This is a genomic window from Desulfonauticus sp. (assembly GCF_055126295.1).
In genome coordinates this window covers 57,126-252,885 of record NZ_JBSRHE010000003.1, presented here as the reverse complement: position 1 = coordinate 252,885, position 195,760 = coordinate 57,126, and the positions used below count along the sequence as shown (strand labels likewise).

General features: G+C 39.2%; 184 protein-coding genes, 5 tRNA genes, 1 pseudogene and 1 CRISPR repeat array (1 of these 191 running past the window's edge). Of the genes and pseudogenes, 129 read left to right on the top strand and 61 right to left on the bottom strand.

Annotation, left to right across the window (positions count from 1 at the left end; all coding sequences use genetic code 11):
• Positions 1 to 35: 35 nt before the first annotated feature.
• A CRISPR array of direct repeats spans positions 36 to 1,453; the repeat unit is 36 nt; unit sequence GTCAGAATTGTTCCTTGATGAAAAAAGGATTGCGAC.
• 149 nt (positions 1,454 to 1,602) lie between these two features.
• From ACTCIM_RS03450 to alaC, 9 genes are all read right to left on the bottom strand, one after another.
• A tRNA-His gene (locus tag ACTCIM_RS03450) sits at positions 1,603 to 1,678 on the bottom strand.
• A gap of 46 nt (positions 1,679 to 1,724) precedes the next feature.
• Positions 1,725 to 2,204, bottom strand: a complete 480-nt coding sequence (gene rfaE2 / locus ACTCIM_RS03445; protein WP_029967635.1) for a D-glycero-beta-D-manno-heptose 1-phosphate adenylyltransferase — start codon at positions 2,202 to 2,204, stop codon at positions 1,725 to 1,727.
• Entirely contained in the window at positions 2,171 to 2,785 is a 615-nt protein-coding gene (locus tag ACTCIM_RS03440; RefSeq protein WP_464278924.1) for a phosphatase PAP2 family protein, read from the bottom strand. The genes rfaE2 and ACTCIM_RS03440 overlap by 34 nt, the downstream gene beginning before the upstream one ends.
• 38 nt (positions 2,786 to 2,823) lie before the next feature.
• Positions 2,824 to 4,356 (bottom strand): ArnT family glycosyltransferase, encoded by a 1,533-nt coding sequence (locus ACTCIM_RS03435; RefSeq protein WP_472313869.1) that lies wholly within the window; start codon positions 4,354 to 4,356, stop codon positions 2,824 to 2,826.
• Positions 4,329 to 5,120, bottom strand: a complete 792-nt coding sequence (locus tag ACTCIM_RS03430) for an amidohydrolase family protein (protein ID WP_472313867.1) — start codon at positions 5,118 to 5,120, stop codon at positions 4,329 to 4,331. The genes ACTCIM_RS03435 and ACTCIM_RS03430 overlap by 28 nt, the downstream gene beginning before the upstream one ends.
• Positions 5,114 to 5,539 (bottom strand): acyl-CoA thioesterase, encoded by a 426-nt coding sequence (locus ACTCIM_RS03425; RefSeq protein ID WP_472313865.1) that lies wholly within the window; start codon positions 5,537 to 5,539, stop codon positions 5,114 to 5,116. The genes ACTCIM_RS03430 and ACTCIM_RS03425 overlap by 7 nt, the downstream gene beginning before the upstream one ends.
• A complete protein-coding gene (locus ACTCIM_RS03420) occupies positions 5,532 to 6,710 on the bottom strand; it encodes a cofactor-independent phosphoglycerate mutase (protein ID WP_464278920.1) in 1,179 nt (392 codons plus the stop codon). The genes ACTCIM_RS03425 and ACTCIM_RS03420 overlap by 8 nt, the downstream gene beginning before the upstream one ends.
• A gap of 18 nt (positions 6,711 to 6,728) precedes the next feature.
• On the bottom strand, positions 6,729 to 8,015 hold the full coding sequence (locus ACTCIM_RS03415) for a homoserine dehydrogenase (protein WP_464278919.1): 1,287 nt from the start codon (positions 8,013 to 8,015) through the stop codon (positions 6,729 to 6,731).
• A gap of 3 nt (positions 8,016 to 8,018) precedes the next feature.
• A complete protein-coding gene (gene alaC, locus ACTCIM_RS03410; RefSeq protein ID WP_464278918.1) occupies positions 8,019 to 9,191 on the bottom strand; it encodes an alanine transaminase in 1,173 nt (390 codons plus the stop codon).
• A 189-nt stretch (positions 9,192 to 9,380) separates the two neighbouring features.
• On the opposite strand from alaC, the gene ACTCIM_RS03405 reads away from it, so the two are divergent.
• From ACTCIM_RS03405 to ACTCIM_RS03395, 3 genes are read left to right on the top strand one after another with little or no spacing between them, the layout of a single operon-like run.
• Positions 9,381 to 10,388 carry an NAD-dependent epimerase gene (locus tag ACTCIM_RS03405; RefSeq protein WP_464278917.1) on the top strand — a complete coding sequence of 336 codons (1,008 nt, stop codon included), beginning with the start codon at positions 9,381 to 9,383 and terminating at the stop codon, positions 10,386 to 10,388.
• A 14-nt stretch (positions 10,389 to 10,402) separates the two neighbouring features.
• On the top strand, positions 10,403 to 10,690 hold the full coding sequence (locus ACTCIM_RS03400; protein ID WP_464278916.1) for a GAK system XXXCH domain-containing protein: 288 nt from the start codon (positions 10,403 to 10,405) through the stop codon (positions 10,688 to 10,690).
• A 17-nt stretch (positions 10,691 to 10,707) separates the two neighbouring features.
• Positions 10,708 to 11,472: a ParA family protein gene (locus ACTCIM_RS03395; RefSeq protein WP_464278915.1), complete on the top strand. Its 765-nt coding sequence runs from the start codon at positions 10,708 to 10,710 to the stop codon at positions 11,470 to 11,472.
• A 1-nt stretch (position 11,473) separates the two neighbouring features.
• Here the strand turns inward: ACTCIM_RS03395 and ACTCIM_RS03390 are convergent, their stop codons facing one another.
• Complete coding sequence (locus ACTCIM_RS03390; protein ID WP_464278914.1) at positions 11,474 to 11,914, bottom strand: hypothetical protein; 441 nt, start codon at positions 11,912 to 11,914, stop codon at positions 11,474 to 11,476.
• 46 nt (positions 11,915 to 11,960) lie between these two features.
• On the opposite strand from ACTCIM_RS03390, the gene ACTCIM_RS03385 reads away from it, so the two are divergent.
• Together ACTCIM_RS03385 and rfaE1 are read left to right on the top strand one after the other, a co-directional pair.
• The gene (locus ACTCIM_RS03385; protein ID WP_464278913.1) at positions 11,961 to 12,812 is read left to right on the top strand and encodes a ParB/RepB/Spo0J family partition protein; all 852 of its coding nucleotides are present in this window, start codon (positions 11,961 to 11,963) and stop codon (positions 12,810 to 12,812) included.
• A gap of 11 nt (positions 12,813 to 12,823) precedes the next feature.
• The gene (gene rfaE1, locus ACTCIM_RS03380) at positions 12,824 to 13,813 is read left to right on the top strand and encodes a D-glycero-beta-D-manno-heptose-7-phosphate kinase (protein ID WP_472313863.1); all 990 of its coding nucleotides are present in this window, start codon (positions 12,824 to 12,826) and stop codon (positions 13,811 to 13,813) included.
• Here the strand turns inward: rfaE1 and ACTCIM_RS03375 are convergent.
• Both ACTCIM_RS03375 and ACTCIM_RS03370 read right to left on the bottom strand, forming a co-directional pair.
• Complete coding sequence (locus ACTCIM_RS03375; RefSeq protein WP_029967666.1) at positions 13,794 to 14,354, bottom strand: type I restriction enzyme HsdR N-terminal domain-containing protein; 561 nt, start codon at positions 14,352 to 14,354, stop codon at positions 13,794 to 13,796. The genes rfaE1 and ACTCIM_RS03375 overlap by 20 nt on opposite strands.
• Before the next feature lie 3 nt (positions 14,355 to 14,357).
• The gene (locus ACTCIM_RS03370) at positions 14,358 to 14,582 is read right to left on the bottom strand and encodes a FeoA family protein (protein ID WP_464278910.1); all 225 of its coding nucleotides are present in this window, start codon (positions 14,580 to 14,582) and stop codon (positions 14,358 to 14,360) included.
• Positions 14,583 to 14,725: 143 nt separating this feature from the next.
• Here ACTCIM_RS03370 and carB point away from each other — a divergent pair, with 143 nt between their 5' ends.
• From carB to ACTCIM_RS03330, 8 genes are read left to right on the top strand one after another with little or no spacing between them, the layout of a single operon-like run.
• Entirely contained in the window at positions 14,726 to 17,947 is a 3,222-nt protein-coding gene (gene carB, locus ACTCIM_RS03365; RefSeq protein ID WP_472313861.1) for a carbamoyl-phosphate synthase large subunit, read from the top strand.
• Between the two features lies 1 nt (position 17,948).
• A complete protein-coding gene (purF, locus tag ACTCIM_RS03360) occupies positions 17,949 to 19,331 on the top strand; it encodes an amidophosphoribosyltransferase (protein WP_472313859.1) in 1,383 nt (460 codons plus the stop codon).
• Position 19,332: 1 nt separating this feature from the next.
• Entirely contained in the window at positions 19,333 to 20,307 is a 975-nt protein-coding gene (locus ACTCIM_RS03355) for a KpsF/GutQ family sugar-phosphate isomerase (protein ID WP_472313857.1), read from the top strand.
• On the top strand, positions 20,308 to 20,802 hold the full coding sequence (locus ACTCIM_RS03350; protein WP_029967677.1) for a YkgJ family cysteine cluster protein: 495 nt from the start codon (positions 20,308 to 20,310) through the stop codon (positions 20,800 to 20,802).
• 4 nt (positions 20,803 to 20,806) lie between these two features.
• On the top strand, positions 20,807 to 23,140 hold the full coding sequence (locus tag ACTCIM_RS03345) for a penicillin-binding protein 1A (RefSeq protein WP_472313855.1): 2,334 nt from the start codon (positions 20,807 to 20,809) through the stop codon (positions 23,138 to 23,140).
• Between the two features lies 1 nt (position 23,141).
• A complete protein-coding gene (locus tag ACTCIM_RS03340; protein ID WP_472313853.1) occupies positions 23,142 to 24,086 on the top strand; it encodes a hypothetical protein in 945 nt (314 codons plus the stop codon).
• A gap of 16 nt (positions 24,087 to 24,102) precedes the next feature.
• Positions 24,103 to 24,306: a Trm112 family protein gene (locus tag ACTCIM_RS03335; protein ID WP_029967686.1), complete on the top strand. Its 204-nt coding sequence runs from the start codon at positions 24,103 to 24,105 to the stop codon at positions 24,304 to 24,306.
• Positions 24,281 to 25,093, top strand: coding sequence for a TatD family hydrolase (locus ACTCIM_RS03330; RefSeq protein WP_472313851.1), 813 nt, complete (start codon positions 24,281 to 24,283; stop codon positions 25,091 to 25,093). Before ACTCIM_RS03335 ends, ACTCIM_RS03330 begins: the two co-directional genes overlap by 26 nt.
• Here the strand turns inward: ACTCIM_RS03330 and ACTCIM_RS03325 are convergent.
• Genes ACTCIM_RS03325 through ACTCIM_RS03305 form a run of 5 tightly spaced genes read right to left on the bottom strand, consistent with a single transcriptional unit; the run spans position 25,083 to position 28,712 of the window.
• The gene (locus tag ACTCIM_RS03325) at positions 25,083 to 25,484 is read right to left on the bottom strand and encodes a hypothetical protein (protein ID WP_464278901.1); all 402 of its coding nucleotides are present in this window, start codon (positions 25,482 to 25,484) and stop codon (positions 25,083 to 25,085) included. The two genes, ACTCIM_RS03330 and ACTCIM_RS03325, sit on opposite strands and share 11 nt — an antisense overlap.
• A gap of 3 nt (positions 25,485 to 25,487) precedes the next feature.
• Positions 25,488 to 25,715 (bottom strand): DUF4911 domain-containing protein, encoded by a 228-nt coding sequence (locus ACTCIM_RS03320; RefSeq protein ID WP_029967696.1) that lies wholly within the window; start codon positions 25,713 to 25,715, stop codon positions 25,488 to 25,490.
• Complete coding sequence (locus ACTCIM_RS03315; RefSeq protein ID WP_472313849.1) at positions 25,712 to 26,764, bottom strand: M24 family metallopeptidase; 1,053 nt, start codon at positions 26,762 to 26,764, stop codon at positions 25,712 to 25,714. Before ACTCIM_RS03315 ends, ACTCIM_RS03320 begins: the two co-directional genes overlap by 4 nt.
• Positions 26,761 to 27,609, bottom strand: a complete 849-nt coding sequence (gene larE, locus ACTCIM_RS03310; protein ID WP_472313847.1) for an ATP-dependent sacrificial sulfur transferase LarE — start codon at positions 27,607 to 27,609, stop codon at positions 26,761 to 26,763. Before larE ends, ACTCIM_RS03315 begins: the two co-directional genes overlap by 4 nt.
• Positions 27,549 to 28,712 carry a homocysteine biosynthesis protein gene (locus tag ACTCIM_RS03305; protein WP_029967702.1) on the bottom strand — a complete coding sequence of 388 codons (1,164 nt, stop codon included), beginning with the start codon at positions 28,710 to 28,712 and terminating at the stop codon, positions 27,549 to 27,551. Before ACTCIM_RS03305 ends, larE begins: the two co-directional genes overlap by 61 nt.
• A 300-nt stretch (positions 28,713 to 29,012) precedes the next feature.
• Between ACTCIM_RS03305 and dnaN the strand changes: the two genes are divergently transcribed.
• Genes dnaN through gyrA form a run of 3 tightly spaced genes read left to right on the top strand, consistent with a single transcriptional unit; the run spans position 29,013 to position 34,967 of the window.
• Positions 29,013 to 30,155: a DNA polymerase III subunit beta gene (dnaN, locus tag ACTCIM_RS03300; protein ID WP_029967704.1), complete on the top strand. Its 1,143-nt coding sequence runs from the start codon at positions 29,013 to 29,015 to the stop codon at positions 30,153 to 30,155.
• A 9-nt stretch (positions 30,156 to 30,164) separates the two neighbouring features.
• Positions 30,165 to 32,537, top strand: coding sequence for a DNA topoisomerase (ATP-hydrolyzing) subunit B (gene gyrB / locus ACTCIM_RS03295; RefSeq protein WP_029967706.1), 2,373 nt, complete (start codon positions 30,165 to 30,167; stop codon positions 32,535 to 32,537).
• Positions 32,538 to 32,546: 9 nt separating this feature from the next.
• Positions 32,547 to 34,967 carry a DNA gyrase subunit A gene (gyrA, locus tag ACTCIM_RS03290; RefSeq protein ID WP_464278897.1) on the top strand — a complete coding sequence of 807 codons (2,421 nt, stop codon included), beginning with the start codon at positions 32,547 to 32,549 and terminating at the stop codon, positions 34,965 to 34,967.
• A gap of 2 nt (positions 34,968 to 34,969) precedes the next feature.
• On the opposite strand, the gene ACTCIM_RS03285 is transcribed toward gyrA, so the two are convergent.
• Together ACTCIM_RS03285 and ACTCIM_RS03280 are read right to left on the bottom strand one after the other, a co-directional pair.
• Positions 34,970 to 35,746, bottom strand: coding sequence for a hypothetical protein (locus ACTCIM_RS03285; RefSeq protein ID WP_029967708.1), 777 nt, complete (start codon positions 35,744 to 35,746; stop codon positions 34,970 to 34,972).
• Positions 35,747 to 37,030: an adenylosuccinate synthase gene (locus ACTCIM_RS03280; RefSeq protein ID WP_029967710.1), complete on the bottom strand. Its 1,284-nt coding sequence runs from the start codon at positions 37,028 to 37,030 to the stop codon at positions 35,747 to 35,749.
• A 238-nt stretch (positions 37,031 to 37,268) separates the two neighbouring features.
• Between ACTCIM_RS03280 and ffh the strand changes: the two genes are divergently transcribed.
• The 14 genes from ffh to ACTCIM_RS03210 all read left to right on the top strand — a co-directional run bounded on the left by ffh (position 37,269) and on the right by ACTCIM_RS03210 (position 47,853).
• Positions 37,269 to 38,666 (top strand): signal recognition particle protein, encoded by a 1,398-nt coding sequence (gene ffh, locus ACTCIM_RS03275; protein WP_029967717.1) that lies wholly within the window; start codon positions 37,269 to 37,271, stop codon positions 38,664 to 38,666.
• 88 nt (positions 38,667 to 38,754) lie between these two features.
• Positions 38,755 to 38,994 carry a 30S ribosomal protein S16 gene (gene rpsP, locus ACTCIM_RS03270; RefSeq protein ID WP_029967720.1) on the top strand — a complete coding sequence of 80 codons (240 nt, stop codon included), beginning with the start codon at positions 38,755 to 38,757 and terminating at the stop codon, positions 38,992 to 38,994.
• 64 nt (positions 38,995 to 39,058) lie between these two features.
• A complete protein-coding gene (locus ACTCIM_RS03265) occupies positions 39,059 to 39,292 on the top strand; it encodes a KH domain-containing protein (protein WP_029967722.1) in 234 nt (77 codons plus the stop codon).
• A 1-nt stretch (position 39,293) separates the two neighbouring features.
• Complete coding sequence (gene rimM, locus ACTCIM_RS03260) at positions 39,294 to 39,827, top strand: ribosome maturation factor RimM (protein ID WP_464278895.1); 534 nt, start codon at positions 39,294 to 39,296, stop codon at positions 39,825 to 39,827.
• Positions 39,820 to 41,103 carry a tRNA (guanosine(37)-N1)-methyltransferase TrmD gene (trmD, locus tag ACTCIM_RS03255; RefSeq protein ID WP_464278894.1) on the top strand — a complete coding sequence of 428 codons (1,284 nt, stop codon included), beginning with the start codon at positions 39,820 to 39,822 and terminating at the stop codon, positions 41,101 to 41,103. The genes rimM and trmD overlap by 8 nt, the downstream gene beginning before the upstream one ends.
• An 11-nt stretch (positions 41,104 to 41,114) precedes the next feature.
• Positions 41,115 to 41,465, top strand: coding sequence for a 50S ribosomal protein L19 (gene rplS, locus ACTCIM_RS03250; protein ID WP_464278893.1), 351 nt, complete (start codon positions 41,115 to 41,117; stop codon positions 41,463 to 41,465).
• A complete protein-coding gene (locus tag ACTCIM_RS03245) occupies positions 41,456 to 42,088 on the top strand; it encodes a ribonuclease HII (protein WP_472313846.1) in 633 nt (210 codons plus the stop codon). Before rplS ends, ACTCIM_RS03245 begins: the two co-directional genes overlap by 10 nt.
• A complete protein-coding gene (locus ACTCIM_RS03240) occupies positions 42,070 to 42,468 on the top strand; it encodes a YraN family protein (RefSeq protein WP_464278892.1) in 399 nt (132 codons plus the stop codon). The genes ACTCIM_RS03245 and ACTCIM_RS03240 overlap by 19 nt, the downstream gene beginning before the upstream one ends.
• On the top strand, positions 42,377 to 43,243 hold the full coding sequence (rsmI, locus tag ACTCIM_RS03235; protein WP_472313844.1) for a 16S rRNA (cytidine(1402)-2'-O)-methyltransferase: 867 nt from the start codon (positions 42,377 to 42,379) through the stop codon (positions 43,241 to 43,243). The genes ACTCIM_RS03240 and rsmI overlap by 92 nt, the downstream gene beginning before the upstream one ends.
• Positions 43,236 to 43,970, top strand: a complete 735-nt coding sequence (locus ACTCIM_RS03230) for a PTS system mannose/fructose/sorbose family transporter subunit IID (protein WP_464278890.1) — start codon at positions 43,236 to 43,238, stop codon at positions 43,968 to 43,970. The genes rsmI and ACTCIM_RS03230 overlap by 8 nt, the downstream gene beginning before the upstream one ends.
• Before the next feature lie 19 nt (positions 43,971 to 43,989).
• Entirely contained in the window at positions 43,990 to 44,262 is a 273-nt protein-coding gene (locus tag ACTCIM_RS03225) for an HPr family phosphocarrier protein (RefSeq protein ID WP_464278889.1), read from the top strand.
• On the top strand, positions 44,262 to 46,037 hold the full coding sequence (gene ptsP, locus ACTCIM_RS03220) for a phosphoenolpyruvate--protein phosphotransferase (protein ID WP_472313841.1): 1,776 nt from the start codon (positions 44,262 to 44,264) through the stop codon (positions 46,035 to 46,037). The genes ACTCIM_RS03225 and ptsP overlap by 1 nt, the downstream gene beginning before the upstream one ends.
• A complete protein-coding gene (gene smpB / locus ACTCIM_RS03215) occupies positions 46,034 to 46,498 on the top strand; it encodes an SsrA-binding protein SmpB (RefSeq protein ID WP_464278888.1) in 465 nt (154 codons plus the stop codon). Before ptsP ends, smpB begins: the two co-directional genes overlap by 4 nt.
• Positions 46,498 to 47,853 (top strand): FAD-binding oxidoreductase, encoded by a 1,356-nt coding sequence (locus tag ACTCIM_RS03210; RefSeq protein ID WP_472313838.1) that lies wholly within the window; start codon positions 46,498 to 46,500, stop codon positions 47,851 to 47,853. The genes smpB and ACTCIM_RS03210 overlap by 1 nt, the downstream gene beginning before the upstream one ends.
• A 63-nt stretch (positions 47,854 to 47,916) precedes the next feature.
• Here ACTCIM_RS03210 and ACTCIM_RS03205 read toward each other — a convergent pair whose 3' ends face one another.
• Positions 47,917 to 48,192: a YciI family protein gene (locus ACTCIM_RS03205; protein ID WP_464278886.1), complete on the bottom strand. Its 276-nt coding sequence runs from the start codon at positions 48,190 to 48,192 to the stop codon at positions 47,917 to 47,919.
• Positions 48,193 to 48,323: 131 nt separating this feature from the next.
• Between ACTCIM_RS03205 and ACTCIM_RS03200 the strand changes: the two genes are divergently transcribed.
• Together ACTCIM_RS03200 and ACTCIM_RS03195 are read left to right on the top strand one after the other, a co-directional pair.
• Complete coding sequence (locus tag ACTCIM_RS03200) at positions 48,324 to 49,274, top strand: 4Fe-4S dicluster domain-containing protein (RefSeq protein ID WP_029967755.1); 951 nt, start codon at positions 48,324 to 48,326, stop codon at positions 49,272 to 49,274.
• Positions 49,267 to 49,704 carry an iron-sulfur cluster-binding protein gene (locus ACTCIM_RS03195; RefSeq protein ID WP_464278885.1) on the top strand — a complete coding sequence of 146 codons (438 nt, stop codon included), beginning with the start codon at positions 49,267 to 49,269 and terminating at the stop codon, positions 49,702 to 49,704. Before ACTCIM_RS03200 ends, ACTCIM_RS03195 begins: the two co-directional genes overlap by 8 nt.
• Here ACTCIM_RS03195 and ACTCIM_RS03190 read toward each other — a convergent pair.
• Complete coding sequence (locus ACTCIM_RS03190; protein ID WP_464278884.1) at positions 49,693 to 51,156, bottom strand: glycosyltransferase family protein; 1,464 nt, start codon at positions 51,154 to 51,156, stop codon at positions 49,693 to 49,695. The two genes, ACTCIM_RS03195 and ACTCIM_RS03190, sit on opposite strands and share 12 nt — an antisense overlap.
• A 42-nt stretch (positions 51,157 to 51,198) precedes the next feature.
• On the opposite strand from ACTCIM_RS03190, the gene ACTCIM_RS03185 reads away from it, so the two are divergent.
• The 7 genes from ACTCIM_RS03185 (at position 51,199) to ACTCIM_RS03155 (ending at position 56,667) form a co-directional block, all read left to right on the top strand.
• Positions 51,199 to 51,786 (top strand): RlmE family RNA methyltransferase, encoded by a 588-nt coding sequence (locus ACTCIM_RS03185; protein WP_464278883.1) that lies wholly within the window; start codon positions 51,199 to 51,201, stop codon positions 51,784 to 51,786.
• Between the two features lie 16 nt (positions 51,787 to 51,802).
• Positions 51,803 to 52,549 carry a YebC/PmpR family DNA-binding transcriptional regulator gene (locus ACTCIM_RS03180; protein WP_029967763.1) on the top strand — a complete coding sequence of 249 codons (747 nt, stop codon included), beginning with the start codon at positions 51,803 to 51,805 and terminating at the stop codon, positions 52,547 to 52,549.
• A complete protein-coding gene (gene ruvC, locus ACTCIM_RS03175; RefSeq protein ID WP_029967766.1) occupies positions 52,549 to 53,040 on the top strand; it encodes a crossover junction endodeoxyribonuclease RuvC in 492 nt (163 codons plus the stop codon). Before ACTCIM_RS03180 ends, ruvC begins: the two co-directional genes overlap by 1 nt.
• Positions 53,037 to 53,636 carry a Holliday junction branch migration protein RuvA gene (ruvA, locus tag ACTCIM_RS03170; RefSeq protein ID WP_029967768.1) on the top strand — a complete coding sequence of 200 codons (600 nt, stop codon included), beginning with the start codon at positions 53,037 to 53,039 and terminating at the stop codon, positions 53,634 to 53,636. Before ruvC ends, ruvA begins: the two co-directional genes overlap by 4 nt.
• Positions 53,633 to 54,613 carry a Holliday junction branch migration DNA helicase RuvB gene (ruvB, locus tag ACTCIM_RS03165; protein WP_029967770.1) on the top strand — a complete coding sequence of 327 codons (981 nt, stop codon included), beginning with the start codon at positions 53,633 to 53,635 and terminating at the stop codon, positions 54,611 to 54,613. The genes ruvA and ruvB overlap by 4 nt, the downstream gene beginning before the upstream one ends.
• A 2-nt stretch (positions 54,614 to 54,615) precedes the next feature.
• On the top strand, positions 54,616 to 55,356 hold the full coding sequence (gene thyX / locus ACTCIM_RS03160; RefSeq protein ID WP_029967772.1) for an FAD-dependent thymidylate synthase: 741 nt from the start codon (positions 54,616 to 54,618) through the stop codon (positions 55,354 to 55,356).
• Between the two features lie 84 nt (positions 55,357 to 55,440).
• Complete coding sequence (locus tag ACTCIM_RS03155; protein WP_029967775.1) at positions 55,441 to 56,667, top strand: hypothetical protein; 1,227 nt, start codon at positions 55,441 to 55,443, stop codon at positions 56,665 to 56,667.
• A 28-nt stretch (positions 56,668 to 56,695) separates the two neighbouring features.
• Here the strand turns inward: ACTCIM_RS03155 and hemC are convergent, their stop codons facing one another.
• The 3 genes from hemC to ACTCIM_RS03140 are packed head-to-tail and all read right to left on the bottom strand — an operon-like array spanning position 56,696 to position 58,515.
• Positions 56,696 to 57,625, bottom strand: coding sequence for a hydroxymethylbilane synthase (gene hemC, locus ACTCIM_RS03150; protein WP_029967777.1), 930 nt, complete (start codon positions 57,623 to 57,625; stop codon positions 56,696 to 56,698).
• A gap of 11 nt (positions 57,626 to 57,636) precedes the next feature.
• Positions 57,637 to 57,888 carry an FmdB family zinc ribbon protein gene (locus tag ACTCIM_RS03145; RefSeq protein ID WP_472313835.1) on the bottom strand — a complete coding sequence of 84 codons (252 nt, stop codon included), beginning with the start codon at positions 57,886 to 57,888 and terminating at the stop codon, positions 57,637 to 57,639.
• The gene (locus ACTCIM_RS03140) at positions 57,889 to 58,515 is read right to left on the bottom strand and encodes an SIS domain-containing protein (RefSeq protein ID WP_029967781.1); all 627 of its coding nucleotides are present in this window, start codon (positions 58,513 to 58,515) and stop codon (positions 57,889 to 57,891) included. It lies immediately after the preceding gene.
• Positions 58,516 to 58,850: 335 nt separating this feature from the next.
• Here ACTCIM_RS03140 and ACTCIM_RS03135 point away from each other — a divergent pair, with 335 nt between their 5' ends.
• The 12 genes from ACTCIM_RS03135 to ACTCIM_RS03080 all read left to right on the top strand — a co-directional run bounded on the left by ACTCIM_RS03135 (position 58,851) and on the right by ACTCIM_RS03080 (position 71,094).
• Positions 58,851 to 59,963, top strand: coding sequence for an ABC transporter substrate-binding protein (locus tag ACTCIM_RS03135; RefSeq protein ID WP_472313874.1), 1,113 nt, complete (start codon positions 58,851 to 58,853; stop codon positions 59,961 to 59,963).
• Positions 59,964 to 60,047: 84 nt separating this feature from the next.
• Positions 60,048 to 60,974: a branched-chain amino acid ABC transporter permease gene (locus tag ACTCIM_RS03130; RefSeq protein ID WP_472313833.1), complete on the top strand. Its 927-nt coding sequence runs from the start codon at positions 60,048 to 60,050 to the stop codon at positions 60,972 to 60,974.
• Between the two features lie 20 nt (positions 60,975 to 60,994).
• The gene (locus ACTCIM_RS03125; protein WP_472313830.1) at positions 60,995 to 62,008 is read left to right on the top strand and encodes a branched-chain amino acid ABC transporter permease; all 1,014 of its coding nucleotides are present in this window, start codon (positions 60,995 to 60,997) and stop codon (positions 62,006 to 62,008) included.
• 11 nt (positions 62,009 to 62,019) lie between these two features.
• Positions 62,020 to 62,787: an ABC transporter ATP-binding protein gene (locus ACTCIM_RS03120; protein WP_472313828.1), complete on the top strand. Its 768-nt coding sequence runs from the start codon at positions 62,020 to 62,022 to the stop codon at positions 62,785 to 62,787.
• Positions 62,787 to 63,515 (top strand): ABC transporter ATP-binding protein, encoded by a 729-nt coding sequence (locus ACTCIM_RS03115; RefSeq protein WP_029967797.1) that lies wholly within the window; start codon positions 62,787 to 62,789, stop codon positions 63,513 to 63,515. The genes ACTCIM_RS03120 and ACTCIM_RS03115 overlap by 1 nt, the downstream gene beginning before the upstream one ends.
• Positions 63,516 to 64,040: a homoserine kinase gene (thrB, locus tag ACTCIM_RS03110; protein ID WP_472313826.1), complete on the top strand. Its 525-nt coding sequence runs from the start codon at positions 63,516 to 63,518 to the stop codon at positions 64,038 to 64,040.
• Entirely contained in the window at positions 64,028 to 64,627 is a 600-nt protein-coding gene (locus ACTCIM_RS03105) for a hypothetical protein (protein ID WP_472313825.1), read from the top strand. Before thrB ends, ACTCIM_RS03105 begins: the two co-directional genes overlap by 13 nt.
• Positions 64,628 to 64,716: 89 nt before the next feature.
• On the top strand, positions 64,717 to 65,841 hold the full coding sequence (locus ACTCIM_RS03100; protein WP_472313822.1) for an efflux RND transporter periplasmic adaptor subunit: 1,125 nt from the start codon (positions 64,717 to 64,719) through the stop codon (positions 65,839 to 65,841).
• On the top strand, positions 65,828 to 66,622 hold the full coding sequence (locus ACTCIM_RS03095; RefSeq protein WP_464278872.1) for an efflux RND transporter permease subunit: 795 nt from the start codon (positions 65,828 to 65,830) through the stop codon (positions 66,620 to 66,622). The genes ACTCIM_RS03100 and ACTCIM_RS03095 overlap by 14 nt, the downstream gene beginning before the upstream one ends.
• Complete coding sequence (locus ACTCIM_RS03090) at positions 66,604 to 68,997, top strand: efflux RND transporter permease subunit (RefSeq protein ID WP_472313871.1); 2,394 nt, start codon at positions 66,604 to 66,606, stop codon at positions 68,995 to 68,997. Before ACTCIM_RS03095 ends, ACTCIM_RS03090 begins: the two co-directional genes overlap by 19 nt.
• Before the next feature lie 41 nt (positions 68,998 to 69,038).
• Positions 69,039 to 69,812: a PAS domain-containing protein gene (locus tag ACTCIM_RS03085; RefSeq protein ID WP_472313820.1), complete on the top strand. Its 774-nt coding sequence runs from the start codon at positions 69,039 to 69,041 to the stop codon at positions 69,810 to 69,812.
• A 16-nt stretch (positions 69,813 to 69,828) separates the two neighbouring features.
• A complete protein-coding gene (locus ACTCIM_RS03080) occupies positions 69,829 to 71,094 on the top strand; it encodes a putative bifunctional diguanylate cyclase/phosphodiesterase (protein ID WP_472313818.1) in 1,266 nt (421 codons plus the stop codon).
• 4 nt (positions 71,095 to 71,098) lie between these two features.
• Here ACTCIM_RS03080 and ACTCIM_RS03075 read toward each other — a convergent pair whose 3' ends face one another.
• Entirely contained in the window at positions 71,099 to 73,045 is a 1,947-nt protein-coding gene (locus tag ACTCIM_RS03075) for a methyl-accepting chemotaxis protein (protein ID WP_464278870.1), read from the bottom strand.
• Positions 73,046 to 73,323: 278 nt separating this feature from the next.
• Entirely contained in the window at positions 73,324 to 75,402 is a 2,079-nt protein-coding gene (locus ACTCIM_RS03070; RefSeq protein ID WP_029968636.1) for a molybdopterin-dependent oxidoreductase, read from the bottom strand.
• A gap of 289 nt (positions 75,403 to 75,691) precedes the next feature.
• On the opposite strand from ACTCIM_RS03070, the gene ACTCIM_RS03065 reads away from it, so the two are divergent.
• From ACTCIM_RS03065 to ACTCIM_RS02980, 18 genes are all read left to right on the top strand, one after another.
• On the top strand, positions 75,692 to 76,072 hold the full coding sequence (locus ACTCIM_RS03065; RefSeq protein ID WP_029969745.1) for an NADH-quinone oxidoreductase subunit A: 381 nt from the start codon (positions 75,692 to 75,694) through the stop codon (positions 76,070 to 76,072).
• Positions 76,073 to 76,095: 23 nt separating this feature from the next.
• On the top strand, positions 76,096 to 76,584 hold the full coding sequence (locus ACTCIM_RS03060) for an NADH-quinone oxidoreductase subunit B (RefSeq protein WP_464280252.1): 489 nt from the start codon (positions 76,096 to 76,098) through the stop codon (positions 76,582 to 76,584).
• Positions 76,577 to 77,098: an NADH-quinone oxidoreductase subunit C gene (locus tag ACTCIM_RS03055; RefSeq protein WP_472313816.1), complete on the top strand. Its 522-nt coding sequence runs from the start codon at positions 76,577 to 76,579 to the stop codon at positions 77,096 to 77,098. Before ACTCIM_RS03060 ends, ACTCIM_RS03055 begins: the two co-directional genes overlap by 8 nt.
• A gap of 3 nt (positions 77,099 to 77,101) precedes the next feature.
• Positions 77,102 to 78,265 (top strand): NADH-quinone oxidoreductase subunit D, encoded by a 1,164-nt coding sequence (locus ACTCIM_RS03050; protein WP_472313813.1) that lies wholly within the window; start codon positions 77,102 to 77,104, stop codon positions 78,263 to 78,265.
• The gene (gene nuoH / locus ACTCIM_RS03045; RefSeq protein WP_472313811.1) at positions 78,262 to 79,239 is read left to right on the top strand and encodes an NADH-quinone oxidoreductase subunit NuoH; all 978 of its coding nucleotides are present in this window, start codon (positions 78,262 to 78,264) and stop codon (positions 79,237 to 79,239) included. The genes ACTCIM_RS03050 and nuoH overlap by 4 nt, the downstream gene beginning before the upstream one ends.
• Positions 79,239 to 79,805, top strand: a complete 567-nt coding sequence (locus ACTCIM_RS03040; protein ID WP_464278866.1) for a 4Fe-4S binding protein — start codon at positions 79,239 to 79,241, stop codon at positions 79,803 to 79,805. Before nuoH ends, ACTCIM_RS03040 begins: the two co-directional genes overlap by 1 nt.
• Entirely contained in the window at positions 79,793 to 80,308 is a 516-nt protein-coding gene (locus tag ACTCIM_RS03035; RefSeq protein WP_029969752.1) for an NADH-quinone oxidoreductase subunit J family protein, read from the top strand. Before ACTCIM_RS03040 ends, ACTCIM_RS03035 begins: the two co-directional genes overlap by 13 nt.
• Position 80,309: 1 nt before the next feature.
• On the top strand, positions 80,310 to 80,618 hold the full coding sequence (gene nuoK, locus ACTCIM_RS03030) for an NADH-quinone oxidoreductase subunit NuoK (protein ID WP_029969753.1): 309 nt from the start codon (positions 80,310 to 80,312) through the stop codon (positions 80,616 to 80,618).
• Positions 80,619 to 80,620: 2 nt separating this feature from the next.
• On the top strand, positions 80,621 to 82,114 hold the full coding sequence (locus ACTCIM_RS03025; protein WP_472313810.1) for a monovalent cation/H+ antiporter subunit D family protein: 1,494 nt from the start codon (positions 80,621 to 80,623) through the stop codon (positions 82,112 to 82,114).
• Entirely contained in the window at positions 82,102 to 82,356 is a 255-nt protein-coding gene (locus ACTCIM_RS03020) for a hypothetical protein (RefSeq protein WP_029969755.1), read from the top strand. Before ACTCIM_RS03025 ends, ACTCIM_RS03020 begins: the two co-directional genes overlap by 13 nt.
• Positions 82,346 to 84,112 (top strand): Na(+)/H(+) antiporter subunit D, encoded by a 1,767-nt coding sequence (locus tag ACTCIM_RS03015; RefSeq protein ID WP_472313808.1) that lies wholly within the window; start codon positions 82,346 to 82,348, stop codon positions 84,110 to 84,112. The genes ACTCIM_RS03020 and ACTCIM_RS03015 overlap by 11 nt, the downstream gene beginning before the upstream one ends.
• 11 nt (positions 84,113 to 84,123) lie before the next feature.
• Positions 84,124 to 85,617 carry a complex I subunit 4 family protein gene (locus ACTCIM_RS03010; protein ID WP_472313807.1) on the top strand — a complete coding sequence of 498 codons (1,494 nt, stop codon included), beginning with the start codon at positions 84,124 to 84,126 and terminating at the stop codon, positions 85,615 to 85,617.
• Positions 85,618 to 85,634: 17 nt separating this feature from the next.
• On the top strand, positions 85,635 to 87,038 hold the full coding sequence (locus ACTCIM_RS03005) for an NADH-quinone oxidoreductase subunit N (protein WP_464278861.1): 1,404 nt from the start codon (positions 85,635 to 85,637) through the stop codon (positions 87,036 to 87,038).
• Between the two features lie 14 nt (positions 87,039 to 87,052).
• Positions 87,053 to 87,559, top strand: coding sequence for a 4Fe-4S dicluster domain-containing protein (locus ACTCIM_RS03000; RefSeq protein WP_029969762.1), 507 nt, complete (start codon positions 87,053 to 87,055; stop codon positions 87,557 to 87,559).
• 25 nt (positions 87,560 to 87,584) lie between these two features.
• On the top strand, positions 87,585 to 88,742 hold the full coding sequence (locus ACTCIM_RS02995) for a sulfite exporter TauE/SafE family protein (protein WP_472313805.1): 1,158 nt from the start codon (positions 87,585 to 87,587) through the stop codon (positions 88,740 to 88,742).
• A gap of 134 nt (positions 88,743 to 88,876) precedes the next feature.
• Positions 88,877 to 89,695: an ABC transporter substrate-binding protein gene (locus tag ACTCIM_RS02990; RefSeq protein ID WP_464278859.1), complete on the top strand. Its 819-nt coding sequence runs from the start codon at positions 88,877 to 88,879 to the stop codon at positions 89,693 to 89,695.
• A gap of 5 nt (positions 89,696 to 89,700) precedes the next feature.
• Positions 89,701 to 90,399 (top strand): ABC transporter permease, encoded by a 699-nt coding sequence (locus ACTCIM_RS02985; protein WP_472313802.1) that lies wholly within the window; start codon positions 89,701 to 89,703, stop codon positions 90,397 to 90,399.
• Positions 90,389 to 91,027 carry an ATP-binding cassette domain-containing protein gene (locus ACTCIM_RS02980; RefSeq protein WP_472313799.1) on the top strand — a complete coding sequence of 213 codons (639 nt, stop codon included), beginning with the start codon at positions 90,389 to 90,391 and terminating at the stop codon, positions 91,025 to 91,027. The genes ACTCIM_RS02985 and ACTCIM_RS02980 overlap by 11 nt, the downstream gene beginning before the upstream one ends.
• A 63-nt stretch (positions 91,028 to 91,090) precedes the next feature.
• Here the strand turns inward: ACTCIM_RS02980 and serS are convergent, their stop codons facing one another.
• Together serS and ACTCIM_RS02970 are read right to left on the bottom strand one after the other, a co-directional pair.
• Complete coding sequence (gene serS, locus ACTCIM_RS02975) at positions 91,091 to 92,380, bottom strand: serine--tRNA ligase (RefSeq protein ID WP_472313796.1); 1,290 nt, start codon at positions 92,378 to 92,380, stop codon at positions 91,091 to 91,093.
• A 120-nt stretch (positions 92,381 to 92,500) separates the two neighbouring features.
• Positions 92,501 to 94,657: a methyl-accepting chemotaxis protein gene (locus tag ACTCIM_RS02970; RefSeq protein ID WP_472313793.1), complete on the bottom strand. Its 2,157-nt coding sequence runs from the start codon at positions 94,655 to 94,657 to the stop codon at positions 92,501 to 92,503.
• A 210-nt stretch (positions 94,658 to 94,867) separates the two neighbouring features.
• On the opposite strand from ACTCIM_RS02970, the gene ahbB reads away from it, so the two are divergent.
• The 6 genes from ahbB to ACTCIM_RS02940 all read left to right on the top strand — a co-directional run bounded on the left by ahbB (position 94,868) and on the right by ACTCIM_RS02940 (position 99,469).
• On the top strand, positions 94,868 to 95,347 hold the full coding sequence (gene ahbB, locus ACTCIM_RS02965) for a siroheme decarboxylase subunit beta (RefSeq protein WP_035260466.1): 480 nt from the start codon (positions 94,868 to 94,870) through the stop codon (positions 95,345 to 95,347).
• Positions 95,348 to 95,356: 9 nt separating this feature from the next.
• Positions 95,357 to 96,625 carry a glutamate-1-semialdehyde 2,1-aminomutase gene (hemL, locus tag ACTCIM_RS02960; RefSeq protein ID WP_472313791.1) on the top strand — a complete coding sequence of 423 codons (1,269 nt, stop codon included), beginning with the start codon at positions 95,357 to 95,359 and terminating at the stop codon, positions 96,623 to 96,625.
• Positions 96,626 to 96,722: 97 nt separating this feature from the next.
• Positions 96,723 to 97,124 (top strand): cytochrome c3 family protein, encoded by a 402-nt coding sequence (locus tag ACTCIM_RS02955; protein ID WP_472313788.1) that lies wholly within the window; start codon positions 96,723 to 96,725, stop codon positions 97,122 to 97,124.
• Between the two features lie 65 nt (positions 97,125 to 97,189).
• On the top strand, positions 97,190 to 98,422 hold the full coding sequence (locus tag ACTCIM_RS02950; protein WP_472313785.1) for a hypothetical protein: 1,233 nt from the start codon (positions 97,190 to 97,192) through the stop codon (positions 98,420 to 98,422).
• A gap of 188 nt (positions 98,423 to 98,610) precedes the next feature.
• Positions 98,611 to 98,793 carry a hypothetical protein gene (locus tag ACTCIM_RS02945; RefSeq protein WP_464278852.1) on the top strand — a complete coding sequence of 61 codons (183 nt, stop codon included), beginning with the start codon at positions 98,611 to 98,613 and terminating at the stop codon, positions 98,791 to 98,793.
• Positions 98,756 to 99,469 carry a ubiquinone/menaquinone biosynthesis methyltransferase gene (locus ACTCIM_RS02940; RefSeq protein ID WP_472313782.1) on the top strand — a complete coding sequence of 238 codons (714 nt, stop codon included), beginning with the start codon at positions 98,756 to 98,758 and terminating at the stop codon, positions 99,467 to 99,469. The genes ACTCIM_RS02945 and ACTCIM_RS02940 overlap by 38 nt, the downstream gene beginning before the upstream one ends.
• Here ACTCIM_RS02940 and ACTCIM_RS02935 read toward each other — a convergent pair.
• Positions 99,455 to 99,652, bottom strand: coding sequence for a DUF2065 family protein (locus ACTCIM_RS02935; RefSeq protein ID WP_029968562.1), 198 nt, complete (start codon positions 99,650 to 99,652; stop codon positions 99,455 to 99,457). The genes ACTCIM_RS02940 and ACTCIM_RS02935 overlap by 15 nt on opposite strands.
• Positions 99,653 to 99,702: 50 nt before the next feature.
• Between ACTCIM_RS02935 and ACTCIM_RS02930 the strand changes: the two genes are divergently transcribed.
• From ACTCIM_RS02930 to ACTCIM_RS02900, 7 genes and pseudogenes are all read left to right on the top strand, one after another.
• Positions 99,703 to 101,016 carry a nucleotide sugar dehydrogenase gene (locus tag ACTCIM_RS02930; RefSeq protein WP_464278849.1) on the top strand — a complete coding sequence of 438 codons (1,314 nt, stop codon included), beginning with the start codon at positions 99,703 to 99,705 and terminating at the stop codon, positions 101,014 to 101,016.
• Positions 101,017 to 101,703, top strand: coding sequence for a futalosine hydrolase (gene mqnB, locus ACTCIM_RS02925; RefSeq protein ID WP_029968559.1), 687 nt, complete (start codon positions 101,017 to 101,019; stop codon positions 101,701 to 101,703).
• Positions 101,691 to 102,470 (top strand): 1,4-dihydroxy-6-naphthoate synthase, encoded by a 780-nt coding sequence (locus ACTCIM_RS02920; protein WP_029968557.1) that lies wholly within the window; start codon positions 101,691 to 101,693, stop codon positions 102,468 to 102,470. Before mqnB ends, ACTCIM_RS02920 begins: the two co-directional genes overlap by 13 nt.
• Positions 102,463 to 103,428: a polyprenyl synthetase family protein gene (locus ACTCIM_RS02915; RefSeq protein WP_029968554.1), complete on the top strand. Its 966-nt coding sequence runs from the start codon at positions 102,463 to 102,465 to the stop codon at positions 103,426 to 103,428. Before ACTCIM_RS02920 ends, ACTCIM_RS02915 begins: the two co-directional genes overlap by 8 nt.
• 1 nt (position 103,429) lies before the next feature.
• Positions 103,430 to 105,898: a sensor domain-containing diguanylate cyclase gene (locus tag ACTCIM_RS02910; RefSeq protein WP_464278847.1), complete on the top strand. Its 2,469-nt coding sequence runs from the start codon at positions 103,430 to 103,432 to the stop codon at positions 105,896 to 105,898.
• 25 nt (positions 105,899 to 105,923) lie between these two features.
• Positions 105,924 to 108,771, top strand: a pseudogene (locus ACTCIM_RS02905) (phosphoribosylformylglycinamidine synthase subunit PurS).
• Positions 108,772 to 109,947, top strand: a complete 1,176-nt coding sequence (locus ACTCIM_RS02900; RefSeq protein ID WP_464278845.1) for a putative DNA modification/repair radical SAM protein — start codon at positions 108,772 to 108,774, stop codon at positions 109,945 to 109,947.
• On the opposite strand, the gene bioB is transcribed toward ACTCIM_RS02900, so the two are convergent.
• From bioB to ACTCIM_RS02875, 5 genes are all read right to left on the bottom strand, one after another.
• Positions 109,939 to 110,919: a biotin synthase BioB gene (gene bioB, locus ACTCIM_RS02895; protein ID WP_464278844.1), complete on the bottom strand. Its 981-nt coding sequence runs from the start codon at positions 110,917 to 110,919 to the stop codon at positions 109,939 to 109,941. The two genes, ACTCIM_RS02900 and bioB, sit on opposite strands and share 9 nt — an antisense overlap.
• Positions 110,906 to 111,532: a dethiobiotin synthase gene (gene bioD, locus ACTCIM_RS02890; protein ID WP_464278843.1), complete on the bottom strand. Its 627-nt coding sequence runs from the start codon at positions 111,530 to 111,532 to the stop codon at positions 110,906 to 110,908. Before bioD ends, bioB begins: the two co-directional genes overlap by 14 nt.
• Entirely contained in the window at positions 111,522 to 112,808 is a 1,287-nt protein-coding gene (gene bioA, locus ACTCIM_RS02885) for an adenosylmethionine--8-amino-7-oxononanoate transaminase (RefSeq protein WP_472313779.1), read from the bottom strand. Before bioA ends, bioD begins: the two co-directional genes overlap by 11 nt.
• 9 nt (positions 112,809 to 112,817) lie before the next feature.
• Positions 112,818 to 112,907: transfer RNA gene (locus ACTCIM_RS02880), tRNA-Ser, on the bottom strand.
• Between the two features lie 58 nt (positions 112,908 to 112,965).
• Positions 112,966 to 113,060, bottom strand: a tRNA-Ser gene (locus tag ACTCIM_RS02875).
• A 165-nt stretch (positions 113,061 to 113,225) separates the two neighbouring features.
• On the opposite strand from ACTCIM_RS02875, the gene lepB reads away from it, so the two are divergent.
• The 3 genes from lepB (at position 113,226) to ACTCIM_RS02860 (ending at position 116,850) form a co-directional block, all read left to right on the top strand.
• Entirely contained in the window at positions 113,226 to 113,825 is a 600-nt protein-coding gene (lepB, locus tag ACTCIM_RS02870; RefSeq protein ID WP_464278841.1) for a signal peptidase I, read from the top strand.
• 4 nt (positions 113,826 to 113,829) lie between these two features.
• Positions 113,830 to 115,362 carry a YifB family Mg chelatase-like AAA ATPase gene (locus ACTCIM_RS02865; RefSeq protein ID WP_464278840.1) on the top strand — a complete coding sequence of 511 codons (1,533 nt, stop codon included), beginning with the start codon at positions 113,830 to 113,832 and terminating at the stop codon, positions 115,360 to 115,362.
• 75 nt (positions 115,363 to 115,437) lie between these two features.
• Entirely contained in the window at positions 115,438 to 116,850 is a 1,413-nt protein-coding gene (locus ACTCIM_RS02860) for an MltF family protein (RefSeq protein WP_472313776.1), read from the top strand.
• Here ACTCIM_RS02860 and ACTCIM_RS02855 read toward each other — a convergent pair.
• The gene (locus ACTCIM_RS02855; RefSeq protein ID WP_472313774.1) at positions 116,770 to 117,066 is read right to left on the bottom strand and encodes a hypothetical protein; all 297 of its coding nucleotides are present in this window, start codon (positions 117,064 to 117,066) and stop codon (positions 116,770 to 116,772) included. The genes ACTCIM_RS02860 and ACTCIM_RS02855 overlap by 81 nt on opposite strands.
• Before the next feature lie 94 nt (positions 117,067 to 117,160).
• On the opposite strand from ACTCIM_RS02855, the gene ACTCIM_RS02850 reads away from it, so the two are divergent.
• The 5 genes from ACTCIM_RS02850 to folD are packed head-to-tail and all read left to right on the top strand — an operon-like array spanning position 117,161 to position 123,405.
• On the top strand, positions 117,161 to 118,429 hold the full coding sequence (locus ACTCIM_RS02850) for an IMP cyclohydrolase (RefSeq protein ID WP_472313771.1): 1,269 nt from the start codon (positions 117,161 to 117,163) through the stop codon (positions 118,427 to 118,429).
• 4 nt (positions 118,430 to 118,433) lie between these two features.
• Complete coding sequence (locus ACTCIM_RS02845; protein WP_472313769.1) at positions 118,434 to 120,482, top strand: ribonuclease catalytic domain-containing protein; 2,049 nt, start codon at positions 118,434 to 118,436, stop codon at positions 120,480 to 120,482.
• On the top strand, positions 120,448 to 121,248 hold the full coding sequence (locus ACTCIM_RS02840) for a type III pantothenate kinase (protein WP_464278835.1): 801 nt from the start codon (positions 120,448 to 120,450) through the stop codon (positions 121,246 to 121,248). The genes ACTCIM_RS02845 and ACTCIM_RS02840 overlap by 35 nt, the downstream gene beginning before the upstream one ends.
• A 4-nt stretch (positions 121,249 to 121,252) precedes the next feature.
• The gene (gene eno, locus ACTCIM_RS02835) at positions 121,253 to 122,554 is read left to right on the top strand and encodes a phosphopyruvate hydratase (RefSeq protein ID WP_464278834.1); all 1,302 of its coding nucleotides are present in this window, start codon (positions 121,253 to 121,255) and stop codon (positions 122,552 to 122,554) included.
• Positions 122,554 to 123,405 carry a bifunctional methylenetetrahydrofolate dehydrogenase/methenyltetrahydrofolate cyclohydrolase FolD gene (gene folD, locus ACTCIM_RS02830; protein WP_464278833.1) on the top strand — a complete coding sequence of 284 codons (852 nt, stop codon included), beginning with the start codon at positions 122,554 to 122,556 and terminating at the stop codon, positions 123,403 to 123,405. Before eno ends, folD begins: the two co-directional genes overlap by 1 nt.
• On the opposite strand, the gene ACTCIM_RS02825 is transcribed toward folD, so the two are convergent.
• Genes ACTCIM_RS02825 through ACTCIM_RS02810 form a run of 4 tightly spaced genes read right to left on the bottom strand, consistent with a single transcriptional unit; the run spans position 123,391 to position 129,493 of the window.
• On the bottom strand, positions 123,391 to 124,752 hold the full coding sequence (locus tag ACTCIM_RS02825; RefSeq protein ID WP_472313766.1) for an L-serine ammonia-lyase: 1,362 nt from the start codon (positions 124,750 to 124,752) through the stop codon (positions 123,391 to 123,393). The two genes, folD and ACTCIM_RS02825, sit on opposite strands and share 15 nt — an antisense overlap.
• A gap of 2 nt (positions 124,753 to 124,754) precedes the next feature.
• Complete coding sequence (gene amrB / locus ACTCIM_RS02820) at positions 124,755 to 125,552, bottom strand: AmmeMemoRadiSam system protein B (RefSeq protein ID WP_472313763.1); 798 nt, start codon at positions 125,550 to 125,552, stop codon at positions 124,755 to 124,757.
• 9 nt (positions 125,553 to 125,561) lie between these two features.
• On the bottom strand, positions 125,562 to 128,444 hold the full coding sequence (locus ACTCIM_RS02815; RefSeq protein ID WP_472313761.1) for a tetratricopeptide repeat protein: 2,883 nt from the start codon (positions 128,442 to 128,444) through the stop codon (positions 125,562 to 125,564).
• A gap of 53 nt (positions 128,445 to 128,497) precedes the next feature.
• Complete coding sequence (locus ACTCIM_RS02810; protein ID WP_464278827.1) at positions 128,498 to 129,493, bottom strand: sigma-54 interaction domain-containing protein; 996 nt, start codon at positions 129,491 to 129,493, stop codon at positions 128,498 to 128,500.
• 71 nt (positions 129,494 to 129,564) lie between these two features.
• On the opposite strand from ACTCIM_RS02810, the gene sfsA reads away from it, so the two are divergent.
• Positions 129,565 to 130,269, top strand: a complete 705-nt coding sequence (gene sfsA / locus ACTCIM_RS02805; RefSeq protein ID WP_029966478.1) for a DNA/RNA nuclease SfsA — start codon at positions 129,565 to 129,567, stop codon at positions 130,267 to 130,269.
• On the opposite strand, the gene ACTCIM_RS02800 is transcribed toward sfsA, so the two are convergent.
• The 9 genes from ACTCIM_RS02800 to lysS are packed head-to-tail and all read right to left on the bottom strand — an operon-like array spanning position 130,252 to position 139,997.
• A complete protein-coding gene (locus ACTCIM_RS02800) occupies positions 130,252 to 131,076 on the bottom strand; it encodes an LpxI family protein (protein ID WP_464278826.1) in 825 nt (274 codons plus the stop codon). The genes sfsA and ACTCIM_RS02800 overlap by 18 nt on opposite strands.
• A complete protein-coding gene (gene lpxA / locus ACTCIM_RS02795) occupies positions 131,073 to 131,867 on the bottom strand; it encodes an acyl-ACP--UDP-N-acetylglucosamine O-acyltransferase (RefSeq protein WP_464278825.1) in 795 nt (264 codons plus the stop codon). The genes ACTCIM_RS02800 and lpxA overlap by 4 nt, the downstream gene beginning before the upstream one ends.
• Positions 131,867 to 132,331 carry a 3-hydroxyacyl-ACP dehydratase FabZ gene (gene fabZ, locus ACTCIM_RS02790; RefSeq protein WP_029966465.1) on the bottom strand — a complete coding sequence of 155 codons (465 nt, stop codon included), beginning with the start codon at positions 132,329 to 132,331 and terminating at the stop codon, positions 131,867 to 131,869. The genes lpxA and fabZ overlap by 1 nt, the downstream gene beginning before the upstream one ends.
• Positions 132,332 to 132,335: 4 nt before the next feature.
• Complete coding sequence (gene lpxD / locus ACTCIM_RS02785) at positions 132,336 to 133,358, bottom strand: UDP-3-O-(3-hydroxymyristoyl)glucosamine N-acyltransferase (RefSeq protein ID WP_472313759.1); 1,023 nt, start codon at positions 133,356 to 133,358, stop codon at positions 132,336 to 132,338.
• On the bottom strand, positions 133,358 to 133,894 hold the full coding sequence (locus ACTCIM_RS02780) for an OmpH/Skp family outer membrane protein (protein ID WP_472313758.1): 537 nt from the start codon (positions 133,892 to 133,894) through the stop codon (positions 133,358 to 133,360). Before ACTCIM_RS02780 ends, lpxD begins: the two co-directional genes overlap by 1 nt.
• Before the next feature lie 22 nt (positions 133,895 to 133,916).
• The gene (gene bamA / locus ACTCIM_RS02775) at positions 133,917 to 136,583 is read right to left on the bottom strand and encodes an outer membrane protein assembly factor BamA (protein WP_472313755.1); all 2,667 of its coding nucleotides are present in this window, start codon (positions 136,581 to 136,583) and stop codon (positions 133,917 to 133,919) included.
• Complete coding sequence (locus tag ACTCIM_RS02770) at positions 136,567 to 137,250, bottom strand: ABC transporter ATP-binding protein (RefSeq protein ID WP_464278820.1); 684 nt, start codon at positions 137,248 to 137,250, stop codon at positions 136,567 to 136,569. The genes bamA and ACTCIM_RS02770 overlap by 17 nt, the downstream gene beginning before the upstream one ends.
• A gap of 3 nt (positions 137,251 to 137,253) precedes the next feature.
• The gene (locus ACTCIM_RS02765) at positions 137,254 to 138,483 is read right to left on the bottom strand and encodes a lipoprotein-releasing ABC transporter permease subunit (protein ID WP_464278819.1); all 1,230 of its coding nucleotides are present in this window, start codon (positions 138,481 to 138,483) and stop codon (positions 137,254 to 137,256) included.
• Positions 138,483 to 139,997 carry a lysine--tRNA ligase gene (gene lysS / locus ACTCIM_RS02760; RefSeq protein WP_029966451.1) on the bottom strand — a complete coding sequence of 505 codons (1,515 nt, stop codon included), beginning with the start codon at positions 139,995 to 139,997 and terminating at the stop codon, positions 138,483 to 138,485. Before lysS ends, ACTCIM_RS02765 begins: the two co-directional genes overlap by 1 nt.
• A 147-nt stretch (positions 139,998 to 140,144) precedes the next feature.
• On the opposite strand from lysS, the gene ACTCIM_RS02755 reads away from it, so the two are divergent.
• A complete protein-coding gene (locus ACTCIM_RS02755) occupies positions 140,145 to 141,524 on the top strand; it encodes a sigma-54 dependent transcriptional regulator (protein ID WP_472313753.1) in 1,380 nt (459 codons plus the stop codon).
• An 18-nt stretch (positions 141,525 to 141,542) separates the two neighbouring features.
• Positions 141,543 to 142,730, top strand: coding sequence for a pyridoxal phosphate-dependent aminotransferase (locus tag ACTCIM_RS02750; protein WP_464278816.1), 1,188 nt, complete (start codon positions 141,543 to 141,545; stop codon positions 142,728 to 142,730).
• A gap of 9 nt (positions 142,731 to 142,739) precedes the next feature.
• Here ACTCIM_RS02750 and ACTCIM_RS02745 read toward each other — a convergent pair whose 3' ends face one another.
• Genes ACTCIM_RS02745 through ACTCIM_RS02725 form a run of 5 tightly spaced genes read right to left on the bottom strand, consistent with a single transcriptional unit; the run spans position 142,740 to position 149,552 of the window.
• Positions 142,740 to 143,345 carry a LysE family translocator gene (locus tag ACTCIM_RS02745; RefSeq protein ID WP_464278815.1) on the bottom strand — a complete coding sequence of 202 codons (606 nt, stop codon included), beginning with the start codon at positions 143,343 to 143,345 and terminating at the stop codon, positions 142,740 to 142,742.
• Between the two features lies 1 nt (position 143,346).
• Positions 143,347 to 146,454 carry an efflux RND transporter permease subunit gene (locus tag ACTCIM_RS02740; RefSeq protein ID WP_472313750.1) on the bottom strand — a complete coding sequence of 1,036 codons (3,108 nt, stop codon included), beginning with the start codon at positions 146,452 to 146,454 and terminating at the stop codon, positions 143,347 to 143,349.
• Positions 146,455 to 147,546, bottom strand: coding sequence for an efflux RND transporter periplasmic adaptor subunit (locus ACTCIM_RS02735; protein WP_472313748.1), 1,092 nt, complete (start codon positions 147,544 to 147,546; stop codon positions 146,455 to 146,457).
• 12 nt (positions 147,547 to 147,558) lie between these two features.
• Positions 147,559 to 148,935, bottom strand: a complete 1,377-nt coding sequence (locus ACTCIM_RS02730; protein ID WP_464278812.1) for an efflux transporter outer membrane subunit — start codon at positions 148,933 to 148,935, stop codon at positions 147,559 to 147,561.
• Positions 148,932 to 149,552 carry a TetR/AcrR family transcriptional regulator gene (locus ACTCIM_RS02725; protein WP_472313746.1) on the bottom strand — a complete coding sequence of 207 codons (621 nt, stop codon included), beginning with the start codon at positions 149,550 to 149,552 and terminating at the stop codon, positions 148,932 to 148,934. The genes ACTCIM_RS02730 and ACTCIM_RS02725 overlap by 4 nt, the downstream gene beginning before the upstream one ends.
• Before the next feature lie 139 nt (positions 149,553 to 149,691).
• On the opposite strand from ACTCIM_RS02725, the gene ybgF reads away from it, so the two are divergent.
• From ybgF to xerC, 6 genes are all read left to right on the top strand, one after another.
• A complete protein-coding gene (gene ybgF, locus ACTCIM_RS02720) occupies positions 149,692 to 150,438 on the top strand; it encodes a tol-pal system protein YbgF (RefSeq protein WP_464278809.1) in 747 nt (248 codons plus the stop codon).
• Between the two features lie 4 nt (positions 150,439 to 150,442).
• Entirely contained in the window at positions 150,443 to 151,540 is a 1,098-nt protein-coding gene (gene dprA / locus ACTCIM_RS02715) for a DNA-processing protein DprA (protein ID WP_464278808.1), read from the top strand.
• A gap of 69 nt (positions 151,541 to 151,609) precedes the next feature.
• Positions 151,610 to 151,954, top strand: a complete 345-nt coding sequence (locus ACTCIM_RS02710) for a hypothetical protein (protein WP_464278807.1) — start codon at positions 151,610 to 151,612, stop codon at positions 151,952 to 151,954.
• The gene (locus tag ACTCIM_RS02705; RefSeq protein WP_464278806.1) at positions 151,954 to 152,793 is read left to right on the top strand and encodes an HDOD domain-containing protein; all 840 of its coding nucleotides are present in this window, start codon (positions 151,954 to 151,956) and stop codon (positions 152,791 to 152,793) included. Before ACTCIM_RS02710 ends, ACTCIM_RS02705 begins: the two co-directional genes overlap by 1 nt.
• Positions 152,794 to 152,796: 3 nt before the next feature.
• Complete coding sequence (locus tag ACTCIM_RS02700) at positions 152,797 to 153,726, top strand: GGDEF domain-containing protein (protein WP_029966418.1); 930 nt, start codon at positions 152,797 to 152,799, stop codon at positions 153,724 to 153,726.
• Positions 153,695 to 154,612, top strand: a complete 918-nt coding sequence (gene xerC, locus ACTCIM_RS02695; RefSeq protein ID WP_472313744.1) for a tyrosine recombinase XerC — start codon at positions 153,695 to 153,697, stop codon at positions 154,610 to 154,612. Before ACTCIM_RS02700 ends, xerC begins: the two co-directional genes overlap by 32 nt.
• 20 nt (positions 154,613 to 154,632) lie before the next feature.
• Here the strand turns inward: xerC and rnr are convergent, their stop codons facing one another.
• From rnr to ACTCIM_RS02675, 4 genes are all read right to left on the bottom strand, one after another.
• Positions 154,633 to 156,741, bottom strand: coding sequence for a ribonuclease R (rnr, locus tag ACTCIM_RS02690; protein ID WP_472313742.1), 2,109 nt, complete (start codon positions 156,739 to 156,741; stop codon positions 154,633 to 154,635).
• Positions 156,742 to 156,754: 13 nt separating this feature from the next.
• A complete protein-coding gene (gene lpxK, locus ACTCIM_RS02685) occupies positions 156,755 to 157,768 on the bottom strand; it encodes a tetraacyldisaccharide 4'-kinase (RefSeq protein ID WP_464278800.1) in 1,014 nt (337 codons plus the stop codon).
• 32 nt (positions 157,769 to 157,800) lie between these two features.
• On the bottom strand, positions 157,801 to 158,508 hold the full coding sequence (locus tag ACTCIM_RS02680) for a Bax inhibitor-1/YccA family protein (RefSeq protein ID WP_472313739.1): 708 nt from the start codon (positions 158,506 to 158,508) through the stop codon (positions 157,801 to 157,803).
• Between the two features lie 77 nt (positions 158,509 to 158,585).
• A complete protein-coding gene (locus ACTCIM_RS02675; RefSeq protein ID WP_472313736.1) occupies positions 158,586 to 159,770 on the bottom strand; it encodes an ABC transporter substrate-binding protein in 1,185 nt (394 codons plus the stop codon).
• Positions 159,771 to 159,897: 127 nt separating this feature from the next.
• On the opposite strand from ACTCIM_RS02675, the gene ACTCIM_RS02670 reads away from it, so the two are divergent.
• The 13 genes from ACTCIM_RS02670 (at position 159,898) to ACTCIM_RS02610 (ending at position 174,449) form a co-directional block, all read left to right on the top strand.
• The gene (locus ACTCIM_RS02670) at positions 159,898 to 161,604 is read left to right on the top strand and encodes a bifunctional metallophosphatase/5'-nucleotidase (protein WP_472313733.1); all 1,707 of its coding nucleotides are present in this window, start codon (positions 159,898 to 159,900) and stop codon (positions 161,602 to 161,604) included.
• 169 nt (positions 161,605 to 161,773) lie between these two features.
• Positions 161,774 to 161,850 (top strand) — tRNA-Arg (locus ACTCIM_RS02665).
• Positions 161,851 to 161,967: 117 nt separating this feature from the next.
• Entirely contained in the window at positions 161,968 to 162,696 is a 729-nt protein-coding gene (locus tag ACTCIM_RS02660) for an ATP-binding cassette domain-containing protein (protein WP_029966403.1), read from the top strand.
• Between the two features lie 47 nt (positions 162,697 to 162,743).
• On the top strand, positions 162,744 to 163,571 hold the full coding sequence (locus tag ACTCIM_RS02655) for an ABC transporter substrate-binding protein (protein ID WP_472313730.1): 828 nt from the start codon (positions 162,744 to 162,746) through the stop codon (positions 163,569 to 163,571).
• Positions 163,572 to 163,648: 77 nt separating this feature from the next.
• A complete protein-coding gene (locus ACTCIM_RS02650; protein ID WP_472313727.1) occupies positions 163,649 to 165,427 on the top strand; it encodes an amino acid ABC transporter permease in 1,779 nt (592 codons plus the stop codon).
• Positions 165,427 to 166,197 (top strand): nickel pincer cofactor biosynthesis protein LarB, encoded by a 771-nt coding sequence (gene larB, locus ACTCIM_RS02645; protein ID WP_472313724.1) that lies wholly within the window; start codon positions 165,427 to 165,429, stop codon positions 166,195 to 166,197. The genes ACTCIM_RS02650 and larB overlap by 1 nt, the downstream gene beginning before the upstream one ends.
• Positions 166,184 to 167,287, top strand: a complete 1,104-nt coding sequence (locus tag ACTCIM_RS02640) for a glycosyltransferase (protein WP_472313722.1) — start codon at positions 166,184 to 166,186, stop codon at positions 167,285 to 167,287. Before larB ends, ACTCIM_RS02640 begins: the two co-directional genes overlap by 14 nt.
• Positions 167,278 to 168,318: a glycosyltransferase gene (locus tag ACTCIM_RS02635; RefSeq protein ID WP_472313720.1), complete on the top strand. Its 1,041-nt coding sequence runs from the start codon at positions 167,278 to 167,280 to the stop codon at positions 168,316 to 168,318. The genes ACTCIM_RS02640 and ACTCIM_RS02635 overlap by 10 nt, the downstream gene beginning before the upstream one ends.
• 11 nt (positions 168,319 to 168,329) lie before the next feature.
• Positions 168,330 to 169,496, top strand: a complete 1,167-nt coding sequence (locus tag ACTCIM_RS02630; protein WP_472313717.1) for an O-antigen ligase family protein — start codon at positions 168,330 to 168,332, stop codon at positions 169,494 to 169,496.
• The gene (locus ACTCIM_RS02625) at positions 169,486 to 170,637 is read left to right on the top strand and encodes a glycosyltransferase (protein ID WP_472313715.1); all 1,152 of its coding nucleotides are present in this window, start codon (positions 169,486 to 169,488) and stop codon (positions 170,635 to 170,637) included. The genes ACTCIM_RS02630 and ACTCIM_RS02625 overlap by 11 nt, the downstream gene beginning before the upstream one ends.
• Entirely contained in the window at positions 170,613 to 171,689 is a 1,077-nt protein-coding gene (locus tag ACTCIM_RS02620; RefSeq protein ID WP_472313714.1) for a glycosyltransferase family 4 protein, read from the top strand. Before ACTCIM_RS02625 ends, ACTCIM_RS02620 begins: the two co-directional genes overlap by 25 nt.
• Positions 171,682 to 172,695: a polysaccharide deacetylase family protein gene (locus ACTCIM_RS02615; RefSeq protein ID WP_472313712.1), complete on the top strand. Its 1,014-nt coding sequence runs from the start codon at positions 171,682 to 171,684 to the stop codon at positions 172,693 to 172,695. Before ACTCIM_RS02620 ends, ACTCIM_RS02615 begins: the two co-directional genes overlap by 8 nt.
• Positions 172,692 to 174,449, top strand: a complete 1,758-nt coding sequence (locus ACTCIM_RS02610; protein ID WP_472313710.1) for an ABC transporter ATP-binding protein — start codon at positions 172,692 to 172,694, stop codon at positions 174,447 to 174,449. Before ACTCIM_RS02615 ends, ACTCIM_RS02610 begins: the two co-directional genes overlap by 4 nt.
• Before the next feature lie 4 nt (positions 174,450 to 174,453).
• Here the strand turns inward: ACTCIM_RS02610 and ACTCIM_RS02605 are convergent, their stop codons facing one another.
• Both ACTCIM_RS02605 and ACTCIM_RS02600 read right to left on the bottom strand, forming a co-directional pair.
• Positions 174,454 to 176,262 (bottom strand): chloride channel protein, encoded by a 1,809-nt coding sequence (locus ACTCIM_RS02605; protein WP_464278790.1) that lies wholly within the window; start codon positions 176,260 to 176,262, stop codon positions 174,454 to 174,456.
• A complete protein-coding gene (locus ACTCIM_RS02600) occupies positions 176,256 to 177,203 on the bottom strand; it encodes a bifunctional riboflavin kinase/FAD synthetase (RefSeq protein ID WP_029969781.1) in 948 nt (315 codons plus the stop codon). Before ACTCIM_RS02600 ends, ACTCIM_RS02605 begins: the two co-directional genes overlap by 7 nt.
• Before the next feature lie 133 nt (positions 177,204 to 177,336).
• On the opposite strand from ACTCIM_RS02600, the gene ACTCIM_RS02595 reads away from it, so the two are divergent.
• The 4 genes from ACTCIM_RS02595 (at position 177,337) to ACTCIM_RS02580 (ending at position 179,364) form a co-directional block, all read left to right on the top strand.
• Positions 177,337 to 177,423: transfer RNA gene (locus ACTCIM_RS02595), tRNA-Leu, on the top strand.
• 59 nt (positions 177,424 to 177,482) lie between these two features.
• On the top strand, positions 177,483 to 178,583 hold the full coding sequence (locus tag ACTCIM_RS02590) for a glycosyltransferase (RefSeq protein ID WP_472313708.1): 1,101 nt from the start codon (positions 177,483 to 177,485) through the stop codon (positions 178,581 to 178,583).
• The gene (locus tag ACTCIM_RS02585; RefSeq protein ID WP_464278788.1) at positions 178,571 to 179,032 is read left to right on the top strand and encodes a DciA family protein; all 462 of its coding nucleotides are present in this window, start codon (positions 178,571 to 178,573) and stop codon (positions 179,030 to 179,032) included. Before ACTCIM_RS02590 ends, ACTCIM_RS02585 begins: the two co-directional genes overlap by 13 nt.
• Positions 179,029 to 179,364, top strand: a complete 336-nt coding sequence (locus ACTCIM_RS02580; protein ID WP_029968223.1) for a hypothetical protein — start codon at positions 179,029 to 179,031, stop codon at positions 179,362 to 179,364. Before ACTCIM_RS02585 ends, ACTCIM_RS02580 begins: the two co-directional genes overlap by 4 nt.
• 36 nt (positions 179,365 to 179,400) lie before the next feature.
• On the opposite strand, the gene ACTCIM_RS02575 is transcribed toward ACTCIM_RS02580, so the two are convergent.
• Positions 179,401 to 180,636 (bottom strand): HDOD domain-containing protein, encoded by a 1,236-nt coding sequence (locus tag ACTCIM_RS02575; protein WP_472313705.1) that lies wholly within the window; start codon positions 180,634 to 180,636, stop codon positions 179,401 to 179,403.
• 168 nt (positions 180,637 to 180,804) lie between these two features.
• Between ACTCIM_RS02575 and rdgC the strand changes: the two genes are divergently transcribed.
• The 3 genes from rdgC to ACTCIM_RS02560 all read left to right on the top strand — a co-directional run bounded on the left by rdgC (position 180,805) and on the right by ACTCIM_RS02560 (position 182,984).
• Positions 180,805 to 181,407, top strand: a complete 603-nt coding sequence (rdgC, locus tag ACTCIM_RS02570; RefSeq protein WP_472313703.1) for a recombination-associated protein RdgC — start codon at positions 180,805 to 180,807, stop codon at positions 181,405 to 181,407.
• A gap of 6 nt (positions 181,408 to 181,413) precedes the next feature.
• Positions 181,414 to 182,190, top strand: a complete 777-nt coding sequence (locus ACTCIM_RS02565) for a hypothetical protein (RefSeq protein WP_472313700.1) — start codon at positions 181,414 to 181,416, stop codon at positions 182,188 to 182,190.
• A 194-nt stretch (positions 182,191 to 182,384) separates the two neighbouring features.
• Complete coding sequence (locus ACTCIM_RS02560) at positions 182,385 to 182,984, top strand: Spy/CpxP family protein refolding chaperone (protein WP_472313699.1); 600 nt, start codon at positions 182,385 to 182,387, stop codon at positions 182,982 to 182,984.
• Positions 182,985 to 183,062: 78 nt separating this feature from the next.
• Here ACTCIM_RS02560 and ACTCIM_RS02555 read toward each other — a convergent pair whose 3' ends face one another.
• Positions 183,063 to 183,815: an MBL fold metallo-hydrolase gene (locus ACTCIM_RS02555; RefSeq protein ID WP_472313698.1), complete on the bottom strand. Its 753-nt coding sequence runs from the start codon at positions 183,813 to 183,815 to the stop codon at positions 183,063 to 183,065.
• Positions 183,816 to 183,921: 106 nt separating this feature from the next.
• On the opposite strand from ACTCIM_RS02555, the gene argJ reads away from it, so the two are divergent.
• The 10 genes from argJ to thiL all read left to right on the top strand — a co-directional run.
• Positions 183,922 to 185,100, top strand: coding sequence for a bifunctional glutamate N-acetyltransferase/amino-acid acetyltransferase ArgJ (argJ, locus tag ACTCIM_RS02550; RefSeq protein ID WP_464278783.1), 1,179 nt, complete (start codon positions 183,922 to 183,924; stop codon positions 185,098 to 185,100).
• Between the two features lie 17 nt (positions 185,101 to 185,117).
• Positions 185,118 to 185,708, top strand: a complete 591-nt coding sequence (locus ACTCIM_RS02545) for an HD domain-containing protein (protein WP_464278782.1) — start codon at positions 185,118 to 185,120, stop codon at positions 185,706 to 185,708.
• Positions 185,695 to 186,270, top strand: a complete 576-nt coding sequence (locus ACTCIM_RS02540; RefSeq protein WP_472313695.1) for a hypothetical protein — start codon at positions 185,695 to 185,697, stop codon at positions 186,268 to 186,270. The genes ACTCIM_RS02545 and ACTCIM_RS02540 overlap by 14 nt, the downstream gene beginning before the upstream one ends.
• Positions 186,271 to 186,273: 3 nt before the next feature.
• Positions 186,274 to 188,469, top strand: a complete 2,196-nt coding sequence (locus tag ACTCIM_RS02535; RefSeq protein ID WP_472313692.1) for a CHASE2 domain-containing protein — start codon at positions 186,274 to 186,276, stop codon at positions 188,467 to 188,469.
• 56 nt (positions 188,470 to 188,525) lie between these two features.
• Positions 188,526 to 189,296: an MlaE family ABC transporter permease gene (locus tag ACTCIM_RS02530; protein WP_464278779.1), complete on the top strand. Its 771-nt coding sequence runs from the start codon at positions 188,526 to 188,528 to the stop codon at positions 189,294 to 189,296.
• Between the two features lie 2 nt (positions 189,297 to 189,298).
• Positions 189,299 to 190,054 (top strand): ABC transporter ATP-binding protein, encoded by a 756-nt coding sequence (locus ACTCIM_RS02525; protein WP_464278778.1) that lies wholly within the window; start codon positions 189,299 to 189,301, stop codon positions 190,052 to 190,054.
• A gap of 12 nt (positions 190,055 to 190,066) precedes the next feature.
• Entirely contained in the window at positions 190,067 to 191,578 is a 1,512-nt protein-coding gene (locus ACTCIM_RS02520) for an MlaD family protein (RefSeq protein ID WP_464278777.1), read from the top strand.
• 69 nt (positions 191,579 to 191,647) lie between these two features.
• Positions 191,648 to 192,916, top strand: coding sequence for an alkaline phosphatase family protein (locus tag ACTCIM_RS02515; protein WP_472313689.1), 1,269 nt, complete (start codon positions 191,648 to 191,650; stop codon positions 192,914 to 192,916).
• Entirely contained in the window at positions 192,913 to 195,009 is a 2,097-nt protein-coding gene (locus tag ACTCIM_RS02510) for an ATP-dependent helicase (RefSeq protein ID WP_472313687.1), read from the top strand. Before ACTCIM_RS02515 ends, ACTCIM_RS02510 begins: the two co-directional genes overlap by 4 nt.
• 26 nt (positions 195,010 to 195,035) lie before the next feature.
• Positions 195,036 to 195,760: the 5' portion of a thiamine-phosphate kinase gene (thiL, locus tag ACTCIM_RS02505; RefSeq protein WP_472313685.1), read on the top strand. It continues 175 nt past the right edge of the window; the window shows 725 of its 900 coding nt (coding positions 1-725); its start codon is at positions 195,036 to 195,038; the stop codon falls past the right edge of the window.

Below are 195,760 nucleotides of genomic sequence, written 5' to 3'. Positions count from 1 at the left end.
CTCCTTTCTATAATGTTGTTTATTTACATAGATATGTCAGAATTGTTCCTTGATGAAAAAAGGATTGCGACATAAAGAGTAATTCCTCGTATTCTCCTCCTCCCTGGGGTCTGGTCAGAATTGTTCCTTGATGAAAAAAGGATTGCGACATTTTAATTCTACTTTCATACCAATCTCCTTTTCTTATGTCAGAATTGTTCCTTGATGAAAAAAGGATTGCGACCTTTTTTGTTAATTCATTTTCTTTTTTCTACTTGACTAAGAGACGTCAGAATTGTTCCTTGATGAAAAAAGGATTGCGACAAGTCCTGCTTGATTGTATTTATAAATTGTCTTTAAATGGTCAGAATTGTTCCTTGATGAAAAAAGGATTGCGACAAGTAAATTTCTCCATCTTTAAATATTACTTTGACTTTGAACGTCAGAATTGTTCCTTGATGAAAAAAGGATTGCGACTTACCCCTAAATCTAGCAAATCAGAATACCAGGCCCAATTGTCAGAATTGTTCCTTGATGAAAAAAGGATTGCGACTTTTGTCGGCTTCCCAATTCCAGTATGCCCTTTCCAGGGCATGTCAGAATTGTTCCTTGATGAAAAAAGGATTGCGACTTGTTGTTCCGATTTTTGCGAATTGGATATATACACAACCGTCAGAATTGTTCCTTGATGAAAAAAGGATTGCGACAGATTGTCGTCTGGGGTTATAATTCCTTCATCATAAGCTAGAGTCAGAATTGTTCCTTGATGAAAAAAGGATTGCGACATATCTAAATCTTTATTACTTAAATTATTTTGTATATCAAGTCAGAATTGTTCCTTGATGAAAAAAGGATTGCGACACCTATGATTTAACCCTTTTAAGGTTAAAAAATCTGACAGTCAGAATTGTTCCTTGATGAAAAAAGGATTGCGACACTACACTTGGAGCACAATAATTCATTATCCTCAATTTCCCAGTCAGAATTGTTCCTTGATGAAAAAAGGATTGCGACCATCCCAGGTGGCGGACAGTATCTGCCCGTCCCGGAAGATGTCAGAATTGTTCCTTGATGAAAAAAGGATTGCGACTATAAAAATTGAAACTAAATTCTCTTTTTTCTTTTATCGTCAGAATTGTTCCTTGATGAAAAAAGGATTGCGACTTAAACCTCCTTTTTGTTTTGTTTCCTTTTAGTTTTTGTTTTGTCAGAATTGTTCCTTGATGAAAAAAGGATTGCGACATCATCAAAATAAATTCTTACTTTAAACCACTTCCAATTCATGTCAGAATTGTTCCTTGATGAAAAAAGGATTGCGACTATCCTGTTTAGAAATTAAACAATTTTTTTGCCTTGTCTATGTGTCAGAATTGTTCCTTGATGAAAAAAGGATTGCGACATCTCCCCTTCCGGGTACAAGTTTTTTTTTTTGACTTCTGTCAGAATTGTTCCTTGATGAAAAAAGGATTGTAAGAAGTTAAGCAGTAAAGTCTAAATCATACACAAAAGAAGCGAGAATAGAGCCAAATTGAATTTGGTCAAAAGGTGAGAACTGCAAGGCTGGTAAATTTTAAAGAGAAAAAAACAAAAAAGCGGATCCAAGGGATCCGCTTTTTTTCATTTTGGGGTGAGTGACAGGACTTGAACCTGCGACCACCTGGGCCACAACCAGGGGCTCTACCACCTGAGCTACACTCACCACCAGGAAAGAAATTTATTATTCAACTTGCTTCCCAAGGTCAAGTTTATTTTTTCTCCTTTTCCAGAGTCAAAATTTTTTCAATAAGAAAAGTAGTGGAATAACCGGGTAAAAATTCCAGGCTAAGTACCTGGCCACCTTTTTTTAAAACAATATCTGCGCCCACAATCTTTTCCACAGGCCAATCACCACCTTTAACCAGGAAATCAGGTTCTATAGCCTGAATAAGTTCATAGGGCGTATCTTCTTCAAAAATAATCACATAATCCACTGCCTTTAAGTTGCTCAAAACAAAGGCCCTGTCTTGCTCCCCATTGACTGGCCGCTTGGCTCCCTTTAACCTTCTCACAGAAGCATCTGAATTCAGCCCCACCACCAGAATATCTCCCAGTTCTTTGGCCCTATTTAAGTAGTCCACATGACCTGGATGTAAGATATCAAAACAACCATTGGTAAAAACAATACGCTTGCCCTGAAACTTTTCTTTTAACTTTAAAAACTCTTCTTTTGAAACCACTTTTCCCATTTAAGCACCTCAAGATAAGGGAGTAAAACCAGAAATAACAGATAAAACATACTTCCCCAAAGATATCCAGCCAATACATCCAGGGGATAGTGCTTGGCCAAATACACCCTGGAAAATCCAACAGCTAAGGGTAAAAGATAAAATAAAAATCTCAAAAATCTTTTTTTAAAAATAACTCCCAAAGCCAAGCCCAGAAGCAAGGAATTGGCTGCATGAGCAGAAGGGTAGGAGTGTCCTTTTTTTTTGTCAGGAATAAAATTAAGAGGCCTTTTTTGCCACTTACCATCTTCAAAAAAATTAGCTCCAGCCAGAGCATTTAAAGGCCTAACCCGACCAATGGCTTTTTTGGGGAAATTAAGAGAGTAATCACAAAGTCCAAGTAAAATAACCAGCAAACCCAGGCCAACCAGCCTGGACCAATTTTTTTTGTATATCACCACCCCAAAAAGTATTCCCACTAAAAAAGCCCCTAAAAGCTTACTGGAAAATAAGGGCATTAAAAAATCTAACACTTCATTGCGCAGGCCCTGGTTGACCCACCAAAAAAACTTTAAGTCCCACCAAGGTGTTTTAAAAAACATAGTTATATTACTTCCAGTAAAAACTTCTTACCTCTAAACTAAAAGGTATGCTTTTCTGGCTTAGGCCAGTAACCATTATAATTATAGGCAAAAAACAAGGTAAAAGTTATGCCCCGTTTATCTTTATTCCTGGTCTCCAGCCAAAAAGGGCCTTCCACTCTGGAAAACATCCTCAACAACTTCTCTGGTATGCGCTTTTCCTTGTCCTTGCTCACAAAAATAGCATCCCATCCTTTTTTATCCTCAGGAGGTCCAAAAATATCATACTGGTTTAACTTGCGGCCCAAATTAACACAATAGGCGCGTTTTTGTGCTGGACCATAAAAGGAAAGCTCTGCTGTAACTCCATAGGTATCACTGAGCAAAAAGACCTTTTCAGGCTCTGAAAACCGCTCCTGTTGCCAGACTTTTAATTTATCTCCCAACTCCTGATACCCTCGCATGCGCTGCAACAGGTCCAGCTTGGGTGGAAGGTGTAAAAAAGGCAGGCTATGAAAAATTACAAAAATAAACCCACTAAGTACCAATAAAATTACTTTTGACCTCTTGGAAATACTTTTAAAAACTAAGGCAATAAACACTATACCTGCAATATAACTTAAGGCAGGCCAGTTGGGCTCTATTTTGGTGTGAAAACTAAGTAGAAAAAAAAGCAAAAAGATTGGATAGGTAAAAACAAACAAAAAATTCTTTTCCCAGGCAGTTAAAAAAGCATATTTTTTTTGTCCCAACTTTAGCCCTCCCCAAAAAAAGAAAATAAACCACCAGGGGGTAAGAACTCCCAGCTGACTTCCCAGAAACTCAGGGACCTTGCTTAATCTAAAAAAATCCTTGGCCTTGTTGCCAGCAAGACTTCCACGGTATAAAACATGCTTTAGACCTACCCAGTTGTGGTCTAAATTCCACTTTAAAATAGGCAAAATCCCTATACAGGCAAATAAAAGTAATACCAGAATAATTTCTTTGAATAATTTTTTCTTCTCTTTAAAAGTTAAAAACAAAGTCAAGGGTAAAAAAATAAGCATGGTATACTTAGCTAAAATGCCCAAAGCAAAAAAAATACCCATTAAGAAAAGATATTTTTTTTCTTCTGTAGAAAAATAAAAATATAAGGAAAAGAGGCAAATTAAATAACACAATACCAAAAGATTGTCTGTGGTCATTAAAATCCCACTTACTAAAAAAAGAGGAGAACTATTTACAATAATTAAAGTCCAGAGAGGTATTAAACTATTTTTGTATCCCTTTAAAATACAGATTTTTCTTAGTCCCCAAAAAAATAAAAGTTGAAAAATACAAACATTAAAAAGCGCACCAAAGCGAACTCCCAGCTCTGTAGGGCCAAAAAACCTGGTCCAGAACCAAATCCAGTAGGCAATCAATGGGCCCTTGGAATAGTAGGAAAAGTCTAAAGAACGGCTCCAATCCCAATACTGAGCTTCATCGGTATAGAGGTTTAATTCCCCACTTAAAACAATAAAAAGCCTAAGCAAGGTACCCAAAAGAATAAGGCCCAGGGCCCAATAATCTTGCCTGGTTAAGTTCAAACCAGCAGGTTTTCTAACATCCACTTACTGTTTTCCTCCAGTTTTTGCCAAAACTTCTCTCCCAAAAGAGGATGCTCTAAAATCCTCTGCCTTTCCTGTCCAGGTAAAAAAAGGGGATAGTCAGAACCAAAAAGTATTTTTTCCTGCGGGTGTTTTTGAAGAATTTCCCTTAAAAGCTCTGGAGCAATAAAAGGCAAGGTGCTGGAAATATCCAGAAAAACTTCTTTGCCTACCAAATGCTCCAATACCTCTGGCCAGTGTAAATAGCCTCCCAGGTGGGCAGCAATAACTTTTAACCCGGGAAAGTCTTTTAAAACTTTAGCCAGCTTATAAGGAGAAGAGGGATTTTTTTCTGGGGGCAAATTATCTCCCACATGTACCAACAACCAGAAATCTTCACCTACTTCTTCTAATAGGGGATAAAGTTTTGGAGAAGATAAATCAAAACCCTGAAAATCTGGATGAAGTTTTATACCCCTAATTTTGTGTTTTTTGAGTCTTCTAAGTTCCCTGGGCCAGTTAGGATAATCTGGATGCAAGGAACCAAAGGGAATAAACTCTGGCTCTTCTTTTAAAGAAATAGCCCAGTTATTGGCAGGTATAACCTGATGCTCTCCTGTAGCAGCACAGAGCACCACTGCTTTGTTAAAACCAGCCTCCTTTAAGTGTTTTTTTAAATCCTCTTTCAAACCAGTGCCCTGAGCAGGGATACCATAGTGCTCTTCTAAAAAAACAATTACCTTTTCTGCAATTTTGGGATGGAAAGCATGGCAATGAACATCTAACATTGGTTAAAGATTTTCTCCTTTAACCAGGAGGGTAGGCCAATGGGTTTAGCCTTCTTATTCACACAGGCATGCTCAGTAAAACCTGTAGCCAGCAAGTTTTCCCTTTTTCCATCCCATACTTCATACACAAAAACTAAAGATGCCCGTTTAAATCGACTAATCCCGGCTCGAATCAAAAGCAAATCATCAAACCTGGCAGGTCGCAAATATTTGCAACCAGCTTCCCTTACTGGCAAAAAAAATCCCTGCTCTTCTATCTCCACATAACTTAAGCCCAATTTATGCAAAAAGGCATTTCTGGCCCGCTCAAAAAAGTGAAGGTAATTGGCATAGTAAACCACGCCCATGCCATCGGTTTCTCCATAACTGACTCTATGCTCCAGCCAGACCTCTGGTTTGGGAAACTCTTGCTTATGCATTTACCTGCTCCAGAAAAAAAGATAAAAGTTCTGGCCCGGCAATCAGCCTACTCCTGTCTGCACTATGCTCTGAAAAATAGCTCACTCCTGCCCACTCCTTTTTAGAAGAATAAATCAAAAAAGGCACAGGGTCATCTACATGAGTCCTTTTAACCAGGGGAGTTAGATGGTCGCACAAAATTAATAAAGCAAAATCTTCCTTTAAACTCGCAAGCAACTTGCCTAAAACCAACTCATCAAAACGCTCTATGGCTAAAATTTTATCTTTTAAACTGCCACTGTGCGCAGCTTCATCAGGGCCTTCTAAGTGTAAAAAAATAAAATCACCCTGGTCTAAAAAGTTAAGAGCTGCCTCCACCTTACCCTGATAGTTGGTATCCACCAGGCCAGTAGCCCCTTCTACTTCCAGTACTTCCAGCCCAGCAGCTCTGCCCAAGCCTTTAATTAAATCTACAGCAGAAATAACTGCCCCTTTTAAGCCAGATTTTTCAAAAAAATTGGGCAAACTAAGAGCAGGCCCCTGTCCCCAGGGCCAAAGTCCATTGGCTTTGGGCCAATAGGGATTGTTTTTTAAAAGCTTATGGGCTTCTTCTAAAAATTCAAAAAGCAGGGGATAAGCAGCAAAACTCTCATAATCTGCTTCAATCTCCTGGTCCAAAATATCATGAGGGGGCCTAATGTTTAGCTGGGCAGAAGACTTTTCTACTCCTTCCTGCTCTACCAAAAGATGCCGATATTGTACGCCAGGATAAATCAACAAGCTGGTCTTTAGGTTTTGTTTAATAAAATCTATAAGTTTTAACGCTATTTCTTGGGGTGGGTGGCCAGCTGCATAATCCAGCATTCTGCCTTGAGGGGAAAACTCACTAAGGCTAACTAAATTAAGCCGCCAGATAAGGTCCTTGTCTGCAGTCTCAAGACCAGAGGCTCTGGCTTCTATTGGGCCTCTGCCCGTATGGTATCTAGTCGGGTCATAGCCCAAAATAGCCATATTAGCCACATCAGACCCGGGTGGAAATCCCGGGGGAATGGTCCTGGCTAAACCGGTTAAGCTTTTGGAAGCCAGCTTGTCCAAATAAGGCGTGTTGGCTGCTTCTAAAGGAGTTTTTCCTTGCAATTCCTGAAGCGGCCAATCTCCCATGCCATCAGCAACCAATACCAGATATTTCATTGTCTATCCTTTTTTCTTTTAAGGTAAAATAGGGTAGTGCACAGTGGGATTGACGATAAAGTCAAATTTATCAATTTCTTTTATGGCCTTTTTTACATCTTTAAGCCTTGCTCTGTGGGTCAAAAAGACCACAGGCACAGCTCTCTCTGAAGGGGAAGCCTTTTGAATGGCCTGGGCAATACTGATGTTGTATTCACCCAAAACTCCAGCCAGAGCAGCTAAAACTCCGGGTTTATCCAATACAGAAAAACGAAAATAATGCTCACTGACCACAGATAAGGGTTCTAAAATTTTTGCAGGCTCAAAAGGCGATTCAATAAAACCAGTATTATTGACCTGCTTATTGTTCTTCACCAGAGAAATAATATCTGCCAACACTGCACTACCTGTGGGTAAATCTCCTGCACCCTGTCCATAAAGCATAATAGGGCCTACGGCATTCCCATTTAAAAGAATGGCATTATAAGGCCCATCCACTTTGGCCAGAATGTGGTTTTTAGGCAAAAGGGCCGGAAACACACCTGCCTGTAAATAACCTGACTTTTCTTTTACTTGGGCAATGAGTTTAAAGACATACCCCAGTTCCTGGGCAAAGGAAATGTCTTTTAAACTAAGGTCTGTTATGCCTTCTACCCGTAATTTTTCAAAGGGATATACAACCCCGTGGGCCAAAAAAATTAAAATTGCCAGTTTATGCGCAGCATCTATTCCTTCTATATCCAGGGTAGGATCAGCTTCAGCATAGCCACGCTTTTGCGCTTCAGCCAGGGCAGTGGAAAAGTCCCATTCCTTTTGACTCATCTGGGTCAAGATGTAATTGGCTGTGCCATTTAAAATCCCAGTAATAGAAGTAATTCTATTGCCAGCCAAACTCTCCTTTAAAGTTTCCACAATGGGAATTCCGCCACCCACACTGGCCTCAAAATAAAGCCCAACTCCCTTTTCCTCAGCCAAAGACAAAAGCTCTTTTCCCCTGGTAGCCAAAAGGGCTTTATTGGCTGTGACCACAGAAATTCCCTTTTCTAAGGCCTTTTTAATCAATTCATAGGCTAAACTGGTTCCTCCAATAAGCTCTACCAAAATATCAGGATTACCTTCCAGCAATTCAGCAGGGTTGGTGGTAAAAGTAGTGGTGGGGTGGGGCACAAAGGGCCTTGGTTTGCTTATATCCCTGACCAAAACCTTTTCTATAATTAAAACTGCACCTGTGCGTTTTTTAATCCATTCCTCGTTTTCCCTTATAATTTTGGCCAACCCTGTACCTACAGTGCCAAAACCAGCTAAAGCGATTCTAACTTTTTTCACCCCTTATCCTCCCAGGACCTTTTTAATCCCTCTTATAGCCTGATTAATACGGTGCCTGTTTTCCACCAGAGCAAAACGCACGTGATCATCACCATAAGAACCAAATCCCAGTCCAGGAGCTACAGCCACTTTAGCCTCTTTTAACAAGAGCTTGGAAAACTCCACTGACCCCATGGAACGAAACTCTTCAGGAATCTTGGCCCAAACAAACATAGTGGCCTTAGGCTTGGGTACTTCCCAGCCAATACGGTTTAATCCGTCCACCAGGGCATCTCGCCTTTCTTTATAGATATTATTGATTTCACATACACACTTTTGGGGACCATTTAAGGCGATAATGGAAGCAATCTGAATGGGTTGAAAAATACCATAATCCAGATAACTCTTAATCCTGGTCAGTGCATGTACCATCTGGGGATTGCCCACACAAAACCCCACTCGCCAACCAGCCATGGAATAACTTTTGGACATGGAAAAGAATTCCACGCCCACGTCCTTGGCCCCTTTGGCCTGTAAAAAGCTGGGTGCCTTGTACTCATCAAAACAAAGATCCGCATAGGCCAGGTCGTGAATCACATACATTTTATGCTCTTTGGCAAAATCTACAATTTTTTGAAAAAAATCCACATCTACAACAGCAGTAGTGGGATTATGAGGATAACAAATAATTAAGAGTTTGGGTTGAGGCCAGGTTTGCCTAGTAGCAGTAAGTAAATCAGCAAAAAAATCCCTATCCAGATCAATAGGGATTCTTCTTACATCAGCTCCGGCAATAATGGCAGAATAGGGATGGATAGGGTAGGTGGGATCTGGAGCAAAAACCACTTCTCCTGGGCTAAGCATGGCCAGGGCCAGATGAGCAAGCCCTTCCTTTGCACCCATGGTAACCACTGCCTCACTTTCTGGATCCAGCTCCACCTCATAACGCCTTTTATACCAGTCACAAATGGCCTTACGTAAATTGGGAATTCCCCGTGAAGCAGAATAGCGGTGATTTATGCCTTTTTGAGCTGCTTCAACCAGTTTATCTACTATATGCTTAGGAGTGGGGATATCAGGATTGCCCATCCCCAAATCCACAATATCCTCTCCTTGTCTGCGCATCTGCATTTTCAGTTCATTCACCACAGCAAAAACATAAGGGGGTAACCTATGCATTCTTGGAAATTGTTCCATCTTGTCCTCCAAAATTAAAAAAATGTTCTATAGAATTTACAGAAGTTACCTAAACAATGTCAAATTATTTGAATAAATTATTTTAGACAAAAGGCTTATTTTTTTCTTTAAACTACTTTATTGCTAAAAAGAAAAATTTTCCTTAACTAAATAAAGCCTTGAGCAAAAGATATATAAAAAGGAGAAAGCATGAAGGTTTTGATTACAGGGGTAGCTGGCTTTATCGGTTATCATCTAGCGCAACGCTTTTTAAAAGAAGGATTTTCAGTAATTGGATTGGACAACTTAAACGACTATTACTCTGTGCAACTAAAAAAAGACCGCCTGGCTCAAATTAAGTCAGACAACTTTAAATTCTACCAGGTAGACCTGGCAGATGATCAGGCTTTAACTGAACTTTTTAAAGCTGAAAAACCAGATTACGTCATCAACATGGCTGCCCAGGCAGGAGTCCGCTATAGCTTAATCAATCCCAAAGCTTATGTGGACAGCAATATTGTGGGCTTTGTAAATCTACTGGAGTGCTGCCGCCATTTTCAGGTCAAACATCTTATTTTTGCTTCTTCCAGTTCAGTCTATGGACTCAACACCAAAATGCCCTTTTCCATTCACCATAATGTGGACCACCCCATAAGCCTTTACGCAGCATCTAAAAAAGCCAATGAACTCATGGCTCACACTTATGCCTACCTTTACAATCTTCCCTGCACAGGGCTGCGCTTTTTTACTGTATATGGTCCCTGGGGAAGACCAGATATGGCCCTTTTTCTCTTTACCGAAGCCATCTTAAAAGATGAGCCCATCAAAGTATTTAACCACGGTCAAATGGAAAGGGATTTCACCTACATAGACGACATTGTAGAAGGAGTATTTAGGCTTACCAATCACCTGCCCAAACCCAATCCCCACTGGAATGGCGACAATCCAGACCCAGGCACAAGCCCAGCTCCTTATAAAGTGTATAACATTGGCAACAACAACCCGGTAAAACTTTTGGACTTTATTAAAGCCATAGAAAAGGCCCTGGGCAAAGAAGCAAAAAAAGAATTCCTCCCCCTTCAACCAGGAGACGTGCCCAAGACCTATGCGGACATTGACGACCTGGTTCAAGATGTGGGATTTTCTCCTTCCACCCCCATTGAAACTGGAATTACCCACTTTATTGACTGGTACAAAAAATACTACAAACTAAACTAAAAGGAGTCTTTTCTATGGATTTAAAAGAATATAAGAAAAAATTGTCTCAAGCTTTTTTTGAACTAAAAAAGAGCACTAGACAAGGAGAACTACCCCCCTTGCCAAAGGTGGAAAATTTCTATAACCTTGCTCAAAAACTTACCCACTTTGCCAGTGAAGACTGGTTAGAAGAAGCAGAGGATTTTGTCATCTTGGCCAAACAATTAAAACAAGCAGTACAAAAGGGAAATCCTAGAGAAACCTTAATGTTGATTAATTCCCTGTCTGAAGCTAGGAGTTACTGTCATAAAACTTTTAAATAAATGTTCCACGTGAAACAATGAGTAAAAAAATCGCCATTGCCAATCAAAAGGGTGGAGTAGGAAAAACAACAACTGCAATCAACCTGGCAGCATCCTTGGCTGTAATGGAAAGAAAGGTTCTGGTAGTGGATTGCGATCCTCAAGCCAATGCTAGCAGTGGTTTGGGGATCGAACCCAATGAAAACCCAAATAACCTTTATACCCTTTGTAGCGAACAAATAAGCCTGGAAGAGGCCGTTTTACCTACAGATTTTCCTTTTCTTTCTCTCTTAGCAGGACATCCTAACCTGGTAGGGTTAGAAATAGAACTGTTGGATTTTGAGAAAAGAGAGTATTACTTAAGCAATCTATTAAAACCCTTAGAAGAAGAGTTTGAATACATCTTCTTTGATTGCCCTCCTTCTCTGGGATTGCTTACCTTAAACGCCCTGGCTGGAAGTGAGTATCTTATTATCCCCATTCAATGTGAATATTTTGCCCTGGAGGGCATTGCCCACCTTTTACGCACCTATGAGAAAGTAAAAAAAGGTATCAATCCACGCTTAGAAATTCTAGGGGTTTTGAGAACCATGTATGACAAAAGGATTAATCTTTCTCAGCAAGTTAGCGAGGAATTGGAAAAATTTTTTGGCCCCAAAGTTTTTCAAACTATAATTCCCAGAAATGTGCGCCTCTCAGAGGCTCCCAGTCATGGGAAACCAGCCTTAGCTTATGATATTCGTTCACTAGGAAGTATTGCTTATTTAAATTTGGCAAAAGAGGTAGAAAAGAGGCTAGTTTAAACTAACCTCTTTTAACAAATGGTTTTACTTCATAAGTAATATGATCTTTAAAGTGTCTTTTAAGTACTCTAGCTTTGCAGTGCAGACATTGAAAGGCCACCAAGCCGCCTAAATTAGCTGCTTTTAAAATAAACTTGCGCGGCGAATCCACCGTCCAATCTTCTGTTTCCTGCCCACAGTGCTTACACAAAACTTTTTTTTCTACTGGATAACGAAAATCCCAAAAAGCCAAAAATTTTTCCCAATCCTCCATGGGCTCTAAAACTTCTTCCACTTCAAAAGTATTTTCCTGTAAACTTTTTTCACCCTTTAACTGAAGAAGAGCTTCTTCTAATATAGGGTTGATCTTGGAACCAATTTCCTGCCAAAGCCTGGCCGAGAGAAAAACTCCCACTAAATTACCTGTTTCATCGTAAAAACCTTGAATATCTTTTTTAATCATATTATCAGCCTCCAAAGATAGATTTTATTTAATAAAGGATAAACCAATGAACAAAAAAAGAGGTCTTGGTAAAGGATTGGATGCCCTTTTAGGAGATTGGCAAGAACAAAGCAAGGGAATAGATATAACCTTCCTGGACATCAGTTTAATCACAGCCAATCCCAATCAACCCAGAGAAAATTTTGATCCTGAATCCCTTAAAAACCTGGCTCAATCTATCAAGAGCGAAGGGGTTCTGCAACCTATTCTCGTTCGCCCCAAAGATAATCACTATCAAATAGTAGCTGGAGAAAGACGCTGGCGAGCGGCTAAATTGGCTGGTTTAGAAAAAATACCTGCCATTATCAGGGAGATATCAGACCAGGAAACCCTTTTTCTGGCTCTTATAGAAAACATCCACCGAGAAGATTTAAATGCTTTAGAACAAGCCAAGGCTCTAAAGGCCTTAAAGGAAGAGTTTAATTTATCTCAGGAGGAACTGGCTCAAAAGGTAAATTTAAGCAGAAGCCAGGTGGCCAATTTACTAAGACTTTTAAATTTACCTCCAGAGGTCCAACAACTCATTGAAGATGGCAGCTTAAGTGGCGGCCATGGAAAAGCCCTGGCCAGTCTTAAAGACCCTCAAGAGATAATAAAGTTAGCCAGGGAAATAATCGAAAATAATTTAAGTGTGCGCGAAGTAGAACAAAAAACGCAAAAAGCCAAAAAAGCAAAATCAACATCTTTAACAGTAGATAAACATTTAAGTAAAATAATGGAAGAATGTTTACGCAACAAACTACACTTAAAGAGTAAAGTAAAAGGCAATAAGGAAAAAGGGAAAATCATTTTAGAATACAACAACCAAGAAGAATTTTCCTCTCTTTTAAAATTCTTAAATATCTCTTTGGACATTTAAAAGGAAATATTATGGTTAAAATTAAAACTCTGTTAGGCTATTTAAATAAATTACAAAATTGTTCCTTGCCTATCATAGGCGATATAATGTTAGATCAATATAGCTTTGGAGAAGTAGAAAGGATTTCTCCAGAAGCACCTGTTCCTGTAGTGCACATAAAAGAGGATAAATATCTTTTAGGAGGGGCAGGGAATGTTGCACGCAACTTAAAACACCTGGGAGCCAATCCCATTCTTTTTAGTGTGATAGGTAAAGATAAAGCTGGAGAGAAAATTAAAGAAATTTTAGCTGCAGAAAAAATAGAGGCTTATTTGGTAGAAAGTGATAAGCGTCCCACAACTATAAAAACCAGAATTATGGCTCAAAACCAGCAAATGTTGCGTATTGATAGAGAGGAAAGCCACCACTTAGATACAACAGAGAGAAAAAAATTACTGGATTTTTTAGATAAAAAAATAAATTCCAACTACTTACTGCTCTCAGACTATGGAAAAGGATGTATTTGTCCTTCTCTTTTAAAAAAACTTACAAATTTTTCCTTAATTGTAGACCCAAAAGAAAAAAACTATCCTTTTTATCGAGATTTTTACCTTTTAACTCCCAATAAAAAAGAAGCTGAGCAAGCAACAGGTCTACGCATAGAAGACGAAAAAAGTCTTATTCAAAACGGGCTAAAGCTTAAGGAAAAATTTCGCTTAAAAAACCTGGTAATTACTTTAGGTCCCAAAGGTATGGCTGTTTTTCCTGAAAGTGGAGAAATTTTTCTTCTTCCCACTTTTGCTCAAAAGGTCTTTGATGTGACTGGAGCTGGAGATACAGTAATTGCCACTATTACCCTGGGGCTTGCCAGTGGTTTAGACCTTTTGACAGCAGCCCTGATTGCCAATTTTGCTGCCGGCATAGTAGTAGCAGAAATAGGCACAGCCACAGCCAGCAAGGAAAAGCTGGCTCAACACATAGAAAAATTAGGAGAGATTAATTTTACTCAGATTTATCCTTAAGCTGACAAGCCCTGGAACAACAGCTATCACTTAAGGCAAAATAGGCATGAGCCACACAGCTTTCTTTTTCTCTTTGTACTGCTTCCAGGTTGGGAAGAGGAGCTTTTTGAACCAGAACCTTTAATTCTTCATAAGTGGGAATGGCAAAATATCCCTTCTCCAAAACCTTTTTATCTTTGGCCTGCACCAGATAGGCTTCTTTGGTGTCTGTAACCAAAACCAGGGGAATAGGCGGAGTAAACAGCCTGGCTGCAGCTACATATTGCCTGACAAAAGAGGCAACTTCTCCTGCACAAAAGGCAAGTAAAAGCATGGGCTGATTTTCTTCATTAAAAACTACAAAATCCAGAACTATATCATAGGAGCAGTCTTTTAACTGGATTTTTAATTTGACTTTGGGTTTAATCTGTTTTTTCGGATAACCTTTTTCCTCTACTAAAATTTTGGCCAAAGACTGTCGCAAATCTTCGTAGGTGGTTAATTCTATTTCTTTACCTGTTAAATAATCAGTAATTACTTGATTTAAGCTTATTTCATGCATTTTTTAATCCGTGGGTATACCTAAAATTTTATCTGCCACTCCCTGGCCCAAGACCAAAACTGAGTCTTTGACTTTTACTTGCAGAGGGCAGTTTTGATTAATTTCCAATTTAACTCCAGGAAAAATACCTAGGGCACACATTCTTCCCCGTAGTTTACAGCCACCACAAAAGGAAACAACTTTTACTTTGCTGCCAATGGGAAATTGAGATAGGGGTTTGGGACTCATTGTACCTTCTTTTAAAAAATTTGGACTAACTAATTTTCATTTAAAGTTAGAGATTGACCCTGTCAAGTTATCTCACTATGAAAACCAAGGTTATGGAACTCTTTTATCCTGTAAAAACTTAAAAAGTCAAATTAGGGGAGACGATGCCAAAAAGGACAGACTTAAAAAAAATCCTGGTCATTGGTTCAGGGCCTATTGTTATTGGGCAGGCCTGTGAATTTGATTATTCTGGGACTCAAGCCATCAAAGCCTTAAAAGAAGAAGGCTATGAAGTGGTTTTAATAAACTCCAATCCCGCTACCATTATGACTGACCCAGCATTAGCAGATGCCACTTACATAGAGCCCATTGTTCCAGAAATAATAGCCAAGATAATTGCCCAAGAAAAACCTGATGCCCTATTACCCACCTTAGGAGGGCAAACAGCTTTAAATGTATCTGTGGCTTTAGCTGAAGAAGGTATTTTAGAAAAATACAATGTAGAGCTAATCGGTGCTTCACTTGAGGCCATTAAAAAAGCAGAAAGTAGAGAAGAATTTAAGGCGGCTATGGCCAAAATTGGTCTAAAAGTTCCCAAAAGTGGTATTGCCCGCTCTTTAGAAGATGTCATCAGACTGGCCGAAGAAATTCCCTTTCCCATTATTGTTAGACCTGCTTTTACTCTAGGTGGTACAGGAGGAGGCATTGCCTACAATCTAGAAGAATTAAAACACATAGCATCGCAGGGCCTTAAGGCCAGCCTTAAACAAGAGGTAATGCTGGAAGAATCTGTATTGCACTGGAAAGAATTTGAATTGGAAGTAATGCGAGATAAAAAGGACAACTGTGTAATCATTTGTTCCATAGAAAACCTTGATCCCATGGGAGTACACACAGGAGATTCCATTACCGTAGCTCCGGCGCAAACCTTAAGCGATAAAGAATACCAAAAAATGCGTGATGCTGCCTTTGCCATCATGCGGGAAATAGGAGTGGAAACAGGGGGCTCCAATGTTCAATTTGCCATCAACCCTCAAAATGGGGAGATGGTAGTTATTGAAATGAACCCCAGAGTTTCCAGGTCTTCTGCTCTTGCTTCCAAAGCCACAGGCTTTCCCATAGCCAAAATAGCAGCCAAATTAGCCGTAGGCTATACTCTGGATGAAATTCCCAATGACATTACCAAGGAAACTGTGGCCTCCTTTGAACCTACCATTGACTACTGTGTGGTCAAAATCCCTCGTTTTACCTTTGAAAAATTCCCTGGTTCCAAAGACGAACTCAATACAGCTATGAAAAGTGTGGGTGAGACCATGGCCATTGGCCGTACTTTTAAAGAGGCCTTGCAAAAAGGTTTTCGCTCCCTGGAAATAGGATTGGCTGGATTTGAAGACATAGAAACACCTCCAGACATAGAAGAATTAAAAAGCCTCATTCGTAATCCCAACTCCAAACGCCTGCTCTATTTAAAGCAGGCTCTAAAAGTCATTTCTCAAGAGGAAATCTATCAACTTACAGGCATTGATCCCTGGTTTTTAGATCAAATTCAAGAACTTATTGACCTGGAAGAAAAATTAAAAACTCTTTCCTGGGAAGAGTTTAAAGCCAACAAAGAGCTTTTTCAGCAAGCCAAGGCTTTTGGATTTTCGGATAAGCAACTGGGAAAAATTTTCAACTTGCCAGAAAAAGAAGTACGCCTTGCCCGTCAAAAACAAGAACTCAAACCAACCTATTATCTAGTAGACACCTGTGCAGCAGAGTTTGAAGCCTATACCCCCTATTTTTATTCCACTTATGAGCCAGGAAAAGAGGTTGCACCTCTAAAGGAAAAAAAAGTGGTCATTTTAGGTGGTGGGCCCAATCGCATTGGACAGGGTATAGAATTTGACTATTGTTGCGTACATGCTGCCTTTGCCCTGCAGGAAATGGGTGTTAAAGCCATTATGGTTAATTCCAATCCAGAAACAGTAAGTACAGACTACGATACTTCTGATAGGCTCTACTTTGAACCTTTAACCTTTGAAGATGTTTTAAATATTATTGAGTTTGAACAACCAGATGGGGTGATTGTCCAGTTTGGTGGCCAGACTCCCTTAAATCTAGCTCTTTCTCTTTTAGAAGCAGGCGTACCTATCTTGGGAACTTCTCCTTTAAGTATAGACCAGGCAGAAGACAGAGAATTATTTAAACAACTCTTAAACAAACTCAAGCTAAAACAACCAGCCAATGCCACAGCCTTTTCCAAGGAAGAAGCTTTAAAAATAGCTGAAAAAATAGGTTATCCAGTGGTGGTGCGGCCATCCTATGTTTTAGGCGGAAGGGCTATGGAAATCGTTTATGACAGTGAAGATCTGGAAAATTATTTTCAGCAGGCCATCTGGGCCTCGCCTGATCATCCCATTTTAATAGATAAATTTTTGGAAAATGCCATTGAAATAGACGTGGACGCCTTAAGTGATGGAGAGGATACCTACATAGGTGGCATAATGGAACACATTGAAGAAGCAGGCGTACATTCTGGAGATTCTGCTTGTGTTTTACCTCCTCACACCCTATCTCCTGAGCTCATTGCTGAAATAGAAAGGCAAACCAAACTTCTAAGCCAGGAATTAAAAGTAGTGGGATTGATGAATATCCAGTTTGCTGTAAAGGATAAGGAAGTCTTTATTCTGGAGGTAAACCCCAGAGCTTCCAGAACTGTACCTTTTGTAAGTAAGGCAACAGGTATCCCCCTAGCCAAGTTAGCCACAAAAGTTATGTGGGGGAAAAAATTAAAAGACCTGCTTCCCCAAAGACCGGGTAAACCCAACTATTTTGCAGTCAAAGAAGCAGTATTGCCTTTTAACCGCTTTCCAGGAGTGGATGTGATTTTAGGTCCTGAAATGCGCTCTACAGGGGAAGTAATGGGCATAGATGCCAATGTAGGTCTGGCTTATCTCAAAAGTCAGTTGGCAGCTGGTCAAAATCTACCTTTAAAGGGCAATGTCTTTATTTCTGTCAATGATAGAGATAAACCTTTGGCCATATTACCTGCCAGAATTTTTCAGGAACTGGGCTTTAAAATAATTGCCACCAGAGGAACAGGAAGATTTTTGCAAGAAGCAGGAATACCTGTAGAAATTGTCAACAAAGTTTATGAAGGTAGGCCCAATGCCATTGATTACATAAAAAATGGTCAAATAGACCTACTTATAAACACCTCTTCTGGCAAAAAAACCGTACAGGATTCTTCTTCCCTGAGACAAACAGCTCTGCTTTATGGCATACCTTATACTACTACTATTTCTGCAGCCAAGGCTATGGCCCTGGCCATAAAAGAAAGGTTAAATGCTGATTTGCAAATTAAAAGCTTACAAGAATATTACAAACAAAGAGGAATAAACTAAAATGAAAAAAGAAGCTTGTGGACTTTTTGCCATTTATGGTCATCCAGAAGCCGCCAGAATGACCTATTTTGGCCTTTATGCCTTGCAACATCGAGGGCAGGAAAGCGCAGGTATAGTCAGCTTTGATGGACAAAAAATGTTTGAACACAAAGGTATGGGCCTGGTTCCAGACGTTTTTAAAGAAGAAAATTTGCGACAATTACCTGGGGATATTGCTCTGGGACATGTACGTTATTCCACCACTGGCTCTTCGCAAATTCGTAATGCCCAGCCTTTTATGGTTCATTTTAAAGACTTAAATATTGCCATTGGCCACAATGGTAATCTCATCAATACCTGGGAGCTGAGACAAGAACTGGAAAATGAAGGAGTCATTTTCCAGACTACCATGGACAGTGAAGTTATTGTCCATCTTTTAGCCAAGTACTTAAATGGGAGCACCATAGAAGAAGCCCTGATCAAGACCCTGGCCAAAATTCAAGGGGCTTATAGTTTAATTATCCTCATAAATAATAAACTAATTGGTTTAAGGGATCCTTTAGGCTTTCGTCCCCTTTCCATTGGTAAAGTGGGCTCTTCCTATGTTTTGGCCTCAGAAACCTGCGCCTTTGACCTCCTGGAAGCAGAATACCTGCGCTGTGTAAAACCAGGGGAAATGGTTATTATTGAAGAAGACCGCTTAAATAGTATCTTTTTTGCTGAACCTCAAAAACAATCTTCCTGTATTTTTGAACTCATTTATTTTGCCCGACCAGATTCCATTGTCTTTGAAGAAGAAGTCTATCTGGCCAGAAAAAAAATGGGAACTATTCTGGCCCAGGAAGCTCCCATTGAAGCAGACTTTGTAATGCCCTTTCCAGATTCTGGAGTTTATGCAGCCATTGGTTATGCCCAGGCCTCAGGCTTACCCTTTGAAATGGCCATGATTCGTAATCACTATGTGGGCAGGACCTTTATCCAGCCCTCTCAAGATATGCGTGACTTTGGAGTGCGAGTAAAGCTAAATCCTGTGGCTAAAATGATAAAAAACAAGCGCATCATAATCATTGAAGACTCCATCGTTAGGGGCACTACTATTAGAACCAGGGTAAAAAAACTACGAGAACTGGGAGCTAGAGAAATTCACATGCGGGTAAGCTGTCCACCCATCCGCTATCCTTGTTTCTTTGGTATTGACTTTTCTTCCAAAGGAGAACTAATTGCCAGCAAGCAAAGCGTAAATGATATAGCTAGATTTATTGGCCTGGATAGCTTGCACTATTTAAGCCTGGAAGGCCTAAAGAAATCTGTTTCCTGGAAAAATAACTTCTGTCTGGCCTGTTTTAATGAAGAATATCCCTTAAAACCCAGTGAAAAGTGCGGAAAATTTTGTGTAGAGTGGTAAAATGAATAAATGGCTGCAATTAGCACAAGAAGTCTTTGAGATTGAAATACAAGGTTTGGAGCAGGTCAAAAAGGACCTGGATCACAACTTTGACCTGGCCATAGAAATCTTAGCCAAGTGCAAAGGGAGAGTAGTTATTACAGGTATTGGTAAATCAGGTTTGGTGGGTAGAAAAATAGCTGCTACTTTAAGCAGTACTGGTACTCCTGCCTTTTTTCTTCATCCAGTAGAAGGAGCCCATGGCGATCTGGGAATGCTCCAAAAAGAAGATGTTGTTTTGGCCATTTCCAACAGTGGAGAAACAGACGAACTCAATGCCATCATTCCCTCTCTTCGCCAATTGGGCCTAAGAATTATTAGCCTCACCTCCAATCCTAATTCCACCTTGGGCAAATTAAGCGACCTGGTGCTTAAAGTAAAAGTGCCAAGGGAGGCCTGCCCCTTAAACCTCGCTCCCACTGCAAGTACCACTGCAACTTTGGTCCTGGGTGATGCTTTAGCCGTTTGTTTAATCAAAAAAAAGGAATTCAAAGAAGAAGATTTTAAACTCTATCACCCTGGAGGCTTTCTGGGGAAAAGACTTTCAGAACCCATCCGTTCCCTTATGCACAGCAACATACCTCTAGTTTTTAACACAGAAAGCCTAAAAAAAGCCTTAGAAGTAATGAATAAAACCAACTTAGGAATAGTAATTATAAGGGATGAGAAAAATATTCTACAGGGTGTATTTACTGATGGAGATTTAAGAAGACTAGCTTGTAAAGAAAATATAGATTATAATAAATCTATTTCAGAAGTAATGACCAAAAATCCAAAATATATTCAAGAAAGCGAAAAATCTGCAAAAGCTCTGGACTTAATGGAAGAAAAACAAATAACAGTTTTACCAGTAGTAAATAATGATAAGGAAAAAAAATTAGTAGGTATAATTCACCTTCACGACCTTTTAGGTAAAGGTAAATTAAAATTTAGTTAAATGGAAGAATATATTTGTAAAAAATGTTCACAACTATATCCAACCTGCTGCACTTTGAACGATGAACAAAATATTATTTTTCCTTTAAGTAATTTAGAAATAGAACAAATTAAAAAGGAAACTAAAGAGGAGTTCTTTTTTTTAGAAAAAGTAACTACTGAATTTTTAAATAATTTAAAAAAAATTTTTCCTGAGGATAAAAAAATTTTTTCTTTTTTTAAAGAAAAAAAATCATATTTTAGATTAAATATAGTAAATAAAAAATGTATTTTTTTAACTTCAAAAGGATGCTCTTTAAAAGTAAAAAATCGCCCTTTCTTTTGCAGGATATACCCCTTTTGGGTTATAAACAGAAAAATTGTATTTTTTAAGGATAATAATTGTTTCGCTCAGAAGAAAAGCAACCAAGTTAAAGAACTATTAAAAATATTTGATTATGAACCAGAATATATTTTTCAGCTATATGGAAACTATAAAAATAATTTAATTGGATAAAAAAATGAAAAAAATAAAAATATTAATTATAATTCTAGTCATACTCATTTTGATGGGATTGGGAGGTTTAGTAGGAATTTACTTTTGGGCTCAAAGAGATTTACCCAATTTTAAAAAAATAACAGACTATAATCCACCCCTGGTTACAACTGTATATACTAAAAATGGAAATATTCTTGGTTATTTTTATAAAGAAAAAAGATTTTTAGTATCTTTAAAAGAAATATCTCCCTGGGTTATAAAATCCTTTCTAGCAGCTGAAGATTCTAATTTTTATGAACATGAAGGAATAGATTTGCTGGGAATTATTAGAGCAGCAATAAAAAACCTACAGGCAGGAACCATAGTCCAGGGAGGAAGTACTATAACTCAACAAATAATAAAATCCCTGCTTCTAACTCCAGAAAGGAGTTATAAAAGAAAATTAAAAGAAATAATTTTAGCTTATAGATTGGAAAAATATTTAAATAAAAATGAGATTCTTACTATTTACTTAAACCAAATCTATTTAGGGCATGGAGCTTATGGCATTGAAGCAGCTGCCAGAACCTATTTTGGTAAACACGCCAAAGAGCTCAACCTGGCAGAAGCAGCCCTTATTGCAGGTTTACCCAAGGCACCCTCTAAATATAATCCTTATAATAACTTTGAAGCAGCTAAAAAAAGGCAACACTATGTTCTGGGAAGACTTCTGGAATTAAAGTGGATTTCACCTCAAGAATATAAGGAAGCCTTAAATTATCCTCTTATTCTCAAGTCTTCTGGAGATCCTTCCTGGCAACAGGGGGCCTATTACCTAGAAGAAGTTAGAAGGTGGCTCATAAATAAGTTTGGAGAAGATAAAGTTTATAAGGGTGGATTGGTAGTTCAAACCTGTGCAGATTTAGAACATTTAAATGCAGCAGAAAATTCCCTGAAAAAAGGTCTAATTGCCTCTACCAAAAGAAGAGGATTTAGAGGTCCTCTTAAAACTCTAACTCCTCTGGAATACGAAAATTTTCTTCAAACTCAAGTCTTACAGCCAGAATTGTTCCTTCCCAATAGTTCAGAATGGATTGAGGTTTTAGTAACCAAAGTGGAGCCTCAAGGAGCCTGGGTTAGATTTGGAAAGTATAAAGGTTTTATCCCTGTAAAATACATGTCCTGGGCCAGGACTCCAGATCCCAAAAAGGCACCTGAAGATGTACCCAAAGTCAAAGACGCCACTCAGGTATTAAAACCTGGAGACGTGGTTTTAGCCAGTTTTAAAGGTAAAGAAAAAGATTACTGGCTACTTGCTTTAGAACAAGAACCAGAAGTAGAAGGGGCCCTTTTTTCTGTAGATCCCAGAAGCGGGGAAGTGCTGGCTTTGGTAGGAGGATATAGTTTTAATCGTTCTCAATTTAATCGAGCCACTCAAGCCAAAAGACAACCTGGTTCAGCCTTTAAGCCTATTGTTTACTCTGTTGCTATGGACAATGGCTTTACTCCTGCTTCCATTGTCTTAGATGCACCAATCGTTTATGAAGATACTAACACCAACTCTACCTGGAAACCAGAAAACTTTGAAGGAATCTTTTATGGACCTACTTTACTTAGAACTGCTTTAGTTAATTCCAGAAATTTAGTTACCATTAGAATAGCTCAACAATTAGGTATTAAAAAAATTATTGAGCGAGCCAAGGTCTTAGGAATAGAAGAAGAGTTTCCTCAAGACCTTTCTATTAGTCTGGGGTCTGTACCAGTAACCCTGACCGAACTTTGTAGAGCTTATACTGCCTTTGCCAGACTTGGAACTTATATAGACCCCTACTTGGTAAAAGAAGTTAAAACTTCCTGGGGAGAAGTTTTATATGAACATCAACCCCTTATAAAAGAAGCTTTAAGTCCAGATACCGCTTATATTATCACCTACTTACTGCAAGAGGTGGTAAAAAGCGGCACAGGTTTTCGGGCAAAGGTCTTGAAAAGACCTGTTGCTGGTAAAACAGGAACCACCAATAATGAACAAGATGCCTGGTTCATAGGGTTTTCTCCCTATTTACTTACAGGGGTTTATGTTGGATTTGACCAATTAAGGCCCATGGGAAAATACGAGACTGGTTCTAGAGCTGCTTCTCCCATTTGGGTAAATTATCGTTTAGCTGTTGAAAATAACTATCCAGTTCAAGATTTTCCCAAACCAAGCAATATTGTAATGTTAAAAATAGATGGAAAAACAGGGAAGTTGGCTGGACCCAAAAGTGATCCTGTTTATATCCTTCCTTTTAAAAAGGGAACCGAACCAAAAGAAATCAGCTCCACTAATACACCAAGTGAAAGCACTTCAAAGGAAAACATCTTAAAAAATATATTTTAATATGTTAAAATTTATAAAAAAAATACTTAAAGACAGTATACTTACCTGGTACGAATTACTAAAAATAATGATTCCTGTAATCATTGTAGTAAAGATAGTAGTTTCTCTGGATTTAATAAAGTATATAGCTCAAGCATTAAAACCTATAATGAGTCTGGTAGGTTTACCAGGAAGTATGGGTATAGTTTGGGCAACCTGTATAATAAACAACATATATGCTGGTTTAGTCATCCTGCCTTCCCTTACTGAAACTCAAAGCTTGACTGTAGCCCAAATAACAATCCTGGCCACAATGATTTTAATAGCTCATTCTTTTCCTGTGGAATTAAAAATAGTTCAAAAATCAGGACCTAAACTTTTTTTTCAATTTTTGTGTCGTTTTTTAGGAGCCTTAGTTTTGGGGATAATTTTAAATCAAATATACACAAAATTTAATCTTTTGAATTATAAGGGAGAATTCTTATTAAATCTCTCTCATGAACCAGCTGATTTATCAAACTGGTTAATTTATCAAATTAAAAATTTAATTTACATTTATTTTATAATTCTCTTTCTAATTTTAACTATTAAGATTCTGGAAAAAACAAAAATAATTTCCTTATTAAATAAATTGTTAGAACCAATTATAAAAATTTTAGACTTAGGAACCAAGGCAATACCTTTAACTATTATTGGTTTAACTATGGGTATATCTTATGGAGGAGCTTTGCTCATTCAGGAAAGTAAAAAGGGTATTATTCCCAAAGAAGATATTTTTAAATCCTTAACTCTTATGGGACTATCCCATAGTATAATAGAAGATACTTTACTTATGCTTTTAATTGGAGCTCATGTTTCTGGAATTCTTGTAGCAAGATTTTTATTTTCCTTTTTAGTTGTAGCTATTCTGGCTAAAAGTTTAAAGTATCTTTCTTTTAATTTTAAACAAAAATATTTATATATATAAAAAATAGGAGGCTTAAATGTCTTTAGATAAAGAACTTCTGGAAATTTTAGCCTGCCCAAAGTGTAAAGGTGATTTAACTTTAACTCAAGAAGAAGATGGACTTATTTGTGCTAAATGTAAAAAAGTCTATCCAATCAAAGAAGAAATACCTGTTTTACTTATAGAAGAAGCATTGGATTTAGAGAGCTATTTAAATGGGAAAAAAGAAGAAGAAAACTAAAATTTATCCAGAAATTTTAAGTTTACCCAGAGTAGGAATAGATACTCATGCTCACTTAAGTATGAGCAAACTTGAAGAATTGCCTTCTATAATTGAGCGGGCCTTATTTTGTGGAATAAGCAAAATAGGAAATGTATTTTTATCCTCTACAGAATATTATCAATATAGAGATTTTTTTTCTAACTATCCTATTTTTTTTATTTTAGGTATTCATCCCCATGATGCCTCTAAAGTAAATAATCAAGAGATAGAAAATATTAAAAAAATTATTTTAGAAGATAGAAATGTAAAAGCCTTAGGTGAAGTAGGTCTGGATTATTACTATAATTTTTCTTCACCACAAGAACAAAAAAAAATTCTAGAAGTACAATTAAGTATAGCCAAAGATTTAGATATACCTGTGGTTATTCACTCTAGAGATGCTAAAGAAGATACCTTTTCCATTTTAAAAAATTTTAACCTTTCCAGAGTGTTATTTCATTGTTTTAGTTATGGAAAAGAAGAAGCAAAAAAAGTTTTAGAACAAGGGTGGTTACTTTCTTATTCAGGTGCTTTAACTTTTACCAAAAATATAAGCTTACAGGAAGTAGCTAAATATGTTCCTTTAGAAAGTGTTGTTTTAGAAACAGATAGCCCTTATCTCACTCCCATGCCTTATAGAGGAAAAACCAACCAGCCAGCTTATATGCTCTTTACTGCCTATGCCTTAAGTAAAATAATTAAGAAAGATGTTCTAAGCGTATGGGAACAAACAGCTAAAAATTCTAGACTTTTTTTTAATTTATAAAAATTAATTGTTTAATATCTTTAGATTTTATTTTTAAATTTCCCCAACCAGTACGACCAAAAAAAACTATATCTTTTTTCATTGTAAAGTCAGAAACCTCACCATTAGTAAACTTTATTTTTATTTTTAGTTTTTTATCTTGATTAAAAAATAAAATTTTTTCTATTTTCTTAAAATCAATGCTAACTTCTGTTTTTCCAATTTCTGCTGGTAAATAAGTCAATCCATTTACAGAAAAATTATCTGCTATTATTTCATTTTCTTCAGTATCTATAATTTTAACTTTAAAAAATCTATCTGGAGAAGGTATTCTTGTAACTACATTATCAGTTGTTCCCATAGCGTATAAAAATAGAGATAATAAAAAAATTAATAAGTATTTATAACGCATAACTCACTCCTCTTTTAAGTATAAAATTTTAAGTTCAATTTCTTTTTGTATAGCTTCTAAAACTTTTAAAACTTTATTTTTATATTCTTTAGAAAAGTTAAGTTCAATAACTGCCTTATATTTATCTATAACTGTTAAATAAGCCAAATTATCCCAGGCTTCAATCAAAAATTTAAAATAAGCAATATCTCTCCTGGGTAAGAGCAGGTAAGCTCTAGAAGAAAAACTCATATTATTTCTACGCCTTCTTTTGTAACCAGGACCATATATTCCCAGCGAACTCCACCCCACTCAGGATAATATAAACCCGGCTCAACTGTAACCACCATATTTTCTTCAAACTTATTCTCATTTGCAGGACTCAAACTAGGTATTTCATGGGTATCCAGACCTATTCCGTGCCCTAAGGCATGGGTAAAATATTCACCTACCCCTTTAGCTTGAAAATACTCTTTTACTAACCAATAAGCATCTTTTATTATTTTTCCTGCTTGAATAAAATTAATAGCTTTTTCCTGAGCTCTTTTCACCAGCTCTAAAGTGGTTAAAAAATATTCTGGAGGATTTTCTCCAAACCAAAAAGTCCTGGTTTGATCTGAACAATAATCTAAGTACCTACAACCTATATCTATTAGTACCACAGTTTCTTTTTTTAATTTCTTTTCTGAAGGCCTGGCATGAGGTAAGGCAGAATTTTTACCAAAAGCCACAATAGGTTCAAAAGAAGTTCCTTGAGCTCCTTTTTCCCTAAAAAACTTTTCAATAAACCAGGCTAACTCTTTTTCTGTGATTCCTTCTTTTAGATAAGAAGGAATTATTTCAAAAACTTCATAAACCAATTTATTTGCTTTTCTTATTTTTTCTATTTCTTCTTTATTTTTAATTTTTCTGATATTTTCAATTATTCCTTTAAAAGAAAAAAGATTTAAATCTTTTAAATTCTCCCAAAAAATATAAGGAAAAAAATCATATTCAAAACCAATATTGTTTAAATTTAATTCTTTAATTTTTTGCTTAATAAAATAAAATTTATTTTCTTTATAAATAAAAATATCATCAGCATAATGTTTTTTAGCTTCTTCTAAATATCTAGAATCTGTAAATAAAAATACCTTATCTCTAGTAATCAACAAAAAACCGGCACTTTCATTATATTGAACATCTTTTAATTCAAATCCAGATAAATAATATCTATTACTAGGATTTAAAACTAAAAAAGCATCAATATTATTTTTAGAAATAAACTCTTTAACTTTTAAACACCTTTCTTTAAAAATCATAATTTTATACCTCTTAATTTATCCCAATATCCACTTATCTGAGAAGAAAATATAAAATTTACATTTTTAAATTTAAAAAATTCTTCTATCTTTACTTTTAAAAAAAAATAAAATTTAATAACTTTGTTATATTCAGTAAAAGATATTTGTACTACAATTTTATCTACTAAAAACCTTATCCTAAAATCAAATATTTTTAAAATTAAAAATATATTTTCTATTTTTCTAATTTTATCAATTAAATAAAAATAAATAAAATAATTATAATCAAACCTAGTAAAAAGACAAGATCTAGACTTTAAATTTAAAAAAGATAAGCCATACTTACGACAAATATCTATAATATCTTTTTTTTCAATACCGCAATCAAGATAAGGACTTATAATTTCTAATTCTTTTATAGCTTTTATACCAGGCCTATATTCTTTCAAATCGGTACAGTTTGTACCTTCAATCAATAAAGAAAACTCTTTTTTTATTTTATTAAAAATATTTTTTTTACAAAAATAACATCTATCTTTCTTATTAAGTCTTATACTATCTTCACTCAAAGAATTTATATATATAAGTTTATTCTTAATATTATTTTTTTTACACCATTTTTTAATAAAAAAATATTCTTCTTCTGTAAATCCAAAATTAAAAAAAGTAATTGTTTCAAAATTAAGGTTTAGACTTAAACATAAATAAACTAAAAGACCACTATCAACTCCTCCTGAAAAACATACAGTAATTTTACCTTTTTTATTTAACTCTTTTAAATAATTTTTAAGTCTATTTTCTTTTAATAAGATGGAATCTGTTCTTGAGATTCGGTTAATAAAAACTCTCCTTTTTCTATCCACTCTTTTAATTTATTAGCTATTTCTAAGGACAAAGAATAACTAGTAAGAGGAACAGTAGGAATTTTTTTACCCTCTAACTCTATTTCTCCAGCAAGGAGTTCAGCATAGTTAACATACTTTAAAGCCTTGGCCTTTCCTTGACCATAATCTTCACCGTAATCTATTACTGGCATTAAAATATCTTCTGCCCTTACTCCAGTAAACCAGGCCATTTCTTCATCTAAAATGGGAATGGGAATTCCTACTCCCACACTTAAGGAACAACCATAACCAATCAAGCTCACTCCCCTGAGATAACGAGCCTGCATTTGCTTTAAGTCTCCTTTTAACATCAAGGTGGCAGCTGGCACTAAAGGAAGACCCCTTTCATTTCGAGGAGGAGAAGGATTATGCTGAGTTCCATAGCCAATAACATAGCCTATACCTCCTCCCAGGAAAATTTTCGTACCTGTTCCTATTGTGCGTAAATAAGGATCATTGAAAAGAGGGCTCAAAGGACCAGAAGTGGCAAAATTGGCATTTCCCAAGTTAGGCCTTAAGGGTCCCATGTAGGTATATTTAATTTTGGAACTTAGATTAACTGCACAGTTATAATTCTGGTAACAATTCCTTGGATTTAACAAAATGGCATTCCTAAGTTCTCCTAAGGTTATATCCTTTTCTAAAAATTTACGAGGATAGCAGTCTGTACCATAAGCCAGGGCTCGAAGATGAACAGATTTTCCCCGAACCAAGTCTTCAATAACATGTCCTCCTCCATACTTAAATTGTCCAGGAAAAACCTTATTTAAAGGATCGTCCTCAGCTGGTTCTGTAGCTCCTAAATAAGCATCTACAGCTGCCAATCCAGCATAGGCTGGAACTCCATTTAACCAAACCTTTGAAGCTTTAATTAAAGGAGGATATTGACCAAAATTAAAGAGAAGACCAGAGGAACACATGGGAGAAAAGGTACCTGTAGTTACCACATCCACTTCTCTGGCCGCCTTTTCTTTTCCTACCTTTTTAACCAAATCAGCCATTTCTAAGGCATTTAAAACAACTGCCTTTCCCTTTTTAATTTTTTCATTTATCTCATTTAAGCTCTTTTTAAATGTTCCCATTTTAACCCTCTTTTTTATTAAAAAAATCAACGAGTTATACCCTGAGAAAGATTTGCCTTAAACTAAAAATTGAGTTATTATAGCTTATCTTAGTCCAGGGTCTAAGCTTAGTCAACAAAGGACTAAGGAACAAGATATCCCGTTTAAAGGATACTTAAGAACAAAAAAAAACGTCCAAATTAAATGTTCTTAAAAAAGAACATTTAGGAAAAATGATTTTTTATAACTTTTTCAGTAATATTAAACAGTTATAAGATTTAATAACATATGTACACTTTTAATAACTAAAAGGAGAAAAAAATGAATATTATTTTTAAGAAAGAAGAAGTTTTAAGTGGTGTACAAAAAATAGCTTCTATTTTACCTCAAAAAACCGGAGCTGCTTTTCTTAGAACTATCTGGATTAAAAGTAAGGAAAACCAGGTTCAGTTTTTAGCTACAGATTCCAATATAGAAATAACCTGTACTTATCCCTGCGAAACCAGAGAAGAAGGATTAATTGGAGTACAAGGAAAAATCTTTTCTGATTTATTAAAAAAATTAAATCCAGGAAATATTACTTTAAGTTTGCAAGGACAAAAGGTACTTATAACTCAAGGACAAAATAAATATTCTATTCCTGTTGTAGAATCATCCTGGTTTCAAGAATTTTATAAATTTCCAGAGGAAAATAAAAAAATATGGTCAGGAGATATTATAAAAGAAGCTATAGATAAAGTTTATTTCTGTATATCTGACGATGAATCTTTAGAAAGTATGACATGTATGAGTATAAAAAAAGGAAAAGAAGTTGGAGACATAGAATTTTGTGGGTTAAATGGACCTAAAATGGCTCTTTTTAAACTAATAAACGAAGATATATATAATATATTACCCGATGAAGGTATTTTAATTAATAAAAAAATTGTCAATGAATTGAAAAAGATACTTAATGAAGAAGATATAGAGATTAATATAAATGAAGGAAGGCTATTTATTAGAACTATAGATAAACAAGAAATGTATACTTTTCCTTTGAGTTCTTATAATTTTCCAAATTATCACGACTTTTTAGATAAATATAAAAACTCAATGAATTCATCTTTAACTATAAATAAACAAGATTTAATTTATTCTTTAGATAGATTAATACTTTTTAATACTAATACAAAATCGACAATATTTAAATTATCTCCCAGTAATATAACTTTAAGTGCTTATGGTTCTGATATTGGTGAAGCCCAGGAAATTTTAAGTTGTGAATTTAGTGGAGATTTAGATTCCATAGTTTTAATGACTAAAGATATAATAGAAATTTTAGATCATTTTATTTCCGAAAATATAACTTTTAGATTTTCAGGAAAATTAGAGCCTTTCAAAATAGAAGGAGAAGAAGATCCAAATTATGTCATTTTTGCTATGCCAGTAGAAATAGAAGAAGAAACATATTATACAGAGGAGTAATTTTATAATATGAGTAATAACTATACAGCTGAAAGTATAAAAGTTTTAGAAGGTCTAAGTGCTGTACGGAAAAGACCTGCCATGTATATTGGCAGTACTGACTATAGAGGTTTGCATCACTTAGTTTATGAAGTAGTAGATAATAGTATAGATGAATCTATGGCAGGTTTTTGTGATACTATTAAAGTAAAAATTAATTTAGATAACAGTATAACAGTTATAGATAATGGTAGAGGTATTCCTACTGATATTCATCCCAAGGAAAAAAGACCTGCCGTTGAAGTTGTTATGACTGTATTACATGCTGGTGGAAAATTTGATAATTCTGTCTATAAAGTATCTGGAGGTCTTCATGGAGTTGGAGTTTCTGTTGTAAATGCCTTATCTGAATTTTTAGAAGTTACTATTAGAAGAAATGGTAAAAAGTATTTTCAAAGATATGAAAAAGGGATTCCTGTAACTTCTTTACAGGAAATTGGAACTACGGAAAAAACAGGAACTACTATTAAATTCAGACCTGATGAAGAAATATTTGAAAATATTACTTTTGATTACTCCATTTTAGCCAAAAGATTTGAAGAATTAGCTTATTTAAATAGTGGTATTTTAATAGAACTAAGTGATGAAAGAACTGGTAATAGTGATAAGTTTAAATTCGAAGGTGGTATAAAATCTTTTGTCGAAAAATTAAATAGTGGAAGTAATGGATTACATCCTATTTTTTATTTAAATAAAGATATTGATAAAATTCAAATAGAGTTTGCTTTTCAATATACAAATAATTATTCTGAAAAAATAATTTCTTTTGCTAATAATATAAGAACAATAGAAGGTGGTACTCATTTAGTAGGTTTTAGAACAGCTTTAACCAGAGCTATAAATAATTATATAAATAATAACGAATTACCTAAAAAATTAAAAGTTAAGATTTCTGGAGATGATGTTAAAGAAGGTTTAACAGCTATTATTAGTGTTAAACTTCCAAATCCTCAGTTTGAAGGACAAACTAAAACAAAATTAGGTAATAGCGAAGTTCAAGGTGTAGTTGCTAGTGTTGTGTATGAAGCAATTAGTACTTTTTTAGTAGAAAATCCTAAAGAAGCTAAAAATATAATAGAAAAAATCGTAGATTCAGCCAGAGCTAGAGAAGCAGCCAAAAAGGCCAGAGAACTGGTGAGAAGAAAAAGTGCTCTTTCTGATAATTCTCTTCCAGGTAAATTGGCAGATTGTCAGAGTAAATCACCAGAAGAAAGTGAAATTTTTATTGTTGAGGGTGATTCTGCTGGTGGTTCAGCTAAACAAGGGAGAAATCCTAAATTTCAGGCCATTTTACCTTTGAGAGGAAAAATTTTAAATGTAGAAAAAACTAGATTGGATAAGATGTTGGAAAATAAAGAAATTCGTGCCTTAATTACAGCTTTAGGTTTGAATGTGGAAGAAGGAAGTGTAGATAAAATTCGCTATCATAAAATAATTATCATGACTGATGCTGATGTTGATGGGGCTCATATTAGAACTCTTTTACTTACTTTTTTTTATAGAAAATTTAAAGAAGTTATAGATAAAGGGTATTTATATATAGCCCAACCTCCTTTATATAGAATTTCTGAAAGAAAAGAAGAATATTATTTTGTTGATGATAATGAATTAAATAGATTTTTAATTAATAGAATTTTAGATAAAATTAGTATCATTTCACTAAATAATAGTAAAGAAAATGTTGTTGAGGATAAAAAGAATTTTATAGATAATTTGAATAGGCTTAAGTTTAATTTAGATGAAATTAAAAGAATAGGTTTTGATTATAATCTTATTTTTGGTCTGTTAAAATATAAAGAGAAGATAACTATAGAAAATTTTGATTCCATTTATGAAAGTTTAAAAGAATATTTATATGATTTAGGATATAATTTAAACCAAGAATTAATAGAATATGAGGATGAAGATTTGAAAAGATATATATATATAGATAGTAATGATGTTAATATAAAATTTGGTGTAGAGTTTTTTAATTCTAGATTATATAAAAAATCTTATGAAATATTAGATTACTTTAAAAGTATATCTCCAGAATTAGAGTTTAAGGTTATTTTTAATGATCAAGAAATAGAATCTGGAGACCTGATTTTTATTTTTGATAAAATACATGAATTTTCTAGAAAAGGTATTAATATTCAGCGCTATAAAGGTTTGGGTGAAATGAATCCAGAACAACTTTGGGATACAACTATGAATCCTGAAAAAAGAAATTTATATCAGGTAAGAGTAGAAGATGCTGAAGAAGCAGATGAGTTGTTTTTTAATTTAATGGGTGAAAAGGTAGAACCAAGAAAAGAATTTATTCAGAAAAATGCTTTATTAGTTAAAGAATTAGATATTTAGGAGAATTTTATGTTGAACTATATTAATATAGAAGATGAATTAAAGAAATCTTATTTAGAATATTCTTTAAGTGTTATTGTAGGTAGAGCTCTTCCTGATGTTAGAGATGGTTTGAAACCAGTGCATAGACGTATTTTATACGCTATGCACGAACTTGGTAATACCTATAATAAACCTTTTAAAAAATCAGCTAGAATAGTTGGTGATGTAATAGGTAAATATCATCCTCATGGTGATTCTGCTGTATATGATGCCTTGGTGAGAATGGCTCAAGATTTTAATATGAGAGAGCCTTTAATAGAAGGTCAAGGTAACTTTGGCTCCATTGATGGTGATTCTGCTGCTGCAATGCGTTATACGGAAGTCAGGCTTTCTAAAATAGCTTCAGAATTTTTAGCAGACATAGAAAAAAATACAGTTAATTTTCGCCCAAACTATGACAATTCTTTAGTTGAACCAGAAGTACTTCCAACTAAAGTTCCCAATTTAATTATAAATGGATCTTCTGGTATTGCAGTTGGAATGGCTACTAATATTCCTCCACATAATTTAAAAGAAGTAATAGATTCTTTATTGTTTTTAATAGATAATCCAGGATGTTCTATATCTGATTTAATGAAATATATTAAAGGTCCTGACTTTCCAACTGGCGCTATTATTTATGGAAAAGAAGGTCTTAAATCTGCTTATGAAACAGGAAGAGGAAGTATAAAAATACGCTCTAAAATAGAAGTAGAAGAAAATAAAAATCATAAAAGTATTGTAATTAAAGAAATTCCCTATGGAGTTAACAAGTCTAATCTGGTAGAAAAAATCGCCCAGTTAATAAATGAAAATAAAATTGAAGGTATCTCTGATTTAAGAGATGAATCTGATAGAAATGGTATTAGAATTGTTATAGAATTAAAAAAAGGAGTTTATGAAGATATAGTTATAAATAAATTATATAAGTTTTCTGGTTTAGAGCAGTCCTATGGAATTAATTTAATGGCTGTAGTTAATGGTAAACCTCAACTTCTTAATATAAAAGAAATTTTAGAGTATTTTTTAGAACATAGAAGAATAGTTATTATAAGAAGAACTAAGTTTGATTTAGAAAAAGCAGAAGCAAGGGCACATATTTTAGAAGGATTAAAAATTGCTTTAGATAATATTGATGAAATTATTGATATTATAAAGAAATCTAAAACTCCAGCTGAAGCTAAAGAAAAATTGATGATTAGATATAATTTTTCTGAAATTCAAGCTCAAGCTATTTTAGATATGAAATTACAACGTCTTACTAACCTAGAAAAACAAAAATTAATAGATGAATATAATGAGATAATTAAAAAAATAGAATATTTAAAAAGTATTTTAAATAATAAAGATGTGTTAAAAGGAGTTATAAAAGAAGAATTAGAGGAAATAAAAGAAAAATATTCTTCAGAAAGAAAGAGTGTTATTTTACCATATGATCCAGATAGTATAAATATAGAAGATATTATTCCGGATACAGAAGTTGTGGTTACTTTAACTAGAAATGGATATATCAAAAGAACACCTTTAAGTGTTTATAATCAACAAAGAAGAGGTGGTAAGGGAATAGTAGGGGCAAATGTATCAAATAATGATTTTGTTATTGATCTTGTTACTACTTCTAACCACCAAGATTTATATTTGTTTTCTAATAAAGGTAAATGTTATAAGTTAAAAGTTTACGATATACCTGAAGCCAGTAGAATAGCAAAAGGTATCCATATAAAAAATTTAATTCCTTTAGAAGAAGGAGAATTTATTAGCAAACTAGCCTTTAAGAGAAATTTGGATAATAATCATTATTTCTTTTTTGTTACTAAAAAAGGATTAGTTAAAAAGACTAATACTTCTTTATTTAAAAATATAAGACAAAATGGAATTATTGCTATTAACTTAAGAGATGATGATGAACTTATAGATGTAAAGATAATTCATAATGATTCTGAAGTTATGTTAGTTACTAAAAATGGATATTGTATTCGTTTTAATACCAATGAAGTTAGAGCCATAGGTAGAAATGCCATGGGAGTAAAGGGAATAGCTTTAAGACTTAATGATATTGTAGTCTCAGCAGTAGAAATTAATGGAGATAATAGATATGAGTTATTAACTATTTCTGATAATGGATATGGTAAAAGAACTTCTCTAGATATGTATAGAATTCAGTCCAGAGGCGGAAAAGGTATTAAGAATATGAAAGTAAATTCTAAAACTGGGAATGTATGTGGGTCTATTTTAGTTAATGAAGAAGATGAAATTATTTTATTGAATTCTAACAATAAAATTATAAGAATAGGAGTTAAAGATATAAGAGTAGCTGGAAGAGATACCATGGGAGTAAAACTGGCTAACCTGGAAGGAGAAGAAAAATTAATTTGCTTTGATAGAGTTATTAAAGAAGAAAATCTATAAAATTATAGTTTTTTAGATATTAAAAAAATTTTTACCAACATCCATTCTAATACTAATTGAGGATTACAATTATAAGCAAGACATTCTTGAGCTTTATTTAAAATATTGGTTAACTTAAAAAACTGATTTTCATCTAGGGAATGAAAAATACTCTCTTTATTTAAAAAAGCATTGATTAATTCTTGTTGGAAATAGTTAATTAAATTTCTGATATCTTTTTTGCTGTAATTAAACTTCTTTTTTAGGCTTAAAATAGTGTGTCCTTGATGAATACATTTTTTTATTTCTTCTAGAGGAATATTTAAATTTAATTCTCTTCTAAAAAAGGATATATTTAAAATAAAACTTCTGGAAACAATAGTTTGTAAAGTACTTTCTCTTTGGGGAAGTAAAAAGAAGAATATATTTTGAGGTGGAGTTTCTTCTAAAACTTTTAGAAGTGAATTTAAACAGTTTATATTTAAATCTTGAGCTTCTTCAAAACAAATTAAACGATAATTTAATTTTGGTTTATTAGCCAGTTTTGATTTTAGTTCTTTAATATTTTCTATACGGACTTCCTGGCTTGAAAAAATAAAAGTATCTATACCTTCTTTTTTATCAATATTTAAACAGAAATTACAATTATTACAACCACCTTGAGGGCAGTTTAATTTTTTAGCTATTAATTTAAAAAATTCTAATCTAGATTCTTCCAAACCTCCTTCTATTATAAAGCTAGAAGGAGGTTTGTTTTTTAATTTATCTAAATAAATCAGTAGTTCATTTTTTAATTGCATTTAGTCAAGCCAAATGGTTTGTTCTCTTGCAGGACCAACAGAAATAATTTTTATAGGTACTCCTAAAATATTTTCTATTGTTTTAAGGTAATTTTTAGTATTTTCAGGTAAGTCTTTATAGTTGGTTATATTGGAGATATCTTCTTTCCAGCCTGGCAAAGTTTGATAAATGGGAGTTACTTCAGCTAGACCATTTTCTTCTTGAGGAGGATAATAGATAGTTTCACCTTTGTACTTGTAGGAAGTACAGATTTTTATTTCTTCCAGCCCACCTAATACATCCAGTTTGGTGATAGCTAATTCTGTAGGTCCGTTTAACCTTAGGGATTCGCGCAAGATGACCATATCCAGCCAGCCACATCTTCTTTTTCTGCCAGTGGTTGCACCAAATTCAGCTCCTTTTTGTTGAAGAAAATCTCCACAAGGACCTTCATCTTCTGTTGGAAAAGGACCACTTCCAACTCTGGTGGTATAAGCTTTGACAATGGCCACAATCCTCTTCAAACTTCTAGCAGAAGTGCCACTTCCTGTAGCTGCATTTGCTGCAACTGTGTTGGAGGAAGTGACAAAGGGGTAGGTGCCATGATCAATGTCTAAATGAGTACCCTGGGCCCCTTCAAAGAGGACAATTTTTTTCTTTTTTTGAGCTTCTTCTATTTCAGAGCTTACATCTGCAAGATAGTTTACTAATCTTTGGGCAAAAGGCTTTATTTCTTGAAAAACTTCTTCTGCTGAAAGGCCTGGATGATTATAAAGATGTTTGAAAAGAATATTTTTTTCCACCAGGGCTTTTTTTATTTTTTCTTTTAAGAGGTTTAAATTTTGAAAATCTCCAGCTCTAATACCTACTCTAGCCATTTTATCTTCATAGCAAGGACCAATACCCCTACCAGTAGTTCCTATTTTATCTTTGCCAGATTTAAATTGCTCCCTTAATCCATCCAGAAGCTTATGGTAAGGCATTATAATATGGGTTTTTTTACTTATTTTAAGCCGCTTAGGAGTAATAAAAATATTTTCTTTGGCCAAAGCATCTATTTCAGTACAGAGCACTTGAGGGTCTAAAACAACTCCATTGCCAATGAGACACACTTTTTCTTGATGTAAAACTCCAGAAGGAATAAGATGAAAAATAAAAGTTTTATTATTCACTACCAAGGTGTGGCCTGCGTTATTACCACCTTGAAAGCGAACAATTAAATCAGCCTTTTCCGTGAGAATATCAACTATTTTTCCCTTTCCTTCATCTCCCCACTGGGAGCCAATAACCACGATGTTTTCCATTTTTTCCTCCGCAATCCAAAAGCTTACCCAATGGCTTTAAAACTAATAGTAAAGTTAAGTCAATCCTGGAAAATAAGAAGTTTTTCCTAGAGGTGAATTGGGGATTAATTTTTGCTTTTTAAAGAAAAAGAAAACCTAAAGATTAAAGGTTGTTAAAAAGAGGCAAAATTTTTCTTGACTCTTTTCTACCCTTGAAGATAACGAAGTCTATTTTACTCCTCTTTAGGATAGTAACACTATGTTTGATAATTTATCAGAACGCTTAGACGGTATTTTTAGAAAAATTAAGGGTAGAGGACGCCTGGATGAAAGTAGTATTGAAGAGGGCTTAAGAGAAGTTCGCTTAGCCCTTTTAGAAGCAGATGTTAACTATAAAGTAGTTAGAGATTTTACTGCAAAAGTAAAAGAAAAGGCTTTAGGAAAGGAAGTTTTAAAAAGCCTTACTCCTGGCCAGCAGGTAGTCAAAATAGTTCATGAAGAACTAATAGAGCTTTTAGGGGGGAGCAATGTTGGCTTAAATTTAACTGGACTTCCCCCTCACATTATCATGCTAGTTGGTTTACAGGGGTCAGGTAAAACCACTTCTGCAGCCAAGCTAGCTTTATTTTTACGTCGCCAGAAATTTTCTCCCTATCTGGTGCCAGCAGATGTTTATCGTCCAGCAGCTATTGAGCAGTTACATAAGTTAGCTCAAGAAATTAACATGCCTGTTTTTCCTTCCAGGGCAGAGATGTCACCTGTGGATATTTGTTTACAGGCTGTAGAAGATGCTAAGAGCAAGAATTGCGATGTCTTGATTTTGGATACAGCGGGGCGTTTGCACATAGATGAAGTTTTGATGAATGAGCTAGTAGAGATTAAAAAAGCTTGCTCTCCCAAGGAAATTTTGTTTGTTGCTGATGCAATGACTGGTCAGGATGCAGTGAATGTAGCCAGTCGTTTTAATGAATTGTTGGATATAACTGGCGTAATTTTGACTAAGATGGAAGGTGACGCCAGAGGTGGTGCAGCTCTTTCTATTAAATCTGTTACTGGTAAACCTATTAAATTTATTGGTGTAGGTGAAAAGTTAAAGGATCTGGAAATATTTCATCCAGATAGGGTTGCTTCTCGTATTTTGGGCATGGGCGATATCTTAACGCTCATTGAAAAGGCCCAATCTAGTATAGATGAAAAAGAAGCTACTAAATTAGAAGAAAAAATAAAAACTGCCAAGTTTGATCTGGAAGATTTTAGAACTCAGATGCGTCGTATAAGAAAGCTGGGTTCTATTGAAGGACTGCTCAAATTGATTCCAGGTATGGGCAAACTCAGGGATCAGTTAAAAAATGTAAAAATTCCAGAAAAAGAAATGGTGAAGATAGAAGCCATTATAAATTCCATGACCCAGGAAGAGAGGCGTAATCCCAAAATAATTAATGCCAGCAGAAAAGAGAGGATTGCTAAAGGTAGTGGTACTACAGTTCAGGATGTAAATGCCCTGTTGAAGAATTTTGAGCAGATGCGCAAAATGATGCAGCAAATGATGGGTCAGATGGGTGGTGGTAGACGTTTGGGTAATAAAACAGAGCGTAAAGTGGATAGAAAAAAGTTAAAGGCTAAGCGTAAAAAGTTAAAGAAAAAGAAGAAAAAATAAAAGTTGACTTTTTTCGCTAGACAAACTTATTTTTTAATTTTAAATTTTAATTAATTTTAGGCAAAAATCTTATGGGGGTTAAAAAGATATGGCATTGAGATTGCGATTGACCAGAATGGGATCTAAAAAGAGACCTTTTTATCGGGTAGTAGCTGTAAACAGTGAAAACAAAAGGGACGGCAGAGCTTTGGAGATTATTGGTTATTATAATCCCATGACTGAGCCACCTGAAATTAAAATTGATCCTGAAAAGTTAAAAAAGTGGATGGAAAGAGGGGCAAAACCCACAGATACTGTCCGTTCACTTTTAAAAAAAGCAGGCTTGTAGTGGATGGGCCTGAAGTTGGTTTAAGGCCGAAGATTAAGAACTGAAGTTTAAAGTGGAGGTGCTTATGTTGAAGGATTTGATTGAGTACATTGCCAAATCTTTGGTAGACAATCCAGATGCAGTAAAGGTTTCTGAGATTGAGGGTGAGCAAACCTCAGTAATTGAGTTAAAAGTAGCCAAAGAAGACTTGGGTAAAGTCATTGGTAAACAGGGTCGCACTGCTCGTGCTATGCGCACTATTTTAAGTGCTGCTTCCACTAAAGCCAAGAAAAGAGCAGTTTTAGAGATTATAGAGTAACATGGCAAAAGACCTGGTCCTTTGTGGTAAGGTCGCCAAACCACACGGACTAAAAGGGGAGTTGAGTATAGACTTATTTGCTCACTCCCCCTTTTTTTTGGACAATTTTGAGGTTGTTTATCTTAAACCTCCTTTAAAAGAAAAATATTATAGATTTAAAATAATTAGCTGGCGGCCTCATCAGAAAAGAGTATTGTTGCTGGTGGAAAATATAGAAGATCGGACTAGAGCAGAAGAGTTTAGAGGGTCAGAAGTTTATTTTGCAGCCAGAGATTTTCCACCCAAAGAAGAAGGAGAGTTTTATCTTTTTGAGTTAAGGGGCTGGCAGGTATATTTAAGTCCGGGTGAATTTTTAGGGACCATAAACGATATTCAGCTTATTGGTGAAAATGAGATTTGGGAGATTAAAACGCCTCAAGGCAAGGAAATACTGTTCCCAGCCCAAGAAGAATTTATTGTTCAGATGCTTGCTGAGGAGAAAAAAGCAGTTATTGACCCTCCAGAAGGACTTTTAGATATCTATTTAAATGAGTAGCATACATTTTTACTTAATCACTTTGTTCCCAGAATATTTTAGCTCAGCCTTAGCTTGTGGCCAGTTAAAGAAAGCCCAAGAAAAAGGTTTGTTACACTTTACTTTTATAAATCCTAGAGACTATGCCTTGGATAAGCATAAAAGCGTAGATGATAAGCCTTATGGTGGCGGAGCTGGCATGGTTATGCTGGTAGAGACCCTGGATAAAGCCTTACAAACTGTCCCAAGTGGAGCAAAAAAGATTTTACTTTCTCCTCAAGGCAAGCTTTTTAACCAAAAAAACGCTTTTAACTTGAGTAAACAAAGGGAAATAGTTTTGGTTTGTGGTCGTTATGAGGGGATAGATAATCGCTTAGTAAAGCTTCATTCTCTAGAAACTCTTTCTATAGGAGATTATGTTTTAAATGGAGGAGAGGTGGCAGCCCTGGCTGTAATTGAGGCTGTTTCCAGGTTACTTCCAGGGTTTATGAGTAAGGAAGCCTCTTTTCAGGAGGAAAGTTTTAATAATTTTCTTTTAGAATATCCGCATTACACCAGGCCAGAGGAATATAAGGGCCTAAAAGTCCCAGAAGTACTTTTATCTGGCCATCATCAAAAAATAGCTAAATGGAGAAGGGAAAAATCTCTGGAAATAACGCTAAAAAACAGGCCAGAACTTCTTTTCCAATCTTCCCTTAATTCAGAGGATAGAGCTTTTTTACAGGAAATAAATGAACCTTGTTTAGGAAAAAATCTTTATTTGACCTTGCTTCATCATCCGGTTTTAGATAAATTTAAAAAAGTAAGCACAACTTCTTTGACAAATTTAGACATTCACGATATTGGACGCATCTTACGGACTTACGGGTTGGGGGGATATTACCTGGTAACCCCCTTAAAAGACCAGCAGGAGCTGGCAAAAAGATTACTTGCTCATTGGACAACAGGGCCCAGTAGTAAACTCAATAAAGATAGAGCCAGGGCCCTTTCTGGAGTGAGGGTTGCTTCTTCTCTTCAAGAGGTAGTGAAAAAGATTCAAGCCAAAACAGGCAAGAGGCCAGTTTTGGTGGCTACCAGTGCTAGAGAAGGAGATACTCCTCTAGTGAAAATGAGAGAGTTATTGAGAGAAAGTCCGGTTTTACTCATTTTGGGTACAGGACACGGTCTGACCCCAGAGGTTTTGCAAGAGTCAGACTATATTTTGCAACCAATAGGTTTTGGTAGAAAATATAATCATCTTTCAGTTCGATCAGCTACCGCCATTATGGTAGATCGGATTTTAGGAGAATTTTTCTAAGGAGTAGAGTTATGAACATATTGGAAAAGATTGAAAGAGAACAAATGCGCATGGATCTGCCTAAGTTTAAGGCAGGAGACACTGTAAAGGTTCATGTAAGAATTATTGAAGGTGAAAAAGAAAGAATTCAGGTATTTGAGGGCACAGTAATTCGAGTGAAGAGAGGTACAACCAATAGTACTTTTGTAGTAAGAAAGGTTAGTGGTGGGGTTGGCGTAGAAAGAGTTTTTCCCATGCATTCTCCCTTTATTGAAAGAATTGAAGTAATTAGTGAAGGTAAGGTTCGTCAGGGTAGAATTTATTACTTGCGTAAGCTTAAAGGTAAAGCTGCTCGCATCAAGAATAAAGAGAATTGGAATTAGATGTTTTTTTAAGAACAGTTCAAAGCCAATATTCTGTTACCGAAATTGCAGGTGTAGATGAAGCTGGCAGAGGGTGTTTGGCAGGGCCAGTAGTTGCTGCGGCAGTTATTTTACCTGAAAGCTTTCATTGTCCTGATTTAACAGATTCTAAACAGTTGTCTCCTAAAAAGAGAGAAGTTATGGCTGAGAAAATAAAAGCCCAAGCTCTTGCTTGGGCTTTTGGTTTTTCTTGGCCCAGGGAAATAGAAAAGATAAATATTTTGCAAGCTTCCCTTAAGGCCATGCGCAGGGCTGTGTTGGCTTTAAAGAAAACACCCAAGCTGGTGTTAATTGATGGCAATAAAACCATCCCCAATTTTCCCTTTTCCCAGCAAGCTATTGTTAAAGGAGATAGTCTAATCCCTCAAATTTCTGCAGCTTCCATTTTGGCCAAAACCATTAGAGATAAGGTGATGTGTGTGCTGGCCAGGCGTTATCCAGGTTATGGCTTGGAAAAACATAAAGGATATGCTACTAAAGAGCATTTAGAAAGTTTGACTAAATTGGGCCCTACTCCTTTACATAGGCTTACTTTTAGAGGAGTAAGTCAAAAGCAGGGTAGAAAATGGTTGCCAGGCATTTAGAACTGGGTAAGCAGGGAGAAAAATTAGCTGAAAAGTATCTTAAAAGCCAGGGGTATAAAATCTTAGAAAAAAACTTTTCCTTTGCCTACGGAGAGATTGACCTTATCTGCGAGTATAAAGACATCCTGGTGTTTGTAGAGGTAAGGGTTAGGCAAAATAAACAGGTTTCTCCTCAAGAAACTTTGACTAAAAAAAAGCTGGCAGCCCTATATAAAACTGCTGAAAAATATCTAACCTTGCACAATTTGTGGCATAGAGAGTGCCGTTTTGATTTTGTAGGTATTATTTATGAAGATAAGCAATGGAAACTTGAACACACCAAAGACTTTATATCCTGGACGCCTGTTTGTAATAGCCACTCCTCTTGGCAACCTTGGTGATATTTCTTTTAGGGCAGTAGAAACCCTGAAAAAAGTGGACTTGATCCTGGCTGAAGATACCCGTTCAGCTAAAAAACTTTTAAGCGCTTTAAATATTCCTTTTCCCCGCATTGTTAGTTTTTTTGAGCACAATGAAGAAGATAAATTAGGGCAAATAGAAAGCTATTTGCAGGAAGGAAAAGAAATAGCCTTACTTTCAGAAGCAGGTACTCCTCTTCTGGCTGACCCAGGTTTTCAACTGGTGAGAACCTTGCGACAAAAAGGGGCGACAATTATTCCCATACCTGGACCTAGCGCAATTACAGCTGCACTTATGGCCGCAGGTATTGCTCCTCTACCCTTTACTTTTTTAGGGTTTTTACCCAGAAAAACCGGAGAAATAGAGGCTGTTTTTAGAGAGTTTAAACAGCTAAAAAGTACCCTGGTTTTTTTTGAACGAAAAAATAGGGTAGCCAAAACCTTGAATTTGGCCCTAAAAGTTTTAGGTAAAAGAGAGGTCTGTCTGGCTAGAGAGATTAGTAAGATACATGAGGAATTTATCTATGGAATCCTGGGAGAGATAGATTTAGATAAAATAACCTTAAAAGGAGAGTTTACAATTTTAATAGGACCTCCTCTTGAAGATAAGGTAGATAAAAAAAACCTTAATTGGAAGGAAGTCTTAGAAAAATATAGAGAAAAAGATTTAAAACCAAAACAACTAGCTCAAAAAATAGCTAAAGAAACAGGATTAAGCCCTAAAGAAGTATATACTTTTTTAATAAAAAATGAATAACTCTGCTTTTACCTTTTTAAAATGCTTTTGGAGAAGCTTTTTTATTGGAGCCAGTTTTAACACCCGTGGCTTACAGAACATAGGTTTAATCTATGCTTTAGATCCTGGTTTAAAAGAAATTTATCCTAAAAAAGAGGATTTGCAAAAAGCTAGAAAAAGATATGTCAAATTACATAATTGCCATCCCTTTTGGACACCTCTTTTAGTAGGGATTTTTTTATTTTTAGAACAAAAATTAGCTCAAAATATTATTGAAAAATCTTTTTATAATAAAGTAAGACCTACAGTGGTTTATACTTTATCTGCTTTAGGAGATTCTTTTTTTGGTGGAAGCTTGTTGCCTTTTTGGTCTCTTTTAACTGTTCTTTTTTTGGTGCTACACTGGTATAAAGCAGCTTTTTTTTTGGGATTAATTTTATTTATAGGTTTACAAATTTTTAAATTTTATACATTTTTTTTAGGCTTAAAGTATGGTTTTAGTGCTCTTTCTATATTAAAGAAATGGGATTTAATAAATTTAGGACAGTACTTAAAAATAATAAATAGTGGTCTTATACTGGTTTTACTTGTTTTTATTTGGCCTTTTAACTTAAATTTTTGGACAACTTACTTTGTAATATTTTTGTTATTTATTTCTGTTCTTATTTTTAAAAAATACCTTTGGTTTAGAGAGATTGTTATATTTATGATTTATATGTGTTTATTAGCTTTTTATTATTTCAAATAAATTGAGGAGATGTTCAGGAATGGAGGAAACTAGAGAAGTAGTGATTTTAAATTCTTTAGGTTTACATGCAAGACCTGCAGCAAAGCTTTCTCAAGAAGCTTTAAAATTTAAGTCTGAGATTACAATTAATTATAAAGGAACAGAAATAAACGCTAAAAGTATTTTAGATATTTTGACTTTGGCCGTGTCAAAAGGAGAGGTTTTACTTTTAAAGGCCAGGGGTGAAGATGCCAGGGAAGCTTTGGACCATTTAGAAAATTTATTTAGAGATAGATTTGGAGAGGAAAAATAATGGCTAGGAAGGTTATTGGAGGTATTCCTGTTTCCAGTGGAATTGCTATAGGTAAGGCTTTTTTTCTGAACCGCAGGCGGGGGCTTGTGCGTCCCAGGCTGGTTCTTTCCTCTTCTGAATTAAAAGACGAGCTTAAGCGTTTGGAACTAGCAATTTCCAGTGTAGCTCAGGAAATGGAAGAGGTGAGGAAAAAGATTCCGGCTGATTTAAAAGAGCATGAAGCTATTTTAAATTCGCATTTGATGATTTTAAAAGATGAAAAGTTATTTGGTCAGGCCAAAAGGTTTATTCAAGAGCAACAGATAAATGCTGAATGGGCCATAGAAAAGGCTGTTTTTGAACTGGAGAAGATTTTTAATGCCCTGGACAACGAATATATTCGCCAGCGTTTGCAGGATATTAACCTGGTTGCAGATAAAGTGGTTTCTGTGCTTTTAGGTACGCAAAAGACTCTCCCCAAGATTTCCCAGAGGGTTATTTTGCTGGCGCACGATTTGGCGCCTACAGATACAGTTCTTTTAGAAGTGGACAAGATTATGGCCTTTGCCACTACCATGGGGGGCAAAACTTCCCATGCAGGCATTATGGCCAGGTCCTTACAGATTCCAGCCGTAGTGGGTGTGGAAGGATTGGAAGAAAGTATCCAAGATGGCGATTTGATTATTTTAGATGGCTTTGAAGGCAAAATTTTAATCGAGCCTTCAGAGGAAGAGCTGACGCGCTATACAGACTTGCGCTATCAGTTTGAGGCCTATCAATCCCTGATTATGCGTTACTGTCACCTGCCTGCAGAGACCATAGATGGTTATCAGGTAAAGGTTTTTGCTAACATAGAGTTGTTTGAAGAAGTGACTTCTGTGATTGATAAGGGGGGTGAAGGAATAGGTCTTTATCGTACAGAATACAGCTTTTTAAATCGCAATCAACTTCCAGATGAAGACCAGCTTTTTGAAGAATATCGGGATTTGGCCTCTATTATGTATCCCTGCCAGGTGGTCATTCGCACTTTAGATATAGGGTCAGATAAAGTAGATCATCTTTTTGGCCAGATTGAAGAAGCCAATCCTGCTCTGGGACTTAGGGGAATTCGTTTTTGTCAAAAATATAAAAATATTTTTCGCACTCAGTTAAGGGCTATTTTGCGGGCAGGAATTGTGGGCAACATTTCCATCATGTTTCCCATGATTTCGGGTTTGCACGAGTTAAGGGAGGTAAAAAAATTTTACCTGCAGATTCAAGAAGAGTTAAAAAAGGAAGGTTTAGATTTTAATCCCAATATTCCAGTGGGTATTATGATAGAGGTGCCAGGAGCAGTATTAATTGCTGATTTATTGGCCAAAGAAGTGGATTTTTTTAGTATTGGTACCAATGACCTTATTCAATATTCTCTGGGTATCGATAGAACCAACAAACATGTATCCTATCTCTATCAACCCTTACATCCAGCCATTTTGCGCTGCATTAAGCATGTGGTGGATGCTGGACATAGGGCTGGAATAGAAGTGAGTTTGTGTGGGGAAATGGCAGCAGATCCCTTTTGTGTTCCCATTTTAATGGGAATGGAAGTGGACAGTATTAGCCTTACACCCCAGGCCATTCCAGGCATTAAAAGGATTATCAGGCAGGCGAGCATGCAGGAATGTAAAAAACTTTTAAGAGAAGTTTTAGCCTCAGACGATGTTTCTAAAAGCAATCATATTGTAAGGAAAATGATTTTTAGTCGATTTCCAGAGGAACTTACTTTTTTTACTTCTTTAGTGGATGAGGAAAAATGAGCAGAAAAACAGGTGTAAAAGTAATTGGAGTAAATAAAAAGGCACGCAGGGAATATGAAATTTTGGATACTTTTGAAGCTGGTCTGGTCTTGACTGGTTCAGAAGTGAAGTCTTTGCGGCAGGGAAGAGTCAGTTTTAAAGATGGTTATGTGCGTTTTCACAAGGAAGAGGTCTTTTTAGTAGGTGTACATATAGCACCTTATGAAAATGCAGGCTATGCCCAGCACGATCCAGAACGAGAGAGAAAGCTCTTACTCCATAAAAGAGAAATTAAATCCCTTATGGGAAAAGTGGAGCAAAAGGGATATACTGTAATACCCCTTAAAATTTACTTTAAACAGGGCAAGGCCAAGGTAGAAATAGGCTTGGCCAGGGGTAAAAAGCTTTATGACCTTAGAGAAGAGTTGAAGAAAAAAACCATTGCCAGAGAGATGGCTCGAGAAATGGCCAAGTATAAATAATGCTCAGTAAGAGACAAAAAAAATACTTAAAATCCCTTTTTTCAAAAGGAGAAATTTTTTTTACTGCTCCTCAGATTTTGCCCTATGGAGAAGACAGTAGTGGGCTTAAGGCAGAGCCCTGGGCTGTAGCTTTGCCCAGATCTAAAGAAGAGATTGTGGCCTTATTGAGCTTTGCCCAGGAAGAGCGGATTCCCATTATCCCCAGAGGAAGAGGAACAGGTCGGGCCGGGGCTTGTGTGCCTGTAGGTGGGGGGATTGTTTTGTCCCTTTTGGGGCTAAACAGGATTATAGAGATTAGAGAAAAAGACTTTGTGGTGGTAGTGGAACCTGGAGTGATTACAGGGGAGTTGCAAAGGAAGTTAAGCCAAAGAAAGCTTTTTTATCCCCCAGATCCAGCTTCTGCTGACTTTTCCACCATAGGTGGGAATGTGGCTACTAATGCAGGTGGAATGCAGGCCTTAAAATATGGAGTTACTGGAGATTATGTCTTGGGCCTGGAGGCTGTTTTACCTGGTGGCAAGGTGCTTTCTTTGCCCAGTTTTTGCCATAAAAATGTGGTGGGGCTAAACTTAAGCAAGCTTTTTGTGGGCTCAGAGGGTACCTTGGGTGTGGTGAATAAAATTTTTTTAAAGGTCTTGCCCTTGCCCAGGGCCTCACTTTCTTTTTTAGCTGGTTTTTCCTCTTTAAGTCAATTGACCCGTAGTTTTTCCCTGCTTTTTCAAGAAGGTATCTTGCCTGCAGCCCTGGAAATCATTGATAAAAGCTCTTTAGAGGCTGTAAGCAAGGTCTATACTCTTCCCTGGCAAAAAGAGGTAGAAGGCGTACTTTTGGGTAAGTTGCTAGGGGAAGAGGAAGCTCTTGGCAAGGAAGCCAGGTTGATAAAAGATATTTTTCAGGCAGATTATTTTGCTCTAGCCAGGGGGCAAGAGGAAGCAGAATTGTGGAAGATTAGAAAAAATATAAGCCCTGCTGCCTTTAGGTTGAGACCTAAAAAACTCAGCGAAGATTTTACTGTGCCCAGAGGGAAGATAGGAGAATTTTTAAGTTTACTAAGGGAGCAAGAGCAAAAATATTCTTTGCCCATTTTGGCCTTTGGCCATGTGGGAGATGGCAATATTCACACCAACATCATGTATGAACCTGGAAAAGAAGAAGGCAAAGCCCGAGAAGTTTACTATCTGCTCCTGGAAAAAACTCTGGAACTAGGAGGAACCCTTTCGGGTGAGCACGGTTTGGGAATAAGTAAGCGTAAGTTTATTAGCAAGCAAATAGACGCAGAAACGCTGACAATAATGCAGGAAGTAAAAAAGGTCTTTGACCCCTTTAATATTCTAAATCCAGGAAAGGCTTTTTAGTTTAAGGTAGTCAAAAAATTTTTTACAAATAGTAAAAGATAGTTAAATAGGTAGCTTACTTTTTTAAATAATTTTTTTTACCTTTAAAAACTCTGTGCTTGCAAAAAGTCCTGCCTGTACATAGGGGTCCTGAGTTACCAGGTCTTTGATTTTTTGGAGGTCCTCAGAAGCAAAGATAATAAGGCTTCCGCACATCTTACCTTCTTCATCTAGCAGGGGACCTGCAAAGTGGATAATACCGGTATTTTTGACCTTTTCAATGTGCTTTAGATGGTTTTCTCGGTTGGCAAGCCTTAATTCTAAACTGTTGGGTTTATCCTTGGCTAAAAAGACAATCATCTCCTTTCCCCACTTCTTTTTGCAACCTCATTAACCTTGATTTGCAAGCAGAACAAGATTTTTGTTGCTTGAAGTGTTGACCTCTGTTTATTTTGGTTTATATTATAAACTAAATTGAGAAGGAGGGGATTATGCTTTCCAGGAGAAAGTTTTTACAGGGTATGGTGGCTGGTAGTGCCTTGTCTCTGCTTCCCAAAGGAGCAAAGGCTGTCAGGGATGAGGAGGAACTGGCTACTTTATTGGACCTTAGCAAGTGTATTGGTTGTGGAGCCTGCGTGGAGGCCTGCAAAGAGACCAATGCCCACAAATTTCCCAAACCCCAAAAACCTTTTCCCAGGATGTATCCTTCCAGGGTGAAGGTGGCTGACTGGTCAGACAAGCAGGATGTGGATGATAGGCTAACTCCCTATAATTGGCTTTTTATTCAGACTGCTTATGTGACCTGGCAGGGTAAGGAGTATGAAATCAATATTCCCAGGCGGTGCTTGCACTGTCAAAATCCTCCTTGTGCCAATCTTTGTCCCTGGGGGGCCTGTTTAAAGCAAAAAAATGGCATTGTGCGCATCAATTCAGAAATTTGTCTGGGCGGCTCTAAGTGTAAAAGTGTTTGTCCCTGGCATATTCCAGAAAGGCAAACAGGCGTGGGCTTATATTTAAAACTCCTGCCCTCTTATGCTGGTAATGGGGTTATGTATAAGTGTGATCGCTGTTATGATCGCCTGGAAAAGGGTTTATTGCCTGCCTGTATAGAAGCCTGTCCGGAAGGGGTGCAGACCATTGGGCCTCGCAAGGAAATTATTGCCAAAGCGCATCAACTGGCAAAAGAAATGTCAGGCTATATTTATGGGGAAAAGGAAAACGGAGGCACCAATACTATTTATGTTTCTCCTGTTCCCTTTGAGGTTTTAAATAAAGCCATAGAAACTGCTCCAGGCAGGCCTCATTTAAAACCTGTCCCCAATTCCATGGCCCTGGAAGAAAATCTGGGTTGGGCAGTGCTTACTGCACCTCTAGCAGGCCTGGCTGCAGGGGCCTTAAAGGTAGTTAGCAAACTTAAAAAGGGGGAAGAAAAAAATGAGTAAAAAGGAAAAATGGTTTTTAGGACTACTTAGTTTTGCCCTTTTATTTACTGGTTTTGCTCAAATGCCCATTTTTAAACGCTACTATCTGGCAGATATCCCTGGTTTTGCCTGGACTGCTGATTATTACTTAAATCATCGTTTACACTACTTGCTAGCCTTTATTTTACTTTTTTATCTTTTTTATAAAGTGGTAACTTTTTTTAGCTCTTTTCAATTAAAAAATTTAACTTTTTTAGGCTGTTTAAAAGTTTTTCTCTGGGGTGGTATTGTGCTTACTGGCATGCTTAGAGTGCTTAAAAACTTCCCGCAAGTTGTTTTTGACTATAAAACAGTTATGTATGTGGATTGGATACACCTGGGTTTGCCCTTTTTGTTGTTTATCTTTTTTATTCTGGGAAAGGTGGCAGGAATATCCTATTTAAGAAAATAGCTCTACTAAATTTAAAATATGGGCAGCTCTATGTTTATAGGTATGTTTTTGTAATATCTCCTGTTTGCAAAAGTTTTTTATATCATTTTTAAGTCTGGAGTCCTTTTCCAGTATATTTATTTTTTTATCCAGTTCCGAAGGAGTGTTAAAGGAAAAGTGGTCAATGATTTCCTGGGGAAAAATTTTTAAACCAGGAGTGTAATCTGTAAGTAAAAAGGAGTCGCTTAACCAGACATCAAAGTGTCTTTGATTTAAAGAAAAGGGAAGCAAAAAGTTAGTCAAGTTTAGGACAAAAGAAGCGCTTTTGTAGACATTTTTTAACTGGGTATAGTAATCTACTGGTGGTAAAAGGGGAATATCTACATATTTTTTCCAGTTGGAATCGCCCACTATTTTTAACTCTTGTTTTTGCCCAATATGCTGGAGCATGGATTGGCGATAGAGAAGGTTTAGGTGATGAATTTGATAATTGAGATACCTGGCCTGACTTAAGGTAATCTCCCTTTTTTGACTTAACCAGCTTAAATCCGGACGCTTTTTTTTAGCTAGCTCCTCTTTCCCAGCTTTAATTATTTCCTGGTCCAGGCTCAGGCCTGCAAAGTATTGGTGATAGCCGGGAAAAGTACTTCTGGAGATAAAAAGGAGTTGAGATTGGTATTCCTTTAAAGGAGTGCTATGGGCAAATATCTGAGGACAAGAGGCTAGAGGTAAAAAAAAGAGGTTTTCAAGGCCTTTTTTTTGGAGCCAGGGCAGAAAAAAGGGGTCTGTGAGTAAGAAATAAAGGTTTTTAAAAAAATGCCCTCTAAATTTGCTAAGCACATTAAAGGGGTTATCCAGTAGCCAGCACAAAAGAGGGATTTTTCGCTCCTGCAGTAAAAATTGTATTTTCCCCCAACTATCAAGCCCCCAGGCGTTTAGCGAAAGGGCCAGTTTGGGTCGTTCTTGGGTTAATAAAGCGAGGAGGTTTGGTTCATTTTCCTCTTCTACAAGTCTTACCTTTAAACCCACTTCTTGAAAGGCCCAGGTTAACTCCAGGGTAAGCAGCCCCTTTTTAGAGGCCAATAGCCAGATACTATCTTGGCTCCTGGGAAGAGAGGGGAAGTGAAGGGTTTTTATTCTGGCTAAAATTGGGCCAAAAAAGGAAGGAAAGTACTTTATTTCTGGCAAATAAATAAAGATATTGGCTAATTCTAAAAAATCTGGAGTTAAGTGACCTGGGGTAATATACTGAATTTTATCCCCAGTACTTGGGAGTTGTAGGGAAGGATGTTCAAGGACGAAGATTTTGGCAAAGGAGAAGTGTTTTTGAATTTTTTCTGCATTGGGTCCCAGACCTAAAAAAAGGGGAATCTGGCCTTTTTTTATTTCCTTAAAGTACCTAACCCCCTGGGGCAGAGTCTTTTCTTGACCTAGCTCGCATTTTATCTTTACACTTTTGGGGCTTAAGGGCATAATTTATCTTTTAGACTTAAAGTAAAGGAATTGTAAAGACAGGTGAAAACTTATCAAGATTATTACTTTAAAAAGGCCAAAAAGGAAAAATATCCAGCCCGTTCTGTGTATAAACTACAAGAAATAGATAAAAAGTTTAGGCTTTTTAAAAAAGGGCAAAAGGTTCTGGATCTGGGTGCCTGCCCTGGTTCGTGGACTCTCTGGGCCAGTCAAAAGGTGGGAGAAAAGGGATTGGTGGTGGCTGTGGACTTGAATCCTCTAAGCATAGAACTTCCCGGGTGGGTTCAGGTCTTTACTTGTGATGCAACCTCTCCTAGTGAAGAATTACAGGAGACTCTGGAAAAGGAAGGGCCTTTTGATTTGGTAATTAGCGATATGGCTCCCAAGACCACAGGGATTAAATTTGCTGACCAGGCCAGGTCTTATGAACTGGCTTTAACTGCTCTGGAAGTGGCCTTAAATTGGCTTAAAAAAGGTGGTTGTTTTATTGTAAAGATTTTTGCTGGTCCAGATGTTCCTGAGTTTTTAAAGGAAACCAGAAAACACTTTAAAAGTGTAAAGCAGGTAAAGCCCAAAAGTTCTCGAGCAGAGAGCAAGGAGTTTTTTGTAGTGGGGTTAGAAAAAAAGTAAATTAGGAGGAAAATATATGGCAGGTCATAGTAAATGGCACAATATTCAACATCGTAAAAGCCGTCAGGATGCAAAAAAGAGCAAGGTTTTTACCAAGGTAACAAAGGAAATTGTTCTGGCAGCCAAGGCAGGAGGAGGGAATCCTGAGACCAATCCCAGGTTAAGAACTGCAATAGAGGCTGCAAGAGCAGTAAACTTGCCCAAGGATAAAATTGAAGCTGCTATTAAAAAGGGAACAGGTGAACTAGGTGGAGAGAACATAGAAGAAGTGATTTATGAAGGTTATGGTCCAGGTGGAGTGGCTATTTTGATTGAAGCAGCTACAGATAATCGTAATCGTACTGTAGCAGAGTTAAGACACATTCTCTCTAAAAATGGTGGCTCTATGGGAGAGTCTGGTTGTGTAGCCTGGATGTTTGAGAAAAAAGGAATTTTTTCCTTTGATAAGTCCAAGTATTCAGAAGAGGAGCTTCTGGAAGTGGGGTTGGAAGCAGGAATAGAAGATGTGAGTGATGATGGAGAAGTGTGGCAGGTAAAATGTGACCCCAAGGACTTTGCCCAGGTAAAGAGCTATTTTGATGAAAATAAGGTGGTGTATGAGGAAGCTCAAATCACCATGCTCCCTCAAAATACAGTAAATGTGGATGTGGAAACCGGAGAAAAGCTCTTAAAACTTTATGATGCCCTTGATGACCATGACGATGTACAAAATGTGTACGCCAACTTTGAGCTTCCTGATGAATTGTTAGAAAAGCTGGGTTAATGTTGGTTTTGGGATTGGATCCAGGTTCAAGATGTACAGGTGTGGGGCTGGTGGCTGAAGAAAGCGGAGTATTGCGCTTGGTATTGGCCAGAGCCCTTTATTTGCCCCAGGGAAAAGAACTGGATGAAAAATTGGGATTTCTTTTTGAAGAGTTAATTAAGATTATAGATACCTATCAGCCTGGAGAAGCTGCCATAGAGGATGTGTTTTTTGCGGCCAATGCCAGGTCTGCCTTGCGTTTGGGCCAGGCCAGGGGAGCAGCCATTACTGCTTGTGCCTGGAAAAATTTAAAGGTGTTTTCCTATGAGCCAACCAGGGTAAAGAATTCCATTGTGGGCGTGGGTAGAGCCAGTAAAGAGCAGGTAGCCTTTATGGTTAAACAGATGTTAAATAGTAAAGCCTCTTGGCCTCTGGATGTGAGCGATGCTTTGGCTGTGGCTATTACGCATCTTAATGCCAGGCGGTTAAACACTTTTTTAGAAAAGACATGATAGCCTATCTTAAGGGAAAAATTTTTTTAACCACCCTGGAAAGTGTTATTATTGAGACTGCTGGTGGAGTAGGCTATGAAGTCTTTTGTCTAAAAAGAAGTCTGGCTTCTTTGGAAAAGGGACAGGAGGTAGAGATCTTTGTCTATACCCTGGTGCGAGAAGATGCTCTAGATCTTTACGGCTTTTTGTCCTGGGAAGAGAGAAAAACCTTTGCCCTTTTACTCTCTATTCCCAAAGTTGGACCCAAGTTAGCTCTGGCTATCCTGGATGTATTTACTCCCCAGGATCTGGCTGATGTGGTAGTAAAAGAGGATGTAAGTTTACTGGCCACAGTTCCAGGAATTGGCCCCAAAAGTGCCAAAAAAATATTTCTGGATTTAAAGGATAAGCTTAAATTGGGAGAAGAGGATATTTCCTTAAGTAGTTCAGAAGATGCTTCTACCTTGGTAAGCGATACTTTAGAAGCTTTAAAAGGGCTTGGTTATCGCAAGGAAGAGGTTTTACCTTTGATTAAGGAGTTGATTGCCCAGGAAAAAGAATGGGATGTTTCCTTGCTCATTCGAGAAGTTCTTAAACACAAGGCCAAACAACAATGAAACCCTTAGAAGACAATATTCGTCCGCAGTCCTTAGATGAGTTTATTGGCCAGGAAGATGTGCGCAATAATTTAAAGGTCTATATCCAGGCGGCTAAAGAAAGAGGGCAGCACTTAGACCATACCTTGCTTTATGGTAATCCTGGATTGGGTAAAACCACTTTGGCCTATATTATGGCCAAGGAATTGGGAGTAAACATTGTCTCCACTTCCGGGCCGGTTTTGGAGCGAAGTGGAGATTTGGCTGCTATTTTAACCAATTTAAGGCAAAACGATATTTTGTTTATCGATGAAATCCATCGCCTTCACCCTGCAGTGGAAGAGGTGCTTTATCCCAGCATGGAGGATTTTAAACTGGACTTGATTATTGGCCAGGGGCCTGGAGCCAGGACTGTGAAAATAGATCTGGAGCCTTTTACCCTGGTGGGGGCCACGACCAGGCTTGGGCTTTTAACCTCTCCTTTAAGAGACAGGTTTGGAGTTATTTGTCGCCTTAGTTTTTATTCTCCAGAGGAGCTGGCTAAAATAGTTCTAAGGGCAGCCAGGATTTTGGGCGTGCAGATAAAAGAAGAAGCTGCTCTGGAGATAGGTCGGCGCTCTAGAGGTACTCCCAGGATTGCCAACAGGCTACTTAGAAGGGTTAGGGATTTTGCCCATGTATTGGGAGAAGAAGTAATTGGCCTGGAGTCAACCCAAAAGGCTCTAAATTCCATGGATGTGGATGAAATGGGCCTGGATATTATGGATCGCAAAATTTTAGAGTGTATTATTTTAAAGTATGGAGGTGGCCCGGTAGGCGTGAAAACCATTGCAGCTGCTGTCTCAGAAGAAGTGAAAACCATTGAAGAAATCTATGAACCTTTTTTAATTCAGTGTGGTTTTATCAAGCGTACTCCAAGAGGCAGGGTAGCCACTGCTCTGGCCTATAGACACCTGGGCCTGGGTGCCAAGTTAAACCTACCTTTAGATGAGGAATAATTATGCCAGCTAAAAAAATGCAGGTAAAACTTTTGGCCAGTACCCCCAATGCAGTTACTTTGATCTATGCTGCCTTCAGGCAGTGTTATGCTCCGGGTTATGTGGGGGATGATTTTGAGAAATGGCTTCAGGGAGAAGTTCCTCTGGAAAAACAGGCCAGATTTATTGAAAATATCCTGGCTTCTGGGCATGAAAGTCCCATTGAACACGTTTCTTTTACCTTTGCTGTGGAAGGGGTTTCTAGAGCACTTACTCATCAACTGGTTCGCCATCGCATAGCTTCCTATTCCCAGCAGAGTCAGCGTTATGTGGATGCCAGGGATTTTGACTATATTTTACCCCCAGCTATTGCCAAAATAGAAAAGGCAAAAGCGCTTTTTGAGTCCTTTATGCACCAGGCAGCACAGACCTATGCCCAATTGCAGACCATCTTGGAAGAAGCTGGCCAGGGTAAAAAGGCCAATGAAGATGCGCGTTTTGTTTTGCCCAATGCCTGTGAATCCAAAGTGGTCTTTACTATGAATTGCAGAAGTTTACTTAATTTTTTTGAACTTAGATGTTGTGAGCGTGCTCAATGGGAAATTAGAAAAATGGCCTGGAAAATGCTCAAAATCTTAAGAAAAGAACTTCCTGTTATCTTTAATTTAGCTGGGCCCAAATGCGAAAGATTGGGATATTGCCCGGAGGGAGAAAAATTTACCTGTGGCAAATATCCTTTAGCTAAAGACGTTATCCATTCTTAGCTGTAACTTATCTGTAAACTCCAAGTAAAATCACCTTCACAAAAGAAGTTTACCCCTCTGACAAGTATAAATAAGGAGGGGTAAATGTTTAAATGGATTATAACAATCCTACTTGTTTTATCTTCTATTGCTTGTGAAACCAAGCAATACGTCTGGAATAAAGAAATAGGTATTCAAAATTTAGGTGCAATTAGTAGAGCTCTGGAAACAAAAAATGGACATTTTATATTGGTAGGGAAAGTCTTTTCTGGTGATAAAGATTCTGGTTTGGCTATACGTTTGGATAGGCAAGGCAATGAGGTATGGAAAAAGATTTTTACAGAAGATAATGACTTTATTTTTAAAGATGTAGTAGAATTAAAAGATGGTAGTCTGGTGCTTTTAGGGTTAGCACAAAATTCTAAAAAAGCAATAAAGTTGTTAAAAATAGATGCTTATGGAAACCTGGTCTGGAAAAAAACATTAAAGTTTCCTTTTTCCGCAATAGGAGAGAGAATTGTTTCCTTAGAGGATGCTTTAGTCATAGCTGGAGCCAGAGAAGATGTGAATGGTCAGGAGCATGGGCTGGTAATAGGATTGGACTTTCAGGGAGAGAAAAAGTGGCTTAAAAGCTGGAAAGGAAAGGGAAATGGCCATTTTTATGCCCTGGGAGCAGGGGAAGACGGTCTGGTGGTCGCTGGGCGTTCTCAGGATGAGAGGCTTAAGAGCAGGGCCTGGGCTATGAAGCTTTCTTGGTCAGGAGAAAAGGAGTGGGAACACTTTTTGGTTTTAAGTGCTTTGCAAAATGTTTTTGACCTTACCCTAACTAGAGACGGGTCTATTGCTTTTGCTGGAGTAGTGAGCAGTGAAGATACAGGAAGTGAAGATTTATTGATTTATAAACTGGATAATAAGGGAAGATTACAGTGGAAAAGGCAGTTTGGCGGGGTAAAGAGTGAAAAGATCCTTTCTTTAGTCCAAAATAAAGAGGGGGTGTTTTATTTAGGTGGGTATACCTGGAATTACAGGCATGATGGGTATGACTTTTGGCTTTTAACTTTGAATGAAGAGGGCAATTTTATGTGGGACAAAACCTTTGGTAGCAAAGGTTTTGAAGGTATCAGTGCCCTTTTATTGCCCCAAAGAGGAGGCCTTTTACTGGCTGGTTTTAGAGAAGGAGGTGATTTGTCTACAACTTCTCTTTGGGTTGCCAGGTTAAACCAGAGAGGAGAAGCTTTAGTGGAAAAGAAACCTTCTTATTTTTCCTATGTAGGTAATTATTTTTATACTTCTTTATGGATGTTAAGCCAGCCTTTTCGGAAGTGGCTATAGGGACTGGACCCTCTTGTTAACAAGAGGGTCAACTTTGTTGATAGATTTCTTCTAAGATTTCTTTTCCACCTTTGTTTAGAATAATTTCTGCTAACTCTGTTCCCAGTTGTTCAGCTGCCTGGTATTTTCCTCTTACTTCAGCCTTAATTAGTGTTTTGCCCTGTAAATCTCCCACCAGGCCTCTTACTACTAACTGGTTATCTTCAAATCTGGCATATCCACCTATGGGTACCTGGCAACCGCCTTCCAGGCCTCTTAAAAAGGCCCTTTCTGCTAATACTTCATATCTGGTGGGCAGGTGGTCTAAAAAGCTTAAAAATTCTTCCAGGTCCTTTCTTTCTTCCAGGTACTCTATGCCCAAAGCGCCTTGAGCTACAGCAGGGTAAAATTCTGGAGGAGTCAGTTCAAAGTGGTATCTGGCTCCTATTTCTAATCTAGCTAAACCTGCACCTGCTACCACTATGGCTGCAAATTGGCCTTCTTTTAACTTTCTTATCCTGGTATCCAGGTTGCCCCTTAAGGACTCTATTTTTAAACCAGGGCGCAGATAGAGAAGCTGGGCCTGCCTGCGCAAACTGGAGGTCCCTACTTTAGCCCCCTTGGGCAGGGAAAGCAGGTCTGGGTAGGTTTCAGAAAGTAAAACATCTATATTTACTTCCCGTTTGGGAATGATACCTACTTTTAATCCTTCGGGTAAGAAGGTAGGGACATCTTTCATGGAATGGACTGCAAGGTCTGTTTCCCTCTGGAGTAAACTTTCTTCTATTTCTTTGACAAAAAGTCCTTTTCCTCCCACCTTAGCTAAAGGTACATCCAGGATTTTATCGCCCGTGGTTTTTATCTTTACCAGCTCTACTTCCAGCCCTGGATAGCGTTGCTGAAGGCAGGAGGCAATATAATTAGCTTGCCAGAGTGCTAACTTACTGCCTCTGGTGGCAATGCGTATTTTTTTGAACATAAGATTATCCTTTATCCGCAACTAGAACAGTTTCCACCACTACAACCAGCACAACCAGAGCTACTAAATCCGCCACTTCTGGAACTGGCAGAGCTATTGCTGGAATTGAGTACAATGGGGCCACCAGCCTTAAACCTACAAGCAGACATGAGTTTGCTTACTTCTTTTGCCCCACACTTGGGACACTTTACCTCTTCATCCTTTAAAACCAGTTCTTCAAACTCTTCTTTGCATTTGTCACACACAAACTCATAAATGGGCATTTAATAAACCTCCTTATAGTCCAGGTATTTTTCTAAAGATTCTCCATCTTCAAAGAGAAAATAGTCAATTAGGTCGCAAAGTACATGGCCTATGGTGATGTGTACTTCTTGAATAAGGGGAGTATTGGCGCTGGGTACGGCAAAAAGGTAATCACAGTGATCTGCCATTAAATTTCCCTTTTCTCCGGTAAAACCTATGGTGAGAATATTTTTTTCCCTGGCTACAGCCAGGGCAGTTAAGATATTGGCACTTTTTCCAGAAGTGGAAAAGGCCAGCAAAATATCTCCTGGCATGCCCAGGGCCTTTATCTGTTTTACAAAAATGTCAGTAAAGCAGTAATCATTGCCAATGGCAGTTAAAATAGAGGTATCTGTGGTCAGGGCTATAGCTGGTAAGGGAGGGCGCTCCAGTTTATAGCGGTTAACAAATTCTGCTGCTAAATGCTGGGAATCAGCAGCACTTCCTCCATTGCCACAAAGCAGGATTTTTGCCCCTTTAGTCAGGGCAGCAGCAATGATTTTGCTTACTTCCAGCAGGATATTTTTATTTTCTTGCCAGAATTTTTCTCTGACTTTGGCCCCTTCCAAAAAATGTTTTTCTCCTCTTTTTAGGGCCTCATTGTTCATTTTCTAAGTCTCCCCTGGTGTAGAAAAATGACCTTTTATCTGGTTTTTTTGTCTTATAACCTAAAAAAACTCTTTACTCTTTTTATACTTTTAGGCTAGTAATACACACACTAATTTTAACAATTTTGTCTAGTTAAGTTCCGTTGATAAAAAAGTAAAGGTCAAAAGTAAACGCCGATTTCCTTATCTTTAATGCTTTTATTGGGTTTGGCAAGTATTTTGCCAAAGGAGTTAATGTAAGGGGGAGGCTTTAAGTTTAACTTTTTATAAAAAGGAGGTTTAGGGTGAAGAAGTTTTTAGCAGGTTTGTTAACTTTTCTTTTTGTTTTTAGTACTATGGTGGCCTTTGCTGCAGACACCATTAAAATTGGGTTTAATATTCCTTTGACTGGAGATATTCCCAAGGTAGGGGAAGCCTCCAAGTTTGCAGCTGAAATGCTCAAAGAGGATATTAATTCTAAAGGCGGTTTAGAAGTAGGGGGCAAAAAATATAAGCTGGAATTTATTTATGAAGACAATGAATCCAAGGCAGAGTCTGCGGTTAGTGCTGCTTTAAAGCTTATTGAAAGGGATCAGGTCCTGGCCATTATTGGACCTAACTCCAGTAAGCAGGCTGTTCCTGCTGGGCAGGTGTGTAATGACAACCGTACTCCCATGATTTCTCCCTGGTCCACCAACCCTGACACCACCAAGGATCGTCCCTGGGTTTTCAGGGCTGCCTTTTTAGATCCTTTCCAGGGCCCTGTAGCAGTTAACTTTGCTTCCAAGACCTTTAAAGCCAAAAAGGCTGCTGTTCTTTTTGCCTTGGATAATGACTATTCCAAAGGCTTGGCTGAAATTTTTAAGTCCGAGTGGGAAAAGAAGCACGGTCCTGGCACTGTAGTGGCCTTTGAAACCTATGCCAGCAAGGACCAGGATTTTAGCGCTCAGCTAACCAAGATTATTGCTGCTAAGCCAGACTTTATTTTCTTGCCAGACAATTACAATGAGGTAGCCTTGATTGTAAAACAGGCTCACGATCTTGGCTGGAATGGTCCTTTTATGGGCTCTGATGCCTGGGGTTCTGCTGAACTCATGAATCTTTGTGGAAATGACTGTGTTGGACATTATTTCTCCACTCACTACGCTGCTGCTGGTGCCACTGGTGCTACCAAGGAATTTATTGACCGTTATACTGCCAAATACGGCTATGTGCCCGATGATGTAGCTGCCCTTACCTGGGATGCTACCCGTTTGGTCTTGCAAGCTATCCAGGATGCTGGTAAGATTACTGGAAATGTGCGCAAAGACAGAAAAGCTATTCGTGATGCCTTGGCCAACATTAAGGAATTTAAGGGTATTACTGGTACTATGAAGTTTGATGAACAGGGCAATCCCATTAAGTGTGCTGTAGTAGTTAGAATTAGTGAAAAAGGCGAATTTCTTTTTACTGAATCCGTTTGTCCTTAAAAAATAGTAGGTAGAAATAAAAAAGAAGCGCGCCTTTTGGGTGCGCTTCTTTTTTATCTAAAAATAAGAAAAGAGGTAAGTTAAGTGCTAGAAAGTGTAATTCAAAACATCTTAAATGCCCTGCAGTGGGGAAGTTATTATTCTCTCATTGCTCTTGGTTATTGTCTGGTTTACGGAGTTTTGCTGTTAATTAACTTTGCCCACGGCGATATTTTTATGGTGGGCGCTTATATTGCCTTTTTTGTCTCTACCTTGCTTTTAGGTCATTATGGTTTTTTGCCTTTTGCTTTGCCTAAAGGCTTGGTACTAGCTTTAACTATTCCTTTGACTATGTTTTTAACTTCTTGTGTAGGTGTTTTTATTGAGCGGGTTGCCTATAGGCCACTTAGACGCAAGGGGGCCAATCGTCTCTATGTGGTAATTACAGCTTTAATGGCAGGTTTGATCCTGGAAAATGGAAATTTGGCCCTTTTAGGTGCAAGTAGAAAAAATTTTCCTGAATTGTTAGACAAAACTGTTTATACCCTGGGAAGTGTTGCTTTCACCAATGTAAAAATCATCGTTATTCTGGCTGCTTTTCTGGTGTTTTGGCTCTTAAATTTTATCGTTACCAAGACCAAAATAGGCATGGCTATGCGGGCCATTTCTTATGATAGATTTGCAGTACCTTTAATGGGCATTCCTGTAGATACTATTATTGTATTTACCTTTGTTCTTGGCTCTTCCATGGCTGCTATTGCTGGTATTTTGTTTGCCATGTCCTATCCTATTTTAGACCCCTATATGGGCGCAATGGTGGGGTGGAAAGCCTTTATTGCTGCAGTTGTAGGTGGAATTGGAGATATAAGAGGTGCTTTTGTGGGGGGATTTATTTTAGGTTTTGTAGAAATTTTAGTAGTTGCCTTTTTCCCCTCTACCTTTAGAGACCTTATAGCTTTTACCATTTTGCTTATTATTTTGAGTATTAAGCCAACAGGTATTTTTGGCGTGGCCAAGACTACAAAAATTTAAGAAGAGGTTGGATTTTAATTATGCGTAGATTTACAGTTCCTCTTTTGGTTTTGCTTTTGTTTGGTGTTTTAATTGGGCTGGCTTATTATGATAAAATAGACCTTTATACCCAGTCGGTTTTAATGTTTATGGGTATTAATATTATTTTTGGCAGTAGTTTAAATATTGTTAACGGCTATATGGGGGAATTTTCCTGCGGGCATGCTGGATTTATGGCAGTAGGTGCCTATGTTTCTTCTGTTTTGAGTGTGCTTTTCTTTGCCCAGGATAAGGTTTTTGGCGCTCCTCTTTTACCTCCAGAATATGCTATTTATGGTTTTCCCATTATCGTTATAATTGCTTTTATTGCTGCAGCCCTAACTGGTTTGCTGGTGGCTTTACCTTCTTTTAAAACCAGGGGGGACTATTTGGCCATTATTACCATTGCAGCTAACTATATTATTATTACTACTATTATAAATCTTGATTTTATTGGTGGGCCCAGAGGATTTATGGGCATGAAGAGTGTTATTTTTGCCATGGAAGATGTGGCCTTCTTGCCCTGGATGTTAATCTGGGTTTATATTTTTACCATTTTAAGTATCTGGGCCATTTATAGGTTTGTAAGCTCCACCTATGGCAAAGGGATTATAGCCATTCATCAGGACGAAGTGGCTGCAGAAATTATGAGTGTAAATACCAATAAGATGAAGCTTATTGCCTTTATGTTTTCCTCTGGTTTGGCTGGTGTTGCAGGAGCCTTATTTGCCCATGTGCTTGGTTATGTTAATCCCAACTCTTTTAATATTTTAAAATCTACAGAAGGTTTAGTAATGGTTTATTTGGGAGGTATGGGTTCTTTAAGTGGCTCTGTGCTGGCAGCTATTTTGTTTACCTTTCTTTTAGAACTGCTTAGACCTCTCCAGATTATCAAATGGGTGGTTATTCCTTTATTATTGATTATTTTAATGCAGTTTAGGCCAGAAGGTATTATGGGTAATCGTGAACTTTCTGATATTTTCCCCAGACTTAGAAAATTTTATCAATTCAAATAGGTGGAAAAGATATGGCATTACTGGAAATAAAGAACCTTACTCAATATTTTGGTGGCCTTTGTGCCTTAACTGAATTTAATATGACCATAGAAGAAGGGGCCCTGGTAGGGCTTATTGGGCCCAATGGTGCAGGTAAAACCACAGTATTTAACCTGGTGAGTGGGTTTTATCAGCCTACCCGGGGAGAGATTATTTTCAATGGTAAAAATATTGCTGGATTAAAACCGCATCAGGTTACAGCCCTGGGTATAGCCAGGACCTTTCAGAATATAAGGCTTTGGCATGAGATGAGTGTTTTGGACAATATCATGATTGCCCAGCACTATAACCTTGGCTATAGCTTGAAAGATTTGTTTTTGCGTACCAGACGCTATCAGGAAAATGAAAAGCGTATTCGCGACGAAGCTTATAAGTTTTTGGAAATTATGAATTTAAAAGAATACGCTTTGGAAAAGCCCAAAAACTTACCCTATGGTATGCAAAGAAAGGTAGAAATTGCCAGAGCTCTTTCTGTAAAACCCAAGCTATTGCTTTTAGATGAGCCTGCTGCAGGCTTAAACTCGGCAGATGTAAAAGAACTTATTGAACTCATAAGCTGGATTCACAAAGAATTTAAACTGACTATCTGGATGATTGAACACCAGATGACTGTGGTGATGAGCCTTTGTTCCTGGTTAAAGGTTATAGACTTTGGAGCTACCATTGCTGAAGGTACTCCTGAGGAAATTCAAAATAATCCAGAAGTAATTAAAGCTTACTTGGGGGATGGGAAAATATAATGTTATTAGAAATTAAGAATTTAAGAGTAAAATATGGCAACATTGAAGCCCTGCATGGGATTTCTTTTGGAGTAAAAAAGGGAGAGATTGTCACGTTGATTGGAGCCAATGGTGCAGGTAAGACCACTACCTTGCATACCATTACCAGAGTGCCTCCGCCAGAAGGCCCCAGGGTGGTAGAAGGAGATATTTTATACAAAGGTCAAAGCATGTTAAAGGTAGAGCCCCACGATGTGGTGCAGAAGCTAAAAATAGCCCTGGCTCCAGAAGGAAGGCATATTTTTGGCAACCTTACAGTAGAGGAAAATCTCAAGTTAGCCACCTATGCCAGAAAGGATGTGGAGCGCATACCCAAGGATTATGAGCTGGTTTATCGCTTGTTTCCCAGGCTTTACGAAAGAAGAAAGCAAAGAAGTGAATCTTTAAGTGGTGGTGAACAACAGATGCTGGCTGTAGGGAGGGCATTGATGACAGGGGCTAATTTTTTACTCCTGGATGAACCTTCCATGGGATTGGCTCCTTTGCTTATGTATGAAATGTTCAGGGCCCTAAAGGAACTCAATCAAAAGGAAGGGATTACTATCTTGCTTATTGAACAAAACGCCAAATTGGCTCTGGAGTTTGCCCACCGGGGATATGTGCTGGATACAGGCGAGATTGTTCTGGCTGGAGACTCCAAAGAACTTATGAACAATCCTGAGGTGAAAAAGGCTTACCTGGGAGGCTAGTTGCCAATTAAAAGGACCTTTTTTTTACAACAGGGAAAGAGCATTATTTTGATTGGAATGCCAGGCTCAGGCAAGACCACCTTGGGCAGGGCGCTGGCCAAAAAACTTTCCTGGGCCCATGTGGATACAGATTTTATTTTACAGGCCTGGTGGGGAATAGACTTAGAAACTTTGCGCAATAAACTGGGATTAAAAAAATTTTTACAGGCAGAAGAAGAAACCATTTTGAGCTTAAAATTAAATCGGTGCGTGATTTCTACGGGCGGAAGTGTAATTTATTCTCCTAAGGCCATGGAATATTTAAAGCGTTTGGGGCATATTGTTTATTTACAGGCCAGCCTGAAGACCCTAAAGGAGCGCATTGCCCTGGCTCCCTTAAGAGGACTTGCCTTAAAACCAGGTCAAACCCTGGAGGATTTGTATAAAGAGCGCACTCCCCTCTATGAACAATATGCTCAGTTTAGGGTGCATACAGAAAAGAGCTTAACTACTTGTTTAGATGAGATTTTAGCATGGTTAAATTAAAAAGAACTCCCAAGACCAGGATATTTCTGCAGCTAGCCAATCTTTATAAGCGCATGGAAGAAAGTTATGAAGAGCACGCCCGGGCTCTGGGCTTGAGTTGTGCAGGTTGTGAAGATAATTGCTGTACAAGTTATTTTCATCACCATACCTATATTGAATGGGCTTACTTTTGGGAAGGATTTAAGGGTTTACCTTCAGAGCAGCAAGAAGCCATTGAGCAAAGGGCCAAGGAGTATGTAGAGCACCTAAAACAATCTTTGCTTGCAGGTCAAAAGCCCAGTTTGATGTGTCCGGTAAATGAGAAAGGGCTTTGTGTTTTGTATTCTCACCGCTTGATGATTTGCAGGCTGCACGGTGTTCCCAATTTTTTTCTGCAACCTGGAGGAGGGATTAAGGAATTTCCTGGCTGCTTTAAAAGTCAAAAACTTGTGCAAAGCCAAAAAGAGGTAAAGCTTTTGGACCGTACTCCCTTTTACCAAGAACTGGCAGAGCTGGAGCTAGCCTTTTTAGGCAGCAAGCGAAATAAAGTCCCCAGGGTAAAACTAACTTTAGCTGAAATGATTGTCCTGGGCCCTCCCCAAGTGTGATTTCATTTACTTCCTCTTTTTATTCTCTTCTTGTATTTAAAATCTTTTTTTCTTGCCAATAACAACTTTTTGGTTTTAAAATAAGGATTATGAAAAAAATAATCCTTATTTTGGGGCTGTTACTTTTTCTTTGGGGTTGTGGTGAAGAATCTTCCCTGCCTTTGAAGCCAAAGCTGGTTCAAGGCAAGGTTTTTACCCTTGAGCAAAGTAAGGTTTTCTGGGGCCAGAGTTATCCTGGTCAGATAGAAGCCAGGGAAAAGGTGTTTTTAAAGGCCCTTTCAGCCGGGAAGATAAGTGGATTTGCAAAAGAAGAAGGGGAATGGATTGAGAAAGGAGAGTTAATAGTAGAGATAGACACTACTTTTTTACAAAAGGAATTAAAATTACTGGCAGCAGAGATTAGGAGCTTAAAAGAAGAGTATAATATTGCTTTAAGCAAGTTTAAACAAGCTGAAAGGGATTATAATAGGTATGTAACTCTTTTCCAGAAAAAAGTTATTAGTAAACAGGAACTGGAAAAAAGAGAGCTGGAAAAAGAGGTTTTGGAAAAGAGTTTAGATTCTATTCAGGCCAAGCTGGATGGTCTTTTAGCCAAAAGGGAATCTTTGGAGCATCAACTAACCTACAGTCAATTGAAGTCTCCTGTATCTGGTTATTTATTTAAAAAGCTGGTGGATAGAGGAAGCATTGTCAGTGTGGGGCAAGACCTGGCAGAGATTTATGAAAAGGAGAAACTTTGCTTTTTTACCCAGATAGAAAGTAAGTTTTTTGAGAAAATAAAAAAGAGTGATAGATTCCTGGTTTATTTTCCTGCTCTTACTAAAAGTCTTTTTTTACCGGTCTGGGAAAAGGTACCCTATTCTTCCTTTGCCAGCCAGACCTTTACTTTGCGCTTAAAGGTAAAGGAAAATCTCCTACCTGGCACTTATGGAGAGATGTTTTTACCTCTGGGAGAGAAGAAGGCACTTTTGCTTCCCTTAAAGGTGATAGGTAAGAGAGGCGGCCTAAATTATGTTTATGTGCTGGATGAGAAAAATATTTTACACTACCGCCTGCTTGCCCTTGGCGATACTTATGGGCAGCAAGGAGAGAATTTTTTAGCCAGTGCTGAAGGAGAGTGGGTAGAAGTGCTTTCCGGGCTTGAGGCTGGAGAAAGGGTCTTCTTAGAAACAGAGAAAGCAGAAGAAGGGGCTTTGGTAGATGTCCAAAGCTGAGCATGATTTTTTAAGCAAGATTACTTCCTTTTTTGTTGATTCCAAACTGGTCCCTTTAGTTATTATTTTTTGTCTTTTTTTAGGTCTTTTTGCCCTTTTTAACACTCCTAGTGAAGAAGAGCCTCAAATTGTGGTTCCCATGATAGATATCTTTGTCTCCATGCCCAAGGCCTCACCTGAAGAGATAGAGACCAGGGTTGTGTATCCTATGGAGCGACTGCTCTGGGAGATCCCTGGAGTGGAATATGTTTATTCCCAGGCAATGGAAGGAAGTGCCTTGACCACGGTTCGCTTTTATGTGGGAGAAGATGAGGAAAAGAGTCTTATTCGCACCTATGCCAAACTATATCATCACCTGGACTGGATTCCCCCTGGCTGTTCCATGCCCCTTTTAAAGCCCAAGTCTATCGATGATGTGCCCATTGTGAGCCTGACTCTCTGGAGTTCAAAATACACTCCAGCCGAGTTAAGACAGTTTGCCCTTTCTTTAGAAGAAGAGATAAGAAGTATTTTTGGGGTATCAGAAGTAGAGATAAAGGGCGGGAAAAAACTACAGGTTAAGATTTTACTCAATCCTCATAAGCTGGCGCTATTTGGCCTGGATTTGGAAGATGTAGCTCAAAGGCTGGCTGCCTTAAATCAAGGAGGCAAAGTAGGAGAGTTTACCCAGGATAATTATACCTTTACCGTAAAAGTAGATGGCCTTTTTAATAATATGCTGGAGTTAAAACAGCTTTTACTTTTTCTAAAAAGGATAAGCCTATTTATCTGGGGGATGTAGCCAGGGTAGTTTTAGAAGGCGAAGAAAATAAAAACTATCATTTTTTTGTACCTGGCTTAGCCAGTAAACACAAAGAACTACGCGGTCAGCTTTTTCCAGCTGTTACTATTGCCATAGCCAAAAGAAAGGGTTTTAATGCCACCTCTTTGGCCAAAGCAATTATACAAAGAGTAGAACTGGTAAAAGGTAAAGCCTATCCTCAGGATTTAAATATATCTGTTACGCGTAACTATGGCCAGACCGCCAAAGAAAAGTCAGATGAACTGCTGGAGCATCTTTTTATTGCAACCTTTGCCGTGGCCTTGCTAATAGTGTTCTTTTTGGGAGTAAGGGCTAGTTTTATTGTAATGATTGCCGTGCCTGTTACTCTGGCCATAACTTTATTTATCTACTATTTTATGGGCTATACCCTAAATAGGGTTACGCTTTTTGCCCTTATTTTTTGTATAGGTATTTTGGTAGATGACCCCATTGTGGATGTGGAAAATATTGTCAGACATATTCATTTACCAGAAAATAAAAATAAGCCTTTTCGAGATATTATTGTTGAAGCAGTCAATGAAGTCCGAAGCCCTTTGGTCTTGGCTACTTTTACCGTAATTGTAGCTCTTATGCCCATGGCCTTTGTGCGGGGGCTTATGGGCCCTTATATGCGGCCTATGCCCATTGGGGCTTCTTTGGCCATGTTTTTTTCCATGGTGGTGGCCTTTATAATTACCCCCTGGAGTGCCTATCATCTTTTAAAAGTTTCCAAAGCACAAAAACACGAGCACAAAGAGGATGTTTTTACCAGGATTTATCGGCAGATAATGGGGTACTTGTTGAGCCGTAAATTACACTTATATTCCTTTTTAGGGTTGGTGGTTCTTTTATTCCTGTTAAGTGTGTCTTTAATTTACTTTAAAAAAGTTTATATAAAAATGCTGCCCTTTGACAATAAAAGTGAGTTTCAGTTGATTTTTGACTATAAGGAAGGGACTTCTTTAGAAGAAAATTTTGCTTTGACTTCTAAAATAGCCAATCAATTGAAAACTATTCCAGAAATAGAAAACTATCAGCTTTATATTGGGACCAGTGCTCCCTATAACTTTAATGGTCTTATCAGGCATTATTACTTGCGAGCAGGGAGTAATGTGGCTGATGTTCAGGTGAATTTACTGGATAAACACAAACGAGACAGGCAAAGTCACCAAATAGCCAAGGAAGTGCGGAAGTTGATTGCTTCTCTGGTAGACAAAGACAAGGTAAGGACAAAAGTAGCGGAAATTCCACCAGGACCTCCAGTATTACAGACTCTGGTCCTGGAAGTATATGGTCCGAACTATAAAGGCCAGATAGACCTGGCCAGGCAGTTATTAACTATATTTGATTCTACTTCTGGTATTGTGGATAGTGATTGGTACATGACAGAGGAACAAAAAGAAGAAGTCTTTAAAGTGAATAAACTAAAAGCAAACTCTTTAGGCATAGGTGTAGATAGGATTTATGCCCTTTTAAGTACTAGCTTACAGGGAAAGGTGCTTGGGCTTTTTCATCAACCAGAGTTTAGAGAAGATGTTCCTTTGTTTTTACATCTGGATAGATTCAGGCGCTCTTCTTTAAGTGATTTATTGGCCTTAAAGGTAAGAGGTGCCAGGGGACTTGTAGAATTGGGAGAAGTGGTAAAGGTAGAGCAAAGGGAAGTACCTTATCCCATTTATCATAAAAATTTACTGCCCGTGGTTTATGTTACGGGAGATGTGACTGAGCCAGAAGAGAGTCCTGTGTATGGGATGCTTAAGATAAACCAAAAGCTAAAAGAGAACTTTCCCAGGTTAAAAGTGTTATACACCAGTTTGCCTTCTGACAAAGAAAAGAACACAGTAAAGTGGGATGGAGAGTGGCAAATTACCTATGAAGTTTTTAGGGACCTGGGCCTGGCTTTTGCCGTGGCTATACTTTTAATCTATCTTCTGGTGGTGGGCTGGTTTAAGTCCTATCTTACTCCTTTGACCATTATGGCTCCTATCCCTCTTTCTTTAATTGGAATTATTCCTGCCCATTACTTGTTTCAGGCCTTTTTTACAGCGACTTCTATGATTGGTTTTATTGCTGGAGCCGGGATTGTGGTCAGAAATTCCATTATTTTAGTGGATTTTATAGAATTGAGACTGGCTGAAGGCGATGATTTAAAAAGTGCAGTGATTGAAGCTGGTGCAGTTCGCTTTAGGCCCATGCTCTTAACAGCCCTTTCTGTGATTGTGGGCTCAGCAGTTATTCTCAAAGACCCTATCTTCCAGGGACTGGCCATTTCCCTTATGGCTGGAGAAGTGGCTGCCACCCTGTTTTCCCGCCTGGTGGTGCCAGTGCTTTACTTTCGGAGCAAGCTAAGATAAATACTGAATAGCTAGGAGTTATAAAAGGAGGATATTTGATTGTGCTAAGCAGCTTAAATATATTTAAAAATTTTATTTCTGGTGTAGAAGAAAGCTTGCAAGTGGGTATTTGGATGTTAGATACTTCTTCTAAGCAGGTTTTTCTTTCAGAAAAAATAAAAGCAATGTTTAATATTGAATCTTTAGATGATATTTTAAACATCAAATATTTTCTTGAAATTTTTCCAGAAGAAGAAAAAACTTTTCTTTGTAAAAAAATAGAAGATATATTAGAAGTAAAAAAAACTGATTTTGTCTATGATAGAATTTTTTATATAGGAGATAATTGCTTTAAGCATACTTTAGGTCATTTTAAAGATGAAAAAAAATCAATACTTGTTGGTATAGTTAAAGAATGTTCCTTTTTAGAAGGTATTGACTATAAAAATGTTTTGCTTGAGTTTATATTTAAACATAGTATTGAAGGTATAGTTATTACTGACGATAAAGCTAATATAATAAATGTAAATCCTGCATTTACTGAAATTACTGGTTATACTAGAGAAGAGGTTTTAGGGAAAAATCCCAATATACTTAAGTCAGATAAACATACTCAGGATTTTTATAGGCAAATGTGGGATGATTTATTGACTAAGGGTAGTTGGGAAGGAGAAATTTGGAATAGAAGGAAAAATGGAGAAGTTTATCCGGAGTTTTTGAGTATTAAAGCAGTAAAAGATGCTAAAAATAAAACTATAAACTATATCTCTATGTTTATAGATCTTAGTGAACAAAAAAAGATAGAAGATAAATTTAAATATTTTCGTTTTTTTTGACCCATTAACAGGTCTTATGAATAGAGAATTGTTTTTAAATAAAATAAAAGAAAATTTGGTAAATTGGAAAGATAAGTTTTGTTTAATTATAATTGATTTAGATAATTTTAAAGACATAAACGAAGTATTTTCTTATAGCGCTGGAGATGTAATTTTAAAAGAAATTAGTGATAAGTTAGTTTCTTTAGTTGGTCAAAAAAATGCTGCTCGCATAGGAGAGGATAGTTTTGCTGTAATTTACAGTTTTAAAGATAGTTTTCAAATAGAAAGTATAATCTTTGAGATAAAAGATACTTTGAGTAAGATAAGTATTAAAAATACAATTTTGAATTTGAGTTGTTGTTTGGGAGTAAGTGTTTACCCAGAAGATTCTCAGGACCCAGAAGAATTGTTGCGCTTTGCTGAAACTGCTTTAAACAGGGCAAGAAGAGAAGGATATGGTAAATATCGTTATTTTAATAAAGAAATGTATGAAAGAGCGAAAATAAAGATAGATAAAATAGCTACTTTGAAAGAAGGTATCAGACAAAAGGAGTTTATTCCTTTTTATCAACCAAAAATTGATTTAAAGAGTAAAAGAATAGTTGGTTTTGAAGCCCTGGCTAGATGGCAAAAAACAGAGGGAAGGGTAATTACTCCTGCCGAATTTATTCCCTTGGCTGAGCAAGAGGGGTTTATCCTTCCTTTGACCTTTTTGCTTTTGGAACGCATTGCTCAGGATTTGAGAGTTATTTATCATAATTATCCAGAAAAAAAGATTTCTTGTGCGGTTAATCTGTCTTTGGCCTGCTTTGAAGAAGGAATGGATTGGATTCTTTATTTTAAGGAATTGGCTACAAAATATAGCCTTCCTTTAACTGCCTTTCAGGTGGAAATAACAGAAAGTATATTAATGCAAAAAGAAAGGCTTATGGTAGATATTTTAAATAATTTAGCTGAAAATAAAATATTAGTTTGCCTGGATGACTTTGGTAAAGGTTATTCTTCTTTATATTACTTAAAAAATTTACCAATTCATCTAGTTAAAATAGATAGGTCTTTTATTGTAGATTTGAAGTCAGGGACTAAAGAAGAACAGTTAGTAAAAGCTATTATTGAAATGAGTAAGGTATTAGGTATAAAAGTGTGTGCAGAGGGAGTTGAGCAGGGAGAGCAACTGTCTTTACTCCAAGCTTTAGGTTGCGATATTGTGCAGGGATACTATTTTAGTCCTCCTCTGGACTTTAAAAAAATTTTAAATCTATTGGCTAGCCTGGATTTTAATCTCCCAGCTAGCCAATAACCTTTTATTTACTGGAATTTTCTTCTTTTTCTAAGTTTTCAATAACTTTTTTCAAATCCAGAATGCTTTGTTCCAATTCTTTAAGGGCAGCAATGGATAACTGCATTAGTTGATTAGTCTCTTCTCCTACTGCATTTACATCTAGAGTTTTTCTGCTGATTTCCTCTGTAGTGGCAGATTGCTCCTCCGTGGCAGTAGCAATGGCCCTGATGCTGTCAGCAGTTTTTTCTGTTAGTTCAACTATGGTCTCTAAGGATTTGCCTGTACGCTCTACTATTTCCTGGCTTTGGGCAATAATGTGGGCTACAGAGTTTACCTTTTGAATATTTTCTTGAGTGCTGTTTTGGATGGTTTCAATGGCCTCGCCCACCTCTTTGGTTGCAGACATGGTCTTTTCAGCCAGTTTTCTTACTTCATCTGCAACTACGGCAAAACCTCTACCTGCATCACCTGCCCTGGCAGCTTCTATGGCTGCGTTTAAGGCCAGTAAATTGGTTTGATCTGCAATGTCTTCTATTACATTGATTACTTTGCCAATTTCCTGAGCTTGCGAGCCCAGGTGATTGATATCTTTTTGCATATTTTTGGCTTCTTGTTGTACTTCCTCCATAAAGGAAGTGGCTTTTTTAGCCAGGCTAAAGCTTTCAGAAGCCTGGTTTTGACTTTCTTCTGCCAGATTTGCAGCCTGAGAAGAGTTTTTAGCTATTTCCAGAACTGTTGCATTCATTTCTTCCATGGCAGTAGCTATTTCCTGGAGCATGTTTTTTTGCTGTTTTGTGTTCTGTAAGGTCTTTTCACTATTGGCTTTTAAAGCCTGGGCATTTTTTTCAATAACTCTATTTACTTCTTTTACCTTTTGGGCTGCCTCCATTCTACCTTCTTGAGCAGCCTTTTGGGCTTGCAAATTGGCTTTCTTAGCTTCTTCCAGGGCTTGTTGAGCTTTTAAGGTGGCTTGCTCTGCTTCTTTGGTCTTTTCCAGGGTTTCCTGGATTTTATTTTTTAGATTTTGAACCATTAAAGCAAAACTAGCAGCAAGCTCTCCTATTTCATCTTCACTTTGAAAGTCTATTTTTGTATCTAAATCTCCTGTACTTATTTTTTTAGAAGTTAAAGTTAACTTACTTAAAGGTTTAAGGACAGATTTATTTACTACAAAAATTCCTAAGAGCAAAAAGAGAATGAGAATTAAAAATACACCACCTAAAAGAATGTACTCTAAATGTTTGACTTGTGTAATCTGGTCTTTAGCATCAACAATGTAAGTCATAACGCCGATGGTTTTGCCACTAAAATCTTTTATGGGAAAAGTTGCTATGCTGTAGTTTTCTTTTAAGGTTAGAAATAGTTTTTCTGTACCTTGTTCCAGCCAGGAAGGAATAATCATCTGGTTTAATTCGCTGTTGGGTGCATAGACTTGAACAAAATTTCCTTTAAGAGGATATTTTTTTGGGTCCTGTAGTTTTGTGGCTATGGGCAGGTGCTCCTGGAGCATATAGACTGCTAAGTACTCTTTTTGATTTTTTATAGCTGCTTTTAGTACTGAGTTGAAATTAACCAGGGTTTCTACAGAGCCTAAGTAATGGTTTTCATCCAGGATAGGGACAACCCCGCGCAGGGAAAAGCCACCTCTTCCAATCTCTATGCCTAAAACCTTTTCCTGGGTTTTAGATGTAGTCATTACTGTTTGGCGAAAAGAGGAAATATCATCGGAAATATCTACCCACCTATCTCCTTTCCTGGCATTTTTTTGGCGCCACAAGCGAACCAGGCTTCTACCATTGGGAAGATGAAAGTGAAGTTGTAATTTTTCTCCCAGGATACTTTCATATCCAGCTAGAATGTCTTTTAGGGAATTTCTTAAAAGTTCCCGGGCTTCCTGGGCTTTGGGGTCAGACTCATTATCTATATTCCCACTTAAAGCCAGTTCATAGGCTTTTTTTACTTCTGGCAATTTAACAAAAAGGGAGGATATTTTAATTGCTTCCTGGGAGGCCAGGGTGAAGTAGCTTTCTACTTCTTTAGCTTTGTTGCTGGCAATTTGTCTTAAAAAGCTGGAGGTAAGGCTTGTTAGCTGAAAGTGGAAGAAAAAATAAATAAAAATAGCTAAGAGGATACTACCAAGAGTAAGGGGGAAAAAATTTTTCCTTTTAATTTTAATTGGAAGTACATTTGGTTCCTCCCAGGATAGTAAAAAAAGAGAGGGGAAGCTTCCCCTCTCTTTTAAGTTTTTTAGAGTTTCTTTATCTGGACAAAGTGTTCTTGCAGAGCAATGGCTCCTCCTGCAGGATCCCAGATGTCTAATCCACCTGTCATCAATTTGTGGTCAGCTACGCCTCTGTTTCTGGCTTTGGTTTCAGGAGGAGTGGCAGAGTCAAACCCATGGACCATAAAGATGGCTTCAGGATGAATAAAAGGAGTTACAAAGGCCCTGGTTTTTCCTTTATAGCCATTGGCTCCAGACACTTCTATTAAATCACCATCCTGAATACCCATTTTGTCAGCCACTTCTTTATTTATCCAGACCACATTTTCTGGCATTTGCTCCACTAAAAGGGCATTGTTGATGGTATGTCCCTGGGTATGAACTGGGCTTCGGCCTATGGTAAGCCTAAACCAGCCTTCTTCTGGGCTGGGCTTGGATTCATAGGGCTTTAGGGAAGGAATGCCTGCTTCTTCCCATTTGGGATTGATGATTTCAATTTTTCCCGAAGGGGTTTTAAAGGTAAGGTTATCTCGGTCTATATAAAGGGGTTTATCTGTGAGCATGACCATGCCATTTTGATTAAAGTCCTCTATCTTAACTCCTGTACCTTCCAACTGGAAGTTCCAGATTTCTTCAATGGAATTAAAGCTCAGTTGTTCAATACCTAAGGCCTTGGCTAGTCCAGCAATAATTTCCCACTCGGCCTTGGTGTTGTAGCGAGGCTCTACAACCCTCTGGCGTCGAATAAAGTGGGGTTTAACTCCCTTTTTGGTGGCCAGGATGCTTTCCCTTTCCAGGTAAGGGGAAAGGGGAAGGACCACATCTGCAAACCAGGCTGTTTCTGACCAGGAAAAGGTAATGGAGACAATGAGTTCTAGTTTGTCTAAAATTTGCTTCAGGCGTTCTGGGTCAGGAAAAGCCATTAAGGGGTCGTGACGGAAACAAAGATAGGCTTTTAAGGGATAGGGGTCTTCCTCTTCAATGGCCTTAAAGGCAAGGTGTAAAAGTCCTGGACCTGCATCAAAGTGTTTGTACTTCCAGCCCACTCCATCAGCTCGCTTTTCTTCTGGTTTGGGGAAAAGGGCTGCCAGGGAGTTTAGTCCCTTACGGCCACAGTCTTTGGGAGTCATGGCCCAGGCCAGACCACCTTTTGCGCCAATGGAGCCTAAAAGGGCATTGATGATATAAATGGTTCTGGAAACATAAAAGGAATCCTTATAACGGGCATTGTTCCAGCCAGGATGCCAGATGACTGAAGGACTGGCTGCTGCTAGTTCTTGGACAAACTCCTTAATGGCCTGGGCAGAAATGCCTGTTTCCTGCTCTGCCCATTCAGGAGAGTACGGCTCTACAAAGGACCGTAATTCTTGAAGTCCATTAAAATATTTATTTACAAATTTTTTATCATAGTATTCTTTAGCCAGGATTTCGTGAATGACTGCCAGGTTAAAGGCATAGTCTGTACCTGGCCTGATTAAAAAGAAATTGTCTGCCTTGCCTGCAGTAATGGTTGCCCTCACATCTATAACTGTAAGCTTGCAGCCTTTTTCCAGGGCATCCATAAGGCCCACACATTCACTTACATTTATGGCTTCAAAGATGTTTCTGGTTTGCAAAATAACATGCTTGGCGTTTTTAAAGTCATAGACCACGCCTTTTCGGCCAAAACCAAAGAGAGATAAGGCTGCATGCTGAACATTTCTGGCACAGGTGGCATCGTGATTACAATAATTAGGAGTACCCAGGGCTTTAACAAAGGCTTTATTTAAGTCAGCAAAGGGTCCGCCTCGATCTGACCAGAGGATACTCCTGGCTCCATATTGGGCTGTGATGTCTTTTAGCTTTTCTGCCACATAACTAAAAGCCTCGTCCCAGGAGGCCTTGCGCCATTTCCCTTCGCCTCGCTTACCTTCCCTAATCAGAGGATATTGGGGCCTTTCAGCATCTTCAATCAAGGCCTTGCCTGCTGCTCCTCTGGCGCATAAACCTCCTCGCACCCCACTTTGGCGATTACCCTGGATAAACTTAATCTCTCCGTCCTCCACATCTACTTCTATGGGACAACGAGAGGTACACATCCCGCAAATAGAATATTTTTTTTCCATAAACCTGACCTCCTGGTTTTTTCACTTTTTAACTCTTTTTATTTAACTTATTTAAAGGGTTGTGACAAGCCAAAATCCATTTGTGAGAGAAATAACTTTTTATCTATTTGTTTTGTAAATATTTTTATTGGTAATCGATAGATTTTGTCTTTGAAAAAGCTGTTTCTATTGTGAAAGAAAGCACTTACCGAAAATAATCTTGACAAGTTTTTGCGCTTTGTGTTTAGGCTGAAAAAACTAGAAAATGTTTTAATGGGCTTTTTAGGTAGTTAAAAAAGGAGTTAAAATAATGATTTTTTCCTGGCTACATGTGGCAATTATTCTGTTTTTAGGGGCTGGTGTTCTTTTTGCTGGAGTACCTCTTTTGGCTTCCTTGCTTTTGGCGCCCAAGTGTAAAGATGAAGAATTGTTATTACCTTATGAGTGCGGACTCAGGCCCTATGGCACATCCTGGGTTCGTTTTGGAATTAACTATTATTTTTATGCCCTTCTCTTTTTAGCCTTTGATGTAGATGTGCTCTACCTTTATCCTGTGGCTGTGTATTACCCTTTTAGTGAGGGATTTTTGCCTTTTATCGAAATTTTTCTCTTTGTCTTTATTTTGGGGTTAGCTGTTATTTATTTCTTTAAGAAAGGAGTATTTTCGTGGCCAAGACGCATCAAGGTTTAGAGTGGAAAAAGAAGCTGGGGGAAATGGAGCCTCCGCTTATAAACTTATCTCTTACCCAAAAATATCTGGACATTTGCCGCTCCATGTCGCTCTGGCCCATGACCTTTGGGCTGGCTTGTTGTGCCATTGAAATGATGGCTGTGGGCATGGCCAGATTTGATATAGCCAGGTTTGGGGCTGAAGTGTTCAGGCCTTCTCCCAGGCAGTCAGATGTGATGATTGTGGCTGGTACAGTGAGTAAAAAAATGGCTCCCATGGTGGTGAGGCTTTATGAACAGATGCCTGCCCCCAAGTGGGTCATTGCCATGGGGAATTGTGCCATTTCAGGCGGTCCTTTTTATTTTGAGGGGCAATATGGAATTGTAGAAGGAGTAAATAAGCTTATTCCTGTAGACATATATGTACCGGGTTGTCCTCCCAGGCCAGAGGGTTTGCTGGAAGGGCTTTTTAAGTTGCAGGAAAAGATAACTGGAAAGAGATGGTGGCCCAAGGTGGAGGAGATAAATGAGTAAGCAAGCAGATAGTTCCATATGCGCCTATGCCTATTGTTCGCACGAACAAACAGGTTATGAAAAACATTTTTTTATTACTCCAGCCAGTTTGTTGCAACATGTGCAGAAATTAGATGAACTGGGTTATTTTTTGGAAGATATTACCTGTATGCAGGTTAAAGAAGGTTTTTTGCTCACCTATCACTTTAATAGATGGGAAAAGCCTGGTCGTCTGGCCTTACGGGTTTTAGTTGTAGAAGAAGATAAGACCATTGACTCCATTTCGTCCATTTATCCTGGAGCCTTGTGGCATGAAAGGGAGTGTTATGATTTTTTTGGGATTGTATTTAAAAATCATCCCAGTTTAATCCCCTTGCTTTTACCTCCAGAAATGGAAGAAAGGCCTCTTTTAAAGTCTTCTGAGAAGTTAAGGGATTTGTATGAGCTTTTGCCTGGGTGTGAACAGGTATTACACGCTCCCAGAGATGAGGAGTTTGGACAATTTATTAAAGAATGCAGCCAAAAGGGAAAATAGCTTATGTTTGATTTAGAATTAGGTCTGGATTTAAGTGGGGATTTTTATACCCGTCATTTTCAGCCCACTCCTTCTGAAGACACCCTGATTTTAAATATGGGGCCTCAACATCCCTCTACCCATGGAGTTTTGAGGGTGATTCTGGAAATAGATGGTGAATACATCCTGCGAGCAGAGCCAGTGCTGGGTTATATTCACCGCATGCAAGAAAAGATGGGCGAGGTTAAGCGTTATGAGCAATACCTTCCCAATATGGGAAGAGTGGATTACCTGCATGCGCTTGCCTGGAACTGGGCTTATGTGGGTGCAGTGGAAAGGCTTATGGGCCTGGAAGTGCCCAAGAGGGCTGAATATATCAGGGTTATTACCTGTGAGCTCAACCGAATCAATTCCCACTTGCTGTGGTGGGGAGCCTATCTTTTGGATTTGGGTGCTTTTACTCCCATTATGTATGCCTTTCAGGATAGAGAGATTGTCATGGATATTTTACAAAGGGTAAGTGGTTCCAGGCTTACCTATTGTTATTATCGCTTTGGAGGAGTCAGTCAGGATATAGACGATATTTTTATAGAAAAAACAAAGGAGTTTTGTGCCTACCTTAAACCCAGGTTAAAGATGTATAAGGACCTGGTTACAGACAACATTATTTTACGCAAGCGGGTGGAAGATATTGGTATTATAGAAGAAGAGACCCTGCGTAAATATGGCGCTACAGGCCCGGTTTTAAGAGGCTCGGGCATTAAGTATGATGTGCGCCGCAAAGAGCCCTATTCTGTTTATTCTGAACTGGACTTTGAAATACCCACTGCTTCTTTCAAGGATGCCCTGGGGCGCTATCTGGTGCGAATGCAAGAAATAGAAGAAAGTTTGAAAATCATTGAGCAGGCCCTGGAAAAGATACCTCCAGGTCCACATATCTCTCCCCAGGCTCCCAGAAGGCCCAAGCCTCCCAGGGGAGAAGTTTACTTTGCTGTGGAAGGAGCCAGAGGAGAGATAGGAGTAAATCTGGTAAGTGATGGCTCTGCCTATCCTTATCGGGTGAAGTTGCGCTCTCCCAGTTTCTCTAACCTCAGTATGTTTCCAGAAATAGCTAAAGGTACTTTGTTGGCAGATGCTGTTTCTATTTTGGGTAGTTTGGATTTAGTAATACCGGAGATAGATAGATGATAGATTTAAGCACAATTCCTGGCCCCCTGGTGCAAATAGTTATAGGTTTAATAGGTGTATTGGCCTTTGTGGGTTTAAATGGCCTGGTATGCGTATACCTGGAAAGAAAGGTTGCTGGACACATTCAAAGAAGACCTGGTCCCTTTGAAGTTGGTCCCCATGGAATTTTGCAGCCTTTAGCTGATGCTGTAAAGCTGGTAGCCAAGCAGATGATTACTCCCAAGGGTGCAGACCCTATTTTATACTGGGCTGCCCCGCTTATTTCCTTTGCTCCGGCCATTGCCTGTTTTTTGCCCTTGCCCTTTGGGCCTAAACTCCAGAATGTTTCCATTAATGTGGGTCTTATTTTAATTCTGGCTTTTAGTAGTTTAAATGTGCTGGCTTTGTGTTTGGCTGGCTGGAGTTCGCAAAATAAGTGGTCTTTGCTGGGCGCAGCCAGAGACATTGCCCAGTCTGTGGCCTATGAAATCCCTCTGCTTTTATCCTTATTGCCTATTATATTACTTACAGGCTCTCTTAATTTAGCAGAAATTACGCAAACTCAGGGTCCCTGGCCCTGGCAATGGCTGGTGGTCAAGCAACCCCTGGCTTTTATTATCTTTTTTGTCTGTGTGTTTGCTGAAACCAACCGGGCTCCCTTTGACCTGCCAGAGGCAGAAAGTGAACTTACTGCTGGCTTTCACACGGAATATTCAGGTATGGGTTTTGGTTTGTTCTTTTTAGCTGAATATTCTTATATGGTCGTAGGATGTGCCCTGGCTTCTATTCTTTTTTTGGGTGGTTATCAGGGGCCAGTAGCTTCTGGCTGGTGGTGGTTTTTGCTCAAAGTTTATGCTTTGTTATTGGTTATGATGTGGGTTCGCTGGACCTATCCCAGGGTGCGTTTTGATCAGCTTTTAAATTTGGCCTGGAAGTGGTTTATCCCCCTTAGTTTGCTAAACATATTAATTACAGCTTTGGTGGTGAAATTATAATGATAGGAAGCAAATTAAAAGAGACTTTTGATGGGGTAGTAAGTCTTTTAATAGGGCTCAAAATAACCTTTAAAAATTTTCTAAAGCCCAATCTAACTGTTCACTATCCACGCAAGACAGTTAAACCAGAAGAATTAACAGGATATAGAGGGCATATAGAACTGGTGCCCAAACCAGAAAATCCCTTTGTGCCCAGGTGTATAGGTTGTGGGTTGTGTAGGGATATTTGTCCTTCTGGCTGTATTGAGGTGCGCAGTAAAAGAATAGCAGAAGAAAAAGAAATTCACACTCCTCACTTTGGTTTGCAGGATACCCCTTTGGATTTGACCCGTAAGGTAGCTCCACCTCAAAAGACAAAGATAGAAATTGTTTCCTTTGAGTTAAATTACAATTATTGCAGCTTGTGTGGACTTTGCGTGCAAAATTGTCCAGCAGGCTCGCTTAGATTTTCCAAAGACATTTATCTGGCCAGTTTTAGTTCCAGAGACTTTGAGTTTGATTTATTAAAAAGATTGGAAAAACAGGCTCAAGCCCGATTAAAAGAGGAAGAAGAATGGACAAAATAGGTTTAGGAGTGTTCTTGGCCCATGTTTTAATTATTGTGGCAGGAGGCCTTGTAACGGTTTTTGCCAGGAGTCTGGTCAGGGCCTTAACCGGACTTATTGCTACTTTATTTGGCGTGGCTGGCCTTTATTTTTTAATGGCAGCCCCTTTTATAGGGGTTATGCAGGTGCTTATTTATGTGGGCGCAGTAAGTATCCTCATCTTTTTTGCCATTGCTTTTACCAAAAGCTCTCATCTGGGCGAAGAAGCCAGGCCTAGAAAACAAAGCCAGTGGTTTTTTCTGCTCAGTGTCCCTGGCCTGGTAATTTTTAGCCTGGGCTATCTGTTAATAAAATTTATCCCCCAAGGTTTTCTCCAACCTCAGGAGACCCAGGTAAAGGATTTGGGCGGTTTTTTCCTGGGACCTTATATGTTACCTTTTGAACTGATTTCTTTGGTCCTCCTGGTAGCAATGATGGGTGCGGTGATTTTGGGTTTTGAGAAAAAAATCAAGAGAGAGGATTAGGATGAACTATCTGCTTTACTATCACCTTGTGGCCCTTTTCCTCATGGTTGTGGGGCTGGCTGGCATTATCTGGCGAAGGACTTTAATTGGGCTTTTAATCTGCGTGGAATTACTCTTAAATGGGGCTGGGCTGGCTATTATGGCCTCAGCCAAGCTAACCCCAGCTTCGGACTTTTTAGGCCAGGCAGGTACCCTTCTGGTTATGGGCTTGGCTGCTGCTGAAGCCACTATCTTGTTAGCCTTGATTTTGGTGGTGTTTAAGCGTTTTGGTAAAGTAGAAGTAGATAAAATCAACATCTTGAGAGGATAGGCATGAATAGTATAGAGTCTGCTGCTTTACTCTGGCCTTTGGGAATCACCTTTCTTGCCCCTTTTGTGCTCTGGTTGGCCAGAAAAAATATTAACCTGAGAGAAGGAGTTTCCTTTGCTGCTGCCGGGTTTACCTTCTTAAGTCTTTTGCCTCTGGGGGTGGGAGTTTTAAAGGGTAATATTTACACTTACACCCTTTTTGAACTCTTGCCTGGAATTAAGGTGAGTTTTTATGCTGATGGCCTGAGCATGATTTTTGCCCTTATCTCTTCTTTTCTCTGGTTTTTTGCTACCAGCTACAACATTGGCTACATGCGATCTTTAGGCGAGCATGCCCAGACTAGATACTATTTTTGCTTTGCCTTAGCTATTTTTGGCGCTCAGGGCGTGGCTCTAAGTGGTAATGTTTTTACCCTATATCTTTTTTACGAAATTATAACCATTTTTACCTATCCTCTGGTTGCCCATCATCAGGATGAAGAGGCTTATAGTGGGGCCAGAAAGTATATCGTCTATTTAATGGGAACTTCCAAGCTGTTTTTACTGCCAGCCATGATTTTAACCTATGTGCTGGCAGGCACTCTGGACTTTCGTTTGGGCGATATTGGGCCGGGGATTTTCCCTGCAGATGTGGATTCCTTCTGGATAACAGTGACCTATTTTCTCTATATTTTTGGCCTGGCCAAGGCAGCTATTATGCCCCTACACAATTGGTTGCCTTCAGCCATGGTTGCTCCCACTCCAGTTTCGGCCCTTTTACACGCAGTGGCTGTAGTTAAGGCTGGAGTATTCTCCATAAGCAGAATTATCCTTTCTGTTTTTGGTTTGGAAACCATGCAACACTTTAACCTGGGTATTCCTACGGCCTATCTGGCTGCCTTTACCATTGTGGTGGCTTCTTTGATTGCTTTGACCAAAGACGACCTTAAAGCCAGGCTTGCCTATTCCACGGTGAGCCAGCTTTCTTATATTGTTTTGGGAGTAGCCATGCTTACTCCCATGGCTGTTACTGGTGGTATTGCTCATATTGCCCACCATGCCTTTAGTAAAATTACTCTCTTTTTTGGGGCTGGAGCCATTTATGTAGCTACCCATTTGAAAAAAATCAGCCTCATGAATGGTCTGGCCAGAAAAATGCCCATTACTTATACGGCCTTTGGTCTTGCTTCTTTGAGTATGATTGGAGTGCCACCGGTGTGTGGCTTTGTGAGTAAGTGGTATCTGGTAAATGGGGCTGTGGAAATCAACAGGGTGATTTTACTGGTAGCACTTTTGGCCAGTACCATTTTAAATGCAGCCTATTTTGGTCCCATTGTCTATCAGGGTTTTTTTGGCAAACCCCATCCAGAGGTAAATTTGGAGGAGTTTAAAGAAGCTCCTTTGACCATGGTAATTCCCTTGAGTTTAACAGCCATCATTTCAGTGCTTTTAGGTCTGTACCCTGAACCCTTTTTGAATTTTATCAAATCCCTGGGAGGTGTTAGGTGGCCCTTTTAAGTAAATGGCTAAGCAAAGCCAGAGAAAACTATCTGCAGTGGAAAAAAGCCTTTTTTCTCTTTTTAGCCCTGTTGGTCTTGGTAAATATTTTCTTAAGGCCCCATCATCCCCATTTTTCCTGGGAGAAATTACCTGGTTTCTGGGCTTGCTTTGGGTTGGTGGGAACTTTTCTTTTGGTAAAGTTGGCCAAGGGTTGTGCCCATACTTTTTTAGGAAAGGACGAGGACTTCTATGAGCGTTAATTTTATTCATCCAGCCTTTATTTTTATTGGTTTTGCAGGTGTGTTGCTTTTTTGGAAACATAAAAGTTTTAAGTATTTGCTAATTCTTCCCGGGCTTTTGGCCATTTTAAGCGTAATACTGCTTAAACCCGGGGTTTATGGGAAACTGAACTACCTAGGTTTTGAGCTTACCCTGGGTAGAGTGGATACTCTGGCCATAGTTTTTGCCCATGTTTTTGCCATTCAATCCCTTATTGGGTTTATCTATGCCTGGCATGTCCAGGAACGCTCCCAGCACATTGCTGCTGCTCTGTATGTGGCTGGAGCCTTTGGAGCTACCTTTGCTGGAGATTATTTTACCCTGTTTATTTTTTGGGAGCTTATGGCTGTGGCCTCTACCTTTCTCATCTGGCTAAACAGAAAAAATTCCAAAGCACCAGGGGCAGGTTTTCGTTACTTTATTTTTCATACCCTGGGAGGTCTTTTCCTGTTGGGAGGACTTTTGTTGCGCTATAAGATGGTGGGAAACTTTGATTTTGTGCCCATTTCTCCCAGTGAAGCCACTATTTATGATTATCTCATTTTGCTTGGTTTTGCCGTAAACGCAGCAGTGGTTCCTTTACATGCCTGGCTGCCTGATGCCTATCCAGAAGCCACTATTACTGGTGCTGTTTTTATGAGTGCCTTTACTACTAAAACCGCAGTTTATGTCCTGGCCAGGGGCTTTGCCGGGTTTGAAGTCCTGGCCATAGCTGGCACCATTATGGCTATTTATGGTGTTTTTTATGCAACCATTGAAAATAATGCCCGTAGAATTCTGGCCTACCACATTGTCTCCCAGGTGGGGTACATGGTGGCAGGTATTGGCATTGGCACGGCCATGACTCTAAATGGCGCAGCTGCGCACGCCTATGCCCATATTCTCTATAAGGGACTGCTTTTTATGGGGGCTGGGTCTTTGCTCTATGCTACAGGCACAGCCAAACTTACTGAATTAGGAGGTCTGGTCAGCAAACTTCCCTGGGTCTTTGTCTTTTATATGGTAGGAGCTGTTTCCATTTCAGGCTTTCCCCTGTTTTCAGGTTTTGTAAGTAAAACCATGGTAATTGCTGGAGCAGCTGAGGCCCATAGAACCTATTTGGCCCTGGGCTTAGAACTGGCTGCAGTGGGTACTTTCCTTTCCGTGGGTATAAAGCTTCCCTACTTTGCCTTTTATGGGCCTAAAAAATACACAGGCAAGATAACTCCTTTGCCCAAGAATATGTATGTGGCCATGTTTTTAGCCAGTTTTTTGTGCTTTTTTATTGGTGTATATCCCCCTTTTCTCTATCATCTCTTGCCCTATGAAGTGGAATATGTCCCGTATACTCCCTGGCATTTAGAGCAAACTTTGCTCCTTCTGTCTTTTACTGGCCTAGGTTTTTATCTCTTGCGGAAAAAACTTGCTCCAGAAGCCAAACTTAACCTGGATTTTGATTATTTTTATCGTTTAATTGGCAGAGGTTTTTTGGCACTCTGTCGTACTCCCATTGAAAAGATAGATAATTGGTGGTCAGAGGTTTACCGCCGTTTGGGGTTAAGAGGCCTTATGGGCTTTGCCAAAGGCACAGCCCTTTTTGACTGGGAAGAAATAGACAGAGTGATTGATGGGTTTGCCTTTTCCTTTGTGCGTTTAGGAAATAATATTTCCAGAATACAAAAGGGTGATTTAAGGATTTATCTGGCTTTTAGTATAAGTGTAATGCTTATTATCTGGGCTTTAATTTATATCTTTTAGTGGAGTTGAATATGACAAATACGTGGCCTGTTTTGAGTCTGCTTATCTTTTTCCCTTTGATGGGTACGCTTATTCTTCTCTTTTGTAAGAAGGACAAACTGGTAAGAGTTTTAACTCTTATATTTAGTTTTATTGAGTTAGTCATAGCTTTGCCCTTACTTAAATTTAAATTGGGCTCTGCTGCTTTTCAATTTGAAGAGTTTAGGCCCTGGATAGAAGCCTTTAAAATTAACTATCACCTGGGAGTTGATGGCTTAAGCTATTTAATGGTTCTTTTAACTGTATTGCTTTTGCCTTTATGTGTGTTGTGTTCCTGGACCTATATTCAAAAAAGAGTAAAGGAATTTCACATTTGTCTTTTACTCATGACTTCAGCCTGTATTGGGGTTTTTGTGGCCTTGGACTTGGTGCTCTTTTATATTTTCTGGGAAGCCATGCTTATTCCCATGTTTTTACTCATTGCCATCTGGGGTGGTCCAAGGAAAAAATATGCTTCCATTAAGTTTTTTATTTATACCCTGGCTGGAAGTACTTTGCTCCTGGTTGCCCTTATTGCCCTGTATTTAAAGGGCGGAAGTTTTTCTTTACCCAGGTTGCTAGCTTTGGATTTTCCCTTTAAGTTTCAATACTGGGTCTTTTTGGCCATGGCTTTGGCTTTTGCCATTAAGGTTCCCATGTTTCCCTTCCATACCTGGCTTCCAGCAGCCCACGTAGAAGCTCCCACTGCAGGCTCTGTGCTGTTGGCCTCTGTGCTCTTAAAAATGGGCACCTATGGTTTTATTCGTTTTTGCCTGGGATTGACTCCTGCAGCCAGTGTTTATTTTGCTCCCTTGATGATAGGGCTTTCTTTGGCCTCCATTATTTATGGCGGACTGGTGGCTTTGGGACAAAAGGATATGAAGCGGCTTATTGCCTATTCTTCTGTAGCCCATATGGGATTTGTTACTTTGGGTATCTTTATGTTTAACCTGCGGGGCCTAGAAGGCGCTATTATGCAGATGTTAAATCACGGTATTACCACCGGGGCTTTGTTTATGTTGGTTGGAGCCATTTATGAGCGCAGCCATAGTAGAGAAATCGCAGATAACCTGGGATTGGGTAAGTACTTGCCAGCTTATATGTTCTTTTTTGGCCTGTTTTCTCTTTCTTCTCTGGCCTTTCCAGGGACCAACAGTTTTGTGGGTGAGGCTTTGGTCTTAATTGGCACGTTTTCTAAAAACAAAGTGATAGGTCTGATAGCCATACCTGGAGCGCTTTTGGCTGCAGCTTATATGCTTAGGTTGCTTCAAAAACTGGCCTGGGGAGAGCCAAGCAAGGGTAAGAACTTTAAAGATTTGAACCTAAGAGAATGGGCTTATTTGGTGCCTTTGGCTATTTTGGTGCTTTATCTGGGATTGGCTCCCAGGCTGGCTTTAAAGACCATGGATGCTTCTATAAACAAGACCTTGGTAAAGATAGAAAAGGTAGTGCAAAAAGAAAAAAATATAGATTTGGTTTTAAAATAAATTAAAGGAGAAGGGCCTTGTTGGAAAAAGTTATATTATTTGGTCCAGAAATCTATTTGCTTTTTATTATCTTTATTTTGTTTGTTCAGAGTTTAGCTAAAAGCACAAAAGTAAACTGGCTTCCCTATGCCACTTTTCTAGGGATATTTATTTCCATCTTTTCCTTTAAATTTAATGGGGTTCTTTTTTTAGGAACTTATAAAATAGATTTTTTAAGTCAGTTTTTTAAATTTCTGACTTATCTAGGATTGACCCTTTGCGTTTTAAATTCTTTAAAAAATAAAACCCTGTCTCAGGAAATAAGGGCGGAGTATTATCTTTTTATGGGATTGAGCTCTCTGGGATTGCTCTTTTTAAGCAGTGCAGTGGAAATTTTTACCATTTATATTGCCCTGGAGCTTACTTCTTATAGCCTTTATGTTCTGGTACCTTTACGCAATCAGGATCCAAGGGCAGTAGAAGGTGCGGTTAAGTATATGTTTTATGGTGCCCTGGCTACAGCCCTGGGGCTTTATGGGGTTTCCTACATTTTAGCGAGCAAACATACTACCTATTTGGCTATTTTGCTGCAGGAGTCCTGGAAGTGGTCTGAAGCTGGCCTGGCCATTTTAGGGTTAGGAATGTTTTTGCTCAGTTTTTTATACAAGCTTTCCCTTTTTCCCTTTCATTTCTGGAGTCCTGACCTTTATGAAGGCAGTAGTAATGAAACAGCTACCTTTGCTGCTACCATGCCTAAGCTTGGAGCCATGGTGGTTTTGATTAGATTGGCAGCTTTAAGTCCTGATTTTAACTTAAAATTGGCCTTGGGTATAATGGCAGCCTTGTCCATGACCTTTGGTAATCTTTTGGCCCTGGTGCAAAGAGATGTAAAAAGATTGCTGGGCTATTCTACTATTGCTCATGCAGGCTTTATTATTTTGGGTTTGGTAGCAGGCACCAAGCTGGGCCTGGGCGCAGCTGCCTTTTATAGTTTTGCCTATCTGGTAATGAACCTGGCTGCTTTCTGGGTGATTACTTTGCTCAGCCAGAAGGGAGAAAATATTACTCTGGAGGATTTAAAAGGGCTTGCTCAAAGGGAGCCCTTTTTGGCCTTTGTGCTGGCAGCAGCAAGTTTTGGTCTGGCTGGTATTCCTCCCACTGTTGGCTTTTCAGGCAAATTTTTCCTGTTGACTTCTGCCTGGGGGCATGGTTTTAATTGGTTGGTAATAATTGCTGCTTTAAACACTGCTCTGGCTATTTTTTACTATCTCAATCTGGTAAGACTTGCTTATACCAAGGAGCCAGAGGAAAATAGGCTTGACATTTCTTTAAATTCTAGGTTGGTAGCCTGTCTTTTGGGAATAGCTATAGTTTTTTTTGGGCTTATTCCGCAAAATCTATTGAGTTTTTTGATAAAAGCGGTTAACCAATTAACACCTTAAAAGGGGTATAGATTATGAGTAAGTATTTTATTCACTTAAATCAGAAGAGGTGCATTAGCTGTAAGGCCTGCGAGGTCCATTGCAAGGTCAAGAACAAGGTTCCACCAGGGGCAAAGCTGGGGCAACTGGTAAGCTTGGGTCCAGTGGAAAAACAGGGCAAACCCAGTTATGTTTCCATGTTTTTACCCTGCTTTCACTGTGAAAATCCCTGGTGTGTTTCTGCCTGTCCCACTGGTGCCATGACCAGAAGGGAAGATGGAATTGTTTATGTGGAGAGAAGTCTTTGTGTGGGTTGTAAGGCCTGTGTTTTGGCTTGTCCCTGGAAAGTGCCTCAATGGGATGAGCTAAATGGCCAGGTAATTAAGTGCGATCTTTGTAAAGATAGGATAGATCAGGGTCTGGATCCTGCTTGCGTGTCTGCCTGCACCACCAGGGCCCTTACTTTTGTAAGGCCTAATCTGGCCTCCAGGTTTACCAGGCAACAGTTTGCTCAAAAGGTACTTTTACAAGGGAAGTTGTAAATTTATTTATAAATAGGAGGTTGTTATGCTAAGGAAGAGAGTAGTTTTGTTGTCTTTGCTGGCTTTGGGCCTCTTGGTGTTAGCCAGTAATCCAGTATGGGCAGATAGGCTGGCTGATGCTATTGCTAAGGCCCCTCAGGGAAGTGGAGCTGGGATGATTGATCCCAATGCTCCCAAGGGATATCTGGGAATCCCAGGTGCACCTCAGATTAACTTGATTGTTGGTTTCTTCTGGGCCATTTGGGTAGGCTGGATTTTTTCCACAGTAGGAGCCTTTGGTGGAATTATGGCTGGTGTAGGCCATATCACTGTGTATGGATTAGGTAACTATGCTTCTACCTTTAAGAAAACTTCTCCTGCCTTAAATAAGGTGCTTACAGACTCTATTCGTGTGTCTAACCAGTGGTTGGTAGGTACCAGTGCTGCTATTTCTTCCTTTAACTACTGGAAGATGGGTAGATTGGTTTTACCTTTGGGCTTGGCTCTGGCTATTGGTTCCATTAGTGGTAGTTATTTGGTACCTGTAATCACTGCTGGTAAAATTTCTTTAAAGCAGTATATTGGTTATTTTGGTTTGTTTGTACTTTTCCTGGGTTGTTATCTTTTTTATGAAACCACTCCCACTGGGCAAGAGAAAAAGAAGAAAGCTAAAGAAGCTGCCAAGGCTTTCCAGGAAACAGTAAAAAAACAAAAAGAAGGCGCCAAAGTTGACGAAAGTGAGCTGGGCGTAAAGGTAAAATCTTTCTCCTTAACCAGAGTAGTTTTTACCTTCTATGGCGTTGAGTTTTCCTTTAATCCCATTATTCCTGTAATTGGTGGTTTCTTTATCGCTGCCATTGCTTCTTTCTTGGGTGTTGGCGGTGGTTTCCTCCTGGTACCTTTCTTAACCAGTGTGGCTGGCCTTCCCATGTATCTGGTTGCAGGTACTTCTGCTCTGGCTGTATTAATTGGTATGGTTACCAGTATCTTTTCTTACATGGTAGTAAAAGGCACTCCCATCTTCTGGCCTTTGATTGGTGTGGAGCTTTTGGGTATTGTAGTAGGTTCTGTGATTGGACCCAGAACTTCCAAGTATATCCCTGATATCTGGTTAAAGAGACTTTTTGTAGTCTTGGCTTTTTACGTAGGTATCAGGTATACCACCAAGGGATTTTTGGGCTACAGTATTTTGCCTCCTTTTTAATCCAGAAGAAGAAAATACTTTTAAAAAAGAGCCTGGTTTTTCAGGCTCTTTTTTTTGAGATTTTATTATGTCAATATTGACACAAATAAGAGGTAAAGATAATATTTGTCCCCATTAATTTGGAGGTAGAAAAAATGGGTCAAGTATTTTTTTGGTTGTGGGGATTTTTCTTTTTATTTTTTTCTTCCAATCTTTTGGCGCAGGAATTACTTTTAGCCACTACCACTTCTACAGACAATACAGGTTTATTGGACTATCTGGCTTCAGATTTAAAAAAAGATACAGGTATTGAATTGAAGTGGATAGCTACAGGTACAGGTAAGGCCTTAAAGCTGGGAGAAAGTTGTGATGTAGATGTGTTGCTGGTACATGCTAAGGAGGCAGAGCTTAAGTTTATTCAAAAGGGCTATGGAGTGAAGCGTATTCCTGTAATGTACAATGATTTTGTGCTGGTAGGCCCTAAAAATGACCCTGCCCGGGTCAAGGGTAGTTCCATTGAACAGGCCCTTGCCAGGATAGAGAAGCAAAGGGCTTTATTTTTTAGTCGGGGAGATAATTCTGGCACCCATAAAAAGGAGCTTTTTTTATGGAAAAAGATAAGTTCTTTTAAGCCTGAAAGTAACTGGTATAGAGAGACTGGGCAGGGGATGCTGGCTACTTTGCGGATTGCAGGCGAGCTGGGCGGGTATACCCTTACTGACAGGGGAACCTATATAAAGTATAGTGACAATTATAAAAATCATCCTCCTTTAGAGATTTTAGTAGAAGGAGATAAGGAGCTTTTCAATCAGTACAGTGTAATTGCCGTAAATCCTCAAGTTTGTCCCCAGGCCAGGTTTAAATTGGCCCAAAAGTTTATTGCCTGGCTTACTTCTAAACCTGTACAAAAAAAGATTGCCAGTTTCAGGTTATTGGGTAAACAGCTTTTTATTCCCAATGCCAGGGCCAACTAAACTTTATGGATTATTTACTGGAAGGGCTAAAAAAAGCTTTTTATCTACTTTATTCATTGGATGCAGAGACCTATTCTGCCATCTGGACTTCTTTTAAGGTCTCTACTGGCTCTATTCTGGCCAGTTTGCTTTTAGGCTTGCCTTTGGGATTTGGACTGGGCTATTACTCCTTTCCTGGCCAAAGAGTATGTAAGGTGTTGGTAGAGACCTTACTCTCCTTTCCCACTGTGGTGATTGGACTTCTGGTCTATGCCTTTTTATCCAGACAAGGTCCTTTGGGGGAGTGGGGGCTTTTATTTTCTACTTCAGCTATAATTATCGGCCAAACCCTTTTAGGCCTGCCCATAGTGATAGCCTTTACAGCCACAGGCATTGAAAACCTGGACAAAAGGCTTAAGTCTACCTTGCTCACTTTGGGCGCCAATCCCAGACAGGTGCTTTTGACCACTTTGTGGGAGGCCAGATTTAGTCTGCTTACTGCAGCAGCCATGGCCTATGGCCGTATTATTTCTGAAGTAGGCATTTCCATGTTGGTGGGCGGCAATATCAAGTGGTATACTCGCACCATTACCACAGCCATTGCCCTGGAAACCAACAAGGGCAAATTTGAAATGGGGATTGCTCTGGGGTTGGTTTTGCTGGTTATTGCCTTGTTGGTTAACCTGGTGTTAGCCTTTTTTCGAAGAAGGGCCCATGAATTATAGTTATTATCTAAAAAATATCCTTTTTGCCTATAATAAGAAGAAAGTCTTGCAGATAAGGGAGTTGTTTTTACCCAAAGAGACAAGCCTGGGCATTTTTGGTCCCAATGGAAGTGGCAAGAGTACTTTTTTAAAGCTACTTGCCTTTTTACTCTTCCCTGAACAGGGAGAAATTTTCTTTTTTGGAGAACGGGCCAGGGATGTTTGTTCCCTGCGCAAAGAGGTTACTTTGCTAGAGCAAACTCCCTATCTTTTAAAACGGAGCGTGTTTGAAAACATTGCCTATCCTCTTCAGGTGCGAAAGGAAAAAAATATAGAAGCCAGGGTCCTGGAAGCAATGGAACTGGTTGCCTTGGAGCCCAAAAAGTTTGGGCAGCGCAAATGGTTTGAACTCTCAGGAGGAGAAGCTCAACGGGTTGCTTTGGCCAGCAGGATTGTCTGTAAGCCCAGAGTCTTACTTTTAGATGAACCCACCAGTAATCTGGATGGAGAAAATACTTTCCTTATTAGAAGGGCCTTAACTTCTTTGCAAGAAAAGGAAAAGATGACTATTGTGGTGGTCAGCCATGATTGGGATTGGTTGAGCGCTTTTAGTTCGCAAATTTATAAATTTCCCCTGGAAATAAAATAAAAAGAAAGGGGTTCCTGGACTTAGCAAAACCCAGGGACCCCTTTTAAGTTTTGAGTCAACTTTCTAGAAGAAATTTTTGGAAGGTGTGATTTTTTCCAGACCTCCCAGATAGGGCCTTAGTACCCTGGGTATAACTACACTGCCATCTGCCTGCTGGTAGTTTTCCAGGATGGCCACCAGAGTCCTGCCTACAGCCAAACCTGAGCCGTTTAAGATGTGAGGATATTTGGATTTTTTCTCCCCTTTGTCCTTAAAACGGATATTGGCCCTTCTGGCTTGAAAGTCCTCACAATTGGAACAGGAAGATATTTCCCGATACTTGTTTTGACCGGGCAGCCAGACTTCCAGGTCATAGGTTTTGGCTGCAGAAAAGCCCAAATCTCCTGTACACAACACCACAATGCGATAGGGAAGTTCTAGAAGCTGGAGCACCTTTTCTGCCTGTTGTACCAATTGTTCCAGTTCAGCATAAGAGTTTTCTGGTCGCACAAAACGAATTAGCTCCACTTTGTCAAATTGGTGTTGTCTAATAATGCCTTTGGTGTCCTTACCATAGGAGCCTGCTTCTGAGCGAAAGCAAGGGGTATAGGCGGTGTAGTTTAAGGGAAGGTTTTCTCCAGGGATGACTTCTTCACGGTGTAGATTGATAACAGGCACTTCAGCTGTGGGAATCAGGTAATAGTTTAAATTTTCCAGTTTAAAGAGGTCTTCAGCAAACTTGGGTAATTGGCCTGTAGCCTGCATGGAGTGGTTGTTGACAATAAAAGGTGGCAGGACTTCTATGTAGCCGTGTTCTTGGGTGTGCAAGTCCAGCATAAAGTTGATAAGGGCCCTTTCCAGTTTGGCAGCCCAATCCCACATGACCACAAAGCGGCTACCAGTGAGCTTGGCTGCTCTGGGAAAGTCTAAACCATTTAAAAAGGCTCCTATTTCCCAGTGCTCTTTGGGCTCAAAGTCAAATTGAGGAATTTCTCCCCAGGTCTTAACTACTTTGTTGTCTGCTTCGTCCTTGCCTTCAGGCACGCTGGGATGGGGAATGTTGGGGATTTGCAGTAAGAGGCCGTGAACCTGCTCATCTATTTCTTTTAAGGAAGTGTCCAGTTCTTTGATGCGAGAGGAAAGTTGACCTAGCTCAGCAATAAGCTCGCTGGCATCTTCTTTTTTTCGTTTTTTTTCTGCCACCTTACTGGAAGCTTGATTGCGTTTTTCCTTAAGGGCTTCTACTTCTTGAATGAGGTCCCTTCTTTTGGCATCCAGTTCTATAAAGGCCTCCAGGTCAAAATCCATGTTTCTTTTGCGTAAACTTTCTTTTACCAATTCAAGGTTTTGACGGATAAATTTTAAGTCTAACATGGGCGCCCCTTTTTTAGCTTTTTAAGATACATAAATTAACAAAGAGAAGAAATTATCTTTTCACTTTTTAAGCTGGATTTCAAGGTTTTAGTAAAGGAAGGGAAAATTTCCCTTCCCTTTTTAATTTTTGGAATCTTCTTGCATTTTCTGGATTAAACCCTGGAGGTTCTGGGCCAACTTAGCCAGTTCCAGCAAGGCCCTGGAAGACTCCTGCATGGCCTTAGTGGCTTCAGTTGTGATTTGACTTACTTCAGCTATATTGCGGTTGATTTCTTCACTGGTAGCAGATTGTTCTTCTGTTGCTGTGGCAATGGTTTGGATTTGATGGGCAACATTTAAAGAAAGCTGAACTATTTCTTCCAGAACCTTTCCCGAAGTAGTTGCCAGTTTGGTGGCTTCACTTATGGAATGAGTAAGCACATCCACGCTTTGTACGGTTTCCCTGGCCTTTTCCTGGATACCTGTAATTACCTCGCCCACTTCTTTGGTGGCTAACATGGTCTTTTCAGCCAGTTTTCTTACTTCATCTGCAACTACGGCAAAACCTCTACCCGCATCTCCTGCCCTGGCTGCTTCAATGGCAGCGTTTAAGGCCAGTAAATTGGTCTGGTCAGCTATGTCTTCAATAACATTAATGATTTTATCAATTTCTTGTATTTTAGAGCTCAAAAGACCCAGGTTTTCTTTAGACTCTTTGGCCTGCTTGTTTTGGACTTCAGTAATGCTTTCCACTACCTGTTTTACGATTTGCGCTCCTTCCTTAGCCTTTTCTTGAGAGTCCTCTGCATCTTTAGCCACGCCAGAAGTATTTCTAGCCACTTCTAAAACAGAGGCGTTCATTTCTTCCATGGCAGTGGCGGTTTCTGCTACCAAGTTTTTGCTCATTTCTGCGCCCTTTAGAGTCTGCTCTATTTGGGAAGAAAGTTCTTCTGAAGCTGTGCTTAAGCTATTGACCACTTCTTTTATTTGGTTGGCAGCTTCTAACATGCCTTCTTTTTTGGCTTTTTCAGCTGCCTCCCTGGCTGCCTGGGCTTCTTTTAAGGCTGAAGCAGCCTTTTCTTTTTCTTGCTCTGCTTCTTTAGTTTTGTGCTCTGCTTCCTTTATTTTATCTTTTAAGGCCTCTAACATTTGAGTTAAAGATTGCACCAAAAGGCCAATCTCATCCTTTTGGTCTAAGCTAATGGTTGCCTGGAGATTGCCCTTAGCTACTTCCTGGGCAAACCCCACACTCTTTTTTAGAGGAGAAAGGATTAATTTACCCAAAAGTGCGCCTAATACTAGGGCTAAAATGATACCCAAAAGGATTCCACCTAAAATAAGCATAAATACTTTTTTAGTGGTTGTTTGAGCTTCTTTTACCTCTAAATTGGCTTCCTTTAGCACCAGTTTTACCAGGTTGTTTAGGTGGTAAAAGGTTTTTTCCATTTTGGGTTTTATTTCCTTTTCTCTGAAGACAAGCATTTGATTATAGGTATCTTTTATCTCTTTACTAAAGGCAATGAGTTGCTGGAGATGGAGAAAAAGCTGTTCACTTTGAGGGTAGAGTTGGTTGCGAAAGGTGGAGATGGCCTTTTTTAAGTCTCCCTGAATAAACTCTGCTTTTACTTTGGCTAAAGACTGGTGAAAGTGTCTATGAGCATTTTTTACGGCAAGTAAAATTTTCTTTAGTTCTGGGTTAGAAGTGTTAAGCTGAGTTTCTAGCCAGGAGGTAAAAGGACAGTCTTGCAGGGTTAGTCCTTCACTAAATTTACGGTAGGTTAAAAGCATTCTCTGGGTTTTATTGAGAAGTAGATAGTGATAGCCCTGATAGCTTTCTATTTTTGCCCAGTACTCTAGAGGGTTTTTGATTTTACTTGCTTCTACTTTTTGGGCGAGAGCAAAGTATTTGTCATCTACGCTTGTCCACTCTTTTAAAGCAGCTAAAAATTTTTCCCATTCTTCTTTTTCTTGAGTATTTTGAATAAGTTTTGCATAAACTTCTTTGGAGGCAGAGTAGTTTGTTCTAATTGTTTTAAGCTGTTCAAAAAGTTGCTCCCTTTCTTTATCTTTCAGATTAGGGTTTAAAAAGGAGGCAACTATTTCTTTAAAATTGGTAAATTCCACTTTAATTTTCAGTAAGTGTTCGACCTTTTGTAATTCTAAGGTACCTAGGGTTTCAATTTGCCCGCTTAAATCCCTTGAACCTTTTATACCAACCAGACCTACTAACAAAACAACCAGACTTACTCCCAGAAAACTTAAAAGAAGTTTTAGCTTGAGTGGCAGGTTTTTAAGCATTCTCTCCTCCCCTTTTTTAAACTAGTTGTTAAAAATTAAAAAAAATATTTTTTAAAGGCAATTATTTTAATTTTTTTAAGATAAGATAACCAGGTTGTTATTTTGTTTGCAGTTAGGTTTAAATTTCTTTGTTTTTGCTTTAAGCATTCCAGCTTGCCTCTTGGGCAGGTCTTGTTTATGAGAGAGAGAAATTGAGAAGGGAGGTTTGTTTTGCGCTATTCCTTGGATTTTTCTAATGAAGAGTTAGCTATTTTAAAGGAAGTTCAGGGAGATATTCCTTTAAGTCCCACTCCTTTTCAGGAGATAGCTAGAAAAGTAGGGGTAAAAGAGGAAGTAGTTCTTAATTTGCTAAAAAAGTTAAAGGAAAAAGGATATATTCGCAGGTTTGGAGCAACCTTAAGGCACCAACAGGCAGGTTATGACCAGAATGCCATGGTGGCCTGGAAGGTACCTGGGGAGCGCGTGGAAGAAGTGGGGAAGATATTTGCCTCCAGAAAGGAGATTACCCATTGTTATGAGCGCATTACCTATCCTTCCTGGCCTTATAACCTCTATACCATGATTCACGCTACCTCAGAAGAAGAGTGTAAGCAGGTCATTGCAGAGCTTTCCAAACTAACTGGTATAAAGGATTTTGAGGTCTTAGAAAGCATAAAGGAGCTAAAAAAAATATCTATGGAGTATTTTTAGGGGGAACCAATGCAAAAGTCCAAAGAGCTATTTGAAAAGGCAAAAAAGTTTATTCCTGGAGGAGTAAACAGTCCTGTGCGGGCCTGTCTTAGCGTCCAGACAGACCCTTTGTTTATTGAGAGAGGAGAAGGACCTTATCTGTATTCTGCGGAAGGAGAAAGGTTTATTGACTATGTGCTTTCCTGGGGCCCCTTGATTTTGGGGCACTCTCATCCCAGAGTAAAAGAAGCCCTGCTTGCTACCCTGGAAAAGGGAACCAGCTTTGGAGCACCCTGTGAACTGGAAATAGAACTGGCTGAACTGGTAGTGGAAGCCTTGCCTGGGGTGGAAATGGTGAGAATGGTCAATTCAGGTACAGAGGCTACCATGAGTGCCCTGAGACTGGCTAGGGGTTATACCAAGCGCAATAAGGTGGTTAAATTTATTGGCTGTTATCATGGTCATGCAGATAGTTTTTTGGCCAGTGCTGGCTCTGGAGTGGCCACCCTTTCCATTCCAGGGACTCCTGGAGTGCCAGAGGAGACAGTAGCCCATACCCTTCTGGCCAACTACAACGACTTAGACCAGGTAGAGGATTTATTTAAAAAGCATGGCCAGGACATTGCTGCAGTAATTGTGGAGCCTGTTGCTGGCAATATGGGAGTGGTTTTGCCCAGAGCAGGCTTTTTAGAAGGACTGAGGGAAATTACTCTAAAATACGGCAGCTTGCTTATTTTTGACGAGGTGATAACTGGTTTTAGGGTAAGCTATAGTGGAGCGCAGGGTTATTTTAATATTGACCCGGATCTTACCTGTTTGGGTAAAATTATTGGGGGAGGCCTGCCTGTAGGGGCTTATGGTGGGAAGAAAGAGATTATGCAACACATTGCTCCAGAAGGACCTGTGTATCAGGCAGGTACTCTTTCTGGCAATCCCCTGGCTATGAGTGCGGGCATTGCCACTTTAAAGGAGCTTAAAAATAAAGATTATAATAAACTTGCCCAAAATACAGAAAAGTTGGCCTTGGGATTGCAGGAGATTTTGCAGAAAAAAGGCGTGCCAGTGCGTTTAAACCTTATTGGCTCCATGTTTACCCTCTTTTTTACAGACCAGGAGGTAGTGGATTTTGCTGGAGCAAAGCAAAGCAACCAGGAGCTTTTTGTCTCCTTTTATCAACAGATGCGCACTCAAGGTATATACCTGGCTCCTTCTGCCTTTGAAGCCAGCTTTAACTCCTTTAGTCATACGGAGAAAGAGTGGGAAAAAACTTTAGAGGCAGCTAATAAACTAGAATTTTAAAAAGATTACTTGACATTGGATTTTCTCCTAACCTAAATAGAAAGGAGAATTTGTTCTTTTTGGGACAAACTACTTTTTAAAGAAGGAGGTGATTTTTATGAAGAGGTCTTGGTTAGTTGGGGTGATGGCTGCGCTGGTAGCTGGCTTGTTCCTCATCCCCAATCTCTGGGCAGTAGATGCTCCCAAAGGGGATATCATGCTTAAAGCTCCTGCTGGAGTAAAGGCTAAAAAAGCTCCTGTTAAGTTCTCCCATACAAGCCACGCTGCTTTTGATTGCACCAAGTGTCACCATACCTGGGATGGTAAGGCTGCTATCAAAAAATGTACTGATGCTGGTTGTCACGACATTTACAAAGCCAAAGGAAAGCAGAAAAAAGACATTAAGTACTATTACAAAGCCTACCATGATATGTGTATGAAAGGCTGCCATACCGACTTAAAGAAGGCTGGTAAAAAGACCGGTCCTACTGCTTGTAATGGCTGCCATCCTAAGAAATAATTTTAACTCGGGGAGGGGGAAGCTAAATAAAAGCTTCCCCTTTTTAATTTTTGGAGGCTTTTTAAATGCCTGAAAAAGAAAAAAGCTTAGAAGAAGAAATTATTGAACTTACAGACATTGTAGAAGAGCCCATTGCTGAGGAAATTTCTTTTCCCAAAGAAGAAGCGGTGAAAGAAGAAGATTTTGATTCTGACTTAGATGACCTTTTTACCTCTGCAGAAGAGAAAGAAGAGGTAGAAGAAGGTGGCAAAGAAAACGAGGATGAGCTGGATTTTGACGACCTTTTTGATTCAGAAATAGAAGTAGAAGCAAAAGAAGAACCCCAGCCAGAAAGCGAACAGGATTTGCCAGAAGAATCAGAAGAAGAGGAAATCAAGAGCTTTTTGCCAGAGGATGAACCTCTTTTGGAAGAGCCAGAAGAAACTTCAACAGAAGAAATAAGTCCAGAAGAAGTAGATGCCCAGTTGGATTTAGGTTCTATGGCCGAACAGGAAGAAGAGGAGAAAGAAGAAGAACTGGCTTTAGAAATCCCAGAGGAAGCAGAAGGGACTGAAGAAGCACCTTTAGAGCAAGAAGAGTTGGAGCCAGTTAGGGAAAGTGAGGCAGTAGAAGAAACTTTAGCTGAGGACTTAACTTCCCTCTCTTTAGAAGAAACAGAGGTGGATACAGAGGTAAGAGAGGAAGAAGAGATAGTACCAGAAATAGAACCAGAAGAAGAGCTTTCTTTAGAAGAAGGAGTGGCACCAGCAGAGTCTACTCCTGAAGTTAGCTGGAATGAAGAAGAGATTAAGGCTTTGGTAGAGCAAAAGGTTCAGGAAGCTGTAGGCAAGGAGGTTGCCGAGCTTACGCAAAAAGTAAGTGAACTGGTTGGGCTTCTGGATGCCAAGTTAGAGCCCATTAATAGCGAGCTTGCAGAAGTAAAAAATAAGCTGGATTTACTGGAAGAAAACAAATCCCTGGAAGAGGATAAAAAAATATCTGAGTTTGACCCAGAAGAATTGAAAGCTGAAATAGCAGCAAAAGTAGAGCAGACAGAAAAGAAGGTTTTGAGCTTAGAAGAAACCTTTAAGAATTTTAGTGCTGAACTGGTAGAAGCCCTGGAAAAGGACTTAAATACTGCTTTAAAACAAGCAGAATCACAGGATACCTCTGATTTTATTACCAGAGAAGACTTAAAGAATTTAGCCAAACAAATGCGCCTGGAACTGGAAGAATTTGTAAGCAAGCAGGTTCCTTTAGAAGCAGCCAGGGTCATTCGCGAAGAGATTGCCAATCTTTTAGCTAAAAGAAAAAAATAGCCCCTCTTTCTGGAGAAAGAAGGGGCTATTTTCCTCTCGACTATTTTCCTAAAAGCAGTTATTTTTAAGGCTTAAAAGAGGAGGGTTTCAAGGATTCTTCTCTTTTGCCGCCCGGCAAGATTAAGCTTTTAGCTTGGTCAAGGCCACTTCCCCCCTTCCGGGCGGATTTTAATTTTTGAGGTAACTATATGGAAAAATTGGAAAAACAAGCCTTGCAAGTAACCAAGGAAATAGTGGTCAAGTTTATTGAAGTGGGCAGAATTTCTCCTGCCAACTTTCCAGAGTATTTTTCCACCATTTACAAGCATGTATTAGAAACCATCACTACTTCCAGTGGACAAACATCTTCAGAACAAGACTCCAGTAGATAGGCTTTTTGCCAGTATTGCCACTAACTATGACTTTTTAAATCATTTTTTAAGTCTGGGTGTGGATTTTTATTGGCGAAGGCGTTTGGTGCAGAGCATTGATCCTTTTCCCGGGATGCGGGTTTTAGACCTTGCCTGCGGTACCTATGATGTGGGGTTGGCCCTTGTAAATAAAGAGGCCCGGATAAGAGTTATGGGGGTGGATTATACCTTTCAGATGCTTGTGGCAGGCAAAAAAAAGCTGTCTAAGGTGGGGAGAAAAATTTGTCCTTTGCAGGGAGATGGCAGGTTTTTACCCTTTAAGGACAATTCCTTTGATGTGGTGAGTATTGCCTTTGGTATTCGCAATATCAATCCCAGAGAAAGGGCTTATAAAGAAATTTTACGGGTTTTAAAGCCAGGAGGAAGATTTTTTATCCTGGAATTTGGCAGTGGGCGGCAAAGAATCTGGAAAGGACTTTACAATTTTTATTTAACTAAAATTTTACCGCTTATAGGTGGTTTTTTTTCTCAAGACAGGCCTGCTTATGAGTATTTGGCCAGGACAGTAAAGGAATTTCCCCTGGCCAGTGATTTGGCCAGGGAATTAAAATTGGCTGGTTTTGGAAAAATAGACTATTTTCCTCTAACTTCAGGGATAGTTTATATTCATAAGGGAGAAAAATTAACCTCTGGTTAAATATACGATAAGAAGTCCCAATAAAATGGAAATAAGCCCCATTTTGCGTAAACTCTGGGGTGGCTGCTTGGCTAAAAAAGAGAGATAAGAGGGCATTTTTTCCGCCCACAAAAAATAGGGCAGGCCTTCAAAGACAAAGGCCAGTCCCAAAGCAGAAAAGAATAATTCCCAGTTGATTTGCATAGGAGTTATGCCTTTAATCAGAGTTGAAAAAAAAGTCCAGGAGTAAAGAAATGTTGGAGTTTAAAAATTTAATAGCCCAAAAAGAAGCAATAGCAGTCATTGGCCTAGGCTATGTGGGCTTGCCCCTGGCCATTGCTCTGGCCAGGCATTTTAAAGTCATTGGCTTTGATATCAATAAATTCAGAGTAGAAGAGCTAAGTCAGGGTAAAGATAGTACCCAGGAAGTGGAAGAGCAAGAGTTAAAAAAGAGTAGAGCTTTTTTTAGTGCTAACCCCAAAGACTTAGAAAAGGCCAGACTTTTTATTGTAGCTGTGCCCACTCCCATTGATAAAGAGCACATTCCAGACTTAAGGCCCATTTTAGGGGCAAGCAAGCTGGTGGGAGAACATCTTCCTCAAGGGAGTGTGGTGGTGTATGAGTCCACGGTTTATCCCGGGCTTACTGAAGAAAAGTGTGTGCCTGTGCTGGAAAAATATTCTGGGCTTAAGTGTGGACAGGATTTTTGGGTAGGCTATTCTCCAGAGCGTATCAATCCAGGGGATAAGGAACATACCCTGGAGACCATTGTCAAAGTGGTGGCCGGGCAGACTCCAGAGATAACAGAGCTTTTGGCTCAAGTATATGGTCAGGTAGTAAAAGCAGGCATTCATAAGGCCTCTTCCATTAAAGTGGCTGAGGCAGCCAAGGTAATTGAAAATACCCAGCGTGACCTGAACATTGCCTTGATGAACGAATTGGCACTTATTTTTGACCGCATGGAGATTGATACTCTGGAGGTATTAGAAGCAGCAGGCACCAAGTGGAACTTTTTGCCCTTTAGACCTGGCCTGGTAGGTGGGCACTGTATTGGCGTAGACCCTTATTATCTTACCTTTAAGGCAGAGTCTCTGGGCTATCATCCCCAGGTGATTTTAGCTGGAAGAAGGATAAATGACTTTATGGGCAAGTTTGTGGCTGAAAAGATGGTCAAACTTCTGGTGCGCAAACAGTGTCTTTTGGGTAGGGGTAAGATTGGCATTTTAGGACTTACCTTTAAGGAAAATGTGCCTGATTTGAGAAACACTAAGGTGGTGGATATTATAAGGGAGCTGGAGGACTTTGGCCTGGAAGTGGTGGTACACGACCCCCTGGCCTGTCCAGAGGAAGCAGAGCAGGAATATGGTTTAAAACTTTGTTCTTTAGATGGTTTAACCAATCTGGACGGCCTTATTTTAGCTGTAAATCATAGAGAATACCAAAAGCTAAAACCAGAAGATCTGGTGGCAAAATTTAAAGACCCTGCTAAAGGTGTGTTGATAGATGTGAAGGGCAGATTTGATTATTCTGCTTTTAAGAGCTATGGCCTTACTTACTGGAGATTGTAAGTGAATTTACTTTTAGTCTTTGCTACTTTAAAAGAAGCAGAAAGTTTTTTTGGGACTTCTTTAGCTGCCAAGCAGGGAGAAGTTTTTACCTTGCAACAAAAGCACTTGACAGTAGAGGTATTGGTTACTGGAATTACAATTCTAAACAGTGCTCTTTTTTTAAGTAAACTTTTGAGTAAAAAAACTTATGACCTGATTCTTAATCTGGGGATTGCTGGAGTTTTTGCCTCCAGTGGTTATAATCTGGGAGAAACAGTGCTTTGTAAACGCGAGGTTTGGCCGGAATTGGGCGTGGAAGTAAAAGGAAAGGTAAAGAGAAGTTTACTGAAATTTCCCCTGTGGGCAGAGGAAAATATAGAGCAGGAAATTTTCCTGGAAGTGGATAAGGGACTAAAGGTTTTGGGTAAAGATTTAGCTTATCCCAGGGTAAGTAGCCTTACTGTTTCCACAGTAACAGGTTCTAGAGAAAGGGCTGATTTTTTAGCTCAAGAGTATAGAGTAGAAATAGAAAACATGGAAGGCTTTGCCCTGGCTTATACTGCTCTTATTTATGGCATTCCTTTTTTGGAAGTGCGAACTTTATCTAACATAGTTGGCAGTAGAGAAAAAAAAGACTGGGACTTAAAGGGTGCTTTTAGGTCTTTGCATCAGCTTTATAAGGAGATTTTTGAAGAGTGGAAAAATTAAATATAGCCATTTCTCCCTGCCCCAATGATACTTTTATCTTTGGACCCTGGATTTTGGGCCTGGTCCCAGATATCAAAAATAGAAGTTCCCGTTTTATCTTTGAAGATATTGAGGATTTGAATAACCTGGCTGGGCAAGGCGAAGTGGATGTGGTAAAGGTTTCAGCTGTGCAGGGCCTTAAACTTAAAGATAAGTATGAGATTTTAGAAACAGGAGGAGCCTTTGGGCTTACTCATGGCCCCAAACTGGTTTCCCTGCCCGGGATAAAAAGGGAAGAAATTAGAAAAATAGCCATACCTGGTCTTTTGACCACAGCCTATCACTTACTTAGAAGTGCCTGGCCCAGGGAGTTTATTCCAATGCCCATGCTTTTTAGCGATATTCCCCTGGCCCTGCAGTTAAAAATAGTTGACGCTGGCCTACTTATTCACGAAACTGCCCTCATTTATGCTCAAAAGGGCTTTGAGTTGGTTCTGGATTTGGGCAGGTGGTGGAAAGAGCAAAGCAAAGGACTGCCCTTGCCTTTGGGCGTGATTCTGGCCAAACCTGAGCTTGCCCGGGTGGTTGCTGAGAAGATTAAAGAAAGCCTTGACAGGGCCAAGGAGAGTAAAGAAGAAATTATACCTTTTATAAAGACCTTTGCCCAGGAAATGGAAGAAAAGACTCTGGAGGAGCATATCCAGGCCTATGTGAATGAATTGTCCTGGGATATGGGCAAAAAGGGGCAAGATGCCTTAAATTATTTGAGGAAACTGGTAGATGCTTGAGAAGTTAAAAGACTATCTGGCCCGGGAAATCCCCCTGATTAATGCTGTACTGGCAAAAGAGATTGCCTCACTTCCTCCTTCTATTTTAGAAGTGGCTCAACATGTCTTAAATGCTGGGGGGAAAAGGCTTAGGCCCTTTTTGGTGCTTTTGATGGCCAGGGCCTTGGGGTATGCTAAAGAAGATGTCTATCCCCTGGCCTGCGCTTTAGAGATTTTCCACTCGGCCACCTTGATTCACGATGATGTTTTGGATGAAGCAGAATTGAGACGAGGACAGACTGCCAGTCACATTCAATTTGGCAATAAAAGGGCAATTTTGGCTGGAGATGGGCTTTTGGCTTTGGGCAACTTGATTGTAGCCAGATACAATAATCCCTTGCTAACTCAGGTGGTTTCAGAGGCCATTTTAGCTACAGCCTATGGAGAAATAGAAGAAATTGCCTTTAGTAAAAACAAGATCGATAAAGAAACCTATTTTAGAATTATCAGCGGAAAAACTGCCTATTTAATTCAGGCTGCCTGTGAGTGTGGAGCTATTTTAAGTGGCTCTGAGGATTTGGTCCTGGCAGCTAAAAGCTATGGTTTTAATTTAGGGGTAGCTTTTCAACTCATAGACGATGTGCTGGACTATACCCAATCCCATGAGATTATGGGAAAGCCTCAGCTGGGAGATTTGAGAGAAGGCAAAATTACTTTGCCCTTGATTTACTATGTAGAGACCCTGTCGTTAGCAGAACAGGAGGAGTTTTGGGAAAAGTTTTTTAGTTTTAGTTTTGAAGAAGAGGAACTGGAAGAAATCCTTTTGACCATAAAAGAGAAAGAAATCTCTGAACGGGTAAAAACAGAGGCCAAAGCTTATTTGGATAAGGCCAGAAAAAGTTTGGAAGCTTTTCCAGAAAGTAAAGAAAAAGAAATTTTAAATTCCATCTTAACTTATATTGTGGAGAGAGAAAAATAAAATGCCCAGAATACCTGCTAAACTAAAAGTTTCTCTTAAAGAAGCCATGTCTGTTACCTTTCCTCCAGCCATGTCTTCTTTGTTACAGGAAGCAACTTCAGCCAATCCTGATTTTAATAACCTGGCAAAGATTATTGCTACAGATCCAGGGCTTACAGTTACTATTTTGAGTTTGATAAATTCTCCCTATTATAGCCTCCAGGAAAAGGTTACGGACTTAAAAAGAGCTGCTGTAATTTTAGGCACCAAAGAAATCTTAAAGATTGCCCTTTCTGTTACCTTTCACAAAAATTTAAGCCTTAAATTTCAGACCTGCGAGGTACTTAAGTTTCGCACCTGGAGACAAACAGTCTGGGGCGCTGTGGCTGGAGAGGTGTTGGCTCAAAAACTAAGCCCCAAAGAAGCAGATAAGGTCTATACCGCAGGGCTACTTAAGGATTTGAGTTTATTTCTTATTTGTTGCGTAGAAGATGAGGAAGTAGAAGACTTTACCCGTATTTGCTATGATGGAGACAATCTCATTTCTTTGAAAAAGGACCAGTTGCGTAGGGAAGTTGAGCTCTGGGGAATAGAGCATCCCCAGATTACTCAGGCCTTGCTTAAATCCTGGAATTTTCCTTTAAATGGAGTTTTTGGGGCTATAAAGTACCATCACGCAGTAGACAGAATAGAAGAGTTTGAAGCAGCTATCCAGTGCCTTATTTTGGGTACCCTGTGGGCAGAGGCAGAGTTTGAGGATAAAGATAGTTCTATTCTCTTTAAGTTAAAAGCTATTTTAAAAAACATTGCCCAGATTGAAGAGGAGGAATTTAATAACTTACGCTCTACAATTAAAAACAATGTCAACTCCATTTGTGAGACTTTAAGTATTAAAGAAGACAAGGAAAAGATTTGTTTTTATACCCTTCCTTTGGAAAAGATTCAAAACTTTAGCCATCTTTTACAAGAAGTAGATACTGCCAGTGATTTGCAAGAAATAGCCCAAATACTGGGCAGGCATTTTTACTGGCTGTGGAATATTCGGGATTTTAGAATTACCTTGCGCTCGCCAATTACAGGAGAGGAAACTTTTTTTGAGTTTAAAGCAGGAAAATTAACTAGAACTGATGAACCTGCTTCTCCTTCTAAAGAATGTTCCAAGTCCTGTTCTTTTACCCTTGAGGTAAAAGGAGAAAAATTTGGATGTATTTGTTTTGAAAAGCTGGAAGCCAGTTTACACCAGGAAGTTGCGCTGTATGTTTCTTTGTTTAGGCAGAGATTTGAAAACTTTTTTTATCGTCACCTGGAGACTTCAGGCAAGGCCCTGGTTCTGGACTTACTTCCTGTGGGTATTATTCGTTTAAACAAACTGGGCAAGGTGTTGCAGTTGAATGCCTTTGCCAAACAAGCTTTAAAGGTAAAAAGTGAATTACGAGGCCTTAGTTTTAAAAATATTTTGTCCAACATAATTGGCCTGGATTTGGGGACAGAGTGGGATAATTTTCTGACCAGAAAGGTGAACAGCTTTTCCAGGCTTTACTGTCCTTTAGGCCCAGAGGCAGAAGTGGCAAAGTCTCCCTGTTTTAACTTTTCTGCTTCCTGGATTACCCTGGAAGGTGTGGAGCAAATTTTGGTTATTGTGCAGGATATTCAGGAAATAGCCTCTTTAGAAAGTGAAATTGTTTATCAAAAAAACTTTTTAAGCGTGTTGGTTTCTTCCATGCAGGATGTGGTGCTTACTGTGGATAAGGAAGGCCAAATCCTCTTTACTTCTCCTTCCTTAGACCATCTTAAGGGGAAAAACTTTTTTGATGTATCCACTCCTTCCTCAGCCCTTAGCTTTATCTGGGGGCCAAGAATTCTGGAAGAAAGCGTTCCCTTTGAGATTAAACTGGCCTTAAACGGAGAGACTTTATCTTTAGAGATAGTGATTTCTCCCATTAGAGAGTCTGCCACTTATCTTCTGGTGGGGAGAAACCTTACTCTGATTAAAAGATTGGAACAAAAGATTCGGGAACAGGCTGTTTTTGATCATCTTTCCAGGGTCTATAATAGACATCAACTGGCTGTATTTTTAGAACGAGAGGTTCAAAGGGCAAAAAGACAGGGTAAAAAAGTAGGAGTTATCTTTTTTGATCTGGATAAGTTTAAAAATTATAATGACCTCTATGGGCACCAGCAAGGAGACGAGGCTATTCGCAGATTTGGAAGAATTTTGATTCGCAATTCCAGGCAAGGAGTAGATTTTCCCTGTCGTTATGGTGGAGATGAGTTTGTGCTTTTGGCCTCAGAAGTGGAAGAAAAGACTCTGGAGGTTATAGCCAGAAGAGTTAGAAGTGACTTTGACAAGGAATTTAAGGGAGAGCTTTCCTTAAGCATTGGCCTTGCCCTGTTAAAAGAGGGTGAAACAGGAGAACAAATGGTTTCCCGAGCAGATGAAGCCGCTTACAAGGCCAAAGCTCAGGGAGGCAACAAGATAGTTTGGGGATAGGAAAAGGAAAGAGGAGTTTTTAAGTATGCTAGCACGCTTGGAAGTGGCTTTAAGGCCAGAAGTAAGAGATGTAAGAGGAGAAAAGATTGCTCGTAAAATAAAAGAGCATTTAAATTTAGATGTGGAAGAAGTAAGGATAATTAAAGGCTATACCATTGATGGTTTGGAAGCCAAGGAACTGGATGTGGTTTTAAAGGAACATTTCCTTTCAGACCCGGTATTACATAAAGTTGCTTTTGAGCCTTTGGCTCAGGATTTTGATTGGATTATTGAAGTTGGTTTTAGGCCTGGAGTCACAGACAACGAAGGAAAAACTGCCAGTTATACCCTGGAGAGGATTTTTAAAAAGACCATTCAGGTCTATACCAGTGAACAATTTTTACTCAAAGGTAATCTGGATAAATCCCAGGTAGAGCACATTGCAAAAGACCTTTTAGCCAATGAACTTATTCAACGCTTTAGTTATAGAAGTTTTGCCCAGTGGAAGAATGCCCCGGGCTTTCCCCTGGTCGCTCCCAAAGTTACAGGCCAGGCTTCTACAGAAGTGGAAATTATTCCCTTAGCTCCTTTAAGTGCACAGGAATTGGTGCAGTTGAGTAAAGACAGAGTGCTGGCGCTTAGTTTGCAAGAAATGGAGGTTATTAGGGATTACTTTAACCTTCCAGCAGTAAAAGAAGCCAGAGCCAGACTGGGATTAGCTCCTCATCCCACAGATGCAGAGCTGGAATGTTTGGCCCAGACCTGGTCTGAGCACTGTAAACACAAAATTTTTAATGCCAGAATTACCTATGAAGATAGGGAAAAGCAAAAAACTGAGGTAATTGATAGCCTTTTTAAAACCTATATTGCAGGTAGCACGCAAAAAATCCGTGAGTTAAAGGGAGAAAAAGACTATTGCCTTTCTGTATTTAAAGATAATGCTGGAGTAATTAAATTTGACCGGGACCTGGATGTATGCATCAAAGTGGAGACCCACAATAGCCCTTCAGCCTTAGACCCCTATGGTGGGGCTTTGACCGGCATTGTGGGGGTAAACAGAGACCCCATGGGCACAGGCCTGGGAGCCAATTTGTTGTGTAATACAGATGTGTTTTGTTTTGCCTCTCCCTTTTTTAAGGGCGAACTTCCTCCCAGACTTCTCCATCCCAGGCGGGTGATGGAAGGAGTGCGGGAAGGAGTGGAGCACGGTGGCAATAAATCTGGTATTCCCACTGTAAATGGCGGCATTGTTTTTGAGGAAAGATACCTGGGCAAACCTCTGGTATTTTGTGGAACTGTAGGTACTATCCCGCATGAGATTAAGGGCAGGAAAGGATATAAAAAGAAGGCCCAGGTGGGAGATTATATTGTGATGACCGGAGGAAGAATTGGCAAAGATGGTATTCATGGCGCTACCTTTTCCTCTGAAGAACTACACGAAGGCTCTCCAGCCACAGCAGTCCAGATTGGAGACCCCATTACCCAGCGTAAAATGTATGATTTTATCATGCGAGCCAGGGATTTGGGCTTGTATAATGCCATTACAGACAATGGGGCAGGTGGTTTATCTTCTTCTGTGGGGGAAATGGCTGAAGATACTGGCGGCTGTGATTTGGACTTGAGCAAAGCCCCTCTAAAGTACGATGGCCTTAAGCCCTGGGAGATTTTGCTTTCTGAAGCCCAGGAAAGAATGACCCTGGCTGTGCCTGAAGAGCACCTGGAGGAGTTTTTACAACTGGCCCGGGAAATGGATGTAGAAGCCAGTGTGCTGGGCAGGTTTGTGGATAGTGGAAAGTTTTTGGTTCGCTATGGAGAAAAGATTGTTGCCTATCTGGACATGCACTTTTTACACCACGGCCTTCCTCAAATGGAGCTCAAGGCTGTGTGGGAAAAGCCCAAGTTCCCTGAGATTAGCCAGGATAAGATCAGGGTGGAGTGATGGTCCTGCAGATGCAGCTGTGCTTAGACCTGTTTTAGACAAAGATAGAGGCCTGGTGGTGAGCAATGGGATTTGTCCCAAGTTTAGTGATTATGACACTTACTGGATGATGGCCAATGCCATTGATGAAGCCATTCGCAATTGTGTGGCTGTGGGTGGAGACCCCAATTATCTGGCTGGAGTGGATAACTTTTGCTGGTGCGATCCTGTCCAGTCAGAAAAGACTCCAGACGGTCATTACAAACTGGCTCAACTGGTAAGGGCCAACAGGGCTCTGGCTCACTTTTGCCAGGCCTTTCAGGTCCCCTGTATTTCAGGCAAGGATTCCATGAAAAATGACTATACAGGTGGGGGACAAAAGATTTCCATTCCACCCACCGTGCTTTTTTCCTTGATTAGTGTAATAGAAGACATTTCCTGGTGTCAGACCTCTGATTTTAAGTTGCCAGAAGAAGAGATTTATCTTTTGGGACTTACGCGTAGAGAGCTGGCTGGTAGTGAATTTTTAGCTGAACTGGGTTTAAAAGGCGGAGATGTACCCCAGGTGGATGTGCTTTCAGCCCGAAAACGCTATCTTACTTTACATGAGGCCTTTAAACAAAGACTTATTACTGCCTGCCACGACCTTTCTGATGGAGGGCTGGGAGTAGCTTTGGCTGAAATGGCCATTGGAGGTAGATTGGGAGCCAGAGTGGACCTGGCCCAGGTTCCCTGTTGTCCTGGGGACTTGACCCTGGAAGAAGTGCTTTACAGTGAAAGTGCCAGTAGACTTCTGGTTACAGTGAGAAAGGAAAACAGGGATAGGTTCAGGGCCCTGTTTCAGGGGCAGGTAATAGCTTATCTGGGCGAAACCACTGCCCTTCCTGAACTTGTGTTTCACTATAAGGGAGAAAAGCTTTTTAGTTGCTCGGTAGAAGAGTTAACCAGGGCCTGGAAAGCCACTTTAGACTGGTAAATGGAGCTAGAAGAGAAACTCAAGCTTTTAAGCACTAGCGTTCATCTGGACCAGGTTTGTGGGCTTAGTTCTCTTCACCAGCGTTTACAAAATTTAACTCCGCAAAAGGGGCCAATTTACCACAGTCTAGCTGGTGGGCAAAGGGTTCCTTTGTTAAAGATTCTTTTATCCAACAGGTGTGAGTTTAATTGTAGCTATTGCGCCAATAAAAAGGACTTTGATTTTCCCAGGACCAGCCTGGAGCCAGATGAACTGGCTAAACTCACGGTAGAATTATTTCAGAAAAAAATTATTCAGGGCTTGTTTTTAAGCTCAGCAGTGGATAGGTCGCCCAACTATACCATGGAGCGTATGCTCTGGGTGGCCAGGAAGCTGCGTTTGTACTATAAATTTCCTGGTTATATCCATCTCAAAATTATTCCTGGAAGCGATAGGGATTTACTCAGAGAAGCTTTGAAATATGCCAGTAGAGTGAGCATAAATTTGGAGTTCCCCACCCAGAGAAGTTTAGAACTCTTTGCTCCCAATAAAAAACCAGAGTATTTGCTTAAACCCCTGCAAGGCCTGTCCAGATTGTTGCAAACCCAAAGGAAGGTTGCCACCAAAGGGCTTAGTACTCAATTTATAGTGGGAGCAAGTAAGGAAAGCGATAGTACCTTGCTAAAGGTTGCCAGCACCCTCTACCAGCAATATGGCTTAAAAAGGGTTTACTATTCTGCCTTTGTTCCAGTCTTGACTCCGCATAATTTTGAGCTGCCAGCCAGAAAAACTCTCCTGCGGGAACACAGGCTTTACCAGGCAGACTGGCTTATTCGCTGTTATGGCTTTAGCTGGGAAGAGCTTTTTAGTTCTTCTCCTAATCTGGATTTTCACTTGGACCCCAAAACCAGCTGGGCCCTTAATCACTTAGAACTTTTCCCGGTGGAGATAAACAGAGCTAGCTTTAAAGAACTTTTAAGAATTCCTGGCATCGGGCAAAAAGGAGCCAGGCAGATTATTAACCTTAGAAAGCAGGGAAACCTTGGCTGGGAAGAGGTGGAAAAAATAGCTATCAATCTGAGTAAGGCCAAGTATTTTATCACAGTAAAGGGAAGATACTTTTGCTCTCATTTTGAACCTGGTAGGATAAAGAGATTTTTGAGAAAAGAAAGGGTAAACTTTCTACCTTTAAACTGATTGCCTGCGCACAGATAAACCCAAGGTCTTTAAAAATTCCAGGTCTTCCTGGACACTAAAACCGCTTTGAGTAAGATAATTTCCGGTCATAATAGCACTGGCTCCAGCCAGGAAAATAAGGGGATGTAAAGAGCTCAGGTGTTGTTTTCGACCTCCACAGATAATAATTTCCTTATCAGGCAGGATAAAACGGAAAGTAGCAATGATTTTCAGGCAATACAGAGGAGTTAAATAGGAGTTCTTTTCCAGAGGGGTTCCTGGAATGGGAATGAGGAAGTTTAAAGGGACAGCATCCACATCCAGTTCTTTTAAGGTATAAGCTAGTTCTATAATGTCCTGGAAACTTTCGCCCAGGCCAAAAACTCCTCCACTGCATACACTTAAGCCAGCTTTTTTGGCTTCTTTTATGGTGTTGATGCGTTCGGCATAGCTATGGGTGGTGCAAATTCGGGGAAAGTAGGATTTACTGGTCTCCAGATTGTGATGATAACGGCTAAGGCCTGCCCTTTTTAGCTCTTCTAGTTCCCTGGCTGATAAGATGCCCAGAGAAGCACAAAGGCCTATTTGGGATTTGAGGCTGGCAAATACTTCTTTTACCTGCATTATTTCCCTGGAGGTTAAGGCCTTGCCAGAAGTCACCAGGGCGTAGCGATTTACTCCCTTTTGGGCCATGTCTTGTCCCAACTCATAGAGCTCTTCTTTGGGCTTTAGCGGATAGACCGGGATATGGGTTTGATAGTATTTGGATTGGGCACAAAAGGCACAGTTTTCTGAGCAGCGTCCGGATTTGGCATTGGCAATGGTGCAAAGGTGGATTTGCTGGGAATAGAGCTGGCGTAAAAAATTACTGCCTGTGAGCAAAGAAAGGATTTCTGGCCCTTTAAGGGAAGACAGGGTTTCCAAATCCTTGGAGCTTAACTTATTTTGTAAGGCCTTTTCAGCCAAGTGCAGGCTATCCTTAGGAGAAAACACCTTTTAAATCCTGAAAATAGGTTTGATAAAGGTTAAAATAGTCGATTTTTGTATCCTCTAGCCAGGGGATTTGAGCAATAACTTTTACCTTTCCATAATATTCAATGGCTTCTTTATTTTCTGGATGTAAGGGCCCGTTTAAAACCACTCCAGCTATTTTTAACTTTCTACTTCTTAATACCTCTAAACTTAAAAGGGTGTGATTGATGGTGCCCAGGGTGCTTCTGGCCACTAAAATTAAAGGAAGATTAAATTTTTGCATCAGGTCCAGCATGAACTGGTTTTGGTTTAAGGGAACCAGAATCCCCCCAGCTCCTTCCACCAGCAAAGGCCTTTGTTCAGGCAGGGGGATTTTTTCCAGGTCTATAAAGTCCTTTTCCAGTCTGGCTGCCAGATGGGGGGAAAGGGGTTCTTTAAAGAGATAGGTCTCAGGTAAAAAATGTTTTTCCTTTAAACCAGTTTGTTCTTTTATCCACTGAGAATCAATGAGGTCTTTGCTCCCAGTTTGAATGGGCTTAAAATAATAACCCCTTAGTCCAGCCACTAAAATGGCACTAATAAAGGTTTTGCCCACATTGGTGTCTGTCCCGGTTATGAAAAAACTAGTCTGCATAGTCTTGCTCCAGGAGCACTTCCTTAATGGCAGTAGTGAGCTGGTTTAACTCTGAAGAAGAGATAATATAAGGAGGCATGATGTAAATGAGGTTGAGAAAGGGACGAATCCATACACCCTTAGCTACAAATTTTTTCTGGATTTTGGCTATATTTACCCTTTTACTTACTTCTACCACTCCAATGGCGCCAAGAACCCGTACATCTTTGACTCCTTCTATTTGTCTACAGGGAAGGAGTTCTCTGAATAGTTGCTCTTCTATGTTTTTTACCTTTTCCTGCCAGTTAGAGGTAAGGAGTAATTCCAGGCTGGCCAGGGCCACTCTGCAGGCCAGAGGATTGCCCATATAGGTTGGGCCATGCATAAACACATAGGGAGGAGCAGAAGAAATTGTCCGGGCTATTTCAGAAGTACATAAGGTGGCAGCTAAAGTTAGGTAGCCTCCAGTTAAGGCCTTGCCTACACAGAGGATATCTGGTTTTACCCGGGCGTGCTCCAGAGCAAAGAGTTTACCTGTGCGTCCAAAACCTGTGGCTATTTCGTCTAAAATCAGCAAAACGCCTTCCTTTTGGCAGAGCTTGGCCACCTTTTGTAAAAATACAGGGGAATAGATGCGCATGCCCCCAGCACCCTGGACAATGGGCTCTAAAATTACTGCAGCCAGGTCTTTTAGGTGCTGGTAAAAAAGCTCTTTAAAACACTCAAAATCCTGAGGATTAAAGTCTTGAAAGCCATTTTGGGGAGGTGGGCAAAAGATATTTTGGGGCAGAAAAGAAGAAAATAAGGAATGCATTCCAGTATAAGGGTCGCAGACACTCATGGCCCCAAAGGTATCTCCATGATAACCCTTTAACAGGGTAAGAAATTTTGAACGCTGCTCTCCTTTGGCCTGCCAGTATTGTAAGGCCATTTTTAAAGCAACTTCCACACTTATTGAACCAGAATCTGCAAAAAAGACCCATTGCAGGTTGTCTGGAGTAATTTCCATAAGTTTTTGGGCTAACTTCACTGCTGGTTTGTGGGTAAGCCCTCCAAACATTACATGGGCCATGTCCTTTAGCTGTTCCTGGATGGCCTGGTTGAGCTGGGGATGGTTGTAGCCATGGATTGCTGCCCACCAGGAAGACATGCCATCTATGAGCTTTTCTCCACTTTCCAACTCTATAATAACTCCCTGGGCCCTTTTTACCGGGTAAACAGGCAAGGGATTAAGGGCTGAAGTGTAGGGATGCCAGATATGGGCTTGATCAAATTGAAGCAAGGACTGAATGTTCATGGTTTTTAGTGGCGGAGGGAGAGAGATTCGAACTCCCGGACCCCGTCAAGGGTCTGCGGTTTTCAAGACCGCCGCCTTCGACCACTCGGCCATCCCTCCTTAAAGATTAAAAGTATAAATAAACGGGGCAAAAAGCAAGAGTAAAGAAGGGAAAATATGGCGGAGAGGGAGGGATTTGAACCCTCGGTAGAGGTTTTAGCCCCTACACTCGCTTAGCAGGCGAGCGCCTTCAGCCAACTCGGCCACCTCTCCAGAAGAGGTTAAACTTTTAAATCAAACCTACAGCCTAGTCAATGAAAAAAGTTGCTAATTTCTCCAGATTGGTTTTGGCAATAGGAGTTTACTTGGGAATTAGCTTCTTGCTTATTTTGGGAAATTGGGGCAAAATTAAATTTTATTTAGTCAAAGGAGTTCTGAATGAACGAGAAATGGTTAAGTACTATAAGAGAATATGCAGAAGCTTTGCTTGTTGCTTTAATCCTTGCTTTTTTTATTCGTTCTTTTGTGGTTCAGGCTTTTAAAATACCTTCTGGCTCCATGTTGGACACCCTGCAGATAGGAGACCATTTGTTGGTAAATAAGTTTATTTATGGCATAAGAGTCCCTTTTACTGATTATTTTTTAGTAAAATTTTCTGACCCTAAATTTCAAGATGTGATTGTGTTTAAGTATCCTAAAGAACCTTCCAAGGATTTTATTAAAAGAGTTATTGGGCTTCCTGGAGATACCATAGAGATAATCAATAAGGAAGTTTATCGAAACGGTCAAAAGCTTGTGGAACCTTATGTAAAACATGTGGACCCTCAAATTATACCCAGGAGGGATAATGTTGGTCCCATAAAAGTACCAGAGGGAAAGTACTTTGTTATGGGAGATAATAGAGACGAATCCTATGATTCTAGATTTTGGGGATTTGTGGATAGAGACCAGATTTTAGGAAAGGCCTGGATTATTTACTGGTCCTGGCAGGGCTTTTCTAATATTCGCTGGAACAGGATAGGCCATTTGATACATTAACACAATGTTTGCTAAAGTCTTTAGTGGTGGTTTATTAGGTATAGATGGCTTTTTAGTAGAAGTAGAGATAGATTTAACCCGCTCTGGCCTGCCTGCCTTTAGTCTGGTAGGTCTGGCAGAAGGGGCGGTACGGGAAAGTAAAGAAAGAATCTTTTCTGCCTTAAAGAATAATGGTTTTAAACTCCCGCCTGCAAGAATTACTATCAACTTAGCTCCAGCCAATCAAAGAAAAGAGGGAAGCCTTTTTGATTTGCCTTTGAGTATTGGTTTATTGGTAGCTGCTGGATTGCTTCCCAAAAGTTCCTTTTTAGAACACACCCTTTTGGCTGGCGAGCTTTCTTTAAATGGAGAATTGCGTCCCATTGCCGGAGCTTTGCCTTTAGCACTTTTAGCTAAAAACAAAGGCTTAAAATATGTTGTTCTTCCCAGGGATAATGGGCCAGAAGCAGCTGTGGTTAAAGGGGTAGAGGTCTTTGCCCTGGAAAATCTGGCTCAAGTGGTGAGTTTGCTGGAAGGCAAAGAACTGACACCTTTTCAGGTGGATGTGGATAGCCTTTTTCAGGAGCAGACCAGTTTTTTAGAAGACTTTTCAGAAGTAAAGGGCCAAGAACATGTAAAAAGGGCCATTGAAATAGCTGCTGCCGGAGGCCACAACTTGCTTTTAGTAGGTCCTCCAGGCAGTGGTAAGACCATGCTGGCCAAAAGAATTCCAACCATTTTACCCCCTTTGACCTTTAGTGAAGCCCTGGAGGTGACTAAAATTTATAGTGTAAGTGGCCAGCTTCCTCCTCAGGTTTCTTTACTTATCCAGCGTCCCTTTCGGGCTCCTCACCATACCATTTCAGATGCAGGGCTTATTGGTGGCGGGCATTATCCTCGGCCTGGAGAGGTCTCTCTAGCCCATAGGGGCGTGCTGTTTTTAGACGAACTGCCAGAATTTAAAAAACATGTTCTAGAGGTGCTAAGACAGCCCTTGGAAGATGGCGAGGTTACCATTGCCAGGGCCAGCATGTCCCTGAGATATCCAGCCAGCTTTATGCTGGTAGCCGCCATGAATCCCTGTCCTTGTGGATACCTGGGGGATGAAAAACACCATTGTTCCTGTACTCCCTTGCAAATCCAGCGTTATCGTTCCAGACTCTCTGGTCCCTTGCTGGACCGTATTGACTTGCAGGTAGAGGTTCCAGCTGTGGAATATAAAAAACTCAGGCAGGAACAAAGTGAGTTTTCCTCTAAGAAAATGTTAAAACGGGTCCTTACAGCCAGGAAAATACAACAGAAGCGCTACCAGGAAGCTTCTTTACCCTTTTTGACCAACAGTGAACTAAATGGACGCTGGTTAAATAAGTTTTGTCCTTTAGGAGAAAGGGAACACGCCTTTTTAGAACAGGCAGTGAAAAATCTAGGACTTTCTGCCAGGGCCTTTACGAGAATTTTGCGCCTGGGTAGAACCATTGCTGACCTGGAAGGTAAAGAAAATTTAGATGTGCCCATCCTGGCCGAAGCCATTAGCTATCGTTTTTTAGACCGCACCTAGTTTTTTGTTTGACATTATCCTTATTCCCTTTTTACAACTTCAGTAATTTTAAAATATAGGCTTTTTTATTGTGATATGGAAAAGAAGTTTAAAATTGCAATATTCTTACTTCTAGTTTTAGAGCTAATTTTTCTTTTAGGCCATATTTATTATCAAAATTATTACTGGAAAGGTAGAAAACTAAGAGTAGCAGAAAGCAAGGAAAGCCCTTTATGTTTTTTTTCTCCTTATGGGCAGGGCATAGACTATTCCCTGGCTTCTCTTTTGGCTAAAGAAAAAAAACTTTCTCTGATTTGGAAAAGGGTTAATACCTTTGAACAGGCTTTTAACTTGCTTGAGAAAAGAGAAGTAGATTTGGTAGTGGGAGTGCCTACCCTTTTAGTTGAAAATAAAAGTAATTTTAAAAAGGGAAAGGAATATGTAAAAAACAATTTTTTATTTGTACATAACAAAAAAAGATATCCTTTAAGGCGCTTTGATGAGCTTTGTAAGAGTAAAGTTATAGTTCCCAAAAATTCTATCTTTGTTTCTAAAATAACAGACTATGATAAGATAATTTTTTGTTCCATAAATTACGAAATCATAGATTCCCAGGAGTTAGATGCCTTTAGGGTTTTAGAGGCTAACAAGGCCAGGTTTATGCTCACAGATAAAATTAAGTTTAATGCCTTAAATCCTTATTTTCTGGATTTACGCCCTACTTATGAGTTTAAGCAAAAATTTGCTCACCTTTGGCTCTGGAGTACTCACTATGCCAGCTTAAGCCAGCTTATTGCTGAGTTTTGGGAAGGAGAAGAAGTAAAGCAGAAGATTAAGGACATACAGGAACTATACCTGGGATTTTTTCCAGAGGATATTGATTTTTATCAGTTAAATCATTTGCAAGAGTCGGTTTTAAGGTTTTTACCGCGCTATGAAAAAGATATTATAGCTGCCTGTAAAAAGTATGATCTAGACCCTCTTTTTTTTCTGGCCCAGATTTACCAGGAATCTCATTTTAATCCACGGGCTCGAAGCAGGACAGGAGTAAGAGGTTTACTTCAACTGAGTTTGGATACTGCTTCTCTGTTGGGTGTAGAAAATCGTTTAAATCCTACGCAAAGCATCTGGGGTGGAGCCAAGTACATGGCCTTTTTAGAGGAAAGGGTGGCTAAAAAAGGAGTGAAAGGCTGGGATAAGTGGTTCTTTGTGCTGGCTGCTTACAACCAGGGCTTAGGCCACCTTTACGATGCCATGGATTTAGCTGTGAAGCAAAACAAAAACCCTTATAAGTGGTCCTCTTTAAAGGAAGTCTATCCCCTTTTAAGTTATAAAAAGTTTTATAAAAACACCAAACATGGGTATTGCCGGGGTTATGAAGCTGTGGACTATGTGCAGAGCGTAAGGTATTATTATTATATTTTAAATTTATTTACCTTTCTGGGGAGCAGGGAAGGCGATTACCTTAGACGCTTTGTTTCCCTGCGTCCTCTTGTTTGGCCGAGATAGTTCTTCTTTTGAATTCCCCTTTTTTAGCTGGAGATTAAAGAACTGGTTTTTCCACTTTAAACTCTGGATAAAAGAAAAGACCAGAAAATCTCGCTCCCACTGGTTGGTAGGCTGAAAGTTTTGGACCAGGTTGAAGTATTTTTCCCATAGAGAAGTAAGAGATGCTTCGTCTATTTCCAGTAATTTTTCCGCCAGGTTTTGCAGTAGTTTTTCCATTTTTGTCTGCCTTTTTTGATTTGCCCCTTTTTAGAGCCTGTGCTAAAAGTGTAAAAGTTTGCTTGATTATGTCAAGAAAAGGAGAGGTTTGGAGATGAATATTAAGGAAATGTACAAAAAGATAGTAGAAGACCCCTTTCCTGAGGACTTAACCCTTACTTTAGGGGGACAAAAATTAATTTTTAGAAAAAGGGTCTGGGAGATTGAAGGAGAAAAAAAAGGTCTGCGCTATGGAGAAAATCCAGACCAACCTGCTGCCCTCTATGAACTGGTAGAAGGCTCGCTTACTTTGGGTGGGATTAGCTTTAGAGGTCCAGGCAAAGGCCTGGTAGCCTCTCTTACTGAAGCCAATATGCTGCAGGCAGGTAAACATCCTGGAAAAATCAATCTCACAGATGTGGATAATGGCATCAATATCTTGCAATATTTGTATCAAAAACCAGCTGCTGTAATTTTAAAGCACAACAATCCTTCAGGAGCGGCCTGGGGGCAGGACCTGTTAGATGCCTTAAACAAGGCCTATTTTGCCGATAGGATTGCTGCCTTTGGCGGAGCAGTGGTGGTCAATAGGCCCATTGATAAGATGTGTGCTGAATTTTTAACCCAGTTTTACTTTGAAGTGGTAGCTGCCCCTGGTTATGAAACAGGAGCCCTGGAGATTTTAAAGCAAAAGAAAAACTTGCGTATCTTGGAGATACCTGGCCTGGCTAGATTGGAAGAACTAGTGGGAGAGCCCTTTTTGGACTTAAAGTCTTTAGTAGATGGAGGAATAGTTGCTCAGTTTTCCTTTAGGAATAGAATCCTTTCTGCTGAAGATTTTTTGCCTGCTCAGGCGGAGAAAGATGGCCAGGTGGTTTCTGCCAGAAAACCTACTCCCAAGGAAATGGAGGACTTGCTTTTTGCCTGGGCTGTAGAAGCAGGAGTAACTTCCAATTCTGTGCTTTTTGCCAGAGATGGACAGACTGTGGCCATTGGTACGGGTGAACAAGATAGAGTGGGTTGTGTAGAGCTTACCATACACAAAGCCTATACCAAGTATGCGGACAATCTGGTGTTTGCTGAGAAAAAAATGTCTTTATATGAGCTTAAATTAAAGGCCAAGGAAGACAGAGAATTAGCTGCTTACCTGGAAGAGGTCTGGCAAAGGACTCAGGAAGCCAAAGGTGGCTTAAAAGGCTCTGTTATGGTATCAGATGGTTTCTTTCCCTTTAGAGATGGAGTGGATGTGGCCATAGAGCAGGGAGTGACAGCTATTGCTCAACCTGGTGGTTCCATTCGGGACTTTGAGGTGATTCAGGCTGTAAACCAGGCCACTCCTCAGGTTGCTATGGTCTTTACTGCCCAGCGTTCTTTTAAACACTAGAATTATGGCAGATAAGCACGTGGAAATAGAACCAGGGAGTGTGGTGGAGTTTTTAGAAGGTGGGAAAACTCTACTCTCCCTGGTTTTGGAAAAAAAAGAAAAACGCCTTAAAGTCCTTTCCTGGACCGGAAAAGAATATAAACTTTCTGTAAATAGAGTTTTGCCCTGGGTAGGTCCTAAAATCTTACTTTCTGCCCAGCAGGATGAACTCCTCTCTTCTCTAAAAAAAATTGAAGAAAAACGCACCCAAATTGCCAATGATATTGTCCTGGAAAAGCTCTGGGAATTAATCCGGGAAGAAGTAAAGGAAGCAGAGGTCTTCTGGCTGGCTGAGCTTTGTTTTACTGAGCCAGAGATTGACCAGGTGGCTGCTCTGGGTAGACTTTTATTGGCAAACAAAATCCTTTTTAAGTATAAACCTCCTCTTTTTTTAGTTCATAGTGCAGAAGAAGTAAAACGCCTAAGGGAAGAGCAATACAAAAAGGCCCTTCTGGCCAAGGTCCTGGAAGAGGGGCAAAGGGTTTTAAAGGAAGCTGCCAAAGGCCCTGGACGGGTAAAATGGTCTGAATTGAACCCAGAGGTGGCAGACACTTTACGGGAAGTGTTTTTTTCTGTGTTGGGCAAAAAAGGTGAGGCAAAAAAGGAGAAGTTTTTTAAACAACTGACTCAAGGCCTGGGAGACGATGAGTTTTTGGCCTTTACTCTGGCCAGGAATTTGGGTCTTATTCCTCCTCATTTTAATTATTTGCTCCTACAGGCAGATTACGAGCCAGGTCGCTCCTGGGAAGAAACCTATAGCCAGGAGATTACTCGCTTAAAAAAACTACCTCTTTCCTGGCAAAAGCCTCTTTTAAAGCCTTTTGTCAGTATTGATTCTGCTTCCACCCAGGATATTGATGATGCCTTTTGGTTGCAAAGAGAAGGAGATAACTTTCGTTTAAGGGTAGCTATTGCCTGCCCTGCGCTTTTTTGGCCCTTTGGTTCAGAACTGGATTTAAAGATTAGAGAGCGTTTTTCCAGTTTGTACCTGCCTGAGGAGACCTATTTTTTACTGCCCCATGAACTGGCTACTTCTACTTATAGTTTGCTAGCTGGCAAGCAGAGTCCTGCTCTGGTTTTTGATTTTTTACTGAATAAACAAGCAGAGGTAGAAGAGTTTTCCCTCTACCTTTCCCTGGTGGAAGTGGAGCAAAATTTAACTTACCTCCAGGCAGATGAGTTTATCCAGGAGAAAAAGGAATTTTGGCCTCAGCTTTATGCTCTGGCCAAGCAGTTAAGAGCCCAGCGCATAGAGGCTGGAGCCATTGTGGTGGAGCAGGCAGAGCCAGAGATTGTTTTAAGGCAAGAAAAGGAAGAGATTCAAGTTGAATTACTGGAAAAGTCACTTCCTTTTTCTCAGGTAGTAGTGGCAGAGATGATGATTCTTTGTAATCACTACATTGCCAGGTGGGCTAAGGAGAAAGAGCTACCTCTTTTTTATCGTACTCAAAATATTAACTTTTCCAAAGACCTGGCCGGGATATGGACCAGGCCAGAAGATATTTATCAGGTGGTAAAGGGTATGGCCCCTTCTATTTTAGATATTGAGCCTGAACAGCATGCCTGTCTGGGTGTTTCCTGCTATGCTCCCATTACTTCTCCTTTAAGAAGGTATATAGACTTATTGAACCAGGGTCAGGTGGTGAAGGTTTTGCAAGGAGAAAAGCCCTTGTTTAGCAAAGATAATTTGCAGGGGATGTTGCCTTACCTTTCTGCCAGGCAGACCTTAGTGGGGCAGGTACAGCGGTTTAGACCCAGATATTGGAAGTTGCTTTATTTTCAACAAAGGCATAAACTGACTCAGTTTGAAGGGGTTTTAGTCGAAAAAGGTAGTCCTCTAGCTGTATTTAGCTTACCTAAAGAGCAAATTCTGGTGCGAGTCCCTACCAAACTTCTGGAAGAAAAGACCAGGGTGGGCGATACATGTTTGCTTACCTTTGGCAGGGTAGATCCTCTTAGAAATGAACTAAGGGTTGTACATGTCAGCAAAAAAGAAACAGGTTCTTTTGATTGATGTGGGTAATACCAACATCAAGTTTGGTTTGGGTGACCAAAAAAAGGTGGTCCAGGCCTTTGTATTGCCTACAAACCTGGAGGAAACAGCAGATTCTCTGGGCTTAAAGATTCAGGGACTCATTTCCAGCTTTGTTCAAAAAGCAGAAATAGAAGCCTGGGTGGTTTCTTCAGTGGTTCCTTTGTTGGACGGAATTTTAGAACAGGCCTGTTATACCTATGGCAGGTGCCCCCTTTATTTTGTGCCCCAGGATTTGGTTTTAGATATTGAAAATCGTTATGAACGGCCTCAGGAAGTGGGGGCGGATAGACTGGTAGGTGCGTTTGCAGCCAGGACCCTTTTCCCGGGCCCCAGGTCCTTGGTAGTGATTGATTTTGGGACTGCCACCACCTTTGATTGTATAGAAGAAAGGGCCTACTTGGGAGGGCTTATTTGCCCTGGCATTTATTCTTCTCTTAAGGCCTTGAGCCTGAATACAGCCAAGTTACCACAAATTTCTTTAGATACCAATGTGGAGCAGTTACGCATTGGCCAGAGTACCAGGCAGAGTTTAAAGCAGGGTATGCTTTTTGGTTTTGCGGCCATGGTAGATGGCTTACTGGCTAGACTGGAGACAATTTTAAAACCACCTTTAAAAGTGGTAGCTACGGGAGGATTGGCTTCCTGTTTAGCTACTTTGACTGAGAAAATAGATCTGGTTTATCCAGAGCTTATTTTAGAGGGATTAAGGCTTGCTTATTTAACCCATAAGCCAAAAAAGGAGTAAAGCGATGAGTATTATTACTGATGTTTGGGCCAGAGAAATTTTGGACTCTAGGGGAAATCCTACCTTAGAGGTGGAAATAGTCTTAGAATCAGGTGCCTTTGGTCGGGCTGCAGTGCCTTCAGGCGCTTCTACTGGTTCTAAAGAGGCCTTGGAACTTAGAGACAAGGATGAGAAGAGATTTTTGGGCAAGGGAGTAAGTAAGGCTGTAAATAATGTCTTAGAAAAAATTTCTGAACACATTATTGGCCTGGATGCCTTAAGGCAGGTGGAATTGGACGAACTTTTAATTGAACTGGATGGTACAGAAAATAAGTCCAACCTGGGAGCCAATGCTATTTTAGGGGTTTCTCTGGCTACAGCTAGGGCTGCTAGTAACTTCCTGGGACTTCCTCTGTATCAATACATTGGAGGCGTAAATGCCAAGATTTTGCCTGTGCCTTTAATGAATATCATCAATGGTGGCGTACATGCTCCCAACAACCTGGATATCCAGGAATTTATGATTTTGCCCATAGGGGCGTATAGTTTTAGAGATGCCTTACGGATGGGGGCAGAAGTATTTCATACTTTAAAAAAGATTTTGGCCAAGGATGGACATAGTACTGCTGTAGGTGATGAAGGTGGTTTTGCTCCCAACTTAAAGAGCAACCAGCAGGCCTTTGATTATATTCTCAAAGCTATTGAAGAAGCTGGCTATCAACCTGGTCCAGAAATCGCCCTGGCCATTGATGCTGCTGCCACTGAATTTTTTAAAGAAGGAAAATACCATTTAGCCGGGGAAAATAAGGTTTTTACTGCCCAGGAGCTTGTAGGCTACTATGAAGAACTGGTGAGCAAATACCCCATTGTTTCCATAGAAGATGGTCTGGCAGAAGATGATTGGGAAGGCTGGAAGATTTTAACGGATAGACTGCAGTTTTCCTGCCAGCTGGTGGGTGATGATATCTTTGTAACCAATCCCTATCTTTTGGCCCAGGGTTTAAGAGAAGGCATAGCCAACTCCATTTTAATTAAACTCAATCAGATTGGCACTCTTACCGAGACCTTAGATACCATTGAAATGGCCAAAGAAGCTGGCTTTAGCACTGTCATTTCCCATCGCTCTGGAGAGACTGAGGATAGTTTTATTGCTGATTTGGCTGTGGCTGTTAATGCCGGACAAATTAAGACTGGCTCTGTAAGTAGAAGTGATAGGCTGGCCAAGTACAACCAGCTTTTGCGCATTGAAGAAGAACTGGAAGATCAGGCTATTTACTATGGTCCAGCTTTGCGTATGCAATGGTTTGAAGAAGAGGGTGAGGAATAATGCTTTTACTGGATGGAAAAAAAACAGCTGCTGAAATAAGGGCTAAATTAAAGGCTGAAGTGGAGCAAAATATGGCCCAGGGGAAAAGAGCCCCTGGGCTGGCTGTTATTCTGGTGGGAGAAGACCCTGCTTCCAAGGTCTATGTTCGCAATAAAGAAAAGGCCTGCAGTGAAGCGGGTATTGTTTCCAAAAGCTTTCGCCTGCCTGCTGATACTTCGCAGACAGAGCTGAAAAATTTAATCCTGGATTTAAACCAGGACAGGGAAGTGGATGGTATTTTATTGCAATTGCCTTTGCCCAAACACTTAAACAGTCAGGAACTCCTGGAGCTTATTTCTCCGGCCAAGGATGTGGATGGCTTTCATCCAGAAAATGTGGGCAGGCTGACTCTGGGGTTGCCTGGCTTTCGTTCTTGTACTCCTGCAGGAATTATGACCTTGCTTAAACACTATGGGCTGGAGGTAAGTGGCAAAAAGGCAGTGGTCGTGGGCAGGAGCAATATTGTGGGTAAGCCCCTGGCCCTGCTTTTACTCCAGGAAAATGCCACAGTGACTATCTGTCATTCCAGAACCCAGGATTTAAGCGCAGAAGTAAGGGAAGCGGATTTTGTGTTTGCTGCTGTGGGCAGGCCCAAATTTATCACTGCTGAGATGGTCAAAGAAGGGGCAATAGTGGTAGATGTGGGCATTAACCGCACCGAAGAAGGTCTGGTGGGAGATTGTGATTTTGAAGGCCTAAAGGATAAGGTTGAGGCCATAACTCCTGTCCCTGGCGGAGTTGGACCCATGACCATTGCCCAGTTACTTTTAAATACCTTTGCAGCTTATAAAAAGAATTTAGCACTGGGCTAGGGTGGTAGCCAGCCCGCCCAGTGCGGTTTCTCTGTATTTTAAAGGCAAATCCCTGCCTGTCTCAGCCATTACTTTAATAATCTGGTCCAGGCTTACCTTTTGCGACTTGGGGTCTCCACTGGAAGCCAGGATATAAGCATTAAAGGCTTTTACTGCGCCCATGGCATTTCTCTCAATACAGGGTATTTGCACTAGACCGCCCACAGGGTCACAGGTCATTCCCAGATGGTGCTCCAGGGCTATTTCTGCTGCATTTTCTATTACCTGAATGGAATAGCCATTGACATGGGCAATCATGGCTGCTGCCATGGCTGAGGCACTGCCAATTTCCCCCATACAACCCACTTCTGCTCCAGAAATACTGGCATTTTGCTTGATGAGATAGCCAATTCCAGCTGCCACCAGGAGTCCTTCCAGCAAACTCTGGATATCAAAGTGAAAGTGATGCCTTAAGATATACAATACTCCAGGGATAACTCCAGCAGAACCAGAAGTGGGAGCTGTAACCACCAGGTGTCCGGCTGCGTTTTCCTCGGCAGCAGCCAGGGAGTAGGCGTTTAAAAACATTAAAAACCTGTCTGGAGTTTCAGCCAAAAAGGAAGCCCTTTCATATATCTTGGGGGCCTTTCTTTTAAGTTTAATGGAACCAGGCAGCTCTCCTTTGGTCTTTAAGCCCCTTTTTACAGCCATTTCCATGACATTAAGGACCTTGCGCAAATAAAAAAATACCTTTTCCCTGGTCTTACCCGTTAAACTCATCTCATTTTCCAGAATAATTTCAGCAAAGGAATGAGAAGTTTCTTGAATAATTTTTTTTAGCTCAGCCATAGAGGTAAAAGAATAGGGTAGAGTCTTTTCTTCCACTTTTTTACCTGGCCAGAGGATAAAACCTCCACCTATGGAATAGTAGGTTTGGCTGAATAATACTTTCTGCTCTGCATCCAGGAGATTAAAAACCAGGGTATTGGGATGGGGAAACTGATGCTCTATGGGACCAAACTTTATGTCTTCCAGCTTAAAGTTTATTTTTTTATCCTTGATGAATAATTCATATTCTTTTTTTTCTTCAAAAAGGGGGTTAAATACTTCTGGTGTACATTTATCTGGAGTGTAATTTAAAAGTCCAGCCAATATGGCCTTTAAAGTACCATGTCCCTTTCCAGTAGCACTTAAGGAGCCATAGAGAATGACTTCTATCCTTTTAGTTTTATCCAGAAGAGTTGATTCTAAGTTGTTTATTTGTTCTAGAAAGTGTAAAGCTGCTCGCATGGGGCCAATGGTATGAGAACTCGAAGGCCCAGGCCCTATTTTGAAAAATTCTTCTAAACTGATTTGTATGTATTTCATATTTACTCCAGAATAATTCCTGCATAACCTACTACTTGTTCAAAATCACCACTCGTTTCTGCAGAAGTTGTGTATTTTATTAAACTGCCTGTCTTCACTCCCCACTCTTTAGCTAAAAAAAGACCTAAAACCATGGGCAAGATCCCACACATACTTATATCGTATTGTTGGACTACTTTTACCAGGCCTATGGGGTCAAATTCTAAAATTTTATCAATGGCTTTTTTATCTCTGGCCAAAGCCTCCTGGTGGGAAATGTAATGACTCATATCAGAGCTTACCACAATAGACACTTTTTCTTTAGGAAGGATTTGAGCCAGTTCTAGAGCGGTTTTTTGTAATTTGCTGATATCATATTCTGCTACGCAAAGGGGTAAGATTTTGTACTCTGGGTTAAGCACATAGAGGAAAGGCAAAATTACTTCCAGAGAATGTTCAAAGAGATGGGCAGCAAAATCTCCATAACATAAGTTACTTTCTATGATTGGCGCAGCAAGGTCTTCTGCTACCTGTAAAAAACCGCCAGGAAAAAGCCATTTTCCTTCTGGCCAGAGACTTAGTTTTGCCCCTCTGCCCGTATGATTGGGACCGAGAAGAAGCAAGATGGGGTTGAGGTTGGCAGAGCCCAAGGTCTCTCCAGCTACTTTTCCTGAAAAGATGTAACCAGCATGGGGGACCATGCTAAGCAGGGTAGGAGCAGTTCTTTTTTGACCCAGAGCTAGGTAATTTTTGACTTCTGAAAAAAGTTTTTCTGGATTTTGGGGATAAAATTGTCCTGCTACAACAGGTTGGCGGTTCATGGCTAACTCCTATGGTTTGGGGGCAAAAAAGTTGGCCTTTTCTTTTAATTGGGCGATACTTAAGTCCCTTTTGGCTAGCTGAGCATAAAGGGAGTTTGCTTTTTTGGCAATAAGCTCTTTTAATGTGTCCTGCCAGGCCTTTTCATTGCCGTTTAATTTGTAGAGGTCAGCTAGTTGATATTGAAAGGAAGGCCATAAGGGGTCTTGTTCTGGGATGTATTTTTTTAACTCCAGGGCCCAACTTAAGGCTTCTAAGGTTCGGCCAGTGATACTGGTGGCCTTGATTAGCATTTTGAGGCAATCTATTATTTTTTCTTTATCTTGTTTTTTTTCTTGCAGAAAAAGAGAAAGGGCCTCTTGGGCAAAAATATAGACATTTTCCCATTGTTTTTCTTCTACATAGTGAGAAGCCAGAAAATAAAGAGCATAAGCCCTTTTGTTTACAGGAAGCTTAATGTCTGCTGCTAGCTTACGCCACAAGGGAATACTTTTGCTAACTTGCTTTTTCTTTTGATAAGCCAAAGCCAGGGCATAATCCACATTTTGTTTTTGGGTGTTGCTTAAGGGCCATTTGTTTGCCTTTTCCCCTAGGTTTACCACCCTGTCCCAGTCTTCCAGTTTTAAATAAAGAGTAAGAGCTAAAGCCAAGGCGTTTTGTACTTCTTGTTTTTGGGGATCTTGAGTAAGCATGGGTTTTATAATGTCTAGGGCCTTGGGTATATTGTTGGTTTGAATGTAAGCTGAGGCCAACAAAAGTTGGGTAGCAGGAGAAAGGTGGGATATAACCTGGTTTAGGAATGGATATTTGTTTAGGCTTTCTAATATCTTAGCAGGGCTATCGCCTTCGGTATATTTGTTTAAAATGGCTTCCAGGGCTTCTTTACTTACTTCTAAGGCTTTATCCTGAAGTTCAGAGTTGGGTTTTTGAAAAAAGTCCTTAAGTACTTGCAGGCTTTTTTCCGGGCGCTTGTTAAAAAGCTCCCACATGGCCAGTTTGATTTGGGCTAGGCTGGCCAAGGGACTTTGGGGATATTTCTGGATTATGGAAGTATAGATTTGCTGTGGTCTAAGGTTAAAGGGGCGATTGAAAACAGTAAACATATCTTTTAGTTTTGGCTGGTCATAAATGCCTTCTTCTGCCAGGCGCATGGCAGCAATAAGTCCACCTTCTTTTTCCGGGAAAAGCCTTACTGCTTCTTCGTAGAGCTTTTTGGCAGCTTGTTTTTGGTTTTCCAGTAAAAATATATCACCAATTCTAGCCAGAGCTATATCTGCTCCTTCCCCTTGAGGAAGCAGGTTGTAATAGAGCAGATATCGTTTTTTGGCCTCTTCCAGCAGCTTGTTTTTATAGTAAAGGTAGGCTGCCTGTAGAAGCACATCTGGACGCTTTAGGTAATAGCGAGGCCAACGCTGCTCCAGGTATTTAATAATGTCTAAACTCTGTTTATAGTACTCCAGGTTGTTTAAACTTTTGGCTAAGAGAATGGCTGCATCTTCTGCTATTTTGTGGTCTGGAAATTTGGTGATTAAAAATTGCAGTTCATCAGCAGCTTTTTGATACTGTTTTTGTTTAAAATAAAATTCTCCCCAGTAGTAGTAGATGAGAGGAATATTGGGGTCATAGGGATATTTTTCTTTTAAGAGGTTAAAGTATCCTCTGGCTTCAGGGATATTTCCTAATTTTAGATGAATATAGCCAAGATTGAGTAAGGCAGAGGGTACGCGTAAAGACTTGGGATTATAATTTATGGCCCGTTCATAGGCTGCAATAAGGTCTGCAAAACCTTCAGGTAGCTTGGATTTATATTTGTCAAAAAGAACATCTGCATAGAGATAGTATATTTCTTCTTTTAGCTTTTCGGGTAGCTTGGGATTTTTAATCATATTACCTAAACTTTCCAGAGCCACATCCAGTTCGCCATTTACTATGGCTGCTTTAGTGGTAATCAAAAGCCCTTCAAAATCAGGTGCTTGTTCAGTAGCATTGACTGCAGAAGGCTCGGTTTGGGCGGTTTGAGGAGTGGCTGCTGGGGTTGGTGTTGGGGCTGAAGGTGTTTGAATAGTCTCTGAAGCGCTGGAAGCGGGTTGTTCTTTTTCACTGCTGGAAGCATTGTTATCTTCTGAAGTAGGCAGATTAGTAGTAGAGGAGACTTGTTTTTCCATTTCTGTTGAAGGTCGAATTATTACAGCTTGTTCTATGGGAACCTTTTTTATAGGGGCTTTGAGTTTATAAAGGGGTTGCTGGTTAGCAGGAGAGAGAGGTTTCTTAGCAGGAGCAGAGGGTTTAGTTTCCTGGACAGGTTCAGGCTTTTTTTCTGGAATAGAAATAGGTTGTTGCTCTTCCTTAGGGGCTGTTGGTTTGGTTGAAGGAGTCTGGTCAGAGGCCCCGGGAGTTATTTTTTTTTCCACTGCCGGAGGTGTTTTTTTCTTTTCTGGTCTGGACTGGCTAGAAGTGCTGGAAGAGGTAGTTTTTTTAGGTTGAGGAGAAGTTTTTTTTGGGAGAGGTGTCCATTTTTTGCCCAGAGGGTCGTAGAAAATATCCAGGTAGAGTCTATTTTCATTTTTTTTCCAAAAAGAGATAAAGCCAAAGGCAGAAGTTTTGGTTTTTATTAAAATATTTTGTTTTTGAGGTAATAACTCCTTGACCAGGCGGGAAAAGGAAAGGTCCACAGGAGCAGGGGGAGGTTCTTTTTGTAAATAGGCTGCAGGCAGGATGATGCTTATTTCCTGGGTGCCTGTGCGGGTGACTTTTATTTTTGATAAGGGATTTTTAAATTGAAAAACTAAACGCTCGTTTTGAGGCTGTTTTTGCCAGAAAAATACCACTCCCCAGGAAGGAGTAGTAAGAAAAATAAGTAAAATACTTAGAAGAAAAATTATTTTTTTGTTCATATATCCTTAATATTCTTCCAGCTATCTGGAAAAATATGCAAAATTTGGGCTAATTATAATTCTTTCTTTTTAATTTTTTCAATTAAAGTGGTCCTTTTTATGCCTAAGATATTGGCAGCTTTATTTTTTACTCCCTTACTTTCTTCCAGAGCTTCTGTTATGAGTTTGTTTTCAATGGTTTCCAAAAAGGTTTTTAAATCCATTTTTAGCTGGAGCATATCCTGAAGGGAAGGAAAGGTGAAGGCCTCAGGTTTTTTGGGTTTAGGTTGATTTAGTCCCTGTTCTTTTAGAATTTTTTCAGGCAAATCTTCTATTTCTACGCGTTCATTTTCACAGAGAATAGAGATGCGCTCCATAAAGTTTTCCAGTTCCCGCACATTGCCTGGCCAGGAATAATTGAGGAGTAGTTCTTTTACTTCAGGAGAAAAGCTAAGAGGTGGACGATTTTTTAGGGTGCAAAACTTTTCTAAAAAGAAGTTGGCTAAAAGTAGAATATCTTCTCCTCTTTCCCTTAGGGGGGGAAGTTCTATGGGGATTACATTTAGGCGGTAAAATAAATCTTCTCGAAAGTTTCCCTTTTTTACTTCTTCTTCTAGATTGCGGTTGGTGGCTGCCACTATGCGCACATCTACTTTTTTGGTCTGGGTACCGCCTACCCTTTCAAATTCTTTTTCCTGAATTACGCGCAGGATTTTTACCTGCAGGCTCAGGTCTAACTCTCCAATTTCATCCAAAAAAATGGTGCCTCCATTGGCCAGTTCAAAGCGGCCAGGACGAGACCTGATGGCGTGGGTAAAGGCACCTTTTTCGTGGCCAAAGAGTTCTGATTCCAGGAGTTCTTTAGGGATAGCTCCACAATTGACAGGCACAAAGGGTCCTTTGTGGCGGGGGCTATTTTTGTGCAGCGCCCTAACCAGGAGTTCTTTACCTGTGCCTGATTCTCCAGTAACCAGGACAGTGGTGTCTGTAGGAGCTACTTTTTCCAGGATTTTAAAGAGTTGGGTTAGGGCTGGACTTTTTCCTAAAATGCCACAAGGGTCAAAGCTCATAGGTTCTCCTTAGATTAGCTTAGGGTGTAAAGTGTCAAATAGATGACTTAAAGTCAATATACAAGGAAAAAATGTTAGCTGTTTTTCCCCTTAAGTTTTCTTTACAAAAAGGAATTTTTTTGGCCCGCGAAAAGCGCTTTCGGGTAAAAGTGCGGGCTCAAGGTAAAGAGTTCTGGATTTATACCAATAATACAGGCTCCATGAGGGGCTTACTTGAGCCAGGTAGAACTATTTGGTTTAGTAAAAGTGCAAATAAAAAGAGAAAACTTCCCTATACCCTGGAGTTAATAGAGGTAAATGGGGTACTGGTGAGTGTTAATACTGCTTTACCCAATCAAATGTTGCAATTTCTCTGGGAGAAAAGTTTAATACCCTTCTGGAGAAACACGCATTTTCAAGCAGAAAAAAGTATTGGACAAAGTAGGCTGGATGGTTTTCTTCTGGGACAGGAAAAGAAGATATGGGTGGAAGCCAAAAATGTTACTCTAGTTGAAAATAACATCGCTTATTTTCCTGATGCCAAAACCAAAAGAGGAGTAAAGCATTTGCAGGATTTAATTGCTTTAGGCCAAAAGGGTGATTTGGCCTGTGCCCTTTATGTAGTGCCCAGGGAAGATGCCAGAGGTTTTTTGCCTGCTGATTTTATTGACCCTGACTATGCGTATTGGTTTTGGCAGGCAGTAAAAAAGGGCGTAAAGGTGTTTTGTCTGCGTCTTAAGGTGAGGCCTCAAGAGTTTATTTTGGATAGATTTATCCCTTTACTTAAGCGTGGTTAGATAGTCCTTACCCACTCCAACAATGGTAATATTGTGTTGATTGGCCAGGTCTATAGTTTCTTGCAGGTCAAAAAAAAGGCTGTTTTTAGACTCAAAAAAGAGGGCAGAAGCCCTGGCTTTGAGCATGGTTTTTAGGGTTTCCAGGCCTATGGCAGGCAAGTCGATTCTCCTGTCCTGTCCTGGCTTAAAGGCCTTTAAAACCACACAACCAGGACCTGTTAGCTCTCCAGCCCTTTTTATAGTGGCATTGGTTCCTTCAATGCCTTCTACAGCAATGACCATCTTTTCCTTTACCACCAGGCATTGGCCAATATCCAGCTCTCCCAATTTTTTTAAAATAGGCCAGCCAAAGTAAAAGTTCTCCACTTCTTCTGGACTTGGGCTGCGCAGGGTAAGGATTCCTTCTGGACCTAAAAGATGGGGGACAAACTTTTCTGCACTTACCACTGGTAAATTTTCACTTTCAAATTCAGCAATTAAGGCTTTGAATAAAGAGGCATCATTGCGGTTTTTCAGCTTGAAGAGAAGCTTGGCAGCCCTAAAGTCAGGTCTTATATCCAGGGCCTTGGGTTTGTTGATGGGGCCAGCAAAAACTATTTCCTGGGCCTTATGTTTTTTAAAAAAGTTTATAACCTTGTTCAGTTGCCCCAGTTTAACCCATAGAAAGCTATCTACTTCTTGTTCTAAAAGGGCATTGGTATGTTCTTTAAAACCTACCCCTACTACTTTGTAGTGTTTTTTTTTGGCCTCCTTAGCTATGAGAAAGGGAAATTTACCTCCCCCAGCAATAAGTCCTAAGATATTCATTTGTCTTGGGCAAAGGAGATAATACCGCGCTTACTGTTTTGGATAAACTTTAGAAAATTTTGCACTACAGCAAAGTTCCCCAGTTCTTCTTCTATTTTCTTCAGGGCTTCTTCTTGCCTAAGATTAGAAGTCCAGAGAATTAAAGAGGCTTTTTTTAGGGCCTGAATGTCTTCTTTGGCAAAACCTTTTCTGCGTAGACCCACGAGATTGGGACCATAGGCCTTGGCCCTTTCTCCTGCTACCAGCATATAGGGAGGAACGTCTTGAGCTACTCCAGTTTTCCCACCAATAAAGGCGTAGTCTCCAATGTGCACAAACTGGTGCACTGCAGAAAGGCCACCTATGGTAGCATGATTGCCCACTTTAACGTGGCCAGCCAGGGTAGCACAATTGGCCAGAATTACAGAATCTCCAATTTCGCAGTCATGGGCTACGTGGGTATAGGCCATAAGCAGACAGTTGTTGCCAATTTTGGTAACTCCACCACCTTCTTCTGTGCCACGGTGTAAGGTAGTAAATTCCCTAATCCTGTTATTATTTCCAATAATAAGCCAGCTCTCTTCCCCTTTAAATTTAAGGTCTTGAGGAATTTCTCCCACAAAGGCATAGGAGAATAGGTGATTGTTCTGACCTATTTTAGTGAAGTTTTTTATCTGGGCAAAACTGTCTATTTGGCAATTGTCCCCAATTTCCACCTTGTCTTCAACAATAGCATAAGGGCCTATGCAGACATTTTCTCCCAGTTCAGCCTTGGGGCTGACTATGGCTGTGGGATGGATTTGTCTAGACACTATCTATCCTCCCTGGGAACAATGGCTGCAGAAAGAATTCCCTGAGCTGCAACCTCTTGCTTTAAGAGGGCCTGGGCCCTCATTTTCCAGAGATTGAGCTTATGCTTTTCATAGTGTACTTCCAGGGTTAGAGTATCTCCTGGAAAGACAGACTTGCGAAAGCGCACCTTTTCCATGCCTGTAAACAGAAAAATTTTATCTTCTACTTCTTCCGGGATGCTTTTCATAACCAGGATTCCGCCAGCCTGGGCCAGGGATTCCAGAATTAATACTCCAGGCATTACAGGATAAGAAGGAAAGTGCCCCTGAAAAAAAGGCTCGTTGATGGAGACGCATTTGATGGCCTTGATGTACTTAAAGGGTTCATATTCCAGCACTCTATCTACCAGCAAAAAGGGGTAGCGATGGGGTAAAAGCTCTAAGATATCTTTACTTACAATTTCGCCCGGGACTTTTTCTAGCATGGCCTTATTCTCCTAATTTTTCTTCCAGTTCTTTTAGCTTTTTTTCCAGTTCTTTTATTTTTCTTTGCATTTGAGGTAGCCTGGGTAAAATAGTGGCTGTTTTTAAAAAAGTGAGATGAGGCATGGCTGGAATGCCTCCCACATCTGTGTTAGGAGGCAAAGATTTACCTACTCCAGATTTGGCAGCCACTCTACAGCCATCTCCAAGGGTCAAGTGGCCGGCAACTCCCACCTGCCCCGCTAAAATTACCTGCTTGCCCAGGGTGGTGCTGCCAGCAATTCCCACCTGAGCTACCAAGATGGAGTTTTCTCCTATTTTTACATTATGCCCAATCTGGACCAGATTGTCTATTTTAGTGCCTTTGCCTATTTTGGTTTCTCCTAAGGCTGCCCTGTCTATGCTGGTGTTGGCTCCTATTTCCACCTCGTCTTCGATAACCACTTTGCCCACTTGAGGAAATTTTTCCAATCCATAACTGGCCTGGGCAAAGCCAAAACCATCACTGCCAATTACTACCCCAGCGTGTAAGATAACCCTGTTGCCAATCTGGCTTTGAGCCAGGATGGAGACATTGGGGTAAAGCACACAGTCTTCACCAATGCTTACCTCTTCACCAATATAACAACCTGAAAATATGGTAGTGTTTTTACCTATTTTTGCCTTTTTACCTATGTACACAAAAGGATAAATGGTAGCTGTAGGGTCAACCTGGGCTTGGGGATGGATGTAGGCAAGTTCACTTTGTCCTTGAAAACTGCCCTGAGCTTTAGCAAAAAGCTGAACTGTCCTGGCAAAATCCAGATAGGGATTGTTACTAATCAGACACCTTGGAACCTTGTCTGCAAATTCTTTAGCTAAAATCACTGCTCCTGCCTTGGTTTGGCTAAGCAGAGGAGCATATTTGGGGTTGGCCAAAAAGGATATTTCATCCTCTTTGGCCTCTTCCAAGGTGTTTACTCCCTTAATTTCTAAATCTTCACCCTTGAGGGTGATTCCCAATTTTTGAGCTAGCTCAGAAAGAAGCATTATTTTTTACCCTTTTTGGCTTCTTTTTTCCAGGCCTTGTTTAGTTCAGCCATGATTTCATTGGTAATATCTACCTTTTCAGTGGCAAATAAAAGTCCGCTGGCTCGCATATCCCAGATAGCAGTATAGCCGTGCTTTTTAGCATAATCTTTGATAACTTTGGCCAGTAATTGAATGATGGGTTTGCTTAATTTTTGCTCTTCCAGTTTGAGTTTTCTCTGATAGGCTTGAACTGTATCTTGATAGTCTCTGACTTTTTTACGAAATTCCAATTCCTTATCCTGTTTGGCTTCTTGACTTAAAACCAGGGATTGTTTTTGCAATTCTTCTCTTAGGGTTTGCAGTTCTTTTTTTTGTTTTTCTATGTCTTCCTGCATTCCCTTGGTACTTTCTTTTAACTGTTTTAGCGCTTGTTGGCCGGGTTCAGATTGACTTAAGACCTTTTGCATGTCCACTACGCCGATTTTGGTCTCAGCCAGAGCTAAGGAAGTGATAAATAAAGTGAGTAATACACTTAAACCTAAGATTTTTTTCATTGAAGACTCCTTTTTTTGATTTTTAATAAAACTGTCCAACACTAAATTCTAATTTCTTGGGGCGCTCTCCGTCAAGTTCGTCCAGGGCATAACCAAACTCCAGACGCAAGGGCCCCAAAGGAGAATACCAGCGGATACCTGTACCCACACTTTTATAGAGGTCTGTATCCATGCTTTCACTTTCATCCCAGGTATTGCCTGCATCAAAGAAAACAAGCCCCAGGATGCCCATTTCCTTGTAAAGGGGAAAGAGGTATTCCACATTGGTGAAGAACTCCTTATTACCACCTTTATAATCTCCATTGTCATACTTGGGAGCGATTTCCCGTCCAGGATATCCACGCACTGAATCAATTCCGCCTAAATAAAAGCGTTCAAAGGTAGGAATTTCTTCCTCGCCATTTTTGGTTACATAGCCTAAACGGAAATGCCAGTGAAAAATGTGTTCCCACCAGAGGGGTTTGTAGTAGCTAAAGTCATAAATGGTTTTGATAAAGTTATCATCTCCACCAATAACTCCTCCTGAGTACTCCAGAGAGAGGGTGTTTTTGGTGCCCCTGGTAGGATTTAAAAGCCTATCCGTAGTATCCCGGCTAATGGAAGCATAAAGAGTACTGGCCCAGTTATCTCCTTCCATGTCTTTGATGTCTTCATCTGCATCTTCGTCCACATTGGAGATGGTGTATTGTTCTAAACGATAGCTCCAGCTCAAGGCAGTGTATTCTCCTAAAGGATAGGCAAAGTTTAGTTTGCCACCAGTACTGGTTTTGTCAAAATCAAAATATTCTTCTGAGCTTCTATAGGCTGAAAAGCCTACCCCTAATTTGCTATCGTTATATCTTGGATTCCAGAAATAACCGGTATAACTGGTGCGTCGACCGCTAAAGGTGCCAGTAAGTCCAATAGCATAACCTTTTCCAAAGAGGTTACGCTTTTGGATTCTGGCAGTAAAAAAGACCTTATCCAAAGAAGAATAGCCTGCTCCAGCAGAAATCATGCCGGTTGGCTTTTCCTTTACCTTGACCACCAAATCCATTTCTGAAGGTGTGGAAGCAGGTACGGTTTGAATGTCTACGGTTTCAAAGTAATCTAGCTTGTTTAAGCGCACATTGGAGCGTTTTAATTTCTGGCCACTAAAGAGGTCTCCATCTACCAAACGCATTTCCCTACGAATTACATTGTCCCTGGTATAGGTGTTCCCTTCTATAAGTAGTCGCCTGATATAGACCTTTTCTCCCTTTTTAGGAATGTAGCTTACATCCACCACCTTTTCTTTAGGATTGGGATTTAGGTCTACATCACACTCAGCATAGGCATAGCCATAGTTGGTGTAAAAGTCTGCCAGCTTTTGGCTATCATCTCTAAGTACTGAACGGTCAAAGTATTCTTTGTCCCTGGCCAAGTCATCCATTTTTATCAGGCCATATAAGGTGTCCAGTGGGAAAAGTCCTTCTTCTTCAATGCTTACCTTCCCTACCCGGTAGCGTTCACCTTCATGTACTTTAAAAATAATGTAGATGCCATCCTCTTTAAATTTTACTTCAGGTTTGCCCACTTTGACCTCAATAAATCCTCTATTGCCATAGTAAGCCTCAATAAAGGCAGCATCCCTTTCCAGATATTCTTCCTTTAAAATACCTGTTCCTGTGAGCCAGGAAAAGATTCCCCGCTCCTGCAAGGCCAGTTCGTCTTTGATGTCATCAGGGTCTAACTGTTTAGCGCCTTCAATGGTAATCTTTTTTATGTAGAGTTTTTTACCTTCATCAATGACAAAAACAAGTCTTGCTGCTTTTTGGCCATCACCTTCCAGTTTATAGCTTACTTTGGCCTGGTAAAATCCCTTTTTACGATAGAGTTCTCTAATTTTATCCAGATCTTCAGAAACGATTTTTAAGTTTAAAATGGAACCTTTTTTACTGGAGATAGCTTCCAGAATGTCATCTGCATCAATTTCCTTGGCTCCTTCCACACTAATGGCTTGAATAAGAGGCTTTTCCTTGACTTCGATAATGAGTTTTTTCCCTTCAGGCACATCTGCAAGCCCAAAACGAATATCCTGAAAATAACCCAGGTCGTAGAGGTTTTTTAAATCTTCGTTTATGGTTTTGGGATCAAAGATATCTCCCTTTTTGGTTTTTAAACGCAGTAAAATGGTTTCCTTATCTAAGATTTTGTTGCCTTTTACTTCTATTTCAGCGATTTGTTCCTTTTTTAAGACTTCTAGTTTTATTTTTGCCACCAATTCATCTACTGCAGGCAAAAGGTTAATTAAACCCTTTTTGACTACAAAAAGGGCTTTGGCTGGCTTTAGGCCATAGGCTTCCACCAATCTGGTATCCAGGCTTATACTCTCACCCACCTGGCTAAAACTTCCATAAAGCCCCAGGTTGGCATCCAAAAGCAAAGAGAGGTTTTTTACTGTGCTTAAGTCCAGATACTCCACCTGTTCTTCTTCCAGGATCTTTTGCACCTTGTCTAATTCCACGGTCTGAAATCCCTGGGCTTCAAGGCGCTCTTTGAGAAGTTTGGGCAGACTTTCCTTAAGGTAGCTCACATCTTCAGGCCCGTTAATTTCAAAGGGGAAGACAGCTATGGTAATTTTCCCCAGGTCTTGAGCTGGACTTAAGCCGGGAAGGAGAAAGAGAAAAAATAAAAGGTAGATGCCTATGGAACTAAATTTTAAGCGCATGTAATTCTCCTGCGTGTAATTCATAGTGTTTATTCATCAGCCTGGCCAATTCCAGGTTGTGGGTGACCACCACGAGAGTGGTCTTTAATTTCTGGTTTAACTCTACCAGTAAATTGCCCACTAATTGTCCATTTTTTTCATCTAAATTGCCGGTGGGTTCGTCTGCCAGAATTACCTCTGGGTTGAGGGAAATAGCCCTGGCAATGGCCACTCGCTGTCTTTCTCCGCCAGAAAGGGTGGTTACTGACTGACTAGAAAGATTTTCAACTCCTACAAGAGAAAGGGCCTCTTTTGCAAGAGAAAAACTTTCTCTTTTGCTCAACCCCTGAATTATGCCAGGTAAGGCCACATTTTCCAGCACAGAAAACTCAGGCAAAAGGTGATGAAATTGAAAAACAAAACCTAGCGAGCGGTTGCGAAAAAAAGCCTTTTCCTCAATGGAAAATTTGAACAATTCCTTGTCCTTAAAAAAAATCTCTCCCCAGGAAGGCTCATCCAGGGTGCCCAGGATATGCAATAAAGTGGATTTGCCTGAGCCAGAAGTTCCCAAGATGGCCAGAGAATCGCCTGGAAAAATTTCCAGACAGATATTTTTGAGAATGGTGATTTTTTCTTTTCCGGGGTAAACTTCTTTTCCTAAGTTTTTTAACTTATAAAGTGGTTGCATAAACTACTCGTAGCGTAGAGCATTAGCTGGGTTTAGTTTAGCTGCCTGTTTCGCCGGGTACAAGGTAGCTAGAAAACAGAGCAATATGGCCATAACACCTATTAAGACCAAATCCAGAGGTCGATGCAAAATGGGTAGATGATCCAAATAATAAACATCTGCTGGCAGTTTAATGAACTGATACTTTTTGAGAAGAAAACTAATCCCCAGCCCCAGGGTATAACCCAGAGCAGTACCAATACAGCCAATAATGGTTCCCTGGAGCATAAATATTTTACGAATCCTTTGAGGCGTAGCACCCATGGAAATCATGACTGCAATGTCCCTGGTCTTTTCCATTACCAGCATAATCAGGGTTGTGATAATACTAAAGGAACCCACTAACACGATCATGAGTAAAATTACGCCCATGGCAGTTTTTTCCAGTTTAAGCGCAGAAAAAAGGTTTTGATTCATTTCTATCCAGTTGCGAGTGTAATAGGGAAAGTTGCCAATGGCCTTTAGAATCTGTTGGGCAATTTCAGGGGCCCTGTACACTTCAAAGACGCGTATTTCTAGAGCAGTAACGCCTTGTTGTTTAAATCCCAGGAGTTTACCTGCTTGAGAAAGGGAAACATAGCCCAAAGAGGAGTCGTACTCATAGACTCCGGTTTTAAAGATGCCCACTACCTCAAAGGTCTTTATCTTGGGTGAAAAGCCTGCACTGCTTTTTTCTCCACTGGGAGCCAGGATATTTACCTTGCTACCCAGGGTGAGGTTTAGTCTATCAGCCAATTCCTTACCCAGGATTATAGCGGGAAAGGGATTTTCCTGTTTGAGATTACTGCTTTTTCCCAGGATAAGAATTTTGTTTAGCTCAAATACTGAATCAGCCCCCAGAGGGTCGATGCCTCGTAGGACCAATCCCTTTACTCCTCCAGGCCCACTGGCCATTACTTCACTGTAAATAAAGGGAGCAACTGCCTTTACTCCTTTTATCTGGCTGATTTTTTCTTCCAGCTGATGGTAGTCGGTAATCAGGCCATTGTAGCTGCCCACTAGGACGTGGGCGTTAATCCCCAGGATTTTTTCCTGCAGGTTTTGGCTAAAACCATTCATTACCCCCAGGACAATGATAAGAGCAGCTACGCCTAAGGCCACTCCTAAAATAGAGATAAAGGTAATAACCGAGATAAAAGTTTGCTTCTGTCTGGCTAAAAGATATTTTTGGGCAACAAAAAGTTCAAATTTCATTAGCTAGAAGGAGTTTCTGGCCTTAAGAGCGGAAATAGAATTACCTCTCTAATAGAAGGAGAATTGGTTAGGAGCATGACCAGACGGTCAATACCAATTCCTTCTCCTCCTGCTGGAGGCATTCCATATTCTAAAGCCCGAATGTAATCTTCATCCATAAAATGGGCTTCTTCATCTCCTGCTTCTTTTTCTTTGACCTGTTCTAAAAAGCGCTCTTTTTGATCAAAGGGATCATTTAGTTCAGAAAAGGCATTGGCCATTTCTCTACCAGCAATAAAAAGCTCAAACCTATCAGTAATTGTAGGATCTTGTTCATTGCGTCTGGAAAGGGGAGATATGTCTGTGGGATAGTGGTAAATAAAATGAGGCTGGATGAGTTTGGGCTCTACTAAAAGGTCAAAAAGCTTGGCCTGCACTTTGCCCAGCTTTTCCCCTTCGATTACCTTTTCTCCCAATTTTTTGACCAGCTCTTTGGCTGTTTCATAATTTTGATATTCTTCTGGCTTTAAATTGCCTATTTTTTCCAGAGATTCATAAAAAGAAAGTTTGTTCCAGGGTGGAGTAAGGTCTATTTCATGCTCTCCATAAGGTATTTTCATGGAGCCGCAGACTTCCAGGGCCAGTTTGGAAAAGAGTTCTTCAGTGAGTTCCATAAGCATTTTAAAATCTGCATAGGCCATGTAGAACTCCAGCATGGTAAATTCTGGATTGTGCTGGGTGGAAATACCTTCATTTCTAAAATTGCGGTTTATCTCATAAACCCGTTCAAAGCCACCTACCAAAAGTCTCTTCAGGTAGAGCTCTGGAGCAATACGCAAGTATAACTGCATGTCCAGGGCATTGTGGTGAGTGATAAAGGGCTTGGCTGTAGCTCCACCTGGAATGGGCTGCATCATGGGAGTTTCTACTTCTAAAAAACCCCTTTGGTCTAAGAAATTGCGAATAAAACGCACAATTTGAGAGCGTTTAATAAAAATTTCTCTGGACCTGGGATTGACAATAAGGTCCACATAGCGCTGACGATAGCGTAGCTCCACATCCTTTAGGCCGTGGTATTTTTCGGGCAAAGGGCGTAAGGACTTGGTGACCAATTCTATTTGGTCTGCTTTGATGGTAAGTTCGCCTGTTTTGGTTTTAAACAGAGTACCCTTAACCCCTACAATATCCCCAATGTCAAACTTTTTAAAAACTTGATTATAAAATTCTTTGCCTAAAAGGTCCCTTTGGGCATAGACTTGAATTTTGCCAGAGTGGTCCTGAATATGAAAAAAGGTAACTCGCCCAAAGGAGCGCAGGGCCATAATCCTACCAGCCACTACAAAGGATTTATCTAGATTTTCCAGCTCTTCAGCTGGAAGGTCTTTATATTTTTCTACAATGGGTTTTATGTCATCCTGTTTGCGAAAGGTATTGGGATAGATGGCAATGCCATCTTGTTGAAATTTTAAAGCTTTTTCCTTACGCTGGCGAATAAGGCGATTTTCATCCTGTTGAGTTTGACTTTCCTTGTTCAATGTTCTGACCTCGTGTGAAAAATTAAAACAATTTAGTTATTTTAAATCGCTGCGGGCGTCAAGGAAAAGGAAGAGTGGGGGGAGGGAGTTTAAAATTCTCTTTATTTTCGTATTGAAAAGAATTGGCTAAAAGTTTAGAAGCTAAGTATGGCTAAAAGAAAAGTACTTTTTATTTGCAAGCCAGAGCTTATCACTCCTTTCTATGCTTTTTTCCAGGAGCAGGAAATAGAAGTGCTTTTGGCAGAAAATTTTTCAGGTGCCATTAAAAGCTTGCAAAGTGCAGAAGTAGAATTGATCTTTGTGCAGACTGGTTTACCTGGCTTTAGAGTAGAAGGCTTTTTGGCCTGGCTGGAGGAGAAGGGACACCAGGTTCCGGTTTACATCTTAAGCAAGCAAGGCAATAGTCTGGAAGCCAAGAAATTTTTAGAAGCAGGGGCCAAAGACTACTGGCTTTTGCCCTTAACTGAAGAAAAATTGGGCCTTCTTTTGTCCTTTCCCCAGGAAAAAAAGAGTGTACTTGCAGAACAGGAAAAGATTTCGTTTTCCAATAAAGAAATTCTGGGTAATCACCCAAAAATAAAAACCTTGCTGGAGTTGGCTAAAAGAGTGGCCAGGTCCAAGGCTTCGGTCTTGATTAGTGGAGAATCTGGCACAGGCAAGGAACTATTGGCCAGGTTTATTCATCAGCACAGCGGGCGCAAAGGCCCTTTTGTGGCCATTAACTGTGCAGCTTTACCAGAACATTTACTGGAGAGCGAACTTTTTGGCCATGAAAAAGGAGCTTTTACTGGGGCCATTGCCAGAAAATTGGGTAAGTTTGAACTGGCTAATGGAGGCACCATTCTTTTGGATGAAGTAACAGAGATGGACTTTAATTTACAGGCCAAGTTGTTGAGGGTACTGCAGGAGGAAGAATTTGATAGGGTTGGCGGTACAGAAAGCGTAAAAGTGGATGTAAGGGTGATAGCTACCACCAACCGGAACATTGAAGAGTGGATTAAGGAAAACAAGTTTAGAGAAGACTTATATTACCGTTTAAATGTAATTCCCTTAAAAATTCCTCCCTTAAGAGAAAGGGGAGAAGATATTTTGCTTTTAGCCAGTGCCTTTGTGCAAAAATTTTGCCTGGAGTATAAATTGGGCCCCAAGTTCTTTTCTGAAGAAGCCAAAAAGTGGCTTTTAAATTATAATTGGCCTGGCAATGTGCGAGAGCTTCAAAATTTGATGGAAAGGGCAGTTCTTATTGCCCAGGAAAATAAAATTACTTCCAAACACTTTCTTGTGGAAAATAGCCTGGAAGACTTTGTCCAGGAACAGGTAGAGGAAAAAACAGAAGAGCAAAGAGAAGACACTCTTTTAACTCAAGAGGTGTTGCCTTTGGCTGAAATGGAGCAAAAAATGATTTTGCGCAGCCTAAAACTTACAGGAGGTAACCGCTCTCAGGCCTCTCAGCTTTTAGGCATTTCTGTTAGAACTTTGCGGAACAAGTTAAATGAATATAAAAAACAGGGGATAAAAATTCCTTAAAGTGAAAGGAGAAAGTAAATGTACTTAAATAAACAGATAACAGGTTATCTGGAGAGAGCTTCCTGGATTCGCAAGATGTTTGAAAAGGGTAGAGAGCTCAAGCAAAAATATGGCCAGGACAGGGTCTATGATTTTAGCCTGGGTAATCCTGACCTACCTCCACCTCCAGGAGTTATAACTGCCCTGGAAGAAGTAAAAGAAAGGGCCAAGCAGCCCTTAGGGCTTGGTTATATGCCCAATGCTGGTTTCCCGGAGTTAAGGGAACGCTTGGCTGCTTTTTTAAGTAAAGAACAGGGAGTAAAATTTCAGGCTGAAGATGTGGTTATTACCTGCGGAGCTGCAGGGGGAATCAATGCCCTTTTGCGTGCCCTTTTAGAGCCAGGGGAAGAAGTGGTTACCTTTGCCCCTTATTTTGTGGAATATGGTTTTTATGCTGAAAACCATCAAGGTAAGCTAAGGGTAGTAAAAACCTTAGAGCCTGACTTTGCCCTGGATATGGAAGGCCTGGCCAGGGCTATTAGCAAGCAAACCAGGGTAGTGCTTATCAATTCTCCCAACAATCCCAGCGGGCAAATAATTAGTGAAGAAGAATTAGGCAAGATAAGTGATGTTTTGACTGCAAAGAGTAAAAAAATAGGTCATCCCATTTTCCTGGTAGCAGATGAACCCTACAGGTTCTTAACCTATGAAGGGGCTTTGGTCCCTTCTATTTTTAAATTTTATCCCTATTCAGTGGTAGTAAGTTCCTTTTCCAAAAGCTTGGGGTTAGCTGGCGAAAGAATCGGCTATGTGGCTGTAAACCCTCAACTGGAAAATAAAGAGGAACTGGTAAATGGCTTGATTTTGACCAACAGAATTTTGGGTTTTGTCAATGCACCAGTAATTGGACAATATTTACTTATGGCTGCTTTAGGAGAAGAAGTGGATAAAGAAATTTATTATAAGAGAAGAAGATTGATGGGTGAGATTTTAGAAGAAGCAGGCCTTAACTTTACCTGGCCCAGGGGTGGATTTTATTTTTTCCCTCAAGCTCCAGACAGAGAAGAGGGCAAGTTTATAGATAGTTTGCTGGCAGAAAGGGTGCTGGCTGTACCTGGCACTGGCTTTGGCTATCCTGGGTATGTGCGTTTTGCCTTTTGTGTACCAGAGGAAGTAATTAGTAGAGCCAGGGAGCCTATTTTAAGGGCAGTAGAAAAGCTTTCTTAAGTTTACAGGTTAAAAAAAGGCTTGGAGGTCTGCTACCTGCAGTGCGGTTAGAGCCAGTAAAAGAGCAAGGGTTAAATTAACCACTCTTTTTACTGGCTTTTTATTTAAGTGTTGATTTAAAATAGAGCCAGCTAAAGTCCAGGTGGAAATGGCCAAAAAACAGATGGTGGTGAGTAAAATATAGGTAGCCAGAAAGTAAACTGGTTCTTTAGGCATGTCTTTTAAAATAGTAGAATAGATGGCCAGACAATATAAGATGGCTTTAGGATTAAAAAATTGGAGATAAATACCCTTTTTAAAATCAAAGAGAATTTTATTTTCTGTTTTTAGTTCATAATTTGCCTTTAAGGTCTGAACACTTAAATATAAAATATAAATAGCCCCAAGTATTCCCAGGTAACTTTTGAAGCTTCCTAAAAAAGTTAAAAGCAGGGTAGAAAATAAAGAAGAAAGGATTAGGAGTAATAAAACCCCAAGAACGATGCCCAGAAGATAGGGTAAAGTCTTCTTATATCCGTAATTTATACCCATGATGCTACTGCTTATATTGTTAGGGCCCGGGGTAAAGGAAGTTATAAGGGCAAAGCTAAGCAAGGTGGAAAAGGTTTCAAGCATTTTATTTAGTAAATAAATTTTTTAAATCTTGAGCAATTAAAAACAAGCAGGGAATAAGGAGCAGGGTAATAAAAGTGGCAATTAGAATTCCAAAGCCCAGGCTTATGGCCATGGGGATTAAAAACTGGGCTTGTAAGCTTTTTTCTAAAATCATGGGCATAAGTCCAGCAAAGGTGGTAAGGGAGGTGAGAGTTACTGCTCGAAAGCGCTTTTGTCCAGCCAGATAAACTGCTTCAAAAGGCTTGTTTCCCTGTTGTTTTAGAAAGTTGGCTGCATCCACCAGTACCAGGGCATCATTTACAGCCACTCCTGCCAAGCCCACTATGCCAAACATACTTAAGATGCTTAAGTTAAAGCCTAAAAGCAAGTGCCCTAAAATAGCTCCTAGAATACTGAAGGGAATAGCAATCATGATGATTAGGGGCTGGCCGTAGGATTTTAAGGGAATGGCCAGAAGCACATAAATGAGCATAAGGGCCAGGATAAAACTTTTAAAAATATCCTGCATGGATTCCTTTTGTTCTTTTCCTTCGCCAGCCCAGGACCAGGATAGGTCTGGATATTGGGTTTTTAATTCTGGCAAAAGGGTCTTGGCCAGGGTGTTTCTTAATTCATTGGCATTGTTTTTGGTTTCATCCACATCAGCAAAAACTGTGACCACCCGTCGGTTATTTACCCTTTTAATCTGGGAATAACTTTCAGCTAGTTTAAAGTCAGCCACAAAGCTTAAGGGAACAAATTTGCCCTGAGGGCTTTTTATCCACATTTGAGTAAGGGTTTGGGCAGAGAGTCTTTTTTTCTCCGGATAGATAACCCTTACTTTAACTTCATCTTTATCCCTTTGAAAGTTTAAGGCTTCTGCTCCATAAAAAGCTGCTCGTACTTCTCTGGCGATGTAATTGCTACTAAGTCCTAACTCCAGGCCTAGGGGCTTTAATTTTAGCTGGAGTTCTTTTTTGCCCGGAATAAAGGAGTCTCCCACATCAAATACACCAGGTATTTCTTTTAATTTGGCCTGAAACAGGTTGGATATTTTAACTAAGGTGTTGTAATCTGGATGGGATAAATCCAAGGACAAGGGATAACCAAAGGAAAAAAGGCCGCTGGAAAAGTTCAGAGTCTCTACTCCTGGTATTTCTCCCACCTGTTCTCGCCATTTGTTAGCTAAAAAGGCAGAGCTTATTTTGCGGTATTCATTGCCCAAAAGTTCTACAAAGATTTGGGCCACATTACCTCCTGATTGGCCGCTTAAAACATTGGGTCCATGTACTTCCAGCTGGGTACCTAGAAGGGTTAGACTGTATTTTAAAAGAGGAGGGCTATCTGCTGGGCGGTTTTGTTCTGCCTTAGCTATTACAGTTAAGAGGTCTTTTTCTATTTTTTTTACAATCTTTTCTGTATAGCTTAAAGGCGTGCCTGGAGGCAAAGTGAGATTACAGGTAAGAAAATCAGACTCCACTTTGGGGAAAAAGGTAAACTTGATGAGTCCGCCCTTGACCACTCCTACGGCTAAAAGGAGCAGTAAGATGCAAAAACTAAAAAAGATATAACGGTAGTTAAGACAAAATTTTAGGGTTTTGGCATAGGGACCGGTTATAATTTTATTTAATAGTCTGGGTATAAACTGGGGTTCAGTTAGTTTTTGTTTATCCAGACTTCCCTTTAAGTGACAGGGAAGTATAAAAAGTGCTTCCACTAAGGATACAAAAAGAACAGTATTGACCACTATGGGAATGTTGCGCATGAATTTGCCCATCTGTCCACTACCCAGAAGCAAAGGAGAAAAGGCAGCAAGGGTGGTTAAAATAGAAAAGATAACAGGCCGGCCAACTTCATAGGCACCTTCTACACTGGCCTTAAAGGGTGATAGCCCTTGCTGGTGTTTGGTGTAGATATTTTCTCCAATTACAATAGCATCGTCTACCACAATACCCAGGACCATAATAAAGGCAAAAAGAGAAATCATGTTGATGGAAATGTCTGTAAAGGGCAAAAACAAAAAGGCTCCTGCAAAGGAAATGGGTATGCCCAAACTTACCCACAGGGCCAGGCGAAAGTTTAAAAACAGGCTTAAAGTTATAACCACCAGGATAAGACCAAAGGCCATGTTTTTTAACAAAAGCTTGATTCTATCTTTTAGGAGTTTGGAAGTGTCATCATAAACAGCCAGGTGTAAGTTGGGAGGGAGATATTTTTGGGTTTGAGCCACATATTCTTTTACTTCTTTAGCCACAGTTAGGGCATTTTGTTCACCTATACGATAAACCTGAATAAGGACAGCAGGCAGCCCCTGAAAGCGTACCTTTAAGTCCTCATCTTCAAAGGTATCTTGTACCTGCCCCAAATCCTTAACCCTTAGAATACTTCCATCTGGCTGGGTAATAAGGGGGATTTGCTCAAAGTCCTCTTTGGTATAACGCTTGCCCTTAAAGCGTAGTAAAATTTCACCTGCAGGGTCTTTAATCCTGCCCAAAGGCAGGTCCTGGCTATAGGATTTAATCTTTTCAGCTACTTCAGTTAAACTCAAGTTGTATTTACGTAAGGTCTGTTCACTTATCTGGATGTGGATTTCATTGTCCCTTATTCCAGAAAGGCTCACTAAGCTTACGTCAGGTAAGCTGGTTAGGTCGTCCTTTATCTTTTGAGCCTGTTTTTTTAGATAGGTTTCAGGTAGTTGACCATAGAGGGCCAGGTTTAGAACCTGATTTTTACGGGTAATTTTTTCTACAATGGGGTCTTCAGCCTCTTCAGGCAAGGTGTCCAATCTATCTACTTCTGATTTTATATCGTCGTAAAGGGTGCTTAAGTCGTAGTCTTTCAGTGCTTCCACCACGATAGTGCCCAAACCTTCGCTGGCGGTAGAGTCTATTTCTTTTACTCCACTAAGGCCAGAGACAGCCTCTTCAATGGGTTTGATGATACTTTCTTCTATTTCCTCTGGGGTAGCACCACTATAGACTACACTTATGGTAACCTTATCTAAAGTGACTTCTGGAAATATTTCCACCTTAAATCCCAGGCCAATAATAATGCCTCCTAGAAGCAAAAAGGCCATAAGCAAATTGGTAGCCACATGATTTTGAGTAAACCAGGCAATTATACTGCGCATTTACTTCACCCTAACCTTTAGTCCTGAACTAACCTCACCTAAGGGAGTGGTCACAACTTCTGTCCCTGACTTGAGGCCTTCTACCAGGAGAAAGTCTTCTTCCTGTTCCCAGACTTTAACTGGACGCATTTCTATGGTCTGCTCTGGTGTTAATATCCAGACTGTATTTAAATCGTGCACACTGGAAACAGGGATTTTAGCCAGACCTTTCTTAAGTTTTCCTAAAAGGGTGACTTGAACAAACTCCCCTGGCTTTAATAGGGGAGAATTTACCTGTAGGTAAATGTCTATAAGACGGGTAGATTCTTCAATTTGTGGCCCGGGTCGCCACCTGGTAGAAGTAAAGGTTTTATCCAGACTGGGTACATAAATCTGGGCCCTGCTTTGAGCGCTGAGGTAGGAGATTTTTTGAGGCTCCAGGGGCACTTTTACTTCCAGAGAGTCCAGAGCATAGTAGGTTGCCAGGCTGGTTCCAGCATTGATGTAGGTTCCCAGGCCCACTTTTTTTTCCAACACCACCAGGTCATAGGGAGCAAAAAGCTCAGTGCGTTTTAGGTTTAACTCTGCTTGCTTTAGCTTAGTCAAAGCAATTTCTTTGTTGGCCAGAGCCTGTTTTAATTCTGGCTCTTTGGCAATAAGGGGTGGTACCTGGGCTTCAGGGCCATGTTCTAATTTATAGGCTTCTATGGCTTGCCTGGCCTGGGCTTGAATCAAAATAAGATTGCTTTCTGCTTGAATTAAGTTGTTCTGGGCTTGGGCAAGGGCCAGTTGATAATCTTTGGGGTCTATTTTGAGGAGCAATTCCCCTTTTTTTACAGTGCTTCCTGGTTTTAGTTTGGGAGAAATATAGAGGACTTTGCCACTTACCTGAGGGGTTAAGCTACCTATTTCCCGGGCTTCAATCACGCCCTGGGCTCTAATTTTTAATTGAGAAGAAAAGGTAGTTATCTTTAGTGTTTCTACCAGGGGCACATTTAAATTCTTGGAAGTGGAAGATAGATTTGTTTTTTTACTGTTCAGAAGTTTAAAAATAAATATACCTATAGCCAGAATACAAAAAACAATAACTCCTCTAAGTAGTATTTTTTTCATAGGAACCTCTTTTTACCAGTCTCCACCTAAGGCTTTTACCAGGTTTATTTGATTAAGCAAAAGGTTTAGCTTGTTTTCCTCCATCTCTAACTTGGTTTGGAGATAGTTTTCTTCTCTTTCTTTTAACTCCAATAAAGATAGCTGGCCATATTCATACTTTATCTTAGCTAATTCTAGAGATTTTTTTTGATTTTTTAGGTATTGCTCAAGATTCTGGCGCTGCTCCAAAAGGATTTTTCTCCAGTTTAATACTTCTTCTACTTCTTTAAAGGCAGTGAGCAAGGTGTTGGCATATTCTATTTCTTCTTTTCTGAAGTTAAGAATGGCGATTTCTTCAGCCTTTTTTAATTTTCCTGCCTGAAAAATGGGCTGGACCAGTCCCAGAGCCAGATTCCAGAGAGAACTTTCTGGTGTGAAAAGGTTTTTTAACTCTGTACTGCTATAACCAAAAGTGGCTGTAAGGGTTATTTGAGGGAACCTGGCCTTTCTGGCTATTTGGGCTTTTGCCTCAAGCTCTGCCAATTTTTCTTCCTGGGCCAGGATATCTGGTCTTCTTTTTAAAAGAGAAGAGGGTAAACCAGGATTTACCTGGAGCACATCTAAAGAAAAGTGAGACCAGGGAGAAGTAAAAATATCTTCCCGGGGATATTGGGCCAGAAGCAAGGAAAGGGCATAGATTTTACTTTTAAGGGTGTTTTCTAAAGCAAGAAGTTCATTTTTCCTCTGCTCTACCAGATTTTCAAAGTTAAGCAGGGTAGAAAGTTCACTTATACCCTGAGAATAGTTTAATTGCGCAAGCTGGTATTTGGTTTGAGCTAGCTTTAAAAGTTTTGTTAAAAGTTCTTTTTTATACTTTAAAAAGGCAATATTTAAATATAAACTAGCTCCTTCAGTGAGCAAACTTTGTCTTAGGGCAATTTGTTCGTATTTACCCTGCAAAAAGGTATGCCAGGCAGACTGTCTTTGCTGGCTTAATTTTTGGAATAAATCCAGTTCATAGGAAGCGTAAAGACTTAGAGAATAGGTGTTGCCAAGGGAATATTTTTTATCTCCTGTAAGGGAAGAGATGTATTTTCCTTCTCGTATTACACTTCCCTTTAAATCTATTTGAGGATATAAAGTGGAAAGTTCCTGTTCGTATTGTTTTTTTAAAATTTGGAGGGCAAGGCTGCTTTTTTGTAAGTCCAGACTAGAAGTTTTAATTTGCTCCAGGATATTTTCCAGGTGTTTGTCTTTAAACCTGGTCCACCACCTTCCACTATCACTTTCTTCAGGATTAGCACTTTCTAAATAGGTGGAAGGTATTTTTATATAATTTTTGCGTTCCAACTTTAAATTGGGGCTACAGCCCAGAAGTAAACACAAAAACAAAGCAAAAAATTTTTTCATTTAGTTATTCCTTGAAGTCCCTGGGCTAAGAGAAAGCTTATCTTTTCGCCTATAAAGGGAATTGGCTCTGTTTTTATTTCGGGCAGAATGTGAGGCAAGCTCTTGCTGACCAGATTAAAATGAACTGCCACGCCTATTATGCTCAAGGCATAAACCTTTTTTTCTTCCTCAGAGAACCGAGAAGGAAAAATTGTCTCTAAGTAGTTGCTTAAGAGATTTAGCATGGGGTGAATGGCTTCTTTTAACACCATGTCCAGAGCTTCACTGGACTCTCTGAATTCTCTTTGAATTAAAGCATGGTGATATTTTTTAATGTCTTCACAAATGGGACCGGTTAAAAAACTGGTCATCACTTCCTGGACAAAGGTCTGGATATCTAAAGGTTTTTTGGCTTCCAGATTTTTTTGCAGGTATTGTCGCTGAAGATAAGCCCTTTTTAGCCAGAGTTCTTTAAATACAGCCAGGTACAAGCCCTTTTTGCTTCCAAAATAATAGTTAACTGCACTTACATTGACCTGGGCCTTTTGGGTGATTTCCCTTACACTTACGGCCTTAAAGCCTTTTTCACCAAAAAGTTTTTCAGCTACTTCTAAAATTTTTTCTCTGTTGGACTGCATGAAATGCGGGTATAAAACAAACGTTTGTTTGTCAAGATGCTATTTTTCTACTTTTTTAGTATGCTTGAAAAAAATATTTTTTTTTCTTAAGGGAAAATGAATCTAGATTTAGTTAAACCCTTAAGCTGGAGAGAGTGCAATGAAGAAAGAATTTATTTGGTTGCTGGTACTTTTGGGAATGCTTGGAGGATGTAGTAGTTATAGACAAGACCCCAAGGTAATGTCTCAGTCCCTGGAATGGCGTCTGGAAAATCTGGAAAGCAGTTCTTTGGCTTATGGAGAAGAGCTAAGGAAAAATCAAAGGGAATTAACTGCAATTAAAGAGGAATTAAAAAATCTGCAAAGTTCTTTGCAGGCCTTAGAACAAAAAGTTACTGCTTTATCTCAAGCAGAGGCAAAAACAGAAGCAAAGGGTACAGAAGAAAAGATGCAAATTGAATTAATTCCTGGCCCTGGACCAGAAGAAGAACTGGAAGTTAAGCTTGGGGCGATGCAATCTCAAAAAGACTCTTGGACGGATAAAAAGTTGTATGAAAAGGGTTTAAAACTGGTATTAGAGGGCCAATATAAGTCTGGTCGTAAGTTTTTAAAGCAACTGCAGGAAGAATATCCCCAGAGTAAGTTACTGCCCAATGCCCTTTATTGGATTGGAGAAAGCTACTATGGAGAAGAGCTTTATGCTCAAGCCATTCTGGCCTTTAAGCAGGTAGTAAATTCCTTTCCTAAGAGTGAGAAGGCCAGTCATGCTTTACTTAAAATTGCCTATGCCTATCTGGAATTGGGAGATAAGGATAATGCCAGGTTTTATTTAAAGGTTTTACTGGAGGATTATCCCAAAAGTGATGTAGCTGCAAAAGCAAGAATGAAACTTAAGAGCTTGAGTTAAAAAATTGACCAGAGAAAAGGAACTATTTGCCTTTTTAGTTTTAAGAGAGATAAAAGGAGTTGGCCCTGCCAGGATAAAAAGAATAGTTTTAGACTATAAAAGCCCTTATCTTTTTTTAGAAGAAGCACGAAAAGATGTAAAACTGCTTTCAAAATTGGGAATCAACTCTTTAGAATTAGATGGTTGCTGGCAAAAGGCCACTTCTCTGGTTGAAGAAATTTTAAAAAAGAATGTCTCTTACCTGCTTTTTACTGATGATAATTACCCTTCCCTGTTAAGAGAAATAAGTACACCTCCTCCTCTTTTATTTTATAAGGGCAGGTTGTCTTTATTACAAAAAACCAAGGTAGCCCTGGTGGGAGCCAGGAGATGTACAGCCTATGGTTTAAAAATGGCTGAAGAACTGGCTAGCACTTTAAGTGCAGCAGGGATTTGCGTGGTTTCTGGCTTGGCTGTGGGGATTGATGCCAGGGCTCATTCTTTTGCCCTTAGAGGAGAAGGCAAAAGTATAGGGGTCCTGGGTTGTGGCCTAGATGTGGTTTATCCCAGGCAAAACAAAACTCTTTTTGAACAAATGCAAGAACAAGGTTTATTGTTGAGCGAATTTTTACCTTCTACAGAGCCTGAGCCGCAAAATTTTCCCCTTCGCAATAGGATTATTAGCGGGCTTTCCCTGGGAGTAGTGGTAGTGGAAGCAGCTAAAAAGAGTGGTTCTTTAATTACGGCTCAGTTTGCCCTGGAGCAAAATAGAGAGGTGTTTGCTGTGCCTGGTACCTGTAAAATGAATTCCTTTGCTGGGTGTAATGCTTTGATTCAACAAGGGGCTTATCTTATACAAGAGCCAGAAGATGTACTGGAAATGCTTGGTTTGGAGACAAAAGGTTCTTTTTCTGAACCCAAAACAACCTCTGGGGACTTTTCGGATTTAAGTGTAGAGGAAAAACAGATTCTAACTCTTTTACAGGAAAACCAGGAGATGCATTTAGAAGATATTCAACAGGCCCTGCCCTTTTCATCTGCACTGTTAAATAGTATGCTTTTGCAACTGGAAGTAAAAGGACTTATAACCAGAAAGCCAGGTCTCTTTTACTCTTTAATCTAAGAAAAGACTTGATTTTATTTGCAAGAAGAGGAAAGTAAAAATAGCAGTTATTGGTAAGAGGAGAAGTGCATGCAAAAAATTCCCATCAATCTGGCCAAGCCTGGCATGGTCCTGGAAAAACCAGCTACCAGCGAGACCGGGCAGGTGCTTTTGGCAGCAGGGGTTAGCCTTACGGAAAATCACATTCGCATCCTGGCTAACAAGGGGATAAAGTCCATTGTGGTAAAGGGAAATCCCCTGGACCTGGAGGGGCTGGCTTCTGCTCCTTCTTTTGAGAAGCGGATTAAAAGAATGGATTATCTTTTTCGTCATCAGGATGACCCTTTTATGTTAAAATTAAAGAATTTTTTGCAAGAATACTTTCAGCACAAAGCCCTGGCAGAGATGCAGACTCCAGAAGAAGGGAGTGAGTAATGGAAGATTTGCAATTGGAAACCAAGAAAAAGGTTTTAGCAGTCAAGGACTTGCCCACTTTACCCAAGGTATTGGAAGAAGTAAGCAAACTGGTAGAAGACCCCAATTCTTCAACAGAAAAAATTGCCAAAGCTATCTCCAGGGACCAGGTTTTATCAGCCAAGGTCTTAAAAATGGTCAATTCTCCCATTTACGGTTTTCCCAGAAGGATATCTACCATTCAACATGCCCTGGTACTTTTGGGTTTTAATGTGATTAAAGGGCTTATAATTAGCACTTCTGTATTTGATATTATGACCAAGTCCATGGTGGGACTTTGGGAACATAGTTTGGGCTGTGCTTTAGCTGCTTCGGTTATTGCCAAAAAGGTAGGTTTTAAGGACCCTGAGGAGTATGCAGTGGCCGGGCTTTTGCACGACCTGGGCAAGGTAATTGCCCTGGTTCAATTGCCAGAGCTAAAAGAAGAAGTGGATGCAGTGGTAAAAAAAGAAGACCTAAGCTATTATGAGGCAGAACGAAAAGTAATGGGCTTTGCTCACGACAGGATAAATGCCTGGCTGGCAGATTACTGGAATCTTCCTTTGCGTTTGCGAGAGGCCTTGGCCTGGCATCACAAAGTAAAGAGCGCTCAACACCATCCCGATATGGCCGCAGTGGTCCACCTGGCTGATTTTATTACCAGAGCCTTTGAAGTGGGTTTTGCTGGAGATGACCAGGTAAGTTTTGTCTATCCAGAGAGTTTAAAAATACTTAAACTTTCTTTAAATGACCTGGAAGATATTCTGGATAATTTGGGAGAACAGTTTTTAGAACTTTCCCATTTCACTCCTGACGAATAAAATATGAATAAACAACAGGATTTTTTTCTTATTTCCAACTCTGTTGAATTGTTTAAAACTTTGAAAAAATCCTTTCCTGCAGCCAATTGGACTGTTTTTGAGCGTGGTAGCGGAGCTATAGAATTTTTATTTAACAATCCTCCTCAACTACTTTTGCTTGATAAGGATTTAAAAGATGTTGACCCCTTGCATTTGGTTTCTCTTTTTAAGAGTGAAAATGTTTATCGCCAGGTACCAGTGGTTTTAATTTTAGATAAAGAAGACCTGCCCAGTATAGACTTTACCCATCTAGAAATAGATGACTTTATTTTAAAGCCCATAAAAGAAGATATTGCCAGAGTGCGTTTAACTCTTATTTTAAGTAGGGCAGCCAGAAGCCTGGATGCCAATCCTTTGACCAAGCTGCCAGGTAATACCTCCATTATTCAAAAGATACAGAGTTTATTAGACCAGCAAAAAGAATTTGCCCTGGCTTATGTGGACCTGGATCACTTCAAGTCCTTTAATGACAAATATGGCTTTTCTAGAGGTGATGAAGTTTTGATGATGACAGCTAGAATTATTGTCAACACCATAAGGGCTATTGGTGGTCCTGAGAGTTTTGTGGGACATGTGGGCGGAGATGATTTTATTTTTATTGTGCCTACTGATAAGGCAGAAAAGGCCTGTGAATTGATTGTAGAAAGCTTTGACAGTATTGTTCCTAATTTTTACGACCCTGAAGATAGAGAGCAGGGTAAAATTGTTTCCACAGATAGGCAGGGAAAAGTAAGAGAATTTCCCTTAATGGCAATTTCCATTGCTGTGGTTTTTAACTATGGTCAGTTAAAACACTATGGTGAAGCTGCACAAATTGCCATGAACTTAAAGAAAGTTGCCAAGAAAAATCCCAAAAGTAATTATGTCCTGGATAGAAGAAAACCTTCCTCATAATTTACAAGTTTTTATTGCTTATTTAGAAGTAGAAAAAGGCTATTCTTTAGCTACTCTTAGAGCGTATGCCACTGATTTAAAAGAGTTTGAACTTTTTTTAAATAAGGTAAAAAAAAGTTTAGACTCTCCTGAAAAGATTGTAAAACCAGATGTCCTTAGCTTTATTCAGGAGCTTTATGCTAAAAACTTAAGTAAAAGTTCTTTAGCCAGAAAGCTTTCTTCTCTAAGGTCTTTTTTTCGCTTTCTTTTAAAGCGTAAAAAAATAGAGATCAATCCTTTGTTGGGCATAAAAAATCCTAAGCAAGAAAAGAAGATTCCCAGAGTATTAAATGTGGACCAGGTAATAAACTTACTGGAAGTGGAACTGGAACCTTCCCCTAAAAACCTAAGGGATATTGCCCTGGCAGAACTCATTTATGGGTCAGGACTTAGAATAAGTGAAGCCCTGGGGTTAAACCTGGAGGATGTAGATTTGGGGCAAAGAGTGGTAATTGTTCTGGGAAAGGGGCAAAAGGAACGCATGGTACCTTTAAGTAAAAAGGCTGCGCAAAGGTTGTTAAATTATCTTCGGCAAAGAGAAGCCTTTAATCCCAGTTTGCGGGAGCAGGCCTTTTTTTTAGGAATACGGGGAAAACGCTTAAATCGTCGCCAAGCCAATCGTATTTTGTTGCGCCTGGCTAAAGAAGCCAGACTTAATTTTAATTTGAGCCCTCATACGCTAAGACATACCTTTGCCACCCATTTACTGCAAGCAGGTGCTGATTTGCGTACAGTACAGGAGCTTTTGGGCCATAGCAGGATTTCTACCACCCAACGCTATACCCACCTTAACTTAGAAACCATAATGCAAATCTACGACCAGGCTCATCCCAGAGCCAAAGAATAGGTTGGAAGTAGAAGAGTTTTTTAATCTTCTTCTTTTAAGGCAAAATCCACCTGTAATCTATCTAAATCAGCCCTTTCTAAGACAACTCTTACTTTTTGACCCAGCACAAAGCGTTTTCCTGTGCGCTCGCCTCTTATTTCCTGTCTATCTGGCAAAAAGGAGTAATAATCATCACTAAGGCTGGAGAAGCGCACTAGGCCTTCGGCCATAATTTCTTCCAATTCTACCCAAAAACCAAAGTCGCTTAAAGAGGAGACAATGCCAGTAAACTCCTGTCCTATCCTCTTTTCTAGAGCTAAAATAGAGGCCCTTTTGAGCATCTCTCTTTCTGCTTCCATGGCCTTGCGTTCTTGTAAACTTAGGTGCTCTCCCAGTTTCTGGAGTTTTTTTAGCTTCTTTTTTCGGGGAAAATCTCCCACCAATACCTTTTTTAAGGCCCTGTGTACCACCAGGTCTGCGTAGCGTCTAATGGGAGAGGTAAAGTGACAATAGGAAAGAGAAGCCAGGCCAAAGTGGCCTTCATTTACAGGGCTGTATTTGGCCTGCATCATGGACCTTAAAAGTAAGCGATTGACCAAAAAGGCGAGTTCAGTGTGCTCTGCTTTTTTTAAGAGGTCCTGCAGGTCTTTAGGAGAGGTTTTTTCAGGAAGTTTTTCTGCTAAAGTGGTTGTTTTTAGAAGTTTAAATAAAGAGGCTAACTTTTCAGGGTCAGGGGCAGGATGGACACGATATAAAAAGGGCATTTCCTTTGTTTCTAAAAATTCAGCCACTGCTTCATTGGCAGCAATCATAAATTCTTCTATTACCTGATGGGAAAAATACCTAAGCCTTGGCCTTACTTCCAGAAGGCCTTCTTGCAGATTAAAATGAATTTCTGGTTCTGGTAAGTCAAAGTCAATACTGCCCCTTTGCTGGCGAAGTTTTTTTAACTGGGAGGCAAGTTCATAAGCTAATTCCAGCATGGGAAGAACAGGCTCCACTTCTTTTTTAGCCTGAGTATCTCCTTTTTCCAGGGCCTGGTGTACCTGGGTGTAAGTTAGCCTAAATTTGCTTTCAATTACTCCAGGATAGAATTTGGCCTTTTGTTTTTGTCCCTGCTTATTAAAGTCCATTTCTGCAACCATGACCAACCTGGGGACATGGGGGTTTAAGCTGCAAAGACCATTGGATAGGGCCGGGGGGAACATGGGCTCTACTGAGAGGGGGAAATAATAGGAGTTGCCTCTTTCCAGGGCTTCTTTGTCCAAAGCAGAGCCAAAGTCCACATAGTGGGAGACATCAGCAATAGCCACAAAAAGTTTATAGCCCTGGGCTGTCTTTTGCACACAGATGGCATCGTCAAAATCCCTGGCCTTGGCCCCATCAATGGTAACAAAAGGCAGGGAACGCAAATCCGTACGCTGGTCAAAGTCTTTTTCTTTGGGGTGGGCAGGCAATTCTGTTACTTCCTTGAGAACTTGAGCAGGAAAGTCTGTAGGTATGAGATGGTTTATTTTGACCATTTTTTCCTGCACACTCAGGTCTTTTTCTGGACCTAAAACATCTTCCAGGGTAGCAGACCAGAGAGAAGGCTCTAGAGGGGCTTCTGGTTTTAAAGTAAGTAGGGAGCCTGGTTGTAACTTTTCTGGACTTTCTATGACCAGGGAAAAGTGAAGCCTTAAATCCGTAGGTTGAGTTAAATACACCTGAGAGCCAATTTTTTGCTTTACCTTGGCTACGATTTTTTCCCTTTTCTTTTTTAGAACTCTGACGATACGCCCTTCTGGGCTTTTACCTGTTTTAAAGGGTAAGATAGCTACCAGGACTTCGTCTTCATGCCAGGCGTCTTCAAAGTTGTTGGGGTGTACAAAGATATCCTTGCGCCTTTTATCTTCTGGAATGACAAAACCTATGCCTGAACCCTGAATTTCTAATACTCCCTTTACCAGGGGCAATTTTTCCACCAGGCACAGGGCTTTTCCTGTTTTGAGGATTTTCCCCTGCTCTTCCAGTTCCTTAAGAATTCTTTTGACCGCTTTTTTGAGGTGTTTTTTCTTGCCTAAAAGAGTGTAGATTTCTTTAGGAGTTAAAGGTTTTTGTTTTTTACGAAAAATTCTAAGTATTTCCTGTTTATTTATTTTTTGTTTCATAATCTTCCTTATCTTATTTAATTTGTAAAATATTTTTTACTTTTTGCAGCAGTAAATCTTCCTCTTCTTTTGAAGAGAAGACAATGTGGCTTTTAATAACCCAAATGTCTTGCGTATTTAAAATGCCTACCAGTTTATCCTTTTCTTTTTCTGTACACACCAGATTTAACTTTTTTTCTCTTATAATCCTTAAAATCTTTTTTCTATCGTGAGGTTTAAAGAAGTAGTGGTCAGGGTAAGAGAGATGTAGGTCTGGGGGATTTAAGCCAAAGTTGAGAAGACTTTTAACTATTTTTTGAGGATTGGCAAGGGTGGTTATAAGCAAATAATTTTTTAGTTTTTTAGTTTGTTCTTTATTTTGAACATGTTCCAGATATGTTATCTTATAGTCAAAAAAAAGAAGAGGTTTAGAAAATTTTTTTAGTTTCTTAGTGGCCAGTTTTTGTAGAAGGGACAGATTGTTACCCTGCAGGTTTACCAGAAAAATATCTGCTCGGGTTAATCCCTTTTCCCCTTCCCGCCAATAGCCGCTGGGAAGAGGGCGATTCCAGTTGTAAAAGTCCCTAGGTGCCAGAAGAACCAGGTCCAAATCCTTAAAGATTTTGGTTTGCTGAAAACCGTCGTCCAATAAAAAAGAGGTGGGAGTGTAGTTTTGCAGGGCAAATTGCGCTGCTCGTACCCGGTTGGGGTCAATTATGACCTGTAATCCCTGTTTAGCTAGTAAGAGGGGTTCATCTCCAGCTGTATTAGGACTATCTGTGGGGCTGACGGCAAAAGGATAGGTGGGAGGGTTGGCTTTATAACCTCGAGTTAAAACAAAGGGTATTTGTCCCCAGGAGTGTATCTTTTGAGCTAGATAAAGAGTAAAAGGGGTTTTGCCGGTTCCACCTACAGATATGTTGCCTATGGAAATGGTGGGCAAGCCCAGAGATACTTTTTGGCGGCTGTAAAATTTATTGCGCAGATTAACCAAACCAGCATAGGTAAGACCCAGGGGGTAAAGAAGGGAAGAAATAATTGGATTCATTGTTGGGAAAAAGGGGGAAGGTCCCCCCTTTTTTATTCTCTGGATTGACCAAAAAATCTAAGTAACATCAAGAAGAGGTTAATAAAATCCAGGTATAGGGTAAGGGCACCCAGGATGGTCCCCCTTCTAATTGCTAGGGCATCATCATAGGGGGCGCTTTCTCCCATTAGCTTTAGTTTTTGGGAGTCATAAGCAGTAAGTCCCACAAAAACAATTACGCCAATCCCACTGATAACAAACTGAAAGGCGGAACTCTTCAAAAAGATATTTACTATGGAAGCAATGATAATACCAATGAGCCCCATGAAGAGAAAACTACCCAGGGAAGTAAGGTCTTTTTTGGTGGTAAGTCCATAGATGGACATGGCCGCAAACATTCCAGCACAGATTAAGAAGGTAGAAGCAATAGAAGAGGTAGTGTAGACGAGAAATATGGCCGAAAGAGTAAGGCCATTTAGTCCAGAATAGAGCAAAAAGAGAAATGTGGCTGTGGAGCCAGAGAGTTTGCTTATCCCTGCGCTAAGCCCTACAACTAAAAGTAGTTCACCAATTAAGAGCCCCCACATTACCAGGGGATTGCCGAAAATAATTTGCAGTAAGGTAGGACTAGTAGCCGTGAAATAAGCTATGATACCTGTAAGGCCTAAGCCTAGAGCCATCCACTGATAAACTCCCCGCATAAAGGCGTTGAGCACTTCTACGCGGGCTTTCGTGGGTGAATAAGGTTGCCAATTGGACATGTTTTCCTCCTGAATACATTCTAATATTTATGGTTTAAGCGCATCTTGGCCAAATGGCAACCTTTTTTAAATTAAATTTATTCTTCCGGGCAAACAGATTCAGAGAAGACAAACTCTCCTTTTTCATTGATTTTTACTACTACCGCACATTTTATGGGGTCACCTTGATAGTTAAAGCTCATTTTTCCAGTAACACCGTTAAATTGTTGGATTTTAGATAAGGCAAAACGAAGGATAGCTCTTTTTTTGGTTATGGAGTCAGCCTGGTTAAATAAATCTCCGCTGTTTTTTAGGGCTTGGAAGATGAGGTTAATAGAATCATAAGTAAGGGCTGCTGGGTCGTCAGGCAAATAATTATATTTTCTCTGGAATTGTTGAACAAAGTTTTGGGTTAATCCTTTTGCTCCTAAAGCAGTATAGTGGGTAGAGAAAAAATGTCCTACACAATCTCGTCCACAGAGTTTAAATAGATCCGCAGAGTTCCAAGAATCTGTACCCATGATAGGTCCTTCCCAGCCCAGTGTGTGCAGGGTCTTCATGATATTGGCGGTTTGATAGTAATGGCAGGGAAGAAAAATCAAATCTGGTTTATCTTTAAGAATTTTTTTAACTAAAGGAGTAAAATCGTTATTGCCAGTGAGAAAACCTTCAAAACCCACTACTGTTCCTGTACCATATTTATGCTCCCATTTTAATTTAAAAAGCTCAGCCAGATCCTTAGAATAATCGTCATCTTTTACAAAAATTACAGCTACTTTTTGGGGTTTAAAAAGTTTTTCACTAAATTTTATGGCCACATCGCTTTGAAAGGGGTCTAAAAAAGCAGCTCTAAATACCCAGGGTCTATTGAGGGTGGTTTTGGGGTTAGTGGACCAGGGAGATATCATGGGGGTTTGTAGTTTGTTGGCAATTGCCCCTGCAGGTACGGCCTGCCTACTGGCCATGGGGCCAACTATGGCCAGAGCCTTGTCTGTTTCTACTAGTTTTTGGGTTACTGATTGGGCTTTTTTAGGATCAAAGTCATTGTCTTCGTAGATAAACTTTAGAATATAGCTCTTGCTTCCAATGGTAAGCCCACCCTGTAGGTTGATTCTTTCTTTAATCATTTCAGCAGCGTCTCTGGCTGAGATGCCTGTTTGTTTATTTTCTCCACTCATGGGAAGGTTGAAACCAATTGTTAACACATCCTGAGCTAATACTGGGCTATTTAAAGTAAGGATTAAGAGAAAAGAGATTACCATTTTCATAAGAATAGCTTGCATATATTTTACCCCTCCAGTACAGATTTCTTTAAAAAGAGTGGGCTTAGTGAATTATTTTTTTCTTGTCTATAAAATTTTTTCGATAACACTTGGCTAAATTAAGGCCAGATAGGCAAGGAGAGGATTTATGAGAAAAAAAAGATGGCTGTTGGTAGTTTGTATTTTTTTGCTGAGTGCTATTGTTGTTTCTTGTGTAAAAAAGCAAGAGATTATAAACAGTAAAGATCTTTCAGAAAGTTTTGTTCTTAGAATTATACATGTAAACGACACTCATTCTCACTTAAACCCTTTGGCTTTAACCATAAATAAGCAGAAAAAAGGTAATAGCAAAATTTTGGTGGGTGGATATGCCTATATTGCTGATTATGTCCAAAAAGAAAAAAAACAAGATAAAAATATTCTTTTTTTACATGCAGGAGATGCAGTTCAGGGTACTCTTTATTATACCTTTTTTCAAGGAATAGCAGATATTACCAGTCTAAATCTTTTAAGTTTAGATGCTATGGTTCTTGGAAATCATGAGTTTGATAAGGGGCCTGAAGTCCTTTGGCAGAAATTTGTTTCCAGGGCCAATTTTCCTATTCTCTGTGCTAATATTTATTTTAAAAAACCAAATAAGTTACAAAGTAAGATTAAAAAGTATATTATTATGCAAATAGGAAGGGAAAAGGTGGCTATCTTAGGATTAACTACTCCAGACACTCAAAACATATCTAGTCCTGGTAATAACATAGGCTTTAAAGATGTAAAAAAAGTTGCTTCTGATTTTGTTCAGCTTTTTAAAAAGATGGGTATAAATAAAGTAATAGTCTTAAGTCATCTTGGATATAAACAGGATATAAAACTAGCCCGGGAAGTAGAGGATATTGACATTATTGTAGGAGGACATTCTCATACACCTTTAGGAAAATTAGAGGAGTTAGGACTTCCTTCTGAAGGACCTTATCCTACTCTTGTATATAACCATAATAAACCTGTCCTAGTGGTTACTGCCTGGAAGTGGGGGTATGTACTAGGTGATCTTAAGGTGGCTTTTGATAGACAAGGTGTAATTTTAGAAAATAGCTGGCAAAAGGACTCTAGAATTATATTTTTGCTTGGTTCGAAAACAGGAATACAGGGCTTAACAGCAAGGCAAAAGGCTTTCTTTGTATCTTCTCAAAAGAATAAGAAAGTAGAACAAAACATACTGGATTACTCCAAAGAAGTAGAAAAACTCAAAAAGAAAGTAGTAGGAAAAGCCCTTAAAAGTTTGAGTAATATTCGTATACCTCAAACAGATAAAAGAAATGACTTAGCTCCCTTGGTAGCTAAGTCTATGTATTTAAAAACTAAATATCTGGAGGTAGATCTTGCTTTGCAAAATGCTGGTGGAGTAAGGACTTCCCTAGCTAAAGGGCCCATTACCGTGGCTGATATTTACGAAGTCTTGCCCTTTGGTAACAGCCTGGTTTTGTTTGAACTGTCTGGAAAGGAGTTGAAGACTATTTTAGAAAAAGCAGTGGATAGAGCTTTGCAGGGTAGGACTGGTCCTTTTCCCTACCTGTATGGAGCTAAGTTTAAGTTGAGAAAGGCTAATCCCTTGGGAAGGCGAATAGTGGATTTGGTCATATATCGCAATAATAGATGGGAACCTCTAAAGTTAGAAGAAAAGTATCTATTGGTAACCAATAGCTTTGTTGCCAGGGGGGGTGATTTTTATTTAGATTTTAAGAAGATAAAAGCTAAGGAAGATCTTGGTTTTATTGATGCAGAGGTCTTTTTGGAATTTGTGCAAGAAAGAAAATTACTTAGAGGAGTAGAGGAAGAATTTTATCCTCTGGAGGAACTCTAGAGAAAATCTTTTTATTGCTCTTGGATAAAAAAAAGGTTAGATAAAAAATTTTAAAAGAATATGGGAGGGTGCTATGGGTCCTGGATTTATTTTGTTGGTAGCTTTGATTGCTCTTGCCTTAATTATCACTGGTTTAAAGCTTGATTCTGGCAAATAGCTTTTTTATTTCCCGCCCTTAGCTCAGCTGGATAGAGCGTCGGACTTCGAATCCGCAGGTCGGGGGTTCGAATCCCTCAGGGCGGGCCATTTTACCTTTAAAACAGTCTTTATAAATTATTTAAAGAGTTGTTTCCCTTCTTGCTAAGGGGAAAGCTCTTTGCTAAGGTTTTTTGCGTCAATTCGTTTAAGGAGAGGGTGTTAGCGTTGATAAAGATAGAGCATGTAAACAAGTGGTTTGGTGAACATCATGTGCTTAAGGATATCAATTTAGAAATAAAAAAGGGTGAGGTTGTTGTTATTTGCGGGCCTAGTGGGTCGGGCAAGAGTACCCTTATCCGCTGTATTAACAGGCTAGAGCCCATTCAAAAGGGTAAAATTTTAGTAGATGGAGTGGATGTAAATTCTCCCAAGACCAACCTTACAGCCTTGCGTGCAGAAATAGGTTTTGTTTTTCAGCAATTTAATCTTTATCCCCACATGACCGTTTTGGAAAATATTACTTTAGCCCCCATTTTAGTGCGTAAAATGGATGTGCGGGAAGCTGAAGATTTAGCTATGGAACTTTTGGCCAAAGTAAATATTCCTGACAAGGCCAATGCCTATCCCCCTCAGCTTTCTGGAGGACAGCAGCAAAGAGTAGCTATTGCCAGGGGCCTGGCCATGCGGCCTAAGATTATGCTTTTTGATGAGCCCACTTCAGCCCTGGACCCGGAAATGATTAATGAAGTTTTGGACGTTATGAAGGGGTTGGCCAGAGAGGGAATGACCATGGTGGTGGTTACTCATGAGATGGGGTTTGCCAAGGAAGTGGCAGATAGAGTCATTTTTATGGATGATGGCAGGCTGATAGAAGAAAATACTCCTGATGCCTTTTTTAATAATCCCAAGAGTGAACGGACCAAGTTGTTTTTGAGTAAAATCTTGAGTCATTAAGAGGTTTTTAGGGTATAACTTTAAAAATACAAAAGGGAGGGGTTTTTATGTTTAAACTAAGAACTGTGTTTTTGGGAATGATTGCGGTTTTGGTGCTGGCCAGTTTGGCCTATGCTGGCCCTACTTATGAAAGGGTAATGAAGACCAAAGTGATTCGGGCTGGAATCATGACCGATTCCATTCCAGGGGCCTTTTATAATGAAAAGGGCGAGTGGGTTGGCTTTGATGTGGATATTGCTGAAGAAATTGCCAGAAGACTTGGCTGCAAGCTGGAAAGAGTGGCTGTAAACAACAAGACCAGAATTGCTTTTGTCCAGCAAGGCAGAATTGACATGTCTGTAGCCAATATGACCCATAAAAGAGAAAGGGATAAGTCCATAGACTTTTCCATTACTTACTTTTTTGATGGGCAGAAGATTTTGGCCAAAAAAGGTCTTTATAAAAAATGGGAAGACTTTATTGGCAAAAAGATTGCTACTCAGCAGGGAACTACTTCTGAAATTAATGTAAAGAATTTGTTAAAGAAACTTGGTGACCCCAATTATGAAAAGAATGTTATCTCTTTTCAAAAAGAGTCAGAGTGTTTCCAAGCCTTAAAAATGGATAGAGTTGCTGGCTGGACTACTGACTCCACTATTTTGCTTGGTTATGCAGCTAAAGAACCTGGTAAGTATGAACTGGTAGGCGATTTTTTTAGCGATGAGCCTTATGGCATTGGCTTACCTGAAAATGATTCTGATTGGAGAGATGCTGTTAATTTTGCTATTCAAGATATGTGGAAAGATGGTACTTATATGAAGATTTACAACAAGTGGTATGGCCCAGATACTCCTTATTACTTTCCTCTTACTCGTACTATTGAAATGTGGCCCTAAAAAAATAAGTAGTTATAAAGGCCCGGGGTGTGCCCTGGGCCTTTTTTTATCAAAAAACTCTTTAATGGATGTAGAGAATGTGGCGCTATATTTTAGAAAGAAACTGGTTGCAAAATGTACTCTTACTTAGCGTTTTAGTGAGCCTGGTTTATTACTGGGGATTTGTTTTTGATTTTGGCTATAAGTTTGATTGGTCTGTGCTTTATACAGTTAATGAAACTTATGGCGAAAATTTAGGGTATTACTTAATCAGAGGTTTAAAGCTAACAGTTGAAATTTCTCTTATTAGTTCTGGTTTAGCTTTACTTCTGGGTATTATTTTTGGCTTGGGTAGGTTATCCTCTTTTAAACCTTACTATTATTTTTCCACTGTCTATGTAGAGTTTTTTCGCAATACTCCTTTGTTAGTTCAGCTTTTTTTCTGGTATTTTGCTTTGCCTCAAGCCTTGCCTGAAGCCTGGAGAGAATTTTTATTTTCCCAAAATTATGAATTTATTAGTGCAACCCTGGGGCTTTCCATCTATACAGGTTCTTTTATGGCTGAGGTTATTCGGGCTGGTATCCAATCTATTCCCAAGGGATTGTTAGAAGCGGCTTATTCTTCGGGCCTTTCTTATTTTCAGGTATTACGCAAAATTATTTTACCCCTTGCTTTTCGCTCTATTATTCCACCCCTGGGTAGTGAATTTTTAAATAACATGAAAAATTCATCTCTGGCCATGGTGGTGGGGGTCCCTGAACTTTGCTGGCAATCTCAACAAATAGAATCACTTACCTTTAGAGGCTTTGAAGCTACTACAGCTGCTACTTTTATTTATTTATCTTTATCCCTTTCTATTGCAGGAATTTTAAACTTGGTAAATGCCAAACTGCAATTGGTCCCAAAGGAAGATAAAAACTGGACACATATCTTGGCAGATATAGTCTTTTCTCCTTTTAGTTTTATTTTAGAGCTATTTTCCTGGGTGGGAAAATTATTCCAGAGAAAAGAAAATAAACTGGAACTAACTGGACTAAGCCTGTTTACACATAGATTGTTAGTAGTTTTAAATAAAATTGTAGTTTTAATTTTAAAGGTGTCTTTTGTCTCTGCTTTGATTTTTCTCACATATAAAGCTTTTTCAGGAATAATTAACTTAAACTGGAAAGTGGTGGTGGATAATTTTCGTTATCTTTTGATTTGGCGCTTTCCTTCCAAAGAGCCTGGAGATTTCTTTTGGGGTTTGGGGGGACTGGCCTTTTCAGTTATTATGTCTGTTATTGCTATTAGTGTAAGTTTTTTTATCGGCCTTGTAGTTGGTTTGGGCAGGACCAGTAAATATAGATTGTTTAGAATACCTTCTCTTTTGTATATTGAATTGATTAGAGGCAATCCTTTAATTATGGTTATTTTTTGGGTTTACTTTTTTGTACCCATCTTTACTAAAACTTATATTAATGTTTTCTGGAGTGCTACTATTGCTCTTACTATTTTTACCGGCGCTTACCTGGCTGAGATAGTAAGAGGAGGCATTCAAAATATTCCCAAAGGACAATTTGAAGCTGCCTATAGTACTGGACTTACTTATTTTCAAACCATGCGTAAAATTATTTTGCCCCAGGCCTTAAAACAGATGATTCCTGCTATAGTAGGGCAATTCATTGCTATTTTTAAGGATACTTCTCTGGCTTATGTTATTGGTGTTTTAGAACTTACTTTTGTAGCTCAAAGCTTGAACAACAGGCTTATGATTTATCCTTTTGAGATTTATACAACAGTAGCCATGCTTTATTTTATCTGCTGTTATTCCATGAGTATTTTTGCCAATAAACTGGAGAAGAAACTGGAAACAGATACTTTTAGGCTTACTATGTAATGAGTGATATTTTAGATAAGTTAAATGTCTTTTTAGAAAAAGAAAACATATCCAAAGAAGATTTTTTTAGAGAGCTTAGCAAACTTAGCTTAAAGAGACTTAATGCTGATCTTTGTTTGGATGAATCCAGAAAGTTTAGAACTGGCATTGAAGAGGTAGTTTTTGCCAAAGGCAAGTCTGTAGAGCAGCTAAAAATTATTATAGAAAACTTTTATAAAGAGAACAGGGCTTTTTTAATTACCAAATTGGATAATTATAAATATGAAAATTTAAATTTATCTTCTCAGTTACATTTTTATTCCCCAGAAGCAGAGCTTTTAGTTGCTAATAAAAAATTGGACCCCACACTTTCTCCAGAAGGAGATATACTGGTTGTTTGTGCTGGCTCTTCTGATGTAAAGGTGGGATTGGAGGCCTATTATACCGGATTGTTTTTTGATTATAGGGTTGGTTTTATTGCTGATGTGGGGATAGCTGGCCTGCATAGATTGGAAGCGTATTTCTCTTTTTTAGAACAATCCAGGGTAATTATAGCCGTTGCTGGCATGGAGGGCGCCCTTCCTTCCGTTTTAGCTGGACTTTTATCTCAACCTATCATAGGAGTGCCTACTTCTGTGGGCTATGGTACCCATTTTCAGGGAGTTACGGCCTTACTGGCCATGTTAAACTCCTGTGCACCTGGCCTGGGCGTGGTGAATATTGATAATGGCTTTGGGGCCATGGTGCTGGCAGGCAAGATTTTAAATTTATTGCAAAATGTTAAAGAATAAACCTGTAGTTTTTAGAGTTACCAATAACTTGAACATAGGAGGGGTACAAAGAAGACTTCGTTCCTTGCTGCCTTTGCTTACTAAAGATTTTGAGGTTCATGTAGTAACTTATAAGGATAAAGGAATATTTTTTTCTGAGTTAGAAGAATTGGGCGTTAAAACCCATTTCCTTCCTTTAAAAGGAAAATGGGACCCTGTAGGTATATATAAGTTAAGCTCTTTATTTAAAAAATATGGGACAGATATTGTGCATACTCATTCTCTGGGAGGAAATATTTCTGGGATTTTAGCTGCAAGTTTAGCTGGAGTAAAGGTAAAGATAGCTAATGTGCACTTGGCTAAATTGCACTGGTATGCTTCTTCATGGATACATAAAAAAAAACAGGCTCTAGAAGAAAACATTATACATCTTTTATTTACAGATAAAATTCTTTTTGTATCTAAAGAAGCACTTGATTTTTATCTAAAAAATAGCTTTGGTCTAAAAAATAAAATATTAATACTTCATAATGGACTTGAAGTGGATTTGAATAATGTTAATAGAGGATTAAGGGAGAAAATAGTAACCAATAATCAACAGAAAATTATTGGCTTTGTAGGTAGGATTGCTAAGGGCAAGGGACTGGATTTTTTTATAGATTCAGCTTTAAAGATATTGGAGCAAGATAAAAATTTTCTGTTTTTGATAGTTGGAGGGGGTAATATTGAATATTGGCAGTCAAAAATCCCTTCTTTTGCTAAAGAGCACTTTGTTTTTACTGGTGAAGTAAAGGATGTAAACAAATACTATTCTGTTTTTGATTTGTTATTTTTTACTTCTGAGCCAGGTATAGAAGGAATGCCAGGAGTGGTGCTGGAAGCTGGGTTTTGGGGGCTTCCTATTTTGGCCAGATATAGCAAGTGTATTGAAGAAATTAAAGAATATTATCCTAGAATTAGGTTTATAGATTCAAATTGTTCTATTTTAGAAAATATACAAAAAGCTCTGAGTTTACCAGCAGCTAATACAGAGAAACTAGAGCAGGAGTTTTCTTTAGAGGCAATGTATAAAAGAACTAAAGAGCTTTATTTAAGTTTGTTATGCGCATAGCTTTTGTCAATTCCACTCATAAATGGGGAGGAGTAAAAACCTGGACTTTAGAACTTGCTCAGGGCTTAAAGAAATATACAGATATTGAAAGTGTCATTTTGGCCAGAAAAGGTCCTTTTTTGGATAGGGCTAAAGAAATGGGATTGGAAGCTTATGCAGTTAATTTTGGTCCAGACTATAATCCCTTAGCAATAAGCTGGTTTATTAATTTTTTTAAAAAAAGAAATATTTCCAGAGTAATAGTAAATGTGGGCAAGGATATGCGCACTGCAGGGATTGCTGCCAGGATTTTGAATATACCTGTTATTCATAGAGTTGGTCTTCCTGGCGATATGAAAAATAAATTAGATGTTAGACTGATGCATAAGTGGATTAAACCCAGGATATTGGTTCCTTGTGAATATATAAAAAGAGGATTGCTACAAAATTTACCCTTTTTAAAGCCAGAAGAAATAACAGTTATCATGACTGGCAAGGAAGTCAGGCCTTCTCCGCCTGATAAAGTAAACACTCCTTTGCAGTTTGTTTCAACCAGTCAGTTAAATCCCGATAAAGGGCATAAAGATGTTTTACAGGCCTTTGCAGAACTAAAAAGAGAAGGGTATAATTTCCATTATCATGTGGTGGGAACAGGCAGGTGCGAGCAAGAGCTAAAAGAATTGGCCAGGAAGCTGGATTTAGAAGATAGAGTTAGCTGGTATGGATTTCAAAAGGATGTAAGAAAAATTTTGCGTAAGGCAGATGTTTTTATTTTAGCTTCCTATAGTGAAGGTTTGCCCAATAGTTTGCTTGAAGCCATGGCTGAGGGACTTGTTTGTGTGGCTAGAGATGTGGGTGGAGTACGAGAGGTTTTGAAGGGTGATTTTTTTCTTTATAAAAAAAATAGTCATATTAATATGATATTAAAAAATTTTTTAAAGTTTGATAAGGATGTTATTTTAGGAATGAAAAAGAAATATTGGGATTTGTTTTTTCAGAAATTAGCTTTAGATAAAAAGATTTTGGAGTTTGAAAGTTTTCTTAAGGATTGAAGGAGCAAACTTTGAATTTTAAAAATATTTTATATTCATATTATGATATTTTTTTCTGCAGTCTTTTTTTATTATTTTTGTTTTTTTTGCCTGTAAAAGTAGATATATATAACTTTGTGTGTATAGCTTATCTTACTTTTCTTGTGTTTAAAAATGAATTTTCTTTTAAATATATATATAGAGATGAGTTTGTTGTTTTTATTTTTTTATTTTGGGCTGTGGCGATTATAAGCTCAGCTTATAATTCTTTTTCTGTTAATAAAAGTTTTGATGTGTTAACGGCGATTTTCCCTTATTTGCTTGGAAGATATCTGGAATCTAAAAATATAGAAAAATATTTATATTGTTATGTTGTTATTGTTTTGTTGACCGTTATTGTATGTTATTTTTATCGTTACGATAGTTTAAGAATGGTTAACGTTGCTTTTTTGTTTTTTAAAAATATTTCCAGAAGCTCTTTGTTTTTGTCTATAGGGGTTCTTGTATCTTTGTTTTTTTGTTTTCGTGTGAAAAAAAAGTTTTTTAAAATTTTTTATATAGTAACAATATTGTTTTTATTTTATTTAGTTTTTATATTGCAAGAGTTAACTCCTCTAGTGTCTTTGCTAGGGTGTAGTGGTTTGTTTTTGATCAAAAAGAAATTTAAAATATATGTCGTTATAAGTATAGTTGTTTTATTTTTGTTATCAATATATTTTACCCATAATAAGCTAAAGCGCCTTTCTGATAATCCCCTTAGTCATATAACAGTTAATCATAGATACAACCTCTGGTTGGCTGCTTTTAATATGTTTAAGGAAAATCCCATTATAGGTCATGGGTATAAGTCTTTTAAAGAAAAATATAGAAATTATTTAGATAAAAGGAATAGACACTATGACAGCTCTGTGGAGAGTGCTGGATATCAAGATGCCCATAATATTAGTTTACAGTTGCTTGCAGAAACAGGTATTTTGGGTTTTTTAACTATAACGTTTATGTTTATATATGCTTTTTATCTTGGTATGTGGAAATATTCTTATGATGATTTTTCCTTTTTGATAGCGCTTATAATTTTATTAATATATTTAAACATGCAACTACACGTCCACTTGGATGTAAATAGCGTTAGGGGGGGAATGTTTTTGTTTCTTGGTTTATTTAAGGCGAGAATTGAGTATTTAAAAGATGGTTATTAGATATTTTGCTAAGACTCATATTCCTTCTCATAGTGCCAATTCTATTCAGATAGTTAATATGGTTAACTCTTTATCTAAGTTTGTAAAAGAAATTTATCTTTATATTCCTTTTAAGTTTAAAAGGTATTTTTTAAACTTAATAAAATTAAATTTTCATAGGTATGGTATTTGTTATCCTGGTAATTTAAATGTTATTTTTTTGAAAAAAGACAAACTAGATTATTTTGAGAGTTCAGCTTTTGCTTATATAGAAAAAAAAATTAAAAACTTTGAAGATCTTTTTTTTACTAGAAGTATACCAATTGCATATTTTCTTGCTCAAAAAAAGAAAAAATTTATTTATGAATCTCATGTGTTTTCTAAGGATAAAAAATTTAAATATTTTAGAAAGTTTGTAGAAAATATTAATAGTTATAATTATGGAAAAGTTATAGCTATTTCTGAGCATATTTTTTCTCAATATCAAAAAGAGGGTTTAAAGAAGGATAACATAGAAGTATTTCCAGATGGAATAAGTAATACTTTTTTTAAACTGGATTCTTTAAAAAAGGACTATATAGGTAGATTGTTTAAAGATAGAAGTATATATAAAAAAAAGATAGTGTTATATGTTGGTTCATTAAGAAAAGAAAAAGGTCCTTTTTTTTTATTAGAGATAGCTAAATATATGCCAGAATTAAATTTTGTGATAATAGGTGGAGATAAAAGAAAAGTTCAGTATATAAAAGAACTATCCCTATCTAAGGGAATAAAAAATTGTTATGTGCATGCGTACATTGATTATAAATATGTTCCTTACTGTCTTATGGAAGCTGATATCTTAATTATGCCTTATTTAAAGACAGGAGAGCTTATTGATTCAATGTCTCCTTTAAAAATGTTTGAATACTTAGCTACAGGTAAACCTATCTTAGCTTCTGACCTTTCAAGCATTAGAAGTATTCTGGTCCATAAGGTGAACAGTTTTTTGTTTGAGGCAGAAAATATTGTTGATTGTATCGAAAAGATTAGGGAAATATTATCTTTATCTACTGAGCAAATTAACCTTATTTCTAGAAATGCTATTAATACAGCTAAACAATATACCTGGGATAAAAGAGCAGAAGGTATTTTAAAATGGTATTATCAAGCCTGCGAATAGTTTTTTTCTCTTCTTCTAGTACAAGTAGTGGTGGCACGAGGCAAGCACTGTATACTATTCAAGAGTTGAGTAAACTAGGGCATAATACAGCTTTTATAATTCCTAAAGGTGCTACTATTATTAATAAATGTTCTAAAACTAATTGGATTGAATTGCCAAAAGATGTAAAAAAATGGAAAACTTTTTTTAAAGAATTCATCGATAGCTTTAATCCTTCTATTATACATGTTTACCATAATAAAGCTATAAAAAGAATGGCGTGGTGGAGTTTATTTTTTAAGCAAAAAAATATGATTATACTTGCTCATAGAGGTGTAGTTTTTGTCCCTAATAATCCTTTTCCCTATTGGTCTCCAGGGATTGACTGTTTTACTGTTAATTCTTTGGCTTGTGCTAAAACATTAAAAAAGATAGGTGTTCCTAAAAGAAAAATAAAGCTACTGTACAATTCTATTCCTAGAAATAGAGTTGCTTCTAACCTAGAGCCAGCCCTAGTAAGGGAAAAAATTAGAATATCTAAAACAGATGTGGTCATAGGAAGTATTAGTGGTGATGCTTCCTATAAGGGGGTAGATATTTTATTAAAGGCTGCTAGTTTATTAAAAGTGGATAACTGGAGGTTGATTTTAATTGGTCCGCAAAAAGAGAAATGGACGCATCTTATAAGTAGGCTAAAGATAGAAAAAAAAGTTTGTTTTTTAGGTCATATAAATAATATCGCAGACTATCTTCAGATAATGGATATTTTTTGTATTCCATCTTTAAGTGAAAGTATGCCCAATACACTCTTGGAAGCTATTTTTGCAGGTTTGCCTATAGTTTCCTCAAAAGTAGGAGGAATTCCTGAAGTTTTAGAGGGAAGAGGTTTTTTGTTTAAGCCAGGAGATTTCAAGCAACTGGCCTTGTATTTAGAGCAGTTAATAACTTCGGAGAGCTTGAGAGAGGAGATTAAAAGTAAAATAATCCCTTTACAAAAATTATTTTTGCCAGAAGTGAAGACTCAAAAACTTTTAAATATATATAAAGAGTTATTACAAAAAAATAATGGTTAGTTTCTTTAAAGCAATTCCCATTCTCTGTTATCATGATGTAGGTACCCCAGGTGGTCATCCTCTTGCTATCTTTGAAAGTCATCTAAGGTTTTTAAAAGAGAAAGGATATAAGACTATAAGCGTACGTAAGCTTTATAGAATAGTAAAAGGTAAAGAATATATAGATGATAAGTATATTGTTCTTACCTTTGATGATTGTCATTTAAGTAATTGGAAGTTTGCAGTTCCTCTGTTGCAAAAGTATGGTTTTAGAGCAGTTTTTTTTGCAGTAAGTGATTTCATTGTTGAAGGAAGAGTTCGGCATCCTAAAGAAATTACGGACTTAAAAAAGCTCTCCACTTCCTTTCGTTTGGCCTTAGAAAAAAAAGATTATTCTCAATTTATGACCCTTCAGGAATTAAGGGCCCTGATTGAAGATTTTGGTCATGAGGTTTATAGTCATTCTAAAAGACACCAGGGATGTTTTAAGAATTTGGAATTTAAAGGCGTGTTAAAGGATAAAAGTCATTGGTCAGTTTGGGGTATTTATGAAAAACCTCAAGACAATTATCCCTTTTTTGATATTGGGAGTGCTTATGCTTATGATGGATTTTGGCCGGTTAAAGAAGGTAGAGATAAAATAGAGTTTAGACGCAGGACAGAAAAAGAGCGGTATGAATTTTGTTGTAAGGATTTTCAGGAATCCTTGGCCAGGATAAAGGAAATAAATAAGCAGGATGAGCAGTTTTTTTGTTGGCCCTGGGGACATTTTGACCAGGTAAGTCTTAAGGCTTTAAAAACTGCTGGCTATAAGGGAGCCTTTACTTTAGAGAGGTTTAGAAATGGTTATGGAACCAACCCCTATTATTTTCATCGCTTAGGAGTGGGGCGAAAAAAAGATTTAAATTGGTTTAAAACAAGGTTGACTATACAAAGTAATCTTTTGGGCTCCATGATATTTTTTAAGTTTTTTCGCAAGAAAAAGGAAGATAAAAAAACTACAACTTATACTTGGGAACTAAAATGAAATTAACCTCAGAAATAAAAGATGTTCATAGTTTAAAACTTTTTAAAAGATGCCTTAGTTACTTTTGGCCCTATAAGTTTAGGATTTTTATTTCCCTGATTTCCATGGCGATTGTAGCTGCTTGTTCTGCTGCTGCAGCTTTTTTGGTAAAACCAGCCTTAGACGATATCTTTATCAACAAAGATAAACAGGCCCTTATTTTTATTCCCATTGCCTTGGTTGTTGTTTTTATTATAAAGGGGATTTTTAGATTTTTGCAAAACTATGAGATGAATTACTGTGGACTGAAAGTTTTAGAAACCTTACGCAATGAACTACACTCTAAAATAGTTAGATTGCCAATATATTTTTTTGATGAAAACCAAACAGGAATGCTCATGTCCAGGATTTTAAGTGATGTTACTTTAATTAGAGCCAGCCTTCCCAGTTTGGTTATGCTTATACGTCAGGTTCTTACCATGTTGGGACTTCTGTTTGTAGTTTTTTATAGAGACCCTTATCTGGCTACTTTTGCTGTTTTAGTTTTGCCTATAGCTGTATACCCTTTTATTTATTTTGGCAAAAAGTTGCGAAAGCTGGGTAGAAAAAATCAAAGTAAAATATCAGATGTATCTTCTTTTTTACAAGAGATATTTAGTGGAATAAAGGTTGTAAAGGCCTTTTCTACAGAAGAAAAGGAAGATAAAAACTTTCAAAAGGAAAATTCTAGGTTAGTTAATATTGCTATTAAAGAAATTAAATATAATGAGCTTTCTTCTCCAGTAATGGAGTTTATTGGGGCTGTAGGCGCAGGCCTTGTGGTCTGGTATGGAGGAAGCCAGGTAGTTGCTGGTGAATCTACTCCAGGCACCTTTTTTTCCTTTATGACTGCTCTGGTTATGCTTTACGACCCTTTAAAAAAGCTTACTAGTGCCAACCTGACTATTCAAAAGGCCTTAGCTGGTGCAGAAAGGGTTTTTCAAATTTTAGATTCTCCAGAACTGGCCATAGAAAGAGCAGGAGAAAAGGAATTAAAACCTCCTTTTAAGGAATTGGTATTTAAGGATGTAACCTTTACTTATCCAGGCTCAGAAAAACCAGCCTTACAGAATATTAATTTAACCATAAAAAATGGTGAAAAGGTAGCTATTGTAGGTCCCAGTGGAGCAGGAAAAAGTACTTTGGTAAATTTGATTCCCAGGTTTTACATTCAACAAAAAGGAACCATTTTTTTAAATGGTTTACCTTTAGAAGAATATTCTTTGACTAGCCTGAGATTATTTATGGGTATAGTTTCTCAGGATAATTTTTTGTTTAACACTACGATTAGGGAGAATATTCGTTACGGTTTAACTGAAGCCAGTGAAGAAGAAGTGATTGCTGCAGCCAAAGCTGCTTATGCTCATGACTTTATTATGAAACTACCTCAGCAATATGATACTGTGATTGGAGAAAGGGGAGTAAAACTTTCTGGAGGGCAGAAGCAGAGAATTACCATTGCCAGAGCGATTTTAAAGAACCCTCCTCTCTTAATTTTAGATGAAGCCACCAGTGCCTTAGATACAGAATCAGAGAGAATAGTCCAAAAAGCCCTGGATAATTTAATGGCCAAAAGGACCAGTATTGTTATTGCCCACAGGTTATCTACTGTCTTGAGTTCTGATAAAATTGTAGTTTTAAATCAGGGAGAAATTGTGGCGATAGGAAAGCATGAAGAGTTGTTAAATAATTGTGAACTTTATCGTAAAATATATGAAATGCAGTTTAGAGAATAATTTTTTAGTGCTCTTTTTTGTGCAGGGCCTTAAATACGTCTTCTCTGGCTAGAAGCCCTACAATATGGGTGGGATCCTGGGGAGACAATACAGGTAGTTGTCCAAAATCGCTTTCCAAAAATTTAATCAGGGCAGTGTATAAATTGTCTTCAGTGGTTACTGTATATGGCTTTCTGGCTACATCTTTAGCTACCAACAGGTCTTTTAACACATCTTCAAACAATACCCTTCTCAAATCCTGGACAGAGACTATGCCAGTTATAACTTGATCTTTTCCCCTTACTGGAAAATAAAAATCATTACTGTGGGCTACAACATCCAGCATAGCAGGAAAAGAAGTAAATTCCTCAAAAGTACTGACCCTTTTAGGTTGATAGTAATCCTTTACCTGTAAGTTTTCCAGGACATTGATGGCAGCTTCGTCAAAATGGGCAGGGGATTCAAATTTATTGTGCACCTGGTTTTCATAAAGGGAAATGTTGCGGTTTAATACCAGGCAGATGGCAGAAGAAAGCATTAAAGGAGCTAGCAAGCCATATCCTTTAGAAAATTCACAAACCATGACAAGAGGGCCAATAGGGGCATTGGCAATCCCGGCAAAAAAAGAGGCCATACCAACCAAGACAAAAGCTCCAGGCTGGGTAATGATTTGAGGGAAAAATATTTGCCCCATATAGCCTATGATGCCTCCAGACATGCCACCTACAAAAAGGGCAGGAGCAAACATGCCTCCACTCATGCCAGAACCCAGGGTAATAGAAGTGGCAATGGTTTTGCCTATAAGAATAAAGAGCATGGTTAAAAGAGAAAGCTTGCCCCAGATGGCCATTTCCAGCCAGCCATAGCCTCCGCTTAAAAGTTGAGGGAAAAGCATGCCCAAGATTCCCATCAACAGTCCTCCAGCAGCTAGAGTAAAAGGCATGCCTATTTTTTCTTTTAAGGGCCAGAAAAATTTATATTTAATAAAGTAAAAAGTTTTTACATAAAACTGGCCAGTAAAGGCACAAAATAGGGCCAGCGCAATATAAAAAACTAGTTCCCTAGGGTCTGAAAATCTAAAATCTGGGATATTAAAAATGGGGTCTGAGCCAAAGACAAGGGTAAAGATAGTATAGGCTACCACTGAGGAGGTAACAGCCGGTAAGATGGCTTCGGCCTCAAAGTCTTCCCGGTAAATTACTTCCACAGCAGTTAGGGCGCCTCCTAAAGGAGCCCTGAAAATAGCGCCTAACCCCCCAGCTGCACCTGTAAGTAAAAGTAGTCTCCGTTCTTGGGGGGATAGCTTTAACTTTTGAGCCAGAAAGGAGCCTATTCCAGCACCAATGAGAGAAATAGGACCTTCTCGTCCAGCACTACCGCCAGCACCTATAGTGAGAATAGAAGTACCACCTCTGACCAGGGCAGCCAAAAGGCCGATTATCCCGTCTTGTTGGTGAAAGGCCTTGATCATGCTATCTGTGCCGTCTGTGCCTCCTTCCAGGCTTTTAGGGGCAAAGCGAAGCAACAATAAACCAGTAATTAAACCTGCCAGGGTGGTGAATAGAGGAATAAGCCAGGGTTTACTGGCAGTAAGAGAGGCGTGAGAGTGAAAAATTTCTTCTCCACTAGGGGCAGGCAGACTTAACCCCGCAAGGGTGTGTAATAGTAAAAATTTAGCCCCTTCCACTCCGAAAAAAAACAAGACAGCTGCTACTCCTGAGAGAATGCCTGTAAGTACCCCCAACATTAACCAGCGTGCATTGGTAATAATGTGGTAGATTTTTAAACTTTCTTGCCAGAGTTGTTTTAAGGATTTTAAAATTACTTTTAGCATATTATTGCAGCTTCAGGTAAATTTAGAATTTCCTTGGCCAGTAAAGCATCCTTCTGGATTTGAGCAGTTAATTCTTCTAGAGAATTGAATTTTTTTTCATCTCTGAGTCGTTGTACAAAATGCACTTTTATTTTTTTGCCGTAAATATTTTCTTTAAAGTCAAAGATGTGTACCTCCACAGAAAGGTAGTCATTGCCAAAGGTAGGATTATAACCAATATTGGCTACACCAGCTTTGATTAAATCCAGCACCTCCACCCAAACTGCATAGACTCCTGTTTTGGGAAAAAGTTCGTCTTTTAACTGAATATTGGCGGTGGGAAATCCCAGCAGTTTCCCTCCCCTTTTTTTACCTTCGATTACTTTACCTCTAACTTGATAAAACCTGCCTAAAAGAGGACGAGCCTGCCAGACCAGCCCTGCTTTTACTAAATCTCTTATCCTTGTGGAGCTAACAATGGCTCCATCATACATCACTGGAGGCAATTGCTCCACGCGAAATCCCCATTTTTCCCCTAATTTTTTTAACAATTGAAAATTACCTTTACGGCCTTTACCAAAGGCATAGTCATAACCCACCAGGAGCTCTCTGGTTTTTAACCCCTGTACTAAATAGGTATACACAAATTCTTCAGGTTCTAACCTGGCTATCTCTTTATTAAAGGGAAGGCAAAACAAATAATCTATATCTAGCTTGGAGATTAGCTCTATTTTTTGTTCAGTAAGGGTAATAAAGGGAGGAGTTTTACTATCCACCAAAACCCTTAAGGGATGAGGGTCAAAGGTCACTACCACACTGGGTATGCCCAGAGTTTTAGCCTTTGTTTTGGTTTTTTTGATTAGTTGTTGATGCCCAATATGTACACCGTCAAAATTGCCTATGGTTACACAGGAGGCAGAGAGTTGTTGGCTGAGTTCTTCCAGGCTTCTGCTAATTTTCATTTAACTATCCTCACAAAAAGAAGAGTCTAATAAAAAAAAACAAGACAGGCAACTTTTGGCTGGAGAAGAAAAAATAAGCTTATTTTGCTTCTTGCCAAGAGTTGGGTTTATCTATATAATCAAAAATCCACGTGCCGAAGTGGTGGAATTGGTAGACACGCTAGGTTCAGGGTCTAGTGGGCATCCGCCCGTGGGGGTTCGAGTCCCCCCTTCGGCACCAAATCCAATCCAGGATGAACTATAGTTTTATTCCCACCTTAACTTCTTCTGAGACAAATAATGGAAAAAATTAAAGTAGCTTTTGTAATTGGTGGACTACCCTTTGGAGGGGTGGAAAACTGGCTTTTTGATTTAGTAAGTAAACTTCAAACAGATGCAGAAATAGAGCCTGTGGTGATTAATATCTCTGGCACAGGAGAAAAGGTAAAGGACTTTATTGCTGCTAACCTGCCTTTAATTAACCTAAATCAGGGGAAAAAAGGTTTAAATACTTATCGTTTAGATACTGTTTTAAAATTAAGAAAGGTATTGCGACAAATTAAACCAGATATTGTGCATACCTTGCATTTTTCTGGGGATTATTTTGGTAGATTGGCCAGTTTAAACTTAAACACAAGAGTTATTACACATTTGCGCAACATAAAAAGAGAGCAAAAAACACACAGAAGACTGGCTAATAAGCTCTTATCTTTTGGTACAGACGCTTATATAGGAAATTCTAAGGCTGTAATGTCAATAATAAAAAAAGACCACAATTTTGCTCGCAGCGAGTGTTTTTTACTCTACAACTCCATTAAGTTTGAAAGGTTAGATGTAAAGCCTATTTTGAGAGGTAAATATAACTTAGAAGACAAAAAAATTGTCATGGGAATTGGCAGGTTTGTAGAGCAGAAAAATTTCAATTTGCTTATTAGCTCCATGCAAAAAGTGGTGCAAAATATTTCTGACGCTGTGTTAGTTCTGGTGGGTGATGGAGTGGAGAGAAACAATCTTTTTAGGCTTACTAAAGAACTTGGTTTAGAAGATAAGGTTTTATTTGTTGGATATCAGCAAAATGTGGGTTCTTTTTTAAAAGACGCAGACTTGTTGGTTGTCCCCTCAGCTTATGAGGGATTTGGGAATGTAGTTTTGGAAGCGCTTTATTGCGGCGTTCCTGCTATTGTTTCTCCTTATGTGCCTTCGGTAGAAGTGGTACCTGGAGGAACTTTGGTTGTAGAAAATGATAGGGATAAACTCGCCAGAGCCATTGAAAAGATTTTGTCAGATAAAAGGCTGGCTTTAAATATGGTTAACAAGGGTAAAAAAGAAATAGAAAAGGTGAGCTTTGAAAACCATGTGCAAGAGTTAAAGCAGATATATGCCAAGTTATGTACAAATTAGCAGACCTGATTAAAGAAAACTTTGAGAAAATAGGGAAAGAACAGGTATTATTTGTATCTCTCTGGAAACAATGGGAACAAGTTCTGGGGGAGCCTTTAGCAGCATATATTTTTCCTTTAGGTCGAAAGGGAAAGGTTTTAATGGTTGGAGCTAAGGATAGTCTTTTTTTGCAGGAAGCGCATTTTTTAAGCCTGGAAATTTTAAATAAAGTAAATAATTTTTTAGGGCAGCAGGCCTTTGACAAAGTACAGGTGAAGTTGTTAAGGAATGAAACCCCACTGAATAGAATAACAGTCCCTGCGCCGAAAAGCTATCAAATAACTAAGCCAAGAGGTGAACTGGGAAAAGTCGGTGAAAAATTGAAAAAATATCCACCCCTTTATTCCTGTTATTTGGCTTATGTGAAGTATTTTCAGGAAATTGAGGCGCAAAAGGAGGAAGAAAAGTGAGTGAAGAGATTAAAATTGAATTAAAAAAACCCCTGGAGAAAATGACTGCTAAAGAGCTCAGGCAGCTGGTTATTGAGCAAATTCCCCAGATTACTGGGGCTTCTGGAATGACCAAGGAAGAGCTTTTGGCCAACATTAAAGAGGTGTTGGGAATTACAGAAGAGGAAGGCAAGTCCAATGCCATGTATAAGTCTAAGATTAGAGAATTAAAACAGAAAATTAGAGAATTAAAAGCTGCCAAATTAGAGGCCAAAAGCAATAAAGAAAGAGAGATTATCCGCAAGAAAATTCATCGCCTAAAAAGACAAACCAGAAGGCTTGCCTCTGCTTAAAAATAGAAAAGCCCTCTTCAAGAAGAGGGCTTTTTATTAGTGCAAAAATATCCTGGTTATCTCTTCTATTTCTGTGCTTGCTCTGTTGACCAGAGATTTTAATTCATCTTTACTGATATTGATAAAATTAAAGATAGATTGATTTAGCTGGGGTAAGACCACTGAACCTTTTTCAGCTACATGCAGGCCTATAGCCATAAAATCGGCCAGGTGGATAAGGCCTTCTTCCAGTTTTTTATAAGGCCCGGGATAATGATGTAGTTTTATGGCTTCTCCTAGGGTTTTGGGAAGCTTCCAGGCCTGAATTAAAGATGCTCCTACCAGGGCATGGTCAAAACCAATTACCTCTCTTTCTGCATCTACTAAAGGTACAAGATTGGAATAAGAGTAGATTAGCGCTTCAGTGGCTAATCTGGGTAGTTGTCTAAAGAGAACCAGTCTTCCAATATCGTGAAGTAAGCCTGCTACAAAGAACTTTTCAGGTTCCAGGTTACTGCGTTGGGCTAAAAGTTTGGCAATTACTCCCACACTAATGGAGTGCAACCAGAAGGAGCGCACATCAATGAGTTTTTCTGGAATGTCTTTAAAGACACTCATGGCAGAAATGCCTAAAGCCAGAGTGGAGAGTTCATCTGCGCCTACGATAGCTACTGCCCTGGAGATGGTTTCTACCTTCTGGCTTAAGCCGTAAAAAGGACTGTTTACCAGGCGTAAAAGCTTGGCTGACAAACTGGGGTCTTTGCTAACCACATTGGCAATGTAGTCTGCGGAGCTTTTGGGAGAGTTAATGGCTTCTACAATTTTAAAGTAAATATCAGGAAAGGAAATAAGCTCCACTTCCTTTTGAACCAGGGTTTTAAAATCCCCTTCACCTTTAAAAAAGAGGTCTTCGTAGGAACCGTCATCCACAGGGATAAAGGTATCTTCATCTGGGATTTTCCAGCCCTGATTTAGTTTTTTAGCCAGTCTGGTAAGGGCTAGGTAATACATGGCCTTAACAAAGGGCTTGGAAAAGTCGTTACAGGTATAAAAGGGGGAAAGGTAGTTTTCCAGTTTGGATAAATCTTCCTGGCTAATTTTTATTTTGGTGGAAGAATTACTACTGCTACTTCCACTTATGGCTACTCTGGAGATACCCCAGGATTTTAAGTATTCTATATGTTTTGCTTCTAAAGTTAAGCCCTTGGGCAGGATAAGTCTGCCGTTAACTGTCTTTATATCACTAGCCAGAATCATCCCTGGCTTTAATTCTTCAATTCCTACCACACCCATGCAAAGGCCTCCTTAGCGTCTAAGTACTCATCTTGGAAAGTAGTTTTACTTTAAGCCAATTTACCCGAGCAGGTCAATAAATAATCTCTTTTTAAAGATATTCTGTTTTACTTTTTAGGTGCCTTGGACTATACATTATTCTAGCTCTAAAGATAGAAGGAGTTTTCAATGGGGATTTTGAGCGCCAGCGTGAGTTTAAGTATTTATAAGGTTAAAGAAAAAGTGGAGGATAGTCTTTTTAAAAATGTCCTGGACCGTCTTCGTCAGTTTTCCTTTCAAGAGATTGAAAATTTATCTGTAGAAAGAGGGTTTGGCTGGGTTTCCAGTGAGGATTGGTTAGATAGCCATTTTGCCTCTTCTCCTTTTAAGGGCAATTACCTGGTTTTTAGTTTGCGTTTGGACACACGTAGAGTTTCTCCTGCAGTGTTGAAAAAACATTATACCCTGGCTCTGCAGGAGTTATTGAGTCAGAAGAAAAAAGAAGGAAAAAATTTTATTAGCAAAGAAGAAAAAAAAGAATTAAAGGAAAATATCAAACTAAAACTGCTTTCCAAAACCTTACCTGTTCCTGCTGTGTTTGATGTTTCTTGGGATATGTTGAAAAATCTGGTTTATTTTTCTTCTACCAGAGAAAAGGTAAAAGAACTATTTGTGGATTTATTTGTAAGAACTTTTGAGATACATTTAATACCCTGTGACCCTTTAAATATGGCTTTAGAAAAGCTGCCAGAAGAAGTTATGTCCAATTATTCTCCCAGTATTTTGGTTTAATTAATTATGGCTGAAATTAAAGATAAGGTTAAAAATCTGTTTTTAGTAAAGAAGGAAAACCTTTCTGGCAAAAAACCAAGCAAAGATTTTGATTTGGTGGAAATGCCTCTGGAAGGTGTTGTGGTTTATTGGCTTTCTTTAAGCAAGCTTTTTAAAAAAAGAGGTTTTTTAGAACAGGAGATAAAATCAACCACTGAACCCTACATAAATTATTTACTTAGACTTTTAAGTTCCAATTTATCTCCCAATACCTGTATTGAGCTGGCTAAAATCAAAGGCGAAACCATTTTAGAAGATTTGCAAAAAAAATTGGTCTTAATGTCCATTTCTGTTTTAGGAATGAGTATCAAAGAAAATCCTCAAAAAGTAATGATTCGCTTCATTTCTAAATTTCCCATTTCCTCTATTTATGAACAAAAGATTTTAAGTAGTGCAAGAGAAGTGGTAGATAACCTAGAAAAACCAGATTTTCCTAAAGAAAAATTTTTAAACATAGACCATAGATTTTTACCAGAAAAGCTTATGTTAAACCTTATGGTCTATAATTTTTTAGAAAGAAGAGTAGAGCATACTAAGTTAATGGATTATCTACAATATGTTCGCTCTTTTTATTTTGCTGAAGGAGTTTCTCTCATTGTAGATGGTTTTGACTATGACTTTGTAAAACATCGTTTAAACTTACAAAAACGCGAAATTATCTATCACACTAGAGCTAAAATGGAAGTATCTGGTCGCCTGGTTGCAGGACTTAAAACTGGTCTTAGCTACCAGGACTTTCCTTGATTGCCCAGGCCTATTTATAAACCCTGCACTTGCTTTTTTCCTTTTTGCACCTATATTGTTTATTAAGTGCAAGTCCTTGCACAAAAAAAGAAAAAAGTATTTTTTCTTTTTACTAAAGGCTTGAAATTAAAGATTTTTTATTTTGGCATAGGCTTTGAAAAGACCTGAACAAAGTCAAAACAGGAGGAGTCAAAATGAAAAAGTTAGTATTTGCCAGTTTGTTGGTTTTAGCCTTAGTGGGTGCAGCCTTTGCCTTTGGTGGACACGGTAGAGGTTATGGCATGGGATATGGTATGGGACCGGGCATGGGTTATGGCTATGGCATGGGGCCAGGTATGGGAGGTCCTGGCATGGGTTATGGTTATGGAATGGGGCCTAATATGGGATATGGCTATGACTATAACATGGGCCCGGGCATGGGTTACGGCTATGGCATGGGGCCAGGTATGGGCTATGGTTTTAAGCAAAAATTTGGACAGGGGAAATTTTGGTTTGGAGCTTTTGGAAACTTGACTCCAGAGCAACAAAAGGAGTTTTGGGAATTAAGAGATGCTCACTGGGCCAAGATTTATCCGTTAAAGCAAAAAGCCTGGAGTCTCAGGGCAGAATTAAATGCTGAGCTAAATAGAAGCAATCCTGATAGCAAAAGAGTAGAAGATTTAAATAACCAGCTAGCCAGGGTGCAAAATGAAATTTTAAAGGAGAGTCTGGATTTTAGAAAAAAGCTAAGGGAAAGCTTTGGTGATACCTTTCCCAATGGTTTTTACAATGGCTGTCCAGCCATTGGTTACTAATAAAGCCACCCCTCTATATAAGACCTCTAAATAAACCCCTCCCCGTAAAAAGGAGTTCCTTAGCTGGAACTCCTTTTTTTATAAACAGCAAATAGTTCCTGGTGCAGGTAAAAGTACTTTTATTCCCTGGTTATTTTGGAGGATTTGAAACAAAGTCTGAGAATCTTTTCTGGTGTCTCTATTTAAGTGCACCAGAGCCAATTCTTTAGCCTGGCATGTTTTAGCTAAATGAAGAGCGCTTGTAATGGAACTATGGCCAGGTACTTCCTGGGTTGCCTTATAAGTTTCCAGAATAAGCAAATCTACTTCTTTTAAATGGTTTAAAAGATTTGAATCAGGTTGGCCATCGCCAGAATAATAAAGGGTTTTACCTTGAGAAGAAATTTTTACGCCCAGAGAAGGTATGGCATGGATGGAAGTTAAGGGAAGAAGAGTAAAGTTTTTAAAGTTTATTTCTTGCTCTGAACAAGTTTCTGTAAAAACTATAGAAAAGGGAAGTTTGTCCTTAATTTTAGGGTAAGCAAGTTCTAATGCCTGCAGGGTTTTTTCCTTTATTCCTGCTGGACCAAAGATGTGCAATTCTTTGGTGCGTTGTTCTTCGTAAAAGCGAAGTAAAAGCAGGCTGGTCCCCAAAAAATGGTCTCCATGCAAATGAGAAATATAAAGGCCATCTAAGTCCAGAGGATGGGGGGCATATTTCCAGTAGTTAGTAGCAGCAGTAAAACCGCAATCTAAGAGTAAGGATTCTTGTTGCTTATTAAAAACCAGGATAGAGGTGTTGGTTAAGTTTTCATCAAAGGCCTCTCCCACTCCACAAAACAATACAAACATAAGTTTCCTCCTAGGTTTCTTTTCCAGGCTATAAAAAGTCATTTGCAATTAAGTTGCGCTTGGTTTACTTTTAGGTAAAGTTTGTAATTAATACAAGGGGTAAGGTATGAATTATCCAGAAGGTTTTTTATTTTCAGCAGTTGAAGCTAATCTTCGCTATAAAAATAGAAGAGATTTGGCTTTGCTTTATATCCCTAAGGGGGCAATAGTCAGGGGTGTCTTTACTACCAACAAATTTCAGGCTGCCCCGGTTTTGGTGTGCAAAGAAAATCTGGCTAAACAAAAATATATTAAAGCCATCATGATTAATGCCGGGCAGGCCAATGCCTGTACAGGAGAAAAAGGCCTTAACCAGTGCTGGCAGACTTTAAAGTTTCTGGCTCAAGAGTTAAAACTCTCTCCCCGGGAAATTTTACCAGTTTCCACAGGAGTAATTGGCGAGCTCTTTGACCTTAGCAAGTGGGAAGCCGGTGTGAAAATACTTACTGAACATTTAGGGAAAAGTGATTTATTGGATGTGGCAAAGGCCATTATGACCACCGATAAATATCCCAAAATTGTGCAGACCAGGTTGGATTTGTCTGCAGGTACTACCTATCTCTGGGGTATTGCCAAAGGAGCAGGCATGATTGCTCCCAATATGGCTACTATGCTGGGATTTGTACTCTGTGATCTGGATGTGGACCCCCTATGGTGGCAGGAAGTGATAAAAAAGGCTGTAGATAAAAGTTTTAACCGTATTTGCGTGGATGGTGATACCTCTACCAATGATACTGTCTTGGGAATTTGTTCCAGGCAGAAGAAGTGGGCTTTGCAAGAGGCAGATTTAAGAAAAATTAAGCAAGCTGTGGAAGAGATTTGTTATCGTTTGGCTTATCTTATTGTCCAAGATGGAGAAGGTGCTACCAAGGTGGTGCATTTAAAGGTAAAAGGGGCCAAAAGTTTAAAACAGGCAGAAAGGGTAGCAAGGACCATAGCTACTTCTCCTCTGGTAAAAACTGCCTTTTTTGGCCAGGACCCCAACTGGGGGCGCATTGTAGCAGCTATTGGTCGAAGTGGAGAGGAAATAGAGCCGCAAAAGGTAAAGGTAAGTTTTGCCGATATAGAGGTGTTTGCCCAAAATGAGACTCAATTAAAAGATGTGGATGCTTTACTTGGACCATATTTGCAAAAGCAGGAAATAGAAGTGAGTGTAGATTTAGGGCTGGGTACAAGGGAGTATTGGCTGTTATTTTCTGACCTCAGTATAGATTATGTTCGTTTAAATAGTAATTATCGAAGTTAGTTATAAAGGTGTTAAGGATGAAAGATAAATATAAAGCAATGGTGGATTTTTTGTTCGAGGTGGGGATGTTAAAAAAAACTCCCCGTACAGGGTATCAATTTTTAGGTACTGGTAAAGAAAATGTAGCAGAGCATTCCTTTCGTACAGCTATTATTGCCTTTGTTTTAGCCAAAAATAGTGGTAAAGATGCCTATAAGGCAGCTTTAATGGCTCTTTTTCATGATTTACACGAAGCCAGATGTGGAGATTTTAACTATGTATATAGGATTTATAACAAGAGCGATGAACGACAGGCTTTAAAAGACAGCTTGCAAGATACAGGCATTGAAGAAGAGGTGTTAGATTTTTATCAGGAACTGGAAGAAGTAAAAAGCGTAGAAGCAGCTTTAGTGCAAGATGCAGATCAACTGGATTTGATTTTGAATTTAAAGGAGCAACTGGATCTGGGAAATAAATACGCTGCTAAATGGCTAGATTGTGCCTTAAAAAGGCTTAGGACTGAAGAAGGGAAAAAATTAGCGCAAAAAATTCTTCAAACAGATCATACGGACTGGTGGTTTAAAACTCCTGATCCTAGCTGGTGGACAAAGAAAAATGGGCAGGACTAGTTTAACACTTTCTTTATTATCTTCTAAAATTTTTTTGTACAGTGGGGCCATTGTCTTTTCTCTGGGGGTACATTTGTTTCTTATTTACAGTACTTTTTTGTTGTTTTGGCGTCCGGTATTGTCCTTACCAGATTTTTTTTCTTCTTCTAAAAAAACTCTGGAAGTAGAGTTATATAACTATCGCGTGCATGGAGAAATATTAAAAAAAATATCTTATTTAGAAGACTTAGCAGTAGTTGGTAAGCCTGAAGAAGGGGTGGAGGATAAACTCAGATTGTCTCTGGATAATCCAGAACAAAGAAAAGTTTTGAGAGCTATAAAAGATATTTTTTTAAGTTTTTGGCAAAGGGAAGAAATTGGTGAACTGGGTCGAAGTGTGGTGGTGTTTGAGGTAAGCAAGGGAAGAATTCAGGATTTTTTTATTCAAGAATGGGAAGGAACAGATTTGTTTCTGGAGAAACTTTTATTTTTTTTAAAAAAGCTACATTCTTTGCAAATCGCTTACACTGGAGAAAAGCCTCTCTGGTTTGAGTGTGAGTTTAGTGTGGAGCCAGCAGGTTAGTTTATGCGCTATCAAAATAGATATTTTTTCCTTTTAAGCTTAAGCACGCTTTTATTTTCCTTGTTTCTTTATTTTTATCTTCCCTCTTTTCTCCAGATTTTAGAACTAAAAAGTGTGGATTGGCGCTTTCACTGGCGAGGAAACACCCTTCCCTCTCAAAAAGTAGTAATTGTAGCCATTGATGAAGAAAGTTTGGAAAAGGTGGGACGCTGGCCCTGGTCTCGCACTAAAATGGCCCAGCTGGTAAAGAAAATAGATGCTGCTTCTCCTTTGGCTGTAGGCTATGACATTGGCTTTTTTGAGCCAGAAGTTAATGTAGCCCAAAAGGAAGTGCTTACTCTCTTTGAATTTTTAAAGCAAAAGCATAAGCTGGATAAAGAAAGTCAGCAATTTTTAGAGCAACGGCTTTTGGCCAACTATCCTGATTATTGGTTAGCCAGGGCCTTGTTAGAAACCAATTCCACCCAGGTGCTTGGTTATTACCTTAATTTTGAACCCAGTAAGCAAAAACAAAAATTACCTTTAAATACAGCCAAATACACAGGGGTCAAACTTCTACAACCTGAAAGTGTTTTTCAACCTTTACAGGCAAGTAAGGTGCGCTCCAATCTGGAATTGTTGCTCAAAGCTGCAGGTAAGCAAGGGTATTTTAATGTAGTTCCAGATGAGGATGGCTCTTATCGAAGATATCCTTTGGTTCTGGAGTTTAGGGAAAACTACCTGCAACCTCTGGCTTTAAGTTTGTTTAACCATGCTAATAAAAGTAGTTTTGTAGTTGTGGGCAAAGCTGGTATATTAGGGGTAGAAGTGGGTAAGGTGTTTGTGCCCACAGATGAGAGAGGTTTTTTATTTTTAAATTATAGAGGAAAGGCTCAAACCATCTTACACTTGCCTGCCTGGAAAATACTGGCAGGAGAAATAGACCCTTCTTTACTTCAGGGTAAGTATGTTTTGGTGGGGGTTACTGCTCCTGGGGTTTATGATTTGCGGGTGACTCCCTTTGGAGTGGCCTATCCTGGCTTAGAGATTCAAGCCACTGCTTTAGATAACTTGTTACAAAAAGACTATCTTCTGCGTCCAGGTTTTGCTCCTCTTTTTGACCTGGTTGCTATTATTTTGCTGTGGTTGGGTGTTTCCCTGGCTTTATTCTATTTAACACCTTTTTTTAGTTTAATGGTTTCTTTGATTTTAGGCCTAAGTTTTATTGGCTTAAATTTTTATTTTTTTACTCATAAGTTATACTTGCTTAATCTTGGTTCGCCTCTTTTGACTTTAGTGATAAGTTATGTTGTCCTTCTCTCCTATAGAATTTTATTTGCAGACAAACAGAAAAAGAATTTACGCAAGGCCTTTTCCAAATATCTTGATGCCAAATTAGTAGAAGAAATAGTTAAAGAACCGGACAAATTAAAGCTGGGAGGAGAAAAAAGGGAATTAACTGTGCTTTTTTCTGATATAAGAGGCTTTACCACCCTTTCGGAAAAACTCGCTCCAGAAGAACTGGTTTCTTTACTTAATAAGTATTTAACTGAGATGACTCAAATTATTTTACAGGAAAAAGGGCTTCTGGATAAATATATTGGGGATGCAATTATGGCTATTTTTGGCACTCCTATCTATTATCCAGAACATGCTCTATGTGCCTGTAAAAGTGCTTTGTCCATGCTCTTAAAATTAGAAGAGTTGAATACTAACTGGAAGAAAACTAAAGGCCTGGAACTAAACATTGGCATTGGTATAAATACTGGAGAAATGGTAGCAGGTAATATGGGGTCGATAGAAAGGTTTGATTATACTGTAATGGGAGATAATGTAAATTTGGCTTCTCGTTTAGAGGGCTTAAATAAATATTATGGGACCAATATTTTGGTTTCAGAATTTACCTATGAGCAGGTAAAAGAACATTTTTCTTTTAGACTTATAGACAAGGTAAGGGTAAAGGGTAAGGAAAAACCGGTAAAGTTATATGAACTTTTGCCAGAGAAAAAGGCCACTATTTTCCAAAGTTATAAAGAGGAATATGAAGAGTTTTTGAGTTATTATTTTGCTGGAGAGTTTGAAGCTGCTTCTGAAAAATTACTGCTTTTGGAAGGTAAAACCAGGGATAAACTCTGGGAATTGTATAAAGAAAGGTTAAAGGTTCTTAGACAGAGTCGGCCAGAAAACTGGGATGGCGTATATACCTTTGCTGTAAAATAATTGTCAAAGTAAGGTTTTTTTTTTAATCAAGGAAAAACACTTGTGGTTGGATAGAGATGTTTAAGCTTTTTGCCTGGTTGGGAAACATATGTTTAAGCTTACTCCAGGAAATGGGTAAGCTCTTGCTTTTATTTTTGGAAGCAATAATCTGGCTTTTCCGCCCTCCTTTTCGTTTTCGGCTTTTTGTAAAACAATTGGAGTTTGTGGGAGTCAATTCCTTATTTGTGGTGCTTTTGACTGGTCTTTTTACAGGAATGGTTCTGGCTTTACAAACCTACTATGCCTTTCGCTTGTTTTCTGCGGAAAGCTTGGTGGGAGCTACAGTTGCCCTTTCCATGACCAGAGAGCTAGGACCAGTTATTACAGCCCTTATGGTTACAGGTAGGGCTGGCTCAGCTATTGCTGCTGAGATTGGTACCATGAGAGTAACCGAGCAGATAGATGCTCTTACAGTTATGGCCATAAGCCCGGTTCAATATCTGGTAGTGCCCAGGATTCTGGCTGGAGTTATTATGTTGCCTTTGCTTACAATACTTAGTGATTTTGTGGGCATTGTGGGTGGGTATCTGGTAGGTGTGAAGATTTTGGGCATTAATAGTGGTTTGTTTATCAATAAAATTTATGAGTATGTGGATGTAGATGACCTCTATAATGGTTTAATTAAAGCGGCTTTTTTTGGTTTAATTTTGACCTTAGTGGGTTGTTATAAGGGATTTTACACCCGAGGTGGAGCTGAAGGAGTGGGCAAGTCCACCACTCAATCAGTGGTTCTGGCTTCGGTTTTAATTTTAATGTTTGATTATGTTTTAACTGCGTTGATGTTTTAGCCATGGAACATATTATTTCCTTAAGAGATGTTTATAAGAGCTTTGGCAGCCAGCAGGTTTTAAAGGGCCTTAATTTAGATTTACCTAAAGATAAGGTAAATGTAATCATAGGTAAAAGTGGCGGTGGTAAAAGTGTTTTATTAAAGCACATCATTGGACTTTTAAAGCCAGATAAAGGCCAGGTATTGGTTGCTGGAGAAGATATTGTCCCGCTTTCAGAAAGGGAACTGGCTAACATAAGAAGAAAATTTGGCATGCTTTTTCAGGAAGGAGCACTTTTTGACTCCCTTACCGTAGAAGAAAATGTAGCCTTTCCTTTAAGAGAGCACACTAAAAAGTCCTGGGCAGAAATTAAAGAGATTGTAGAACAAAAACTGGCCCAGGTGGGGTTAAAGGGAATGGGCTATAAAATGCCTGCAGAACTTTCCGGAGGTATGCGCAAAAGGGTGGGATTGGCCAGGGCTCTGGCCTTAGATCCAGAGATAGTGCTTTTTGATGAGCCCACTTCTGGCCTGGATCCTGTGATGTCTGCTGCTATTAATCACCTTATTGTCAGGACTAAAGAGGAATTTGGAGCTACCTGTATTGTTATTAGTCATGATATCAAGGCAACCATGGAGACTGCAGACCATATTTTTATGCTTTATGAAGGAAAAATTATTGCTTCAGGCACTCCAGAGGAAATACAAGCTTGTGAGGACCCGGTAGTTAGACAGTTTATTTTAGGACGGGCTGATGGCCCTATTAAGGTAATTTAGAGGGGATTAGCAATGGGAAGGTATTCTCTAGAGGTAAAAGTGGGGATTTTTGTTTTTATCTCTTTATTGGTCTTGGCTTACATGACCACGCAGGTAACCAGAGGAAAGTTTGTTTCTGGAGATATGTATCCTCTAGTGGTTTATTTTGATAATGTAACTGGATTGAAAAAAAATGCTCCAGTGGAAATTGCAGGAATTGAAGTGGGATTGGTAAAAGATATTGGCCTGGAAAATGGTCGGGCCAGGGTGGTATTGGCTTTACGCCCGGATGTTAAGGTGCATGCTGATGCTGTGGCCAAGATTCGCACCCGAGGGGTTCTGGGGGATAAATTTGTAGAAATCACCAGTGGTAGTGCTTCTTATCCTCTGTTAAAGGAAAAGGAGGTTATTGCCCGTTCTGACTCTGGCGCAGATTTGGGTGAGCTCATGCAAAAAGTGGGCAGTATTGCAGATGACATTGGTAGAATCACCAGAAGTGTTTCCAATGTCCTGGGTGGACCAGAAGGTGAGCAAGATTTAAGGCTATGGATTACCAATTTAAAGGAAATGTCCATTGAGCTGAATAAAATGGTTCAAAGTAATTTGCAAAGTGTAAATAAAATTGTGGCCAATTTAAGGGAATTTTCTGAGGATATAAAGGATATTAGCGGCGGCAATAAAAAAGAAATTAACCGCATAGTGCGTAACTTTGATGTGGCTATTTTAGAACTAAAGGAATCCATGCTGAAAATGAATGAACTGCTGGAAAAAGCCAATAATGGCCAGGGCCCTCTGGCCAAGCTGGTTTCAGACAAAGAAATGGGAGAAGGTTTAAAGCAAACAATTAGTTCCTTAAAAACAGTGGCTAAAAATATAGAAGAGGGTAAGGGTACCCTGGGGAAGTTGATAAATGAGGATACTACAGCCAAAAATCTGGATAAGACTTTAGAGGGCTTGAATAAATACCTGAGCAAGCAAGACAAATTTAAAACCAGTATAGACGTACATTCAGAATATCTTACAGACACTGGAGATACCAAATCTTATGTTACTTTGCAGATTAAGCCCAGTGTGGATAAATTTTATTCTCTATCCATTATAGACGACCCCAAAGGTGAGACCAAAGAAACTAGCACCTACCGTCGCTATCGTACGGATAAGGGAGCCTGGCATACTTATGAAGAAGAGGAAAAAGAGACCAAAGAAGATGGCCTTAAGTTTTCCTTACAAATAGGCAAGCGTTTTCATGACTTTGTGGTTAGAGGCGGTATTATTGAGTCTTCTGGTGGGGTCGGCCTGGATTATTATTTGTGGGACGATAGGGTAAAATTGTTTTTTGAGGCCTTTGACTTTGATGACGAAGACCCTGCTCATCTAAAGGCTGGGGGCAATATTTACTTGCTTCGCAATGTTTATCTTACTGCAGGTATGGATGACTTTGCCGATAGTGAGGACAGGTCCTTTTTTGTAGGTGGTGGGCTTTTCTTTACAGATGAGGATATTAAATATATCCTGGGCTCTACTCCCTTGCCTAAGGGGCAATAAAAATTAATTTTAATAGGAGTTAAGAAAAGGCAGGCTAAAACCTGCCTTTTCTTTTTTAAAGGGGATAGAATGGGGAAAAAACTGGTAGTAATTGGCCTGGATGGACTTTCTTTTTCTTTGGCCAGGTATCTGGTAGCAGAAGGTATCTGGAGTAATGTGGGCAAATATTTGGACTTAGAGCAGGGAACTTCCTTTTCTTCAGAAATACCCTATCTTTCACCTGTCAACTGGACTTCTTTTTTTACTGGTAAGGGGCCAGAAGAACACGGTGTCTTTGGTTTTACAGAATTTAATAAGGAGAAAGGAGAGCTCTTTTTTTCTGATTTTACGCATGTTCAATCGCCAACTATCTTTGAGGTACTGGGGCAAAAGGGATATTTTCTTAAGGTATTAAACCTGCCGCATACCTATCCTGCCCGCCCCTTACGAGGACAACTGGTAGCTGGTTTTTTGGCTTTAGACTTACAAAAGGCTGTATTTCCACCCATGCTCTATCCTTTGCTGAAGCAAAGGGGCTATGTTTTAGAGGGTGAGACCATTAAGGCCCTTCAGGACCCAGCCCTAATTTTCCCAGAGATAGAAAAGAGTTTACTGGCCAGGCAAAGGGCCTTTGAACTACTCTGGGCTGATTTAAGCTGGGATTTGTTTATTGTGGTAATCACAGAATTGGACCGCTTGTTTCATTTTTGTTATCCTTATTTGTTCTCCTCCCATCCCTTGCAGGAAAGGATGTTGCTTTTTTTAAAAAAAGTGGATGCTTTCCTGGGGTTAATTCTGGAACGCTATTTTGCCCTTGCTGGTAAGGACAAAAGGCTTATGCTGGTAGCTGACCATGGTTTTACAGAGTTAAAAGTGGAGGTGGATTTAAATGCCTTTTTGGCCCAGCAGGGATTTTTGACCTGGGCCAGGCAAGCCAGAAATGAATGGGATGTGCAAAGCATAGCCAAGGACTCTAAGGCCCTGGCCCTGGATAGTGGACGGATTTATCTGTACCCTTTTTCTAAGGTTAAGGATTTTTCTTTGGGGTTAAAGTTAAAGGAAGTTTTGCTGCAACTGGAGTATAAAGGCGAGAAGGTTTTGCCAACCATTTTTTTAAAAGAAGAGCTTTATCCCCGGGCTAATTTTGAGCATACGCCGGATTTGGTTTGTATTCCTGCTTCTGGGTTTGAGCTAAAAGGAAAATTTGACCGTAGAGAAATTTTCGGTCATTTTGGCCGCAGAGGAGCGCACAGGGAAGAGGATGTATTTTTTTGGGACTCCTGGGGATTTAAACCCCGTAGAACCAGAGATGTGGGACAAGAAATTTTACATTATTTTGAGGGAAGTATTTTAGTATGAAAATAGATTATGCGAAAGAGTTAAATGAAGCCCAGCTAGAGGCTGTTTATAATCTAGAAGGGCCTTTGTTGGTCATTGCTGGAGCCGGGAGTGGTAAAACCAGAACCATTGTATACAGGCTGGCTTACCTGGTGGAGCAGGGTATCTGGCCAGAAAATATTTTACTGCTTACCTTTACCCGCAAAGCCGCGGCTGAAATGCTTAGAAGAGTGGAAGAGCTTTTAGGCAGAGATGTGGCTGGAGTGGGGGGCGGTACTTTTCATAGTTTTGCCTATGCAATGTTGCGCAAATTTGCTTCTGCTGTGGGTTTAAATCAGGGTTTTACGGTTATTGATACCAGTGATGCCAAGGATATTATTGGCCAGGCTAGAGCCAGCTTGCATCTGGATAAAGACAAGGGGTTTCCCAATAAAAATACCATTTATGACCTTATTTCCAGGTCTAGAAACAAGGAATTGGCCTTAGAGGATTTTTTATCTGCCAACAGTTATCATTTATTAAAGTTTTTACCAGAACTGGAGCGCATTTTTAACTATTATCAAAATTTTAAAAAAGAGCATTTTTTACTGGACTATGATGACCTCTTATTTACCTTTGAAAGTTTGTTGCAGGAAAAAGCAGAGATTAGAGAGTTTATGCAACAGATGTTTAAATATGTCATGGTAGATGAATACCAGGATACCAATTTGGTCCAGGGAAGGATTATTAAGCTTTTAGTGGGAGAACAGGGCAATGTGATGGCTGTAGGAGATGATGCCCAGTCCATTTATGGTTTTCGAGGGGCTACAGTGGAAAACATTTTAAATTTCCCCAAGCTTTTTCCAGGGACCAAAATCATCAAGCTGGAACAAAACTATCGCTCTACGCAACCCATTTTGGAATTGACCAATCATATTTTAAAGCAGGCCAGAGAAAAATATCCCAAGAAGTTATTTTCTCATAAAAAGAGCAGTGTAAAACCAGAAATTATCTATACCACCAGTGACTTGAGCCAGGCCCAGGTGGTGGTGCGCAAAATAGAAGAACTGGCCAGGACCTATCCTTATTCAGAAATAGCGGTGTTATTCAGGGCAGGTTATCAATCCTTTGCCCTGGAGATGGAATTGGTGAAGTTGGGGATAAGTTTTTACAAATATGGGGGTCAGAAGTTTTCTGAAGCTGCCCATATAAAGGATTTAGTTGCTTTTTTGCGTTTGGTAGCCAATCCTTGTGATATTTTGGCCTGGACCAGGGCCCTGGGAAACTTAAAAGGTGTTGGCCCTAAAACCTGTCAGCGTCTATATCAGGCTTTTATGGAAGGTAATCAGGAAATAAGTAAATCCCTGTGCGCCCAGAAGCCAGAATTAAAGGAAGTCCTGGAAAAGCTAGAAAACTTGCGTTTTAAGTCTCTTAGCCCGTTAAGTGTGTTAGAGGAGATAATGACCATTTATGGTCCCATTATGGAAGAGAAATTTGTGGATGATTTACCCAAGAGAATGGCCGGCGTGGAGCAGTTAATGCAAATTGCTTCTACCTATGACAACTTGGATGTCTTTTTGGCAGATTTGAGCCTGGAGCCTTCCTTAAGGGAAGAAAAAAGTAAGGATAGATTGGTCCTATCCACCATTCACTCGGCCAAGGGCCTGGAGTGGTCAGCCGTACTTATCCTGGACCTGGTGGAAGAGCGCTTTCCTTCGAAACTGGCCATGCAAGACCCCAAAGAAATCGAGGAAGAAAGGCGTCTTTTGTATGTGGGGTGTACCAGGGCCAGGGAATATTTGGGGTTGTTTGTGCCAGCTACGGTTTACAATCGTTATCAAAACAGTTTTGACCCAGCCAGCCCCAGTCCTTTTATTCGGGAGATAATACCTTCTCTGGTAAAAAGTTATAAAGAAACCTATTTTGGAGAGATTGTGCCTTTAGAAGAAGAAAAAAAAGAAGAGCCAAAGCCCAGGCCAGAAAAAAACAATTTTACTGCTACAGGTAATTATTGTGAGCATAAAATCTTTGGCACAGGCAAGGTTATTGCGCACATTCCTCCCAATAAGTACAAGGTTAATTTCCCCCAATTTGGTTTAAAACTGGTACTGGAAGATTATCTTACCTTTAAGTGATGTTTGGAGAAGATTTTTTTCTAACTTTGCTGGATAATTATTTTGTCCAGGAAAAAAAAGGGCTTTTGGTGGCCAGAGGAGATGATTGCGCCCTAATTGAAGGTAAGTCCTTTGCCTTAAGTAGCGACCTCTTTTTAGAAAAGGTACATTTTGATTTAAGGTATTTTTCCCTGGAAGACGTAGGCTATAAGGCTTTGGCCGTAAATCTGAGTGATTTAGCTGCTGCTGGGAGCTGGCCAGAATATTTTTGCCTGCAACTAATCTGGCCCAGGAAGTTTAGTTTAGAGCAAAGTGAAGAATTATTTAAGGGCATGTCCCAATTGGCAAGTCAATTTAAACTGACTTTGATTGGGGGAGACTTGAGCCAGGGAGATACTCTGGGGCTGGCCATTACCATCTTAGGTAGTGTGCCCTATAGATTTTTGCCCCGTAAACAGGCTAAAGAAGGAGATCTGGTTTTTTTGGTGGGAGAAATTGGCCTTTCCAGGGTTGGTTTTTTAGCTTTGCAAGCAGGAATTTCCGGTTATCCCCGCAGTAAACAGGCCCATTTACGCCCCAGGCCCCTGGTTAAAGAAGGTCTGATTTTAGCCCAAAAAAATGTTAAGTCTCTCTTAGATGTATCTGATGGTGTGGCCAGGGATATTTTTAGATTGTTGCCAGAAGGTCTGGGCCTTAATCTCTTTTCAGACCTTCGTTTACCTGCGGAAGTTGTTTCCTTTGCTACAGCCAGGAATTTATCTCCCCTACACTT

What these genes read in the sequence shown, in the direction of transcription:
- rfaE2 (WP_029967635.1), bottom strand. Translation starts at nt 2,204, where the DNA reads ATGGGAAAAGTGGTTTCAAAAGAAGAGTTTTTAAAGTTAAAAGAAAAG.
- ACTCIM_RS03440 (WP_464278924.1), bottom strand. Translation starts at nt 2,785, where the DNA reads ATGTTTTTTAAAACACCTTGGTGGGACTTAAAGTTTTTTTGGTGGGTC.
- ACTCIM_RS03430 (WP_472313867.1), bottom strand. Translation starts at nt 5,120, where the DNA reads ATGTTAGATGTTCATTGCCATGCTTTCCATCCCAAAATTGCAGAAAAG.
- ACTCIM_RS03425 (WP_472313865.1), bottom strand. Translation starts at nt 5,539, where the DNA reads ATGCATAAGCAAGAGTTTCCCAAACCAGAGGTCTGGCTGGAGCATAGA.
- ACTCIM_RS03420 (WP_464278920.1), bottom strand. Translation starts at nt 6,710, where the DNA reads ATGAAATATCTGGTATTGGTTGCTGATGGCATGGGAGATTGGCCGCTT.
- alaC (WP_464278918.1), bottom strand. Translation starts at nt 9,191, where the DNA reads ATGGAACAATTTCCAAGAATGCATAGGTTACCCCCTTATGTTTTTGCT.
- ACTCIM_RS03405 (WP_464278917.1), top strand. Translation starts at nt 9,381, where the DNA reads ATGAAGGTTTTGATTACAGGGGTAGCTGGCTTTATCGGTTATCATCTA.
- ACTCIM_RS03400 (WP_464278916.1), top strand. Translation starts at nt 10,403, where the DNA reads ATGGATTTAAAAGAATATAAGAAAAAATTGTCTCAAGCTTTTTTTGAA.
- ACTCIM_RS03395 (WP_464278915.1), top strand. Translation starts at nt 10,708, where the DNA reads ATGAGTAAAAAAATCGCCATTGCCAATCAAAAGGGTGGAGTAGGAAAA.
- ACTCIM_RS03390 (WP_464278914.1), bottom strand. Translation starts at nt 11,914, where the DNA reads ATGATTAAAAAAGATATTCAAGGTTTTTACGATGAAACAGGTAATTTA.
- ACTCIM_RS03385 (WP_464278913.1), top strand. Translation starts at nt 11,961, where the DNA reads ATGAACAAAAAAAGAGGTCTTGGTAAAGGATTGGATGCCCTTTTAGGA.
- rfaE1 (WP_472313863.1), top strand. Translation starts at nt 12,824, where the DNA reads ATGGTTAAAATTAAAACTCTGTTAGGCTATTTAAATAAATTACAAAAT.
- ACTCIM_RS03375 (WP_029967666.1), bottom strand. Translation starts at nt 14,354, where the DNA reads ATGCATGAAATAAGCTTAAATCAAGTAATTACTGATTATTTAACAGGT.
- ACTCIM_RS03370 (WP_464278910.1), bottom strand. Translation starts at nt 14,582, where the DNA reads ATGAGTCCCAAACCCCTATCTCAATTTCCCATTGGCAGCAAAGTAAAA.
- carB (WP_472313861.1), top strand. Translation starts at nt 14,726, where the DNA reads ATGCCAAAAAGGACAGACTTAAAAAAAATCCTGGTCATTGGTTCAGGG.
- purF (WP_472313859.1), top strand. Translation starts at nt 17,949, where the DNA reads ATGAAAAAAGAAGCTTGTGGACTTTTTGCCATTTATGGTCATCCAGAA.
- ACTCIM_RS03355 (WP_472313857.1), top strand. Translation starts at nt 19,333, where the DNA reads ATGAATAAATGGCTGCAATTAGCACAAGAAGTCTTTGAGATTGAAATA.
- ACTCIM_RS03350 (WP_029967677.1), top strand. Translation starts at nt 20,308, where the DNA reads ATGGAAGAATATATTTGTAAAAAATGTTCACAACTATATCCAACCTGC.
- ACTCIM_RS03345 (WP_472313855.1), top strand. Translation starts at nt 20,807, where the DNA reads ATGAAAAAAATAAAAATATTAATTATAATTCTAGTCATACTCATTTTG.
- ACTCIM_RS03340 (WP_472313853.1), top strand. Translation starts at nt 23,142, where the DNA reads ATGTTAAAATTTATAAAAAAAATACTTAAAGACAGTATACTTACCTGG.
- ACTCIM_RS03335 (WP_029967686.1), top strand. Translation starts at nt 24,103, where the DNA reads ATGTCTTTAGATAAAGAACTTCTGGAAATTTTAGCCTGCCCAAAGTGT.
- ACTCIM_RS03330 (WP_472313851.1), top strand. Translation starts at nt 24,281, where the DNA reads ATGGGAAAAAAGAAGAAGAAAACTAAAATTTATCCAGAAATTTTAAGT.
- ACTCIM_RS03325 (WP_464278901.1), bottom strand. Translation starts at nt 25,484, where the DNA reads ATGCGTTATAAATACTTATTAATTTTTTTATTATCTCTATTTTTATAC.
- ACTCIM_RS03320 (WP_029967696.1), bottom strand. Translation starts at nt 25,715, where the DNA reads ATGAGTTTTTCTTCTAGAGCTTACCTGCTCTTACCCAGGAGAGATATT.
- ACTCIM_RS03315 (WP_472313849.1), bottom strand. Translation starts at nt 26,764, where the DNA reads ATGATTTTTAAAGAAAGGTGTTTAAAAGTTAAAGAGTTTATTTCTAAA.
- ACTCIM_RS03305 (WP_029967702.1), bottom strand. Translation starts at nt 28,712, where the DNA reads ATGGGAACATTTAAAAAGAGCTTAAATGAGATAAATGAAAAAATTAAA.
- dnaN (WP_029967704.1), top strand. Translation starts at nt 29,013, where the DNA reads ATGAATATTATTTTTAAGAAAGAAGAAGTTTTAAGTGGTGTACAAAAA.
- gyrB (WP_029967706.1), top strand. Translation starts at nt 30,165, where the DNA reads ATGAGTAATAACTATACAGCTGAAAGTATAAAAGTTTTAGAAGGTCTA.
- gyrA (WP_464278897.1), top strand. Translation starts at nt 32,547, where the DNA reads ATGTTGAACTATATTAATATAGAAGATGAATTAAAGAAATCTTATTTA.
- ACTCIM_RS03285 (WP_029967708.1), bottom strand. Translation starts at nt 35,746, where the DNA reads ATGCAATTAAAAAATGAACTACTGATTTATTTAGATAAATTAAAAAAC.
- ACTCIM_RS03280 (WP_029967710.1), bottom strand. Translation starts at nt 37,030, where the DNA reads ATGGAAAACATCGTGGTTATTGGCTCCCAGTGGGGAGATGAAGGAAAG.
- ffh (WP_029967717.1), top strand. Translation starts at nt 37,269, where the DNA reads ATGTTTGATAATTTATCAGAACGCTTAGACGGTATTTTTAGAAAAATT.
- rpsP (WP_029967720.1), top strand. Translation starts at nt 38,755, where the DNA reads ATGGCATTGAGATTGCGATTGACCAGAATGGGATCTAAAAAGAGACCT.
- ACTCIM_RS03265 (WP_029967722.1), top strand. Translation starts at nt 39,059, where the DNA reads ATGTTGAAGGATTTGATTGAGTACATTGCCAAATCTTTGGTAGACAAT.
- rimM (WP_464278895.1), top strand. Translation starts at nt 39,294, where the DNA reads ATGGCAAAAGACCTGGTCCTTTGTGGTAAGGTCGCCAAACCACACGGA.
- trmD (WP_464278894.1), top strand. Translation starts at nt 39,820, where the DNA reads ATGAGTAGCATACATTTTTACTTAATCACTTTGTTCCCAGAATATTTT.
- rplS (WP_464278893.1), top strand. Translation starts at nt 41,115, where the DNA reads ATGAACATATTGGAAAAGATTGAAAGAGAACAAATGCGCATGGATCTG.
- ACTCIM_RS03240 (WP_464278892.1), top strand. Translation starts at nt 42,070, where the DNA reads ATGGTTGCCAGGCATTTAGAACTGGGTAAGCAGGGAGAAAAATTAGCT.
- rsmI (WP_472313844.1), top strand. Translation starts at nt 42,377, where the DNA reads ATGAAGATAAGCAATGGAAACTTGAACACACCAAAGACTTTATATCCT.
- ACTCIM_RS03230 (WP_464278890.1), top strand. Translation starts at nt 43,236, where the DNA reads ATGAATAACTCTGCTTTTACCTTTTTAAAATGCTTTTGGAGAAGCTTT.
- ACTCIM_RS03225 (WP_464278889.1), top strand. Translation starts at nt 43,990, where the DNA reads ATGGAGGAAACTAGAGAAGTAGTGATTTTAAATTCTTTAGGTTTACAT.
- ptsP (WP_472313841.1), top strand. Translation starts at nt 44,262, where the DNA reads ATGGCTAGGAAGGTTATTGGAGGTATTCCTGTTTCCAGTGGAATTGCT.
- smpB (WP_464278888.1), top strand. Translation starts at nt 46,034, where the DNA reads ATGAGCAGAAAAACAGGTGTAAAAGTAATTGGAGTAAATAAAAAGGCA.
- ACTCIM_RS03210 (WP_472313838.1), top strand. Translation starts at nt 46,498, where the DNA reads ATGCTCAGTAAGAGACAAAAAAAATACTTAAAATCCCTTTTTTCAAAA.
- ACTCIM_RS03205 (WP_464278886.1), bottom strand. Translation starts at nt 48,192, where the DNA reads ATGATTGTCTTTTTAGCCAAGGATAAACCCAACAGTTTAGAATTAAGG.
- ACTCIM_RS03200 (WP_029967755.1), top strand. Translation starts at nt 48,324, where the DNA reads ATGCTTTCCAGGAGAAAGTTTTTACAGGGTATGGTGGCTGGTAGTGCC.
- ACTCIM_RS03195 (WP_464278885.1), top strand. Translation starts at nt 49,267, where the DNA reads ATGAGTAAAAAGGAAAAATGGTTTTTAGGACTACTTAGTTTTGCCCTT.
- ACTCIM_RS03190 (WP_464278884.1), bottom strand. Translation starts at nt 51,156, where the DNA reads ATGCCCTTAAGCCCCAAAAGTGTAAAGATAAAATGCGAGCTAGGTCAA.
- ACTCIM_RS03180 (WP_029967763.1), top strand. Translation starts at nt 51,803, where the DNA reads ATGGCAGGTCATAGTAAATGGCACAATATTCAACATCGTAAAAGCCGT.
- ruvC (WP_029967766.1), top strand. Translation starts at nt 52,549, where the DNA reads ATGTTGGTTTTGGGATTGGATCCAGGTTCAAGATGTACAGGTGTGGGG.
- ruvA (WP_029967768.1), top strand. Translation starts at nt 53,037, where the DNA reads ATGATAGCCTATCTTAAGGGAAAAATTTTTTTAACCACCCTGGAAAGT.
- ruvB (WP_029967770.1), top strand. Translation starts at nt 53,633, where the DNA reads ATGAAACCCTTAGAAGACAATATTCGTCCGCAGTCCTTAGATGAGTTT.
- thyX (WP_029967772.1), top strand. Translation starts at nt 54,616, where the DNA reads ATGCCAGCTAAAAAAATGCAGGTAAAACTTTTGGCCAGTACCCCCAAT.
- ACTCIM_RS03155 (WP_029967775.1), top strand. Translation starts at nt 55,441, where the DNA reads ATGTTTAAATGGATTATAACAATCCTACTTGTTTTATCTTCTATTGCT.
- hemC (WP_029967777.1), bottom strand. Translation starts at nt 57,625, where the DNA reads ATGTTCAAAAAAATACGCATTGCCACCAGAGGCAGTAAGTTAGCACTC.
- ACTCIM_RS03145 (WP_472313835.1), bottom strand. Translation starts at nt 57,888, where the DNA reads ATGCCCATTTATGAGTTTGTGTGTGACAAATGCAAAGAAGAGTTTGAA.
- ACTCIM_RS03140 (WP_029967781.1), bottom strand. Translation starts at nt 58,515, where the DNA reads ATGAACAATGAGGCCCTAAAAAGAGGAGAAAAACATTTTTTGGAAGGG.
- ACTCIM_RS03135 (WP_472313874.1), top strand. Translation starts at nt 58,851, where the DNA reads ATGGTGGCCTTTGCTGCAGACACCATTAAAATTGGGTTTAATATTCCT.
- ACTCIM_RS03125 (WP_472313830.1), top strand. Translation starts at nt 60,995, where the DNA reads ATGCGTAGATTTACAGTTCCTCTTTTGGTTTTGCTTTTGTTTGGTGTT.
- ACTCIM_RS03120 (WP_472313828.1), top strand. Translation starts at nt 62,020, where the DNA reads ATGGCATTACTGGAAATAAAGAACCTTACTCAATATTTTGGTGGCCTT.
- ACTCIM_RS03115 (WP_029967797.1), top strand. Translation starts at nt 62,787, where the DNA reads ATGTTATTAGAAATTAAGAATTTAAGAGTAAAATATGGCAACATTGAA.
- ACTCIM_RS03105 (WP_472313825.1), top strand. Translation starts at nt 64,028, where the DNA reads ATGGTTAAATTAAAAAGAACTCCCAAGACCAGGATATTTCTGCAGCTA.
- ACTCIM_RS03100 (WP_472313822.1), top strand. Translation starts at nt 64,717, where the DNA reads ATGAAAAAAATAATCCTTATTTTGGGGCTGTTACTTTTTCTTTGGGGT.
- ACTCIM_RS03095 (WP_464278872.1), top strand. Translation starts at nt 65,828, where the DNA reads ATGTCCAAAGCTGAGCATGATTTTTTAAGCAAGATTACTTCCTTTTTT.
- ACTCIM_RS03080 (WP_472313818.1), top strand. Translation starts at nt 69,829, where the DNA reads ATGAATAGAGAATTGTTTTTAAATAAAATAAAAGAAAATTTGGTAAAT.
- ACTCIM_RS03070 (WP_029968636.1), bottom strand. Translation starts at nt 75,402, where the DNA reads ATGGAAAAAAAATATTCTATTTGCGGGATGTGTACCTCTCGTTGTCCC.
- ACTCIM_RS03065 (WP_029969745.1), top strand. Translation starts at nt 75,692, where the DNA reads ATGATTTTTTCCTGGCTACATGTGGCAATTATTCTGTTTTTAGGGGCT.
- ACTCIM_RS03060 (WP_464280252.1), top strand. Translation starts at nt 76,096, where the DNA reads ATGGAGCCTCCGCTTATAAACTTATCTCTTACCCAAAAATATCTGGAC.
- ACTCIM_RS03055 (WP_472313816.1), top strand. Translation starts at nt 76,577, where the DNA reads ATGAGTAAGCAAGCAGATAGTTCCATATGCGCCTATGCCTATTGTTCG.
- ACTCIM_RS03050 (WP_472313813.1), top strand. Translation starts at nt 77,102, where the DNA reads ATGTTTGATTTAGAATTAGGTCTGGATTTAAGTGGGGATTTTTATACC.
- nuoH (WP_472313811.1), top strand. Translation starts at nt 78,262, where the DNA reads ATGATAGATTTAAGCACAATTCCTGGCCCCCTGGTGCAAATAGTTATA.
- ACTCIM_RS03040 (WP_464278866.1), top strand. Translation starts at nt 79,239, where the DNA reads ATGATAGGAAGCAAATTAAAAGAGACTTTTGATGGGGTAGTAAGTCTT.
- ACTCIM_RS03035 (WP_029969752.1), top strand. Translation starts at nt 79,793, where the DNA reads ATGGACAAAATAGGTTTAGGAGTGTTCTTGGCCCATGTTTTAATTATT.
- nuoK (WP_029969753.1), top strand. Translation starts at nt 80,310, where the DNA reads ATGAACTATCTGCTTTACTATCACCTTGTGGCCCTTTTCCTCATGGTT.
- ACTCIM_RS03025 (WP_472313810.1), top strand. Translation starts at nt 80,621, where the DNA reads ATGAATAGTATAGAGTCTGCTGCTTTACTCTGGCCTTTGGGAATCACC.
- ACTCIM_RS03015 (WP_472313808.1), top strand. Translation starts at nt 82,346, where the DNA reads ATGAGCGTTAATTTTATTCATCCAGCCTTTATTTTTATTGGTTTTGCA.
- ACTCIM_RS03010 (WP_472313807.1), top strand. Translation starts at nt 84,124, where the DNA reads ATGACAAATACGTGGCCTGTTTTGAGTCTGCTTATCTTTTTCCCTTTG.
- ACTCIM_RS03000 (WP_029969762.1), top strand. Translation starts at nt 87,053, where the DNA reads ATGAGTAAGTATTTTATTCACTTAAATCAGAAGAGGTGCATTAGCTGT.
- ACTCIM_RS02995 (WP_472313805.1), top strand. Translation starts at nt 87,585, where the DNA reads ATGCTAAGGAAGAGAGTAGTTTTGTTGTCTTTGCTGGCTTTGGGCCTC.
- ACTCIM_RS02990 (WP_464278859.1), top strand. Translation starts at nt 88,877, where the DNA reads ATGGGTCAAGTATTTTTTTGGTTGTGGGGATTTTTCTTTTTATTTTTT.
- ACTCIM_RS02985 (WP_472313802.1), top strand. Translation starts at nt 89,701, where the DNA reads ATGGATTATTTACTGGAAGGGCTAAAAAAAGCTTTTTATCTACTTTAT.
- ACTCIM_RS02980 (WP_472313799.1), top strand. Translation starts at nt 90,389, where the DNA reads ATGAATTATAGTTATTATCTAAAAAATATCCTTTTTGCCTATAATAAG.
- serS (WP_472313796.1), bottom strand. Translation starts at nt 92,380, where the DNA reads ATGTTAGACTTAAAATTTATCCGTCAAAACCTTGAATTGGTAAAAGAA.
- ACTCIM_RS02970 (WP_472313793.1), bottom strand. Translation starts at nt 94,657, where the DNA reads ATGCTTAAAAACCTGCCACTCAAGCTAAAACTTCTTTTAAGTTTTCTG.
- hemL (WP_472313791.1), top strand. Translation starts at nt 95,357, where the DNA reads ATGCAAAAGTCCAAAGAGCTATTTGAAAAGGCAAAAAAGTTTATTCCT.
- ACTCIM_RS02955 (WP_472313788.1), top strand. Translation starts at nt 96,723, where the DNA reads ATGAAGAGGTCTTGGTTAGTTGGGGTGATGGCTGCGCTGGTAGCTGGC.
- ACTCIM_RS02950 (WP_472313785.1), top strand. Translation starts at nt 97,190, where the DNA reads ATGCCTGAAAAAGAAAAAAGCTTAGAAGAAGAAATTATTGAACTTACA.
- ACTCIM_RS02945 (WP_464278852.1), top strand. Translation starts at nt 98,611, where the DNA reads ATGGAAAAATTGGAAAAACAAGCCTTGCAAGTAACCAAGGAAATAGTG.
- ACTCIM_RS02935 (WP_029968562.1), bottom strand. Translation starts at nt 99,652, where the DNA reads ATGCAAATCAACTGGGAATTATTCTTTTCTGCTTTGGGACTGGCCTTT.
- ACTCIM_RS02930 (WP_464278849.1), top strand. Translation starts at nt 99,703, where the DNA reads ATGTTGGAGTTTAAAAATTTAATAGCCCAAAAAGAAGCAATAGCAGTC.
- ACTCIM_RS02915 (WP_029968554.1), top strand. Translation starts at nt 102,463, where the DNA reads ATGCTTGAGAAGTTAAAAGACTATCTGGCCCGGGAAATCCCCCTGATT.
- ACTCIM_RS02910 (WP_464278847.1), top strand. Translation starts at nt 103,430, where the DNA reads ATGCCCAGAATACCTGCTAAACTAAAAGTTTCTCTTAAAGAAGCCATG.
- ACTCIM_RS02900 (WP_464278845.1), top strand. Translation starts at nt 108,772, where the DNA reads ATGGAGCTAGAAGAGAAACTCAAGCTTTTAAGCACTAGCGTTCATCTG.
- bioD (WP_464278843.1), bottom strand. Translation starts at nt 111,532, where the DNA reads ATGCAGACTAGTTTTTTCATAACCGGGACAGACACCAATGTGGGCAAA.
- bioA (WP_472313779.1), bottom strand. Translation starts at nt 112,808, where the DNA reads ATGAACATTCAGTCCTTGCTTCAATTTGATCAAGCCCATATCTGGCAT.
- lepB (WP_464278841.1), top strand. Translation starts at nt 113,226, where the DNA reads ATGAACGAGAAATGGTTAAGTACTATAAGAGAATATGCAGAAGCTTTG.
- ACTCIM_RS02865 (WP_464278840.1), top strand. Translation starts at nt 113,830, where the DNA reads ATGTTTGCTAAAGTCTTTAGTGGTGGTTTATTAGGTATAGATGGCTTT.
- ACTCIM_RS02860 (WP_472313776.1), top strand. Translation starts at nt 115,438, where the DNA reads ATGGAAAAGAAGTTTAAAATTGCAATATTCTTACTTCTAGTTTTAGAG.
- ACTCIM_RS02855 (WP_472313774.1), bottom strand. Translation starts at nt 117,066, where the DNA reads ATGGAAAAACTACTGCAAAACCTGGCGGAAAAATTACTGGAAATAGAC.
- ACTCIM_RS02850 (WP_472313771.1), top strand. Translation starts at nt 117,161, where the DNA reads ATGAATATTAAGGAAATGTACAAAAAGATAGTAGAAGACCCCTTTCCT.
- ACTCIM_RS02845 (WP_472313769.1), top strand. Translation starts at nt 118,434, where the DNA reads ATGGCAGATAAGCACGTGGAAATAGAACCAGGGAGTGTGGTGGAGTTT.
- ACTCIM_RS02840 (WP_464278835.1), top strand. Translation starts at nt 120,448, where the DNA reads ATGTCAGCAAAAAAGAAACAGGTTCTTTTGATTGATGTGGGTAATACC.
- eno (WP_464278834.1), top strand. Translation starts at nt 121,253, where the DNA reads ATGAGTATTATTACTGATGTTTGGGCCAGAGAAATTTTGGACTCTAGG.
- folD (WP_464278833.1), top strand. Translation starts at nt 122,554, where the DNA reads ATGCTTTTACTGGATGGAAAAAAAACAGCTGCTGAAATAAGGGCTAAA.
- ACTCIM_RS02825 (WP_472313766.1), bottom strand. Translation starts at nt 124,752, where the DNA reads ATGAAATACATACAAATCAGTTTAGAAGAATTTTTCAAAATAGGGCCT.
- amrB (WP_472313763.1), bottom strand. Translation starts at nt 125,552, where the DNA reads ATGAACCGCCAACCTGTTGTAGCAGGACAATTTTATCCCCAAAATCCA.
- ACTCIM_RS02815 (WP_472313761.1), bottom strand. Translation starts at nt 128,444, where the DNA reads ATGAACAAAAAAATAATTTTTCTTCTAAGTATTTTACTTATTTTTCTT.
- ACTCIM_RS02810 (WP_464278827.1), bottom strand. Translation starts at nt 129,493, where the DNA reads ATGAGCTTTGACCCTTGTGGCATTTTAGGAAAAAGTCCAGCCCTAACC.
- sfsA (WP_029966478.1), top strand. Translation starts at nt 129,565, where the DNA reads ATGTTAGCTGTTTTTCCCCTTAAGTTTTCTTTACAAAAAGGAATTTTT.
- ACTCIM_RS02800 (WP_464278826.1), bottom strand. Translation starts at nt 131,076, where the DNA reads ATGAATATCTTAGGACTTATTGCTGGGGGAGGTAAATTTCCCTTTCTC.
- fabZ (WP_029966465.1), bottom strand. Translation starts at nt 132,331, where the DNA reads ATGCTAGAAAAAGTCCCGGGCGAAATTGTAAGTAAAGATATCTTAGAG.
- lpxD (WP_472313759.1), bottom strand. Translation starts at nt 133,358, where the DNA reads ATGCTTCTTTCTGAGCTAGCTCAAAAATTGGGAATCACCCTCAAGGGT.
- ACTCIM_RS02780 (WP_472313758.1), bottom strand. Translation starts at nt 133,894, where the DNA reads ATGAAAAAAATCTTAGGTTTAAGTGTATTACTCACTTTATTTATCACT.
- bamA (WP_472313755.1), bottom strand. Translation starts at nt 136,583, where the DNA reads ATGCGCTTAAAATTTAGTTCCATAGGCATCTACCTTTTATTTTTTCTC.
- ACTCIM_RS02770 (WP_464278820.1), bottom strand. Translation starts at nt 137,250, where the DNA reads ATGCAACCACTTTATAAGTTAAAAAACTTAGGAAAAGAAGTTTACCCC.
- ACTCIM_RS02765 (WP_464278819.1), bottom strand. Translation starts at nt 138,483, where the DNA reads ATGAAATTTGAACTTTTTGTTGCCCAAAAATATCTTTTAGCCAGACAG.
- ACTCIM_RS02755 (WP_472313753.1), top strand. Translation starts at nt 140,145, where the DNA reads ATGGCTAAAAGAAAAGTACTTTTTATTTGCAAGCCAGAGCTTATCACT.
- ACTCIM_RS02750 (WP_464278816.1), top strand. Translation starts at nt 141,543, where the DNA reads ATGTACTTAAATAAACAGATAACAGGTTATCTGGAGAGAGCTTCCTGG.
- ACTCIM_RS02745 (WP_464278815.1), bottom strand. Translation starts at nt 143,345, where the DNA reads ATGCTTGAAACCTTTTCCACCTTGCTTAGCTTTGCCCTTATAACTTCC.
- ACTCIM_RS02740 (WP_472313750.1), bottom strand. Translation starts at nt 146,454, where the DNA reads ATGCGCAGTATAATTGCCTGGTTTACTCAAAATCATGTGGCTACCAAT.
- ACTCIM_RS02735 (WP_472313748.1), bottom strand. Translation starts at nt 147,546, where the DNA reads ATGAAAAAAATACTACTTAGAGGAGTTATTGTTTTTTGTATTCTGGCT.
- ACTCIM_RS02730 (WP_464278812.1), bottom strand. Translation starts at nt 148,935, where the DNA reads ATGAAAAAATTTTTTGCTTTGTTTTTGTGTTTACTTCTGGGCTGTAGC.
- ACTCIM_RS02725 (WP_472313746.1), bottom strand. Translation starts at nt 149,552, where the DNA reads ATGCAGTCCAACAGAGAAAAAATTTTAGAAGTAGCTGAAAAACTTTTT.
- ybgF (WP_464278809.1), top strand. Translation starts at nt 149,692, where the DNA reads ATGAAGAAAGAATTTATTTGGTTGCTGGTACTTTTGGGAATGCTTGGA.
- ACTCIM_RS02710 (WP_464278807.1), top strand. Translation starts at nt 151,610, where the DNA reads ATGCAAAAAATTCCCATCAATCTGGCCAAGCCTGGCATGGTCCTGGAA.
- ACTCIM_RS02705 (WP_464278806.1), top strand. Translation starts at nt 151,954, where the DNA reads ATGGAAGATTTGCAATTGGAAACCAAGAAAAAGGTTTTAGCAGTCAAG.
- ACTCIM_RS02700 (WP_029966418.1), top strand. Translation starts at nt 152,797, where the DNA reads ATGAATAAACAACAGGATTTTTTTCTTATTTCCAACTCTGTTGAATTG.
- xerC (WP_472313744.1), top strand. Translation starts at nt 153,695, where the DNA reads ATGTCCTGGATAGAAGAAAACCTTCCTCATAATTTACAAGTTTTTATT.
- rnr (WP_472313742.1), bottom strand. Translation starts at nt 156,741, where the DNA reads ATGAAACAAAAAATAAATAAACAGGAAATACTTAGAATTTTTCGTAAA.
- lpxK (WP_464278800.1), bottom strand. Translation starts at nt 157,768, where the DNA reads ATGAATCCAATTATTTCTTCCCTTCTTTACCCCCTGGGTCTTACCTAT.
- ACTCIM_RS02680 (WP_472313739.1), bottom strand. Translation starts at nt 158,508, where the DNA reads ATGTCCAATTGGCAACCTTATTCACCCACGAAAGCCCGCGTAGAAGTG.
- ACTCIM_RS02675 (WP_472313736.1), bottom strand. Translation starts at nt 159,770, where the DNA reads ATGCAAGCTATTCTTATGAAAATGGTAATCTCTTTTCTCTTAATCCTT.
- ACTCIM_RS02670 (WP_472313733.1), top strand. Translation starts at nt 159,898, where the DNA reads ATGAGAAAAAAAAGATGGCTGTTGGTAGTTTGTATTTTTTTGCTGAGT.
- ACTCIM_RS02655 (WP_472313730.1), top strand. Translation starts at nt 162,744, where the DNA reads ATGTTTAAACTAAGAACTGTGTTTTTGGGAATGATTGCGGTTTTGGTG.
- ACTCIM_RS02650 (WP_472313727.1), top strand. Translation starts at nt 163,649, where the DNA reads ATGTGGCGCTATATTTTAGAAAGAAACTGGTTGCAAAATGTACTCTTA.
- larB (WP_472313724.1), top strand. Translation starts at nt 165,427, where the DNA reads ATGAGTGATATTTTAGATAAGTTAAATGTCTTTTTAGAAAAAGAAAAC.
- ACTCIM_RS02640 (WP_472313722.1), top strand. Translation starts at nt 166,184, where the DNA reads ATGTTAAAGAATAAACCTGTAGTTTTTAGAGTTACCAATAACTTGAAC.
- ACTCIM_RS02635 (WP_472313720.1), top strand. Translation starts at nt 167,278, where the DNA reads ATGCGCATAGCTTTTGTCAATTCCACTCATAAATGGGGAGGAGTAAAA.
- ACTCIM_RS02625 (WP_472313715.1), top strand. Translation starts at nt 169,486, where the DNA reads ATGGTTATTAGATATTTTGCTAAGACTCATATTCCTTCTCATAGTGCC.
- ACTCIM_RS02620 (WP_472313714.1), top strand. Translation starts at nt 170,613, where the DNA reads ATGGTATTATCAAGCCTGCGAATAGTTTTTTTCTCTTCTTCTAGTACA.
- ACTCIM_RS02615 (WP_472313712.1), top strand. Translation starts at nt 171,682, where the DNA reads ATGGTTAGTTTCTTTAAAGCAATTCCCATTCTCTGTTATCATGATGTA.
- ACTCIM_RS02610 (WP_472313710.1), top strand. Translation starts at nt 172,692, where the DNA reads ATGAAATTAACCTCAGAAATAAAAGATGTTCATAGTTTAAAACTTTTT.
- ACTCIM_RS02605 (WP_464278790.1), bottom strand. Translation starts at nt 176,262, where the DNA reads ATGCTAAAAGTAATTTTAAAATCCTTAAAACAACTCTGGCAAGAAAGT.
- ACTCIM_RS02600 (WP_029969781.1), bottom strand. Translation starts at nt 177,203, where the DNA reads ATGAAAATTAGCAGAAGCCTGGAAGAACTCAGCCAACAACTCTCTGCC.
- ACTCIM_RS02590 (WP_472313708.1), top strand. Translation starts at nt 177,483, where the DNA reads ATGGAAAAAATTAAAGTAGCTTTTGTAATTGGTGGACTACCCTTTGGA.
- ACTCIM_RS02585 (WP_464278788.1), top strand. Translation starts at nt 178,571, where the DNA reads ATGTACAAATTAGCAGACCTGATTAAAGAAAACTTTGAGAAAATAGGG.
- ACTCIM_RS02575 (WP_472313705.1), bottom strand. Translation starts at nt 180,636, where the DNA reads ATGGGTGTGGTAGGAATTGAAGAATTAAAGCCAGGGATGATTCTGGCT.
- rdgC (WP_472313703.1), top strand. Translation starts at nt 180,805, where the DNA reads ATGGGGATTTTGAGCGCCAGCGTGAGTTTAAGTATTTATAAGGTTAAA.
- ACTCIM_RS02565 (WP_472313700.1), top strand. Translation starts at nt 181,414, where the DNA reads ATGGCTGAAATTAAAGATAAGGTTAAAAATCTGTTTTTAGTAAAGAAG.
- ACTCIM_RS02560 (WP_472313699.1), top strand. Translation starts at nt 182,385, where the DNA reads ATGAAAAAGTTAGTATTTGCCAGTTTGTTGGTTTTAGCCTTAGTGGGT.
- ACTCIM_RS02555 (WP_472313698.1), bottom strand. Translation starts at nt 183,815, where the DNA reads ATGTTTGTATTGTTTTGTGGAGTGGGAGAGGCCTTTGATGAAAACTTA.
- argJ (WP_464278783.1), top strand. Translation starts at nt 183,922, where the DNA reads ATGAATTATCCAGAAGGTTTTTTATTTTCAGCAGTTGAAGCTAATCTT.
- ACTCIM_RS02545 (WP_464278782.1), top strand. Translation starts at nt 185,118, where the DNA reads ATGAAAGATAAATATAAAGCAATGGTGGATTTTTTGTTCGAGGTGGGG.
- ACTCIM_RS02540 (WP_472313695.1), top strand. Translation starts at nt 185,695, where the DNA reads ATGGGCAGGACTAGTTTAACACTTTCTTTATTATCTTCTAAAATTTTT.
- ACTCIM_RS02535 (WP_472313692.1), top strand. Translation starts at nt 186,274, where the DNA reads ATGCGCTATCAAAATAGATATTTTTTCCTTTTAAGCTTAAGCACGCTT.
- ACTCIM_RS02530 (WP_464278779.1), top strand. Translation starts at nt 188,526, where the DNA reads ATGTTTAAGCTTTTTGCCTGGTTGGGAAACATATGTTTAAGCTTACTC.
- ACTCIM_RS02525 (WP_464278778.1), top strand. Translation starts at nt 189,299, where the DNA reads ATGGAACATATTATTTCCTTAAGAGATGTTTATAAGAGCTTTGGCAGC.
- ACTCIM_RS02520 (WP_464278777.1), top strand. Translation starts at nt 190,067, where the DNA reads ATGGGAAGGTATTCTCTAGAGGTAAAAGTGGGGATTTTTGTTTTTATC.
- ACTCIM_RS02515 (WP_472313689.1), top strand. Translation starts at nt 191,648, where the DNA reads ATGGGGAAAAAACTGGTAGTAATTGGCCTGGATGGACTTTCTTTTTCT.
- ACTCIM_RS02510 (WP_472313687.1), top strand. Translation starts at nt 192,913, where the DNA reads ATGAAAATAGATTATGCGAAAGAGTTAAATGAAGCCCAGCTAGAGGCT.